The 220,158-nt window shown below is 66.8% G+C and carries 228 protein-coding genes and 3 tRNA genes (2 of these 231 running past the window's edge); 110 read left to right on the top strand and 121 right to left on the bottom strand.

Translation table 11 applies throughout. The features are described 5' to 3' along the window. The 3 genes from NU688_RS16485 to NU688_RS16475 all read right to left on the bottom strand — a co-directional run. A protein-coding gene (locus tag NU688_RS16485) for a response regulator (protein WP_257861785.1) crosses the window boundary here: on the bottom strand, window positions 1-504 show its 5' portion. The gene continues 180 nt to the left of window position 1, outside the view; 504 of the gene's 684 nt are visible here — the first part of the coding sequence; it begins with the start codon at window positions 502-504; the stop codon falls past the left edge of the window. A 16-nt stretch (window positions 505-520) separates the two neighbouring features. After that, window positions 521-2,923: an outer membrane protein assembly factor BamA gene (bamA, locus tag NU688_RS16480; RefSeq protein WP_257861784.1), complete on the bottom strand. Its 2,403-nt coding sequence runs from the start codon at window positions 2,921-2,923 to the stop codon at window positions 521-523. Window positions 2,924-2,989: 66 nt separating this feature from the next. Beyond that, window positions 2,990-3,646, bottom strand: a complete 657-nt coding sequence (locus tag NU688_RS16475; RefSeq protein WP_257861783.1) for a nuclease-related domain-containing protein — start codon at window positions 3,644-3,646, stop codon at window positions 2,990-2,992. A gap of 422 nt (window positions 3,647-4,068) precedes the next feature. Between NU688_RS16475 and NU688_RS16470 the strand changes: the two genes are divergently transcribed. The 4 genes from NU688_RS16470 to NU688_RS16455 all read left to right on the top strand — a co-directional run bounded on the left by NU688_RS16470 (window position 4,069) and on the right by NU688_RS16455 (window position 6,820). Then, a complete protein-coding gene (locus NU688_RS16470; protein WP_257861781.1) occupies window positions 4,069-5,226 on the top strand; it encodes a porin in 1,158 nt (385 codons plus the stop codon). Between the two features lie 79 nt (window positions 5,227-5,305). Further along, window positions 5,306-5,611: a hypothetical protein gene (locus NU688_RS16465; protein ID WP_257861780.1), complete on the top strand. Its 306-nt coding sequence runs from the start codon at window positions 5,306-5,308 to the stop codon at window positions 5,609-5,611. Between the two features lie 15 nt (window positions 5,612-5,626). Then, window positions 5,627-6,220 (top strand): ATP-binding protein, encoded by a 594-nt coding sequence (locus NU688_RS16460; RefSeq protein WP_257861779.1) that lies wholly within the window; start codon window positions 5,627-5,629, stop codon window positions 6,218-6,220. 81 nt (window positions 6,221-6,301) lie between these two features. After that, window positions 6,302-6,820, top strand: a complete 519-nt coding sequence (locus NU688_RS16455) for a hypothetical protein (protein ID WP_257861777.1) — start codon at window positions 6,302-6,304, stop codon at window positions 6,818-6,820. A 32-nt stretch (window positions 6,821-6,852) separates the two neighbouring features. On the opposite strand, the gene NU688_RS16450 is transcribed toward NU688_RS16455, so the two are convergent. The 9 genes from NU688_RS16450 to NU688_RS16410 all read right to left on the bottom strand — a co-directional run bounded on the left by NU688_RS16450 (window position 6,853) and on the right by NU688_RS16410 (window position 15,087). After that, window positions 6,853-8,418 carry an ATP-binding protein gene (locus tag NU688_RS16450; RefSeq protein ID WP_257861775.1) on the bottom strand — a complete coding sequence of 522 codons (1,566 nt, stop codon included), beginning with the start codon at window positions 8,416-8,418 and terminating at the stop codon, window positions 6,853-6,855. Then, on the bottom strand, window positions 8,415-9,896 hold the full coding sequence (locus tag NU688_RS16445) for an ATPase domain-containing protein (protein ID WP_257861774.1): 1,482 nt from the start codon (window positions 9,894-9,896) through the stop codon (window positions 8,415-8,417). The genes NU688_RS16450 and NU688_RS16445 overlap by 4 nt, the downstream gene beginning before the upstream one ends. 174 nt (window positions 9,897-10,070) lie before the next feature. Beyond that, on the bottom strand, window positions 10,071-10,721 hold the full coding sequence (gene ureG, locus NU688_RS16440) for an urease accessory protein UreG (protein ID WP_257861773.1): 651 nt from the start codon (window positions 10,719-10,721) through the stop codon (window positions 10,071-10,073). An 18-nt stretch (window positions 10,722-10,739) separates the two neighbouring features. Continuing rightward, on the bottom strand, window positions 10,740-11,420 hold the full coding sequence (locus NU688_RS16435; RefSeq protein ID WP_257861878.1) for an urease accessory protein UreF: 681 nt from the start codon (window positions 11,418-11,420) through the stop codon (window positions 10,740-10,742). 1 nt (window position 11,421) lies between these two features. Continuing rightward, a complete protein-coding gene (ureE, locus tag NU688_RS16430; protein WP_257861771.1) occupies window positions 11,422-12,039 on the bottom strand; it encodes an urease accessory protein UreE in 618 nt (205 codons plus the stop codon). 90 nt (window positions 12,040-12,129) lie between these two features. Next, window positions 12,130-13,848, bottom strand: a complete 1,719-nt coding sequence (gene ureC / locus NU688_RS16425; protein WP_257861770.1) for an urease subunit alpha — start codon at window positions 13,846-13,848, stop codon at window positions 12,130-12,132. A 3-nt stretch (window positions 13,849-13,851) separates the two neighbouring features. Then, window positions 13,852-14,157 carry an urease subunit beta gene (locus NU688_RS16420; protein WP_257861769.1) on the bottom strand — a complete coding sequence of 102 codons (306 nt, stop codon included), beginning with the start codon at window positions 14,155-14,157 and terminating at the stop codon, window positions 13,852-13,854. Between the two features lie 5 nt (window positions 14,158-14,162). After that, window positions 14,163-14,762, bottom strand: coding sequence for a HupE/UreJ family protein (locus tag NU688_RS16415; RefSeq protein ID WP_257861768.1), 600 nt, complete (start codon window positions 14,760-14,762; stop codon window positions 14,163-14,165). Window positions 14,763-14,784: 22 nt separating this feature from the next. Beyond that, window positions 14,785-15,087: an urease subunit gamma gene (locus tag NU688_RS16410; protein ID WP_057591402.1), complete on the bottom strand. Its 303-nt coding sequence runs from the start codon at window positions 15,085-15,087 to the stop codon at window positions 14,785-14,787. 107 nt (window positions 15,088-15,194) lie between these two features. Between NU688_RS16410 and NU688_RS16405 the strand changes: the two genes are divergently transcribed. The 3 genes from NU688_RS16405 (at window position 15,195) to NU688_RS16395 (ending at window position 20,612) form a co-directional block, all read left to right on the top strand. Further along, entirely contained in the window at window positions 15,195-18,788 is a 3,594-nt protein-coding gene (locus NU688_RS16405) for an ATP-binding protein (protein WP_257861764.1), read from the top strand. Continuing rightward, window positions 18,785-19,807, top strand: coding sequence for a response regulator transcription factor (locus NU688_RS16400; protein ID WP_257861763.1), 1,023 nt, complete (start codon window positions 18,785-18,787; stop codon window positions 19,805-19,807). The genes NU688_RS16405 and NU688_RS16400 overlap by 4 nt, the downstream gene beginning before the upstream one ends. A 136-nt stretch (window positions 19,808-19,943) precedes the next feature. Next, window positions 19,944-20,612 (top strand): hypothetical protein, encoded by a 669-nt coding sequence (locus tag NU688_RS16395; RefSeq protein ID WP_257861761.1) that lies wholly within the window; start codon window positions 19,944-19,946, stop codon window positions 20,610-20,612. Between the two features lie 10 nt (window positions 20,613-20,622). Here NU688_RS16395 and NU688_RS16390 read toward each other — a convergent pair whose 3' ends face one another. After that, the gene (locus NU688_RS16390) at window positions 20,623-21,543 is read right to left on the bottom strand and encodes a LysR substrate-binding domain-containing protein (protein WP_257861760.1); all 921 of its coding nucleotides are present in this window, start codon (window positions 21,541-21,543) and stop codon (window positions 20,623-20,625) included. Between the two features lie 103 nt (window positions 21,544-21,646). On the opposite strand from NU688_RS16390, the gene NU688_RS16385 reads away from it, so the two are divergent. Both NU688_RS16385 and NU688_RS16380 read left to right on the top strand, forming a co-directional pair. Then, window positions 21,647-22,912 (top strand): pyridoxal-phosphate dependent enzyme, encoded by a 1,266-nt coding sequence (locus tag NU688_RS16385; RefSeq protein WP_257861759.1) that lies wholly within the window; start codon window positions 21,647-21,649, stop codon window positions 22,910-22,912. 17 nt (window positions 22,913-22,929) lie between these two features. Then, window positions 22,930-23,910 (top strand): tripartite tricarboxylate transporter substrate-binding protein, encoded by a 981-nt coding sequence (locus tag NU688_RS16380; RefSeq protein ID WP_257861758.1) that lies wholly within the window; start codon window positions 22,930-22,932, stop codon window positions 23,908-23,910. An 18-nt stretch (window positions 23,911-23,928) separates the two neighbouring features. Here NU688_RS16380 and NU688_RS16375 read toward each other — a convergent pair whose 3' ends face one another. Then, window positions 23,929-24,555 (bottom strand): transcriptional regulator, encoded by a 627-nt coding sequence (locus NU688_RS16375; RefSeq protein ID WP_257861757.1) that lies wholly within the window; start codon window positions 24,553-24,555, stop codon window positions 23,929-23,931. Window positions 24,556-24,659: 104 nt separating this feature from the next. Between NU688_RS16375 and NU688_RS16370 the strand changes: the two genes are divergently transcribed. After that, window positions 24,660-25,808 carry a threonine synthase gene (locus NU688_RS16370; RefSeq protein ID WP_257861756.1) on the top strand — a complete coding sequence of 383 codons (1,149 nt, stop codon included), beginning with the start codon at window positions 24,660-24,662 and terminating at the stop codon, window positions 25,806-25,808. A gap of 1 nt (window position 25,809) precedes the next feature. On the opposite strand, the gene NU688_RS16365 is transcribed toward NU688_RS16370, so the two are convergent. Next, window positions 25,810-26,796 (bottom strand): ornithine cyclodeaminase family protein, encoded by a 987-nt coding sequence (locus NU688_RS16365; protein WP_257861755.1) that lies wholly within the window; start codon window positions 26,794-26,796, stop codon window positions 25,810-25,812. Window positions 26,797-26,852: 56 nt separating this feature from the next. Next, on the bottom strand, window positions 26,853-27,161 hold the full coding sequence (locus NU688_RS16360) for a hypothetical protein (RefSeq protein ID WP_257861754.1): 309 nt from the start codon (window positions 27,159-27,161) through the stop codon (window positions 26,853-26,855). 182 nt (window positions 27,162-27,343) lie between these two features. Between NU688_RS16360 and secA the strand changes: the two genes are divergently transcribed. The 5 genes from secA to NU688_RS16335 are packed head-to-tail and all read left to right on the top strand — an operon-like array spanning window position 27,344 to window position 34,721. After that, window positions 27,344-30,130 (top strand): preprotein translocase subunit SecA, encoded by a 2,787-nt coding sequence (secA, locus tag NU688_RS16355; RefSeq protein WP_257861752.1) that lies wholly within the window; start codon window positions 27,344-27,346, stop codon window positions 30,128-30,130. Window positions 30,131-30,159: 29 nt separating this feature from the next. Continuing rightward, the gene (gene argJ / locus NU688_RS16350) at window positions 30,160-31,389 is read left to right on the top strand and encodes a bifunctional glutamate N-acetyltransferase/amino-acid acetyltransferase ArgJ (protein ID WP_257861751.1); all 1,230 of its coding nucleotides are present in this window, start codon (window positions 30,160-30,162) and stop codon (window positions 31,387-31,389) included. Then, window positions 31,386-32,261 carry an ATP-binding protein gene (locus NU688_RS16345; RefSeq protein WP_093438874.1) on the top strand — a complete coding sequence of 292 codons (876 nt, stop codon included), beginning with the start codon at window positions 31,386-31,388 and terminating at the stop codon, window positions 32,259-32,261. Before argJ ends, NU688_RS16345 begins: the two co-directional genes overlap by 4 nt. Further along, window positions 32,258-32,719 (top strand): (deoxy)nucleoside triphosphate pyrophosphohydrolase, encoded by a 462-nt coding sequence (locus NU688_RS16340; protein ID WP_257861750.1) that lies wholly within the window; start codon window positions 32,258-32,260, stop codon window positions 32,717-32,719. Before NU688_RS16345 ends, NU688_RS16340 begins: the two co-directional genes overlap by 4 nt. Before the next feature lie 55 nt (window positions 32,720-32,774). After that, window positions 32,775-34,721 carry an acyltransferase family protein gene (locus NU688_RS16335; RefSeq protein ID WP_257861749.1) on the top strand — a complete coding sequence of 649 codons (1,947 nt, stop codon included), beginning with the start codon at window positions 32,775-32,777 and terminating at the stop codon, window positions 34,719-34,721. 15 nt (window positions 34,722-34,736) lie between these two features. On the opposite strand, the gene NU688_RS16330 is transcribed toward NU688_RS16335, so the two are convergent. The 10 genes from NU688_RS16330 to NU688_RS16285 form a co-directional block, all read right to left on the bottom strand. Continuing rightward, the gene (locus tag NU688_RS16330) at window positions 34,737-34,949 is read right to left on the bottom strand and encodes a DNA gyrase inhibitor YacG (protein ID WP_257861748.1); all 213 of its coding nucleotides are present in this window, start codon (window positions 34,947-34,949) and stop codon (window positions 34,737-34,739) included. Beyond that, window positions 34,946-35,701, bottom strand: a complete 756-nt coding sequence (gene zapD / locus NU688_RS16325; RefSeq protein ID WP_257861746.1) for a cell division protein ZapD — start codon at window positions 35,699-35,701, stop codon at window positions 34,946-34,948. Before zapD ends, NU688_RS16330 begins: the two co-directional genes overlap by 4 nt. Window positions 35,702-35,737: 36 nt before the next feature. Continuing rightward, a complete protein-coding gene (locus NU688_RS16320; RefSeq protein WP_257861745.1) occupies window positions 35,738-36,751 on the bottom strand; it encodes a hypothetical protein in 1,014 nt (337 codons plus the stop codon). A gap of 12 nt (window positions 36,752-36,763) precedes the next feature. After that, window positions 36,764-38,257 carry an MBOAT family protein gene (locus NU688_RS16315; protein WP_257861744.1) on the bottom strand — a complete coding sequence of 498 codons (1,494 nt, stop codon included), beginning with the start codon at window positions 38,255-38,257 and terminating at the stop codon, window positions 36,764-36,766. Between the two features lie 73 nt (window positions 38,258-38,330). Beyond that, window positions 38,331-38,939, bottom strand: a complete 609-nt coding sequence (coaE, locus tag NU688_RS16310) for a dephospho-CoA kinase (protein ID WP_257861742.1) — start codon at window positions 38,937-38,939, stop codon at window positions 38,331-38,333. Between the two features lie 8 nt (window positions 38,940-38,947). Further along, window positions 38,948-39,913 carry an A24 family peptidase gene (locus NU688_RS16305; protein ID WP_257861741.1) on the bottom strand — a complete coding sequence of 322 codons (966 nt, stop codon included), beginning with the start codon at window positions 39,911-39,913 and terminating at the stop codon, window positions 38,948-38,950. Then, window positions 39,913-41,145 (bottom strand): type II secretion system F family protein, encoded by a 1,233-nt coding sequence (locus NU688_RS16300; protein WP_257861740.1) that lies wholly within the window; start codon window positions 41,143-41,145, stop codon window positions 39,913-39,915. Before NU688_RS16300 ends, NU688_RS16305 begins: the two co-directional genes overlap by 1 nt. Before the next feature lie 24 nt (window positions 41,146-41,169). Then, the gene (gene pilB, locus NU688_RS16295) at window positions 41,170-42,903 is read right to left on the bottom strand and encodes a type IV-A pilus assembly ATPase PilB (protein WP_257861739.1); all 1,734 of its coding nucleotides are present in this window, start codon (window positions 42,901-42,903) and stop codon (window positions 41,170-41,172) included. A 112-nt stretch (window positions 42,904-43,015) separates the two neighbouring features. Further along, window positions 43,016-43,092 (bottom strand) — tRNA-Pro (locus tag NU688_RS16290). Between the two features lie 53 nt (window positions 43,093-43,145). Continuing rightward, a complete protein-coding gene (locus tag NU688_RS16285; protein ID WP_257861738.1) occupies window positions 43,146-44,138 on the bottom strand; it encodes a polyprenyl synthetase family protein in 993 nt (330 codons plus the stop codon). Between the two features lie 183 nt (window positions 44,139-44,321). Here NU688_RS16285 and rplU point away from each other — a divergent pair, with 183 nt between their 5' ends. From rplU to proB, 4 genes are all read left to right on the top strand, one after another. Next, entirely contained in the window at window positions 44,322-44,633 is a 312-nt protein-coding gene (gene rplU, locus NU688_RS16280; protein ID WP_042578903.1) for a 50S ribosomal protein L21, read from the top strand. Between the two features lie 12 nt (window positions 44,634-44,645). Beyond that, a complete protein-coding gene (rpmA, locus tag NU688_RS16275; protein ID WP_257861735.1) occupies window positions 44,646-44,906 on the top strand; it encodes a 50S ribosomal protein L27 in 261 nt (86 codons plus the stop codon). 71 nt (window positions 44,907-44,977) lie between these two features. Next, window positions 44,978-46,054 (top strand): Obg family GTPase CgtA, encoded by a 1,077-nt coding sequence (gene cgtA, locus NU688_RS16270; protein ID WP_257861734.1) that lies wholly within the window; start codon window positions 44,978-44,980, stop codon window positions 46,052-46,054. 77 nt (window positions 46,055-46,131) lie between these two features. Beyond that, window positions 46,132-47,271 (top strand): glutamate 5-kinase, encoded by a 1,140-nt coding sequence (gene proB, locus NU688_RS16265; RefSeq protein WP_257861733.1) that lies wholly within the window; start codon window positions 46,132-46,134, stop codon window positions 47,269-47,271. A 60-nt stretch (window positions 47,272-47,331) separates the two neighbouring features. On the opposite strand, the gene NU688_RS16260 is transcribed toward proB, so the two are convergent. Together NU688_RS16260 and NU688_RS16255 are read right to left on the bottom strand one after the other, a co-directional pair. Beyond that, window positions 47,332-47,919: a CNP1-like family protein gene (locus tag NU688_RS16260; protein ID WP_257861732.1), complete on the bottom strand. Its 588-nt coding sequence runs from the start codon at window positions 47,917-47,919 to the stop codon at window positions 47,332-47,334. After that, window positions 47,873-48,535 (bottom strand): RNA pyrophosphohydrolase, encoded by a 663-nt coding sequence (locus tag NU688_RS16255; protein WP_257861877.1) that lies wholly within the window; start codon window positions 48,533-48,535, stop codon window positions 47,873-47,875. The genes NU688_RS16260 and NU688_RS16255 overlap by 47 nt, the downstream gene beginning before the upstream one ends. A gap of 146 nt (window positions 48,536-48,681) precedes the next feature. On the opposite strand from NU688_RS16255, the gene NU688_RS16250 reads away from it, so the two are divergent. Together NU688_RS16250 and NU688_RS16245 are read left to right on the top strand one after the other, a co-directional pair. Continuing rightward, window positions 48,682-50,427, top strand: a complete 1,746-nt coding sequence (locus tag NU688_RS16250) for a proline--tRNA ligase (RefSeq protein ID WP_257861731.1) — start codon at window positions 48,682-48,684, stop codon at window positions 50,425-50,427. A 53-nt stretch (window positions 50,428-50,480) separates the two neighbouring features. Continuing rightward, window positions 50,481-51,149: a lytic transglycosylase domain-containing protein gene (locus NU688_RS16245; protein ID WP_374684658.1), complete on the top strand. Its 669-nt coding sequence runs from the start codon at window positions 50,481-50,483 to the stop codon at window positions 51,147-51,149. 61 nt (window positions 51,150-51,210) lie between these two features. On the opposite strand, the gene NU688_RS16240 is transcribed toward NU688_RS16245, so the two are convergent. The 6 genes from NU688_RS16240 to hemA form a co-directional block, all read right to left on the bottom strand. Further along, window positions 51,211-52,494 (bottom strand): hemolysin family protein, encoded by a 1,284-nt coding sequence (locus tag NU688_RS16240; RefSeq protein WP_257861729.1) that lies wholly within the window; start codon window positions 52,492-52,494, stop codon window positions 51,211-51,213. A 52-nt stretch (window positions 52,495-52,546) separates the two neighbouring features. Then, window positions 52,547-53,071 (bottom strand): cupin domain-containing protein, encoded by a 525-nt coding sequence (locus NU688_RS16235; RefSeq protein ID WP_257861728.1) that lies wholly within the window; start codon window positions 53,069-53,071, stop codon window positions 52,547-52,549. 16 nt (window positions 53,072-53,087) lie between these two features. After that, on the bottom strand, window positions 53,088-53,414 hold the full coding sequence (gene grxD / locus NU688_RS16230; protein WP_013543189.1) for a Grx4 family monothiol glutaredoxin: 327 nt from the start codon (window positions 53,412-53,414) through the stop codon (window positions 53,088-53,090). A gap of 31 nt (window positions 53,415-53,445) precedes the next feature. After that, the gene (gene prmC, locus NU688_RS16225; protein ID WP_257861726.1) at window positions 53,446-54,297 is read right to left on the bottom strand and encodes a peptide chain release factor N(5)-glutamine methyltransferase; all 852 of its coding nucleotides are present in this window, start codon (window positions 54,295-54,297) and stop codon (window positions 53,446-53,448) included. Next, window positions 54,297-55,385: a peptide chain release factor 1 gene (prfA, locus tag NU688_RS16220; RefSeq protein ID WP_257861725.1), complete on the bottom strand. Its 1,089-nt coding sequence runs from the start codon at window positions 55,383-55,385 to the stop codon at window positions 54,297-54,299. Before prfA ends, prmC begins: the two co-directional genes overlap by 1 nt. Before the next feature lie 94 nt (window positions 55,386-55,479). Beyond that, the gene (hemA, locus tag NU688_RS16215) at window positions 55,480-56,751 is read right to left on the bottom strand and encodes a glutamyl-tRNA reductase (protein WP_257861724.1); all 1,272 of its coding nucleotides are present in this window, start codon (window positions 56,749-56,751) and stop codon (window positions 55,480-55,482) included. A gap of 112 nt (window positions 56,752-56,863) precedes the next feature. Between hemA and NU688_RS16210 the strand changes: the two genes are divergently transcribed. Next, window positions 56,864-57,142: a hypothetical protein gene (locus tag NU688_RS16210; RefSeq protein ID WP_257861723.1), complete on the top strand. Its 279-nt coding sequence runs from the start codon at window positions 56,864-56,866 to the stop codon at window positions 57,140-57,142. 7 nt (window positions 57,143-57,149) lie between these two features. Here NU688_RS16210 and NU688_RS16205 read toward each other — a convergent pair whose 3' ends face one another. From NU688_RS16205 to NU688_RS16190, 4 genes are read right to left on the bottom strand one after another with little or no spacing between them, the layout of a single operon-like run. After that, window positions 57,150-57,659: a GNAT family N-acetyltransferase gene (locus NU688_RS16205; RefSeq protein ID WP_308340307.1), complete on the bottom strand. Its 510-nt coding sequence runs from the start codon at window positions 57,657-57,659 to the stop codon at window positions 57,150-57,152. 8 nt (window positions 57,660-57,667) lie between these two features. Next, complete coding sequence (locus NU688_RS16200) at window positions 57,668-58,462, bottom strand: ABC transporter ATP-binding protein (protein WP_257861721.1); 795 nt, start codon at window positions 58,460-58,462, stop codon at window positions 57,668-57,670. Next, entirely contained in the window at window positions 58,462-59,358 is an 897-nt protein-coding gene (locus NU688_RS16195) for an ABC transporter permease (protein ID WP_257861720.1), read from the bottom strand. The genes NU688_RS16200 and NU688_RS16195 overlap by 1 nt, the downstream gene beginning before the upstream one ends. A gap of 15 nt (window positions 59,359-59,373) precedes the next feature. Then, on the bottom strand, window positions 59,374-60,300 hold the full coding sequence (locus NU688_RS16190; RefSeq protein WP_257861875.1) for an ABC transporter substrate-binding protein: 927 nt from the start codon (window positions 60,298-60,300) through the stop codon (window positions 59,374-59,376). 267 nt (window positions 60,301-60,567) lie between these two features. Between NU688_RS16190 and NU688_RS16185 the strand changes: the two genes are divergently transcribed. Beyond that, the gene (locus NU688_RS16185) at window positions 60,568-61,038 is read left to right on the top strand and encodes an Lrp/AsnC family transcriptional regulator (RefSeq protein ID WP_257861874.1); all 471 of its coding nucleotides are present in this window, start codon (window positions 60,568-60,570) and stop codon (window positions 61,036-61,038) included. 3 nt (window positions 61,039-61,041) lie between these two features. On the opposite strand, the gene NU688_RS16180 is transcribed toward NU688_RS16185, so the two are convergent. The 6 genes from NU688_RS16180 to ugpB all read right to left on the bottom strand — a co-directional run bounded on the left by NU688_RS16180 (window position 61,042) and on the right by ugpB (window position 68,529). Beyond that, window positions 61,042-63,459, bottom strand: a complete 2,418-nt coding sequence (locus NU688_RS16180; protein WP_257861718.1) for a DUF3772 domain-containing protein — start codon at window positions 63,457-63,459, stop codon at window positions 61,042-61,044. 63 nt (window positions 63,460-63,522) lie between these two features. After that, window positions 63,523-64,269 carry a glycerophosphodiester phosphodiesterase gene (ugpQ, locus tag NU688_RS16175; RefSeq protein ID WP_257861717.1) on the bottom strand — a complete coding sequence of 249 codons (747 nt, stop codon included), beginning with the start codon at window positions 64,267-64,269 and terminating at the stop codon, window positions 63,523-63,525. Between the two features lie 3 nt (window positions 64,270-64,272). Then, window positions 64,273-65,280, bottom strand: coding sequence for a sn-glycerol-3-phosphate ABC transporter ATP-binding protein UgpC (ugpC, locus tag NU688_RS16170; protein WP_257861716.1), 1,008 nt, complete (start codon window positions 65,278-65,280; stop codon window positions 64,273-64,275). Between the two features lie 15 nt (window positions 65,281-65,295). After that, on the bottom strand, window positions 65,296-66,144 hold the full coding sequence (ugpE, locus tag NU688_RS16165) for a sn-glycerol-3-phosphate ABC transporter permease UgpE (protein WP_257861715.1): 849 nt from the start codon (window positions 66,142-66,144) through the stop codon (window positions 65,296-65,298). A gap of 54 nt (window positions 66,145-66,198) precedes the next feature. Further along, window positions 66,199-67,080, bottom strand: coding sequence for a sn-glycerol-3-phosphate ABC transporter permease UgpA (ugpA, locus tag NU688_RS16160; RefSeq protein WP_257861714.1), 882 nt, complete (start codon window positions 67,078-67,080; stop codon window positions 66,199-66,201). Window positions 67,081-67,215: 135 nt separating this feature from the next. After that, entirely contained in the window at window positions 67,216-68,529 is a 1,314-nt protein-coding gene (gene ugpB, locus NU688_RS16155; RefSeq protein WP_257861712.1) for a sn-glycerol-3-phosphate ABC transporter substrate-binding protein UgpB, read from the bottom strand. 226 nt (window positions 68,530-68,755) lie between these two features. Here ugpB and serA point away from each other — a divergent pair, with 226 nt between their 5' ends. The 3 genes from serA (at window position 68,756) to NU688_RS16140 (ending at window position 74,451) form a co-directional block, all read left to right on the top strand. Next, window positions 68,756-69,988, top strand: coding sequence for a phosphoglycerate dehydrogenase (serA, locus tag NU688_RS16150; RefSeq protein ID WP_257861710.1), 1,233 nt, complete (start codon window positions 68,756-68,758; stop codon window positions 69,986-69,988). A gap of 147 nt (window positions 69,989-70,135) precedes the next feature. Next, a complete protein-coding gene (locus NU688_RS16145; protein WP_257861708.1) occupies window positions 70,136-74,014 on the top strand; it encodes an FAD/FMN-binding oxidoreductase in 3,879 nt (1,292 codons plus the stop codon). Next, complete coding sequence (locus NU688_RS16140; RefSeq protein WP_257861706.1) at window positions 74,011-74,451, top strand: HIT family protein; 441 nt, start codon at window positions 74,011-74,013, stop codon at window positions 74,449-74,451. Before NU688_RS16145 ends, NU688_RS16140 begins: the two co-directional genes overlap by 4 nt. A gap of 22 nt (window positions 74,452-74,473) precedes the next feature. Here the strand turns inward: NU688_RS16140 and NU688_RS16135 are convergent, their stop codons facing one another. Next, window positions 74,474-75,262 carry a hypothetical protein gene (locus NU688_RS16135; protein WP_257861705.1) on the bottom strand — a complete coding sequence of 263 codons (789 nt, stop codon included), beginning with the start codon at window positions 75,260-75,262 and terminating at the stop codon, window positions 74,474-74,476. A 100-nt stretch (window positions 75,263-75,362) separates the two neighbouring features. Here NU688_RS16135 and NU688_RS16130 point away from each other — a divergent pair, with 100 nt between their 5' ends. The 17 genes from NU688_RS16130 (at window position 75,363) to NU688_RS16050 (ending at window position 89,484) form a co-directional block, all read left to right on the top strand. Beyond that, the gene (locus NU688_RS16130; protein ID WP_257861704.1) at window positions 75,363-75,776 is read left to right on the top strand and encodes a DUF971 domain-containing protein; all 414 of its coding nucleotides are present in this window, start codon (window positions 75,363-75,365) and stop codon (window positions 75,774-75,776) included. Between the two features lie 157 nt (window positions 75,777-75,933). Beyond that, window positions 75,934-76,665, top strand: a complete 732-nt coding sequence (gene ubiE, locus NU688_RS16125; RefSeq protein WP_257861703.1) for a bifunctional demethylmenaquinone methyltransferase/2-methoxy-6-polyprenyl-1,4-benzoquinol methylase UbiE — start codon at window positions 75,934-75,936, stop codon at window positions 76,663-76,665. Between the two features lie 32 nt (window positions 76,666-76,697). Further along, window positions 76,698-77,723 (top strand): Tim44 domain-containing protein, encoded by a 1,026-nt coding sequence (locus NU688_RS16120; RefSeq protein ID WP_257861701.1) that lies wholly within the window; start codon window positions 76,698-76,700, stop codon window positions 77,721-77,723. Window positions 77,724-77,774: 51 nt separating this feature from the next. Beyond that, window positions 77,775-78,332 carry an SCP2 domain-containing protein gene (locus NU688_RS16115; protein WP_257861700.1) on the top strand — a complete coding sequence of 186 codons (558 nt, stop codon included), beginning with the start codon at window positions 77,775-77,777 and terminating at the stop codon, window positions 78,330-78,332. Next, window positions 78,329-79,894 carry a ubiquinone biosynthesis regulatory protein kinase UbiB gene (ubiB, locus tag NU688_RS16110; RefSeq protein WP_257861698.1) on the top strand — a complete coding sequence of 522 codons (1,566 nt, stop codon included), beginning with the start codon at window positions 78,329-78,331 and terminating at the stop codon, window positions 79,892-79,894. The genes NU688_RS16115 and ubiB overlap by 4 nt, the downstream gene beginning before the upstream one ends. Before the next feature lie 12 nt (window positions 79,895-79,906). Further along, window positions 79,907-81,355: a sodium:solute symporter family protein gene (locus NU688_RS16105; protein ID WP_257861697.1), complete on the top strand. Its 1,449-nt coding sequence runs from the start codon at window positions 79,907-79,909 to the stop codon at window positions 81,353-81,355. Between the two features lie 84 nt (window positions 81,356-81,439). After that, complete coding sequence (locus NU688_RS16100) at window positions 81,440-81,778, top strand: FmdB family zinc ribbon protein (protein WP_257861696.1); 339 nt, start codon at window positions 81,440-81,442, stop codon at window positions 81,776-81,778. An 11-nt stretch (window positions 81,779-81,789) separates the two neighbouring features. Further along, window positions 81,790-82,422, top strand: a complete 633-nt coding sequence (locus NU688_RS16095) for a DUF502 domain-containing protein (protein ID WP_206175172.1) — start codon at window positions 81,790-81,792, stop codon at window positions 82,420-82,422. A 37-nt stretch (window positions 82,423-82,459) separates the two neighbouring features. Beyond that, complete coding sequence (gene aspS, locus NU688_RS16090) at window positions 82,460-84,265, top strand: aspartate--tRNA ligase (RefSeq protein WP_257861695.1); 1,806 nt, start codon at window positions 82,460-82,462, stop codon at window positions 84,263-84,265. A 7-nt stretch (window positions 84,266-84,272) separates the two neighbouring features. Then, window positions 84,273-84,746 (top strand): dihydroneopterin triphosphate diphosphatase, encoded by a 474-nt coding sequence (nudB, locus tag NU688_RS16085; RefSeq protein ID WP_257861693.1) that lies wholly within the window; start codon window positions 84,273-84,275, stop codon window positions 84,744-84,746. Then, entirely contained in the window at window positions 84,743-85,513 is a 771-nt protein-coding gene (locus NU688_RS16080) for an endonuclease/exonuclease/phosphatase family protein (RefSeq protein ID WP_257861691.1), read from the top strand. Before nudB ends, NU688_RS16080 begins: the two co-directional genes overlap by 4 nt. Window positions 85,514-85,586: 73 nt before the next feature. Further along, complete coding sequence (gene folE, locus NU688_RS16075; protein WP_257861690.1) at window positions 85,587-86,318, top strand: GTP cyclohydrolase I; 732 nt, start codon at window positions 85,587-85,589, stop codon at window positions 86,316-86,318. 2 nt (window positions 86,319-86,320) lie between these two features. Further along, complete coding sequence (locus NU688_RS16070; RefSeq protein WP_257861689.1) at window positions 86,321-86,743, top strand: BLUF domain-containing protein; 423 nt, start codon at window positions 86,321-86,323, stop codon at window positions 86,741-86,743. Between the two features lie 103 nt (window positions 86,744-86,846). Further along, the gene (locus NU688_RS16065; RefSeq protein WP_257861688.1) at window positions 86,847-87,728 is read left to right on the top strand and encodes a DMT family transporter; all 882 of its coding nucleotides are present in this window, start codon (window positions 86,847-86,849) and stop codon (window positions 87,726-87,728) included. A 3-nt stretch (window positions 87,729-87,731) separates the two neighbouring features. Then, window positions 87,732-88,553, top strand: a complete 822-nt coding sequence (locus tag NU688_RS16060; protein ID WP_257861687.1) for a DUF429 domain-containing protein — start codon at window positions 87,732-87,734, stop codon at window positions 88,551-88,553. Between the two features lie 125 nt (window positions 88,554-88,678). Beyond that, window positions 88,679-88,876, top strand: coding sequence for a CsbD family protein (locus NU688_RS16055; RefSeq protein ID WP_093198234.1), 198 nt, complete (start codon window positions 88,679-88,681; stop codon window positions 88,874-88,876). A gap of 89 nt (window positions 88,877-88,965) precedes the next feature. Continuing rightward, window positions 88,966-89,484, top strand: coding sequence for a BON domain-containing protein (locus tag NU688_RS16050; RefSeq protein WP_257861686.1), 519 nt, complete (start codon window positions 88,966-88,968; stop codon window positions 89,482-89,484). Window positions 89,485-89,567: 83 nt separating this feature from the next. Here the strand turns inward: NU688_RS16050 and NU688_RS16045 are convergent, their stop codons facing one another. The 6 genes from NU688_RS16045 to NU688_RS16020 form a co-directional block, all read right to left on the bottom strand. Next, window positions 89,568-90,131 carry a bacterioferritin gene (locus NU688_RS16045; RefSeq protein ID WP_257861685.1) on the bottom strand — a complete coding sequence of 188 codons (564 nt, stop codon included), beginning with the start codon at window positions 90,129-90,131 and terminating at the stop codon, window positions 89,568-89,570. Between the two features lie 11 nt (window positions 90,132-90,142). Continuing rightward, window positions 90,143-90,634: a hypothetical protein gene (locus NU688_RS16040; RefSeq protein ID WP_257861684.1), complete on the bottom strand. Its 492-nt coding sequence runs from the start codon at window positions 90,632-90,634 to the stop codon at window positions 90,143-90,145. Then, window positions 90,624-91,004, bottom strand: a complete 381-nt coding sequence (locus NU688_RS16035; protein WP_257861683.1) for a phage holin family protein — start codon at window positions 91,002-91,004, stop codon at window positions 90,624-90,626. The genes NU688_RS16040 and NU688_RS16035 overlap by 11 nt, the downstream gene beginning before the upstream one ends. A gap of 38 nt (window positions 91,005-91,042) precedes the next feature. Continuing rightward, window positions 91,043-91,420 (bottom strand): hypothetical protein, encoded by a 378-nt coding sequence (locus tag NU688_RS16030; protein WP_257861682.1) that lies wholly within the window; start codon window positions 91,418-91,420, stop codon window positions 91,043-91,045. Window positions 91,421-91,474: 54 nt separating this feature from the next. Then, on the bottom strand, window positions 91,475-91,639 hold the full coding sequence (locus NU688_RS16025; protein ID WP_013543146.1) for a DUF1328 domain-containing protein: 165 nt from the start codon (window positions 91,637-91,639) through the stop codon (window positions 91,475-91,477). Between the two features lie 208 nt (window positions 91,640-91,847). Then, on the bottom strand, window positions 91,848-93,167 hold the full coding sequence (locus tag NU688_RS16020; protein ID WP_257861681.1) for a CHASE3 domain-containing protein: 1,320 nt from the start codon (window positions 93,165-93,167) through the stop codon (window positions 91,848-91,850). A 131-nt stretch (window positions 93,168-93,298) separates the two neighbouring features. On the opposite strand from NU688_RS16020, the gene NU688_RS16015 reads away from it, so the two are divergent. Beyond that, window positions 93,299-93,931 (top strand): response regulator transcription factor, encoded by a 633-nt coding sequence (locus NU688_RS16015; protein ID WP_257861680.1) that lies wholly within the window; start codon window positions 93,299-93,301, stop codon window positions 93,929-93,931. A gap of 10 nt (window positions 93,932-93,941) precedes the next feature. Here the strand turns inward: NU688_RS16015 and NU688_RS16010 are convergent, their stop codons facing one another. Then, window positions 93,942-94,337: a response regulator gene (locus tag NU688_RS16010; RefSeq protein WP_257861679.1), complete on the bottom strand. Its 396-nt coding sequence runs from the start codon at window positions 94,335-94,337 to the stop codon at window positions 93,942-93,944. A gap of 237 nt (window positions 94,338-94,574) precedes the next feature. Here NU688_RS16010 and NU688_RS16005 point away from each other — a divergent pair, with 237 nt between their 5' ends. After that, a complete protein-coding gene (locus tag NU688_RS16005; protein ID WP_257861678.1) occupies window positions 94,575-96,587 on the top strand; it encodes an AsmA family protein in 2,013 nt (670 codons plus the stop codon). 6 nt (window positions 96,588-96,593) lie between these two features. Here NU688_RS16005 and NU688_RS16000 read toward each other — a convergent pair whose 3' ends face one another. The 3 genes from NU688_RS16000 to gpmA all read right to left on the bottom strand — a co-directional run bounded on the left by NU688_RS16000 (window position 96,594) and on the right by gpmA (window position 99,730). Continuing rightward, on the bottom strand, window positions 96,594-97,361 hold the full coding sequence (locus tag NU688_RS16000) for a molybdopterin-synthase adenylyltransferase MoeB (protein WP_257861677.1): 768 nt from the start codon (window positions 97,359-97,361) through the stop codon (window positions 96,594-96,596). Window positions 97,362-97,437: 76 nt separating this feature from the next. Then, a complete protein-coding gene (locus NU688_RS15995) occupies window positions 97,438-98,880 on the bottom strand; it encodes a S41 family peptidase (protein ID WP_206179696.1) in 1,443 nt (480 codons plus the stop codon). Between the two features lie 106 nt (window positions 98,881-98,986). Further along, a complete protein-coding gene (gene gpmA / locus NU688_RS15990; RefSeq protein ID WP_093438150.1) occupies window positions 98,987-99,730 on the bottom strand; it encodes a 2,3-diphosphoglycerate-dependent phosphoglycerate mutase in 744 nt (247 codons plus the stop codon). 106 nt (window positions 99,731-99,836) lie between these two features. Here gpmA and NU688_RS15985 point away from each other — a divergent pair, with 106 nt between their 5' ends. The 6 genes from NU688_RS15985 to nadA all read left to right on the top strand — a co-directional run bounded on the left by NU688_RS15985 (window position 99,837) and on the right by nadA (window position 104,171). Continuing rightward, entirely contained in the window at window positions 99,837-100,220 is a 384-nt protein-coding gene (locus NU688_RS15985; protein ID WP_374684657.1) for a rhodanese-like domain-containing protein, read from the top strand. Between the two features lie 21 nt (window positions 100,221-100,241). After that, a complete protein-coding gene (gene grxC / locus NU688_RS15980; protein WP_257861676.1) occupies window positions 100,242-100,502 on the top strand; it encodes a glutaredoxin 3 in 261 nt (86 codons plus the stop codon). A 118-nt stretch (window positions 100,503-100,620) separates the two neighbouring features. Continuing rightward, window positions 100,621-101,085, top strand: coding sequence for a protein-export chaperone SecB (gene secB / locus NU688_RS15975; protein WP_206175156.1), 465 nt, complete (start codon window positions 100,621-100,623; stop codon window positions 101,083-101,085). Between the two features lie 24 nt (window positions 101,086-101,109). After that, window positions 101,110-102,144: an NAD(P)H-dependent glycerol-3-phosphate dehydrogenase gene (locus NU688_RS15970; protein ID WP_257861675.1), complete on the top strand. Its 1,035-nt coding sequence runs from the start codon at window positions 101,110-101,112 to the stop codon at window positions 102,142-102,144. 22 nt (window positions 102,145-102,166) lie between these two features. After that, window positions 102,167-103,045, top strand: coding sequence for a carboxylating nicotinate-nucleotide diphosphorylase (nadC, locus tag NU688_RS15965; protein WP_257861674.1), 879 nt, complete (start codon window positions 102,167-102,169; stop codon window positions 103,043-103,045). A 7-nt stretch (window positions 103,046-103,052) separates the two neighbouring features. Next, window positions 103,053-104,171 carry a quinolinate synthase NadA gene (gene nadA, locus NU688_RS15960; protein WP_257861673.1) on the top strand — a complete coding sequence of 373 codons (1,119 nt, stop codon included), beginning with the start codon at window positions 103,053-103,055 and terminating at the stop codon, window positions 104,169-104,171. Window positions 104,172-104,288: 117 nt separating this feature from the next. Here nadA and NU688_RS15955 read toward each other — a convergent pair whose 3' ends face one another. From NU688_RS15955 to NU688_RS15925, 7 genes are all read right to left on the bottom strand, one after another. Next, window positions 104,289-104,651, bottom strand: coding sequence for a 6-carboxytetrahydropterin synthase (locus NU688_RS15955; protein WP_257861672.1), 363 nt, complete (start codon window positions 104,649-104,651; stop codon window positions 104,289-104,291). A gap of 19 nt (window positions 104,652-104,670) precedes the next feature. Beyond that, a complete protein-coding gene (queE, locus tag NU688_RS15950) occupies window positions 104,671-105,309 on the bottom strand; it encodes a 7-carboxy-7-deazaguanine synthase (protein WP_257861671.1) in 639 nt (212 codons plus the stop codon). Further along, on the bottom strand, window positions 105,306-106,145 hold the full coding sequence (panC, locus tag NU688_RS15945; protein ID WP_257861670.1) for a pantoate--beta-alanine ligase: 840 nt from the start codon (window positions 106,143-106,145) through the stop codon (window positions 105,306-105,308). The genes queE and panC overlap by 4 nt, the downstream gene beginning before the upstream one ends. Before the next feature lie 20 nt (window positions 106,146-106,165). Further along, complete coding sequence (gene panB, locus NU688_RS15940; protein WP_257861669.1) at window positions 106,166-107,059, bottom strand: 3-methyl-2-oxobutanoate hydroxymethyltransferase; 894 nt, start codon at window positions 107,057-107,059, stop codon at window positions 106,166-106,168. 73 nt (window positions 107,060-107,132) lie between these two features. Next, entirely contained in the window at window positions 107,133-108,704 is a 1,572-nt protein-coding gene (gene nadB / locus NU688_RS15935; RefSeq protein WP_257861668.1) for an L-aspartate oxidase, read from the bottom strand. Window positions 108,705-108,726: 22 nt separating this feature from the next. Continuing rightward, a complete protein-coding gene (locus NU688_RS15930; RefSeq protein WP_257861667.1) occupies window positions 108,727-109,563 on the bottom strand; it encodes a ScpA family protein in 837 nt (278 codons plus the stop codon). A 71-nt stretch (window positions 109,564-109,634) separates the two neighbouring features. Continuing rightward, window positions 109,635-109,841, bottom strand: a complete 207-nt coding sequence (locus NU688_RS15925) for a DUF3460 family protein (RefSeq protein WP_198785177.1) — start codon at window positions 109,839-109,841, stop codon at window positions 109,635-109,637. A 69-nt stretch (window positions 109,842-109,910) separates the two neighbouring features. Between NU688_RS15925 and NU688_RS15920 the strand changes: the two genes are divergently transcribed. Next, the gene (locus NU688_RS15920; RefSeq protein WP_257861870.1) at window positions 109,911-110,387 is read left to right on the top strand and encodes an outer membrane protein assembly factor BamE; all 477 of its coding nucleotides are present in this window, start codon (window positions 109,911-109,913) and stop codon (window positions 110,385-110,387) included. On the opposite strand, the gene NU688_RS15915 is transcribed toward NU688_RS15920, so the two are convergent. Next, a complete protein-coding gene (locus tag NU688_RS15915; protein WP_257861666.1) occupies window positions 110,384-112,027 on the bottom strand; it encodes a SulP family inorganic anion transporter in 1,644 nt (547 codons plus the stop codon). The genes NU688_RS15920 and NU688_RS15915 overlap by 4 nt on opposite strands. Before the next feature lie 149 nt (window positions 112,028-112,176). Between NU688_RS15915 and NU688_RS15910 the strand changes: the two genes are divergently transcribed. After that, complete coding sequence (locus NU688_RS15910) at window positions 112,177-113,898, top strand: enoyl-CoA hydratase-related protein (protein WP_257861664.1); 1,722 nt, start codon at window positions 112,177-112,179, stop codon at window positions 113,896-113,898. 11 nt (window positions 113,899-113,909) lie between these two features. Here NU688_RS15910 and NU688_RS15905 read toward each other — a convergent pair whose 3' ends face one another. The 4 genes from NU688_RS15905 to NU688_RS15890 are packed head-to-tail and all read right to left on the bottom strand — an operon-like array spanning window position 113,910 to window position 117,096. After that, window positions 113,910-114,125 carry a hypothetical protein gene (locus NU688_RS15905; protein ID WP_198785181.1) on the bottom strand — a complete coding sequence of 72 codons (216 nt, stop codon included), beginning with the start codon at window positions 114,123-114,125 and terminating at the stop codon, window positions 113,910-113,912. A gap of 33 nt (window positions 114,126-114,158) precedes the next feature. Next, a complete protein-coding gene (locus tag NU688_RS15900; RefSeq protein WP_257861663.1) occupies window positions 114,159-115,334 on the bottom strand; it encodes a CaiB/BaiF CoA-transferase family protein in 1,176 nt (391 codons plus the stop codon). Next, a complete protein-coding gene (locus tag NU688_RS15895; RefSeq protein WP_257861662.1) occupies window positions 115,331-116,302 on the bottom strand; it encodes a tripartite tricarboxylate transporter substrate binding protein in 972 nt (323 codons plus the stop codon). Before NU688_RS15895 ends, NU688_RS15900 begins: the two co-directional genes overlap by 4 nt. A 38-nt stretch (window positions 116,303-116,340) precedes the next feature. After that, complete coding sequence (locus NU688_RS15890) at window positions 116,341-117,096, bottom strand: enoyl-CoA hydratase/isomerase family protein (protein WP_257861661.1); 756 nt, start codon at window positions 117,094-117,096, stop codon at window positions 116,341-116,343. A 58-nt stretch (window positions 117,097-117,154) separates the two neighbouring features. Here NU688_RS15890 and NU688_RS15885 point away from each other — a divergent pair, with 58 nt between their 5' ends. Next, window positions 117,155-117,826 (top strand): GntR family transcriptional regulator, encoded by a 672-nt coding sequence (locus NU688_RS15885; protein WP_257861660.1) that lies wholly within the window; start codon window positions 117,155-117,157, stop codon window positions 117,824-117,826. A gap of 7 nt (window positions 117,827-117,833) precedes the next feature. Here NU688_RS15885 and metG read toward each other — a convergent pair whose 3' ends face one another. Continuing rightward, window positions 117,834-119,930 (bottom strand): methionine--tRNA ligase, encoded by a 2,097-nt coding sequence (gene metG, locus NU688_RS15880; RefSeq protein ID WP_257861659.1) that lies wholly within the window; start codon window positions 119,928-119,930, stop codon window positions 117,834-117,836. 101 nt (window positions 119,931-120,031) lie between these two features. Between metG and NU688_RS15875 the strand changes: the two genes are divergently transcribed. From NU688_RS15875 to NU688_RS15860, 4 genes are all read left to right on the top strand, one after another. Further along, on the top strand, window positions 120,032-120,670 hold the full coding sequence (locus NU688_RS15875; RefSeq protein WP_257861658.1) for an LpxA family transferase: 639 nt from the start codon (window positions 120,032-120,034) through the stop codon (window positions 120,668-120,670). A gap of 93 nt (window positions 120,671-120,763) precedes the next feature. Beyond that, the gene (locus NU688_RS15870; protein WP_257861657.1) at window positions 120,764-121,795 is read left to right on the top strand and encodes an isocitrate/isopropylmalate dehydrogenase family protein; all 1,032 of its coding nucleotides are present in this window, start codon (window positions 120,764-120,766) and stop codon (window positions 121,793-121,795) included. Between the two features lie 22 nt (window positions 121,796-121,817). After that, window positions 121,818-122,525: a phosphodiester glycosidase family protein gene (locus NU688_RS15865; RefSeq protein WP_257861656.1), complete on the top strand. Its 708-nt coding sequence runs from the start codon at window positions 121,818-121,820 to the stop codon at window positions 122,523-122,525. A gap of 50 nt (window positions 122,526-122,575) precedes the next feature. Beyond that, window positions 122,576-123,262 carry a YceH family protein gene (locus NU688_RS15860; protein WP_257861655.1) on the top strand — a complete coding sequence of 229 codons (687 nt, stop codon included), beginning with the start codon at window positions 122,576-122,578 and terminating at the stop codon, window positions 123,260-123,262. 14 nt (window positions 123,263-123,276) lie between these two features. Here the strand turns inward: NU688_RS15860 and NU688_RS15855 are convergent, their stop codons facing one another. Continuing rightward, the gene (locus NU688_RS15855; protein ID WP_257861654.1) at window positions 123,277-123,753 is read right to left on the bottom strand and encodes an Lrp/AsnC family transcriptional regulator; all 477 of its coding nucleotides are present in this window, start codon (window positions 123,751-123,753) and stop codon (window positions 123,277-123,279) included. Window positions 123,754-123,835: 82 nt separating this feature from the next. Between NU688_RS15855 and NU688_RS15850 the strand changes: the two genes are divergently transcribed. Both NU688_RS15850 and NU688_RS15845 read left to right on the top strand, forming a co-directional pair. Further along, the gene (locus NU688_RS15850) at window positions 123,836-125,005 is read left to right on the top strand and encodes a M20 aminoacylase family protein (protein ID WP_257861653.1); all 1,170 of its coding nucleotides are present in this window, start codon (window positions 123,836-123,838) and stop codon (window positions 125,003-125,005) included. A 31-nt stretch (window positions 125,006-125,036) separates the two neighbouring features. Next, window positions 125,037-126,242, top strand: coding sequence for a diaminopropionate ammonia-lyase (locus tag NU688_RS15845; RefSeq protein WP_257861652.1), 1,206 nt, complete (start codon window positions 125,037-125,039; stop codon window positions 126,240-126,242). Window position 126,243: 1 nt separating this feature from the next. On the opposite strand, the gene NU688_RS15840 is transcribed toward NU688_RS15845, so the two are convergent. Next, window positions 126,244-127,437, bottom strand: coding sequence for a patatin-like phospholipase family protein (locus tag NU688_RS15840; protein ID WP_257861651.1), 1,194 nt, complete (start codon window positions 127,435-127,437; stop codon window positions 126,244-126,246). A gap of 74 nt (window positions 127,438-127,511) precedes the next feature. Between NU688_RS15840 and apbC the strand changes: the two genes are divergently transcribed. From apbC to tsaA, 5 genes are all read left to right on the top strand, one after another. Then, window positions 127,512-128,603 carry an iron-sulfur cluster carrier protein ApbC gene (gene apbC, locus NU688_RS15835; RefSeq protein ID WP_257861650.1) on the top strand — a complete coding sequence of 364 codons (1,092 nt, stop codon included), beginning with the start codon at window positions 127,512-127,514 and terminating at the stop codon, window positions 128,601-128,603. A gap of 209 nt (window positions 128,604-128,812) precedes the next feature. Beyond that, window positions 128,813-129,757 (top strand): LysR family transcriptional regulator, encoded by a 945-nt coding sequence (locus NU688_RS15830; protein ID WP_257861648.1) that lies wholly within the window; start codon window positions 128,813-128,815, stop codon window positions 129,755-129,757. Window positions 129,758-129,943: 186 nt separating this feature from the next. After that, window positions 129,944-131,602 carry an OFA family MFS transporter gene (locus NU688_RS15825; protein ID WP_257861868.1) on the top strand — a complete coding sequence of 553 codons (1,659 nt, stop codon included), beginning with the start codon at window positions 129,944-129,946 and terminating at the stop codon, window positions 131,600-131,602. 119 nt (window positions 131,603-131,721) lie between these two features. Continuing rightward, on the top strand, window positions 131,722-132,069 hold the full coding sequence (locus NU688_RS15820) for a winged helix-turn-helix domain-containing protein (protein ID WP_176659448.1): 348 nt from the start codon (window positions 131,722-131,724) through the stop codon (window positions 132,067-132,069). Beyond that, window positions 132,066-132,560, top strand: coding sequence for a tRNA (N6-threonylcarbamoyladenosine(37)-N6)-methyltransferase TrmO (gene tsaA, locus NU688_RS15815; protein ID WP_257861647.1), 495 nt, complete (start codon window positions 132,066-132,068; stop codon window positions 132,558-132,560). The genes NU688_RS15820 and tsaA overlap by 4 nt, the downstream gene beginning before the upstream one ends. Here the strand turns inward: tsaA and NU688_RS15810 are convergent. After that, window positions 132,521-133,201, bottom strand: a complete 681-nt coding sequence (locus NU688_RS15810) for a nitroreductase (protein ID WP_257861646.1) — start codon at window positions 133,199-133,201, stop codon at window positions 132,521-132,523. The two genes, tsaA and NU688_RS15810, sit on opposite strands and share 40 nt — an antisense overlap. Further along, on the bottom strand, window positions 133,198-133,437 hold the full coding sequence (locus NU688_RS15805) for a hypothetical protein (protein WP_257861645.1): 240 nt from the start codon (window positions 133,435-133,437) through the stop codon (window positions 133,198-133,200). The genes NU688_RS15810 and NU688_RS15805 overlap by 4 nt, the downstream gene beginning before the upstream one ends. A gap of 110 nt (window positions 133,438-133,547) precedes the next feature. On the opposite strand from NU688_RS15805, the gene modB reads away from it, so the two are divergent. From modB to fdhD, 12 genes are all read left to right on the top strand, one after another. Further along, the gene (gene modB, locus NU688_RS15800) at window positions 133,548-134,231 is read left to right on the top strand and encodes a molybdate ABC transporter permease subunit (RefSeq protein ID WP_257861644.1); all 684 of its coding nucleotides are present in this window, start codon (window positions 133,548-133,550) and stop codon (window positions 134,229-134,231) included. 35 nt (window positions 134,232-134,266) lie between these two features. Continuing rightward, window positions 134,267-135,016 (top strand): molybdate ABC transporter substrate-binding protein, encoded by a 750-nt coding sequence (gene modA, locus NU688_RS15795; protein WP_257861643.1) that lies wholly within the window; start codon window positions 134,267-134,269, stop codon window positions 135,014-135,016. Continuing rightward, the gene (locus NU688_RS15790) at window positions 135,013-135,801 is read left to right on the top strand and encodes an ABC transporter ATP-binding protein (protein WP_257861642.1); all 789 of its coding nucleotides are present in this window, start codon (window positions 135,013-135,015) and stop codon (window positions 135,799-135,801) included. Before modA ends, NU688_RS15790 begins: the two co-directional genes overlap by 4 nt. 107 nt (window positions 135,802-135,908) lie before the next feature. Continuing rightward, window positions 135,909-136,568 (top strand): response regulator, encoded by a 660-nt coding sequence (locus NU688_RS15785; RefSeq protein WP_206175118.1) that lies wholly within the window; start codon window positions 135,909-135,911, stop codon window positions 136,566-136,568. Beyond that, window positions 136,565-137,944, top strand: a complete 1,380-nt coding sequence (locus NU688_RS15780; RefSeq protein ID WP_257861641.1) for a HAMP domain-containing sensor histidine kinase — start codon at window positions 136,565-136,567, stop codon at window positions 137,942-137,944. Before NU688_RS15785 ends, NU688_RS15780 begins: the two co-directional genes overlap by 4 nt. A 113-nt stretch (window positions 137,945-138,057) precedes the next feature. After that, entirely contained in the window at window positions 138,058-138,414 is a 357-nt protein-coding gene (locus NU688_RS15775) for a DUF4148 domain-containing protein (protein WP_257861640.1), read from the top strand. 13 nt (window positions 138,415-138,427) lie between these two features. Then, the gene (paoA, locus tag NU688_RS15770; RefSeq protein WP_257861639.1) at window positions 138,428-139,099 is read left to right on the top strand and encodes an aldehyde dehydrogenase iron-sulfur subunit PaoA; all 672 of its coding nucleotides are present in this window, start codon (window positions 138,428-138,430) and stop codon (window positions 139,097-139,099) included. Next, window positions 139,096-140,082 (top strand): xanthine dehydrogenase family protein subunit M, encoded by a 987-nt coding sequence (locus NU688_RS15765; protein WP_257861638.1) that lies wholly within the window; start codon window positions 139,096-139,098, stop codon window positions 140,080-140,082. Before paoA ends, NU688_RS15765 begins: the two co-directional genes overlap by 4 nt. 18 nt (window positions 140,083-140,100) lie before the next feature. Continuing rightward, window positions 140,101-142,332: a xanthine dehydrogenase family protein molybdopterin-binding subunit gene (locus NU688_RS15760; RefSeq protein WP_257861637.1), complete on the top strand. Its 2,232-nt coding sequence runs from the start codon at window positions 140,101-140,103 to the stop codon at window positions 142,330-142,332. A gap of 60 nt (window positions 142,333-142,392) precedes the next feature. Continuing rightward, on the top strand, window positions 142,393-144,747 hold the full coding sequence (locus NU688_RS15755) for an FdhF/YdeP family oxidoreductase (RefSeq protein WP_257861636.1): 2,355 nt from the start codon (window positions 142,393-142,395) through the stop codon (window positions 144,745-144,747). After that, window positions 144,744-145,031: a hypothetical protein gene (locus NU688_RS15750; RefSeq protein ID WP_257861634.1), complete on the top strand. Its 288-nt coding sequence runs from the start codon at window positions 144,744-144,746 to the stop codon at window positions 145,029-145,031. Before NU688_RS15755 ends, NU688_RS15750 begins: the two co-directional genes overlap by 4 nt. A gap of 37 nt (window positions 145,032-145,068) precedes the next feature. Then, window positions 145,069-145,986 (top strand): formate dehydrogenase accessory sulfurtransferase FdhD, encoded by a 918-nt coding sequence (gene fdhD / locus NU688_RS15745; RefSeq protein WP_257861632.1) that lies wholly within the window; start codon window positions 145,069-145,071, stop codon window positions 145,984-145,986. Here fdhD and mnmH read toward each other — a convergent pair. The 5 genes from mnmH to NU688_RS15720 all read right to left on the bottom strand — a co-directional run bounded on the left by mnmH (window position 145,920) and on the right by NU688_RS15720 (window position 150,464). Beyond that, a complete protein-coding gene (mnmH, locus tag NU688_RS15740) occupies window positions 145,920-146,990 on the bottom strand; it encodes a tRNA 2-selenouridine(34) synthase MnmH (RefSeq protein WP_257861631.1) in 1,071 nt (356 codons plus the stop codon). The two genes, fdhD and mnmH, sit on opposite strands and share 67 nt — an antisense overlap. Window positions 146,991-147,027: 37 nt before the next feature. Next, complete coding sequence (gene phnE, locus NU688_RS15735; protein ID WP_257861630.1) at window positions 147,028-147,825, bottom strand: phosphonate ABC transporter, permease protein PhnE; 798 nt, start codon at window positions 147,823-147,825, stop codon at window positions 147,028-147,030. Then, the gene (locus NU688_RS15730; RefSeq protein ID WP_257861867.1) at window positions 147,822-148,613 is read right to left on the bottom strand and encodes an ABC transporter permease; all 792 of its coding nucleotides are present in this window, start codon (window positions 148,611-148,613) and stop codon (window positions 147,822-147,824) included. Before NU688_RS15730 ends, phnE begins: the two co-directional genes overlap by 4 nt. Window positions 148,614-148,654: 41 nt before the next feature. Next, complete coding sequence (locus tag NU688_RS15725) at window positions 148,655-149,467, bottom strand: phosphonate ABC transporter ATP-binding protein (protein WP_257861629.1); 813 nt, start codon at window positions 149,465-149,467, stop codon at window positions 148,655-148,657. A gap of 142 nt (window positions 149,468-149,609) precedes the next feature. Continuing rightward, on the bottom strand, window positions 149,610-150,464 hold the full coding sequence (locus NU688_RS15720) for a putative selenate ABC transporter substrate-binding protein (RefSeq protein WP_257861628.1): 855 nt from the start codon (window positions 150,462-150,464) through the stop codon (window positions 149,610-149,612). Between the two features lie 109 nt (window positions 150,465-150,573). On the opposite strand from NU688_RS15720, the gene selD reads away from it, so the two are divergent. Beyond that, on the top strand, window positions 150,574-151,653 hold the full coding sequence (selD, locus tag NU688_RS15715) for a selenide, water dikinase SelD (protein ID WP_257861627.1): 1,080 nt from the start codon (window positions 150,574-150,576) through the stop codon (window positions 151,651-151,653). A gap of 147 nt (window positions 151,654-151,800) precedes the next feature. On the opposite strand, the gene NU688_RS15710 is transcribed toward selD, so the two are convergent. From NU688_RS15710 to NU688_RS15660, 11 genes are all read right to left on the bottom strand, one after another. After that, window positions 151,801-151,893 (bottom strand) — tRNA-Sec (locus tag NU688_RS15710). Window positions 151,894-151,904: 11 nt separating this feature from the next. Beyond that, entirely contained in the window at window positions 151,905-153,800 is a 1,896-nt protein-coding gene (gene selB / locus NU688_RS15705; RefSeq protein ID WP_257861626.1) for a selenocysteine-specific translation elongation factor, read from the bottom strand. Window positions 153,801-153,816: 16 nt separating this feature from the next. Continuing rightward, the gene (locus NU688_RS15700; protein ID WP_257861625.1) at window positions 153,817-155,031 is read right to left on the bottom strand and encodes a ferritin-like domain-containing protein; all 1,215 of its coding nucleotides are present in this window, start codon (window positions 155,029-155,031) and stop codon (window positions 153,817-153,819) included. Further along, window positions 154,997-155,857: a phosphate/phosphite/phosphonate ABC transporter substrate-binding protein gene (locus NU688_RS15695; RefSeq protein WP_257861624.1), complete on the bottom strand. Its 861-nt coding sequence runs from the start codon at window positions 155,855-155,857 to the stop codon at window positions 154,997-154,999. Before NU688_RS15695 ends, NU688_RS15700 begins: the two co-directional genes overlap by 35 nt. 13 nt (window positions 155,858-155,870) lie before the next feature. Next, the gene (locus tag NU688_RS15690) at window positions 155,871-156,986 is read right to left on the bottom strand and encodes an acyl-CoA dehydrogenase family protein (protein WP_257861623.1); all 1,116 of its coding nucleotides are present in this window, start codon (window positions 156,984-156,986) and stop codon (window positions 155,871-155,873) included. A 35-nt stretch (window positions 156,987-157,021) separates the two neighbouring features. Then, window positions 157,022-158,470: an L-seryl-tRNA(Sec) selenium transferase gene (gene selA / locus NU688_RS15685; RefSeq protein WP_257861622.1), complete on the bottom strand. Its 1,449-nt coding sequence runs from the start codon at window positions 158,468-158,470 to the stop codon at window positions 157,022-157,024. After that, complete coding sequence (gene fdhE / locus NU688_RS15680) at window positions 158,470-159,501, bottom strand: formate dehydrogenase accessory protein FdhE (protein ID WP_257861621.1); 1,032 nt, start codon at window positions 159,499-159,501, stop codon at window positions 158,470-158,472. The genes selA and fdhE overlap by 1 nt, the downstream gene beginning before the upstream one ends. Before the next feature lie 177 nt (window positions 159,502-159,678). Continuing rightward, entirely contained in the window at window positions 159,679-160,302 is a 624-nt protein-coding gene (locus NU688_RS15675; protein ID WP_257861620.1) for a formate dehydrogenase subunit gamma, read from the bottom strand. Beyond that, a complete protein-coding gene (fdxH, locus tag NU688_RS15670) occupies window positions 160,299-161,279 on the bottom strand; it encodes a formate dehydrogenase subunit beta (protein WP_257861619.1) in 981 nt (326 codons plus the stop codon). Before fdxH ends, NU688_RS15675 begins: the two co-directional genes overlap by 4 nt. Window positions 161,280-161,282: 3 nt before the next feature. Continuing rightward, window positions 161,283-164,360 (bottom strand): formate dehydrogenase-N subunit alpha, encoded by a 3,078-nt coding sequence (gene fdnG, locus NU688_RS15665; RefSeq protein WP_257861618.1) that lies wholly within the window; start codon window positions 164,358-164,360, stop codon window positions 161,283-161,285. 86 nt (window positions 164,361-164,446) lie between these two features. Continuing rightward, window positions 164,447-164,719, bottom strand: coding sequence for a hypothetical protein (locus NU688_RS15660; protein ID WP_257861617.1), 273 nt, complete (start codon window positions 164,717-164,719; stop codon window positions 164,447-164,449). 210 nt (window positions 164,720-164,929) lie between these two features. On the opposite strand from NU688_RS15660, the gene NU688_RS15655 reads away from it, so the two are divergent. From NU688_RS15655 to NU688_RS15640, 4 genes are all read left to right on the top strand, one after another. Next, window positions 164,930-167,446, top strand: coding sequence for an ABC transporter permease (locus NU688_RS15655; RefSeq protein ID WP_257861616.1), 2,517 nt, complete (start codon window positions 164,930-164,932; stop codon window positions 167,444-167,446). Window positions 167,447-167,498: 52 nt separating this feature from the next. Then, a complete protein-coding gene (locus NU688_RS15650; protein WP_257861866.1) occupies window positions 167,499-168,872 on the top strand; it encodes a cystathionine beta-synthase in 1,374 nt (457 codons plus the stop codon). Next, the gene (locus NU688_RS15645) at window positions 168,869-170,056 is read left to right on the top strand and encodes a PLP-dependent aspartate aminotransferase family protein (protein ID WP_257861615.1); all 1,188 of its coding nucleotides are present in this window, start codon (window positions 168,869-168,871) and stop codon (window positions 170,054-170,056) included. The genes NU688_RS15650 and NU688_RS15645 overlap by 4 nt, the downstream gene beginning before the upstream one ends. 114 nt (window positions 170,057-170,170) lie before the next feature. Then, the gene (locus NU688_RS15640; RefSeq protein ID WP_257861614.1) at window positions 170,171-171,634 is read left to right on the top strand and encodes an ATP-binding protein; all 1,464 of its coding nucleotides are present in this window, start codon (window positions 170,171-170,173) and stop codon (window positions 171,632-171,634) included. A 38-nt stretch (window positions 171,635-171,672) separates the two neighbouring features. Here the strand turns inward: NU688_RS15640 and NU688_RS15635 are convergent, their stop codons facing one another. The 3 genes from NU688_RS15635 to NU688_RS15625 are packed head-to-tail and all read right to left on the bottom strand — an operon-like array spanning window position 171,673 to window position 173,218. Further along, a complete protein-coding gene (locus NU688_RS15635) occupies window positions 171,673-171,996 on the bottom strand; it encodes a type II toxin-antitoxin system RelE/ParE family toxin (RefSeq protein WP_257861613.1) in 324 nt (107 codons plus the stop codon). After that, window positions 171,993-172,265, bottom strand: a complete 273-nt coding sequence (locus NU688_RS15630) for a type II toxin-antitoxin system Phd/YefM family antitoxin (RefSeq protein ID WP_257861612.1) — start codon at window positions 172,263-172,265, stop codon at window positions 171,993-171,995. Before NU688_RS15630 ends, NU688_RS15635 begins: the two co-directional genes overlap by 4 nt. A 32-nt stretch (window positions 172,266-172,297) precedes the next feature. After that, window positions 172,298-173,218 carry a LysR family transcriptional regulator gene (locus NU688_RS15625; RefSeq protein ID WP_257861610.1) on the bottom strand — a complete coding sequence of 307 codons (921 nt, stop codon included), beginning with the start codon at window positions 173,216-173,218 and terminating at the stop codon, window positions 172,298-172,300. Window positions 173,219-173,328: 110 nt separating this feature from the next. On the opposite strand from NU688_RS15625, the gene NU688_RS15620 reads away from it, so the two are divergent. Continuing rightward, complete coding sequence (locus NU688_RS15620; RefSeq protein WP_257861609.1) at window positions 173,329-174,852, top strand: MFS transporter; 1,524 nt, start codon at window positions 173,329-173,331, stop codon at window positions 174,850-174,852. A gap of 136 nt (window positions 174,853-174,988) precedes the next feature. Here the strand turns inward: NU688_RS15620 and NU688_RS15615 are convergent, their stop codons facing one another. After that, entirely contained in the window at window positions 174,989-175,882 is an 894-nt protein-coding gene (locus NU688_RS15615) for a LysR family transcriptional regulator (protein ID WP_257861608.1), read from the bottom strand. Between the two features lie 124 nt (window positions 175,883-176,006). On the opposite strand from NU688_RS15615, the gene NU688_RS15610 reads away from it, so the two are divergent. The 3 genes from NU688_RS15610 (at window position 176,007) to NU688_RS15600 (ending at window position 177,973) form a co-directional block, all read left to right on the top strand. Continuing rightward, window positions 176,007-176,747, top strand: a complete 741-nt coding sequence (locus tag NU688_RS15610; protein WP_257861607.1) for an SDR family oxidoreductase — start codon at window positions 176,007-176,009, stop codon at window positions 176,745-176,747. Window positions 176,748-176,809: 62 nt separating this feature from the next. Beyond that, window positions 176,810-177,706 carry an SDR family NAD(P)-dependent oxidoreductase gene (locus NU688_RS15605; RefSeq protein WP_257861606.1) on the top strand — a complete coding sequence of 299 codons (897 nt, stop codon included), beginning with the start codon at window positions 176,810-176,812 and terminating at the stop codon, window positions 177,704-177,706. 42 nt (window positions 177,707-177,748) lie between these two features. Continuing rightward, complete coding sequence (locus tag NU688_RS15600) at window positions 177,749-177,973, top strand: SlyX family protein (RefSeq protein ID WP_206175084.1); 225 nt, start codon at window positions 177,749-177,751, stop codon at window positions 177,971-177,973. A 10-nt stretch (window positions 177,974-177,983) separates the two neighbouring features. On the opposite strand, the gene NU688_RS15595 is transcribed toward NU688_RS15600, so the two are convergent. The 8 genes from NU688_RS15595 to cyoA all read right to left on the bottom strand — a co-directional run bounded on the left by NU688_RS15595 (window position 177,984) and on the right by cyoA (window position 185,780). After that, a complete protein-coding gene (locus NU688_RS15595; RefSeq protein WP_257861603.1) occupies window positions 177,984-178,667 on the bottom strand; it encodes a hemolysin III family protein in 684 nt (227 codons plus the stop codon). An 81-nt stretch (window positions 178,668-178,748) separates the two neighbouring features. After that, window positions 178,749-179,312: a response regulator transcription factor gene (locus NU688_RS15590; protein WP_257861602.1), complete on the bottom strand. Its 564-nt coding sequence runs from the start codon at window positions 179,310-179,312 to the stop codon at window positions 178,749-178,751. Further along, window positions 179,309-180,679 carry an ATP-binding protein gene (locus tag NU688_RS15585; protein ID WP_257861601.1) on the bottom strand — a complete coding sequence of 457 codons (1,371 nt, stop codon included), beginning with the start codon at window positions 180,677-180,679 and terminating at the stop codon, window positions 179,309-179,311. Before NU688_RS15585 ends, NU688_RS15590 begins: the two co-directional genes overlap by 4 nt. Further along, window positions 180,663-181,529 (bottom strand): SURF1 family protein, encoded by an 867-nt coding sequence (locus tag NU688_RS15580; protein ID WP_374684655.1) that lies wholly within the window; start codon window positions 181,527-181,529, stop codon window positions 180,663-180,665. The genes NU688_RS15585 and NU688_RS15580 overlap by 17 nt, the downstream gene beginning before the upstream one ends. Beyond that, on the bottom strand, window positions 181,526-181,927 hold the full coding sequence (cyoD, locus tag NU688_RS15575) for a cytochrome o ubiquinol oxidase subunit IV (RefSeq protein WP_257861598.1): 402 nt from the start codon (window positions 181,925-181,927) through the stop codon (window positions 181,526-181,528). Before cyoD ends, NU688_RS15580 begins: the two co-directional genes overlap by 4 nt. Window positions 181,928-182,078: 151 nt before the next feature. Continuing rightward, window positions 182,079-182,744 (bottom strand): cytochrome o ubiquinol oxidase subunit III, encoded by a 666-nt coding sequence (gene cyoC / locus NU688_RS15570; protein WP_257861597.1) that lies wholly within the window; start codon window positions 182,742-182,744, stop codon window positions 182,079-182,081. Then, window positions 182,737-184,758, bottom strand: coding sequence for a cytochrome o ubiquinol oxidase subunit I (gene cyoB / locus NU688_RS15565; protein WP_374684654.1), 2,022 nt, complete (start codon window positions 184,756-184,758; stop codon window positions 182,737-182,739). The genes cyoC and cyoB overlap by 8 nt, the downstream gene beginning before the upstream one ends. Continuing rightward, the gene (gene cyoA, locus NU688_RS15560; protein WP_257861595.1) at window positions 184,755-185,780 is read right to left on the bottom strand and encodes a ubiquinol oxidase subunit II; all 1,026 of its coding nucleotides are present in this window, start codon (window positions 185,778-185,780) and stop codon (window positions 184,755-184,757) included. The genes cyoB and cyoA overlap by 4 nt, the downstream gene beginning before the upstream one ends. A gap of 182 nt (window positions 185,781-185,962) precedes the next feature. Here cyoA and NU688_RS15555 point away from each other — a divergent pair, with 182 nt between their 5' ends. The 4 genes from NU688_RS15555 to NU688_RS15540 all read left to right on the top strand — a co-directional run bounded on the left by NU688_RS15555 (window position 185,963) and on the right by NU688_RS15540 (window position 188,996). Further along, window positions 185,963-187,315, top strand: coding sequence for an MFS transporter (locus tag NU688_RS15555; RefSeq protein ID WP_257861594.1), 1,353 nt, complete (start codon window positions 185,963-185,965; stop codon window positions 187,313-187,315). 85 nt (window positions 187,316-187,400) lie between these two features. Then, window positions 187,401-188,090: an HAD family phosphatase gene (locus tag NU688_RS15550; protein ID WP_257861593.1), complete on the top strand. Its 690-nt coding sequence runs from the start codon at window positions 187,401-187,403 to the stop codon at window positions 188,088-188,090. Next, window positions 188,087-188,644: a hypothetical protein gene (locus tag NU688_RS15545; RefSeq protein ID WP_257861592.1), complete on the top strand. Its 558-nt coding sequence runs from the start codon at window positions 188,087-188,089 to the stop codon at window positions 188,642-188,644. The genes NU688_RS15550 and NU688_RS15545 overlap by 4 nt, the downstream gene beginning before the upstream one ends. Window positions 188,645-188,669: 25 nt before the next feature. Next, window positions 188,670-188,996, top strand: a complete 327-nt coding sequence (locus tag NU688_RS15540; protein ID WP_257861591.1) for a hypothetical protein — start codon at window positions 188,670-188,672, stop codon at window positions 188,994-188,996. Here the strand turns inward: NU688_RS15540 and NU688_RS15535 are convergent. The 5 genes from NU688_RS15535 to NU688_RS15515 all read right to left on the bottom strand — a co-directional run bounded on the left by NU688_RS15535 (window position 188,939) and on the right by NU688_RS15515 (window position 193,201). Further along, window positions 188,939-189,952: an isopenicillin N synthase family oxygenase gene (locus NU688_RS15535; RefSeq protein ID WP_257861590.1), complete on the bottom strand. Its 1,014-nt coding sequence runs from the start codon at window positions 189,950-189,952 to the stop codon at window positions 188,939-188,941. The two genes, NU688_RS15540 and NU688_RS15535, sit on opposite strands and share 58 nt — an antisense overlap. Window positions 189,953-189,968: 16 nt before the next feature. Next, window positions 189,969-190,712 (bottom strand): amino acid ABC transporter ATP-binding protein, encoded by a 744-nt coding sequence (locus NU688_RS15530; RefSeq protein ID WP_257861589.1) that lies wholly within the window; start codon window positions 190,710-190,712, stop codon window positions 189,969-189,971. Beyond that, window positions 190,709-191,419: an amino acid ABC transporter permease gene (locus tag NU688_RS15525; RefSeq protein WP_257861588.1), complete on the bottom strand. Its 711-nt coding sequence runs from the start codon at window positions 191,417-191,419 to the stop codon at window positions 190,709-190,711. The genes NU688_RS15530 and NU688_RS15525 overlap by 4 nt, the downstream gene beginning before the upstream one ends. A gap of 94 nt (window positions 191,420-191,513) precedes the next feature. Beyond that, window positions 191,514-192,209 (bottom strand): amino acid ABC transporter permease, encoded by a 696-nt coding sequence (locus NU688_RS15520; protein WP_257861586.1) that lies wholly within the window; start codon window positions 192,207-192,209, stop codon window positions 191,514-191,516. Window positions 192,210-192,373: 164 nt separating this feature from the next. Further along, entirely contained in the window at window positions 192,374-193,201 is an 828-nt protein-coding gene (locus NU688_RS15515) for an ABC transporter substrate-binding protein (protein WP_042580588.1), read from the bottom strand. 162 nt (window positions 193,202-193,363) lie between these two features. Here NU688_RS15515 and fabV point away from each other — a divergent pair, with 162 nt between their 5' ends. The 3 genes from fabV to NU688_RS15500 are packed head-to-tail and all read left to right on the top strand — an operon-like array spanning window position 193,364 to window position 196,262. Then, window positions 193,364-194,560 carry an enoyl-ACP reductase FabV gene (fabV, locus tag NU688_RS15510; RefSeq protein ID WP_257861585.1) on the top strand — a complete coding sequence of 399 codons (1,197 nt, stop codon included), beginning with the start codon at window positions 193,364-193,366 and terminating at the stop codon, window positions 194,558-194,560. Window positions 194,561-194,586: 26 nt separating this feature from the next. Next, on the top strand, window positions 194,587-195,006 hold the full coding sequence (locus NU688_RS15505) for a group II truncated hemoglobin (RefSeq protein WP_257861584.1): 420 nt from the start codon (window positions 194,587-194,589) through the stop codon (window positions 195,004-195,006). Between the two features lie 32 nt (window positions 195,007-195,038). Further along, window positions 195,039-196,262 (top strand): NAD(P)/FAD-dependent oxidoreductase, encoded by a 1,224-nt coding sequence (locus NU688_RS15500; RefSeq protein ID WP_257861583.1) that lies wholly within the window; start codon window positions 195,039-195,041, stop codon window positions 196,260-196,262. A gap of 34 nt (window positions 196,263-196,296) precedes the next feature. Here NU688_RS15500 and NU688_RS15495 read toward each other — a convergent pair whose 3' ends face one another. Beyond that, window positions 196,297-196,962, bottom strand: coding sequence for a Smr/MutS family protein (locus NU688_RS15495; RefSeq protein ID WP_257861582.1), 666 nt, complete (start codon window positions 196,960-196,962; stop codon window positions 196,297-196,299). After that, the gene (gene radC / locus NU688_RS15490; RefSeq protein WP_257861580.1) at window positions 196,962-197,639 is read right to left on the bottom strand and encodes a DNA repair protein RadC; all 678 of its coding nucleotides are present in this window, start codon (window positions 197,637-197,639) and stop codon (window positions 196,962-196,964) included. Before radC ends, NU688_RS15495 begins: the two co-directional genes overlap by 1 nt. A gap of 129 nt (window positions 197,640-197,768) precedes the next feature. Between radC and NU688_RS15485 the strand changes: the two genes are divergently transcribed. The 6 genes from NU688_RS15485 to NU688_RS15460 all read left to right on the top strand — a co-directional run bounded on the left by NU688_RS15485 (window position 197,769) and on the right by NU688_RS15460 (window position 203,018). After that, window positions 197,769-198,212 carry a peptidylprolyl isomerase gene (locus NU688_RS15485; RefSeq protein WP_257861865.1) on the top strand — a complete coding sequence of 148 codons (444 nt, stop codon included), beginning with the start codon at window positions 197,769-197,771 and terminating at the stop codon, window positions 198,210-198,212. Beyond that, the gene (gene ispH, locus NU688_RS15480) at window positions 198,209-199,177 is read left to right on the top strand and encodes a 4-hydroxy-3-methylbut-2-enyl diphosphate reductase (RefSeq protein ID WP_257861579.1); all 969 of its coding nucleotides are present in this window, start codon (window positions 198,209-198,211) and stop codon (window positions 199,175-199,177) included. The genes NU688_RS15485 and ispH overlap by 4 nt, the downstream gene beginning before the upstream one ends. Then, complete coding sequence (locus NU688_RS15475; protein ID WP_257861578.1) at window positions 199,174-200,136, top strand: threonine/serine dehydratase; 963 nt, start codon at window positions 199,174-199,176, stop codon at window positions 200,134-200,136. Before ispH ends, NU688_RS15475 begins: the two co-directional genes overlap by 4 nt. 53 nt (window positions 200,137-200,189) lie before the next feature. Continuing rightward, entirely contained in the window at window positions 200,190-201,521 is a 1,332-nt protein-coding gene (serS, locus tag NU688_RS15470) for a serine--tRNA ligase (RefSeq protein ID WP_257861577.1), read from the top strand. 58 nt (window positions 201,522-201,579) lie between these two features. Continuing rightward, window positions 201,580-201,669: transfer RNA gene (locus tag NU688_RS15465), tRNA-Ser, on the top strand. A 176-nt stretch (window positions 201,670-201,845) separates the two neighbouring features. Beyond that, a complete protein-coding gene (locus NU688_RS15460) occupies window positions 201,846-203,018 on the top strand; it encodes an integrase arm-type DNA-binding domain-containing protein (protein WP_257861576.1) in 1,173 nt (390 codons plus the stop codon). Here the strand turns inward: NU688_RS15460 and NU688_RS15455 are convergent. The 14 genes from NU688_RS15455 to NU688_RS15390 form a co-directional block, all read right to left on the bottom strand. After that, window positions 202,983-203,201 carry an AlpA family transcriptional regulator gene (locus NU688_RS15455; RefSeq protein ID WP_257861575.1) on the bottom strand — a complete coding sequence of 73 codons (219 nt, stop codon included), beginning with the start codon at window positions 203,199-203,201 and terminating at the stop codon, window positions 202,983-202,985. The genes NU688_RS15460 and NU688_RS15455 overlap by 36 nt on opposite strands. Beyond that, entirely contained in the window at window positions 203,198-203,428 is a 231-nt protein-coding gene (locus tag NU688_RS15450) for a hypothetical protein (protein WP_257861574.1), read from the bottom strand. Before NU688_RS15450 ends, NU688_RS15455 begins: the two co-directional genes overlap by 4 nt. Further along, window positions 203,425-203,676, bottom strand: coding sequence for a hypothetical protein (locus NU688_RS15445; protein WP_257861573.1), 252 nt, complete (start codon window positions 203,674-203,676; stop codon window positions 203,425-203,427). Before NU688_RS15445 ends, NU688_RS15450 begins: the two co-directional genes overlap by 4 nt. Further along, window positions 203,673-204,104: a hypothetical protein gene (locus NU688_RS15440; RefSeq protein ID WP_257861572.1), complete on the bottom strand. Its 432-nt coding sequence runs from the start codon at window positions 204,102-204,104 to the stop codon at window positions 203,673-203,675. Before NU688_RS15440 ends, NU688_RS15445 begins: the two co-directional genes overlap by 4 nt. After that, on the bottom strand, window positions 204,101-205,135 hold the full coding sequence (locus NU688_RS15435; RefSeq protein WP_257861571.1) for a hypothetical protein: 1,035 nt from the start codon (window positions 205,133-205,135) through the stop codon (window positions 204,101-204,103). The genes NU688_RS15440 and NU688_RS15435 overlap by 4 nt, the downstream gene beginning before the upstream one ends. Beyond that, a complete protein-coding gene (locus NU688_RS15430) occupies window positions 205,132-207,447 on the bottom strand; it encodes a ParB/RepB/Spo0J family partition protein (protein WP_257861570.1) in 2,316 nt (771 codons plus the stop codon). The genes NU688_RS15435 and NU688_RS15430 overlap by 4 nt, the downstream gene beginning before the upstream one ends. A 15-nt stretch (window positions 207,448-207,462) precedes the next feature. Then, window positions 207,463-207,690: a hypothetical protein gene (locus NU688_RS15425; RefSeq protein ID WP_257861569.1), complete on the bottom strand. Its 228-nt coding sequence runs from the start codon at window positions 207,688-207,690 to the stop codon at window positions 207,463-207,465. Further along, the gene (locus NU688_RS15420) at window positions 207,687-208,391 is read right to left on the bottom strand and encodes a hypothetical protein (protein WP_257861568.1); all 705 of its coding nucleotides are present in this window, start codon (window positions 208,389-208,391) and stop codon (window positions 207,687-207,689) included. Before NU688_RS15420 ends, NU688_RS15425 begins: the two co-directional genes overlap by 4 nt. Continuing rightward, entirely contained in the window at window positions 208,388-208,684 is a 297-nt protein-coding gene (locus NU688_RS15415) for an ATP-binding protein (protein WP_257861567.1), read from the bottom strand. Before NU688_RS15415 ends, NU688_RS15420 begins: the two co-directional genes overlap by 4 nt. 9 nt (window positions 208,685-208,693) lie before the next feature. Then, entirely contained in the window at window positions 208,694-209,077 is a 384-nt protein-coding gene (locus NU688_RS15410) for a hypothetical protein (RefSeq protein ID WP_257861566.1), read from the bottom strand. Continuing rightward, the gene (locus NU688_RS15405) at window positions 209,074-209,259 is read right to left on the bottom strand and encodes a hypothetical protein (protein WP_257861565.1); all 186 of its coding nucleotides are present in this window, start codon (window positions 209,257-209,259) and stop codon (window positions 209,074-209,076) included. The genes NU688_RS15410 and NU688_RS15405 overlap by 4 nt, the downstream gene beginning before the upstream one ends. After that, window positions 209,256-209,390 carry a hypothetical protein gene (locus tag NU688_RS15400; RefSeq protein WP_257861564.1) on the bottom strand — a complete coding sequence of 45 codons (135 nt, stop codon included), beginning with the start codon at window positions 209,388-209,390 and terminating at the stop codon, window positions 209,256-209,258. Before NU688_RS15400 ends, NU688_RS15405 begins: the two co-directional genes overlap by 4 nt. Beyond that, window positions 209,387-209,761 carry a hypothetical protein gene (locus NU688_RS15395; RefSeq protein ID WP_257861563.1) on the bottom strand — a complete coding sequence of 125 codons (375 nt, stop codon included), beginning with the start codon at window positions 209,759-209,761 and terminating at the stop codon, window positions 209,387-209,389. The genes NU688_RS15400 and NU688_RS15395 overlap by 4 nt, the downstream gene beginning before the upstream one ends. Before the next feature lie 382 nt (window positions 209,762-210,143). Then, on the bottom strand, window positions 210,144-210,812 hold the full coding sequence (locus tag NU688_RS15390) for a S24 family peptidase (protein ID WP_257861562.1): 669 nt from the start codon (window positions 210,810-210,812) through the stop codon (window positions 210,144-210,146). A gap of 76 nt (window positions 210,813-210,888) precedes the next feature. On the opposite strand from NU688_RS15390, the gene NU688_RS15385 reads away from it, so the two are divergent. The 11 genes from NU688_RS15385 to NU688_RS15335 all read left to right on the top strand — a co-directional run. Beyond that, window positions 210,889-211,200: a hypothetical protein gene (locus NU688_RS15385; protein WP_257861561.1), complete on the top strand. Its 312-nt coding sequence runs from the start codon at window positions 210,889-210,891 to the stop codon at window positions 211,198-211,200. A gap of 77 nt (window positions 211,201-211,277) precedes the next feature. Then, window positions 211,278-211,661, top strand: coding sequence for a phage regulatory CII family protein (locus NU688_RS15380; protein ID WP_257861560.1), 384 nt, complete (start codon window positions 211,278-211,280; stop codon window positions 211,659-211,661). Further along, on the top strand, window positions 211,658-211,960 hold the full coding sequence (locus NU688_RS15375; RefSeq protein ID WP_257861559.1) for a hypothetical protein: 303 nt from the start codon (window positions 211,658-211,660) through the stop codon (window positions 211,958-211,960). Before NU688_RS15380 ends, NU688_RS15375 begins: the two co-directional genes overlap by 4 nt. A gap of 74 nt (window positions 211,961-212,034) precedes the next feature. After that, window positions 212,035-214,623 carry a VapE domain-containing protein gene (locus tag NU688_RS15370; protein ID WP_257861558.1) on the top strand — a complete coding sequence of 863 codons (2,589 nt, stop codon included), beginning with the start codon at window positions 212,035-212,037 and terminating at the stop codon, window positions 214,621-214,623. A gap of 350 nt (window positions 214,624-214,973) precedes the next feature. Next, window positions 214,974-215,291, top strand: a complete 318-nt coding sequence (locus tag NU688_RS15365; RefSeq protein WP_257861557.1) for a hypothetical protein — start codon at window positions 214,974-214,976, stop codon at window positions 215,289-215,291. Beyond that, entirely contained in the window at window positions 215,278-215,682 is a 405-nt protein-coding gene (locus NU688_RS15360; protein ID WP_257861556.1) for a hypothetical protein, read from the top strand. Before NU688_RS15365 ends, NU688_RS15360 begins: the two co-directional genes overlap by 14 nt. Window positions 215,683-215,728: 46 nt before the next feature. Further along, window positions 215,729-215,914, top strand: a complete 186-nt coding sequence (locus tag NU688_RS15355) for a hypothetical protein (RefSeq protein ID WP_257861555.1) — start codon at window positions 215,729-215,731, stop codon at window positions 215,912-215,914. Between the two features lie 162 nt (window positions 215,915-216,076). Then, the gene (locus NU688_RS15350; RefSeq protein WP_257861554.1) at window positions 216,077-216,436 is read left to right on the top strand and encodes an HNH endonuclease signature motif containing protein; all 360 of its coding nucleotides are present in this window, start codon (window positions 216,077-216,079) and stop codon (window positions 216,434-216,436) included. A 229-nt stretch (window positions 216,437-216,665) separates the two neighbouring features. Further along, window positions 216,666-217,220 (top strand): P27 family phage terminase small subunit, encoded by a 555-nt coding sequence (locus NU688_RS15345; RefSeq protein ID WP_257861553.1) that lies wholly within the window; start codon window positions 216,666-216,668, stop codon window positions 217,218-217,220. Further along, entirely contained in the window at window positions 217,220-218,917 is a 1,698-nt protein-coding gene (locus NU688_RS15340; RefSeq protein ID WP_257861552.1) for a terminase large subunit, read from the top strand. Before NU688_RS15345 ends, NU688_RS15340 begins: the two co-directional genes overlap by 1 nt. Then, window positions 218,914-220,158: the 5' portion of a phage portal protein gene (locus NU688_RS15335; protein WP_257861550.1), read on the top strand. Its footprint extends 111 nt past the window's final position; 1,245 of the gene's 1,356 nt are visible here — the first part of the coding sequence; its start codon is at window positions 218,914-218,916; the stop codon falls past the right edge of the window. Before NU688_RS15340 ends, NU688_RS15335 begins: the two co-directional genes overlap by 4 nt.

Genomic DNA, 220,158 nt, shown 5'->3' with positions numbered 1-220,158 from the left:
CCGCCCCGGATCGCGCGACAGCGTGCGCAGCAGCAAGAGCTCGCGGCGCGTGAGGTCGAGCGCGTGCCCTTCCAGGTGCGCGCCGCCGTGCGTGTCCCGGAACGACACCGACTTCGACGGCGCCGCAGAAGCGCCGTCGCGCTGCGCATGGCGGCGCAGCACCGTGTGCACGCGCGCCACCACTTCGCGCGGCGAAAAAGGCTTGCAGACATAGTCGTCGGCGCCCAGGTCGAGCCCGCGCAGGCGGTCGACCTCGCGTGTGCGCGCCGTCAGCATGATGATCGGATGGTCGCTGTGCGAGCGCACCTTCTGCAGCACCTGCAGGCCGTCGATCTGCGGCAGCACCACGTCCAGCAACGTGAGCGCGGGCGGCGAACTCAGGATGCGGTCCAGCGCCGCCGCGCCGTCCCCGATGTGCTCGACCTCGTGGCCGGCGTTGTAGAGGTGGTCCAGCAGCGCCGAGGCGCTGTCGCGCCCGTCTTCGACCATCAGGATGCGGCTCATGGTGTCTTTCCCTGCTTCAGAAGGAGGTGCCGATCTGGAACTGGAAGCGCTGCGTTCGGTCTGCCGCGATGCCGTTGGCGGTGTCCACCTTCTGGTAGGCGAGCGGCACCGCGTACGCCAGCCGCAGCGGGCCCAGCGGCGAGATCCAGCTGATGCCCAGGCCCGCCGAGGCGCGGATGCGGTTCTGCGCCTTCCACTGCGCATCGGTCATGCCGGCTGTGCGTTCGGCAAACACGTTGCCCGCATCGAAGAAGGTGTAGAGCCTGAGCGACCGGTCGTTGCCCGCGCCCGGAAAGGGCGTGCTGAACTCCATGTTGAAGATCGCCTTGCGCGTGCCGCCGAGCGAACCGCCCGTGACCGCATCGACCGGCCCGAGCGAGTTCTGCTCGAAGCCGCGGATCGAGCCGAGCCCGCCCGCATAGAAGTTCTTGAAGATCGGAAAGGTGCTGCCGCTCAGTGCCTTCGCATAGCCGAGCTGGCCGTTGATGGCCAGCGTGTACTGCTTGGAGAGCGCGAAGTACTGCTGGTACTGGTAGTCGGTCTTCAGGTAGCGCAGCGCGCTGCCCACGCCCACCTCGAGGTTCGCGCGCTGCAGCCGGCCGGTGGTCGGCACCAGCGCGCTGTCGCGGTCGTCGCGGGACCACCCCACCGTCGCGGGAATGCCCACCACGTTGCTGCCGGTGCACACCACGCTCGGCGCGGTGCCCGTGCACTTGAAGTAGTCGAGGTAGGCCTGCGGCGTGCCGGTGTAGACGTAGGAGCCGTCGACCAGCGTGTACGCGCCGTTGCTGCCGGGCGTGAACGAATAGCGCTCCACGCCGATGCCGAGGAACACCGTGTCCAGCTCGCCCACCGGCAGCCCGAAGCGCACCGAGCCGCCGTCGCTCGCGAGCTTGTAGTTGCCGTCGGCCTCGTAGTAGGGCCGCGTGGTGGTGTGGAAGACGTTGATCGTGCGCGAGATGCCGTCCTTCGTGAAGTACGGATCGGTGGCGGTGAGCGAGATCGAGCGGTTGTACGAACTGGTGTTGACCTGCAGCCCGAGGTAGTTGCCCGTGCCGAACACGTTCTCCTGCGTGATGCCGAAGGTGAGCGAGATCTTGTCGGTCGACGAGTAGCCCGCGCCCAGCTGCAGCGAGCCGGTGGGCTTCTCCGCCACGTTGACCGTGAGGTCGACCTGGTCGTTGCTGCCCGGCACTTCGGCGGTCTCGATGTTCACTTCGGTGAAGTAGCCCAGCCGGTCGACGCGGTCGCGCGAGAGCTTGATCTTGTCGCCGTCGTACCAGGCGCCTTCGAACTGCCGGAACTCGCGTCGGATCACCTCGTCGCGCGTGCGTGCGTTGCCGCCGATGTTGAGGCGCCGCACATACACGCGCCGCGCGGGTTCGGCCTTCAGCACCATCGTGACGCGGTTGTGGGTGCGATCGATGTCGGGCTCGGCCTTCACGCGCGCGAACGCATAGCCGAAGGTGCCGAAGTAGTCGGTGAAGGCCTTGGTGGTGGCGGCCACGTCCTCGCCGTTGTAGGGCGCGCCGGGGCGCACCGTCACGAGGGTCTTGAACTCGTCCTCGCGGCCGAGGTAGTTGCCCTCGAGCCTGACGCCGGCCACCGCGAACTTCTCGCCCTCGGTGATGTTGAGCGTGAGGTCGAGTGATTGCCGGTCCGGCGAGATGGCGACCTGCGTGGAGTCGATGCGGAACTCCAGGTAGCCGCGCGTGAGGTAGTAGGAGCGCAGCGTTTCCTGGTCGGCGGCGAGCTTGCTGCGCGAATACTGGTTCGACTTGGTGTACCAGTCGAGCCAGCCGCCGCTGTCCTGGTCGAACAGGTCGAGCAGCGTGCTCTCGCTGAAGGCCTTGTTGCCGATCACGCGCACGCTCTTGATGCGCGCGGACTCGCCTTCGACGACGGTGAACGTGAGGTTGACGCGGTTGCGCTCCAGCGGCGTGACGGTGGTCACGACCTCGGCGTTGTAGAGGCTGCGGCTCACGTACTGGCGCTTGAGCTCCTGCTCGGCGCGGTCGGCGAGCGCTTTGTCGTAGGGGCGGCCTTCGGCGAGGCCGATTTCGCGCAAGGCCTTCTGGAGCGCGGACTTCTCGAATTCCTTGGTGCCGGCGAAGTCGACATCGGCGACGGTGGGGCGCTCTTCCACGATGACCACGAGCACGTTGCCGTCGACGTCGATGCGCACGTCCTTGAACAAGCCGAGCTCGAACAGCGCGCGGATGGCTGCGCTGCCGCGCTCGTCGCTGTAGTTGTCGCCGGCCTTGATGCCGAGAGTGGAGAAGATGGTGCCGGGCTCGACGCGCTGGAGGCCTTCGAGCCGGATGTCGCGAACGGTGAACGGGGCGGCGGCCCATGCGGGAACAGCGGCCATCGAGAGGAGCAGTGCAGCGATGGCCGCGAGGGACTTGGGGAGATGCATCGCCGCATGGTCTCTGCCAATGTCGGAGAAATATGGGACGCTCCCCAGCGCGTTTGGTACAGGCTGTTACTGCAAACCCATCGCGTTCATGACGGGCCATCGCATGGAGATTTGCTGCTCGCTTCTTTCGCGGCAGTTCTGCAGATGCGTTTCCATGGACAGGTCGCCCTGGATGTCGAGCAGGCGCTGCACGGTGCGTTCGACGGCATGGGCATCGAGCAGCGGGTAGGTGCGCGCAGTGCGCCCGTTGTTGCGCACGAGCCGCGCGATGTAGGGAAGGTCTTGCTGCGTGATGACGGCGGCGGGCATGACGCCTTCGAGCTCGACGCCTTCGCAGGGCAGGAGCACGAAGTACTGCAGGCGCAGGTCATCGGGCAGCAGGCTGCGCAGCTGCGTCGTCTTGCGGCCGCCTTGCCATGCGGGGTCTTTCACTTCGCGTGCGCGTGTGCAGCCGTTGAGTCGCAGGAACCAGCGCGGCGGAGCCTCGTCGGACTTCTTCCGATAGACGAAGGCGTTGCGCCACGCCTTGATCTCGAACAGATAGACACCGGTCTCGCACACGATGACGGCGTCGATGCGCGCCGTGGGAACCGCGCATCCCGAAGGCATCGGGATGATGAGGTTGCGAAGAATGCGCAGGTGCGAAAAGGCCGGGGTGAATGCGTTGGACAGCTGCTGTATGCCCAGCGATGCGGCGACGGTGCTTTGCAAAACAATGGTCATGTGGACTCCTTCGGAATGGCGAAGCATTGCGCGGCTTTTGGGAGACTTTTAGTACGTGCTGTGTGAAGAGGCGCGCGGTCTGCGCTGCGGCGCTGCGAACCCCGCTGTGCCGGCCGCTTCGCGGCTCCCCTGCGGTGCTCGCGTTTCGCGGGGTCTCGCAGAACTCGCTGCGCTCAGACAGCTGCGAGCCCTGATCCGCGAAACGCTGCGCTCCTCGGCGGCACAGAGGGGTTCGCAGCGCCGCAGCGCAGACCGCGCGCCCGTCGTGGCGTCGATGCTGTCGACTGCTTGAAGACAACGCGTGCGCTCAAAAACAACACCGCATGCAAAGCACGCGGCGTCCACCAGATTCCTCCAAATTTGAACGAGACCATCCGTTCAGCCGCTCGATGTAGAGCAGCTGAAAACCCGGAGAAACCTGAATGAAGAAATCCCTCACGGCACTCGCCGCGCTGGCCGTCACCGGCCTGGCCTCTGCCCAATCGACCGTTACCTTGTTCGGCGTCATCGATGCCGGCGTGAGCTACCAGAGCGCCACGTCGCGTGACCCGGTCACGGGTGCGAGCAGCAAGCAGAGCCAATGGAGTCTTGCCAACTCCGGCTACAACTCGAGCCGCATCGGCTTTCGCGGTACCGAAGACCTGGGCGGCGGACTTGCTGCCAGCTTCTGGCTCGAAGCACCGATCAGCAACGACGACGGCGCCACCGGCATCGCCAACTTCAACCGTCGCTCCACCGTCAGCCTCTCCGGTGGCTTCGGTGAAGTGCGGCTGGGCCGCGACTACACGGCCACCTTCTGGAACGACACGGTGTTCGATCCGTTCGGAACGAACGGTTCGGGCTCCAGCGCGATCTACTCGGTGAGCAGCAGCGCGGGTCTTGCCAACTCGAACTACACGCGTGCAAGCAACATGGTCGGCTACTTCCTGCCGCCCAACCTCGGTGGCTTTTACGGGCAGGTCCAGTACAGCCTGAACGAGAACACCAAGACCAGCGCCACGGACACGACCGCCGAGATCAGCAGCAGCGCGGGTCGCTACGTCGGTGGCCGTTTCGGCTACGCGAACGGGCCGCTCGACATCGCATTGGCGGTGGGCCAGAACGTCGCGGTCGACACCACCACGCTCACGCGCAAGGTGCAGACCATCAACCTCGGCGCGTCGTACGACTTCGGCCCGGTCAAGCTGTTCGGCGAGCTCTCGAACGTGCAGAACAAGTTCGACCTGGCCGTCGGCAGCAGCCACGACAGCTACAACGGCTACTTGATCGGCGCGAGCATGCCGGTGGGCGCGGGCCTGATCCGCGCGTCGTACTCCACGGTGCGCTACAACGAAGGCGCCGTCGGCATCACCGGCGAAGACCCGCGCGTCAACAAGTTCGCGATCGGCTATGTGCACAACCTCTCCAAGCGCACCGCGCTGTATGCCACCGTCGCGCGCGTGAACAACCGCAACGACGCGGCCTACACCGGCAGCCTGGCGGCCGCGGCCACCACGGGCTTCGGCAGCAGCGGCGTGGGCTACACGGGCCTGCCGCGTTCGTCGACGGGCTATGACTTCGGCATTCGTCACGCGTTCTGACGACGCGCCCGGCCGGTGCGACGGGGCGCTCGCCCTGTCGCACGCGGTCGGCCAGTCAACGCTCTGAGCTGGTTCAAAAATGACGCGACGAATCCATCACCTCGCGGGCGTGCTGGCTGCTGCCGGCCTGTCGGGTTGCATCGTGCTGCCTCCACCCATGCTGCCCATGCCACCCAGGCCGCCGCCGATGTTTCGCGGCGGGCCGCCGCCCTTTCCGATGTCCTTCGAGCATCGCGGGCCGCCCATGGCGCCGTGGGATCTGTGCGAAGGCCAGCCTGAAGGTGCGCGGCCTGCGTTGCCGGGGCCGCGCGCGGATGCGCTGTCGGGCAGCTGCGAGCGCGGTACCTCGGGTGCGCTGGAATACCGTGCGCCTGGGCCGCGTTGAAGAGAGGTTGCACCCATGTACTCAGGCAACCTCGGGCTCGTCATTGCGACGGGCATTCTGCTCGGCCTGGCCGGTGTGGTCGCGATGATGGGTTCGCTGCTGATCGCGAACATACGGGCGGGCACAAGGGCTCGCGACGTGGCGGAGCAGGCGAGAAGCGACGCGCGGCAGAAGATGCTGGCGAGCAGCGTGCAGGACCTGCGGCCGCTGATCGGTGCAACACCGGATGCTGCGGACATCCGCTTCGATATCCAGCTTCCGTCCGAAGCCGTTCACGTCTTCGCCATCAAGGCAGAGCTGTGCGAACTGCTGGCCAAGGTCGCAGCGCATGCGGCGCGCGTGATGTCTGCCGGTGCGACGCTGCAGGTTTCCGCGCGCGTGGAATGCGGGCACGCCGTCGTCCATTGGCGCGATCTCGATGCAGACGATGTGCGACCGCCGCTCGCAAGATTCTTCGATGCACTCGATGCCGCTTCGCAGGCCAGCGCACGGGTGTGCGAGCGCATTGCCAGCAGTCACGGCGGTCGCATCTATTCGGCACCGCATGCCGACGGCGCGCTGGGCCTGACGCTTCGGCTGCCGCTGCACGGGGCCGTCGCCGGGGCTTGAAAGGCCGGGCTGCCGCGCTGTGGAACTCCGCGTCATACTCGCGGTCCCACGGTGCCGCCGCTTTTCCTTCCGATACCGAACGTGCGAATCACTGCCTCCTCGTCTTTTCTTCGTGTACTCGCTGCGAGCGCGATTTTTCTCGTTACCGGTGCGCTGCACGCGCAGGCCTTGCCGCCGGGCGTGCGGCTCGGCATGTCGGCCGATGAATTGCACGCTGCATTGCCTGCCGCCGAGCGCGTGCAGCGTCCGCAACGGCTGACCGGCGGTTTGCTTGGAAGCTGGCGTGCGGCGCCCGTCGAAATGGCGGGGTTGATGTTCGAGCCGACCTTCTTCTTCGCGGCATCGGAATTGCGGCGCGTCGAATACGTGGCCACTGCGCAGGCCGTGCCCGACAACGGCGCCTCCGCATTCGGCCAGCTCGTGCAATGGGGACGCGGCGTGTTCGGCAACGAACTCGCGTCGCGCGATCCGGGCAGCGCCTATGCGGCGTGGACGAGCAACGATGCCGATGTCTATGTGCAACAGGTCAGCGACCCGCGCCGTGCGACCGTGCGCCTGGTCTACAAGGCGCGGCAGCTGCGGGACGGCAGCGAGCTCTGAAGAAGAGCAAGGCCGCTCACCACCCATTCAGTTCAGGCGATCCCTCGCTGCGCCAGCTTCAGCAACGCAGCCGAGAGTTCTTCCATATCGACCGGCTTCAGCAGATGGTGATCGAAGCCGGCCCGCGCAATGCGCACCCGGTCGTCGGGCTGCCCCCAGCCGGTGAGCGCGATCAGCCCCATGCCGTGGTGCATTGCATGGACGCGAAGCCGGCGCGCGAGTTCGCAGCCGTCCATGCCCGGCATGCCGATGTCCAGGATGCCGAGCGTGGGGCGAAAGCCCTCGGCCTTTTGCAGCGCATCGGGGCCGCTGAACGCCACGGCTGTTTGCGCGCCCAACAGCTCCAGCAGCGTGGCCAGCGATTCCGCCGCATCGCGGTTGTCGTCGACCACGAGGATGCGGTGCCGCGCGGCGATGGCTTCCTGCGAACTGCGCTTGAGCGCACCCGCCTGGACGCCGTGGTCCAGCAGCGGGAGCCGCACCGTGAACTCGCTGCCCTGGTTGGGGCCATCGCTTTTTGCACTGATCTGGCCGCCGTGCAGTTCCACCAGGCTCTTCACCAGCGTGAGGCCGATGCCCAGCCCGCCCTGCGCGGCCCGCGCCGTGCCGCTCACCTGCACGAACATCTCGAAGATCGCACCGAGCATGTCCGCGGGGATGCCCGCGCCGCTGTCCTTGATGCGCACCACCGCATGGTCGTCGTCGTGCGCGACGAAGACGTCGATACGGCCACCCTCGGGCGTGTACTTGGCCGCGTTGTTCAGCAGGTTCGAGAACACCTGCGTGAGGCGCACGCCGTCGCCCTCGACGGCCTTGGATGCTTCTGGCAGGTGCACTTCGAGCGTGTGCCTGCCGGCATCCACCAGCGGCCGGCTCAGTTCCACGGCGCCGCGGATCACTTCGTTGAGCGCGAGCTCGCCCAGCTGCAGTTCGATTTTTCCGCGCGTGATGCGCGAGACCTCCATCAGGTCGTTCACCAGCCGCACCATGTGCTCCACCTGGCGCCCCATGAGCTGGTAGTAGGGCTGTGCCGTCTCCGGCGTCAGCGTCTTGCGCGTGAGGATCGCCAGCGCGGTGCTCAGCGGCGCCATCGGGTTGCGAAGCTCGTGCGCCAGGGTGGCCAGGAATTCGGTCTTGCGCTTGTCGGCTTCGCCGAGGTCTTCGAGGATCTTGCGCAGCTCGTACTGCCGCCGCCGGGCGCGCAATGCGCTGCGCAGCGCACTCACCAGCGAGGCCACGCGGATCGGCCGCTCCAGCACCGTCACGTTGGCCATGCCTTCCATGGCGGTGGTGATGGCGCGCGAGTCGGCGCCCTGGCGCGCGAGGATCAGCACCGGCAGGTCGGACCACGGCGGCTGCGCCGAGACCGCGTCCGCGAGATCGGCCGCGCCGCTGCCCGACAGCATTTCCTCGGACACCAGCAGCGCACCCGCGCCGTTTCCGATCTCGCGCATCAGCTCGGGGAGCGTGGGGCACACCTGCGTTTCGATGCCCGAGCGCGCGAGCACGGCCGTCGCCATGACGGCATCCTTCGATGTTGTCGTTCGCAGCAGAACGCGCAGCTGCGGGTTGTCGGTGGAGGTGGCCGCCGCCGTCACGGTGGCATCGCCGAAACGCCGTCCACGGGCACCGGCACCCCCGTCAGGATGCCCCTGAAGTGGCGCAGGGGCTCGCCGACCTTCAACCCATTGCGGTCCATCGAGAAGGCGCGAATCGTGCGCTCGTGCGCGCCGCCCCGTTTCTTGAGCACCGAGATCGCCTGCCGGACCTCGCCATCGGCCTCGAAGTAGCGCAGCAGCACCACGGCGTCGGCGAGGTAGCTGGCATCGACCGGCGTCTGCATCTGCATCCCGATCAGGCCGTGCTGCGCGCCCACCAGCAGCGTGGCCACGCCCGACTGCCCGAGGTAGGTAAGCAGCTCGTGCAGCTGCACGATCAGGAAGCGCTCGTCGGGCATCGCGTTGAGGTAGCCGTTCAGGCTGTCGATGACGATCACCGTCGCCGCCTGTTCGGTCACTGCAAGCCGTATCTCGTGCACCAGCTCGCCGGGCGAGAGCTCGGCGGGGTCCACCTGCTTGATGCGGATGTGGCCCGACTGCAGGTAGGGATCGAGATTCATGCCCAGGCCCTTGCAGCGCGAGCGCAGCGTGTTGACGCTCTCGTCGAAGATGAAGAGCGCCGCGCGCTCGTTGCGCTCGGCCGCGGCAATGGCGAACTGCACCGCCACCGACGACTTGCCCGTGCCCGGCGCGCCCACGAAAAGCGTGCTCGTGCCCTTCTCGAGTCCGCCGCCCAGCAGTGCGTCGAGCGCCGCGATGCCGCTGGGGAGCTTGATCTGGGCGGTGTCGTTGACGTGCTCGGCGGCCACCAGCCGCGGAAAGACCAGGAGGCCGCCGCGATTGATGCGGTAGTCGTGGTAGCCGCCGCGGAATGCCTGCCCGCGGTACTTGACCACCAGCAGCCGGCGCCGTGCCGAGCCGTAGTCGGAGTGCACCTGTTCCAGGCGCAGCACCGCGTGGGCGATGCTCTGCACCTGCAGGTCGTGTTCGGTGGCGGTCATGTCGTCGAGCAGCAGCACCGTGCATTGCCGGCCCGCGAAGAACTGCTTGAGCGCGAGGATCTGCCGGCGATAGCGCAGCGACGTGCCCGACAGGAGCCGCAACTCCGACAGCGAATCGAAGACGATGCGCGAGGGCTTGAGCGTCTCCACGTCGCCGAGGATGCGCAGCGTGGTTTCGCTGAGTTCGACCTCGGACGGATGGAACATCGTGTATTGCTCTTCGGGCTGCAGGGCGTCCTGCGCGGGGAGCATTTCGCGCACATGGATGCGCGAGAGGTCCCAGCCGTGGGAGGCGGCCACGCCGCGCAGTTCGGTCTCGGTTTCGGAGAGCGTGACGTACAGCACCGACTCGCCCCGGCGCGCGCCTTCGAGCAGGAACTGCAGCGCGATGGTGGTCTTGCCCGCGCCCGGTGTGCCCTCCACGAGGTACAGGCGGTTGGGCTCCAGGCCGCCGCCGAGCACATTGTTCAGCCCGGGGACGCCGATGCCCAGAAGCTCGGGAGTGTTCGGCTCCATCCTCTTCTCCATGAAAAATTCGGGAAACCAAATTCAATCATGGGTGCCGCGCGAGCACATGCGGCAGGAGGCCGGAAAAGAGGCTGACCGCTTGTCAGCCGCCGCCTCATCGTGCGGGGTGGAAGGCGGCGGGGGTGTTGTCCTGCACGCCGATGCGCAACTGGCTGGCGCTCTTCAGTCGGCCGTGAGCATGCCGCGCTGTTCGATGAACGCCACCACCTCGTCGACGCCCGTGTGGGTCTTGAGGTTGGTCATCACGTAGGGCCGCTGGCGGCGCATGCGCTGGGTGTCCTGTTCCATCACTTCCAGGCTGGCGCCCACGTACGGCGCGAGGTCGATCTTGTTGATGACGAACAGGTCGCTCTTGGTGATGCCGGGGCCGCCCTTGCGCGGAATCTTCTCGCCGGCGGCCACGTCGATGACGTAGATCGTCAGGTCCGACAGCTCGGGGCTGAAGGTGGCAGCCAGGTTGTCGCCGCCCGATTCGACGAACACGATGTCGGCATCCGGAAAGTCTTCGAGCATGCGGTCGATGGCTTCGAGGTTGATCGATGCGTCTTCGCGGATCGCGGTGTGCGGGCAGCCGCCCGTTTCCACGCCCATGATGCGTTCAGCGGGCAGCGCGCCGGCCACGGTGAGAAGACGCTGGTCTTCCTTGGTGTAGATGTCGTTGGTGATGGCGACGAGGTCGTACTTGTCGCGCATCGCCTTGCAGAGCATCTCCAGCAGCGTGGTCTTGCCCGAGCCGACGGGGCCGCCGATGCCCACGCGCAGCGGGGGCAGTCTCTTGGTGCGGTGGGGGATGTGGTGCAGGGCGGAGGTCATGGGCGTTGTCCGGTTCGGTCAGCTTCGAAAGAGGCGGGAATATTGTGTTTCATGGCGGGCCGACAGCACGGCCAGCAGGGGCGCGAAGGCCTGGCGCTCGTCGTCGCCCAGGTTCATCGCACGGTCGACGGCCGCGGGGATTTCGTTCGCGAGCCGCGCGAGGATGCGCTGGCCCGCGCTCTGGCCGAGGGGCACGGCCTTGACGGCGGCCGCCACCATGTTCTCGGCCCAGCCGAAGGCGAAGGCGAGGCAGCCGTCGTGCACCGTGGCGCCGGTGCGGCTGAGCGCGAAGGCAAAGGCCACGGGGTAGCTCGCGGGCAGGTCCTTGAAGACCTCGGCCGTGTCCGCGTGGTGCAGCTTGAGCCATTCGACGAAGGAGCGGCCCATCTGCTCGGTCTGCAGGAAGAACTCGGCCGATTCGCGGGTGGTCATGACCCACGCGTTGAGTTGGCGGATGCGCGCTGCGTCTTCCGCACGCCAGGCGGGGATGGCCTGTGCGACCAGTGCGAGGTCGCCGCGCGCGAAGCTCAGGTGCAGCTGGTCGGCGATCCACTCGGTGGCCTTGGCTTCTGAATCGATGCCAGCCCATTCCACCGCCGCCTCGATGCCTTCGGAGTACGAGAAGCCGCCGACGGGCAGGGCCGGGGAGGCGAGCCAGATGAGCTGCAGCAGGCTGTGGGCGCTGGCCGGGTCGGGCATGTCAGTGGGAGTGGCCGTGGTGGCTGTGGTCGTGACCGTGCGGATGGTCGGCATGGTCATCGAGCAGCTCCGGCGCGAGCACGAGCGGCTTCGGGCCTTTGCTGCCGCCGTGCGAATGGCCGTGGTCGTGCGCATGGTCATGGCTGCCGCCATGCGAATGCTCGTGCGAACCGTAGGCGCCGCCCTCGGGTTCGAAGGCTTCTTCCACGGCAACAACGATCAGGTGCATCGAGCGCAGCATGTCGGCCAGCACGTGGTCGGGCTCGATCTTCAGGTGGTCGGGCTTGAGCTCGATCGGCACATGCCGGTTGCCCAGGTGGTAGGCCGCGCGCGTCAGGTCGAAGGGCGTGCCGTGGGCCGTGCAATGCGTGATGCGCAGCACCGGCTGCGGCGCTGCGATGACGCGGATCAACGAGCCGTCTTCGGCCACCAGCACATCGCCGCCACGCACCGCGGTGCCACGCGGCAGGAAGATGCCGAGCTGCCGGCCTTGCGAGTCGGTGGCGTCGAAGCGGCTTTTCTGGCGGATGTCCCAGTCGAGTTCGATGGTGGCGGCGCGCTTGAGCAGCACGGGCGCGAGGCCCCGGCCCTGCGGCATGAGTTTGTTGGCGGTGAGCATGTTGCGAAAAAGGAGCGCCCGGAGGCGCCCGTTGGCTGGATGAATACCTTCGAGGATACGCAGCCTGTCAAGCAGGCGAATGCCCTGGCTTCAGAAGAGGAAATACCGCTGCGCCATCGGCAGCAGCTTCGCCGGCTCGCAGGTCAGCAGGTGCCCGTCGGCGCGCACCGCATAGGTCTGTGCATCGATCTCCATCTTCGGCGCGTAGCCGTTGTGGATCAGGTCGCTCTTGCGCACGTTGCGGATGTTCTTCACCGCGCTGAGGTTCTTGGCCAGACCGTAGCGCTCCTTGATGCCCGAGGCCAGCCCGGCCTGCGAGACGAAGGTGAGCGAGCTCTTCGCGAGCGAGCCGCCGTACGCGCCGAACATCGGCCGGAAGTGCACCGGTTGCGGCGTCGGAATCGATGCGTTCGGATCGCCCATTGCCGCCATCGCGATCGTGCCGCCCTTCAGGATGGTGAAGGGCTTCACGCCGAAGAAGGCAGGCTTCCAGATCACGATGTCGGCCCACTTGCCGACCTCAAGCGAGCCGACCTCGTGCGCGATGCCGTGCGCGATCGCCGGGTTGATCGTGTACTTGGCGACATAGCGCTTCGCTCGGAAGTTGTCGTTGCGCTCGCTGTCTTCGGGCAGCGTTCCGCGTTGCACCTTCATCTTGTGCGCGGTCTGCCAGGTGCGGATGATCACTTCGCCGACGCGGCCCATGGCCTGGCTGTCGGAGCTGAACATGCTGATCGCGCCCAGGTCGTGCAGCACGTCCTCGGCGGCGATGGTTTCCTTGCGGATGCGCGATTCGGCAAAGGCCAGGTCTTCGGCGATGCCGGCATCGAGGTGATGGCACACCATGAGCATGTCGACGTGTTCGTCGAGCGTGTTCACGGTGTAGGGCATCGTGGGGTTGGTGGAAGAGGGCAAGAAGTTCGCCTCGCCCACCACGCGCAGGATGTCCGGTGCATGGCCGCCGCCCGCACCCTCGGTGTGGAAGGCGCAGATCGAGCGCCCGCCCACGGCCGCGATGGTGTTCTCGACGAAGCCCGATTCGTTGAGCGTGTCGCTGTGGATCGCCACCTGCGTGTCGGTGGCGTCGGCCACGTCCAGGCAATTGCTGATCGCCGAGGGCGTGGTGCCCCAGTCTTCGTGCAGCTTGAGGCCCATCACACCGGCTTCGATCTGCTCGTGCAGCGCATCCGGTAGGCTCGCGTTGCCCTTGCCGAGGAAGCCCAGGTTCATCGGGAATGCATCGGCCGCCTGCAGCATGCGCTCGATGTGCCAGGGGCCGGGCGTGGCGGTGGTCGCAAACGTGCCGGTGGCGGGGCCGGTGCCGCCGCCGAGCATGGTGGTCACGCCGGAAGACAGCGACTCCTCGATCTGCTGCGGGCAGATGAAGTGGATGTGGCTGTCGATGCCGCCCGCGGTGACGATGTTGCCCTCGCAGCTGATGATCTCGGTGCCGGGGCCGATGACGATGTCCACGCCCGGCTGCACGTCGGGGTTGCCGGCCTTGCCGATGGCGGCGATGCGGCCGTCCTTCAGGCCGATGTCGGCTTTCACGATGCCCCAGTGATCGACGATGAGCGCGTTGGTGAGCACGGTGTCGACGGCGCCTTGCGCGCGGGTGCGCTGCGATTGCGCCATGCCGTCGCGGATGGTCTTGCCGCCGCCGAACTTCACTTCTTCGCCGTAGCCGCCGGCACGCAGCGTGTAGTCGGCCTCGACTTCGATCAGCAGTTCGGTGTCTGCAAGGCGGACCCGGTCGCCCACGGTGGGGCCGAAGATTTCTGCATAGGCGCGTCGCCCGATGGTGGCCATGTTTTAAAGCTTCCCTTGAACCAGGCCGCGAAAGCCGTAGACGATGCGATCGCCCGAGTAATCGACCAGCTCGACCGTGCGCTGTTGCCCCGGCTCGAAGCGCACCGCGGCGCCCGAGGCAATGTTCAGCCGCATGCCGCGCGCGGCTTCGCGGTCGAAGCCGAGGGCGCCATTGGTCTCGGCGAAGTGATAGTGCGAGCCGACCTGGATTGGCCGGTCGGCGGTGTTCTGCACCACCAGCGTGAGGGTGCGGCGGCCGGGGTTGAGCGTGTGCTCGCCGTCGTCGGTGAGGAGTTCGCCGGGGGTCATGGCGATCAGACGGCCTGTGCCAGCAGCGTTGCGCCCAGCACCACCACGGCGGCGCCGGCCACGCGGGGCAGCCAGGCGTTGGCGTGGCGCAAGGCCCAGCCGAACGCGATGCCCGCGAGGTGCAGCAGCACGGTCGCGCTGACCATGCCGGCCAGAGTGAGCGCAGCGCCTTCTTCGCCCGCGAGTTCGTGGCCGTGGGCCACGCCGTGGAAGATGGCGAACACGCCGACCACGGCCATGGCGACAACCGCTGGCAGGTGAATGCGCGTGACCACCAGCAAGCCCAGCACCAGCAGCGAGGCCGCGATCATCGGTTCGACGGCCGGCAGTTGAACGCCGGCGAGGCCCATCAACGCACCCACGAGCAGCATGCCGGCGAAGGCCAGCGGCGCCCAGAGCAGGTCGGGCCAGGCGCGGCGCGCGGCCAGTGCGCTCCAGAAGCCGACCGCCACCATGGCCGCGAGGTGGTCGGCCCCGGTCAGCGGATGCAGGAAGCTGGTGGTGAAGCCGTGGTGCAGGCCGCCGTCGACGCCTGTGTGGGCGCTGGCCGCGAGCGGCAGGAGGAGGGCGAGCAGGGCGAGGGTCTTGGAAGTGGTTTGGCGCATGACGGTTCTTCTTTGGATCGGGTCAGACGATGGGCTGATGGACGGTGACCAGCTTGGTGCCGTCCGGAAAGGTGGCTTCGACCTGGATGTCCGGAATCATCTCGGCGATGCCGTCCATCACGTCGGCGCGGGTGAGCACCGAGCGGCCCTCGCTCATGAGTTCTGCGACGCTCTTGCCGTCGCGGGCGCCTTCCATCACGGCGGCGGAGATGAGGGCGATGGCTTCGGGGTAGTTGAGCTTCAGGCCGCGGGCCTTGCGGCGTTCGGCCAGCAACGCCGCGGTGAAGATCAGCAGCTTGTCTTTTTCGCGCGGGGTCAGTTCCATGGGAGCGGCATCGGGTGGCTGGGGGAGGAGTCGGCCATTATGGGCAAGCCTTCTTCTTTGCAACAGTCGTGCCCTGTTCGCCAAAAGTCGTACGGATGGCACGAAAGATGCACCGAAACGGTGTGAATTCCGACGCCACGACCACGACTCCCGACGACGCCCCGCAGCGCATCGTCAAGGTCCGGCGCGACTACAACAGCTGGGTCGCGAGCGAAACGCTCGAAGACTACGCGCTGCGCTACACGCCGCAGCGCTTTCGCAAGTGGTCCGAATGGCGGGTGGCCAACACGGCCTTCGGAGCCGCATCGTTCCTGATCCTCGAGGCGGTGGGCGCCACGCTGCTGGTGCAGTACGGCTTTGCCAATGCCTTCTGGGCGATCCTGGTCACCGGGCTCATCATCTTCCTGGCGGGGCTGCCGATCAGCGTGTATGCGGCGCGCTACGGCATCGACATGGACCTGCTTACCCGAGGCGCTGGCTTCGGCTACATCGGCTCGACGCTCACCTCGCTGATCTACGCGAGCTTCACCTTCATCTTCTTCGCGCTCGAGGCGGCCGTGATGGCCTATGCGCTGGAACTGGCGCTGGGCATCCCGCCGGTCTGGGGCTATCTGGTGTGCGCGCTGGTGGTCATTCCGCTGGTCACGCACGGGGTGTCGGCCATTAGCCGGCTGCAGCTTTGGACGCAGCCGCTCTGGCTGCTGATGCTGGTGGTGCCCTTTGTGTTCGTGCTCGTGCGCGATCCTGGTGCGTTCGCGGGCATCGTGCACTACAACGGGGTCAAGACCAGCACCAAGGGTTTCGATCTGCACCTGTTTGGCGCTGCCCTGACGGTCGGCATCGCATTGATCACCCAGATGGGGGAGCAGGCCGACTACCTTCGGTTCATGCCTGCGCGCACCGCCACCACCCGCGGGCGATGGTGGGCGGGCGTGTTGGCCGGCGGCCCCGGCTGGGTGGTGCTGGGCGTGCTCAAGATGCTGGGCGGGGCGTTGCTGGCCTACCTGGCCATCACGCACATGGTGCCGGTGGAGCGCGCGGTCGATCCGAACCAGATGTACCTCGCGGCCTACGAGTACGTGTTTCCGAACTACGGCTGGGCGGTGGCCGCGACGGCGCTGTTCGTGGTGATCTCGCAGCTCAAGATCAACGTGACCAACGCCTATGCGGGCTCGCTGGCGTGGAGCAACTTCTTCTCGCGCGTGGCGCACAGCCATCCGGGGCGGGTGGTGTGGGTGGTGTTCAACGCGCTCATCGCCTTCATGCTGATGGAGATGAATGTGTTCGAGGCGCTGGGCGATGTGCTCGGGCTGTTCGCCAATATCGCCATCGCCTGGATGATGTCGGTGGTGGCCGATCTGGTCATCAACAAGCCGCTGGGGCTCTCGCCGCCGGGCATCGAGTTCAAGCGCGCGCACCTGTGGGACATCAACCCGGTGGGCGTGGGCGCGATGGCGCTGGCCTCGGTGCTGTCGATCACCGCGCACCTGGGCGTGTTCGGGCCGCTGGCGCAGGCGTTCTCGGCGCTGATTGCACTGGGCACCGCACTCATCGCCTCGCCGCTGCTGGCGTGGGCGACCGGCGGCAAGTACTACCTGGCGCGGGCTTCCGATGCGACCGGTGCCGTGCCCTTCACGCCGGCGGCGGGCGGGCGTGCGGTGCGCTGGGCGAAGGTCGAATCGGACGAAAGCGGCAGCTACCAACGCCTGAAGGTGCAGCACTGCGTGATCTGCGAGCGCGAATACGAAGCGCCGGACATGGCGCATTGCCCGGCGTACCAGGGCGCGATCTGCTCGCTGTGCTGCACGCTCGATGCGCGCTGCGGCGACCTGTGCAAGCCGCATGCGAGCCTGTCGTCGCAATGGTCCGGCGCATTGCGCTGGCTGCTGCCGCGGCGCAGCTGGCGCTACCTGGACACCGGGCTCGGGCACTTCCTGCTGCTGATGTTGATCATCGTGCCGCTGCTGGCCGTGGTGTTCGGCGTGCTCTATCAACAGGAACTGCGGGCGCTCGCCGAAAGCGCGGTCGAGCTCGCGTCGCAGGCCGGCGTGTCGGAGGCATGGGCGGGCGTGCAGCAGTCCGCGCTGCGCTCGGGGTTTCTCAAGGCGTACATGGCGCTCTTGGTCATCGCGGGCATCGTCGCGTGGTGGCTGGTGCTTGCGCACCAGAGCCGCAAGGTCGCGCAGGAAGAATCGAACCGCCAGACGCATTTACTGGTGCGCGAGATCGAATCGCACCGCGAGACCGACCGCGCACTGCAGGCCGCCAAGCAGACCGCCGAAGAGGCGAGGGCGGTGGCTGAGCAGGCCCAGCGCGCCGCCGACCAGGCCAACCAGGCCAAGAGCCGCTACATCAGCGCCATCAGCCACGAGCTGCGCACGCCGCTCAACAGCATCCTGGGCTACGCGCAGCTGATGGGCGAAGACCACTCGGTGCCGCCGCATCGCCAGCAGGCCGTGGCGGTCATCAAGCGCGGGGGCGAGCATCTGCTCTCGCTCATCGAAGGCACGCTGGCCATCGCGCACATCGAGGCCGGCAAGCTCACGCTGCATGCGCGGCCGATGCGCTTTGCCGACACCATGCGCGAGCTGGCCGACATGTTCGAGTTGCAGGCGGCCGAGAAGGGGCTGCAGTTCCGCTTCGAGGCGGCAGGCGCCCTGCCCGAGGTGGTGCGCGCCGACGAGAAGCGGGTGGGTCAGATCCTCATCAACCTGCTGGGCAACGCGATCAAGTTCACGGCGGCGGGGCAGGTCACGCTGCGGCTTGCGTATGCGCGCGAGTTCGCGGCCATCGAGATCGAGGACACGGGCCCTGGCATGACGACCGAGGACATCGACCGCATCTTCGAGCCCTTCGCGCGCGGCAATGCGGCCGCCTCGTCGGCACCGGGTGCGGGCCTGGGCCTCACCATCGCCAAGATGCTGACCGACCTGATGGGCGGCGAGATGAAGGTGCAGAGCACACCGGGCGTGGGGTCGCTGTTCTGCGTGCGGCTCTTCCTGCCGCGAGTGCACGACACCGCGGTGGGCGCGAACAGGCCGGCGCCCGTGGCGCGTGCGCGCCGTGGCTACGAAGGCCCGCGCCGGCGCCTCCTGGTGGTCGACAACGAAGAGGCCGACCGCGACCTGCTCGACCATGTGCTCGCGCCGCTGGGCTTCGAGCTCCGCACGGCCGCCAGCGGCCACGATGCGCTGGACCTGATCGCTGCCGGCTACCGGCCCGATGCGATGTTCGTGGACCTCGCGATGCCCGGCATCGACGGCTGGGAAACCATCCGCCGCGCACGCAAGCTCGGCCTGACCGATGAGGCCGTGGCCATCGTCTCGGCCAACGCCTTCGACAAGGGCCTGGACAACGACGTGGGCATCGCGCCCGAGGACTTCTTCGTGAAGCCCGTGCGCCACACCGAGTTGCTCGACTGGCTCGAGCGTCGGCTCGGCCTCAAGTGGACCGACACCGCCGCCGTGTTGCCTGCACCGGCCGCACCGAAGACGATGCAACCGCCGTCGCGCGAGCGCCTGCGCGCACTCGACGAAGCGGTGAGCCTCGGCTACTTCCGCGGCATCATGAACCAGCTCGACGACATCGACACCGAACAGCCCGAGTGCATGGCATGGACCGAGGCGCAGCGCGTGCTGGCGCGCCAGTTCCAGTTCGAGGCCATGAGCCGGGCGCTGGCCGAAGCAGTGAGTGCGCCATGACAACCACCCCGCCTCCAGAAACATCACCCCTCGCACGAAGCTTGCGCGACGAGGGCGTCAACGCCGACCTCGTGCTCATCGTGGACGACGTGCCCGACAACCTCGCGGTGCTGCACGACGCGCTCGACGAATCGGGCTACACCGTGCTCATTGCCACCAGCGGCGAGCAGGCGCTGCAGCGCGCCGCGCAGGCCCGACCCGACATCGTGCTGCTCGACGCGATGATGCCGGGCATCGACGGCTTCGAGGTCGCGCGCCGGCTCAAGGCCGATGCGGCCACCGCGCACATTCCCATCGTGTTCATGACCGGCCTCACCGAAACCGAGCACCTCGTGGCCGCGCTCGAAGCGGGCGGCGTCGATTACGTGACCAAGCCCATCAAGCCGAAGGAGGTGCTGGCGCGCATGAACGTGCACCTGCAGGGCGCGCGCCGCGCGCGGCAGGACGCGCGGCAGGCCGGCCAGGCGCGCAACGCGCTCGATGCCTTCGGCTACGCGAGCATCACCGTGCGCCTGCCCGAGGGCCGGCTGATCTGGCAGACGGCCCTCGCGCGCGACCTGCTGCACCGGTATTGCGAAACGCGCGCCCCCGAGACGCCGCCGGCGGTGCTCGAATGGCTGCTGCGCCACACGCCCGATGCGCGCCAGCGCGGCATCGAGCCGCCGGCGCTCTCCATCGTCCAGGGCGCGAGCAGCCTCACGCTGCGCCTGCACCAGCAGACCGGCCACGATGACGACGGCGACGAGTGGATGATCATCATGCGCGAGGTGTCCGACACCGGCGTGATCGAGGCGATGAGCCTGAGCCTGAAGCTCACCGCGCGCGAGGCCGAGGTGCTGTACTGGGTGGTCAAGGGCAAGACGAACAAGGACATCGGCGAGATCCTCGGCAGCAGCCCGGCCACGGCCAAGAAGCACCTGGAGCGGGTGTATGTGAAGCTGGGCGTCGAGACGCGCACCGCCGCGGCCGGCGTGGCCATCAAGCGCATCCGCGAGCTGCAGCCCCAGTTCGAGATCTGAGCCTGCTGCGGCGCGTCACCGCGCCGACTTTCCGCCTCCCTAGAATGGTCCGAGGGCCTTGGGATGCGCGATGAAGAACAGGCAAAGAACAACAATCCGACGATCGAGCCGCGGCTGGCATCCCAGCTGGCTGTGGATGGCTTCCTGCGCGCTGGCGAGCACGGGCGCGCAGGCCGCGGGCCATTTCGATGTCGACGACGCGGGCACGCTCGATCCCGGCCAGTGCCAGTACGAGACCTGGTGGGGCCGCACCGGTGTCGAGCCGGTCACGGGCTTTCACATCGGGCCGTCGTGCCGCGTCGGGCCTGTCGAGTTGGGGCTGAACATCGACCGCCTCTCGGTTCAGGACGTACAGCGCGTGCATTCGATCACCGCCGGGCCGCAGCTCAAGTGGACCTTCCTCGGACAAGCCGCAGATGCGCCGCTCAGCGCAGCTGTGTCGATGGGCACCGTGTCCGATCTCCGGCGCGGCGGCCGCATGGGCGGGCAGTTCGTGGTGCCGGTGACCTGGCGGCCGACCGGCAGCCTGCAGGTCCATGCGAATCTCGGCGCCGACTGGGCGCTCGGCACCGGCGTGCGTACCCCGCGCGGTGGCCTGGCTGCCGAATGGGCGCTCAACGATGCCGTGTCCGTGATCGCCGAGCGCAGTCGCGCTTCGGGTGCCTGGACCTCGCGCATCGGTGGCCGCTTCAGTCTCACGCCGCTGATCAGCGTGGACATCAGTGCCTCGCGTACCCGGCCGGTGGGCGGGTGGGGCGTGACCGGCTTCGTGGTCGGGCTCAACCACGAGTTCACCTGGAAGTGAGTCGACCTGCCTAACGCAGATAGCGCTGCATGCGCTTCTCGTCCTCGGCCAGCTGCAGGCGCATCAGCGAGAGAAAGTCGCGCGCCGTCGCCGAGAGCACCTTGCCCGCCGGCAGGGCCAGGATGCAGGTGAAGTGCACGTCGATCGACAGCCGGCGCACCACCAGCCCGCGCTCCGCGTAGTCGAGCGCGGTGATCGGGTTGACCAGCCCTACGCCCAGGCCGCGCAACGCCATCTCGCACACGCTGGCCGCATACGGGGTCTGCACCAGCACGCGCAGCGCCACGCCGTACGGCGCGAGCGCGGCTTCGAGGCGCTGGTGCGAAGGGTCTTCGGGGTTGAGCGCGAGAAAGGGCGCCTCCGCCAATTGTTCCGGCTCGATGATCTTGAAGCGCGTGAGCGCATGGCCCTCGGGCATCACCACCACGCCGGGAAAGCGCGCGAAGGTCGAGTGGTCGATGCCTTCGAGCGAGAGTTCGTCGGCCATGAGCCCGAAGTCGGAGATGCCCATCGCCACCCGGTCGCGCACGTCCTTGGAGCTCAGCACCTGCAGCGACACCTGCGGCCAGGGGCTCGCGCCGCGGTGCGCCTTCAGCCGCGCGAGGGCACGCGGCATGAAGCCGAGGCCGTAGGCGGGATAGCAACTGAGTTCCAGCTGGGTCAGGCCGAAGTCGCGGAGGCTCCGCACGCGGTGCTCGATGGCGTCCATGCCGATGAACACGCGTTCCACCTCGATCCACAGCGCGCGCGCTTCGGGCGTGGGCACCAGCCGCCCGCCCGCGCGCTGGAACAGCAGCATGCCCGCCTGCGCTTCGAGCCGCTTGAGAGACTGGCTGATCGCGGGCTGCGTCACATGCAGCAAGGCGGCCGCCTTGCGGGTGGAGCTGCCGCGCATCAGGGCCCGGAACGTCTCGATTTCGGCGAATCGCATCGATGGCCACCGATAAGTTTATTTATCGATTGAGTATCTGAAGGTGCGTAATTTTATTTCCGAATGCATAAGATTTGCGCACAACTTCCAACCCGCCCACCCCGTGACGCCCTCGCCAGTTCTGGACTTCAAGTTCGCCGCCTTGCCCGCGGATCCCTCGGCCCATCATCCGGGGAGCCTTTCGCACCCCGCGTCCAGCGCCTTGGCCCGAACGCTCAAGCCGGTGCGCAATCCGCGTTTGCGGGGCCTGCAGTGCCTGCGCTGCGATGCGCTCTACCCGGTCACGCTGACGCACGACGGCTGCCCCGCCTGCAAGAAGGCGGGCTTTCACGTCGCATTGCGCGCGAGCTACCTGCCCGACCTGGGAGACGCGACAGAGCGAGCCGAAGGCCACGATGCGATCCCCATGCCCTACACGCCGGGCTTCACCCTCGGCGAGGGTCAGACGCCGATGCTGGAGATGCAGGAGCTGGCCCGGCATTTCGACGTCGCGCGGCTCGGCCTCAAGGACGAATCGAGCAACCCCACCGGGTCCCACAAGGACCGCATGACGGCGGTGGGCGTGGCGCAGGCGCTGGACTTCGGCGCCCACACGCTGGTGCTCGCTTCGTCGGGCAATGCGGCGGTGTCGGCGGCGCACTACGCTTGGGCGGCGGGCCTGCGCTGCGAGGTGGCCACCTACGAAGGCATGCCGGCGACCTATTCGCGGCAGCTCGATGCACTGGGCGCGCGGCGCTATGTGTTCGCCGACAACGCCGGCCGCTGGGCCTTCGTGCGCGAGCGCTCGCAATACCCCGGCTATTTCGCGCTGACCAACTACCGCCTGCCTGCACTCGGCAGCGCACCGCTGGCCATCGAGGGCTACAAGACCATCGCCACCGAATGCGTGGCCGACGCCGGCCTGCCGGACCACATCGTGATTCCCACCGCGCGCGGCGATCTCGCCTGGGGCATCTACGCGGGCTTTCGCGACCTGCTGGCCGCAGGGCGCATTCCGCGTCTGCCGCGGCTCTGGCTGGTGGAGCCGTTCCCGCGCCTGGCGCGCGTGTTCGCGGGCGGCGCGATCAACGGCAGCTACCCCGGCCACACCGCACAGTTCTCGACGGCGGGCGCCACCGTGACCTACCTGCAGTGGCAGGCAGCGGCCGCCACCGGCGGTGGGGCGGTGGTGGTGAGCGACGACGAGGCGCGTGCTGCGCGGCGGCTTCTTACGGCTGCCGGCGTGAGCGCCGAACTGTGCGCGGCCGGCGGCCTGGCCGCGCTGGGGCAGTTGCGCGAGACCGGTGCCATCGCCGCCGATGCGCATGTGGTGCTGATGCTCACCGCGAATGCATCGAGCGATCCGAGCTGGCCCGACCCGGCCGTCTAACCCTCAAGGAGCCACCCATGCCGACGATGCATCGCCGGGCCTTTCTGGCCGCCGGCTCTACAGCCCTGCTCGCTGCAGCGCGACCTGCATGGGCCGCTTACCCCGACCGGCCGATCAAGCTCGTCGTGCCCTGGGCCGCAGGCGGCAGCACCAACGCCATCGCGCGTGCCATGGCGCAGCGCATGAGCCAGACCATAGGCAGCCCGGTGATCGTCGACAACCGCCCCGGCGCGGCCGGCATGATCGGCACCGATGCGGCCGCCAAGGCCGCGCCCGACGGCTACACCATCGCCATCGTCGAGCTGCCGCATGCGATCGCGCCAGCGGTGACGGCGAAGCTCCCGTACGACCTGCTGCGCGACTTCACGCCCGTGACCATGATCGGGACCTCGCCGCTGGTGTTCTTCGCGGGCATGGACGACGACAGCAAGGACTTCAAGACCTTCATCAAGTCGGCCGCCGCCAAGCAGGCACCGCCCGCCATCGCGCACAGCGGCGCAGGCACCGTGAGCCATCTCGCGGCCGAAATGCTCGCGAGCCGCACGAACATCCGTTTCAACATGGTGCCGTACAAGGGCTCTGCACCGGCGCTGACCGATGTGGCGGCCGGCACGGTGGCTGGCCACTTCGCGACGCTGGCCAGTGGTTCCAGCCTTGCAGGCGGCAACAGGATCCGTCCGTTGCTCGTCACGAGCACGCAGCGCGTGACCATCGCCGGCCTGCAGAACGTGCCCGCGCTGGCGGAGAGCAACCTCAAGGGCATGGAGATCGATCAGTGGTGGGCCATGGTGGCGCCGGCCACCACGCCGCTCGACGTGATCGAGAAGCTGCGCCGCGAGGCCATCGCGGCGCTCGAGCATCCCTCGGTGAAGGAGCGGATGTCGGTGCTGGGCGTGCAGATGAAGGGCTCGACGCCGGGCGAGCTGCGCGCGTTCCTTCGCTCGGAGGCCGAGCGCTGGCAGAAGGTGGCGCACGAGGTCGGCTTGCAGCCGCAATAGACCCCGACCCGCTGCTAATTACTTCGCGTCGCTGTAGACGGTGGCGCGCGAGACGCCCATGTGCGCCGCTGCGATTTCGGCGCCGCGGCGGATCTCGAGGAAGCCGGCCTTCTTCAACTCCTGCACGAGCTGCTTGCGGTCGGCCGGTTTCAGCGACCGCGAACTGGTAGCGCGTGACGCGGCGAATTCGTCGATGCGCGCGTGGATGCGCTCCGAATGGCCCGCGCCCGTATCGAGGCTCTCGTGCACCTCCCGCTCGTCGATGCGCGTGAACTGCGAGATCGCACCCTGGAAGCTCTGGAACAGCGTGAGGTCGACGTTCAGGCACAGCGCGGCCACGTACTCGCCGCTCTCGTCCTTCACGCCGATGGAGGTGCTCTTGACCTTGCGGCCGTCGGAAAAGGTGTTGGCGTAGTTCGAAATCACCGCCGGGTACTCGGGGTCGCGGATGCGGGCGAGGCCGAGCTCGGTGACCGATTGACCCACCTGCCGCCCGCTCAGGTTGTTCTCGATCGCGTAGATCGCGTTCTTCGGATTGCTGAGGTCGTGCACCACGACTTCGCAGAAGGGCGCAAAGGTTTCGCCGAGGCCTTCGGCCATGTTGCGCAGCATCTCCAGGAGCTGCTTGTTGGACTTCTTCTTCATGGCGGGGAATGTATCCAGTTCTGGACGAAGAATCCAAACTGTACGGAAAGTCCATGTTTGGATATATCATCCAAATCCAGAAAGATCCTCCAGGAGAACCGCGCATGACACGCCAGGAACCCGCACGCTATATCGATCCCCGCACCGGCCGGTACCACGACCTCTCGGAACGCCGTTGGCGCTCCGACGACGGCAATCCGATGATGGTGACGCCGCTGCCCGGCATCACCCGCGACGACATCGATGGGCGCGAGCGCTCGGTGTGGCGCTACCGCGCGGCGCTGCCGGTGGTGATCGACACGCCCGCGAGCATGGGCGAAGGCTGTACGCCGCTGGTGCAGAAGCGCTGGGGCGCATTCGAGCCCTACTTCAAGCTCGAGTGGTTCAACCCAACCTGCAGCTTCAAGGACCGTGGTGCGTCCGTGATGATTTCGTTCCTGCGGCAGCTGGGCATCCATGCGGTGCTGGAAGACAGCTCAGGCAATGGCGGCGCGGCCATTGCTGCCGCGGGCGCGGCGGCGGGCATCAAGGTGAAGGTGCTCGCGCCCAGCTACACGCCGGCGCCGAAGGTCGCGCAGATTCGCGCTTTCGGCGCCGAGGTGCAACTCGTGCCGGGGCCGCGCGAGGAGTCCGAATACGAAGCGATGCGCCAGTCCGAATCGATCTTCTATGCGAGCCACAACTGGCATCCGTTCTTCCTGCAGGGCACGAAGACGCTGGCCTATGAACTCTGGGAAGACCTGGGGTTCGTCGCACCCGACAACGTGGTGATTCCAGCCGGCGCGGGCAGCAATGTGCTCGGGTGCTGGATCGGCTTCAAGGAGTTGCTGGCGGCGGGGCAGATCGCGAAGCTGCCGCGGATCTTCGTGGCGCAGCCGCTGAATTGCTCGCCTGTGGATGCGAGCTTCGTCGCAGGCGTCGACACGCTGGTCGACCGCATCGTGAAGCCGACGATCGCCGAAGGCACGGCCATCAAGCGGCCCGTGCGGCTGCAGGAGATTCTTCAGGCGCTGCGCGAGACGAATGGCAAGACGGTGGCGCTGACCGAAGAGCAGATCGCAGCCGCCGTGCGCCGGCTGGCCTCGACCGGGTTGTATGCCGAGCCGACGTCCGCAACGGCGGCCGCGGCCATCGATGTGCTGGCGCAGCGGGGCGACATCCAGGCCAGCGAAACCACGGTCGTGCTGCTGACCGGCACCGGCCTGAAGTCGACGCAGTTCATGACCGAGCTCTTCGGCGGCGCTGCCGCCTGAGCTACCAGGGCCAGGCGAGGCGCGTGCCTGTGCCCGTTGCAATCGCGCGCTCGTGGAGCAGGCGCGCGACCGTCAGGTCCTGCAGCGCGAGGCCGGTCATGTCGAAGACGGTGATATCGCCCGGCGCGCGCTCGAAGGAGGTCTTGCCGCTCAGCAGGTCGCCCAACTCGGTCCTCGCGGTGTCGGGCGCCCATTGGGTTTCGCCGATCTGCTGCGCCTGCACGCTGTCGTCGACGAAGAGGCGGGCGCGCGCCAGCAGGCCTTCAGGGAGTTCTCGCTTGCCGCGCGTGTCGGCACCGACGCAATTCAGGTGCATGCCGGGTTGCACGGCTTCCAGATCGAACAATGCGCCACCGCCCGGTGTCGCGGTGATCACGATGTCGCTCTCTGCGACCGCGGCGTTGCGGTTGGTGGCGGGTGCGATGTTGCAGCGGGCCGCGAAGTTGTCTTCGAACACGGCGTTGCGACCGTCATCGGCGCTCACGTAGCGCACCTCGCGGAGCGAGGGCAGAAGGCGCAATGCGAAGTCGAGCTGGATGCGCGCCTGCACGCCAGTGCCGAAGATGCAAAGCCGCGTGCTGTCGGGTCGCGCGAGCTGCTGCAGGCCGAGCCCGCCCGCCGCACCCGTGCGCACGGTCGTGATCGCATTGCCGTCGATCACGCACAGCGGCCGGCCCGTGGCGGGGTCGATCAGGAGGATCGTCGCCTGGTGCGGCTCGCCGCCGCGCTGCCGGTTGGCGGGCCAGAAGCCCGCGGCCTTGAAGCCGAGCAGGCCCTGCGCCTGCACGTCGCCCGACTTGATGCCGAATACGCCGCCCGTGGAGAGCGGCTCGCGCACGACCGGGAAGACGCGGCCTTCGCGGTCGCTGTGAAGAACGAAGGCCTCGCGCACGGCCTGGCGCACGTCGTCGGGGGAGAGGAGGGCGTTGACCTGGTGCTTGTCGAGCAGCAGGAGGAGTGCGTCGGCGGGCGACGTCGATGGTGTCATCTGGAAATATTATCTACTTCCAGACGAAAAATCAATTCAAAGCGCCGGCCGGTCGATCAGCGGCCCGTGTGTACCTTGATGCGGATCGTCGCGACGTCCCAGCCCCGGTTCCTGAGCCGTGTCACGAGCATCGGCGCGAGTTGGCGCAGCTTGGCGGCCGCGGCGCTGCCTTTCACCAGCAGGCACCAAACGTCGCCCTCGGCAGGCCCGGCCTGCACGGCGCCGCGCATGGCCGGCGGAATGAGCCCCTCCACGGCTTTCAGGCGTTCGGCGCTGTCGCGCGCGCGTGCCATCAGGCCGCCCAGCGTGGGCGAGCCTTCTGCAGCCTGGTGCAGGCTGATGGCGGGGGCGAGGCGGCGATACATGAGTAATCCTGAGGACAGAAACAAGACAGCTAAAATGCCCGGTTTGCCGGCGTTCGCGCCGGAAAAAAGGCTGCTCGAGGCCGAACTTGATTTCGAAACGAGCGCGCCCAACTGCTTTCACCATATCTTAGGGAATCCGGTCGCAGTGCCTGTCGTGTCAGGCGCCCGCCCATCTCCACCCAATGGCAACCAACTTCCTGACCCAGATCTTCGGCAGTCGCAACGACCGGCTCCTCAAGCAGTATCGCAAGACGGTGGAACGCATCAATGCGCTCGAACCCGAGTTCGAGAAGCTCAGTGACGACGCGCTGCGCGCGAAGACGCAGGAGTTCAAGGACCGCGCGGCCAAGGGCGAAACGCTCGACGCCCTGCTGCCGGAGGCCTTCGCCACGGTGCGCGAAGGCTCCAAGCGCATCATGAAGATGCGCCACTTCGACGTCCAATTGCTCGGCGGCATGGCGCTGCACAACGGCAAGATCTCCGAAATGCGCACCGGCGAAGGCAAGACGCTGACCGCCACGCTGCCGGTGTACCTGAATGCGCTGTCCGGCAAGGGCGTGCACGTGGTCACGGTGAACGACTACCTAGCCAGCCGCGACGCCAAGTGGATGGGCCGGCTCTACAACTTCCTGGGTCTCACGGTGGGCATCAACCTGCCGCAGATGCCGCGGGAAGAAAAGCAGGAAGCCTACGGCAGCGACATCACGTACGGCACCAACAACGAATACGGCTTCGACTACCTGCGCGACAACATGGTGTACGAGCCGGGCGACCGGGTCCAGCGCGTGCTGAACTTCGCGATCGTCGACGAGGTGGACTCGATCCTGATCGACGAAGCCCGCACCCCGCTGATCATCAGCGGCCAGGCCGAAGACCACACCGACCTCTATCTCGCCATCAACAAGGTGGTGCCGCTGCTCACGAAGCAGGAAGGCGAAGCCGACCCCCGCACGGGCGAAGGCGTCACGGTGCCCGGCGACTTCACGGTCGACGAGAAGACGCACCAGGTGTTCCTGACCGAAGACGGCCACGAGAATGCCGAGCGCATCCTGGGCGAGCTCAAGCTGATTCCCGAGGGCGCGTCGCTCTACGACCCGGCCAACATCACGCTGATGCACCACCTGACAGCGGCGCTGCGCGCACGCCACCTGTACCACCGCGACCAGCACTACGTGGTGCAGCAGGGCGAAGTGACCATCGTGGACGAGTTCACCGGCCGCCTCATGACGGGCCGCCGCTGGAGCGACGGCCTGCACCAGGCCGTGGAAGCCAAGGAAGGCGTCGAGATCCAGGCCGAGAACCAGACGATGGCCTCGATCACCTTCCAGAACTACTTCCGCCTGTACGGCAAGCTGGCCGGCATGACCGGCACGGCCGACACCGAGGCCTACGAGTTCCAGGAAATCTACGGCCTCGAGACGGTCATCATTCCGCCCAACCGCATCAGCAAGCGCGAAGACCAGCTCGACCGCGTCTACAAGACCACGCGCGAGAAGTACGAGGCCGCCATCCAGGACATCCGCGAGTGCTACGAGCGCGGCCAGCCGGTGCTGGTGGGCACCTCGTCCATCGAGAACTCCGAAATCATCGACGCGCTGCTCACCAAGGCCGACCTGCCGCACCAGGTGCTCAACGCCAAGCAGCATGCGCGCGAAGCCGACATCGTGGCGCAGGCCGGCCGCACGAAGATGATCACCATCGCGACCAACATGGCGGGCCGCGGCACCGACATCGTGCTGGGCGGCAACATCGAGAAGATGATCGAGGCGATCGAGACCGACGAGGGCCGGGACGAGGCCACCAAGGAAATCGACATCGCGCACGTGCGCACCGAGTGGACCAAGGACCATGATTTCGTCAAGTCGCTGGGCGGCCTGCGCATCATCGCCACCGAGCGCCACGAATCGCGCCGCATCGACAACCAGCTGCGCGGCCGCTCGGGCCGCCAGGGCGACCCGGGTTCGTCGCGCTTCTACCTGAGCTTGGACGATCCGCTGATGCGCATTTTCGCGGGCGACCGCGTGAAGGCGATCATGGACCGCCTGAAGATGCCCGATGGCGAAGCCATCGAAGCGGGCATCGTCACGCGCAGCATCGAAAGCGCGCAGCGCAAGGTCGAGGCGCGCAACTTCGATATCCGGAAGCAGTTGCTCGAATACGACGACGTGTCGAACGACCAGCGCAAGGTGATCTACCAGCAGCGCAACGACATCCTGGACGCGGGCGACCTCACGGCGCAGATCGCCGCGCTGCGCGAAGGCTGCTTCATGGACCTGGTGCGCCAGTACGTGCCGGCCGAATCGGTCGAGGAGCAATGGGACCTCGAAGGCCTCGAGAAGACGCTCTTCACCGAGTGGGGCCTGGACATGCCGCTCAAGAAGGAGGTCGAGGCCTCCGACGCGATCTCCGATGAAGACGTGCTCGAGAAGGTGGTCAAGGCCGCCAACGAAACCTTCGACGCCAAGCTGGCGCTGATCGGCCAGGAGAACTTCACCCAGTTCGAGCGCATGGTGCTGCTGCAGAGCATCGACACCCACTGGCGCGAACACCTGGCTTCGCTCGACTACCTGCGCCAGGGCATCCACCTGCGCGGCTATGCGCAAAAGCAGCCCAAGCAGGAATACAAGCGCGAAGCCTTCGAGCTCTTCGGCCAGTTGCTCGACTCGGTGAAGAACGAAGTCACGCGCCAGCTCATGACGGTGCGCGTGCAGTCTGGCGAGCAGCTCGAGGAAGCGGCCGAAGCCATGGAAAGCCGCGGCGAGAACGTGGCCAACATCACCTACTCCGCGCCGACCGAAACCGGCGAGGTCGAGGTGCGTGTCGACGAAGAAAACCAGCGCCGCCTCGCGGCCATCGGTGCGGGCGCCCTGAGCGCCGAGGCCGCCGCCTTCGCCCGCGTCGGCCGCAACGACCCGTGCCCCTGCGGCAGTGGCAAGAAGTACAAGCAGTGCCACGGCAAGCTGAGCTGACGTCCCGAACCTTTCATTGAGAGAACCCCATGCCCGTGAACTTGTCCGCCCCTGATCCCGCCGCCTTGTTCGCGGTGCCCGGCGTCCGCATCGGCGTGGCCGAAGCGGGTGTGCGAAAGGCCAACCGCAAGGACCTGACCGTCGTGCTGATCGACGAAGGCTCGGCGGTCGGCGGCGTGTTCACCCAGAACCGCTTCTGCGCGGCGCCGGTGCAGGTCTGCCGTGACCACCTGGCGGCCAACTACGGCATTCGCGCGATGGTGATCAACACCGGCAACGCCAATGCCGGCACCGGCGAAGACGGCCTGATGCGCACGCGCTCCACCTGCATCGCGCTCGCGCGCAAGCTGGAGATCGCGCCCGAGCAGATCCTGCCGTTCTCGACCGGCGTGATCATGGAGCCGCTGCCCGTGGACCGCATCGAAGCGGGCCTGCCCGCCGCGCTGGCCGATGCTTCGGAGAACCATTGGGCACGCGCCGCTGAAGGCATCATGACCACCGACACGATCCCCAAGGCGTTCAGCCAGAAGGTCCAGATCGGCGGCGCCACCGTCACCATCACCGGCATCAGCAAGGGCGCCGGCATGATCCGCCCGAACATGGCGACCATGCTCGGCTTCATGGCGACCGACGCGAAGATCGATCCGTCGCTGATCCAGCCGCTCGCGAAGCTCCTGGCCGATGGCTCGTTCAACCGCGTGACCATCGACGGCGACACCTCGACCAACGACTCGTTCGTCGTCATCGCCACGCAGAAGGCGTCCCACGCGACCGTCACCTCGCTCGAATCTGCCGAAGGCCAGGCGCTCGTGGCGGCCATGCAGAACGTGGCGCGCCTGCTGGCACAGGCCATCGTGCGCGACGGCGAAGGCGCGACCAAGTTCATCACCATCCAGGTCGAAGGCGGCCGCGATGCTGCCGAGTGCAAGCAGGTGGCCTACGCGATCGCGCATTCGCCGCTGGTGAAGACCGCGTTCTATGCCAGCGACCCGAACCTGGGCCGTATCCTGGCGGCCGTCGGCTATGCGGGCATCGCCGACCTCGATCAGACCGGCATCGACCTGTTCCTGGACGACGTGCACGTGGCGGTCAAGGGCGGACGCAACCCGTCGTACCGCGAGGAAGACGGCCAGCGCGTGATGAAGCAGAGCGAGATCACGGTGCGGGTCGGCCTCGGCCGCGGCAACGCCAGCGAGACCGTGTGGACCTGCGACTTCAGCCACGAATACGTGACCATCAACGCCGACTACCGGTCATGAACGAGCAGTTCCAGAAGCTGATCGAGCGCGCCGAGCAGCTCATTACCCGCATCGAATCGATCCTGCCGCAGCCGCTGTCGGCGCCAGCGGACTGGAACGCTTCCATCGCCTGGCGCTACCGCCGCCGCAACTCCGGCCATGGCGTGCTGGAGCCGGTGAAGCATGTGGCGACGATGGCGCTCGATTCGCTCAAGGAAATCGACGTCCAGAAGGAAAAGATCGAGCGCAACACGCGCCAGTTCGTCGAAGGCAAGCCGGCCAACAACGTGCTGCTGACGGGCGCACGCGGCACGGGCAAGTCGTCGCTGATCCGCGCCTGCCTGCAGGCCTATGCGCCGCAGGGGCTGCGCCTCATCGAGGTGGACAAGGCCGAGCTGGTCGACCTGCCCGACATCGTCGAAGTGGTCTCGCAGCGCCCCGAGAAGTTCATCGTGTTCAGCGACGACCTGAGCTTCGACGAGGGCGAGCCGGGCTACAAGGCGCTCAAGTCGATCCTCGACGGGTCGATTGCGGCATCGACGCCCAATGTGCTGATCTACGCGACCAGCAACCGGCGCCACCTGCTGCCCGAGTACATGAAGGAAAACCTCACCTACACCCACACCGACGATGGCGAGGTGCATCCGGGCGAGGTGATCGAGGAGAAGATTTCGCTGTCCGAGCGCTTCGGCCTCTGGGTGAGCTTCTACCCCTTCAGCCAGAACGAATACCTCACGATCGTGGGGCAGTGGCTGTCGTCTTTCGGTGTCGATGCAGCCGCCATCGCGGCGGCGCGGCCCGAGGCGCTGGTCTGGGCGCTCGAGCGCGGTTCCCGCAGCGGCCGCGTGGCCTACCAGTTCGCCCGCGACTACGCGGGGCGGAGCAACGCGTGAGCGCAGAGGAACAGAACGGCGCGCGCAAGCACACCGAGGTCGCGGTCGGCGTGCTGATCCGCCTGAGTGACGACGCCCTGCTGCTCTCGACCCGGCCCGAAGGCAAGGCCTACGCGGGCTACTGGGAGTTTCCGGGCGGCAAGATCGAAGCTGGCGAGACGGTCGAAGAGGCCCTGCGGCGCGAACTGCAGGAAGAGCTCGGCATCACCATCGAAGGCGCCTCGGTTTGGAAGGTCACCGAGCACGACTATCCGCATGCGCTGGTGCGCCTGCACTGGTGCAAGGTGACCGCCTGGACCGGTGAATTCGAGATGCGCGAAGGCCAGGCGATGGCGTGGCAGCAACTGCCGCTCGATGTGGCGCCGGTGCTGCCGGGCGCGCTGCCGGTGCTCGAATGGCTGGTGCAGGAGCGCGGCCTGCCCGCTTCGGCGGCGCTGGCCGTCTCGACGCTGGCCTGATGGGGTCGACCGGCCGGCACGACGGCCGCACGCTGCCCGAGGCCTGATCCCGAAGATGCATCCCAAGTACCGCCCCGACATCGATGGCCTGCGCGCCGTCGCCGTCGCGTCGGTGCTGGCCTTCCATGCGTTTCCCGATGCGCTGCCGGGCGGCTTCATCGGGGTCGACATCTTCTTCGTGATCTCGGGTTTCCTGATCACGACGATCATCATGCAGAGCCACGCGGCGAGCGATTTCAGCTACCGCGACTTCTATGCGCGACGCATCCGGCGGATCTTTCCGGCGTTGATGCTGGTGCTGGCGGCGACGCTGGCTTTCGGCTGGTATGCCCTGCTGCCGCGGGAGTTCGCCGAGCTCGGCAAGCAGGCCGCCGGCGGCACGGCCTTCGTGGCCAACTTCATCTTCTGGGGCGAGTCGGGGTACTTCGACACCGCCGCCGAGACCAAGCCGCTGCTGCACCTGTGGTCGCTCGGGATCGAGGAGCAGTTCTATATTTTCTGGCCGCTGTTGCTGGGCGTGGCGTGGCGGCGGCGCTGGCCGATCGTGCGACTGCTTTGGGTGATCGCAGTGGCGTCGTTCCTTGTCAACGTGACGACGGTGCATCCGTTCCGCGAGGCGGCGTTCTATTCGCCGGCCTCGCGTTTCTGGGAGCTGATGGTCGGCGGCATCCTGGCGTGCATGCGGCTCAAGCCCGTCGCGCCGAGCGTGTGGCGCAGCCATCTCCAGTCGGTGCTCGGCGTGGGGCTGATCGTGCTGGGGCTCGTGATGACGCGCAGCGACAAGGCCTTCCCGGGCTGGTGGGCGCTGCTGCCGACGCTGGGGGCCGTGAGCTGCATCGCGGCAGGGCCGGGCGGCGTGCTCAACAAGTACGTGCTCTCGAACCGGGTGATGGTGTGGATCGGCCTCATCAGCTATCCGCTCTACCTGTGGCACTGGCCGCTGCTGGTGTACGCGCGGATCGTGGAAGAGGGCAACCCGTCGGCCTGGGTGCGCGCGGGGGCGGTGGTCGCGAGCGTCTTGCTGGCGTGGGCCACCTACCGCTTTCTCGAGCGTTTCACCCGGGCGCGCACGAGCGTCGGCATGCTGCGCGCGCTGGCCGGTTCCGGCGTGGCGGTGGCGCTCGTCGGCGTGCTGGCGCTGGGCGGCATGCCTCCGCGCAACGGCAGCGACCTGCTGCGCAAGGTGACCGACGCCACGGTGGACGACAACTACTACGACGGCTTCAAACAGGAAAAGCTGGGAGCGCACAAGGTCGAGCGCACCGGCAACGGCGCGCGCAAGGTGCTGCTGATCGGCGACAGCCATGTGCAGCAGTACGCGCCGCGCGCACTGGAGCTCGCGCGCAGCGCGCCTGGGCAGATGGCCACCACGTATTTCGCGACCTATGGCGCCTGCCCGCCCGTGCCGGGTGTGCTGTCCGATGGCAACGAAGGTTGCGACAAGGCGCGCACCGGCATGCTCGAACTGGCGCTGAACCCGCAGATCGACACGGTCGTCGTCGGCGCCTGCTGGAACTGCTACTTCACCGGGAATTTCCCGCTGGCCTTCTACTTCCAGGACGGCGCGTCGGCCTATCCGATCAACAACGGCGGCCCGGGGCTCGAGCGCTCGCTCGACGCGCTCGAAAAGCTGCTGACCACGCTGATCCAGAGCAAGAAGAAGGTGTACCTGCTGCTGGACAACGCGCGCAGCGTGGAGTTCGAGCCGCGCCGCCTGATCGAGGGCAGCCGCATGGGGAAGATGACGGCGCTGACCAGCACCACCACCGGCCCGCTGCCGCCCGAGCAGGCGCAACTCAACGAGCGGTTGAAGCGCATTGCCGCATCGAGCGGTGCGGAAGCCATCGACGTGCTGGCGCAACTCTGCAAGTCGGGCGAGTGCGTGCGGTCCATGCCGGACGGCACACCGGTCTACAAGGACCGCGAGCACCTGCGGCCCTTCTACGTGCGGGCGCACGCGGGCTATCTGGACAAGGTGTTTCTCGGGGACGGCGGCCGCTAGACGGGCGCCGCCGGTCTACTGGAGCTTGGGGTCGCCGAACGGATCGTCGTCGGGCGGTGCTTCGGCCGGCATCCGGAATTCTTCGCTGGCCCAGGCGCCCAGATCGACGCCCTTGCAGCGTGCGCTGCAGAAAGGCCGATAGGGGTTGGAAGGCGCGTAGATGCTGTCGCCGCCACAACTGGGGCAACGGACGATCCGCTCGCCTTTGTCGTTCACCCGAGTCGTCATGCGCAAAGTGTCAGTTCGAAGGGCGCGTCTTCCGTGCTCTGGTGCAAACGGTCGTCGGCCTCGTGCCGCATGAGCCGGACCGAAACCATGAGGCGGTTGCCGCTGATTTCGGGGACCAGCCCGAGTCGGGGATCGATGCGCAGCCGCAGCAGCTGGAAGCTGCGCCCCTGCGGCAGGTTCTGCTGGAACTGCCCGTTCGTGGCGATGACCTTGTAGGGCACATCGGCGTCGCGCAGCAGCTTGAGCAGCAGGTAGATGGAGGAGGCCAGCGGCGAGAGCGTGTTCGACCAGCGCTCCAGGTCCGCGCGGCGGCTCGCTGGCGCGCGGTGCTGCCAGGCGAAATAGGCGGGCAGGTCGAATTCGCAGGTGCCGCCCGGAATGCCGGCGCGGCTGCGAATGCTCATGAGCCACTCGTTTTCGGTCAGCGCCTGGCCGGCCTTGCCGGCAACGCCGTTGAGGGCGGCGAAGTTGCCTTCGAGCTGGCCGACCACCTGGTCGAGCACCGTTTCGGCGATGGCCGGATTGCCCCGATAGCTGTTGAAGACGTTCTTGTGCTTGTCGAGGTCTCGCAGCACATCGGCCTTGAGGTCGGCGCGCGCCGCCACGTCCATGATCTCGAAGATCGTGATCAGGGCGTAGTGGTGGGACAGCGGCGATTCCGAGGGCACCAGTTCTCCGAGGCGACGGAACAGGTGTTCCAGCCTCAGGTAGGTGCGGATGCGCTCGTTGAAGGGGTACTCGTAAAGGATCACGCGTGTTTGTCGGTTTCCTGTCGCGGGATCATAACTTCAGGGTGATTTGGAAGGGGGCGTCGGAAGCACCTCGCGCACGGCGGCCAGCATGCGGTCGCCGAGCAGGAGCTGTCCGTGCATCGACATGTGAGTGTCGTTCGAGAAATAGAAGTCGCGAACCTGGGTGTGTTTCTCGCGTGTAAAAGCGTAGAGGTCGGGGCCTGTCAGCTTCGATTCGCGGAAGCCCGTTTCGAAATCCTTCGAGTAGTCGGGCTTCAGGTACACCGTGGTCTTGTTGGGGATCACCATCCACATGATCGGGATGGCGGTGTGCGCCGCTGTGAAGTTTTTCATCCACTCCAGGTGCGCGGGGGTCAGCGGGCCGTTGTCCTCGTCTTCGGCGAAGAAGGGCATCTTGTCGCACGCGTGGTGCGAGAAGTACTTGCAGCCGTCCGGCACCGGGCGCACCCAGGTGTTCCAGTCGAAGTAGGTGTCGGTTGCAGATTTTTTCGCTTTCCACGTGTTGTAGTACGTGGTGACGCCGGTCATGAACTGGACGTTCCAGTTGGGCGCGGGATCGGGCACGGTCTCGTCGGGCTTGACGAGGGGATGCGGCATGGCGTCGTAGGGCATGCGCATCTTCTGGCACTTCGCGCTGTCCTTGGTGCGGTCGCCCAGCAGGCGTTCGACGCTCTCGATGATGATCAGCTTGCCTTTGAAGCCCGAGCGCTGGACCCACTGGTCGAAGTCGCCGCACAGCGCGTTCTCGTACTGGCCCCAGTAGGAAGTCGAGACGCGGTAGCCGGCCGCAACGAGCTTGGACTGCCAACGGAAGGTCATGGAGAAGCTGTCGCCGATGACCATGATGTCGGCCTGATCGACCGGTGTGCCCTTGAGCAATGCGGGGTCGACCTTGGGCGGGGGCGCGGTCCAGCCGAATTCACGCTCGGACAGGCGCCCGATCCGCGTGAGGTCGCCGTAGGGAATGGGGCTGGTCAGCGAAACGATCCACAGCCCCATCAGCACGATGTAGCCGATGAAGAAGAACCGCAGCCAGACTTTCGCGGGCATCGTCATGTCGAATCAGAATTGGAAGTAGAGGAACGGGCTGTAGTTGCCCAGCTTCGAGACGCACCACGCGAACAGCGCGAAGGTGCCGATGGCCAGCACCGTGGTGGAGAGCCACGCCATGACCGGGCGGCCTGCAACGGCCTTCGGATGTGGAATCCAACGCTCGAGCGTGATCGTGGGCGGCAGCGCCAGGCAGATGACGATGCCGACCAGCAGGGTCTGGAAGAACTCGGGCTTGCGGAATGGAACCGGACCCAGCTCGCTGAACGCCGATGGCGGTGCGCCGTGCAGGCCGAGCATGCCCTTGTAGATGGCCATGGCCGTGTGCATGCCGTCGGCGCGGAAGACGATCCAGGCCACAACGACGCAGAGGAAGGTCAGGAACCAGCCCAGCACCCGGGCGATGCGGCCGGGCGTGGCGTTGCGCCGCACCTTGGCGTTCCAGAGGTGGTTGATCATCAGGAAGAGGCCGTGCAGGGCGCCCCAGATCACGAAGGTCCAGGCCGCGCCGTGCCAGAGGCCGCCCAGCAGCATCGTGAGGAACAGGTTCAGGTAGCGCCGGGCCGGGCCCTTGCGGTTGCCGCCCAGCGGCACGTAGAGGTAGTCGCGGAGGAACGTCGACAGCGAAATGTGCCAGCGGCGCCAGAACTCGATGATGTTGGTCGACTTGTAGGGCGAGCGGAAGTTGAGCGGCAGCTGCACGCCCAGGCACAGCGAGAGGCCGACCGCCATGTCCGAGTAGCCCGAGAAGTCGAAATAGATCTGCAGCGTGTAAGCGAGCGCGCCGAACCATGCGGTGTAGAGCGTGGGCTCGATGCCCTTGTGCACGCCGTTGAACATCATGTCGGCGTACTGCCCCAGCGGGTCGGCGATCAGGAGCTTCTTGGCCAGGCCGAAGACGAAGATCGCAATGCCGATCGCTACCTTGTTCGGGTCGAGCCGGTAGGTGGCGCTGTTCGCGAACTGCGGCATCATCTGCGCGTGATGCAGCACAGGGCCCGCGATCAGGTGCGGGAAGTAGGTCACGAACAGCAGGTAGTGGACGAAGCTGCGCTCGTGCACCTTGCCCTGCCAGCAGTCGACCAGGAAGGCGATCTGCGTGAAGGTATAGAACGAGATGCCGATCGGCAGCACGATGTGCACCAGATCGATTGGCGTGAGACCCGCCGCGACCAGTCCGGCGTCGACGTTTTCCAGGAAGAAGTTGGCGTACTTGAAGACGGCCAGCACGCCCAGGTTGACCACCAGTGCGCTGATCAGCAGCGTCTTGCGCTTGCGGTCGTCGCGGCCCGGTGCGGGGGACAGTTGCAGGCCGAACCAGTAGTTGACGCAGATCGAGCCCAGCAGCAGCGGCAGGGCCTGGACGCTCCACCAGCCGTAGAAGAAAAGCGAAGCCAGTGCGAGGAAGCCGGCGGCGGCGCGGGCGTTGCGCTTGCCGATCAGAAAGAACCCGATCAGGACCAGCGGGAAAAAGACAAAAATGAAGGGATACGAGTTGAAAAGCATCTCGGGGAGGGCACTGCGGCGAGCGCCTTTTTGTCGTAATCGTTATGCAGCCGCGGCAGCGGCAGGTCTCGGATTATCGCGTGGTGGCCGCAGCCCACTGCTTCCAGAGACCCTGCACTTCGGTTTCGAGTTCCACGAGCGTCAATGACTCATTGAAAATGACCGCGTCCGCGGCGGCCCGGCGTGCCGGGCGCGAGGCCTGCTGGGCGATCACCGCGTTGACGGCTTCGGGCGTCCAGCCCGAGCGCGCGACGACGCGCTTCAACTGGGTGGCCTCGGTGGCGTCGACCACCAGCACCCGGTCCACGATGGCGCGCCAGCGCCCGGATTCGACGAGAAGCGGCACGTCGAACACCACGACGGCGTCCTCGCCTGCGGCCGCAGCCTGGCGCTGGGTTTCCGTGCCGATCAGCGGGTGCAAGATGGATTCGAGCCGTAGCTTGGCACCCGCATCGGCGAACACGATCTGCCGCATGGCGGCCCTGTCGAGGCCGCCGTCCGCGGCGATGACGGTGCGGCCGAATGCAGCCTCGAGGGCAGGCATTGCGATGCCGCCGGCTTGCGCGATGCTGCGTGCGATCGCATCGGTATCGACCAGCACGGCGCCTTGGGCAACCAGCAGCCCGGCCACGGTGCTCTTGCCGCTGCCGATGCCGCCCGTGAGGCCGATGCGCCGCACCATGTGTGGTGTCAATGGACCAGCGCGCCGAGCGGGAACGCGAAGGGGATCCATTGCCTCACGAGTTCAGGGCCGATCGCCAGGCAGATGAGACCTGCGCCGGCCAGGAAGGGGCCGAAGGCGATCGGAATGTCCTTGTGCGCCAGCTTGCCGACGAAGCGCAGAGTAAGACCGATCACGGCGCCCACCAGCGAAGAGACGAGGATGATGGCGATGAGGTAGTCGGCACCGAGCCAGACGCCCAGCGCCGCGAGCAGTTTGAAGTCTCCATAGCCCATGCCCTCCTTGCCCGTGACCAGGCGGTAGGCATGGTACACAAGCCAGAGGCTGAGGTAGCCGAACACCGCGCCCCACACGGCCGAGCTCAGAGGCACGCCGGTCCAGCCCATGGCCGCACCGACAAGGCCGAGCCAGAGGAGGGTGTAGTTCAGCGAATCGGGCAGGAACTGGGTGTCGAAATCGATCAGGAACTGGCAGATCAGCAGCGCGGCGAACGCCGCCCACAACGCGCCCGTGGGGGTAAGGCCGAAACGCCAGCCGCACAGGGCGAACAGGGCGCCTGTGACCAACTCGACCAATGGATAGCGCGGACTGATCGAGGTCTTGCATGACGCACAGCGGCCGCGCAGGAGCAGGTAGCTCAGGACCGGGATGTTCTGGTACCAGCGGATCTTGTGGCCGCAGGCGCCGCAGCGAGATGCGGGGCGAGTGAGGTCGAAGGGAGGAAGCTTCTCGATAGCCATGGCGGCCTTGTCCGCTGCGGCTTCGAGTCCTGCGGGCGGTGTGGCCTTGGGGCCGAAAACCAGCGACCACAGCGAGGGCACGTCCTTCGACGTCATCAGGTTGGCGACGGCATCGGAGAGCCAGTCCCGGTACATCATGACTGGAGTCCGGTAGATCACGACATTCAGGAAGCTGCCGATCAATAGCCCCAGCACGCCGGCCAGCGCGGCGTCGAACCCTTGCGAAACCGGCATCAGACGACTTGGCCGAGCTTGAAGATGGGCAGGTACATCGACACCACGATCCCACCGATGATCACGCCGAGGAACACGATGATGATGGGCTCCATCAGGCTGGAGAGGCCGGCGACCATGTCGTCCACTTCGGATTCGTAGAAGTCGGCCGCCTTGCCCAGCATGTGGTCGATGGAGCCGGACTCTTCGCCGATGGCAGTCATCTGGATCACCATTGAGGGGAAGAGATTGACGTTGGTCATGGCTGCGGTCAGGCTGGTGCCGGTCGAGACCTCCTGCTGAATCTTGGCCGTGGCGTCGCCATAGACGGAATTGCCGGAGGCGCCTCCCACCGAATCCAGGGCCTCGACCAACGGCACGCCGGCAGCAAACATCGTGGCGAGCGTTCTCGTCCAGCGTGCGATGCAGGATTTTTCAATCAGCGTGCCAAAAATCGGTATGCGCAGAACCAAGCGGTCCATGAACTTCTGCATGCGCTCGTTGCGCTTCCATGCCTGCATGAAAAAGTAAAACCCGCCACCGATGCCTCCGAAGATCAACCACCAGTAGGACACGAAGAACTCGCTCATTGCCATCACGAACAGCGTTGGTGCTGGCAAGTCAGCTCCGAACGAGGTGAACACCTGTTTGAAGGCCGGGATCACGAAGATCATGATGATCGCGACCACGATGAACGCGACGACCACCACTGAGGTCGGATACATCAATGCCGACTTGATCTTGGACTTGATCGCTTCGGTCTTTTCCATGTAGGTGGCAAGGCGGTCCAGCAGATCCTCCAAGATACCGGCCGCTTCGCCCGCTTCCACGAGATTGCAGTACAGGTTGTCGAAATACTTCGGGAACTTGCGGAAGGCGGCCGAAAGCGATGTACCGGTTTCCACATCGCTGCGGATGTCGTTGAGCAACTTCGCCACGCTCGCATTTGCATTGCCGCGTCCAACGATGTCAAAGGACTGAAGCAATGGCACGCCGGCCTTCATCATCGTCGCCAATTGGCGCGTGAAGATCGCGATGTCCTTGGGCTTGATGGCCTTGCCCGAGCGCATGCGGCGCTTCTTGATCTTGGAGGCGAGCACGCCCTGGCGGCGCAGCGCCGCCTGCACTTGGTTCTCGCCGGCGGCCCGAAGTTCGCCGCGCACCAGCTTGCCGTTGCGGTCCTTGCCTTCCCATTCGAAGACAAATTCCTTGTGCGTGACCTGGGAGGAGCGGGGGGATGCCACTGTTGCCATTCGATCTCCGGTATTCGGTGTTCGTTATTGGTTGGTGCAGGCCACCACTTCTTCGAGCGAAGTGAGACCCTGCTTGACTTTTCCGAGGCCCGACTGGCGCAGCGAGCGCACGCCCTCGGCTTCGGATTGCTGTGCGATGTCGAGCGCGCTGCCATCGCGCAGGATGATTTCCTGGATGGCCTCGGTGATCGGCATCACCTGGTAGATGCCGACCCGGCCCTTGTAGCCGCCGCTGCATGCAGAGCAGCCGACTGGGCGGTAAGGCTTCCAGGAGCCATCCAGGTCTGCTTCCTGGAAGCCAGCTTCGAGCAACGCTTCACGCGGGATGTCGATCGGCACGCGGCACACGGTGCATAGGCGGCGTGCCAGCCGCTGCGCAGTGATCAGGATCACGCTCGATGCAATGTTGAACGGCGCGATGCCCATGTTGCGCATGCGCGTGAGCGTGGTTGGTGCGTCGTTGGTGTGCAGCGTCGAGAGCACCAGATGGCCGGTCTGCGCGGCCTTGATTGAGATATCGGCGGTTTCCAAGTCGCGGATTTCGCCGACCATGATGATGTCGGGATCCTGGCGCAGAAAGGCTCGCAGCGCTGCGGCGAAGGTCAGTCCGGCCCGTTCGTTGACGTTGACCTGGTTGACGCCGGGCAGGTTGATTTCGGACGGGTCTTCCGCCGTCGCGATGTTGACGCCCGGCTGGTTCAGCAGGTTCAGGCAGGTGTAGAGCGACACCGTCTTGCCCGAGCCCGTGGGACCGGTCACGAGCACCATTCCATAAGGGCGGCCGATCGCATAGAGCAGCCGTTCCTTTTCGACGGCGTCGTAGCCGAGGGCATCGATGCCCATCCGCGCGCTGCTCGGGTCAAGAATACGAACCACGATCTTCTCGCCGAACAGCGTGGGCAACGTGCTCACGCGAAAATCGATCACGCGGTCCGGCCCGATCTTGAGCTTCATGCGGCCGTCCTGCGGCACGCGCTTCTCGGAAATGTCGAGCCGGGAAATGACCTTGATGCGGGACGCCAGCTTGTCCTTGATGACGGTGGGCGGACTCGCGATTTCGCGCAGTTCGCCGTCGACTCGGAAACGCACGCGGTAGTGATGCTCGTAGGGTTCGAAGTGAATGTCCGAGGCGCGCATGCTGACGGCGTCGAGCAGCATCTTGTGCAGAAAGCGCACGACCGGCGCATCTTCGACCTCGGCAACAGCTTGTTCGCTGACATCGCCCGAGGTGTCGGCGGTCACATCGTCGAATTCGAACTCGGTACCGACGATGCTGTTGATGGTTTCCGCCGCACTCGCTGCGGCTGCTTCGATCATTCGCGAGAGCTTGTCGTACTCCGCGATGACCCAGTCGACGCCCATCTGGGAGGCGAACTTGATCTTCTCCGCCGCCTGCTGGTCCGACGGATCGGCAGTCGCAACGATGAGACGGTTGTTGCGCTTGCTGAGGACGACGATGCGGTACGCCAGACACAGCTTCGGATCGAGCAGGTCCTTGGGCAGGCGCTGGTGATCGATCGCATCCAGATCGAGCAGCGGGGCGCCGAAGGCGGTGGAAAGGGTGTGGGCGAGATCCGCTGCCGAGACGGCGCCAGTGCCGGTCAGCTCGGCGATGAAGCTGGTGCGGCCGCTCAGGGACTTCTGGTAGATGTCCTCTGCGATTCTTGCAGGCAGTTTGCCGGCCGAAACGAGAGCGCGCGCCAAGCCCGGGAGGGCGATTTGCGAGAGTTCTTTGACTGGAAGTTCGGCAGCGGCCATTCAGCGAATGCAAAAGATGTGAGAAAGTGCTTCACGATCATCGCTCATCGCCCCTGTGCTGTAAATCGCTACACAGCAACAGGCATGGCCATTATTTGTGCCAGCCAAAGGCTGGTCGGGGTGAGAGGATTCGAACCTCCGGCCTCTACGTCCCGAACGTAGCGCTCTACCAGGCTAAGCTACACCCCGATTGGTTGCAAGAAAAAAGAAGTCGTCCTAGATGCCAACTCTGGTGAGGTGTTTCAGGCACGTCGCTCAAGCAACTGAGCCGCCAATTGTAGCAAACCGGAAGCATGCGAATTGGAGGGGAAGTCGCGCAGTGCATCGATCGCGCGTTTGGCTTCGGCTGCGGCGGCTGCGCGGGACGCATCCAGCGCACCGGTTTCGCGAACGATCTCCACCACCTTGCCCAACTGAGCGGTGTCGCCGGCCTCGATGGCGGCGCGCACCAATCCGCTTTGTGCCGGAGTACCGCGCTGCATCGCAAAAATGAGAGGAAGCGTGGTCTTGCCTTCGCGGAGGTCGTCGCCGACGTTCTTTCCGGTTTCCTGGGCGTCGCCTGCGTAATCAAGAACATCGTCGATCACTTGGAAGGCGGTGCCCAGCGCTTGTCCATAAGTGGCGCAGGCTTCCTCGACTTCCGGCGCGACGCCGGCCAGCACGGCGGCGAGCCGGGTGCTTGCTTCGAAAAGCTTGGCGGTCTTCGAGCGGATCACACGCAGGTACGCCGTTTCGTCCAGCGACGCGTCGTGCATGTTCATCAACTGAAGCACCTCGCCCTCGGCGATCACGTTGGTAGCTTCCGCCAGGATTTCCATGACGCGGATGTTGTTTGCATCCAACATCATCTGGAATGCGCGCGAGTACAGAAAGTCGCCAACCAGCACGCTGGCCGGGTTGCCGAAGGATTCGTTGGCGGTTGCTCGCCCGCGTCGCAGGGTCGATTCGTCAACCACGTCGTCGTGCAGCAGTGTGGCGGTGTGGATGAACTCCACCACGGCGGCCAGGTTGAAGCGTTGTTCGCCCGTGTAGCCCAGTGCGCCGGACATCAGCAGCAGCAGCGCAGGCCGCAGGCGCTTGCCGCCAGCAGAGATGATGTATTTGGAGACTTGGCTGACCAGCGGCACGCCCGTGTCGAGGCGGCGTGCGATCACGCGGTCGACTTCGACCATGTCGCCGGCAATCAGGTCCAGCACGGTGGCGGTGGGGGAGGTGTCGGCGGCGGGGACTGGCAAAGCGGGGGCGCGAGGCGCTGCTGAAGGTGAAGGCGGCCCAGGGACCGGAAGGCGTAAATTATAGGGAGGGTGGCCTGCTTGCCGGGGCTTGGCGGAGGCAATGGGTGTTAGCGAGCACAAACCGCGCTATAATCTTGGGCTCTGCGGAATTCGCTGCAGAGACTCATTTCTAAGAGGTCTTACATGTACGCGGTCATAAAAACCGGCGGCAAGCAGTATCGCGTTGCTTCCGGCGAAAAAATTAAAGTAGAACAGATTGCTGCGGACGTAGGCCAGGAAATCGTGATCGACCAGGTTCTGGCCGTCGGAAACGGCGCTGAAATCAAGGTTGGCACGCCCCTGGTGTCCGGCGCAACGGTGACAGTCACGGTACTGTCGCACGGCAAGCACGACAAGGTCGGCATCTTCAAGATGCGCCGTCGCAAGCATTATCAGAAACGTCAAGGCCATCGCCAGCAGTTCACCGAACTGCAAATCGGCGCGATCGCCGGCTAAGGAGCACATTCCATGGCACAGAAAAAAGGCGGCGGCTCAACGCGAAACGGGCGCGATTCCAAGCCCAAGATGCTCGGCGTGAAGGCCTTCGGCGGCGAACTGATCAGCGCAGGCTCGATCATCGTGCGCCAGCGCGGTACCGTGTTCCATCCCGGCGTGAATGTCGGCGTGGGCAAGGACCACACGCTGTTTGCCCTGGTCGACGGCCACGTGTCGTTCGGTCACAAGGGTGCGCTCAACAAGCACATGGTCAACGTGACCCCCGCGGCGTAAGCCTCGCGTCACTTCGATCAGCCCGAGGCCCCGCTTTGCCGGGGCTTCTTCATTTGTAAACTGGACATCCCATGAAGTTCGTCGACGAAGCCTTCATCGACATCGCCGCCGGCGATGGCGGCAACGGCTGCGTGTCGTTCCGTCATGAGAAGTACAAGGAATTCGGCGGCCCCAACGGCGGCGACGGCGGTCGCGGCGGCCACGTTTTCGCGGTGGCCGACTCGAACCTCAATACCCTGGTCGATTTCCGCTATTCGCGCCGGCACGAAGCCAGGCGCGGCGAGCACGGCATGGGCTCCGACATGTTCGGCGCCGCGGGCGACGACATCACGCTCAAGGTGCCGGTCGGCACGATCATTACCGATGCCGAAACGGGCGAAGTGCTGTACGAACTCCTGACCGAAGGCGAGGTCATCACCATCGCCAAGGGCGGCGACGGTGGTTTCGGCAACATGCGTTTCAAGAGCGCCATCAACCGCGCGCCGCGCCAGAAGACGCCCGGCTGGCCTGGTGAAAAGAAGAGCCTGAAGCTCGAACTGAAGGTGCTGGCCGACGTCGGCCTGCTCGGCATGCCGAATGCGGGCAAGTCGACGCTGATCAGCGCCATCTCGAACGCGCGGCCGCGTATCGCCGACTATCCCTTCACCACCCTGCATCCGAATCTCGGCGTCGTGCGCGTCGGCCCGGAGCAGAGCTTTGTGGTGGCCGACCTGCCTGGCTTGATCGAAGGCGCATCCGAAGGCGCCGGTCTCGGCCACCTCTTCCTGCGCCATCTGCAACGCACGCGGCTGCTGCTGCATGTGATCGACATGGCGCCGTTCGACGACGCCATCGATCCGGTTGCCCAGGCCAAGGCCATCGTGGGCGAGCTGAAGAAATACGATGCCGCGCTGTACGACAAGCCGCGCTGGCTGGTGTTGAACAAGCTCGACATGGTGCCCGGCGACGAGCGCGCGGCGTTGGTCAAGGACTTCGTCAAGCGCCTGCGCTTCAAGGGCCCGGTGTTCGAGATATCGGCACTCACGCGCGAGGGCTGCGAGCATCTGGTGCAGGCTGTCTACCAGCAGGTCAAGGCCCAGCAGGTGGCGGAACAGGAGCCAGTCGAGGTCGATCCGCGCTTTGTCCAGCTGCCGCCCGATCCGGCCTGAGTGCGGCAGGGCATCGACATCGATGCGACTCCATAGATAGCAAAATCAGCAGCATTCACGACCGCCACACCCCCTCAATGACCTCGAATTCCGGATCCACTGCCTTGCGGGATGCCCGCCGTATCGTCGTCAAGGTGGGCTCCAGCCTCGTGACCAACGAGGGGCGCGGTCTCGACGAGGCGGCCATCGGCGAGTGGTGCCGGCAGCTCGCGGCGCTGGTGCGCGAAGGGCGCGAGGTCGTGATGGTGTCGAGCGGCGCGATCGCCGAAGGCATGAAGCGCCTCGGCTGGCGCACACGCCCCCACGAGATTCACGAGCTCCAGGCCGCCGCGGCCGTCGGGCAGATGGGCTTGGCCCAGATGTACGAGACCAAGCTGCGCGAAAACGAGATCGGCAGCGCCCAGGTCTTGCTGACCCACGCCGACCTGGCCGACCGCGAGCGCTACCTCAATGCGCGCTCGACGCTCGTCACGCTGCTGCGCCTGGGCGTGGTGCCGGTCATCAACGAGAACGACACCGTCGTCAACGACGAGATCAAGTTTGGCGACAACGACACGCTCGGCGCGCTCGTGGCCAACCTGGTCGAGGCCGATGCACTGATCATCCTCACGGATCAGAAGGGTCTCTACACGGCCGATCCGCGCAAGGACCCTGACGCGAAGTTCGTGCACGAAGCAGCGGCCGGCGATCCGGCGCTCGAGGCCATGGCGGGCGGCGCGGGCTCCAGCATCGGCCGCGGCGGGATGATCACCAAGATCCTGGCCGCCAAGCGCGCAGCCGGTTCGGGCGCGTCGACCGTCATCGCCTGGGGCCGCGAGGCCGATGCCTTGCTGCGCCTGACGCGCGGCGAATCGATAGGCACGCTGCTGGTGGCGCAGACGGCCAAACACCAGGCGCGCAAGCGCTGGATGGCCGACCACCTGCAGCTGCGCGGGGCGGTCGTCGTCGATGCGGGGGCCGCGGCCAAGGTGCGCGCCGAAGGCAAGAGCCTGCTGCCGATCGGCATGACGGGCGTGTCGGGCGAGTTCTCGCGCGGCGACGTGATCGCGGTGCGCGATGCGGAAGGCGTCGAACTGGCCCGTGGCCTGGCCAACTATTCGAGCGTGGAGGCGCGCCTCTTGTGCCGCAAGCCGTCCGCCGAGTTCGAGCGTTTGCTGGGCTATGTCGCGGAACCGGAGATGGTCCACCGCGACAACATGGTGCTGATGCCCAGCTGATCGGCAAAAGAAAAACGGGGCCCGAGGCCCCGTTCGTTCATCTCGGAGTTGCTTTGCTGCTCATTGCACTTCGCGAACCGGATTGCGGATGTTCTGCACCATCTCTCCGACCGAACTGCGCGGCGCGTTGCCGCGGCAGATGCCTTGGGTCGACAGCGCCACCGTGTAGCGCGAGTTCAGGTCGTTGATGCGCTTCCATTCCTGCTTGGTTACTTCCTGCCATGCGCCGCTGTTGTAACGCGCATAGCTCTTCATCTCGGCGGTCGAGCAACGCACGCCTTCGTAGAAGGCGTTGATGGCGCCACCGCTGCGATTGCTGGCCACCACCACGTAGCGCACGATGCCATCGGGTGTGATCGTGATCGTTCCCGGATCGATGCCGAACTTCAGGCTCATGTACGGGGGCATCTCGATCGGCAGCAGGCGGCTTTCGCTGAAGGCCGGCGGCGGCGGGGCCGCGGATTCTTCCCATTCCTTGTCCGTCTCGGACCGCTTGGGTGCAGGCGCCGAACCCGCCTGCGCCCAGTCGGGGTTGTCGGTGTCGTACTTGCCCGAGGCGCAGCCGGCGAGGATGCCGAAGCAGGCGAGAAGAAGGACGCGCTCAGCGCTGCGTCGGAAAGAAGGGCGCGTTGGGAAGAGGAGGTTCATCGCTCGCAGAAGGAATGTCGGGATGCGGATCGAAACTGCCGCCGGGCGGCAAATCGAGACCCGCGGGCGCTCCGGCGTCCAGCGAATGGCGCTCGAATTCTCGGGCGCGCACGTTGCTGCGCAGGAAGCGGTTGCGGAAATCCTGCCGTGGCAGGTAGCGAGCAAGCTCGGTGAGTGCCATCTCGTAGACGCCGCGCTTGAACTCGACGACAACGTCGAGCGGCACCCAGTAGTCATGCCAGCGCCAGGCGTCGAATTCGGGATGGTCGGTTGCACGCAGGTTGAGATCCCAGTCGTGGCCGGTGAGTTGCAGCAAATACCAGATTTGTTTCTGGCCCTTGTAGTGGCCCCGTGCGTCACGGCGGATGAACCGATCCGGCACCTCGTAGCGCAACCAGTCGCGGGTACGGGCCACGATGCGCACATGCTCCGGATGGAGCCCCACTTCCTCGTGCAGTTCCCGGAACATGGCTTGCTCGGGACTTTCGCCGCGGTCTATGCCGCCTTGCGGAAACTGCCAGGAATGCGTACGTATGCGTTTGCCCCAGAAAACCTGGTTTCTCTGGTTGAGCAGGATGATGCCGACGTTGGGCCTGAAGCCGTCCCGGTCGAGCATAATCAAAACCCCAATTTTTGAACTGAGTCGATTATGCATGCCGGGTTGCCCTCGGCAAGCTGCGATGCAGGCTCTCAGGGTCTCTCCGGGGGAGCAGTCCCCCACTTCCGAACGTCGAATCCAGCGAATTCAGCACACCGATCCCGATGAAAGCTTCCCGATTTTTTGTCTCCACTCTCAAGGAAGCGCCCGCCGATGCCGAGGTGGCGAGCCACCGGCTGATGATGCGGGCCGGCATGATCAAGAAGCTCGGCACGGGCATCTACACCTACATGCCGATGGGACTGCGCGTGATCCGCAAGGTCGAGGCGATCGTGCGGGAAGAAATGAACCGCGCCGGCGCCGTCGAGCTCGCGATGCCGGTGGTCCAGCCGGCCGAGTTCTGGCAGGAGACCGGGCGCTTCGAGAAGATGGGCCCCGAGCTGCTGCGCATCAAGGACCGGCATGACCGCGACTTCGTGATCCAGCCCACCAGCGAAGAGGTGGTGACCGACATCGCCCGCCAGGAAATCCGCAGCTACAAGCAGCTGCCGAAGAATTTCTACCAGATCCAGACCAAGTTTCGCGACGAGCGCCGCCCGCGCTTCGGCCTGATGCGCGGGCGCGAATTCATCATGAAGGACGCCTACAGCTTCGACCGCGACCTCGACGCGGCCAAGGCCAGCTACCAGGTGATGGCGCAGGCCTACCGGAACATCTTCGATCGCTTCGGCCTGCGCTACCGCGCCGTGGCGGCCGACAGCGGCGCCATCGGCGGCGACCTGAGCGAAGAGTTCCAGGTGATCGCCGCCACGGGCGAAGACGCCATCGTCTACTGCCCCGACAGCAATTACGCCGCCAACATGGAAAAGGCCGAGGCGCTGGCCCCGGCCGGCCCGCGCCCCGCGGCCGCCAAGGCGCTCGAGAAGACGCCGACCCCCGGCAAGAGCACCTGCGCCGACGTGGCCGAGCTGCTCGGCGTGCCGCTCGCGAGCACCGTCAAGTCGCTGGTGCTGGCCACCGACATCCTCGACGAGGCCGGCAACCCGAAAGGCTCGCAGGTCTGGCTGCTGCTCTTGCGCGGTGACCACGACATGAACGAGATCAAGGTCAGCAAGGTGCCGGGCCTGGACCAGGGCTTCCGCTTCGCGACGCTCGCCGAGATCGACGAGCACTTCGGCTGCAAGCCCGGCTACCTCGGCCCGCTCAACCTGAAGAAGCCCGTCAAGCTCGTCGCCGACCGCGAGGCGGCCGTGCTGGCCGACTGGATTACCGGTGCCAACGAGGTCGACTTCCACATGACCGGCGTCAACTGGGGCCGCGACCTGCCCGAACCGGAAGTTGTGGCCGACCTGCGCAACGTGGTGGCGGGCGACGCCTCGCCCGACGGCAAGGGCGTGCTGGCCATCGAGCGCGGCATCGAAGTCGGCCACGTCTTCGTGCTCGGCACCAAGTACAGCAAGGACATGAACGCCACTTACCTCGACGAAGGCGGCAAGCCGCAATTCCTCGAGATGGGCTGCTACGGCATCGGCATCACCCGCCTGCCTGCCGCCGCCATCGAGCAGAACCATGACGAGCGCGGGATCATCTGGCCCGACGCGCTGGCGCCGTTCACCGTGGTGGTTTGCCCGATCGGCATGGACCGCAGCCCCGAGGTCAAGGTGGCTGCCGAGGCGCTCTACGAAGCGCTGCTTGCCAAGGGCGTCGACGTGCTGCTCGACGACCGCGGCGAGCGCCCCGGCGCGATGTTCGCCGACTGGGAGCTGATCGGCGTGCCGCACCGCGTGGTCATCTCCGACCGTGGCCTGAAGGAAGGCCAGCTCGAATACCAGCACCGCCGCGACACGGCGGCGACGAAGGTACCGTCGGCCGGCATCGCCGACTTCATCGCCGGCAAGCTCGCCGCATGAGCTTCACCGGCCGTTGCAACGACGACCCAGGGGCAAGCGCCGCGGCGGATGGCATGGCCATCTCCCGGCGCAGGTGCATCGGGCTCGCCGCGGCTTCGGGCGCCCTGTCTCTGGCGGTGTTGCCGCAGGCTGCCTTCGCCGGCGCCCAGATCGAAGAGCCCCTGATCGACTCGGTGCGCACCGCACTGAGTTCGGCCATCCACAACAAGGCACCGCCGGTGCCGGAATTCACGACCACCGAGGCGCGCCTGGCCTACCTGCGCTGGCTCGGCGAAATGAGCGAACGGCTCAAGAAGAAGATCGCCGACTGGCCCTCGCGCAAGGAATTCCTGCAGACCGCCTGGTACGAAGCCAAGCGCTCGGGGCTAGACGTGAGCCTGGTGCTCGGGCTGGTGCAGGTCGAGAGCAACTTCCGCAAGTTTGCGGTGTCGAGCGCCGGCGCCCGGGGCTACATGCAGGTCATGCCGTTCTGGACCCGCGTGATCGGCGACAGCGATTCGGCCAAGCTCTTCCACATGCAGACCAACCTGCGCTTCGGCTGCGTGATCCTGCGCCACTACCTCGATCGCGAGAACGGCGACCTGTACATGACCCTCGGCCGCTACAACGGCAGCCGCGGCAAGTCGCCGTACCCGAACGCCGTGTTCGCGAACCAGCGGCTCTGGGCCTACGACGACAAGGCGCGCGAACGCGAGCGCGAAAAGGACCGTTCGGCAGCTTGAATCTCACTTTCGCGAATATGCGAAAGCGGCCCTGCCCAGCGGGGCGAGCCAGGACTTCAAGCTAGGCTTTTGTGACCATGACCTGGTCGATGCGGTAGCTGTCGACGTCCATCACCTCGAAGGTGTAGCCGCCCCAGGTCACGCTGTCGGTGCGCTTCGGCACGCGGCGCAGCATCACCATCAAAAACCCTGCGAGCGTCTCGTACTCGTCGGCATGCGGCAGTTCGTCGATCTGCAGCGCCCGCTGCACGTCCTGGATCGGCGTGATGCCGTCGATCAGCCACGAGTTTTCGTCGCGCTTCACGATCTGCTCCTCGTCGGGCATCGTCACCAGGTCGCCCATCACCGTGCTCATCACGTCGTTGAGCGTGATCACGCCGACCACCAGGCTGTACTCGTTGACGATGATCGCGAAGTCTTCATGCGCCTGCTGGAACTGCTCCAGCACCTCGGTCAGCGAGAGCCGGTCGGGGATCACCAGCGCCTTGTGCAGCGTGAGGCCCTGGTCGAAGGCGAGCGGCTGGCCGCTGAGCACGCGCTGGAACATCTCCTTGGCATCGACATAGCCGAGCACATGGTCGATGTCGCCGTCGCACACCGGGTAAGCCGAGAAGGGCTCGGCCACGATGCGCGCGCGCAGCACCGACTCAGGGTCGTCGTGCAGGAACCACGCGATGCTCTCGCGCGCCGTCATCACGCTGCTCACCAGGCGCGTCTCCAACTCGAACACGTTGGCGATCACCTGCTGCTCGCGCACTGCGAGCACGCCGGCCCGCGCGCCGGCTTCGGTCATGGCCAGGATATCGGCCGAGGTGATCTTGTCGTCGCGCGCCATCGGCATGCCGAGCAGCTTGAACAGCAGGTCGGTGCAGCGCGTGAAGAACCACACCAGCGGCTTGAAAGTGGTGATCAGCAACTGCATCGGGCCGACCAGGCGCACCGCGATGCGCTCGGGGTCGCTCATGCCGAGCCGCTTGGGGAACAGGTCGGCGAACACCAGGAACACCGCGATCACGATCACGAACGAGCACAGGAAGGCCACGCTCGCGGACGCTTCCACGCTCAGCCAGCTCTCGAAGAATCGCGCGAAATACGGGCTGAGCGAGCCCTCACCGACGACACCGCCGAGGATCGCCACCGCGTTGAGCCCGATCTGCACCACGGTGAAGTAGTGGCCGGGTTGCTCCTGCACGCGCAGCACGCGCTCGGCCCGCGCATCGCCCTCGTCGGCCATCTGGCGCAGGCGAAGGCGCCGCGAGGCGGCCAGGGTGATTTCGGCAAGGGAGAAGAATGCGCTCATCGCGATCAGCAAGACGATGATGAGCAGGCTTTGGGTGAGGTTCATGGTGGCACGGCGAAGAGTGCCATGGTGCCATGACTCGGCCCACGAAAAACCTTCAGACGCCGCCGTGCGGATGGGTCGGGTCGACCCAGAGGACCGATTCGGGTTTCTCTACAGGCTCGATGTCGAGGTTCACGGCCACTGCCTCGCCGTCGCTGCGGCACAGCACGCATTCGAGCGTCTCGGTCGCGCTGGCATTGATTTCCTGGTGCGGCACATAGGGTGGCACGTAGATGAAGTCGCCCGGTCCGGCTTCGGCGGTGAACTCGAGCTTCTCGCCCCATCGCATGCGGGCCCGGCCGCGCACGACGTAGATCACCGATTCGAGGTGCCCGTGGTGATGAGCGCCGGTCTTGGCATCGGCATGGATGGTCACCGTGCCGGCCCAGAGCTTCTGGGCGCCCACGCGGGCGAAGTTGATGGCGGCGGCCCGGTTCATGCCGGGCGTCTGCGCCGTGTTGACGTCGAGCTGGTTGGCGCCGATCACGCGCACGCCGTCGTGCTTCCAGGCCGGGGAGGCGTTGCTGCCATCGCCCGGATGGTCATGCGAGTGGCCGTGGTCCGCGTGATCGTGGCTCATGGCAAGCCTCGGGGAATCAGGCGGGGTTGCCGTTCAGCACCTGTTGCAGCTCGCCCGACTCGTACATCTCCATCATGATGTCCGAGCCGCCGACGAATTCGCCCTTCACGTAGAGCTGGGGAATCGTGGGCCAGTTGCTGTATTCCTTGATGCCCTGGCGAATGCCGTCGTCTTCGAGCACGTTGACGGTCTTGAGCGTCTTGGTGTCGACGCCGACGGCCTTGAGGATCTGGATCGCGCGGCCCGAGAAACCGCACATCGGGAAGCTGGCATTGCCCTTCATGAAGAGCACGAGTTCGTTGGTTTTGACGAGGTCGTCGATGCGTTGCTGGGCGTCGGACATGGGGACTCCTGAAAAGTGGGGGCTGAAGGGATTATTTCACCGCGCGCCAGATTCCGCCCGAGCAGCGCTGGATGCCTGCCAGGTCGTCCCGGCTTTGGACTTCGGCGAAGCCGCGGGTTTCGAGCAGTTGGCGCACGGCGGCGGCCTGGTCGTGGCCGTGTTCGAGCAGCAGCCAGCCGCCCTCGGCGAGGTGATCGGGGGCGTTCTGGACGATCTGGCGGATGTCGTCGAGTCCGTCGGCGCCCGCGACCAGCGCGGAGGAGGGCTCGTGCTGCAGTGCGGGCAGATGCGGGTCGTTGGCGGCGATGTACGGCGGGTTGCTGGCGATGACCGCGTAGCCGTCGGCGGCGCCGTCGAGCCAGTGGGCCAGGGCAAAGCGCACCGGCAGGCCGAGGCGCCGAGCGTTGGCCTCTGCGACGGCGAGTGCGTCGGCGCTGGCATCGACCGCGTCGACCTGCGCATCCGGGCGCGCATGCTGCAGCGCCAGCGCGATCGCGCCGCTGCCTGTGCCCAGGTCGAGCACGCGCGGGGCGCTCTGGCCTTCGAGGCATTGCAGGGCCCAGTCGACCAGCGTCTCGGTGTCCGGGCGCGGCACCAGCACCCGCGCGTCCACTCGCAGGTCGAGGCCGTGGAACTCCTTCGTGCCGAGCAGATAGGCCACCGGTTCGCCCGCGAGGCGGCGCGACAGCTGCGCCGCAAGCGAAGCCCAGGCCGAATCGGACATGGCATCGGTGTCGTGCGCGAGCAGCCAGGCGCGGTCGTGCGGCGCGCGGCCGAGCGCGTGCAGCAGCAGCAACTGGGCATCGAGCCGGTCGACGCCCAAGGCCACGGCCGCGGCCAGCGCCTCGGCCACGGTGGAGGGTGAAGTGACTTCGTCGGTCATCACGCGGGCAGGCTCGATTCCAGCTCGGCCAGTTGCTCGGCCTCGCGCGCGGCGCGCAGCGCCTCCAGCACGTCGCCGAGGTCGCCTTCCATGATCGCCAGCAGCTTGTAGAGCGTGAGGTTGATCCGGTGGTCGGTGAGCCGCCCCTGCGGGAAGTTGTAGGTGCGGATGCGGTCCGAGCGGTCGCCGCTGCCGATCAGGCCCTTGCGCATCGCGGCATCCTTGGCGGCGCGCTCGCTGCGGTCCTTTTCCTGGATGCGCGCCGACAGCACCTGCAGCGCCTGGGCCTTGTTGCGGTGCTGGCTGCGGTCGTCCTGGCACTCGGCCACGATGCCGGTCGGGATGTGCGTGATGCGCACGGCCGAGTCGGTCTTGTTGATGTGCTGGCCACCGGCGCCGCTCGCGCGGTAGGTGTCGATGCGCAGGTCGGCGGGGTTGATCTGCACCGCCACGGTTTCGTCGGGCTCGGCCAGCACGGCGACCGTGCAGGCGCTGGTATGGATGCGGCCCTGCGTCTCGGTGGCCGGCACACGCTGCACGCGGTGGCCGCCCGATTCGAAGCGCAGCTTGCCGAAGACTTCGTCGCCGACGATGCGGATCACCACTTCCTTGTAGCCGCCCAGTTCGCTCGCGCTCTCGCTCACGATCTCGCAGCGCAGGCCGGCGCGTTCGCAGTAGCGCGTGTACATGCGCAGCAGGTCGCCCGCGAACAGGGCCGATTCGTCGCCGCCCGTGCCGGCGCGGATTTCCATGAAGGCGTTGCGTGCGTCGTCGGGGTCCTTGGGCAGCAAGAGGCGCTGCAGCTCTTCCTCGAGCTGCACCAGTTCGGCTTCGGCGCCCGCGATTTCCTCATTGGCCATCTCGGCCATGTCGGGGTCGTCGAGCATTTCCTTTGCACCGGCGATGTCGGCTTCGCGCTGCTTGTAGCGCTCGTAGCGGCCGGCGATCTGCGTGACTTCGGCGTGCTCCCGCGAGATGGTGCGGTATTGCGCCATGTCGCTCATGATGTCTTCGCGCGAAAGCAGGAAGTCGAGCTCGCCCAGCCGCTGGACGTAGCGTTCGAGTTGATGGCGCAGAAAGGATTTCACGGAAGAGGGGACTCGAAAAGAAGAACGGATACCGCGTGCAGCGGCATGGCGCAGGGAGCCACGGCACGCAAGGCCAGGCCGCTGACGAGCGTCGCTAACGCTCTTTGCGCAGGAACAGGCGCGAGAGGGTCTGCGCCGTCTGCTCGCGCGATGCGGCGTCGCCCGCATGCAGCTCGGCCATGGCGCCGTGCATCATCTTCTGCGTGAGCCCGCGCGACATCGCCTCGAGCACCGCATCGACCGACTCGCCCTTGGCCAGGAGCTTGCGGGCGCGCGCCATCTCGGCGGCGCGCCATTCGTCGGCCTGCGCGTTGAGTTGCTGGATCAGCGGCACCGTGCTGCGCTGGCCCAGCCAGTGCATGAAGCTCTGCACGCCGGCATCGATGATCACTTCGGCCTGCGCCACCGCGGCCTGGCGGTTGGCCTGGCCCTGTTGCACCACGTGCGCGAGGTCGTCGACGGTGTAGAGGTAGACGTCTTCGAGCGCCTTCACTTCGGGCTCGATGTCGCGCGGCACGGCCAGGTCGACCATGAACATCGGGCGGTGCTTGCGTGCCTTGAGCGCGCGTTCGACGGCGCCCAGGCCGATGATCGGCAGCGTGCTCGCGGTGCAGCTCACCACGATGTCGAATTCGGCAAGCCGCGCCGGCAGGTCAGCGAGCCGCATCGCCTCGCCGCCGAAGCGCGTGGCGAGTTTCTCGCCGCGTTCGAGTGTTCGGTTGGCAATGGCGATCGACTTCGGCTCCTTGGCCGCGAAGTGCGTCACCGCGAGGTCGATCATTTCGCCCGCGCCGACGAACAGCACGCGCGTCTTGCGCAGGTCTTCGAAGAGTTGTCCGGCCAGCCGCACGGCGGCTGCCGCCATGCTGATCGAATGCGCGCCGATCTCGGTGGCAGTACGCACTTCTTTCGCGACCGCGAACGAGCGCTGGAACAGCTGGTTGAGCGTGGTGCCCAGAGCGCCGACGTTCTCGGCCGCGCGCACCGCGTCTTTCATCTGGCCGAGGATCTGGGCTTCGCCGAGCACCATCGAATCGAGCCCGCTGGCCACGCGGAAGACATGGCGCGCAGCCTCGTCGTCGTGCAGGGTGTAGGCGTGGGAGCGCAGCAGGGTGGGCGCCACGCCGCCGCTCTCGGCCAGCCAGCCGACCGTGTGGTCGAGGGCGATGTGTTCGGAGGCGCAGTAGATCTCGGTGCGGTTGCAGGTCGAGATGATTGCGGCTTCCACCTGGGGGTGGCGGCCGCTGGGGAAAGAGCTGCGCAGGCTCTGCAGCGTCGGGGCGATCTGATCGAGCGCAAACGCAAAACGACCGCGCAGATCGAGCGGCGCGGTCGTGTGGTTCAAGCCGAGAGCCCAGACAGACATGGGCGTGATTATAAAATCAGCAGCGGCCCGGGGCTTGCCGAGGGACAAATGGCTTTCCCTATAACAGCCATAACCTTCGCCACATGGTGGCGCCCCTCTCCACCCCCTCCCGATGGACCTGCTGGCCCTCCTCGATCACCTGCTTAATTTTGTGGCACCCGCGGCGTTCGTCGCGCTGGTGCTGGTCTTGGTGGGGCGCTTCCTTGGCGGGCGCCGGACGGGCGTTCCGCGCTGGTGGACGCAGTGGGCAGTCACCTTCGGGGCCGGCGTCGGGGTTCTCGTCGTCGGCCTAGTGGTCTTCGGGCGCGACGGGGTGATGACGACCTATGCCGCACTCGTGGCGGTCTGCGGCACCGTGCAGTGGTTCGCGATGCGCGGCTGGCGCCGCTGATACAGGGTCAGGCCAGCCGACGGACCATGTAGACCGACCTGCCGGGATAGGTCGCGAGCCGGGCCTGCTGTGCCGGATCTGCCGGCTGCATCGCGGCATAGCCCTGCCGCTCCCAGAAACCGACCGACGCCTGCACCGACACCAGTGTCGACTGCCGCCAGCCGGCCTTCGCCGCGTGCGCCCACGCATGTCGAACGAGCTGCGGCCCGAGGCCCATCCCCGAAGCGCCCGGGTGCACCGCCAGGTCATGCAGGTACAGCGCATCGGCGTCCGGCGCGACCTCGAACTCGCCGTGCAGCGCCGTGAGCTTGCCGGCAACCGAGGGATAGGTGGCCAGGTACGCCCTGACAGCGCCCTCATGCTCTGCCACCCACCCCGTCTCCGGCGCTGCGGCCAATCGTCGCGCGATCAGCGCACCGTCTTCCACGAAGCCCGCGCCGTAGCAGGCGAGCTGGATCGCGAGGATCGCGTCCAGATCGTCCGCACGCATCGCACGCACGAAGACGGCGTCTGCCATAACCGTCATCAAGCCAGCAGCAGCTTGTCGTCGTCGAGCTTTTCGCCGCGCGTCTGCTCGAACATCCGCAGCAGGTCGGGCACGTCGAGGCCCGAGCGTTCCGGCCCGGCCACGTCGAGGATCACCTGCCCCTCGTGCAGCATGACGGTGCGCGAACCGTAGTCCAGCGCCTGCCGCATGCTGTGCGTCACCATCATCGCGGTCAGCTGGCTGCCTTCGACGATCTTCGCGGTCAGCTCCAGCACGAAGGCCGCGGTCTTCGGGTCCAGCGCGGCCGTGTGCTCGTCCAGCAGCAGGATGCGCGAGGGCTTGAGCGACGCCATCAGCAGGCTCACCGCCTGCCGCTGCCCGCCCGAGAGCAGTCCGATGCGGTCGGCCAGCCGGTTTTCCAGCCCCAGCTTCAGGATCGACAGCTTCTCGCGGAACAGCTCGCGCAGGCCCCGGTTGAGCGAAAAGCCGAAGCCCCGCCGCTCACCGCGCTTCCACGCGAGCGCCATGTTCTCCTCGATGGTCAGCGCCTCGCAGGTGCCGGCCATCGGGTCCTGGAACACACGCGCCACCATGCCCGAGCGCTGCCAGGCGTTCATGCGGGTCACGTCCTTGCCGTCGATCTCGATGCTGCCCTTGTCGACGATCAGGTCACCGCTCACCGCATTCAAGAAGGTCGACTTGCCAGCGCCGTTTGAGCCGATCACGGTGACGAACTGGCCGGTCGGAATTTCCAGGCTGAGCCCGCGCAGCACGCGGTTCTCGATGGGCGTGCCCGGGTTGAAAGTCATCTCCAGTTGTTGGGCGCGCAACATCAGTTCTTCCCCTTGAAGAGTCCGCGCAGCTTGCGCTTGTAGGCGGGGATCAGCAGTGCGACCGCCACCAGCACGGCGGTCACCAGGTTCAGGTCCTGCGCCTGCAGGCCCATGAAATCGGTATTGAGCGCCATCGCGATGAAGAAGCGGTAGAGCAGCGCGCCCAGCACACAGGCCAGCGTGGTGATCACCATGCTGCGCGCCGGCAGCAGCGTCTCGCCGATGATCACCGCGGCCAGGCCGATCACGATCGTGCCCACGCCCATCGAGATGTCGGCCGTGCCCTGGCTCTGCGCGAACAGCGCACCGGCCAGCGCCACCAGCGCGTTGGAGAGCGCCAGGCCCGCCATCGTGTGGAAGTCCGTCGAAATGCCCTGGGCCCGCGCCATGCGCGCATTGCCGCCGGTGGCGCGCATCGCCAGACCCGCTTCGGAGGCGAAGAACATGTCGACCACGATCTTCGCGACGATCACGATGAGCAGCAGCAACAGCGGCTTGGCCCATTGCTCGGGCATGCCGCCGAAGTCGACCATGGTGAACACGGTCGGCTCGGTGATGAGCGCCACGTTGGGCTTGCCCATCACCCGCAGGTTGACGGAGTACAGCGCGATCATCACCAGGATGCTCGCGAGCAACTGCATGATCTTCAACTTGACGTTGAGCCAGGCCGTGACCCAGCCCGCAGCGGCGCCGGCGACGCAGGCGAGCGCGGTGGCGGCAACCGGATTCCAGCCCAGGACGATCAGCGTCGCGGCCACGGCGGCGCCCAGCGGAAAGCTGCCGTCCACTGTGAGGTCGGGGAAATTGATGATGCGAAACGACATGAAGACGCCCAACGCGACCAGTCCGAATATCAGACCGATCTCGATGGCGCCCAGCGAAGCGATGAGCGACATAAAGAAGCTGGCTTCTTACTTCGTGGCCACGACCTTGGCGCTCTTCAAGAGCGATTCGGACAGCGTCACGCCCTGCGCCTTGGCGGCGGTGGGGTTCACCACCAGCTCGAAGTTCGTGCTGGTCTGCGAGGCGATGGTGCCGGGCTTCTCGCCCTTCAGGATGCGCACGACGATCTTGCCGGTCTGGCGGCCGATGTCGTTGTAGTTCAGGCCCAGGGCCGCCACGGCGCCGCGCTCGACGGTGGCCGTGTCGGCGGCCACCACCGGCAGCTTGGCTTGCTGGGCGACCTTCACGATGCCCTCGAAGGCCGAGACCACGTTGTTGTCGGTCGGCGTGTAGATCACGTCGGCCTTGCCGACGAGGCTTTGCGCGGCGGTCGGCACGTCCACGGTGCGGGCGGCGGCGGCTTCGACCACGGTCATGCCGGCATCGGCCGCAGCCTTCTTCAGCGAGGCCACGATGGCCACCGAGTTGGCTTCGCCGGGGCTGTAGATCACGCCGATGCGCTTGGCGTTGGGCACCACCTGCTTGATGAGGCCGATGTGCTTCTCGAGCGGCGAGAGGTCCGACACGCCGGTCACGTTGGTGCCCGAGGGCTCCCAGTTCTTCACCAGCTTGGCGGCCACCGGATCGGTGATGGCCGAGTACACGACCGGAATGGTCTTGGTGGAGGCCACCACGGCCTGCGCCGAAGGCGTGGCGATGGCGACGATCACGTCGGGCGCATCGCCCACGTACTTGCGGGCGATCTGGGCGGCGGTGCCCACGTTGCCCTGCGCGCTCTGGTAGCTGAACTTGAGGTTCTTGCCTTCTTCGTAGCCGGCCGCCTTGAGCTCGGCCTTCACGCCGTCGCGCACCGCATCCAGCGCCGGGTGCTCGACGATGGCCGTGACGGCCACCGACTTGGTGTCGGCCGCGAACGAGGGCGCGGCGGACAGCATGCCGAGGGCCAGGGCGACGGCGCTGAAAGGGGTGCGAAGCAGGGCGTTTTTCACGTGAGGGTCTCCGGATGGGGGATGGGTGCGTCTGAGGTGAGGCCGCCGGCGTGCGCCGGGGCGGGGAATTCAGCGGCGTCGGGAATTGCGCGTGCAATCCCGGCAGCCTCGAAGTCTAGATCGTACTTTGCACAATTAAGGTGCATGGACTCATCGGGCTTACCCCGCTTTGAGAAACATAATTGCATCCAATGGAGGATGTAAGAGATGAAATTGCACGAGATCGAACTCGACCGGATCGACCGGCGGATTCTTGAGCACTTGCAGGTGCATGGCCGCGCAACCAACCTCGAGCTGTCGGAGGTGGCCAACCTGTCGCCCGCGCAGTGCATGCGGCGTCATCGGCGCCTGGAAGAGCTGGGCCTCATCAACGGCTACGCCGCCCATCTGAACGCGCGCCACGTCGGCCTGGGCGTGATCGCCTTCATCCACGTGACCATGGCGCGCGGCCATGTCGACGAACTGCCCAAGTTCCAGGACCTGATCGCCGATCTGAAGCAGATCCTGGAGTGCTACTCGGTGACCGGCGACTTCGACTATGTGCTGAAGGTGGTTGCGCGCGACCTGGAGTCGCTCTCGCAGTTTTTGATGCACACGCTGATGCACATGCCCGGCGTGTCGGCCGTGCGGTCGAGCGTGTGCCTCAACGAGATCAAGTGCACCACGGCCCTGCCGCTGGAGTGAGCCTCAGGTCGGCATGCCGGGGATCGGCGAGTTCTGCGTCGCGGGCGCTGGTGCCGCGGCAGCCGGTTCGGTGGGCGCCATCATGAATGTGGTCGGCGTCGCCATCGGCAGCGCGGCCTTCCGGAGCTCGTCGAGGATCACGAACAGCAGGTCGCTGCGCACGCCGCCTGCCAGCCGTGGGCTTGCCACATAGGCGATGGCCTGGAAGATCAGGAGCCCGTTCTCGATGCCTTCCAGCGTGAGCGACGGCGCAGGCGTTTCCAGCACTCCTTCGTGCGCGCGGCAGGCTTCGAGGATCAGATCGCGCACGCGCTGCGCGTCGGTCGTCAGCGGCATCGGCAGGCGGATCAGCACGCGGCCCTCGGCATTCGCCAGCGTCATGTTGCGGACCGTCTTGGTGATGAATTCCGAGTTCGGCACGATCAGCGTGGAGCGGTCGCCCAGCTGGATCTCGGTGGCGCGCACGTTGATGCGCCGCACGTCGCCCTCGGCCGTGCCCAGCACCACCCAGTCGCCCACCTTCACGGGCTGCTCGGCCAGCAGAATCAGCCCCGAGATGAAGTTCTGCACGATCGCCTGCAGCCCGAAGCCGATGCCCACAGACAGCGCGCTCGCCACCCACGCGATGCGCTCGATGCCGATGCCCAGGGCCGAGAGCGCGAAGGCGATCACCAGAATCCCGCCCACGTAACCAAGCAGCGTGGTGATCGAGCTCTGCATGCCGGGCTCGAGCTGCGTGTTGGGCAGGTAGCTGCGTTCGAGCCAGCGCTTGAACACGCGCATCACGACGAAGCCGACCACCGCCACCGCGATGGCGCTCAGGATCGCGCCCGGCACCAGCTGGAACTCGCCCACCTTCACGCCGGTGCCGAACTTGCCGCTGCGCTGGAACACCTCGCCGGGCCCGGTGCCCAGCGGCGCGGCGAGCGCGATCAGCATGTAGAAGAACAGTCCGACCCGGCTGAGCCCCGAGAGCACGGTGGCCGCCTGGTCCAGCGTCTGCGGCGCGAGGTTGAAGCTCTTCTGCAGCCGCTGGCCGAAGGTGCTGCGCGACGACACCAGCGCCATGAACACGTCGTCGGCGAACTTGAACAGCACGTAGAAGGCCGCGGCCACGATGCCGCTCCAGGTGAGCTGTGAGGCCAGGAAGCTCGCGAGCGCCACGTAGCCCACGGCCACCAGCACCCAGATCGCGATCATCAGCACGCCGATCAGCGCCACCAGCAGGCCGACCCACATCGGCCGCTCGGGCAGGCCGGCATCGGACGCGTCCGCGCGCAGCGGCTTCACCAGGTAGAGCACCGCGCCCACCAGCGTGGTGAGCACCAGCGCCGTGAGCACGTGCGTGACCACGACGGCCGCGAAGCTGGCGTCGATCAGCGCGTTGATCTCGGCGGGCGTCCAGGCCAGCGCCGCGACCAGCGCGACCAGCCAGGGCAGTGCGGCCAGGCGGGTCGCCATCGCATCGGGAATCGGCGGCAGCCGCCACGAGGGGCGGCGGGTGGCGAGCAGGCCGCGGCCGAGCCCGATCACGAAGGCCATGAACACCAGCGCCTGCGCCGACGACTGCAGCGCCTTGCGCGCCTGCGGCTCCCAGGTGGCGTATGCCTTGAGCACTTCCACGAAGCCGTGCGCCGCGATCGCGACCAGCAGCACATGGCTGCCCACGATGCCGATCACCAGCACCGAACGCCGCAGGCGCCCGGCCGGCAGCCACCGTGCGGCGAGGCGGGTGAGCAGGTGTTCGGCCGCCCAGTTGCCGACCACCGCGAGCAGCAGCGCGGCAATCAGGGCGGCGATCACCCGGGTGCGGGTCTCGGGCTGGAGCGCGGTCTGCAGGCCGTCGTTCAGGGCGGCTGTCATGGTCTTGAGCCGCTCCAGGTCGTCGGGCCAGGCCTCGCGCAGGTCGTTCCAGAATTCGCCGCTCAGCGGTGAGGCCGCGCGCTCGGTGAGCTGCGCCTCGAACAGGGCGCGGCGCTGGGTGACGAGGTCGGTGCCGCGCTGGCGCACGTCGACCGACAGCAGGCGCGCGAGGCGGATGTCGGCATCCAGCGCATTGCGCTCCTTCGTCAGGCGTGCGCGCTGGCGGGTGATGTCGGGGTCTTCGGTGGCGCCCGCGGCCGGCGGGTTGCCGAGTTCGCCGAGCCGGGCGTTCAGGTCGGCCAGCTCACCGGTGCGGGCGGTGACGAACTTGTCGGCCTGCGTGCCGATCGCGTTGATCTGCGTGAGCAGCTTGCGCGCGTCGTCGTCGGTGTCCGCCGTGGCGGTGATCTTGGTGAACTGATCGCGCAGCTCGGATACCGTGGGGGTTGGCGCGGGCAGCGAGGTGGCGCTGCCGCCGAGGTCTGGCTGCGCCATGGCGCCACCGCACATCAGCAGGGCGGCAAGGCAAAAGGTCGCTAGGCGGGGGATCCAACTCATGGCTGCATCATAGAAGCGGCCACTAGCGGCCATTTTCGTAAGAGCAGGTAAGCGCCGCGAGGCTCAGCCAGCGGGGCTGAACAGGTCGACCCGGTCCGTGATGATGCCGTCGGTGCCCAGGTCGATGAGCCGCTGCGCGGCCCAGTCGTCGTTGACGGTGTAGCTCAGCGAGCGCATGCCCGCGCCGTGCACCTGCGCGACGGTGGCGGTGTCCCATAGCGCGTGGTTGCAGACGATGGCCCGGCAGCCGAGATCGCGTGCGGTATCGAGCCAGCCGCTGCGGAGCGTGTCGAGCAGGAGGCCGCGCGGCAACTCGGGCTGCGCGGCAGCCGCACCCTCGAGCGATTCGACCTGGAACGAGGTGAGCAACGGCGCAATTGCCGCGCCCTGCCAGAGGCGCGCCGCTTCGCGCGCTACGACCTCACCAGTCTCGCGCTCGGTGCCAGGCGTCGGCTTGATCTCGATGTTGAGCAGGTAGCCGTTGACCAGGCAGAAACGGGCCAGGTTCTCCAGCGTGGGCAGCGGCTCGCCCGCGAAGGCGCGCGAATGCCAGCCGCCCGCGTCGAGCTGCGCCAGCGCGCTCCAGGGTTGCTGGCCGCCGATGCCGTGGCCGTTGGTGGTGCGATCGAGCGTGGCGTCGTGCATCAGGAAGGGCACGCCGTCGGCGCTCAGCTTCGCGTCGCACTCGAACATGCGGTAGCCATGCGCCGCGCCGAAGCGGAAGGCGGCGAGCGTGTTTTCAGGAGCGAGCTTGCCGGCGCCGCGATGCGCGACCCAGCGGGGGTAGGGCCAGGGGCTGCGTTCGGCCATCGCTCAATCTGCCCGCTTGCCCGATCCGGCGTCGAACCAGTGCAGCTTGTCTTCGCGGGCGGCGATCTTCACCGTGTCGCCGGCCACCGGCGGGTGATCGCCTTCGTCGGTGCGCATGATGATCTGCTCGTCGCCGATGCGGCCGTACACCAGGCGCTCGGCGCCCAGCAGTTCGACCTGCTCGACCTGCACCGTCCAGCCGCTTTCGTCGAGCTTCATGTGCTCGGGGCGGATGCCCAGGATCTGGCCCGCGCGCACGCCCGGTGCGTGCTTGAGCAGGTTCATCGGCGGCGAGCCGATGAAACTCGCCACGAAAGTGGTGGCGGGGCGGTTGTACACCTCCTCGGGCGTCGCAAACTGGTCCATCACGCCGCCGTTCATCACGATGATGCGCTGCGCCAGCGTCATCGCCTCGATCTGGTCGTGCGTGACGAAGAGCGAGGTAATGCCCAGCTCGCGGTGCAGCTTCTGGATTTCGAGGCGGGTCTGCGCGCGCAGCTTGGCGTCGAGGTTCGACAGCGGTTCGTCGAACAGGAACACCTGAGGCTGCCGCACGATCGCGCGGCCCATGGCCACGCGCTGGCGCTGGCCGCCGGAGAGCTCGCGGGGCTTGCGCTCGAGCAGGTGACCCAGTTCGAGGATCTTGGCGGCCTTGTCGACGCGCACCTTGATCTCGGGCACCGGCACCTTGAGGATCTTCAGCCCGTAGGCCATGTTGTTGAACACCGTCATGTGCGGGTAGAGCGCGTAGTTCTGGAACACCATGGCGATGTCGCGCTCGGACGGCTCGAGGTTGTTCACCACCTTGTTGCCGATGGCGATTTCGCCGGCCGAGACTTCCTCGAGCCCGGCCACCATGCGCAGCAGCGTCGACTTGCCGCAGCCCGAGGGACCGACGATGACGATGAATTCGCGGTCGGCGATCTCGGCGCTCACGCCGTGGATGACCTGGTTGACCTTCGGCCCGTGGCCGTAGCGCTTGATGACGTTGCGTAGAGAGAGAGCAGCCATTTTTCGTTCAGCGTTTTATTTGTCGGTATCGACCAGGCCCTTGACGAACCATTTCTGCATCAGGACCACCACCACCGCGGGCGGCAGCATGGCCAGCACGGCGGTCGCCATCACCACGTTCCAGTCCACCGGGGATTCGCCGTTGCCGATCATCGCCTTGATGCCGACGACGATCGGGTACATGTCCTCGCTGGTGGCGCCGATCAGCGGCCAGAGGTACTGGTTCCAGCCGTAGATGAACTGGATCACGAACAGGGCCGCGATGCTGGTCTTCGACAGGGGCAGCAGGATGTCCTTGAAGAAGCGCATCGGGCCCGCGCCGTCGACGCGTGCGGCTTCCACCAGCTCGTCGGGCACCGTGAGGAAAAACTGCCGGAACAGGAAGGTGGCCGTGGCCGAGGCGATCAGCGGCACCGAGAGCCCGGCGTAGGTGTTGATCATGCCCAGGCTCGCCACCACCTGGTAGGTCGGCCCGATGCGCACTTCGACCGGCAGCATCAGCGTGATGAAGATCAGCCAGAAGCAGAGGCTGCGCAGCGGAAAACGGAAATACACCACCGCGAAGGCCGACAGCAGCGAGATGCTGATCTTGCCGAAGGTGATGATGAAGGTGATGACCGAGCTGACCCAGATCATGCGGGCCACCGACACGTTGGCGCTGGTGCGCCCGCCGCCGGTCAGGGCCGCCTTGTAGGTTTCCCAGAAGTTGCTGCCGGGCAGGATCGGCATGGGCGCCTGCATGATTTCCTGCGGCGTGTGCGTCGAGGCGACGAAGGCCAGGTAGATCGGGAAGATCACCAGCAGCGCGCCGACGATCATGATCGCGTGCGCGAGGATGCCGAGGGACGGGCGGCGCTCAACCATGGCGGGCCTCCATGGCGCGGGAGAGGGCAAGGGGGAGTTGCATCGGGGCGGCCATCAGTACTGGACCTTTTTCTCGACGTAGCGGAACTGCAGCACCGTCAGCCCGATGACGATGACCATCAGCACCACCGACTGCGCGGCGGCGCCGCCGAAGTCCATGCCGCGGAAACCGTCGAAGTACACGCGGTAGACCAGCGTGGCGGTTTCCTTGCCGGGGCCGCCCTGTGTGGTGGCGTCGATGATCGCGAAGGTGTCGAAGAAGGCGTACACCATGTTGATCACCAGCAGGAAGAAGGTGGTGGGCGTGAGCAGCGGGAACTGGATGGTCCAGAAGCGGCGCATCGGGCGCGCGCCGTCGATGGCGGCCGCCTCGATCAGCGATTTCGGGATCGACTGCAGGCCCGCGAGGAAGAACAGGAAGTTGTAGGAGATCTGCTTCCAGACGGCGGCCATCACGACCAGCGCCATGGCGTCGTTGCCGTTGAGCAGGTGGTTCCAGCTGAAGCCCATCTTCTTGAGCCAGTAGGCCACGATGCCGATCGACGAGGAGAACATGAACGACCACAAGAGGCCGGTGACGACCGGCGCCACCGCGTACGGCAGGATCAGCACGCTGCGGTAGAAGCGCGAGCCGCGCACCACGCGGTCGGCGAACACCGCCAGCACCAGTGCGATGCCCAGGCCCAGCACCGTCACCAGCGCCGAGAAGACGATGGTGGTCTGGAACGAGGCCATGTAGGTGCTGTCGTTCCACAGCGTCCTGAAGTTGTCCAGGCCCACCCAGGTGATCGAGTTGCCGAAGGCATCCTGCTGCTGCAGCGACTGCACCAGCGCCTGGCCGGCCGGCCAGAAGAAGAAGACAGCAACGACGAGCAACTGCGGCGCCAGCAGCGCCCAGGGGAGCCAGTTCGAACGGAAGAGGACGCGTTTTTCCATGAGGGAGCGCTCAGGTCACAGACACACTAATAAGCAAACAGCCAGCGCTGCACGGGACAGGCTGGCTTGCTTGCGTTTCTTCGGGGCTGGGCCGCGGCGAACAGGGGTCCGCTGCGGCCATCCGGGGTGCAGAGCTTACTTGTTCGCGGCCTGGAACTTCACGAGCAGTTCGTTGCCGCGCTTGACCGCGCTGTCCAGCGCTTCCTTGGGCGTCTTCTTGCCGGTCCAGATCAGTTCGGTTTCCTCGTCCTCGATGGCGCGGATCTGCGGCAGATTGCCCAGGCGCACGCCACGCGACTTGTCGGTGGTCTTCTTGATCATCTGGTTCACGGCGACGTCGGTGCCCGGGTTCTCCTTATAGAAACCGGTCTTCTCGGTCAGCTCGTAGGCGGCCGTGGTGATCGGCAGGTAGCCGGTGCGCATGTGGCTTTCCGACTGCACCTTCGGGCTCGACAGGAAGGTGAAGAACGCGGCCACGCCCTTGTAGCGGTCGGCCGACTTGCCCGACATCACCCACAGGCTGGCGCCGCCGACGATGGTGTTCTGCGGCGCGCCCTGCACGTCCGGGTAGTACGGCAGCGCCGATTCGGCGAACTTGAATTTGGCGTCGCGCTTGACGCTGGCGTAGCTGCCCGACGAGCCGATGAACATCGCGCATTCACCCGAGGTGAACGAGGTGATCGGCTTGCTGGCGCGGCCCTTGTAGACGAACAGGCCCTGCTTGGACATGTTGGACAGGTTCTCGAAGTGGCGAACGTGCAGCGGCGAGTTGAATTCCAGGCGGGCGTCGAGGCCGCCGAAGCCGTTGTTCTTGGTGGCGTACGAGGTGTTGTGCCAGGCCGAGAAGCTCTCGAGCTGGGCCCAGCTCATCCACGAAGTCGTGAACGGACACTGGCTGCCGCTCGCCTTGAGCTTGGCGGCGGCCGAGATCACTTCGGGCCAGGTGACGGGGGCCTTTTCAGGATCGAGGCCGGCGTTCTTGAAGGCGTCCTTGTTGTAATAGAACACCGTGGTCGAGCTGTTGAACGGGAACGACAGCATCTGGCCGTTCGGGGCCGTGTAGTAGCCGGCCACTGCGGGAATGTAGGCCTTCGGGTCGAACTTCTGGCCGCCTTCCTTCATGACGTCGGCCACGGGCTTGATGGCGCCCTTGGAGTACATCATGGTGGCGGTGCCCACTTCGAACACCTGCAGGATGTCGGGCGCATTGCCCGAGCGGTAAGCCGCGATGCCGGCGGCCATCGACTGGTCGTACTCGCCCTTGTAGGTCGGCACGACCTTGTAGTCCTTCTGGCTTTCGTTGAATTGCTTGGCCAGGTCGTTGACCCAGTCGTTGAGGGCGCCGTCCATCGAGTGCCACCACTGGATTTCCGTCTGGGCTTGGGCGAGGGCTGGCACAGCCAGCAGGGTGGCCAACGCCGAGGCGAGGGCAAGCGTCTTGAAGCGCATAGGACTCCTGTAGGGAAAAAGTAAACCAGCGATATTAGGTTACATGCATGACGGTTCTGCGGCGGTGTTTGTCGCACGGAGTACACAGAACAAGAAACCCGGGTAAACCCCCTTGGGCGCCGTGGCGCGCCCTGGAGCGCCTGCTTGCTGCGCTGCACCATGCTAGCATCGCCCTCCCTTTTTTGGCCTAGCTTGTCGCCGTGGCCGGGGCCTCAGCGAGACCGCCATGAGCAGCAAAACCTCCCTCGACAAAAGCAGGATCAAGTTCCTCTTGCTCGAGGGCATCCACCCTTCGGCCGTGGAGGTGCTGCGCGCCGCCGGCTACACCAACATCGAGTCGCTGCCGGGCGCCTTGCCCGACGCCGAGCTCAAGGCCAAGATCGCCGACGTTCACTTCCTGGGCATCCGTTCGCGCACGCAACTGACCGCCGAGGTGTTCGCCGCGGCCCACAAGCTGGTGGCCGCCGGGTGCTTCTGCATCGGCACCAACCAGGTCGACCTGGAGGCCGCCCGCGAACATGGCGTGGCGGTGTTCAACGCCCCCTATTCGAATACGCGCTCGGTGGCCGAGCTGGTGCTGGCCGAAGCGATCCTGCTGCTGCGCGGCGTGCCCGAGAAGAGCGCGGTGGCGCACCGCGGCGGCTGGCTCAAGTCGGCCGACAACGCGTTCGAGATCCGCGGCAAGACGCTGGGCATCGTGGGCTACGGCTCGATCGGCGCGCAGCTGTCGGTGCTGGCCGAGGCGCTGGGCATGCATGTGGCGTTCTTCGACGTGGTCACCAAGCTGCCGCTGGGCAATGCGCGCCAGGTGCGCGACCTGCACCAGCTGCTGGGCCAGAGCGACATCGTGACGCTGCACGTGCCCGAGACGCAGGCGACGCAATGGATGATCGGCGCGGCCGAGATCGCTGCGATGAAGCCGGGCTCGATCCTCATCAACGCCTCGCGCGGCACCGTGGTCGAGATCGACGCGCTGGCCGGCGCGCTGAAGGAAAAGAAGCTCCTGGGCGCCGCGATCGATGTGTTCCCGGTGGAGCCGCGCAGCAACAAGGACGAGTTCCTGTCGCCCCTGCGTGGCCTCGACAACGTGATCCTGACGCCGCACATCGGCGGCTCGACGATGGAGGCGCAGGCCAACATCGGGCTCGAAGTGGCCGAGAAGCTGGTGAAGTACAGCGACAACGGCACCTCGACTTCCTCGGTCAACTTCCCCGAGGTGGCGCTGCCCGCGCATCCGGGCAAGCACCGGCTGCTGCATGTGCACCGCAACGTGCCGGGCGTGCTGTCGGAGATCAACAAGATCTTCTCGGACAACCACATCAACATCTCCTCGCAGTTCCTGCAGACGAACGAGAAGGTTGGGTATGTGGTGACGGACATCGACGCCGCCTCTTCGGACCTGGCGCTGGAGAAGCTGGCGAAGGTGAACGGGACGATTCGCAGCCGCGTGCTGTTCTGAATAGGTTGAGCGGGGGGGCGGGTAACGGTCGGGGCCGGCGCTTAGCACAAGGACAACGGGTGCACCACGAGGCAAGACCCCAAGCCCTGTCCTAAAATCCCCAGCCCGGCTATGGGTGCGCAGCACCCGGCCGAGGCGCCCCACCCGATGAATGCTCCGACCGCGTTGAATACGCTGTTGGCACAGGCCGCAGAGCCTGTCCGACTGCGCGAGATCCCGTACAACTACACCAGCTTCTCCGATCGCGAGATCGTGATTCGCCTGCTGGGCGAACGTGGCTGGGAACTGCTCCAGACCCTGCGCGCCGAGCGCCGCACCGGCCGATCGGCGCGCATGCTCTACGAGGTGCTGGGCGACATCTGGGTGGTGCAGCGCAACCCCTACCTCGTCGACGACCTGTTGGACAATCCGCGCCGCCGCGGCCAACTGGTCGAGGCGCTCAAGCACCGGTTGACCGAAGTCCAGAAGCGCCGCACCCCCGACAGCGACATGCCGCGCGACCAACTGGTCGGCGAGCTCACCGCGCTGGTCGGCGACGCGGTCGCGGCCTTCGACACCAAGTTCCGCGACGTCGCGGCCCTGCGCCGCAAGGCCACGCGCGTGCTGGGCCGGCTCACCGCCAAGGACAACATCAAGTTCGACGGGCTCTCCCGCGTGTCGCACGTGACCGATGCGACCGACTGGCGCGTGGAGTACCCCTTCGTCGTGCTGTGCCCCGACACCGAGGCCGAGATGGCGCTGCTGGTGAAGGGCTGCATCGAGTTGGGTCTGACGATCATCCCGCGCGGGGGCGGCACCGGCTACACCGGCGGTGCGATCCCGCTCACCTGGAACAGCGTCGTCATCAACACCGAGAAGCTCGAGGCGATGACGGAGGTCGAGCACATGCCGCTGCCCGGTCTCGACCACCCCGTGCCGACTATCTGGACCGAAGCCGGCGTTGTCACGCAGCGCGTGGCCGATGCGGCCGAGCGCGCGGGCTTCGTGTTCGCGGTTGATCCGACCTCCGCCGAGGCGTCGTGCGTCGGCGGCAACGTCGCGATGAACGCTGGCGGCAAGAAGGCCGTGCTCTGGGGCACGGCGCTGGACAACCTCGCCTCGTGGCGCATGGTCACGCCGCAGGCCGAATGGCTCGAAGTCACGCGCATCGGCCACAACCTGGGCAAGATCCACGACGCCGAGACGGCCCTGTTCGAGCTGCAGTACTACGCCGCCGACGGCAAGACCAAGCTGCGCACCGAACGCCTCGACATCCCTGGCAAGACCTTCCGCAAGGAAGGCCTCGGCAAGGACGTGACCGACAAGTTCCTCTCGGGCCTGCCGGGCATCCAGAAAGAGGGCTGTGATGGCCTCATCACCAGCTGCCGCTGGGTGGTGCACAAGATGCCCTCGCACACGCGCACCGTGTGCCTCGAGTTCTTCGGCAACGCGAAGGACGCGGTGCCCAGCATCGTCGAGATCAAGGACTTCATGTTCGCCGAGCAGAAGCGCTCGGGCGTGCTGCTGGCCGGCCTGGAGCACCTCGACGACCGTTACCTGAAGGCTGTGGGTTACGCCACCAAGTCGAAGAAGCACGGCGGCCTGCCGAAGATGGTGCTGTTCGGCGACATCGCGGGCGACGACGCCGATGCGGTGGCGCGCGTCACTTCTGAGGTGGTGCGCATCGCCAACTCGCGCAGCGGCGAAGGCTTCATCGCCATCAGTCCCGAAGCGCGCAAGAAATTCTGGCTCGACCGCAAGCGCACGGCCGCCATCAGCAAGCACACCAACGCCTTCAAGATCAACGAAGACGTAGTGATCCCGCTGCCGCGCATGGCCGAGTACAGCGACGGCATCGAGCGCATCAACATCGAGTTGTCGCTGCAGAACAAGCTCGCGTTGACCGACGAGCTCGAAACCTTCCTCGCGCGCGGCAACCTGCCGCTGGGCAAGACCGACGACGCGCACGAGATCCCGGCCGCCGAGTTGCTGGAAGACCGCGTGGCGCAGGCCGTGACGCTGGTGCATGAAGTGCGCGCGCTCTGGGCCGGCTGGCTGCAGAACGTCGATGCGCTGTTCCCGCAATTGCAGGACCACAGCCTCCGCGCGAGCTGGAAGACGCAGCTGCGCCAGCCGCTGCAGGAGATTTTCTCGGGTGCCGAGTTCGCGCCGATCCTGGCCGAATGCACTGCGATCCACAAGCGTGTGCTCAAGGGCCGCGTGTGGGTCGCGCTGCACATGCACGCGGGCGACGGCAACGTGCACACCAACATCCCCGTGAACAGCGACAACTACGACATGCTGCAGACCGCGCATGCCGCGGTGGTGCGCATCATGGCGCTGGCGCGCAGCCTCGACGGCGTGATCTCGGGCGAGCACGGCATCGGTATCACCAAGCTCGAATTCCTCAGCGACGAAGAGCTGCGCCCCTTCACCGAATACAAGGCCCGGGTCGACCCCGAAGGCCGCTTCAACAAGGGCAAGCTGTTGCGCGCTCCGGCGGGCGAAGCGGTCACGCTGCACGCGGACTTGACCAACGCCTACACGCCGAGCTTCGGCCTCATGGGGCACGAGTCGCTGATCATGCAGCAGAGCGACATTGGCGCCATCGCCGACAGCGTGAAGGACTGTCTGCGCTGCGGCAAGTGCAAGCCGGTGTGCGCCACCCATGTGCCGCGCGCCAACCTGCTCTACAGCCCGCGCAACAAGATCCTTGCGACCTCGCTGCTGGTGGAGGCCTTCCTCTATGAAGAGCAGACCCGGCGCGGCATCAGCATCAAGCACTGGGAAGAGTTCGAGGACGTGGCCGACCACTGCACCGTGTGCCACAAGTGCCTGACGCCCTGCCCCGTGAAGATCGACTTCGGCGATGTGTCGATGAACATGCGCAACCTGCTGCGCAAGATGGGCCAGAAGAGCTTCCGCCCCGGCAATGTGGCCGCGATGTTCTTCCTCAACGCGACCAATCCGCAGACCATCAAGGCGGTGCGCGCGGGCATGGTGGGCATTGGCTTCAAGGCGCAGCGCCTGGCCAACGACCTGCTGCGCGGCCTGGCGAAGAAGCAGACTGCCGCGCCGCCGGCCACGCTGGGCGTGGCGCCGCTCAAGGAGCAGGTGATCCACTTCATCAACAAGAAGATGCCTGGCAACCTGCCGAAGAAGACGGCACGCGCGCTGCTCGACATCGAGGACGCAGACTACGTGCCGATCATTCGCGACCCGAAGACGACCACCTCCGAAACCGAGGCGGTCTTCTACTTTCCGGGATGCGGTTCGGAGCGCCTGTTCTCGCAGGTCGGCCTCGCCACGCAGGCAATGCTCTGGCATGCGGGCGTGCAGACGGTGCTGCCGCCGGGGTACCTGTGCTGCGGCTATCCGCAACGCGGCAGCGGCCAGTTCGACAAGGCCGAGAAGATGATCACGGACAACCGCGTGCTCTTCCACCGCGTGGCCAACACGCTCAACTACCTGGACATCAAGACGGTGGTGGTGAGCTGCGGCACCTGCTACGACCAACTGCAGGGCTACCAGTTCGACAAGATCTTCCCGGGCTGCCGGATCATCGACATCCACGAGTACCTGCTCGAGAAAGGCATCACGCTCGGTGATGCGGGCGGTGGCGGCTACCTCTATCACGACCCCTGCCATTCACCGATGAAGCTGCAGGACCCGATGAAGACCGTGAAGGCGCTGGTTGGCGACAACGTGCTCAAGAACGACCGCTGCTGCGGCGAGTCGGGCACGCTGGGCGTGTCGCGGCCCGACATCTCGACGCAGATCCGCTTTCGCAAGGAAGAAGAGTTGAAGAAGGGCGAGGCCGAATTGCGCGAGAGCGGCGCTGTCGGCGCCAAGGAAAACGTGAAGATCCTCACCAGCTGCCCGAGCTGCCTGCAGGGCCTCTCGCGCTACGGCAATGACCTGAACAACGGGCTGCTCGAAGCCGACTACATCGTGGTCGAGATGGCCAACAAGATCCTGGGCGACGACTGGATGCCGAACTACGTGGCGGCCGCCAATCAGGGCGGCATCGAACGGGTGCTGGTATGACGGTGCAACAGGGCTGCCCCTTCTGCGATGGCCCCGGCGGCCGTGTCGTCTTCGAGGACGCGAAGCTGCGCGTGATCCACGCGGAGGAGGCGGGCTTTCCGGGCTTCTACCGCGTGATCTGGCGCGACCATGCACCGGAGTTTTCCGATCTCGATGCCGCGGACCGCGTGCTGTGCATGGAAGCGGTGACGGCGGTCGAGCAATGCCTGCGCGAGCAGCTGAAGCCTACGAAGATCAACCTCGCCGCGCTCGGCAACATGGTGCCGCACCTGCACTGGCACGTGATCGCGCGCTTCGACTGGGACAGTCACTTTCCCGCGCCGTTCTGGGCTGCGGCGCAGCGCGCGGCGCCGGTCGATCGCGTGGCGGATCTGCAGGCCTTGCTGCCGGAGCTTGAGGCCGAGATGGTCCGCCGGCTGGCGCTGCTGCAGGGCTGAGCTGACGCGAGGCGGCCCGCGCTCAGCGCGCGGAGGCCGTGCGCGTTGTCGCCAACTTGCGGTTCGCGCAGGTCTCCTTGAATTCCGGCGTGGCGCGCATCTCCTTCGAGAAGCGCTTCGATGCGACGCTGCCATCGCGGCACACACGATCCAGTTCGGCCTGTGCCTCGCGGTTGCCCGCGTGCGATGCGTGGGCCAGCACACGCAGTGCGTGGATGGGCAAGGCAGACGGCACGCTCGTCGATGAAGTCGATGCCTCGGTCTTGGGTGCGGACGTGGCCGGCTTGGCCGTCTCGGTCACCGGCAGCGAGCGGCCCGTGCCTGCCGAGGTGGGCAGTCGCTCGACCGCGGTGAAGTCGCCGCTTTTGCCTGCGCGTTCGACCATCTGGCGATAGCTGTCCATCATTTGCGAGGTGTCCCTGGGTGTCAGGTCCTTCACCGGCTTTGCGAGATAGGCCGCGACCTCCGGTGGCAGCGCGGCGTTCACGGTGCTGAATTCATGGCCGACGCCTGCGCCCCGCGGTCCCAGTTGCGCGGCATGCGCCGCATCGTCGCCCAGTGCTGCGGCACCTTTGCCGGCAACGCCTGCCACGCCGGTTGCGCTCTCCGCTGCGACGGCGCCTGCACCTACCGCCGCACCCTTGCCAGCCGTACCCGCTGCCTTGCCCGCGGTTGCGGCCTTGCCTGCCGCCTTGCCGAGCAGGCCCCAGAAGGCATGCGCCGGCATGACGGAGCCCGCTGCCAGTGCGGCGCAGAGGGCAAGTGCTGCCCAGTTCGGGCGAGATGGTCGATGGCGTTGACGTGTCTGCATGCCGCGATGCTAAGCGCTGGTATTCGGAGCATGTGACGCGCGAGAGCGCAACCGCGCGGCATACTTCGCGCCTCCGAGAATTTTTCCGAACGGAACACCCATGGCAGGCTTGAAACCGGGCGCACCGACGCCGCAATCGATCACCGTGCACGGCCAGTCGCGTGTGCTCGAAGTGGGTTTCTCGGATGGCGCGAACTTCCGCATTCCGTTCGAGTTGATGCGCATCTACTCGCCCTCGGCCGAAGTGCAGGGCCACGGCCCGGGCCAGGAAGTGCTGCAGACGGGCAAGCGCGATGTGGAGCTGGCCGACCTCGAACCCGTCGGCAACTACGCCGTGCAGCCGACCTTCAGCGATGGCCACAACACCGGCATCTACTCGTGGGACCTGCTCTACGAACTCGGCGCGAACCAGGCCGATCTGTGGGCGCAGTACGAGCGCCGGCTGGCCGAAGCGGGTATCGACCGCGATGCGCCGATGATCGACAAGAGCGGCCCTTCGTGCAGCAGCCACTGATGCTTTCAAATCTCCCGGTGCTATTGAAACGATAGCCCTGCAGGCAGCAGGCACGCGCGCTGCAGCGTCTCTTCATTTGAAGAAAAAGCAACAAATGCCCGCCGTGGGTGCGGGGTCGTCGGCTTGATGTGTAGGCTTCCGGCCTAACATCGGTTGCATGAGTACAACCCACTTCGGCTTCGAGAAAGTCGACGAAAGCGAGAAGGCGCAACGAGTCCGTGGCGTCTTCGACTCGGTGGCCTCGCGCTACGACGTCATGAACGACCTGATGTCGGTGGGCCTGCACCGCGCGTGGAAGGCCTACACCGTGATGGTGGCGAACGTGGGCGAAGGCTCGCGCGTGCTCGATATCGCGGGCGGCACCGGCGACCTCGCGCTCGCCTTCTCGAAGAAGGTCGGCGCCACCGGCCAGGTGGTCCACACCGACATCAACGAAGCCATGCTGAGCACCGGCCGCGACCGCCTGCTCGATGCCGGCGTCGCGCTGCCCACGCTGGTCTGCGATGCCGAGAAGCTGCCGTTTCCCGATGACCATTTCGATGTCGTGACCGTGGCCTTCGGCCTTCGCAACATGACGCACAAGGACATCGCGCTCAAGGAAATGAACCGCGTGCTCAAGCCGCGCGGCAAGCTCCTGGTGCTCGAGTTCTCCAAGATCGCCAAGCCACTCACCAAGGCCTACGACTGGTACTCCTTCAACGTGCTGCCGCGCCTTGGCAAGCTCGTGGCCGGCGACGACGCGAGCTATCGCTACCTGGCCGAATCCATCCGCATGCATCCCTCGCAAGAGGAGCTCAAGACCCTCATGAAAGAGGGCGGTTTCGAACATGTGGACTATCACAACATGACGGGTGGCATCGCTGCCCTCCATGTTGGAATCAAGTGTTGATGAGGCGAATTTTTCGCTCTAGAGGAGACGACATGAAAAGTTTGAGTTCTTTGTTTCTGGCAGCTGCGTTGGTGCTCGTGAGCGTGCAGGCAGACGCCGCCCGTGTGGGTGGCGGCAAGTCCTTCGGCCGCCAGTCGTCCAACGTGACGCAGCGCCAGTCCACGCCGCCAGCGGCACCTGCGCAGCAGAACGCGACCAACTCGGCCGCCAAGCCGGCGACCCCCGCGCCCGCAGCCGCCGCGCCGAAGCGTCCGTGGGGCGCGATGCTCGGTGGCCTCGCCGCCGGCCTGGGCCTCGCATGGCTCGCGAGTTCGCTGGGCCTCGGCGCCGGCTTCGGCAACATCCTGCTGATCGGCCTGTTGATCTTTGCAGCGTTCGCCGTGTGGCGCATCTTCAAGGCGCGCTCGGCTGCTTCGAATGGTGCCAGCGGTCAAGGCGGCTTCGCCTTCCAGGGCGCCGGTGGCAACCCCGCCAACGCCAGCGCACCGGTGCAGTACAGCCCGGCCAATGTGGGCAACGATGCTTCGGCGCGCCCATGGGAGCGTTCGGCAACCGCCTTCGATGCGACGCCGGCCGACGGTGATCGCCATGGCAGCAGCCTCTCGGCAGCAGGCGCTGCAGCGGGCGGCAGCATGATCGGTTCTGCCCTCGGCGGTTCGCAATCCTGGGGCATCCCCACAGGCTTCGACGTCGACGGTTTCCTCGGCGCCGCCAAGCGCAACTTCGTGACGCTGCAGGATGCATGGGACCGCGCCGACGTGTCGATGCTGCGCTCGATGATGACCGACGAGATGGTCGAGGAAATCCGCACGCAGCTGGCCGACCGTGCGAGCCACACCGGTGGTTCGTCGAACAAGACCGAAGTCGTGATGCTCGACGCCAAGCTGCTCGGCATCGAAGAGCTGCCCGACGCCTACATGGCGAGCGTGGAGTTCTCCGGCATGATCCGCGAGGACGCCTCGGCAGGCCCGGGTCCGTTCCGCGAAGTTTGGAACATGACCAAGCCGACCAGCGGCGGTGGCGGCTGGTTGGTCGCCGGCGTGCAAGCACTGCAGTAAACGACCGACGTTCGCGGCCGCCGGGCCGCGTACAGAAACGATAATGGGGACATGGCCACACCATCGTCCCCTTTTTCTTTTCTCGGCGACCTCTTCAATCGCATCGGCGAGCGCCTCCAGCCGCCGGACTGGGCGGTTCACGAGATCCAGCACCGCGCGGTCCTGTTCCTCAATCACGTGCTGCAGCAGGAGCCCGAGGCCCAGCAGCGGCTGCTGCGGCAGCAGGGCAGGGTGGTGCGCTTCCAGTGGCGCTTCGTGACCATGGAGCTGGTGGCCACGCCGGCCGGCCTGCTCGACCTGGCACCCGCAGGTTCCACACCTGAACTCACCCTTACCGTCACCGACGAATCCCCCTTCGAGATCGCCCGCGCCACGCTGCGCGGCGACAAGCCCTCGGTGCAGATCGTCGGCGACGTGCAACTCGCCGCCGAGGTCAACTGGCTGGTCGACCATGTGCGCTGGGACGTCGAGGACGACCTCGCCCGCGTGATCGGCGACGTGCCCGCCCACACCCTCGGCAATGGCGTGCGGCGCGTCGCCGCCGCGCTGCGCCAGTTCGTCGGCGACCGCACGGCCAAGGCCGGCGGTTCGGCGGGCCAGGCCGAATGAGGCGCTTCTACCGCGGCCTGTTCATCGTCTGGGTCGCGCTGCGCTACGGCCTGGACGAGCTCGTGCTCACGAGCTTCCAGAAGCCCTGGCTGCGCGTGGTGGCCCGTGTCGTCTCCATCGGACGCAACCTCGATGCGCCGCGCGGCCAGCGGCTGCGCGAGGCGCTCGAGCGCCTGGGCCCCATCTTCGTGAAGTTCGGCCAGGTGCTGTCGACCCGGCGCGATCTGCTGCCGCCCGACATCGCCGACGAGCTCGCCTTCCTGCAGGACCGCGTGCCGCCGTTCCCCTCGGCGGTGGCCATCGCGACCATCGAGCGCGCGTTCCGCCGGCCGGTGGGCGATGTGTTCGTGCAGTTCGACGAGACGCCGATCGCCAGCGCGTCGATCGCGCAGGTGCACTTCGCGACCATCCGCACCAATCAGGGCGAGATGCGCGATGTCGCCGTCAAGGTGTTGCGCCCCAACATGCGCGGCGTGATCGAGAAGGACCTGGCGCTCATGGCCATGATGGCCGGCTGGGTCGAGAACCTCTCGGCCGACGGCAAGCGCCTGAAGCCGCGCGAGGTGGTCGGCGAGTTCGACAAGTACCTGCACGACGAGCTCGATCTGGTGCGCGAAGCCGCCAACGCGGCCCAGTTGCGCCGCAACATGGCCGAGCTCGACCTGGTGCTGATTCCGGAGATGTTCTGGGACTTCTGCCATCCCGAGGTGATCGTGATGGAGCGCATGAACGGCGTGCCCATTGCGCAGATGGACCGCCTGCGCGCGGCCGGCGTCGACATTCCCAAGCTCGCGCGCGACGGCGTCACGATCTTCTTCACGCAGGTGTTTCGCGACGGCTTCTTCCACGCCGACATGCACCCCGGCAACATCCAGGTGAGCCTGGAGCCCGAGACCTTCGGGCGCTACATCTCGCTCGATTTCGGGATCATCGGCACGCTGACCGAGTCGGACAAGGAATACCTCGCGCAGAACTTCGTGGCCTTCTTCCGGCGCGACTACAAGCGCGTGGCCGAGCTGCACCTTGAAAGCGGCTGGGTGCCCGAAGGCACCCGCATCGACGAGCTGGAAGGTGCGATCCGTACCGTCTGCGAGCCGTACTTCGACCGGCCGCTGAAAGAACTGTCGCTCGGCATGGTGTTGATGCGCCTGTTCCAGACCTCGCGCCGTTTCCACGTCGAGATCCAGCCGCAGCTGGTGCTGCTGCAGAAGACCCTGCTCAACATCGAGGGCCTGGGCCGCAACATCGACCCCGACCTCGACCTCTGGAACACCGCCAAGCCCTTCCTCGAAAAGTGGATGGTCGACCAGATCGGCCCGAAGAAGCTGTTCGAGCAGCTGAAGGCCGAAGCACCGCGCTATGCGAAATTGCTGCCGCAACTGCCCCGCCTGCTGCACGATTTCCTTGAAAATCGGCCCGCCGACAACCGGCGCGAGCTGCTGGAGCTGCTGGCCGAGCAGAAGCGCACCAATCGGTTGCTCCAGACCATCGTCTACGGTGGCATAGGATTTGTATTGGGGTTGCTCGCCATGCAATTGCTGGTGCGTGTGAAGTTGTTCTAGAGGAGATTCCCCGTGCTGCTGACGCTGGTTGTCATCTATCTGCTGGTCACCATCGCCATCGGGCTCTATGCCGCCAAGCGGGTGAAGAACACCACCGACTTCGCCATCGCGGGGCGGCACCTGCCGCTCTTCATGATCGTGACGACCACCTTCGCGACCTGGTTCGGGTCCGAAACGGTGCTCGGCATCCCGGCCAAGTTCATCGAGGGCGGTCTGCACGGCGTGGTCGAAGACCCGTTCGGCGCCGGCACCTGCCTGATCCTGGTGGGCCTGTTCTTCGCGGGCAAGCTCTACCGCATGACGCTGCTGACCATCAGCGACTACTACCGCGAACGCTACGGCCGCACGGTGGAAGTGGCCTGCACGCTGATCATCATGCTGAGCTACCTGGGCTGGGTCTCGGCGCAGGTCACGGCGCTCGGGCTGGTGTTCAACGTGCTGTCGGCCGGCGCCATCAGCATTCCGCTGGGCATGGTGATCGGGGTGGTCTCGATCCTGGCCTACACGCTGTTCGGGGGCATGTGGTCGGTGGCGGTGACCGATTTCATCCAGATGATCATCCTGGTCGCCGGCCTCGCGGTGATCGCGGTGTTCGCCGGCAACATGGCCGGCGGCGCCGACAAGGTGGTGGCCTTCGCGGTCAGCAAGGACCTCTTCAAGTTCTGGCCCGAGCCCAACTGGCACGACATGGTGTTCTTCTTCGCCGCGGCCATCACGATGATGCTGGGTTCCATTCCGCAGCAGGACGTGTTCCAGCGCGTGATGTCGGCCAACAGCGTCAAGGCGGCCCAGCGCGGCCCGGTGATCGGCGGAGTGGCGTACATCCTGTTCGCCTTCGTGCCGATGTTCCTGGTGGCCAGCGCGCTGCTGATCATGCCGGAGGAGGTGGCCGTGCTGCTGAAGGAAGATCCGCAGAAGGTGCTGCCCACGCTGGTGCTGCAGAAGATGCCGTTCGTGATGCAGGTGCTGTTCTTTGGTGCGCTGCTGTCGGCCATCAAGTCGACCGCCTCGGCCACGCTCCTGGCGCCCAGCGTCACCTTCACCGAGAACATCTGGCGCCAGTTCCGCCCGGCGGGCACCGACCGCGAAAACCTCAGGACCATGCGCATCACGGTGCTGCTGTTCAGTGCCGCCGTGCTGGCCTACGCCATCCACATGCAGGGCACGCCGATCTACGAACTTGTTTCGGGCGCCTACCAGGTGCCGCTGGTGGGGGCGTTCGTGCCGCTGGTGTGCGGCCTGTACTGGCGCCGCGCCACCACGCAGGGGGCGGTTGCGTCGATCCTGCTGGGTATCGGCACCTGGTTGCTGTTCCTGGCGATGCCCTGGGGCGCCGTTTTCCCGGCTCAGCTGGCGGGTGTGCTGGCCTCGTTCACCGGCATGGTGGCCGGCTCGCTGCTGCCGCAGTGGGTAGCGAACACTCACACGCCGCACCGGCCGCTGGCGACCGGGCCCGCTTGACGTTACCGCGGCGACGGGGTAGGCCCTTATAATCGAGGGCTTTGCGAGCGGCAGCTGCGCCGCTCTTTTGGACCCTATTTCCCCATGCCCATCTATGCCTACAAATGCAGCGCCTGCGGCTTTGCCAAAGATGCTTTGCAGAAGATGTCCGACGCACCGCTCACGGTGTGTCCGGCGTGCGGCGCGAGTGCGTTCGAAAAACAGGTCACGGCCGCCGGTTTCCAGCTCAAGGGCTCGGGCTGGTATGTGACCGATTTCCGTGAAGGCAGCGGCAAGAAGGCCGAGCCGGCGACGGTACCCGTTGCGAGTGAAGGCGCCAAGCCCGCCGAATCTTCTTCCTCCACCGCCGCTGCGGCCAGCCCTGCGCCTGCACCCGCGGCTCCCGCACCCGCGCCGGCCCCTGCCGCCAAGAGCGGCGATTGAAACTCCTATCCATGCTCGCCCTGCGCAAATGGCTGTTCTCCGGCTTGCTGGTGATCGTTCCGCTGTTCATCACCCTGGCGGTGCTGAAGTGGATCATCGACACGCTGGACCAGACGCTGTGGGTGCTCCCGGCCGTCTGGCAGAAATGGCTGTTCGAGAACAACATCCGCGGCCTGGGCGTGCTGCTCACGCTGGCCATCCTGCTGGTGGTCGGCGCCATTGCGAGCAACTTCGTCGGCAAGCGCCTGCTCGGCTGGGGCGATGCCGTGGTGCGGCGCATTCCGGTCGTGCGCTCGATCTATTCGAGCGTCAAGCAGGTCTCGGACACGCTGTTCTCCGAGAACGGCAATGCATTCCGCACGGCGGTGCTGGTCCAGTGGCCGCGCGAAAACGTGTGGACCATCGCCTTCGTGACCGGCGCGCCGGGCAACGAGGTGGCCGAGCACCTGGGCACCGAGGAATTTCTCAGTGTCTACGTGCCGACCACGCCCAACCCCACGGGCGGCTATTTCGTGATGCTCAAGCGCAGCGACTGCATCGAACTGAAGATGAGCGTGGACGAAGCGCTCAAGTACATCGTCTCGATGGGCGTGGTCGTTCCAGGCGGCCCCTCCACGGTGGCGATCAAGCCATCCAACTCATAAAAACGAACGCGCCACGACGGCGCCGGAAGTCATCCCTATGGCCATGCGTACTCACTATTGCGGTCTTGTGACCGAAGCCCTGTTGGGCCAGACCGTCACCCTGTGCGGCTGGGTCAACCGTCGCCGCGACCACGGCGGCGTGATCTTCATCGACGTGCGTGACCGCGAAGGCTACGTGCAGGTGGTGTGCGACCCCGATCGCGCCTCCACCTTCGCCGTCGCCGAGAACCTGCGCAACGAGTTCTGCATCCAGATCACCGGCCTGGTGCGCGCACGTCCCGAAGGCACGACCAACGACCAGCTCAAGAGCGGCAAGATCGAAGTGCTGTGCCACGAGCTCAAGGTGCTCAACCCGTCGGTCACGCCGCCGTTCCTGCTGGACGACGACAACCTCTCGGAAACCACCCGCCTCACGCACCGCGTGCTCGACCTGCGCCGCCCGGCCATGCAACGCAACATGATGCTGCGCTACAAGGTGACGATGGAAACGCGCAAGTTCCTCGATGCCAATGGCTTCATCGACATCGAGACGCCGATGCTCGGCAAGTCCACGCCCGAAGGAGCGCGCGACTACCTCGTGCCCAGCCGCGTGCACGACGGCAGCTTCTTCGCGCTGCCGCAGTCGCCGCAGCTCTTCAAGCAGCTGCTGATGGTGGCCGGCTACGACCGCTACTACCAGATCGTGAAGTGCTTCCGCGACGAAGACCTGCGCGCCGACCGCCAGCCCGAATTCACGCAGATCGACATCGAGACCTCGTTCCTCGCCGAAGAAGAAATCCGCGAGATGTTCGAAGGCATGGTCCGCACCATGTTCCGCAACGCCGCGGGCATCGACCTGCCGGTGTTCCCGACCATGACGTACGGCGACGCGATGTTCAAGTACGGCTCCGACAAGCCCGACCTGCGCGTGAAGCTCGAGTTCACCGAACTCACCGAGCTGATGAAGCGGGTCGAGTTCAAGGTGTTCTCGAACGCCGCGACGCAAAAGGACGGCCGCGTGGTCGCATTGCGCGTGCCTGGCGGTGGCGCCGAGGGTGGCCTGTCGCGCGGTGAAATCGATGCGTATCAAGAGTTCGTCAAGATCTACGGCGCCAAGGGCCTCGCCTACATCAAGGTCAACGATGCGCAAGCCGGCCGCGAAGGCCTGCAGAGCCCGATCGTGAAGAACCTCGACGACGCCACGCTGGCCGAGATCATCGCCCGCACGGGTGCGCGCAACGGCGACATCCTGTTCTTCGGCGCCGACAAGGAAAAGGTCGTCAATGACGCCATCGGCGCGCTGCGCGTGAAGATCGGCCACAGCGCTTTCGGCAAGAAGAGCGGCCTGTTCGACGACCGCTGGGCGCCGCTCTGGGTGGTCGACTTCCCGATGTTCGAGTTCGACGAGGAAGGCCAGCGCTGGAGCGCCGTGCACCACCCGTTCACCGCACCGAAGGACGGCCATGAAGACCTCATGGACACGGCCCCCGAGAAGTGCATCGCCAAGGCCTACGACATGGTGCTCAACGGCATCGAGATGGGCGGCGGTTCGGTGCGTATCCACCGCGAGGAAGTGCAGAGCAAGGTGTTCCGCGCGCTGAAGATCAGCGCCGAGGACGCGCAGCTCAAGTTCGGCTTCCTGCTCGACGCGCTGCAGTACGGCGCACCGCCGCACGGCGGCATCGCCATCGGCCTGGACCGTCTGGTCATGCTGATGACCGGCGCCGAGTCGATCCGCGACGTGATCGCCTTCCCCAAGACCCAACGCGCACAAGACCTGCTGACGCAGGCGCCGAGCCCGGTCGACGAGAAGCAACTGCGCGAACTGCACATCAAGCTGCGCAACACCCCCCAAGCCGCCTGATACGGCCATGACGACCAGCCCCCGGCCCTGGAAGATCCCGGAGTCGGTGCTGGTCGTGATTCACACGCTGGCGCTCGACGTGCTGCTGATCCGGCGTGCCGATGCCAACGAGTTCTGGCAATCGGTCACCGGCAGCAAAGATGCGGTCGATGAGCCGCTCGCGCTCACCGCCGCGCGCGAGGTGGCCGAGGAAACCGGTATCGAATGCTGCGAGGGCACCGCGCTGGCCTCGCAGCTGGTCGACTGGCAGCTGAGCAACATCTACGAGATCTATCCCGGATGGCGCGCGCGCTACGAGCCCGGTGTCACGCACAACACCGAGCACCTGTTCGGCCTCTGCGTGCCCGAGCGCCTGACGCCCACACTCGATCCGCGCGAGCACACCGACTGGCAATGGCTGCCGTACCACGAAGCGGCCGATGCGTGCTTTTCCCCATCGAACGCCGAAGCCATTCTGTTGCTGCCAGAATTTGCGCGATGAACCAGCCGGTAGCCGCAACAGCAGCCAACAACCTCCGGGTCGCGACCTACAACATCCACAAGGGTGTGCAGGGCATCGGGCCCGCCCGGCGGCTCGAGATCCACAACCTCGGCCACGCCATCGAGCAGCTCGATGCCGACATCATTTGCCTGCAGGAAGTGCGCAAGATGAACCGGCAGGCCGCGGCCCGCTTCGCGCGTTGGCCCGAGCTGCCGCAGGCCGACTTCCTCGCACCCGAGGGCTACACCGCGGTCTACGAGACCAACGCCGTCACGCGCCATGGCGAGCACGGCAATGCGCTGCTCACGCGCTGGCCGGTGATCCGCACCGGCCACCAGGACATCTCCGACCACCGCTTCGAACAGCGCGGGCTGCTGCACGTCGTGATCGAAGTCGAAGGGCAGCCGGTGCACGCCATCGTGGTGCACCTGGGCCTCATCAAGGGCAGCCGCGTGCGGCAGATCGCGCGCCTGCGCGAATTCATCGACCGCGAGGTGCCGGCTCACGAGGCTGTGGTCGTGGCCGGCGATTTCAACGACTGGGGCGCGCGCATGCGCTACGCCATGAACGCGATGGGTCTGCGCGACGCCAGCGACCTGCGCGGCCCGCGCACGCTCACCTACCCCTCGCGGCTGCCGGTGGCGCAGCTCGATTTCGTCTACGGCCGCAAGCTCGAGCCGCTCTCGTGCACCGTGCCGCGCGGTCCGATCTGGGCCCGCATGTCCGATCACCTCCCGTTGGTAGCCGACTTCACGCTACCTAATTGATAGCATTGCTCCGAGAAGGGACGGGCGTTGCAGCCCGAATGTCCTGGAGCCATTCACTGGTACGATCCCCGCCATGCTGAGGAAAACCGACGTCGAACCGCTCCCCGATCGAAAAGACGATGACGAGGGTACGCCCGTCTCCGTCAAGATCCGCGAGCGCCTGAATGCAGCGCGAAAGCGCTTCAACGCCAACGACAACATCGCCGAGTTCATCGAACCCGGCGAACTGGAGGCGCTGCTCGACGAGGTCGAGGTCAAGATGAAGGGCGTTCTCGAGAGCCTCGTCATCGACGTCAAGAACGACCACAACACCGACAACACCGCGCGCCGGGTTGCCAAGATGTACCTCAACGAGGTGTTCCGCGGCCGCTACGTGCCGCCGCCCCCGCTCACCGAATTCCCCAACGCCGAGCACCTGAACGAGCTGATGATCGTTGGCCCGATCACCGTGCGCAGCGCTTGCTCGCACCACTTTTGCCCGATCATCGGCAAGCTCTGGATCGGCGTGATGCCCAACGAGCACACCAACGTGATCGGCCTGTCGAAGTACGCGCGCCTTGCCGAATGGGTGATGGGGCGTCCGCAGATCCAGGAAGAAGCCGTGGTGCAACTCGCCGACTTGATCCAGGAAAAGACGCAGCCCGACGGCCTTGCGCTCGTCATGGAAGCCGAGCACTTCTGCATGGCCTGGCGCGGCGTGAAGGAAATGGACAGCAAGATGATCAATTCCGTGATGCGCGGCGTGTTCCTCAAGGACCCGAGCCTGCGCCGCGAATTCCTTTCCCTCCTGCCGAGAAAGAGCTGAACATGCTGGTCCGTCTTCTCTACGCGAGCCGCGCCGTCGACACCAGCCCCGCGGCCGTCGAGGCGATCCTCACGAAGTCGCGCACGCACAACCCGGCGTGCGGCATCACCGGCATCCTCTGCTACGGTGCCGGCACCTTCCTGCAGGCCATCGAGGGCGGGCGCGACGCCATCAGCGATCTCTACGGCCACATCCAGCGCGATGCGCGCCACAAGGACGTGGTGCTGCTGCACTACGAAGAAATCGCCGAGCGCCGTTTCGGCGGCTGGACGATGGGGCAGGTCAACCTCTCGAAGCTCAATGCCTCGACGCTGCTCAAGTATTCGGAAAAGCCCGAACTCGACCCCTACAAGGTCTCGGGCAAGGTGTCTCTGGCGCTGCTGGAAGAACTGATGGCCACCGCCGCCATCGTCGGCCGCCACTAAGCACGTGGCCCCCACGCTCGGCACTTCGTGTCCTCGCTGCCCCCCGAGGGGGCCGCTCGCGCCTTGGGGCGGCCCGGCGGCGCTCGGCCTCGCGTAGCTCGGCGTGCCGCTCTCCGCGTTTGCGCTGATCCTGCTCGCCGGGATCATTCATGCCAGCTGGAACATTGCCGCCAAGAAGGCGAACGGCGACGCGCGCTTCGCGTTCCAGAGCGGCGTGTTCATGGCCTTTGTGTGGGCGCCCGTGGGCATCGTGCTGGGCTGGAGCGTTGTGCCGACCTGGGGCGTGAAAGAGTGGGGCTTCATCGCGCTGAGTGGCGTGCTGCACGTCTTTTATTACGTCATCCTGCTGCGCGGCTACCGCAAGTCCGACCTCACCGTGGTCTATCCGCTGGCGCGCGGCTCTGGACCTCTGCTGTCGTCGCTGGTCGCGATCCTGTTTCTCGGCGAGAAGATCAGCCTCGTCGGCGTGGCCGGCATCTTCGGCGTGGTGCTCGGCGTGTTCCTCGTGGCCGGCGGTCCGCGCCTCTTTCACAGGAAGCATGACCCGGCGCAGCGCGAGCGCGTCCAGAAGGGCATCCGCTACGGCATGCTGACAGGCGCCTTCATCGCGGCCTACACGGTCGCCGACAGCTATGCGGTCAAGTTCCTCGCGATGTCGCCGATCCTGCTCGACTACATGAGCAACTTCGTGCGCCTCGTGTTGCTGCTTCCCGCCGCGCTGCAGGACCGTGCGACGACCGCACGCATGTGGCGCGAGCAGTGGAAGTACGCGCTGCTCGTGGCGGTGATCAGCCCGGTGTCCTATGTGCTCGTGCTCTATGCGGTGCAGCAGGCGCCGATCTCGCACGTCGCGCCGGCGCGCGAGGTGTCGATGCTGTTCGCCGCGCTGATCGGCGGGCATCTGTTGCGCGAAGGCGATCGGCTGTTGCGGCTGCTGGGCGCGCTCTTCATCGCCGCCGGCGTCGTGGCGCTCGCGCTGGGCTGACCCATGCTCTTCGGCTGCGATTTCTCGAGCGCGCCGACGACACGCAAGCCGATCGTGGTGGCCATCGGTGAGATGGCCGGCACTGGCAGCGTCAGGCTGACCAGCCTTCAATGCTTCGCGACGCTCGAAGCCTGGGGCCAATGGCTGCGCGATACGCCCGCATGGGTCGGCGGTTTCGACTTTCCATTCAGCCTGCCGCGCGAACTGGTCGAGCACCTGAAATGGCCGCTCGAATGGGCGCCGCTGATGGCGCACTACGCGAGCCTGAGTCGCGCCGAGATCCGCGACACCTTCGCCGCCTTCTGCGCCGCACGGCCCGTCGGCGGCAAGTTCGCGCACCGAGCCACCGATGCGCCCGCGGGATCGAGCTCATCGATGAAGTGGGTCAATCCGCCGGTCGCCTTCATGCTGCACGCCGGCGTGCCGCCGTTGCTGGCGGCTGGCGCCAGTCTGCCGGGCCTGCACGTGGGCAGTCGCAAGGACCGCATCGCATTGGAGGCCTACCCGGGCCTGCTGGCGCGCGAATTGATCGGGCGCCGCAGCTACAAGAGCGACGATCTCGCGAAGCAGACGCCCGAGCGCCTAGCGGCCCGCACCGACCTGCTTGCCGCGCTGGAGGCGGGCGCAACGCGGCTCGGCCTGCGGCTGCAGCTCACCGCAAAACAGCGCACCGAATTGCTGGCCGATGCCCGCGGCGATCACATCGATGCGGTGCTGTGTCTTGTGCAGGCTGCATGGGGCCTGCAGCGTGCCGCGAGCCCCGGGCCGGGCTACGGGTTGCCCGTGCAGTTCGATCCGCTTGAAGGATGGATCGTCACGGCTTGAGCCTTGTTGTCCTACACCGCTTCGGGGTGCCGGCGACATCCCCGGACGCCAGGTGGCGACTAGATTGAAATGAGTGGGCCATCCCGGTTCCACCGTCTCATCAATCTACTCAGCAAGGAAACGACATGAACAAGGACCAAGTGGCAGGCCGCGTCGAAGAAGCCAAGGGCAAGCTCAAGGAAGTGGCCGGCAAGGTTGTCGGCAACGAAAAGCTCGAAGGCGAAGGCATCGCCGACCAGGCCGCCGGCAAGGTGCAGAAGACCTACGGCGACGTGAAGGAAAAGGCCAAGGACGCCATCAAGTCGGGCGCCGACAAGCTGTGACCGACCCAGGTTGCGCCGCGAGCGTTGCAAGACAGGCGCAACCCTTTTCTCGTTCCATTCCCGTGCGAACGATTGACTGGAGGATTCCCATGAACAAACCCCATCAACCCATCGCCATGCCGTCTTCGCGCGCATGGCTCGCCGTGCTCGTGGCCGGCGCTGCGCTGACGCTGGCGGCCTGCGACAAGTCGGACAACCGCACGGCGGGCGAAAAGCTCGACAGCGCAGTGGCCAAGACCGAGCAGGCGGCCGAAACCGCCGCCGCCAAGACCGGCGAGGCCGTGAAGGACGCCAAGGCGAAGGTCGATGCGTCAGGCACCACCTCCGAGGTGAAGGAAGGCATGGCCAATGTGAAGGAAGCCGCCAAGGACGCCGGCGCCGCCGTGAGCGCAACGGTGGACGACGCCGCCATCACCGCGTCGGTGTCCGCGGGCCTCGCGAAGGATCCGGACCTGAGCGCGATCAAGATCAACGTCGACACCAAGGGTGGCGCCGTGAGCCTGAAGGGCCCGGCCCCCACGGCGGCTGCCAAGGCTCGCGCCGAGGAAATCGCCAAGGGCGTGCAGGGCGTGACCTCGGTGAGGAACGAGCTCGAAGTGAAGAGCTGATCGTTCTTCTTCCAGCCCCAATGAAAAAGCCCGGTTCGTCCGGGCTTTTTCTTGGGCAGGCCGTTCAGGCCCGGGGCTGTCGATCAGTGGCCGAGCCAGTCCTTCAGCTCGTCGGCATGCTCTTCCTCATCGGAAAGAATGTCTTCGAGCATGCGACGCGTGGTTGGATCCTTGTCGCCGATCAGCACGATCATCTGGCGGTACGACTCCACCGCGATGCGCTCGGCCACGAGGTTGGCGCGCACCATGGCCTGCAGGTCGGTCGATTCGTCGTAGCCCGCGTGGCTGCGCTCGAGCAGGTGGCCGGGCGCGAAGTCGGGCTCGCCGCCCAGTTGCACGATGCGCTCGGCAATGCGGTCGGCATGCGCCGATTCTTCGTTGGCGTGCACCAGGAACTCTTCGGCGATCTTGGGCGAGGCGACGCCGTTGGCGGTGAAGTAGTGGCGCTTGTAGCGCAGCACGCACACCAGTTCGGTGGCGAGCGCGTCGTTCAGCAGCTTGACGACGTCGTCGCGCCATGGCCCGTAGCTGGGCGTCACGGCACCATCGTCGAGGCTCTTGCCGGCGGCGTCGATCGCGCCCTGGTCCAGCACCAGGTGCTTGTGCGAATCCGCTGCCTTGCGGGAGGAGGAAGCATCGGCTTTCATGGAGGGTCCTTTCATGGAGGGTCCTTTCGTGGGGGGCTTGAGGTCTTCTGCATCAACGTGTTGACGACGTCAGCCACGTCGGATGTCTTGAGCACCGCTGCCAGCACGGCTGTGACCGACAGCAGCCGCCACGGCTTCACGAGCACCAGCAAGGCGCCGGTGGCCGCGGCCGCGGCCATGAGCTTGGCCGGCTCTTTGCGCGCGTAATGCTCGAGCAGGGGGCGGGCGAGCTGGCCCACCGCATGGGCCGGGTGGCGGCGCCACCAGCGTTGCACGACGCTGCGGGCCACGCCGCCCCAGATGTTGCCTCTGCCGTGCGGGCGAGGTTGTTCGTGGGCCGGTCCGGTCGAGGTGTCGTGGTGCGCGTATTCGAGATCGTCGTCGGATTCGGATGGCTGGCCGCGCGCGTCCTCGCCGCCGTGGAGTTGCCGCACCAGCGCACGCCGCGAAATGGCCAGGCGCTGCTGCGGGGTCAACGGAGGGCGTTCGGTACTACTGGCCATGGTCGGCTCCGGCAGCGCGCAGGGCCTGGAGGTCGGCCTCCAGTTGGGAGCGAAGGTCGTCGAAACCGTAGCTCGGGCTGGGGCGCGCCGCGTACCAGCCGCAGATGACCGCGATCACCACGGCCACCGCCGGCACGGCCACCAGCACCCAGTGAAAGCTGCCATGCAGCACGCCGAGCAGCACGGCCACGCCGATCAGCCCGAGGGCCAGCATGACGCTGGCCGCTGCCAGCACCCCCGCGACGATGCGGGCGACGAGGCCGCGTCCCGCCTCTGCGGATTCCTGGCGGACGAGGGCGGCGTAGTTGGCGAGGTGTTCAGCGACGAGTTCCGGATGCCCGAGCACCGTGGAGAAAATCGGATGAAGCATGGTGCCGGGGATCGAGGGAACGGAAGAAGCTCAACGGATCAGTAGTCGTCCCGGCTGCGGCGGCTGGCCAGCACGATGAGGGCCGTGATGGCGGCGCCGGCTGCGGCAGCCAGCAGCACCGAGCGAACGGGTTGGTCGGAGATGTAGCGGCCCGTGACGTCGGCGGCGGCCTCGATGCGGCGCTGGGCGCGTGCGCTCGTGGTCGATGCGGCGTCCAGGCCGCGCTGAACGGCTTGCTGCACACGGGCTGCGAGCTGCTCGACGGCAGGCTCGGCATCGCGGCGCAGTTCGCGGACCTTTTCGCCCGCCGCATTCACCGCGTTCTGAGCGTAGGCGCGGGTCGATTCGACCGCATCGTTGGCGGTCTGGCGCGCGTCGTCGGCGAGTTGCGAAGGGGTCTTGGTCGTGGTGTTCATGTGAAAGTCCTTTCCGGGAAGATGAAATGCGGGAGCCTGTTGATCGTAACTACGCTACTTGCGTCGTAGCAAGCCGGCCAGGAAGCTCGCAATGGCAAGCACGGCGAAGATCACGAAAAGAATCTTGGCAATCCCGACTGCGCTGGCAGCGATCCCACCGAAGCCGAACAGGGCGGCAATGAGTGCGATGACCAGAAACACCACGGCGTAATGCAACATGTGGAACTCCTTCGAGGCTTCCCTCGTTGTTTTTGAGAATGGCGCATCCGGTCTTCACGGGAAGCATCGGATGGCACAGGAGCAACCTTAAGTGGAGGCCCCCCGGCACCCTGTCAGCGACCGGGGGCGGGGAGCGTAGGAGACGACCGAGTCCACCCGAGCCGGGGTGTGACGCAATGCCGCGAATGCCGTTCCTTGCGAACGGCGCTCAGGCGGGTTTGACGACCGGCAGCATCGCGCTCAGGCGCGTGCCCCGGCCGGGCGTCGACGAAATCGTGAGCTTGCCGCGTGCCGCCTCGACCCGATGGCGCATGCCTGCAAGGCCGTGCGTGGACGGGCGCATGCGCTGCGTGTCGAAGCCCTTGCCGTTGTCCGAGACCTCCACGATCACGTGGTTCTCGTAGTTCTTCATGACGATCGTCGCTTCGCCGGCTTCGGCGTACTTGCCGATGTTGGTCAGGCTCTCCTGCACCATGCGGTAGATCGTGAGCTGGCGCGATTCGTCCAGCGTCACCGGCTCCAGCGCCATCTCGACCTGGAGCCCCGAGCGCTCGGCGAACTCGCGCCCCAGGATCTCCAGCGACGCGACCAGCCCGAGGTTCGAGAGCGACGAGGGCCGCAGGTCTTCGATGATGCGGCGCTTGAGTGCGATGCCGCTGTTGAGCAGGTCGGTCAGATGCTGCAGCCGCTGGATGGCATCGGGCGACTCGGCCAGCCGCGACTTCAGGCGCGCCACATCGAGCTTGGCGGCAGTGAGCAGCGAGCCGAGCTCGTCGTGCAGCTCGCGCGCCAGGTAGCCGCGCTCGGTTTCCCGCACGTCCTGCAGGTGGGTGGCCAGCTCGGCCAGCGAGGCGGTGCGCTCGCGCACCTCGTCTTCGAGTGCGTTGCGTTCGCGCTGCAGGGCTTCCTGCTGGCGCTCGCCGATGGAGTGCAAGGCGTGCGTCTGCCGCAGGTAGAGGAAGAAGGCGATCAGCGCCGCGAGCGCCACGACGGCCGTGCCGATGCGCGCGAGCTGCAGCGACCGCAGCACCTGCACCTGGCCATCGTGCAGGGTCTTGTTGCTCACGTTGATCAGCTGGAGGGCGGTGGCGCGGATGGCGTCCATCTCTTCCCGCCCGACGTCGGTCGTGATGACGAACTTCCAGGCGTCTTCCTTGCCGTCCTGACGCAGCCGCACGCTCATGTCCATCTCGGCCACCTTGCGCAGCACGTGCTTCGAAAGCTCGGCGATCTGGGCCAGTTCGGCCGGCCGGTCGACGTACAGCTGCCGCAGGGTCGCGAGATTGCCGTCGACCTGCTTGATCGCCGTGTCGTAGGGTTGCCGGTAGCTGGCCTCGCCCGTCAGCAGATAGCCCCGCTGGCCGGTTTCGGCGTCGAGCATGTTCTGCAGGATCTGGTTGACCACGCCGCGCCCCCTTTGCGCCTCGTCAATGTCCGCCAGGGATCGCGTGGACTGGCGAAAGCCGGCCTCGTTGATGCCGATCAGGGCCAGTGCAGCCAGCGCCGCGAGCAGCAGGCTCAAGGCCATTCTTGGAGGGGCTAGCCAGTGCATGAAACTTTCAAAGCTGCGTTCAACGCAAGTTCGTGAATAATTGACAACAATTCAGGGACCGGCATGTTGCGGCCTAGATGCGCGCAACACAACGACGAAAGTAACAGATGATCAAAATTGGAATTGTGGACGACCACGCCATCGTGCGATCGGGGCTCCGGCAGTTCTTCTCCGAGCACGTGGACCTGCGCGTGGCGGGCGAGGCGGCCAGCGGGCGCGAAGCCATCGAACTGGTGCGCACCACCGAGCTGGACGTGCTGGTCATGGACCTTTCGATGCCGGGACAGAGCGGAATCGACGCGCTGGCCATGATCCGCGCCAAGGCGCCGGACGTCGGCATCCTGATCCTGAGCGGCTACCCCGAAGAGCACTACGCGATGAACCTGATCCGCCAGGGCGCGAGCGGGTATTTGAACAAGGAATGCGATCCGATCGATATCGTGAACGCCATCCGCACCATCTCGCTGGGCCGCCGCTACATCACGCCCGCCGTCGCCGAACTGCTCGCACGCCAGTTGGACCGCAAGGACGACGCCGCGCCGCACGAGCAACTGTCGGAGCGCGAGTTCCAGGTGTTCCTGAAGCTGGCCAAGGGCGAGACCGCGGGCGACATCGCCAAGACGCTGTCGCTGTCGGTGAAGACGGTGAGCACCTACCGCACGCGCCTGATGGAGAAGATGAATCTCTCCTCCAACAGCGACCTGACGTACTACGCGTTGAAGAACAAGCTCATCGATTGAGCGTCCAGGTTCAGGGCGAAGCGCGCAATGCCTTCGCCTGCTGGATGCAGAAGTCGACCAGTGCGTCGATCTCGTTCGACTTGTCGAACACCGCGTCCACACCGAATTCGGCGCAGCGCCGACGGATGTCGGGCGTCGCATAGTTGCTGAGCACCACCACCTTCTGGGTCGGACTGCGTGACCGGCAGGCCTGCAGAACACCGAGGCCGCTTCCCTGCTTGAGAAAAAGATCGACGATGGCAAGGTCCCACTTGTTGTCGGCGTGGAGCAGCCATGCGCGTGCGTGGTCTTCGGTCTCGGCGAACCCGACGACCGTGGTGCAAGTGAGTTCTTCCAGAGTGCCAATGAGGTTTTCACGGATCGTGAGGTTGTCTTCGACGACGTATGTCTGCAATCTGGAGTCCATGCCGAGCCGCGCTTCCTCTCACGTTGGCGGGTGTATCCCAAGCGTCCCGCTGTAGGGAATGCCTGCACGTGGACCTTGAGGCTTCGCCGAAGCGCATCATGCAGGGTTCATGGGCCGGGTGTTGTAGGCGCGTTCCGACGACTCGGCTTGCCGCGCATCGTCCGTAGGCAATACCGCACGGTCGGTGCGGCCCATTGCCGACCCGTGAGTGGTTTGAAAAAGGTTATCCAAGCAGACATGGCTACGAACATCCTTGGCCCCCGCCCGCTGTGGCAAAAATTGCTGGCGTCGCTCGTGCTGCTGTTCGTCGCCTTGCTGGTCGTTCTCATGTTCTTTCCGTGGGACGTGCTGCGCGAGCCGGTCAACCGCTACGTGAGCGAGAAGACCGGGCGCAAGTTCGAGATCACGCGGCGGCTCGACGTGGACCTGGGCTGGCGCGCCGCCACCATCAAGTTCGACGGCATCGAGTTCGCCAACCCCTCGTGGGCACGCGACCCTTATCTCGTCAAGGCGGACCGCGCCGAGTTCGACATCCGGATCTGGCCACTGGTCACCAGCAAGATCGTCATTCCGCGGCTCGCGCTTTTCTCTCCCACGCTCGGACTGCAGATGGAGCAGGACGGGCGTCGCACCTGGGCGCTCGGCAAGGACACCTCTGACGGAGGCACGGTGCCGAGCATCGGCCTCATGCAGATCGACAGCGGGGCCATCGACTTCCTTGCCAAGCACTTGGGCGTCGACCTGCACGCCGACGTGAAATACGACACGAGCCTGGGCGCGATGCCCCTGAGCTACCGCATCAAGGGCCGCTACAAGGGCCAGCCGCTGACGGCCGACGGGCGCACGGGCAACGTGCTGCAGATCAACGCGACGGGCGCGCCGCCGTTCCCGCTCGAGATCAATGCGGCCGCCGGCCAGACCAAGCTGAAGGCGTCCGGCACGGTGGCTGAACTGGCGGGGCTCGATGGCATCGACGCGAAGTTCCAGCTCAAGGGCCAGACGCTGGGCGCGCTGTTCCCGCTGCTGGGCATCGCGCTGCCGCAAACCTCGCCCTATGCGCTGACCGGCGACCTCAGCAAGCGCGGCACGCTCTGGCAGGTGGCCGGGCTCAAGGGCAAGCTGGGCCTGTCCGACATTGCCGGGGACATGCGCTTCGACCAGGCCACCCAGGTGCCGCACCTGGCCGGCGACCTGCGCTCGAAGGTGATGGACATGGACGACCTCGGTCCGCTCATCGGCCTGCCGCCCACGGCGCGATCGGCCAGCGCGGTCGAAGGCGTGGCGCCGCCGCCGAGCATCACGCAGGTCAAGCGCCCGGCCGGCGCCAAGGTGCTGCCGACGGCGCCGCTGGACTTCGAGCGCCTGCGCGCCATGAATGCCGACGTCAAGTACGCGGCCGACCGCATCCAGAACGTGCGCGAGATCCCGCTCGACCGCGGCAGCGTGCAGGTGAAGCTGAAAGACGGCGTGCTGACGCTCGATCCGCTCGACCTGGGCGTGGGCGGCGGCAAGCTGGCTGGCGCGATCCGCATCGACGCGGCGAAGAATCCGGCGGACATCCGCGCCTCGCTCGAACTGCGCGGCATGCAGCTCGCGCGCCTGTTCCCCAAGCTGGAAACCACGGGCAACAGCGTCGGCCGGCTCGACGGGCGGCTCAACCTCTCGGGTTCGGGCAACTCGGTGGCCACGTGGCTCGGCGGCTCGTCGGGCGATGTGGCGGTGATGGCCGGGCGAGGCCAGTTCGGCAACCTGCTGCCGGTGTTCGCGACGCTGGTGGGCGGGGACATCATCAAGTTCCTGCTGCGCGGCGACCGCAACGTCGAGCTGCGCTGTGCGGCCTTGGCGTTCGACGTCGACAAGGGCCTGATGACCGGGCGCACGCTCGTGGTGGACACGACCAACGCGGTGTTCATCGCCACCGGGCAGGCCAGCCTGGCCAATGAAACGCTCGACTTCGTCGTCCGTCCGGAGCCCAAGTCGAAGAACATCCTCTCGCTGCGCACGCCGCTGGTGGTGCGCGGCACTTTTGGTGCGCCTTCGGGTGGGGTCGAGATCGGGCCGCTGGCCGGACGAGGGCTGGCCGCGCTCGCTCTGGGCGCCGTCAACCCGCTGCTGGCGCTGGCCGCGACCATCGAGACCGGGCCGGGGCAGGATGCCGATTGCAAGGACGTGGTGGCGGAGGCCAACAAGCCCACCGCCGGTGCCGCGGCCCAGGGCGCAGCCAGGGCCAAGGGCGCGAAGCAGCCCTGAGGCAGGCTAGGACAGGGGTGTCGCCGGGCGTTGCGCGCAGACGCTGCAGTGCGGGTCGCGCGCCACGCGCAGCGTGTCGAAGCTGGTGCTGCGTCCGTCGAACATCAGCAGCTTGCCTGCAAGCGAAGGACCGATGCCCGCGAGCAGCTTCAAGGCCTCGCTGGCCTGCAGCGTGCCGATGGTCCCAACCACAGGGCCGAACACACCCAGCACCGCGCAGCGCGTTTCCTCGAAGGCCGCATCGGGCGGGAACAGGCAGGCGTAGCAGGGGGAGGCCGCGTCGCGCGTGTCGTACACGCTCAACTGGCCGTCGAAACGAATGGCGGCGCCTGCCACCAATGGCTTGCCGTGCGTCACGCAGGCGCGGTTGACCGCATGGCGCGTGGCGAAGTTGTCGCAGCAATCGACCACCACGTCGGCTGCCGCGACGAGGAGCGACAGCAAGGCTTCGTCGGCGCGCAGGGCATGCGTCTCGATGGCGATGTCGGGGTTGATGTCGCGCATCGCCTGTGCGGCGGACTCGACCTTGGGGCTGCCCACGCGGGCATTGGTGTGCGCGACCTGGCGCTGGAGGTTGGTGAGATCGACTTCGTCGTCGTCCACCAGCGTGATGTGGCCGACGCCGGCTGCTGCCAGGTAGAGCGCGACGGGAGAACCCAATCCGCCCGCGCCGATGACCAATGCGCGGCCGGCACTGACGCGCGCCTGGCCGTCGATGCCGAACTCTTCAAGGAGGATGTGCCGCGAGTAGCGCAGCAGGTCACGATCGTCCATGCGCGCCCCGTTCCTCGCGAATGAAGAAGCCGTTGCCGGTGCGAACCGCACATTGCGTGCGGCCCGGTCACCGGCTTCAGTTTTCCTTCTTCTCGTCCTTGTTCTCGACAATGATCTGCGTCTTGCTCACGAGCACAGGCTGGCCCTTGAGGCGGTTGAGCGCCTGCACCAGCGGGAAGTCCTTGTCGGTGCCGAACTCGGGCGTCTTGCGATCCTGCGGCGGCTTCTTGGCTTCTTCCTCGAGGCGCTTGCGGGCTTCGTCGCGGGCCTTTTCGCGTTCCGGGTCCTTGGTCTCGGGGCCCTGGCCGCTGGCCAGGTGCTTCTCGAGGTCGGCCTCGCGCATGCGCAGGGCGGCGAACGGGCTGCCCTCGGCGCTCTCGTCGACCAGCACGTTGGGCACGATGCCCTTGGCCTGGATCGAGGTGCCGCTCGGCGTGTAGTAGCGCGCCGTGGTGATCTTGAGGCCAGTGTCCGGGCCGAGCGGGCGCACGGTCTGCACCGAGCCCTTGCCGAAGGTCTGGCTGCCCATGACGATCGCGCGCTTGTGGTCCTGCAGCGCACCGGCCACGATTTCGCTGGCGGAGGCCGAGCCTTCGTTCACCAGCACCACCAGCGGCACGTTCTTCAGTGCGGCCGGCAGGTTGCGCAGCGGGTCGCTGCCGGAGCGGCGCTGGTAGAACTCGGGCGCCGCCTTGTAGACCGACTTGCTCTCGGCCAATTGGCCGTCGGTGGTCACCACCGTCACGTTCTCGGGCAGGAAGGCCGAGGAGACCGCCACGGCCGCGTCGAGCAGGCCGCCCGGGTCGTTGCGCAGGTCGAGCACCAGGCCCTTGAGGTTCGGGTCTTCCTTGTAGAGGTCCTCGACCTTCTTCACGAAGTCGTCGACCGTGCGCTCCTGGAACTGCGACAGGCGGATCCAGCCGTAGCCCGGCTCCATGATCTTGCCGCGCACCGACTGGGTACGGATCTCTTCGCGCGTGATCGTGACCGGGAAGGTGCGGCTCTCGTCCTTACGGAAGATGGTGAGCAGCACCTTGGTGTTGGCCTCGCCGCGCATGCGCTTGACGGCTTCGTTGAGCGAGAGGCCCCGCACGGCCGTGTCGTCGATCTTGGTGATCAGGTCGTTGGGCTTCAAGCCCGCACGGAAGGCCGGCGAGCCTTCGATGGGCGAGACCACCTTGATGAGCCCGTCTTCCTGGGAAATCTCGATGCCGACGCCGACGAAGCGGCCGGTCGTGCCTTCCCTGAATTCCTTGAAGGACTTCTTGTCGAAGTACTGGGAATGCGGGTCGAGCCCGGCGACCATGCCGGAAATGGCGTCGGAAATGAGCTTCTTCTCGTCGACCGGCTCGACATAGTCACTCTTGACCATGCCGAACACGGCAGCGAGCTGCTGCAATTCCTCGAGCGGGAGCGGCGCAAGCGATCCGCGTGCGACCGTCTGCAAGGAGACGGTGGTCAGGACGCCAGCTACGGCGCCGGCGGCGACCCAGCCGGTGATCTTCAGTTTCTGGCCCATCATGAGTGGTTGTCCTTGTCGGCGGCTGTCGAACCAATATACACAGCTTGGAAGCAATTTGTTTGCCGGGGTTCCACGGGGGGACCGGCACGCGGGGGTTTTCTTTTCAGCCCTTGCCTTGCGAAGCCACCGCGGCGGCGGCCTTTTCGGCAGCGGCGGCGTCGCCGAGGTAGTAGTGGCGCAGGGGCTTCAGGTCGTCGTCCAGTTCGTAGACCAGCGGAATGCCATTCGGGATGTTCAGCCCGACGATGGCGTCGTCCGAGATGCCGTCCAGGTACTTCACCAGCGCCCGGATCGAATTGCCGTGGGCGGCCACGACCAGGCGGCGCCCGGTGCGGATGGCCGGCGCCATCGATTCGTTCCAGAACGGCAGCACGCGCGCGACCGTGTCCTTGAGGCATTCGGTCAGGGGGATCTGCTCGGGCGAGAGCTTGGCGTAGCGCACGTCGCTGCGTTCGCTGCGCGGGTCGTCCGCTTCCAACGGCGGCGGCGGGGTGTTGTAGCTGCGGCGCCAGACCAGCACCTGCTCGTCGCCGTACTTCTTGGCGGTTTCGGCCTTGTTCAGACCCTGCAGGCCGCCGTAGTGGCGCTCGTTCAGGCGCCAGGAATGCACCACCGGCAGCCAGGTGCGGTCGAGTTCGTCCAACGTGTGCCAGAGCGTGCGCGTGGCGCGCTTCAAGACGCTGGTGTAGGCCACGTCGAAGTCGTAACCCTCGGCCTTGAGCAGCCGGCCGGCCTGCTTGGCCTGTTCCACGCCGGTCTCGGTCAGGTCGACGTCGGTCCAACCGGTGAAGCGGTTTTCGAGATTCCAGGTCGATTCGCCGTGGCGGATCAGTACCAGTTTGTGCATGTCGGAGGCCTTTGGATGCGCTTGGGAAAACCAGCATTCTAAAATCCCGGGTTTGCCATCCAAGGAACCCCCCGTGAAATTGATCGAATTCGTCACCGCGAACTGGATGCTGATCCTGATCGCACTCAGCTCGGGCGGCATGCTGGCCTGGCCGCTGATCCGGGGTTCTGGCGGCGGAACGCTCACGGCCCAGGGCGCCGTGCAGCTCATCAACCGCGAACGCGCCGTGCTGGTCGATGTGCGCGAACCCGAAGAATTTGCCACCGGCCACATGATCGGCGCCAAGAACGTGCCCCTGAACCAGCTCGACGAGAAGCTGGCCAGCACGGTCAAGAACAAGAACGTGCCGCTCCTGCTGGTGTGCGCCACCGGCGCCCGCGCCCAGCGCGCCGTGGCCATGGCCAAGAAGCTCGGCTACGAGCAGGCCCAAGCGGTCGCCGGCGGGCTCAAGGCCTGGAAAGACGCTAATCTGCCCGTTGAAAAGGCCTGAAACCCCCCCGAGATACAGCGTATGCAAGCAGTCAAGATGTACACCACCGCCGTTTGCCCCTACTGCACGCGTGCGAAGCAAATCCTCAAGTCCAAGGGCGTCGAGCAGATCGAAGAGATCCGCATCGACAGCGACCCCGAGGCCCGCAACACCATGATGGAGATCACCCAGCGCCGCACGGTGCCGCAGATCTTCATTGGCGACACCCACGTGGGCGGTTGCGACGATCTGATGGCCCTGGACAGCCGCGGCGGCCTCGTTCCGCTGCTCCAGGCCGCCTGAAACACAGCGTAGCCGGAACCGTCTTGTGACCGGGCGATAATCGCCTGCTCATCCATCTGCAGCCCGCTGCGGGAACCTCTCCCCGGCGGGCATTGTTTTGATCCTCGAAAGTTCAGCCATGGCCGACCAGCAAGCCCAAGATCCCATCTTCCAGATCCAGCGCGTCTACCTCAAGGACCTGTCGCTCGAACAACCCAATTCGCCCGCGATCCTGCTGGAGCAGGAGCAACCCACCGTCGACATCCAGCTCGGCGTGGATGCCCAGCCCGTGACCGACGGCATCTTCGAGATCACCGTGTCGGCCACCGTGCAGACCAAGATCGGCGACAAGACCGTGTTCCTGGTCGAAGCCAAGCAAGCCGGCATCTTCGAGATCCGCAACCTGCCCGAAGACCAGATGGGCGCGATCCTGGGCATCGCCTGCCCGCAGATCGTCTATCCGTACCTGCGCGGCAACGTGGCCGACGTGATCCAGCGCGGCGGCTTCCCGCCCGTGCACCTGGCCGAAATCAACTTCCAGGCGATGTACGAGCAGCAGCAGGCACAGGCCGCCGGCCAGCCTGCGTCGACGCTCGCGCAGTAAGCCTGCACAACGCCGCCAACGCCGATGAAGATCTGCGTTCATGGCGCCGGTGCCTGGGGCACGGCCGTTGCTGTCAACGCGGCCGCTCGCCACGAGGTCACGCTCTGGGCGCGCGACGCCGCCCAGGCCGATGCCATTTCGAAGGCGCGCGAGAACACCCGCTACCTGCCGGGGCTGGCGCTGCCGGCCTCGCTCGCCGTGCGGGCGGGCGATATCGGCCAGGCGCATGCCGGCGCCGACCTCGTCATCGTGGCCACGCCGATGGCCGCCTTGCGCGGGCAGCTCGTCGCGCTGCGCGGCTGCACCGCACCGGTCGCATGGCTGTGCAAGGGCGTCGAGCCCGCGCTCGATGCCACATCTTTCGGCCTGCTCGCCCACGAGATATGGGCGCAGGTCGCTCCCGATTTGATAGCTGGTGTGCTCAGCGGCCCCAGCTTCGCGCAGGAAGTCGCCGAAGGCCGCCCGACCGCTTTGGTCGCCGCCAGCCCGCATGCGGCGGTGCGCGACGCGCTCGTCGACGCCTTCCACGGACCGGCGCTGCGTGTCTACGCCAACGAGGACATCGTCGGCGTCGAGGTCGGCGGTGCTGTCAAGAACGTGCTCGCCATTGCGACGGGCCTGTGCGACGGCCTCGCGCTCGGCCTCAACGCCCGCGCGGCGCTCATCACGCGCGGCCTGGCCGAAATGACCCGCTTCGGCCTCGCGCTCGGCGCCCGTGCCGAAACCTTCATGGGCCTGTCGGGCCTCGGCGACCTCGTGCTGACTTCCACCGGCGACCTGTCGCGCAACCGCAAGGTCGGCCTGCTGCTGGCCCAGGGCCGCACGCTGGCGCAGGCGGTCGATTCGCTGGGCCACGTGGCCGAAGGCGTGTACTGCGCGCGCACCGTGGTGCAGCGCGCCCGGGGCTTGGGGCTGGAGATGCCCATCGCCGAGGGCGTGGTCGCGCTGCTCGATGGCCGCGTGAGTCCCCAGGACGCGGTCGCCGCGCTCACGGGACGCGACCCGGTGCCGGAATCGGTCCCGTCCGGCGCTGCGGCTTCCCCTCGTCAATCCTCTTAAAAAAACGCAGAGACAAAGAGCCATGAGCCTTCGCTTCGATTTTTCAGCGTCGGCCGTGGCCGCGCTGGCCCTGTCCGACGCCACGCGCGCCCTGCAGGAAGACGTTGCCGACGGCGACCTCACCGCCTCGCTGGTCGATCCCGCCCGCAAGGCCCGCGCCCGTGTGCTGGCGCGCGAAGCCGCCGTGGTGTGCGGCGCGCCCTGGGTCGAGGCCACGTTGCGGCAGCTCGACCCGCAGGTGCGCATCACCTGGCTCTGCGCCGAAGGCGAACGCTGCGCGGCCGACCAGACCGTGCTGGAAATCGAAGGCGCCGCGCGCGCGCTGCTGACCGCCGAACGCACCTCGCTCAACTTCCTGCAGTTGCTGAGCGCGGTCGCCACCAAGACGGCGCTGTACGCCGATGCCGTCAAAGGCACGCGCGCGCGCATCGTCGACACCCGCAAGACGTTACCCGGCCTGCGCCTCGCGCAGAAGTACGCGGTGCGCACCGGCGGGGGGCTCAACCACCGCATCGGCCTCTACGACGCGGTGCTCATCAAGGAAAACCACATCGCCGCCGCCGGCGGTGTCGCCGCGGCGCTGCGCGCGGTGGCGCCGGTGGCTTCGCAGGCGGCGTTCGTCGAGGTCGAGGTCGAGACGCTGGACCAGCTGCGCGAGGCGCTCGGCGCCGGCGCGCGCATGGTGCTGCTCGACAACATGGACCTGCCCACGCTGCGCGAAGCCGTCCGCATCAACGACGAGGCGGGCGAAGACCGCAAGGCCGTGCTGGAGATATCGGGTGGCGTCACACTCGACGGTCTGCGAGCCTTGGCAGAAACCGGCGTCGACCGCATCTCGGTTGGTGCGTTGACCAAGGATGTCAAGGCCATCGATTTCTCGATGCGTTTCCAGGAAAGCTGATCCGCCCATGTCGTCCCCGGTCATCGACGTCGACTACGAGCAACCCGCCGCGAAGGCCGGTGCCGTCTGCGACACGCGCCACGCCTGGGCGCGCGTGCCCGCCGAGCCCTCGGCGGACCAGCGCGTCGCGCTGAAGGCGCGCATCCGCCGCCTGCTGCGCGAGCGCAATGCGGTGATGGTGTCGCACTTCTACGTGCATCCCGACCTGCAGGACCTGGCCGAGGAAACCGGTGGCATCGTGAGCGATTCGCTCGAGATGGCGCGCTTCGGCCGCGACCACGCCGCCACCACGCTGGTGGTGTCTGGCGTGCGCTTCATGGGCGAGACCTCCAAGATCCTCTCACCCGAAAAACGCGTGCTGATGCCCGATCTCGATGCGAACTGCTCGCTCGACCTGGGCTGCCCGGTCGACGAATTCAGCGCCTTCTGCGACCAGCACCCCGACCGCACCGTGGTCGTCTACGCCAACACCAGCGCGGCCGTGAAGGCGCGCGCCGACTGGCTGGTCACTTCGAGCTGCGCGCTCGACGTGGTGGGCGCGCTGCATGCAGAGGGGCGCAAGATTCTCTGGGGCCCCGACCGCCACCTGGGCGACTATATCCAGCGGCAGACGGGTGCGGACATGGTGAGCTGGAACGGCGCCTGCATCGTGCACGACGAGTTCAAGGCGCTGGAGCTCGAACTGCTCATCAAGGAACACCCCTCGGCAAAAGTGCTGGTGCATCCGGAGTCGCCGGCCGACGTGATTGCGCTGGCCGATGCGGTCGGTTCGACCTCGGCGATCCTGAACGCCGCGCAGCGCATGGATGCGAAGGAATTCATCGTCGCCACCGACACCGGCATGCTGCACAAGCTGCGCACGCTGAATCCCGGCAAGACTTTCATCGAGGCGCCCACGGCCGGCAACGGCGGCACGTGCAAGAGTTGCGCGCATTGCCCTTGGATGGCGATGAACGGGCTCGTCGAGCTGGCGAATGCGCTGGAAACGGGTGCTGGAGAAATCCACGTCGATCCGACGCTGGGCCTGCGTGCCCGCCTGCCGATCGACCGCATGCTGGCGTTCACCGCCGGCCTGAAGAATGGCCAGGCGCCCGGCAGCTTGATCGCAGGCATCGGCGCAGCCTGAACCCGTATTGCTCCTTCCCCCGCTGGGGGAAGGTTGGGATGGGGGCAGGCAGAGCGCTCGATGGATACGCCGCTTGCCCCCACCCCAGCCCTCCCCCGAAAGGGGAGGGAGGAAATCCTAAAACTCCAGCGTGCAGGAATCGCCCAGCGCCTCGCGCCACACGCGAACGCGCGCGAGCGAGGCCCGGAATTCCGGCAGCGCATCCGCAATGAACAGGCAGAGGTTTTCCAGCGTCGGCGGGTGCAGCCCCGCCACATCGTCCAGCAGGTGATGGTCGAGCAGTTCGCGCACGTCGTCGAGCCGCCGCCTCAGCAACCCCAGGTCGATGACCATGCCCGTGACGGCATCGCGCTCGCCCGTGAGCCAGACTTCGGCGTGGTACGTATGGCCGTGGATACGGCGGCTGCCTTCCACCTCGATATCGCGTTTGAGCGTGTGGGCGGCGTCGAAGAAAAAGCGTTGACTGATGGTGAAGCGCATAAAAGAAAAGGGCGAGCGGCTATCGAATGCCGGTGATCTTGTGGGTCTGCACGCTCAGGCGCCACGCTGGTTGGCGCATGCATTCGGCGATGCAGAGTTCGGTGTTGGCCAGGCGGTCGGGGCCATCCATGGGTTGCAGAAAGCGGTGCGTAAATTCCCCGGTGCGCGCCATCGTGTCGAGGTCGAACGCGGTCTGCGGCCACACCAGCTTCAGTTCCTGACCGCGCTGCTGCACCCACGGCGCGCCGGCCTTGGGGCTGATGCAGAGCCAGTCGATGCCTTCGGGCGCGGCGACCGTGCCGTTGCTCTCGACCGCGATGCGGAAGCGCCGCGCATGCAGCGCATCGACCAGCGCGGCATCCACCTGCAAGAGTGGCTCGCCACCGGTGAGCACCACCAGCCGGTGCTCGGCATCGTTGGCAGGCCACTGCGCGGCGATGGTGTCGGCGAGCTGGTCGGCGGTCTTGAACTTGCCGCCCAGCGTGCCGTCGGTGCCGACGAAATCGGTGTCGCAGAAACGGCAGACGGCACTGGCGCGGTCTTCCTCGCGGCCCGTCCAGAGGTTGCACCCGGCAAAGCGGCAGAACACGGCCGGCATGCCCGCCTGGCCGCCTTCGCCTTGCAGCGTGTAGAAGATTTCCTTGACGCTGTAGGTCATGGCGCGGGCACGTCGATTTCGAGGTTGTCGATCAGGCGGGTGCTGCCGAGGCGCGCCGCGGCGAGCGCCACGAGCGGTTCGCCAGCAGACGGCGCCTGCAGGTCGGCGCGGCGGCGCAGCACGAGATAGTCCGGCTGCCAGCCGCGCTCTGTCAGCGTCTGCATGGCCCGCGCTTCGATCGCGGCCAGATCGCGCTCGCCCGATTGCACCGCCGCCGCCATCGCCTTCAGCGCCTTCGACAGCTGCACCGCCTCCGCACGCTCGGTCTCGCTCAGGTAGCCATTGCGCGACGAGAGCGCGAGCCCGTCGTCGGCGCGGAAGGTCTCGCTGCCCACGATCTCGATGGGCAGCGCAAACTGCCGCACCATGTGGCGGATCATCATCAGCTGCTGGTAGTCCTTCTTGCCGAACACCGCCACGCGCGGCTGCACGCAGGTGAAGAGCTTCATCACCACGGTGCACACGCCGATGAAGAAACCGGGGCGGAAGTGCCCTTCGAGGATGTCCGCGAGCGCCGGATCGGGGTGCACCTTGGAGGTCTGCGGCTCGGGGTAGAGCGCCTTCTCATCGGGCGCGAACAGCACGTCGCAGCCGGCGTCGCGCAGCTTGGCGCAATCGCTCTCCCAGGTGCGCGGGTAGGTGTCGAAGTCCTCGTGCGGCAGGAACTGCAGGCGGTTGACGAAGATGCTCGCCACCGTCACGTCGCCCAGCGGCTTGACCTGCGTGACCAGCGCGATGTGGCCATCGTGCAGGTTGCCCATGGTGGGGACGAAGGCGGGGCGCTTGAAAGCCGAGAGATGGTCGCGCAGCTCGGCGATGGTGTGTGCGATGTACATGGAGTCGGTCCCTTTTTTCTTTACCAGGCGTGGAGTTGATCGTCGGGAAAGCTGCCGTCCTTGACGGCCTGCACGTAGGCCTTGAGCGCGGGCAGCACGCCCGGCGCGTCGGCCATGAAGTTGCGCACGAACTTCGGCATCTTCCCGAGGTTGATGCCCAGCATGTCGTGCAACACCAGCACCTGGCCGGCGGTGGCCTTGCCCGCACCGATGCCGATGGTGGCGCAGTGTTTCAGCTCGGTGGTGAGCTCGGCGGCCAGCGCGGCCGGCACCATCTCGAGCACCAGCATCGTGGCACCCGCGTCCTGCAGCGCATGCGCGTGCTGTTTCAGCAGCGCGCCCGCATCGCCCTTGCCCTGCACGCGGTAGCCGCCGAGCGCATGCACGGTCTGCGGCGTGAGGCCCAGGTGCGCGCACACCGGGATGCCGCGCTCGACTAGGAAGCGCACCGTCTCGGTCGTCCAGCCGCCGCCTTCGAGCTTGACCATGTGCGCGCCCGCCTGCATCAGCACCGTCGCGCTGCGCAGCGCCTGCTCGCGCGATTCCTGGTAGCTGCCGAAGGGCAGGTCGGCAATCAGCCAGGCCGTGCCCTGCACGCGGCGCAGGCCCCGCGAGACGCTGTCGGTGTGATAGCGCATGGTCTCCAGGCTCACGCCGACGGTGCTGTTCAGGCCCTGGCAGACCATGCCGAGCGAATCGCCAACCAGAAGGCAATCGACGCCCGCTGCATCGGCCATGGCCGCGAAGGTGGCGTCGTAGGCGGTGAGCATCGAGATCTTTTCGCCGCGCGCGTGCATGTCGGCCAAGCGCGGCAGGCTCACGGGCTTGCGCGAGGCGGGCGTCGAGGCGGGGGGCAGCGTCCCGTAGGGGGAAGCTGGCGTGGTTTCTGGCGATGGGGTGGTGGTGTTCGACATGGTTGGGTTTCTCCCTGCGGGCGTCGGTGGCCGGGCATCCTTGAGTGAAGACAAACGCGAAACGGGTGGGTCGTCAGTCCGTCGACGGCACCAGCACGGTGGGGGCCGTCGGCTCTGCGAGCGAAGGATAGTCGCGGCTGAAATGCAGCCCGCGGCTCTCGTGGCGGGCCTGGGCCGATCGCACGATCAGCTCGGCCACCTGGACCAGGTTGCGCAGCTCCAGCAGGTCGCGCGTGACGTGGAAGTTCGCATAGAACTCCTGGATCTCGGCCTGCAGCAGCGCGATGCGATGGCTCGCGCGCTCCAGCCGCTTGTTGGTGCGCACGATGCCCACGTAGTCCCACATGAAGCGGCGCAGCTCGTCCCAGTTGTGCGAGATGACGACGGCCTCGTCGGCGTCGGTGACGCGGCTTTCGTCCCACGCGGGGAGCTCGGCGCTGTCGTGCGCGGGCGCACCGGCGATGGCGCTCGCCGCGGCGCGCGCGAACACCATGCACTCGACCAGCGAATTGCTGGCAAGCCGGTTGGCGCCGTGCAGGCCCGTGCAGGCGGTCTCGCCGATGGCATAGAGGCCCGGCACGTCGGTGCGGCCGGCAAGGTCGCTGAGCACCCCGCCGCAGGTGTAGTGCGCGGCCGGCACCACAGGAATCGGCTCGCGCGTGATGTCGATGCCCAGCTCGGCGCAGCGCGCGAGGATGTTGGGAAAGTGTTCTTTCAGGAACGCGGCGGGCTGGTGCGAGATGTCGAGGTACACGCAATCGAGCCCGTGCTTCTTCATCTCGAAGTCGATGGCGCGGGCCACCACGTCGCGCGGCGCGAGTTCGGCGCGCTCGTCGTGTTTGGGCATGAAGCGCGTGCCATCGGGCAACTTCAGCAAGCCACCTTCGCCGCGCACCGCCTCGCTGATCAGGAACGACTTGGCATGCGGGTGGTAGAGGCAGGTCGGGTGGAACTGGATGAACTCCATGTTCGACACCCGGCAACCCGCGCGCCACGCGGCGGCAATGCCGTCGCCCGTGGCCGTGTCGGGATTGGTCGTGTACAGGTAGACCTTGCCCGCGCCGCCCGTCGCCAGGATGGTGTGCGGCGCGCGAAAGGCGAGCACCTCGTCGGTGGCGTCGTCCAGCGCGTAGAGGCCCACGCAGGCCGGGTCTTTCAGCCCGAGCTTGGTGCCGGTCACCAGGTCGACCAGCGTGTGGTGTTCGAAGAGCGTGATGTTCGGCGTGCGGCGCACCCGCTCGATCAGCACCTGCTGCACGGCCGCGCCGGTGGCGTCGGTCACGTGCACGATGCGGCGCTGGCTGTGGCCGCCTTCGCGTGTCAGGTGCAAGTCGCCGCCTTCTTCCGAGAACGGCACGCCCAGTTCGCGCAGCCAGCCGATGGCCTCGGGTGCATGCTCCACGACGAAGCGCGTGGCCTCGGGGTCGCAGAGGCCGGCGCCGGCGACGAGCGTGTCTTCCACATGCGCATCGAAGCTGTCGCCCGCGGCCAGCACCGCCGCGATGCCGCCCTGCGCCCAGGCGCTGGAGCCATCGTTCAGCGCGCGCTTGGTGAGCACGGCCACGCGGTGCGTGGGCGCCAGGTGCAGCGCGGCGGAGAGGCCGGCGAGGCCGCTGCCGACGATGAGGACGTCGAAATCGAGCACGGCGGAATTCTCGGTGGTGGGGTCAGGCCGGCGAGTACGCCAGGCGCACGTAGATCGGCGCGAAGGCTTCCGCCTGCGTGATGTCGATCAGCGTTTCCTTCGCGAGCTCCAGCATCGCGATGAAGGTGACGATCAGCACGGGCGTACCGCGCGACACGTCGAAGAGTTTCTCGAATTCCACGAAGCGCTGGCCCTGCAGGTGGCGCAGGATGATGCTCATGTGCTCGCGCACGTTGAGTTCTTCGCGCGAGATCTTGTGGTGCTGCACGAGCTTGGCGCGCTTCATGATGTCGGCCCACGCATCGCGGAGGTCAATCACGTTCACGTCGGGAAAGCGCGGCTTGAGCGACTGCTCGATGTAGACCTGCCCCTTCCAGAAGTCGCGCCCGTAAGTCGGCATCGCGCTGATGGCTGCCGCCTGCAGTTTGGTCTGCTCGTACTCGAGCAGGCGGCGCACGAGCTCGGCGCGCGGGTCTTCGGCCTCTTCGCCCTCCGCCACCTTCTTGGGCGGCAGCAGCATGCGCGACTTGATCTCGATCAGCATCGCGGCCATCAGCAAATACTCGGCCGCGAGTTCGAGATTCGTCTGGCGGATCTCGTCGACGTAGCTCAGGTACTGCCGCGTCAGGCCCGCCATCGGGATGTCGAGGATGTTGAAGTTCTGCTTCCTGATCAGGTAAAGCAGCAGGTCCAGCGGACCTTCGAAGGCTTCGAGAAAGACCTGCAGCGCCTCGGGCGGGATGTACAGGTCTTTCGGCATCGCGAACAGCGGCTCGCCATAGAGCCTGGCGAGCGCGACCTGGTCGACCACCTCGGGCATGGCCATCACCGGCGTGTCGTTGTCCTCGTCTCTTCTCATCGGGCGAATGCTATCAATTCAATAGCTATCGGCGCAATGCGGACGAGGGCTGGATGCCGAACTGGCACCATTTACTTGGATTGGGTCTGGTAGACGTACGGCTGCATCGGCACGCGGGCTTCGCTGTACTCCTCGAGCAGGCCGCGGTCGAGGTTCTTGTCCCAGAGGAGGGCGCGGCCGGCGCGCTGTTCGGCTTCCAGCGTCGGCTTCTTTTCTTTCATCTCCTCGATGAAATTGGTGATCTCGGAAGAGTAGTGGGGGCGGCGGAAGATGGACATAGACTGGACCTTTGTAGCCTGAATTTTACCGGGGACGGCATGGGACATCGGCAACAGTGGCAGATCGGCATGGCAACGGTGTTGCTGGCGGCGGTGATCGGGTTGGTGGGCTGCGACAACCAGCGCATCGCCGAACTGGAAGAAGGCGTCGCGACGGAAGCCGATGTGCGCACCAAATTCGGCCAGCCCGAGAACATCTGGGACGCCCCGGACGGCGGCCGTGTCTTCGAATACAACCGCCAGCCCCAGGGCCAGAAGAACTACATGATCACCATCGGCCGCGACGGCAAGATGAGCGCGCTGCGCCAGGTGCTCACGCCCCAGAACTTCGCCAGGGTGCAGCCCGGGATGATGATGGAAGACCTTCGCAAGCTGCTCGGCAAGCCCGCCAAGGTCACGCCCTATGCGCTCAAGCGCGAGACCGAATGGGAATGGCGCTGGGTGCAGCCGCCGAATTCGCCGATGGTGTTCACCGCGACGCTGAACGATGACCAGCGCGTGGTGCGCAGCGGCTCGTCGCCCGACCGGGCGACCGAAGCCAACTAGCCTTCGGTTGCATGCGGCCGACCGGCCGCCAACTCTTCCGCAAAACCCGAACGCTCGATCACTTCGCGCGGTTGCGGCTGTAAAGACTCGAGCCGCAGCACCCCGTCGCGCGCCAGCACCGCCTTGTGCAACTGGCGCAGCGCATCGACGCCGGTGGCGTCGAGGTAGATGAGGTGCGTGGCGTCGAGCACCACCGTCATGCCGCGCGGCGCGCGCTCGGCCGCATTCACCGCCTCGTCGAGCTTGGCCGCTGCACCGAAGAACAGCGCGCCGTAGATGCGGTAGGTGAGCACTGGCGGCTGCAGCGTCTCGAGCTCGACGCTGAAGAGCCCGCTCATGCGACGGATGAAAAGCGCGCACGCCAGCACGATGCCCACCTGCACCGCCACCGTGAGGTCGAACACCACGGTGAGGAAAAAAGTGCCGAGCATCAGCAGCCGGTAGTGACGGCTGAAGTGCCGCAGCTGGCCCGGCGTGAACTCGCGCCATTCGCCCATGTTCAAGCCGACGAACACCAGGATGCCCGCCAGCACCGCGAGCGGCACATGGCGCGCGAGCGGCGCGGCCAGCAACACCACGGCCATCAGCGTCACCGCATGCACGATGCCCGCGACCGGCGAGCTGCCGCCCGAGCGGATGTTCGTCACGGTGCGCGCGATGGTGCCGGTGGCCGGCATGCCGCCGAAGAAGGGCGTGACGATGTTCGCGATGCCCTGCGCCATCAGCTCCTGGTTCGGGTCGTGGCGCGGCTGGCCGCTGACTTGGTCGGCTACGCGCGCGCACAGCAGCGACTCGATGGCGCCAAGCAGCGCGATGGTCAGCGTCGGTGTGACCAGTTGCTTGACCGTCTCCCAGGAGAAGTCGGGCAGCGCAAAGCTGGGCACGCCTTCGGGAATGCCGCCGAAGCGCGTGCCGATGGTCTCCACCGGCAGCGCGAAGCCCCATGACACCAGCGTGAGCGTGACGAGCGCGACGATCGGCCCCGGCACGCGCGTGCCCATCTGCACCGCGCGCTGCAGCGTCAGGGGGGCCGTCATGCGAGGCAGCCGCCGCCACAGCACCAACCCAGCCACGCAGGCCACGCCGAGCGCGAAGGCATACGGGTTGAAGGTGCCGATCCGCAGCGCCATCGCATGCAGCTGCGAGAACACGTCGGCCGGCATCTTCTCGACCGAGAGCCCGAGCAGGTCTTTCAGTTGCGACAGCAGGATCAGCACCGCGATGCCGTTGGTGAACCCCACCACGATCGACAGCGGCACGAAGCGCACCAGCCGCCCGAGTCCGAAGAGTCCCGCCGCGAACAGGAGCACGCCGGCGCAGGCCGTCGCGATCAGCAGGTTCGCCACCCCGTAGCGCTCGACGATGCCGTAGACGATCACGATGAAGGCGCCGGCCGGCCCGCCGATCTGCACCGCCGAGCCGCCCAGGAGCGAGATCAGGAAGCCCGCGATGATCGCCGTCCAGATGCCGGCCTCGGGCTTGAGCCCCGAGGCGATGGCGAAGGCCATGGCCAGTGGCAGCGCCACGATGCCGACCGTCGCGCCCGCGCCCAGGTCCTTGAAGAAACGCTCCCGGCTGTAGTCCACCATCGCGTCCAGCAGGCGTGGGCGAAAGCGGGTGAGGTTCAGCGGGGAGGGCATGGGTGGCCGATTGTGGCCTGCGTGCCTCGCCGGCAGGGCCGTCGGCCTGCATGCGTACTTTCGATCAACTTATCCAAAACGAAGGATGAAGATACAGTTTTCACATTAATTGACATTTTGAAACTGACATTACAGAGGGAGCCGGGCCCATGCACATCCTGCTTGTCGCAAGCGCGTTCAACAGCCTGACGCAGAGGGTTCTTGCAGAGCTCCAGGACCGCGGCCACACCGTCGGCGTGGAACTGGCCCTGGGCAACGACGACGCCTTGCGCGACGCGGTCCGCACGCATGCGCCCCAGCTCATCGTGGCGCCGATGCTGACCAGCGCGATCCCCGAGGACATCTGGCGCGCCCACACCTGCCTGATCGTCCACCCCGGCCCGCCGGGCGACCGCGGCCCGTCCTCGCTCGACTGGACGCTGCGGGACGGTGCCGAAAGCTGGGGCGTCACCGTGCTCGCGGCCGTCGCCGAGATGGACGCGGGCGATGTCTGGGCCTGGTCGCCGCTGAAGGTGCCGCCATTGGCCGGCAAGAGCGATCTCTACCGCGGCGAGGTGGCCGATGCGGCCATCGACGCGGTGCTGCTCGCGGTCGAGCGCTTCGCCTCGGGCACGTACAAGCCGAAGCGGCAGAAGGCGGCCGATCTCGCGGCGGGTTGGCGTCCGTTTTTGAAGCAGGCCGAGCGCCGCATCGACTGGACCACGGAGACGACCGAGTCGGTGCTGCGCCAGTTGCGCGCCGCCGATTCGCAGCCCGGCGTGCTCGACGAACTGCTCGGCGCGCAGTGGTACTTGCACGGCGCCTACCCCGAAGACGAACTGCGTGGCACGCCCGGCGAGCTGATCGCCACCCGCGCCGGCGCCGTCTGCCGCGCCACCACGGACGGCGCGGTCTGGATCGCGCAACTGCGCCCTTGGCGCGCACCCGGCTCGGGGCTCGCCAGCTTCAAGCTGCCGGCCGCCGATGCGCTCGGCGACCTGCTCCCCGCCGGCCTGCCTGAAGTGCCCGCGCCGCTGCAGCTGCCAGTCAGCCGCCGCACCTGGACCGACATGCGCTACAGCGAGCACGGCGCGCATGGCGCGGTGGGCGTGCTGAACTTCTCGTTCCCCGGCGGCGCGATGAGCAGCGTGCAATGCCGCCGTTTGCTGGAGGCCTATCGCTTCGCCTGCAGCCGGCCGACGTCGGTGCTCGTGCTCGGCGGATTGCGCGACTTTTTCTCCAATGGCATCCACCTCAACGTGATCGAGGCCGCGCCCGATCCGGCCGAGGAGTCGTGGGCCAACATCCACGCGATGAACGACATGGTCGAGGCGGTGATCACCACCACCGACCGGCTCACCGTCGCGGCGCTCGGCGGCAATGCCGCGGCCGGCGGCGTGATGCTCGCGCTCGCGGCCGACGAGGTGTGGTGCAGGGACGGCGCCATCCTCAACCCGCACTACAAGCTCATGGGCCTCTACGGTTCCGAGTACTGGACCTACACGCTGCCGCGCCGCGTGGGCGACAGCGAGGCCGAGCGGCTCACGCAGTCGGCGCTGCCGGTGAGCGCCAAGCGCGCGGTCGAGCTCGGCATGGCCGAGCGCGTGCTGCAGGCCGCGCCGGAAGAGCTGGGTGATGAAGTGATGCGGCTGGCGACGCAGCTCGCGGCCTCGCCCGATCTGGCTGCCCGCATCGCGAAGAAACAGGCCAAGCGCGCGGAAGACGAATCGGTGAAGCCGCTGCAGCAGTACCGCGATGAAGAACTGACGCACATGCGCCGCAATTTCTTCGACCGGAGCGAGCCGCACGCGGCCTTGCGCTCGGCGTTCGTCCGCAAGGAAAAGGCGCAGCACACGCCCGCGCACGTCGCGCGGCTGGGCCTGCCGCGCTGAGTTCCAGTTCCTTACTTACTGTCCGGAATGACCGCGTCGGCCGCCGCGCCCACGGCCTTGCCGGTGATGCGCGCGGTGCCGATGGCCGCGTCCGCGGCTAGGCCGACTGCACTGGCGCCCACGCTCACGGCGGTGCCTGCGACGGTGACCACGGCGCAGCCGCTCGACAGCATGGCGCCGAGCAGCGCAAGAACCAGAAGTCGGAAGCGGGGGCGGAGGCTTTGCATGCGCGGATTTTGCACCCGGCCCGGTGCCCGAACCTAGTCCTGCGCCAGCCCCGCCAGGATCGCATCCCGGTCCTGGTCCAGCCGCGGCGGCTGCCGCAGCACCTGCGTGCGGTGCGCGCCCACATGCACCGGATTCCCCGCGACGGTGAGCGACCGGCCGCCCTGCGTCTTCACCTGCACCAGCATCTCGCGCGCCTGCACCTGCGGGTCTTTCACCACCGCGGCGATGTCGTTGTACTCGCCGGTCGGGATGTTGTGCGCCATCAGGAGTGCCTGCCAATGGGCGCAAGGCGCTGAGGCCAGGCGCTGCTCCAGCAACTGCTTCAGCGCTTCGTGATGCTGGCAGCGCGCGGGGTTGGTGGCAAAGCGCGCATCGTCCAGCAGCGCCGGCAGTTCGAGCGCGGCGCACAGGCGCTGGAACAGCGCGTCGTTGCCTGCCGCGATCACGAACCAGCCGTCCGCCGCGCGGAACACGTCGAACGGCGTGATCGACGGGTGCCGCGAGCCGATCGGACCGGGCGTGCGCCCGTCGGCTTCCATGCGCGAGATCGCGTTCTCGAGCAGCGCGACCTGGCAGTCGAGCATCGCCACGTCCACGCGATCGCCGAGGCCGGTGCGCCCGCGCTGCAGCAGCGCGGCCTGCGTGCCGATGGCCGCGTAGAGGCCGGCACCCAGGTCGCCGATCGACACGCCCACCCGCGTCGGCGGCGCGCCCGGGTGGCCGGTCAGGCTCATGATGCCGCCCATCGCCTGCACCACCATGTCGTAGGCGGGGCGCCTGCTGTACGGGCCCGTCTGGCCGAAGCCCGAGACCGAGGTGAACACGAGTTTCGGAAAGCGCGCGTGCAGCGTGGGCCAGTCATAGCCCAGCTTCTCCATCGTGCCGGGCCGGAAGTTCTCGACCAGCACGTCGGCCGTGGCCAGCAGCCGTTCGAAGATAGCTCGGTCGGCCGGTGCCTTCAGATCCAGCGCGATCGACTCCTTGTTGCGGTTGACCGACATGAAATAGGCCGAGTCGCCCTCCACGAACGGGCCGATCTGCCGCGCGTCGTCGCCGAGGCCGGGCTGCTCCACCTTGATGACGCGCGCGCCCAGGTCGGCGAGCAGCAGCGTGCAGTAGGGGCCCGCGAGCACGCGCGTCAGGTCGACGACGGTGAAGCCCTGCAACGGGCCGCCCCGCGGTGTGCCTTGAGATGTGCCCGGCGTCATTCGACGGTCGCGCCGGAGCGCTCGGTGAGTTCCTTCGCCTTCGCGCCTTCGGCCAGTGCCCAGGTGCGGAATTCGGCGAGCGACTTCGAGGGCGCCGACTCGTTGCCCGACTTCTCCAGCCGCGCCTTCACGTCGGGATCGTTGAGCGCCGCCACGCTCGCATCGAAGAGCTTCTGCGCCATCTCAGGCGGCAGGCCCGCGGGTGCGAAGAGGCCGAACCAGAAGGTGTAGTCGTAACCCTTCACACCGGCCTCGGCGACGCTCGGCACATCGGGAAAGAGCGGCGAGCGCTGGCCCGAGGTGACGGCCAGCACGCGCAGCTTCTGGCCCTGCGCCATCGGCAGCACCGAGGGCGGCGTGCCGAAGGTCAGTTGCACGTCGCCGGCGGCAACCGCCTGGATCGAGGGGGCGCCGCCCTTGTACGGCACGTGGAGCATGGTTACGCCGGCCGCTTTTTCGAACGACAGGCCCGCCAGGTGCGTCACCACGCCGGTGCCCGACGACGAATACGCGAGCTTGCCGGGGTTCTGCCGCGCTTCGGCGATCAGCGCCTGCACGGTCTTCGCGCTCACGTCCTTGTTGACCGCGAGCAGCATCGGCGCGGAGCTCCAGCGCGAGATCGGCACGAAGCTCTTCGCCCCGTCGTACTTCACGGCCTTGTAGAGCAGCTTGTCGCTGCCGTAGAGATTGCCGCTGCCCAGCAGCAGCGTGTAGCCGTCGGGCGCCGCGCGCGCGACCTGGTCCGATGCGATGGTGGTGCCCGCGCCGGGCTTGTTGTCGATGACGATGGGCTGCCCGAGGATCTTGGCGAGCTTGTCGCTCACGATGCGTGCCACCGTGTCGGCGCCGCCACCAGCGGGGAAACCGACCACCAGCGTGATCGGGCGCGAGGGGTAGGTGTCTGCAAAGGCGCCGGCCGAGGCGAGCAGGGCGGTCACTGCAAAAGAAATGGTTCGAAGCTTGTTCACTTGTTGTCTCCTGTGTCGGGTCGAAGGGGAGGCCGCGCTCAGCGGCCCTTGAAGACCGGCGGGCGCTTCTCGCGCCAGGCGCGGCCGCCTTCGGCCAGGTCTTCGGAAGCGACGGTGCGCTGCACCTCGCGCAGGATCGAAGCGGCATCGGCGGTGCCGCGCGCGATCTGGTTCAGGTGCTTCTTCATGCCGAGCAGCGCGAGCGGCGCCATGCCGGCGAGCGTGGTGCGAAGGCGCAGCACTTCGGCGTCGAGCGCCGGCGCGTCATCGACCAGTTGCGTGAGGAATCCGCAGTCGCGCATCGCGGGGCCGTTGAGCTTCTCGGCGGTCAGGAAGAGCCGCTTGGCCGTGTCGATCCCGAGCCGCGACACGTAGCGCTCCATGCCGCTCTGGTAGTAGTGCAGGCCGAGCCGGGCGGCGGGCATGAACATCTCGGCGCCGCGCACGCCCACGCGGAAGTCGCAGGCCAGCACCAGGTCGGTGGCGCCGCCGAAGACGCCGCCATGCACCGCGGCGATGGTCACGGCGCGGCAGTTTTCCAGCGCATCGACCATGTCGCCGAAGCTGCTGCCCTCCGCCTGGCTGCTGGTGGCCACCTCTGATATATCGTAGCCGCTGCAAAAGTACTTGCCTTCGGAACGCAGGACCAGCACGAGCACCTCGGTCGAGCGATTCACTGTCTCTACGTGGCGAACGAGCTCGGGCAGATCCTCCGGCGTCAACTTGTTGGCGACGCTGGGGCGGCGCAGCGTCACGTAGGCGACGCGGCCGTCGATCTCTAGGGATGGAAGCATTGATGTACCAAATAGATGAATTGATATATCTGTAAGGTTAGCTAATATCCAGATTCCCATGCAACCCGCGAAAACCCTCGACACCAGCAGCCTGCAGGACCAGATCCGCAGCCGCCTCGAACACGACATCCTGGAAGGCACGCTGTCCCCCGGCATGCCCATCGACGAAAAGGCGCTGGCCCTGAGCTTCAACACCTCGCGCACGCCGGTGCGCGAGGCGCTGCTGCTGCTCAGCGCACGGGGCTTGGTCGAGATCGTTCCGCGCACCGGCATCTACGTGCGCCAACTGCGGGCGAACGAACTGGTCGCGATGATGGAAGCGCTCGGCGAACTCGAAGGGGTGCTGGCGCGGCTGGCCGCCTTGCGCATCGGGCCGGCGCTGCGGGGTGAACTGCAACTCGCGCTCGACGGCACGGCCGCCATGGCGGAGGCCGACGACGCCGAGGGCTACCAGCGCGCCAACGCCGCGCTGCACGATGTGATCTACCGCGCGAGCGGCAATCCGTTCATCGTCGAGCAGGCGCAGACGGTGCGCCTGCGCATCGCGGCCTACCGGGGGCGGATGTTCGAGAAGCCCGGCCGGCTCGCCGCCTCACAGCGGGAGCACGAGCGGGTGGTGGAGTGGATCCTCAAGGGCCACGCCGACAACGCCGCGGAGGCGATGCGCGACCACATATCGGTCGGCGGCAAGGTGTTTGCCGACCTCGTGCTGAACAACAGGTTCGGCTAGTTTTTCGTCAGCGAACCCGCATGCCCGGCGTTGCGCCCGGCCACGGTTCGAGCACATGGATGCCCGGGTTGGCTTTTTCGTCGCCGTGGCTTGCGGCCAGCACCATGCCTTCGCTGATGCCGAACTTCATCTTGCGCGGCGCGAGGTTCGCGACCAGCACCGTGAGCTTGCCCACGAGCTGCTCGGGCTGGTAGGCCGAGGCGATGCCGCTGAAGACGTTGCGGGTCTTGCCTTCGCCCGCGTCGAGCGTCAGGCGCAGCAGCTTGGTCGAGCCCTCGACCTTCTCGCAGGCCACGATCTTGGCGATGCGCAGGTCGATCTTCACGAAGTCGTCGATGGTGATCGTGGGTGCGATGGCTTCGCCGCCGGGCAGCGCATCCGTCGCGGCTTCCACGGCAGCGGCGGCCACCGGTTCGGGCGCGTCGAACAGTTTGTCGACCACCTTGGCATCGGCTCGCTGCATCAGGTGCTTGTAATCGCCGATCGCGTGGCCCACGGGCAGCGGCTGCGCGGCATCCGGCCAGACCAGTGGCTTGATCCTTAGGAAAGCCTCGACATTCACGGCGAGCGCCGGCAGCACCGGCTTCAGGTACAGCGTGAGCAGGCGGAAGGCCTCGATGCACACCGTGCACACGTCGTGCAGGCGCGCCTCGGCGCCTTCCTTCTTGGCCAGTTCCCAGGGCTTGTTCTGGTCGACGTACTCGTTCACCTTGTCGGCCAGCGCCATCACTTCGCGCAGCGCACGGGCGTAGTCGCGGCCGTCGTAGAGCGAATGGATCTGGCCGGCCGCCTCGCGCAGCGCGAACAGCAGCGCGTCGCCATCGGCCGACACCTCGCCCAGCTTGCCGCCGAAGCGCTTGCCGATGAAGCCCGCCGCGCGGCTCGCGATGTTGATGTACTTGCCCACGAGGTCGCTGTTGACACGCGCGACGAAGTCCTCGGGGTTGAAGTCGATGTCTTCGTTCCGGCCATTGAGCTTGGCGGCGATGTAGTAGCGCAGCCATTCGGGGTCCAGGCCGATCGAGAGGTACTTCAGCGGATCGATGCCGGTGCCGCGGCTCTTGCTCATCTTCTCGCCGCTGACCGTGAGGTGGCCGTGCACGTACACCGCGTCGGGCGCCTTGCGGCCGCTGAAGTGCAGCATCGCGGGCCAGAAGAGGGTGTGGAAGGTGATGATGTCCTTGCCGATGAAGTGCACCTGCTCCAGGTCCGGGTCGGCCATGTACTCGGTGTACGAGATGCCGTCGCCGCCCAGTTCGATGCAGCGCTTGTCCAGCAGGTTCTTGAGCGACGCGAGGTAGCCCACAGGCGCGTCGAGCCACACGTAGAAGTACTTGCCTGGCGCATCGGGGATCTCGATGCCGAAGTAGGGCGCATCGCGGCTGATGTCCCAGTCGCCCAGGCCACCCTTGCCTTCGTCGTCCTTGTAGAGCCATTCGCGGATCTTGTTCTGCACCTCGGACTGCACGTGACCGGGGGCGGCGGTCCATTCCTTCAGGTAGGCCTCGCAGCGCGGGTCCGAGAGCTTGAAGAAGAAGTGCTCCGAGCTGCGCAGCTCGGGCTTGGCGCCCGAGAGGGCCGAGTAGGGGTTGATCAGCTCGGTGGGCGCGTACACGGCGCCGCACACCTCGCAGTTGTCGCCGTACTGGTCCTTCGAATGGCAGTTCGGGCACTCGCCCTTGATGAAGCGGTCGGCCAGGAACATGCCCTTTTCGGGGTCGTAGAACTGCTCGACGCTCTTGGTCTCGATGAGGCCGTTGGCGCGCAGGTCGCGGTAGATGTCCTGCGCGAGCTGGTGGTTCTCGGGCGCGTCGGTCGAGTGCCAGTTGTCGAACGAGATGTAGTAGCCGTCGAGGTAGGGCTTGCGGCCCGCCGCGATCTCGGCCACGAAGGCCTGCGGCGTCACGCCGGCCTTGTCGGCCGCGATGGTGATGGCCGCGCCGTGCGCGTCGTCGGCACAGACGAAGTTGACCTCGGCGCCGTTCATTCGCTGGTTCCGCACCCAGATGTCGGCCTGGATGTACTCCATCATGTGGCCGATGTGGAACTTGCCGTTGGCATACGGCAGGGCGGTGGTGACGAAGAGCTTGCGCGGGGCGGACATCGGGGAGGGCGCTTTCGGGGAGTGGCGGACGGGGAACCGGGCATTTTAGGTGGCCGCGTCCGTCCCGCGCCCGTCCCGGTGTTTGATGGCAGCATCGCCCCATGCCGCACGCCATCGACCTCCCCTCGTACATCGCCGGATTCGCCGCGTCTCCCCTCGCACGATGGAGCGCCTCGATGCCCTGGGAGTTGACGAAGCAGGCTCCGGAAATCGTGCGCCGGCTGCTGGCGGAACTGCCGGTCGGGGCGTACACCATCGAGGGTGACATCGCCATCCACCGCGGCGCCAGGGTCGAGGCCGGCGCGGTGCTCAAGGGTCCCCTGATCCTCGGCGCCGACAGCTTCGTGGCCGCGGGCGCCTACCTGCGCGGCGGCAACTGGGTCGATGCGCGCTGCACCATCGGCCCGGGCACCGAGCTCAAGTCTTCGTTCGTCTTTGCAGGCACGGCGCTGGCGCACTTCAATTTCGTCGGTGATTCGGTGATTGGCGCGGGCGTCAACATGGAAGCCGGCAGCATCGTCTGCAACCACCGCAATGAGCGCGCCGCCAAGGAAATCTTCGTGCGCAGCGGCGAGGGCGGGGCGCTGCAGCCCACGGGCTGCGAGAAGTTCGGCGCGCTCGTCGGCGATGGCGCGCGCATCGGGGCCAACGCGGTGATTGCGCCCGGCGCATTGCTGCGGCCCGGCCATGTCGTCGGCCGCGCCTCGCTGCTCGACCAGGAGCTGCCCGGCCACGCGTGACCCGCCCCAGTGACCCATGAATCCGCGGGGTGTCTCGCGCGCGACGTATGCTTCGACCCCCGATACAGAACGCCAGAAAGCGAGCCGCAGCCGATGACCACTCCCATTCCCGCAACCCTCATCCCCGGCGATGGCATCGGCCCCGAAATCGTCGACGCCACGCTGGCCGCACTCGATGCGCTGAAGGCGCCCTTCACCTGGGACACCCAGATCGCCGGCCTCGGCGGCGTCAAGGCCTCGGGCGATCCGCTGCCCAAGGCCACGCTCGACAGCATCCGCACCACCCGCCTCGCGCTCAAGGGCCCGCTCGAAACACCTTCGGGCGGCGGCTACCGCTCCTCGAACGTGCGGCTGCGAGAAGAATTCCAGCTCTACGCCAACCTGCGCCCCGCGCGCACCATCATCCCGGGCGGCCGCTTCGACAAGATCGATTTGATGATCGTGCGCGAGAACCTCGAAGGCCTCTACATCGGCCACGAGCACTACGTGCGCATCGACGACGACCCGCATGCCGTGGGCATGGCCACCGGCATCAATACGCGGCAGGGCTGCCGCCGGGTGCTCGAGTACGCGTTCGAGACCGCCATCGCCACCGGCCGCAAGAAGGTCACGCTGGTGCACAAGGCCAACATCATGAAGGTGCTGACCGGCCTGTTCCTGGAAACCGGCGAGCAGCTCTACGCGGAAAAGTACAAGGGCAAGTTCGAGCTCGATTCGATCATCGTGGACGCCTGCGCCATGAAGCTGGTGCTCAACCCCTGGCAGTTCGACATGCTGGTGACGACCAACCTGTTCGGCGACATCCTCTCGGACCTCGTGGCCGGCCTCGTCGGCGGCCTGGGCATGGCGCCCGGCGCCAACATCGGCACCGATGCGGCGATCTTCGAAGCGGTGCACGGCTCGGCGCCCGACATCGCCGGCAAGGGCATCGCCAACCCCACCGCGCTGCTGCTGGCCGCCGCGATGATGCTCGACCACACCAAGATGCCCGAGCTGGCCACGCGCCTGCGCACGGCCATCGACCAAACGCTGAACATCGACAACGTGCGCACCGGCGACCTGGGCGGCACGGCGAACACCGCCGCCTTCACGAAGGCGCTGGTCAGCCGCATCAACGGCGGTTGATCCGACGGCGCAAGGCGTGGCCATGAGAAAGCTTCTGCTTCTGTTGGCCGTCTTCCTCGCGAACTGCGCATCCGTTGCAGCGGACCCGCGCTACACGGTGGTGAAGGTCGACCTTCGCACCGAGAAGCTCGCGCTGTTCCTGAACGACGACACGGGCGTCGCGTTCAAGCGTTTCGACCGGCTCGATGCCTGGCTGAAGGCGCACGGCAGGCAACTCGTCTTCGCGGTCAACGCCGGCATGTACCACGCGGATTTCTCGCCGGTCGGGCTTTTCGTGCGCGACGGCCGCGAAGAGGCGCCGCTCAACCTGGCGAGCGGCGCCGGCAACTTCTTCCTGAAGCCGAACGGCGTGTTCCTCGTCACCGATGACGGACCCCGGGTGATCGAGTCTTCGGAGTACCCGGCGTTCGCCAGGCGCGGCGTTGTGCAGCTGGCCACGCAGTCCGGCCCGCTGCTGCTGCGCCATGGCGTCTTGCATCCGGCGCTCATTCCGAATTCCGACTCGCGCAAGATCCGCAATGGCGTCTGCGCGACGGGCCACACGGCGATCTTCGTGATGAGCGAGACGCCGGTGAATTTTTACGATTTCGCGCTGTACTTCCGCGACGTGCTGCGTTGCCGCGACGCCCTGTACCTCGACGGCACCGTCTCGGCGCTGTACTCGAAGGCATTGGGGCGTAATGACTTCGTGCGCGAACTGGGGCCGATACTCGGCGTGGTGTCGCCATGAACCCATCGGCGGCCCCTTGTGTTTCCACTTTCGAATCCTGCCTCTGAGCCATGTCCACACCGCTGCCCATCCTGTCCCTTCTCGAAACCCGCGTGCTCGGCGTGCTCGCCGAAAAGCAGCGCACCGTGCCTGACAGCTATCCGCTCACGCTCAATTCGCTGGTCTCGGGCTGCAACCAGAAGACCAGCCGCAACCCGGTGCTCGAACTCACCGAGTCGCAGATCCAGTCCGCCATCGACAGCCTCAAGGGCTACAGCCTCGTTGCCGAAAGCAGCGGCGGCCGCGCGTTCCGCTACGAGCACAACATCGACCGCGTGCTGCGCATTCCCTCGCAGTCGGTGATCCTGCTCACCGTGCTGATGCTGCGCGGGCCGCAGACGGCCGGCGAACTGCGCATCGCCTGCGACCGCATGCACAACTTCGCGGACATCTCGTCGGTCGAAGGCTTTCTCGACGAGCTTTCGGAGCGACCGGCCGGCGCGCTGGTGGTGAAGCTGGCGCGGCTGCCCGGCGCGCGCGAAAGCCGCTGGGCGCACCTGCTGAGCGGCCAGCCTGCGGAGGAAGTCGCGGGGCCGGCCGGCGCCTCGGGCGACGGGGCGTATGCATCGCACGACGCATCGCTGGGCGAAGTCGCGGCTTTGAAGGCCAATGTGGCGCGGCTTGAAGCCGAGCTGGCATCGCTGAAGGCGCTGGTGGGACGGGTGTGCTCGGAGCTCGGGATTTCCGACGCGCAGTGACGACGCCGTAGCCCCTATGCCGGCCGCACCGGCACATCCAGGCTGACCTTCACCGGGTCCATCGTGACCAGCGTGCGAAAGCGCTTCACGTTGTTGTTCTGGAAGAAAAGCTGCCGGCTCAGCGCGGTGTACTGCGCCATGTCCTGCACCACGAGGACGAGGATGAAGTCCCATTCGCCCGTCACGTAATAGCACTGCTGCACCTGCGGGCACGCCCTGAAACTCTGTTTCATCGCATCGAGCAGGTCGATGCGCTCGCTCTCGACTTCCACTTCGGCCACGATGGACAGCGGATGGCCCAGCGCGGCGGGGGCGAGCACCGCGCCGTAGCGCCGGATCACGCCGTCGTCGCGCATGCGCTTGAGCCGCCGGTTCACGGCGGCCGTCGACAGATGAACGCGCTCGCCCAGTTCGCTTTGCGACATGCGGCTGTTGGCCTGGATCAGCTCCAGCAGGCGAAGGTCGAGGGCATCGAGGGGGGAGGAGGTCATGCAGGCCGTGTACGCAAAAACGTTGCGTCGAAGGGCCCGATTTTGCGTGCCCGTATCGCTGCATTGTCAATAGCATCGCGTCATGAAATTCCCCGACGAACCCTTGCGCGACCAGCTCTCGGGCTGGCGCCGCCAGCTGCATGCGATGCCCGAGACGGGCTTCGAGGAGGCGAAGACCTCGGCCTTCGTTGCCAGCGTGCTGAAGGCGCTGGGCCTGGAGGTGCATGCCGGCATCGGCGGCACCGGGCTCGTGGCGAACCTGAAGGTCGGCAGTGGCAAGGGCGTGATCGGCCTGCGCGCGGAAATGGACGCGCTCAACATCACCGAGGTGCCGACCGACCGCGCCTACGCTTCGGCCACGCCTGGAAAGATGCACGCCTGCGGCCACGACGGCCACATGTCGATCGTCCTCGGCGCGGCACGCCTGCTGCGGGAACGGCAGGATTTCGACGGCACTGTGCGCTTCATCTTCCAGCCTGCCGAGGAGCACGGCCGCGGCGCCAAAGCCATGATGGACGACGGCCTTTTCGCGCGTTTTCCGGTCGACGAGATCTACGGCCTGCACAACATGCCGGGCATGCGCGCTGGCACGATTTCGACACGCGCGGGCGGCCTCATGGCGAGCGAGGACAACTTCGTCATCCACGTGAAGGGCCGCGGCACGCATGCCGCGCGGCCGCACATGGGGATCGATCCGATCGTCATCGGCGCGCAGATCGTGCTCGCGCTGCAGGCCATCGTCTCGCGCACGCTCGACCCGGGCGCGCAGGCGGTGGTCTCGTGCACCGAGTTCATCACCGACGGCATCCGCAATGCGATTCCGTCGAACGTGATCATCAAGGGCGACACGCGCAGCTATGACCCTGAGGTGCAGAAGATGCTGGCCGCGCGCATGCGCGAGATCAGCGAAGGCATCTGCCGCATGCATGGCGCTGGGTGCGACTTCAGCTACACGCACGAGTTCGCACCCACCGTGAACTGGGCCGAATGCGTGCCTGTCGCAGTGGCGGCGGCCACGGTCGTCGTGGGAGCGGAGAACGTCGATGCCAATGTGGCGCCGATGATGATTTCCGAGGACTTCGGCGCCTTCCTGAAGGTGGTGCCCGGCGCCTTCGTGTTCCTGGGCAACGGCGCCGAGGGCGCGCCCGGCAGTACGCCGCTGCACAACGGCAGCTACGACTTCAACGACGAGGTGCTCGCGACGGGCGCCCGTTACTTCGCGGAAATCGTCCGCCTGCGCCTTCCGCGCTGATCGACAAGACAACCCTTTTTCTTTCTGCCCCATGCTGGTCATCAACAAGAACGCCATCCGCGGCGCCTACCCCGGCGAGCTTCGCGACATCCTCAGCATCGCCGAGGCGAAGCGCACGCGCGGTTGGCTCTCGCGCTGGTCGCAACTCGCGCCCGAGCCCACGCCGCTCTGGCAACTGCCCGACATGGCGGAAGAACTGGGCGTGGCCGGCATCTTCGTGAAGGACGAGTCGAAGCGCTCGTCGCTCGGCAGCTTCAAGGCACTCGGCGCGCCGGCCGCGCTGGTGCGGCTCGTCCTGCGGGCCCATCCCGCCTGGGAACCGGTGGCCGTGTTGCGCGGCGCGCACGCGGCGCAACTGCAGTCGCTGGTCGTCATCAGCGCCACCGACGGCAACCACGGGCGCGCGCTCGCGGCCGCGGCGCAAAGCATCGGCGTGCGCTGCGTGATCGTGCTGCACAAGCATGTGAGCGTGGAACGCGAAACCGCCATCGCGGCCTTCGGCGCGGAAATCGTGCGCATCGAGGGCAACTACGACGCCTCGGTCGCACATGCAGCCGCGCTGGCGCAGGCGCACGGCTGGCAGGTGGTTTCCGACACCTCCTATGCCGGCTACGAAGACATTCCGCGCGACGTGATGCAGGGCTACGGCATCCTGGCCGACGAGGTGATGGAGCAGCAGGAGGGCACGGCGATGTTCTCGCATGTGATCCTGCAGGGCGGCGTCGGCGGGCTGGCCGCGGGCGTGGCGAGCTACCTGTGGGAGCAGTACGGCGAGAGGCGGCCGACCCTCATCGTCGTCGAGCCGCGCCAGGCCGATTGCCTGCTGCAGAGCGCGATCAACGGCCATGCATCGAATGCCACCGGCAGCGTCGACTCGGTGATGGCCGGCCTCGCCTGCGGGGAAACCTCGCCGCTGGCCTGGCGCTTTCTGGCGCCCTCGGTCGATGCCTTCCTCACCATCGAGGACGGCGATGCGGTCGAGGCGATGCGCCTCCTGGCGCGCGGCTCGGCGCACGACAGCCCCATCGTGAGCGGCGAATCGGGTGCGGCGGGCATTGCGGCCTTGCGTGTGCTCACGCTGTCAGACGACCTGTGGCGAAAGGTGCGCCTCGATGTGCGCTCGAAGGTGCTGCTGATCAGCACCGAAGGTGCGACCGCGCCCTCGGTGTACCGCGATCTTGTCGGGCTCGATGCGGACGATGTCCTGCGCAGGCAGAGTGGGCCGGTGCGGGTCTAGTTCAGGCCGCGTCCCACCCGAAGAACCGCAGCACCTCGTCGCGCTGCTTCATCGCATCGGCCCGCCCGAGCGCCATCAGCTCGCGCGTGTAGCCCGACTCGAACAGCAGGTAACTCGCAAGTGCGCCGCCCTTCACGTCGGCCGCGGCCTTCGAGCCGCCCAGCAGGTGCCGCACCGCGCCGGGCAGCGAATCCACATGGCGCGCCGCGATCACGTCCAGCCGCTCCGAAGGCGAGATCACCAGCAGGTCGAGCGGGCGCAGCGCGCTCGATGCGCGCACCTCCTCGGGAATCAGCCCCAGCGTGTGGTTGATGCGGCGCAGCCGCTCGATGTCCACCGCCAGCGCATCGAGAAAGATGCTCGAGAGCGCATGGCCCGCGATCTGCGCCATCGTCGGATAGCCGCTGTGCGTGTTGGGCGCATCGGTTTCGCGCGGCTCGTGCATGCGGCCCGCGCCGATCACCAGGATGCGCTCGGCGCCCAGGTGGATCGCCGCCGCGATGGGCGCCGACTGGCGCATCGAGCCGTCGCCGAAGTACTCGGTGTGCCCCTGCATCGGCAGCGCGGTCGCAGGGAACACGAAGGGAATCGCCGACGACGCGAGCAGGTGGTGGTGCGTGATGCGATCGCGCACCGAGAGCCGTTGCGAGCGCACCCAAGGTTCCATCGGCACGGCCGCCTCGAAGAAGGTGACGTGTTCGCCTGAGCTGTAGCTCGACGCGGTCACCGCCAGCGCCTTCACGTGACCCTCTTGCATGAGCTGCGGCAGACGGTCCAGCGGCACCATGCGCTGCAGCAGGTCGGCCAGCGGCGCGTTGTCCAGCAGCGACTTCGGCTTGACGCGCATCCAGTTGGCCGCAAAGCGCCCGAACCCCAGCAGCATGCGCCAGCGCGTGCCGCTGCCGATCACCGAGAGCGAATCGGCGCGGTACACCTGCTCGGCGCGAAAGCCGCTCCACACCTCGGCGATGTGCGCCACCACATGGTCGAAGTTGTCCGCTCCGCAGGCCAGCGCCGCGGCGTTGATGGCGCCGGCCGAGGTGCCGGTGATGACGGGAAAGGGGTTGCCGGTGCCGGCGGCCGGCCCGGCTTCGCGGCGCATCTGGGCAATGGCTTCGAGCACGCCGACCTGGTAGGCCGCCCGCGCGCCGCCTCCGGTGAGCAGAAGGCCGGTGGCGGGGCTTGTCTCTGTCATTTTGGTTATTGGCAGGCTGGTCGGTGAGGGCTTGGGGAGCACCTTAGACTACCCGCCATTCAGGAGTTTGATCAATGGCACTCACCCCCGAAGGTCTCATGGACGCGCTCAAGGCCGTTGCAGACCCGAACACCCACAAAGAATTCGCGGCCACCCGCTCGCTCAAGAACCTCCAGGTTTCGGACGGCGACGTGTCCTTCGACCTCGAACTCGGCTACCCCGCCAAGAGCCAGCACGCGGCGATCCGCAAGGCGCTGGTGGCGGCCGCCAAGACGGTGCCGGGCGTGGAGAACGTGTCGGTCAACATCGTCACCAAGGTCATCAGCCACGCGGTGCAGCGCGGCGTGCAGCTGATGCCCAACGTCAAGAACATCATCGCGGTGGCCTCGGGCAAGGGCGGCGTGGGCAAGAGCACCACGGCCGCCAACCTGGCGCTCGCATTGGCCGCGGAAGGCGCGAGCGTCGGCCTGCTCGACGCCGACATCTACGGCCCCAGCCAGCCCATGATGATGGGCATCGAGGGCCGCCCCGACAGCGCCGACGGCAAGACCATGGAACCCATGCAGCGCCACGGCGTGCAGGTGATGTCCATCGGCTTCCTGGTCGACCAGGACCAGGCCATGATCTGGCGCGGCCCCATGGCCACGCAGGCCCTGGAGCAGCTCCTGCGCCAGACCAACTGGAAAGACCTCGACTACCTGATCGTCGACATGCCCCCCGGCACCGGCGACATCCAGCTCACGCTGAGCCAGCGCGTGCCGATGACCGGCGCCGTGATCGTCACCACGCCGCAGGACATCGCGCTGCTCGACGCCAAGAAGGGCATCAAGATGTTCGAGAAGGTCGGCGTGCCGATCCTGGGCATCGTGGAGAACATGGCGGTGCACATCTGCTCGAACTGCGGCCATGCCGAGCACATCTTCGGCACGGACGGCGGCAAGAAGATGGCGGCCGAGTACCAGATGGAATACCTCGGCGCGCTGCCGCTGGACATCCAGATCCGCCTGCAGGCCGACAGCGGCGCCCCCACCGTGGTGGCCGACCCCGAGGGCGACGTGGCCGGCATCTACAAGGCGGTGGCGCGCCAGGTGGCCGTGGGCATCTCGGAGAAGGCGAAGGATTTCTCGTCGAAATTCCCGACCATCTCGATCAGCAAGAACACCTAGGACGAGCGCTTGCCTTCGATTCGTCGCGCAGTGCCGATCGCCCGCACACCAGCCGCGTGCCCAGGTGCGCAGGGCATCGGGTGCTCCCCGCAGCGAAATAAAGGAGGAGGCGAAGCCGGGGGACATTCGCGGAGGGGAGTACCCGGTGGCCTGCGCACACGCCCTGAACGCCAGCGCGACTCGATTCAACGCGCAGCGGAGTCCCCGGAATGAACCTGCTCGCCTCGATGCGCTACCTGGTGGCGCTCAACGAACACAAGCATTTCGGCCGCGCCGCACAGGCCTGCCACATCACGCAGCCGGCGTTGTCCAACGCCCTCAGGGCGCTCGAAACCGAGTTCGGCGTCGTCATCGTCAAGCGCGCCCGCGTCTACGTCGGCCTCACGCACGAGGGCGAGCGCGTGCTGGCCACGGCGCAGCGCATGCTGCGCGACAACGAGGTGCTGCTCCAGGAATTGCGCAGCGATGTCGACAACCCGCACGGCCGGTTGCGCATGGCCGCCGTGCCCACCGCCATTCCGATGCTCTCGCGCTTCGCGGCCTTGCTGCACCAGCGCCACCCCGGCATCGTGCCGGTCGTGCTGTCGATGAGTTCGCAGGACCTGGAGACCGGGCTCGAAAGCCTCTCCATCGACCTTGCGCTCGGCTACACCGAGCGCATGCACCTGCCGGGCATCAAGCTCACGGCCTGGCCGCAGAGCGTGGAGCACTACTTCCTGCTGCGGCGCGCGGAGACGCCCTCGGCGGACGAGCTGCACATCGGCCAGCCGATCACCTGGGCCGAGGCCGCCAGGCAGCCCCTGTGCCTGCTCACGACTGACATGCACAACCGCGCGATCATGAACCAGGCCCTGCGCGAGGCCGGCGTGCCGGTGGCGCCCGCCATCGAGACCAACTCGGTGCTCACCCTCACGCTTGCCGTGAGCGCCGGCACCGTCAGCAGCGTGCTGCCGGGCGCGATGGTTGCGGCCGTGCGCAGCCACCGCGAGCTCGAAGCGCTGCCGCTGGTGGCGCCCGAGGTGCGCACGCCCATCGGCTTCATGACGCACGACGGCGTGCGGGCTTCGCGCGCGCTCGACGCGGCACTGGCCTTCCTGCAGACGCCGGAATGGGCCGAGCAGGTTCGCCTGCACAGCGGCACGCTCAGCAACTGAGCGCCCCCGCATGCCCGCGAAGGCAGGGCATTTAGTTATTGAATCGTCCCATGCGTCGATCGAATTTGACGATTTGTAAAACGTTCAGACACACTCCGCGGCCCGGATCCAACACAAAAGTTACTCGTCCGGCGAACAAGGAGAAATATGGCAGGCTCAACTGCGGGCGTTCTCGATGGAGAGCGCATGGCTGGAGACGGGGTGCAAGCGCAGCCCGGCTTCCTGGATAAAGAACGCATCATCGCGGGCCCCGGTTTCAACCGTTGGCTGGTTCCCCCGGCCGCATTGGCCATCCACCTGTGCATCGGCATGGCCTATGGCTTCTCGGTGTTCTGGCTGCCTCTGTCGAAGGCGCTCGGAACGGCCGGCCACGGCGCACAGGCCTGCGCCAAGGAGATGAGCTTCTTCGCCGAGCTCTTCGCCACCAACTGCGACTGGCGCGTGGCCACGCTCGGCTGGATGTACACGCTGTTCTTCGTCTTCCTCGGCTGCTCGGCGGCCCTGTGGGGCGGCTGGCTCGAACGCGCCGGTCCGCGCAAGGCCGGCGTGGTGTCGGCCCTGTGCTGGTGCGGCGGCATGCTGCTCTCGGCCGTGGGCATCCACCTGCACCAGTTCTGGCTGATGATCCTCGGCTCCGGCGTGATCGGCGGCATCGGCCTCGGCTTGGGCTACATCTCGCCGGTGAGCACGCTCATCAAGTGGTTCCCCGACCGCCGCGGCATGGCCACCGGCATGGCCATCATGGGCTTCGGCGGCGGCGCGATGATCGGCTCGCCGCTCGCGGTCGACCTGATGAAGCGCTTCTCCACCACCTCAGACGTGGGCGTGATGCAGACCTTCGTCGTGATGGCGCTGGGCTACTTCGTCTTCATGATGGCCGGCGCGCTCGGCTACCGCGTGCCGCCCTCGGGCTGGAAGCCCGAAGGCTGGACGCCGCCCCCGGCGCAGACCAGCAACGCCATGATCACGCAGCGCCATGTGCACGTGAAAAAGGTCTGGGGCATCCCGCAGTTCTGGCTCGTGTGGCTGGTGCTGTGCATGAACGTGAGCGCCGGCATCGGCGTGATCGGCATGGCCTCGCCGATGCTGCAGGAAGTGTTCGGCGGCGCGCTGATCGACCTGCCGGCCAAGTTCGGCGAGCTCGACAAGACCCAGCTCGCGGCCATCGCGGCGGTGGCCGGCGGCTTCACGGCGCTGCTGTCGCTCTTCAACATCGGCGGGCGCTTCGTGTGGGCCAGTCTCTCGGACAAGCTCGGCCGCAAGCTCACCTACACGGTGTTCTTCGTGCTCGGCGCGCTCCTGTACGCAAGCATTCCCTCGTCGGCCAGCGCGGGCAGCAAGCTCCTGTTCGTGGGCGCCTGCTGCATCATCGTGTCGATGTACGGCGGCGGCTTCGCCACGGTGCCGGCCTACCTGGCCGACCTGTTCGGCACGCAGTTCGTGGGCGCCATCCATGGCCGCCTGCTCACCGCGTGGGCCACGGCCGGCATCCTCGGCCCGGTGGTGGTGAACTACATGCGCGAGTACCAGCTGGGCCTGGGCCTGCCGCGCGAGCAGGTCTACAACCAGACCATGTACATCCTCGTGGGCATGCTGGCGATCGGCTTCATCGCCAACCTGCTGGTGCGCCCGGTGGCCGACAAGCACTTCATGACCGAGGCCGAGCTGGCCGTCGAGAAGAAGCTGGCGCACGAAAAAGCCTCGGCCGCCGAAGTGGGCAGCGGCTCGGGCCGCGCCGACACGGTGAGCCCGGCGGTCGTGGCGATGGCCTGGGCCGCAGTGGGCATTCCGCTGGCCTGGGGCGTCTACAAGACGCTGGGCAGCGTGGCGAAGTTCTTCAACTGAGCTGACACACAACTCCCTGATGACGATGCGGCCGGCCGGGTTCACGCCCGCCGGCCGCATCGCCGTTTCCGGGCCGACATAGCGCTGGTGACCACGGATGGTTTACCCTTCGCGCCAAGATGAAATCCAAAGTCCAGTTCCGCCTTCGCGTCTATCGGGACGACACCATCGCCATCGGCCCCGGCAAGATCGCCGTGCTCGAAGCGGTGGCCGAGACCGGATCGATTTCCGCGGCGGCCCGCCTGCTGGGCATGTCGTACCGCCGGGCCTGGATGCTGGTCGACGAGATGAACAAGGCCCTGACCTCGCCCGCGGTGAACACTGCGGCCGGTGGCTCGCGCGGCGGCGGCACGGCGCTCACGCCGGTGGGCGAGGAAATCGTCAAGCACTACCGGGCCATCGAGAACGCCGCGAAGCTTGCAACCTCCGCCGACATTCGCGCGCTGACGCGGCTGCTGGCCCCGTGACTTCACCTGCGGACCCCGTCGTCTGCCGCCCCGTCGGCGTGGTGCGCAGCCGCTTCACCGAGGCCACCGGCATGCCGATCCAGACCGCCGGCGCACCCGACGAACCGGGCCGCCTCGAGGTGTTCGCCGAGTTCGCGCCGGGCCTTCGGGACATCGAGGGCTTTGACTACCTGATCCTCGTCACCCACCTGCACCAGTGCGCGCACGAGCGGCTGGAGGTGGTGCCCTTTCTGGACAACGAATCGCACGGCGTCTTCGCCACGCGCGCGCCGGCACGGCCGAACCGGCTGGGCCTGTCGATCGTGCGGCTGGTTTCGGTGGAAGGCACGACGCTGCATTTCAGCGGCAACGACATGATGGACGGCACGCCCGTGCTCGACATCAAACCCTATGTGCCGCGCTTCGACGTGCGCGAGACCGAACGCGTCGGCTGGTTCGGCGCAAAGCTCGATCAGCTCCCGGGCATCCGGTCCGACGGCAGGATGGGCTGATCGGGCGGGGCCGGGAGCTTGTCCGGGCCCGTCGTCAGATCGTTGCCCTGCCAGCACGACCACACGTCCTGCGAGAGCGTCTCGCGCGCCTGCGGTGGCGCTTCCTTGATGGTGCCCACGCTGATGAAGCCCGCCAGGTACTCGCCGGGCTGCACGCCTACCTGCCGCGCCAGCGTCTCGTCGAAGCAGCGCTCGCCGCTCAGCACGATGGCGCCGTAGCCCAGCTGGTGCGCCGCGCTCAGGATGTTGCCCAGCGCCGCGCCCGCGCACAGCCACTGCTCGCGGCCGGGGATCTTGCTGCGCTCGCGCGGCGACACCACGAAGCCGAGCAGCAGCGGCGGCCGCGTGGCGTGTTCGCGCGCACGCTTCAAGTCCGACGGGCTCGCGAGCGGATCGCGGCGCAGCTTCTCCTGCTCGAAGCACCAGGCCAGCGCCTCGCGGTTCTGCGGACGGAACTCGATCACCCGCCACGGATGCAGCCCGCCATGGTCGGGCGCGCGCAGGCCCGCCTGCAGGATGGCGTCGAGCTCGTCGGGATTGGGGCCGGGCTGCTGCAGCCGGCGCGGCGACACCGAGCGCCGCGTCAGCAAAACTTCGAGGATGCGTTCCGCACCCGTCATGTGCCGCCACATTTGCGTCATTGCTCCTGGCGGTCGACCCACACGGCCTTGCGGCGCAGGATCTCGCCAATGTCGTGCGCATCGGCCTGCGCCACGAGGAAGGACTGGCTCTCGCCCCCGGGGGTGATGATGGAGATCACGAAGCTGTCGGAGTCCATCGCGCGTTCGATGCGCCATTCCTGCACCTGCGTCACATGCCGAAGCTCCGGCCTGCCGGAGATCGAACGGACGACGGTGTCGTGGGGTGAGGGGCGCATGGGCTTGCAGGTGTTGCAACGCTATGTTCACCAGTATATGAAGACTGCGTGATTCGCGCACCCCCGTGAGAACCTTAGGGCTCATCGTGTAACAATCGCGCCGTATTTTCATGAACACGACGAGCTCCCTCATCGCCACGACCGACTGGTCGCCCCTGGTCCTGTCGCTCAAGGTCGCCGCGGTCGCGACCGTGCTGGCGCTGATCGCGGGCGTGGCGCTGGGCTGGGTGTTCGCGCGCAAGCGCTTCTTCGGCCGCACCGTGCTGGAGGCCGTGTTCATGCTGCCGCTGGTGCTGCCGCCCACGGTGATCGGCTACGCCATCCTGGTGGCCGCCGGCCGCCGCAGCCCGCTGGGTGCATGGCTGCGCGAGCACCTCGACTACACCATCATCTTCAGCTGGCACGGCGCCGTGGTGGCCTCTGCCGTGGTCGCGCTGCCGCTGGTGCTCAAGTCCGCGAGCGCCGCCTTCGAGAACGTCGACCGCTCGCTCGAAGCCGCCGCCAGCACGCTGCGGCAGTCGCCGTTCTCGGTGTTCCTGCGCGTGACGCTGCCGCTCGCCTGGCCCGGCATCCTGGCCGGCACGCTGCTCGCGTTCGCACGGGCCATGGGCGAGTTCGGCGCCTCGTTGATGGTGGCGGGCTCGATCCCCAAGCAGACCCAGACGCTCTCGATGGCCATCTACGACGCGGTGCAGGCCGGGCATGACGACCTGGCGCTGCTGCTGGTCATCGTGACCTCGGTGCTGTCGATCACGGTGCTCGTGCTGTCGAACCGCTTCTTCTCCCTTCGCTGATTCGTTCCTCTCTTCAATAATCCCAGGAGATACCCATGCGCTCATTCCGCCTCTTGTCCGTCGTTCTCGCACTGGCCCTGCCGCTGGCCGCCGCCGCGCAGCAGATCACCGTGTCCGCGGCCGCCAGCCTGACCGATGCGTTCAAGGAGATCGGTCCCAAGTTCGAGGCGGCCAAGCCCGGCGCCACGGTGCGCTTCAACTTCGCCGCCTCGGGCGTGCTGCTGCAGCAGATCGGGCAGGGCGCGCCGGTGGACGTGTTCGCGAGCGCCGACCAGGAAACCATGAACCGCGGCGCCGAGCAGAAGCTCATCGACACCGCCACCCGCAAGGACTTCGTGACCAACAGCCTCGTGCTGATCGAGCCCGCCAAAGACGGCGTGGGCGTCAAGTCGCTGCAGGACCTGACTGGCGCCAGCGTGAAGAAGATCGCCGTCGGCAAGACCGCCACCGTGCCGGTCGGCCGCTACACCAAGCAGGTGCTGGACAGCGCCAATCTCTGGACCGTGCTCGAACCCAAGTTCGTGCAGGCCGACAGCGTGCGCCAGGTGCTCGACTACGTGAGCCGCGGCGAGGTCGAGGCCGGTTTTGTCTACCGCACCGATGCGGCGGTGGCGGGCGACAAGGTCAAGATCGTGCTCTCGCCCTCGGGCAGCAGCCCCGTGACCTACCCGATCGCGGTGGTGGCCGAGAGCAAGCAGAAGGCCGTGGCCGGCGACTTCCTCAACTTCCTCGCGACCGCTCCCGCGCAGGAAGTGCTGACCCGCTACGGATTCGGCAAGCCATGATCGACGTCGATCTGAAGCTCACGGTGCGGGACGGGGCACGCCGCTTCGACCTGGCCGCGCGTTTTCAGACCGACGTTCCCTTCGCCGCGCTCTACGGCCCGTCGGGCGCGGGCAAGTCGCTCACGCTGCAGGCCATCGCAGGGCTGCTGCATCCTTCCGCGGGGCATGTGCGGCTCGACGGCCGCACGCTCTATGACTCGGCGCAGCGCATCGACGTGCCGGCGCCCGAGCGGCGCATCGGCTACCTGTTCCAGAACTACGCGCTGTTCCCGCACCTCACGGTGCGCGAGAACGTGTCCTTCGGCCTCACCTCGTGGCGCCGACGCCGGCTGCCACCGAAGGAGGCGGAGACGGTGCAGGCCCTGCTCGAAGGCTTCGGCCTCGCCGAGCTGGCCGATGGCCGGCCGCAGAACCTCTCCGGCGGCCAGCAGCAGCGCGTGGCGCTCGCGCGCGCGCTGGCCTGCCAGCCGCAGGTGCTGCTGCTCGACGAGCCCTTCGCCGCCCTCAACCCGATGCTGCGCAGCGAACTGCGCAACGAGCTTGCACAGGTGCGCCGCCAATGGGGCATTCCGGTGCTGATGATCACGCACGACATCGAAGACGTGCTCGCGCTCGCCGACGTCGCCTTCGTCTACAAGGACGGCCAGGTGGTGCGCGAGATCGACCTGCACACCGCCGAGAGCCGCGACATCGCGCTGCGCGAAGTGGCCGGCGTGCCGGCCGTCGAGGAGACGCCCTTGCGCAGCAAGCTGCGCGGCCTCCTGATGCAGGACGTGCAGTCCTGACCTGGACCCCGGGATGCCGAGGGCTCGCCCCCTGATCGATTCGGCGTTAACGTTGACCTAACGGTTCTGAGCTACCTTCCGCCTCGCACCAACGAAAGGGGGCCGGTGTGCGCACGCTGCTTGTCGAAGACGACGAAATGATTGGAAAGAGCCTTGTCCGTGGCCTGGAGCGGTCGGGCTGGGCCGTGGACTGGGTGCGCGACGGCCTGCTCGCGCAGAGCGCCATGGCCGATGGCGACTACAGCTGCGTGCTGCTCGACCTGGGCCTGCCCAAGGCGGACGGCCTGGAGGTGCTGCGCCGCGCGCGCAGCCTGAAGGACGACACGCCCATCCTCATCCTCACCGCGCGCGACGGCCTCGGCCAGCGGGTCGAGGGGCTGGATCTCGGCGCCGACGACTACCTGCTCAAGCCCTTCGAGCTGCCCGAGCTTTTGGCCCGCATGCGCGCGGTGGTGCGGCGGCGCCATGGCGCATCGAACTCCGTCATCGGCAGCGGCAACGTGCAGCTTGACCTCACCACGCGCGAGATCCTGCACAACGGCACGCGCGAGGTGCTCACGGCCCGCGAGTTCGCGCTGATGCACGCCATGCTGGAGCGCCCCGGCGCGATCTTCTCGCGCGAGCAGCTCGAAAGTCGCATCTACGGCTGGGGCGAAGAGGTGATGAGCAATGCGGTCGACGTGATCATCCACAACATGCGCCGCAAGCTCGGCGCCGACACCATCCGCAACGTGCGCGGGCTGGGGTGGCGCGTGGTGGATTCATGAGCACGGGCACCGGTACGCGCCGCTGGTATTCGCCGGGGTCTCTTCGCAACAAGCTGCTGCTCTGGCTGGTGCTGGTGCATGTGCTCGCCGCCATCGGCGTGGCATGGTTCACCTACACGAGCTACGACCGCCTCATCGTCACCTTCAAGGACGACCAGATGCAGACGCTGGCCGATTCCTACGCCAGCAACGAGAACGTGCCGGTGCTCAAGCCGGGCGACAGGCAGGGCATCTACCACCGGGGCGCCTTCATCGTGCAGATCTGGAGCGCGCAGGGCGAGCTGCTGGCCACTTCCTGGCCGTCGCTGGCTGTGGGGCGCCAGCCGGGGGAGGGGCTGCATGTGGTGCGGCTCGGCCCCGAGGACCACGAGACATGGCGCGTCTATTCCACCGGCCCGGTGGCCGACGGCGGGCGCTTCAGCGTGCAGGTGATCCAGAACGGCGGCTTCGTGCGCGCGCTGGTGGAGCGGCGCGCGCTGCAGTCGGCCGCGCCCATCGCACTGCTGCTGCCGCTGTCGCTGGCCGTGCTGTGGCTGGTGGTCTGGACCTCGTCGCGCAAGCTGCGCAGCGTGGCGCTCGATGTGGCGGCGAAGGACGAGCGCAGCCTGTCGGAGCTGTCGGTGTCCCATGTGCCCGACGAGATCGCGCCGCTGGTGGAAGCCTTCAACAGCCTGCTCGGGCGTCTGCGCCAGGCCTTTGCCGCGCAGCGGCGCTTCGTGCAGGACGCGGCGCACGAGCTGCGCACGCCCATCGCCGCCCTCGGCCTGCAGCTGGACAACATGCGCGCCGAGGTGCCCGGCGAGCGCGCCGCGGAGCACTACACGCAGCTCAAGGGCGGCGTGACGCGCGCCCAGCACCTCATCGAGCAGCTGCTGCGCATGTCGCACCAGGAGAGCCATGCGCCGCGCGAGCCTGCGGTGCCGCTGGACGTGGCCTCGGTGCTGCGCGACAGCATCGCCCAGCTGATGGTGATTGCCGACCGGCGCCGCATCGACATCGGCTTCGACGGTGAGATGAACGCGACGGTGAACGCGCCGCCCGCGGAGCTGCGCAGCATCTTCGGCAACCTGATCGACAACGCGCTGCGGCATTCGCCCGAAGGCAGCGTCGTCGACGTGCGGCTGCATGCGGTGGACGGGCAGCCGGTGGTCGATGTGGTGGACAACGGGCCCGGCATTCCGCCCGAGGCGCTGGAGCGCGCCTTCGACCGCTTCTACCGCGTGCCCGGCACCGCGGCCGAAGGCAGCGGCCTGGGCCTGGCCATCGCGCAGATGGCGGCGCAGCGCAACGGCATGCGCATCGTGCTGGACAACCGGACGGACGCCAGCGGGGCGGTCCTCGGGCTGGTGGCGCGGGTCCACCTGCGCGCGGCTTAACGCTCAGTTAACTCTCGCATAAAGGACGCATAAAGCAGGGTTTCTACAGTGAGCCCAGGCCGACACAGCGGCTGCCTTTCGAGGGTCTTCCTCGGTTCTCAACAGGAGCTCACATGCGAAACATCACTCACCTGCTTGCCGTCCTTGCCACCAGCCTCGCCGCCGTCGCGGCCCATGCAGAAACCTACGAAGGCGTGCACCAGGGCGCGAACCTGCGCGAGCGCGACGCGGTGGCGGCCGAAGCCGTCTCCACGGCCCACGCCCCCAACCAGAATGTGACGCGCGGCTCGCGCGGCGCCGATCCCTTCACCTCGACCGCGTCGCGCCAGTCGGTCTATGAAGACGCGGTGCTCACCGCCCATGCACCCGACCAGAACGTGACCGGCGGCTCGCGCGTGAACAGCGTCGTCGTCTCCACGATGCCGCCCGCCAAGGCGCAGGCTTCCATCGCGCCCGCCACGCGCTTCTGAGCGAAGGCACGCGATGACCGCGATGGACGTGATGCATCCGGAGATCCAGGACGGCTGCACGCGCCGCACCGTCCTCATCACCAGCGCGGCCGGCGTGGTGGCGGCGACGCTGCCGCTCGCCGGCGGCGCTGCGCCGGCCGCCGATACCGCGCAGGTCGCGCCGCTCGCGGAGCTGACGCTGCGCATCAACGGCCAGCCGCACTCGCTGACCGTCGATCCGCGCGTCACGCTGCTCGACCTGCTGCGCGAGCACCTGCACCTCACGGGCGCCAAGAAGGGCTGCGACCACGGCCAGTGCGGTGCCTGCACGGTGATGGTGAACGGCCGCCGCATCAACAGCTGCCTCACGCTGGCCGTGATGCACGACGGCGATGCGGTGACGACCATCGAGGGCCTGGGCGATCCGAAGAAGCTGCATCCGATGCAGGCCGCTTTCGTCAAGCACGACGGCTACCAGTGCGGCTACTGCACGCCGGGCCAGATCTGCTCGGCGGTCGGCATGCTCGACGAAATGCGCCGCGGCATGCCCAGCCATGTGACGCGCGACATCGCCGTGCGCCCGCTGTTCAGCGACGAAGAGTTGCGCGAGCGCATGAGCGGCAACATCTGCCGGTGCGCGGGGTATCCGAACATCATCGCGGCCATCCGCGAGGTGGTCGAAAAAACGGCAGGAGCAGCTGCATGAGAGCCTTCACCTACGAGCGCGCGCAGAGCCCGGCCGAAGCCGCCGCGGCCGTGCAGCGCCAGCCCGGCGCGAAGTTCATCGCGGGCGGCACCAACCTGCTCGACCTGATGAAGCTGGACATCGAGCATCCGGCGCACCTGGTGGACGTGAACCGGCTGGGACTCGACCGCATCGAGGCCACGCCCGAGGGCGGCTTGAAGATCGGCGCGCTGGTACGCAACAGCGACCTGGCGGCCGACATCCGCGTGCGGCAGGGCTATCCGCTGCTGTCGCGCGCCTTGCTCTCCGGCGCCAGCGCCCAGCTGCGCAACAAGGCGACCACCGCGGGCAACCTGCTGCAGCGCACGCGCTGCTTCTACTTCTACGACACCACCAAGCCCTGCAACAAGCGCACGCCCGGCAGCGGCTGCGCGGCGATGGGGGGCTTCAACCGCATCCACGCGATCCTCGGTGCGAGCGACCAGTGCATCGCGGTGCACTCGTCCGACATGGCTGTGGCGATGCGCGCCTTCGATGCGCGCGTGGAGACCGTCTCGGCCGGCGGCGGCGCGCGGCAGATTCCCATCGCCGACTTCCATCGCCTGCCGGGCGCGACGCCGCATGTCGAGACCGCGCTCGCGCCGGACGAACTCGTCACCGCCGTGGTGCTGCCCGCGCCGCTCGGCGGGCGGCAGCTCTATCGCAAGGTGCGCGACCGCGCGTCGTACGCCTTCGCGCTCGTCTCGGTGGCGGCGGTGGTCGTGCGCGAAGGCCGCACCGTCACGCAGGCGCGCCTGGCCTTCGGCGGCCTCGCGGCCAGGCCCTGGCGCAACGAGGAGGCGGAGCAGCGCCTCGTGGGCACCGATGGCGGCCCCGCCGCCCGCCGTGCCGTCGCCGACCTCCTGCTCGCCGAGGCACGCGGCCATGGCCACAACGATTTCAAGATCCCCCTGCTGCGCCGCACGCTCGACGTCACGCTGGCGCAGGCGATGACCAGTTCCTGAGCGAACAAAGGCAGCACCATGCAATTCACCACAGCCGCCGGGCCCAGCCCGCTGGACCGCGAGCGCATCCTGGGCAAGCCTGTCGACCGCATCGACGGCCCGCTCAAGGTCTGCGGGCGCGCCCGCTACAGCTACGAGTACCACGAGGAGGTGCCGAACGCGGCCTACGGCTGGATCGTGCTGGCCGGCATCGCCAAGGGCCGCATCACCCGCATCGACACGGCCGAGGCGCGGCGCGCGCCGGGTGTGCTGCTGGTCTACACCTACGCCAACGTGCCGCGCATGGCGCCGCGCGGGCGCGCGAACCTGGTGTCGCAGCTCTCGGGGCCGGAGGTGCAGCACCACGGGCAGGCCGTGGCCTTCGTCGTCGCCGAGACGCTGGAGCAGGCGCGCGCCGCCGCGCACCAGATCCGCATCGATTACGAAAGCACCCCGGGCCGCTTCGACCTGGCCGCCGCGCAGGCCGCCGCGGTGAAGCCCGGCGACGACCCGAGCGCCGGCAGCGAGAGCGCCGCCGACACGGCGGTCGGCGACTTCCAGGGCGCCTACGACGCGGCCCCCGTGCAGCTCGACCAGAACTACGCCACCCCCGACCAGCACCCCGCGATGATGGAGCCGCAGGCCACCATCGCGCGCTGGGACGGCGACCGGCTCACGCTCTACACCTCGCACCAGATGGCCAACTGGGCCGCGAGCGACGTGGCGGCGATGGTCGATGTGCCGGTCGAGCAGGTGCGCGTGATCTCCGCCTTCGTCGGCGGCGGCTTCGGTTCCAAGCTGCGCACGCATGCGGATGCGGTGCTCTCGGCCTTCGCGGCGCGTGAACTGCAGCGGCCGGTGAAAACCGCGCTGGCCCGCGAGCAGCTGCTCAACCACACGACACGGCGCGCCGCGACCCTGCAGCGCGTGCGCCTGGGCGCCACGCCCGACGGCCGGCTGACCGCCATCGGCCACGAGACCTGGACCAGCAACCTGCCCGGCCGCAGCTACTACGAGGGTGCCTCGCGCCAGACGCGGCTGCTCTATGCCGCGCCGAACCGCATGACCGCGCACCGCCTTGCGCCGCTGGACCTGCCCGAGGCCGCCGCGATGCGCGCGCCGGCCACCGCAAGCGGCCAGTTGGCCTTCGAGGTCGCGCTCGACGAGCTCGCCGAGAAACTGCGCATGGACCCGGTGCAACTGCGCATCCTCAACGACAGCCCCTGCGACCCCGAGCGCGGGCCCTCGCGGCCGTACTCCGGCCGCAAGCTCATCGAGTGCCTGCGCGAAGGCGCGAGCCGCTTCGGCTGGGCGCGGCGCAGTGCCACGCCGGGCCGGGTGCGCGACGGCCGCTGGCTGGTCGGCATGGGCGTGGCGAGCGCCATCCACCACCACTCGGTGCGCCCGTCGAGCGCGCGGCTGCGGCTCGATGCGCAGGGGCGCCTGACCATCGAGACCTCGATGACCGACATCGGCACCGGCACCTACACCGTGCTCGCGCAGATCGCCGCGGAGATGACCGGCATCCCGATGGACCGCATCGGCGTGCGGCTCGGCGACACCGCCTTTCCGGCCGGCGCGGGCTCGATCGCCTCCATCGGCGCATCGAGCGCGGGCGCCTCGGTCTTCCACGGCTGCGAGGAGCTGTGCGCCACGCTGGTGCGGCGCGCGGGTTTCGACGCGAAGACCGCGCGCTTCGAGGCGGGGCGCCTCGTCTCGGGCCGGCAATCGCGCGCCCTGGGCGAGCTGGCCGGCGCCGAGGGCCTGGAGGTGCTCGGCACGGTAGAGCCCGGCGACCTGCACCGCCGCTACGCGCAGGCCGCGTTCGGCGCGCACTTCTGCGAGGTGGGCGTGGACATCGACACCGGCGAGACCCGCGTGCGCCGCATGCTGGGCGTGTTCGCGGCCGGCCGCATCCTCAACATGAAGATGGCGCGCAGCCAGGCCATCGGCGGCATGGTGTTCGGCGTGGGCGCGGCGCTGACCGAGGAAGCCGTGGTCGACGTGCGCCACGGCTACTTCGTCAACCACGACATGGCCGAATACCTGGTGCCGGTGCATGCCGACATCCCGGCCATCGACGCGGTCTACCTGCAGGATTCGGACGACCTCGCGAGCCCGATCAAGTCCAAGGGCATCGGCGAGCTGGGCACCTGCGGCTCGGGCGCGGCGGTGGCCAACGCCATCTACAACGCGACCGGGGTGCGGGTGCGCAGCTACCCGATCACCCTCGACAAGCTGCTGCCGGGGCTGCCTTCATTTCCTTTTTGAATCGGCGCATGTCCCGATTCAATTTGACGCTCCTCATGCCCGCGGCGAACACTCGCCGGCATGAGCAGTGAGCAGAAGATCGAGTTTTACAAGGGCCCCGCGGGCGGCTGGGGCGCACTTCGCAGCGTGACGAACGCGCTGCTGCGGCAGGACATTCCCCTCAAGGGCGCCAAGACGCTGCTCTCGGCCAACCAGCCCGACGGCTTCGACTGCCCCGGCTGCGCCTGGCCCGACCGCAACCACGCATCCACTTTCGAGTTTTGCGAGAACGGCGTGAAGGCCGTGGCTGCCGAGGCCACCGCGCGCCGTGCCGGCCCGGAGCTCTTCGCGAAGCACACCGTGGCGCAACTGGCCGAGCAAAGCGATTTCTGGCTCGAAGACAAAGGGCGCCTCACGCACCCGATGGCCTACGACGCAGCGAGCGACAAGTACGTGCCCATCGAATGGGACGACGCCTTCGCCCTGATCGCGCGCCACCTCAACGCGCTGCCCGACCCGAACCAGGCCATCTTCTACACCTCGGGCCGCGCGAGCAACGAGGCTGCGTTCCTGTACCAGCTCTTCGTGCGCGAGTACGGCACCAACAATTTCCCCGACTGCTCGAACATGTGCCATGAGCCCAGCGGCAGCGGCATGCGTCCGCAGATCGGCGTGGGCAAGGGCACGGTCACGCTCGACGATTTCGAGAAGGCCGACGCCATCTTCATCTTCGGCCAGAACCCCGGCACCAACCATCCGCGCATGCTCGGCGAGCTGCGCGCGGCTTCCAAGCGCGGCGCGCGCATCGTGAGCTTCAACCCGCTGCGCGAGCGCGGGCTGGAGCGCTTTGCCGATCCGCAGGACAAGCTGGAGATGGCGACCCTGGGTTCCACGCCCATCAGCACGCACTACTTCCAGCTGCGCGTGGGCGGCGACTTCGCTGCCGTGAAGGGGATGATGAAGCACGTCATCGAGCGCGAAGATGCGCTCGTCGCGCGCGGCGAAGCCTCGGTGCTCGACCACGCCTTCATCGCCATGCACACCACCGGCTTCGAATCGCTCGCGGACGACCTGCGCGCCGAATCGTGGGAGGTGCTGGTGCAGGAGTCGGGCCTCACGCAAGAGCAACTGCGCGCCGCGGCCGAGGTGTACCTTGGCGCGAAGAAGGTCATCGCCTGCTGGGGCATGGGCATCACGCAGCATCAGCATTCGGTGGCGACCATCCAGATGATCCTCAACTGGCTCATGCTGTGCGGCCACATGGGCCGCGAGGGCGCGGGCGCCTGCCCGGTGCGCGGCCATAGCAACGTGCAGGGCGACCGCACCATGGGCATCTGGGAAAAGCCGCCGGTCGCGCTGCTCGACCGGCTGCAGAAGGTGTTCGGCTTCGAGCCGCCGCGCCAGAACGGCCTGGACACGGTCGAGGCGATCCAGGCGATGCTCGACGGCAAGGGCCGCGTGTTCTTCGCGCTCGGCGGCAACTTCGCGGCCGCCACGCCCGACACCTACCAGACCTGGAAGGGCCTGCGGCAGTGCGACCTCACGGTGCACGTGACGACCAAGCTCAACCGCAGCCACATCGTGCACGGGCGCGAGGCGCTGATCCTGCCGTGCCTGGGCCGCACCGAGATCGACATGCAGGCCAACGGCCCGCAGGGCGTGACGGTGGAAGATTCGATGAGCATGGTGCATATCTCGGTGGGCATCAACCCGCCCGCGTCGGAGCAGCTGCTGTCGGAGCCGGCCATCGTGGCGCGGCTCGCGGCGGCCACCATCGGCGCGCGCAGCAAGACGCCGTGGCTCTGGCTCGTCGAAGACTACGCACGCATCCGCGACAAGATCGAAGCGGTGTTCGACGACTTCAAGGACTTCAACACCCGTGTCGCCAAGCCCGGCGGCTTTCGCCTGCGCAACACCGCGAGCGAACGCGTGTGGGCCACCGCCTCGAAGAAGGCCGTGTTCTTCACGCACGCCGTGCCGCGCGACACGCCCTCGCACCGGGCGCGCCTGCACATCCGCGACACGCTGGTCTTCACGCTCTTCACCACGCGCTCGCACGACCAGTACAACACCACCATCTACGGCATGGACGACCGCTACCGCGGCGTGTTCGGCCAGCGCCGCGTGGTCTTCATCCATGCCGAGGACATCCGTGCGCTGGGCATGAAGGACGGCGACTGGGTCGACCTGCAGACCGTGTGGAATGACGGGCAAGAACGTCGCGCCGACCGCTTCAAGCTCGTGGCCTACGACATTCCGCGCGGCAACATTGCGGCCTATTACCCCGAGACCAATCCGCTGGTGCCGCTGTCGGCGGTGGCCGAGAACGCGGGGACGCCGACGTCCAAGTCCATTCCCGTGGTGCTGGTGCCGCATGAACTGCCGATCCAGAAGTTGTCGGAGGACGCGGCGGACGGGATGGTGGCGACTGCATGAGCGCATTGCTCGAAGACAGCCTCTCGGTCGCCATCCTGCGCATGCTCGCGCAGGAACCGGCGGGCGGCGGCGTCTCGCTGCCGCGTCTCGGCAAGCGGCTGGGCCAGGGCGCGAGCGTGCTGATGCGCCGGCTCACGCTGATGGGCGATGCGGCCATCGGCGGCGTGCGCGGCCCAGGCTGGGTGCGCGTGGAGCAGCACGACGACCGCTGGGTCGCGCACCTCGAAGCCGCCGGGCGCGCGCAGGTTCAAACACTGCCCCCGGCTGACGAAAACGGCGACTGAGCGGACAATGGCTGGCCTATCCGGAGCCACCCTGTCCATGCCACAGCTAGACCTCGCCGATTCCGAAGACACCCTGCCATCGCTCTCCCGGCACGCCGTGCGCGTGTTCGGCGAACGCGGCGTGGCCCCCGAAGGCGCGGTGCGCGACGACACGCTGGCGGCCGAGGTGCCGGTCGCGCTGGTCTTCAACGGCGTCTCGCACGCGGTGATGATGGCCACACCGCTCGACCTGGAAGACTTCGCGCTCGGCTTCGCACTCAGCGAAGGCATCCTCGACACCGCTGCCGACTGCCGCGGCATCGAGGTGCAGACCATCGATGCCATTTCGGCGGGCCTCCCCGAAGGCATGCCTGGCATCGAAGTGCAGCTCGATATTTCCACCCGCAGCTTCGAGCGCCTGAAGGGCCGCCGCCGCAGCCTCGCGGGCCGCACGGGCTGCGGCGTGTGCGGCGTCGAAAGTTTTGCCGGGCTCGACATCACGCCGCAGCCCGTGCCGCCGCGCGATTGGATCGAACGCATCGACCTCGAAACCGTGCTGCGCGCCTTCGCCGCATTGCCCGCGCGCCAAGTGCTGAATGCCGAAGCCGGCGCCATCCACGCCGCGGGCTGGGCCACGGTGGAAGGCGAACTCACCGACGTGATGGAAGACGTGGGCCGCCACAACGCGCTCGATAAGCTGCTGGGCAAGCTGGCGCGCGCGGGGCGTCTCGAAGAACCGGGTTTCGTGCTGATGTCCAGCCGCGGCAGCCACGAACTGGTGCGCAAGTGCGGTCGCCTGGGCATCGCGGCGATGGCGACGATCTCGGCCCCCACCGCGATGGGGGTGCGCATGGCCGAGCTCAGCGGCCTGCGCTTCTGGGGGCTGTGCCGCGCGCCGCGCGGCGTGCTCTATGCCGACGGGCTGCCGCGTCCCTCCATCGCCCGCACCGCGTCGGCCACTGCCTCGATGCCCTGATCGCTCAGGTCGGTCGTTGCGACGCTGCGGCGGCGTTCCCAGGCCTTGAAGTGGAGTTCCTGCGACTTCTGGTAGTGCGGGTCGTAGTGCAGCGCCATCAGCTCGGCGAAGAGCTTCGGCAGGTTCGCCTCGTGCGCCCATTGCTGCCAGCGCGCCACCGTTTCCTTGCCCTGCAGTTCCTTGAGCACGCCGAGCTTGTCGGCCAGCGCGTCGCGGTCGTCGCCGAGGTAGGCGTAGTCGCGCAGCAGGTAATCGAGCCGTGCCTCGGGCGTGGCCGCGACTTCGATGCAGGGCGCGGCACGCATCTGTGCCACGAGCGACAGCGGCAGCGAGAGCCGGCCGATGCGGATGCTCTCGCCTTCGACGTACAGCGGGCGCTTCAGGTCGATGGCTTCGAGCACGGTCGCGATGCGCGTCTCGAAATGCTTTTGCGAAGGCTGTGGCACGCCCGGCAGCGAACCGAGCAGCGAACCCTTATGGCTCGCGAAGTCTTCGAGGTCGAGCGTCTGCTCGCCGCGCTCGGCCAGCGCATGCAGCACGCGCGTCTTGGCGCTGCCGGTGGCCCCGCAGATCACACGCAGGTCGAGCTGCGGCGTCAGCGAATCGATCTGCGTGATGACGTGGCGGCGAAAGCTCTTGTAGCCGCCAGCGAGCTGCTGCGCGTCCCAGCCGACGAGCCGCAGCCACGTCACCATCGAGCCGCTGCGCATGCCGCCGCGCCAGCAATAAACCAGCGGCTTCCATTTTTCGGGCCGGTCGGCCAGCGTGTCGCGCAGATGCTTTGCGATGTTGGCCGCGACCATCGCGCCGCCGATGCGCCGGGCCTCGAAGGCACCGGTCTGCACGTAGACGGTGCCGACGATGCGGCGCTCCTCGTCGTCGAGCACCGGACAGTTGATGGCGCCGGGGATATGGTCGAGCGCGAACTCGGCCGGCGAGCGGGCGTCGATGATCGTGTCGAAGGCGTGGCGGTCGCCGACCCGCACGGGCTGGCGATGACTCATGGCAGGAACCTCATGCCCCCGATTGTCGCCGGAGGCCTCAGGCGTAGGCCGGCCCTAAGCCTCTGCGCAAGCGAGCGCTCGCAAAGTCCACCAGCGTCACCAGCACGAACATCGCGATCAGCACCGTCATCGCCTGCTGCTGCTGGAAGATCGACAGGTGGAAGTACAGCAGCTGCCCCAGCCCGCCGCCGCCCACGAAACCGAGCACCGCGGCCATGCGGATGTTCATCTCCCAGCGGTAGAGCGTGTAGGCCACCCACTGCGGCAGCACGATCGGCAGGCTCGCGTAGCTGAAGGCGGCGACCGGGCCGGCGCCCGAGAGCGTGAGCGCGTGTTCGGGTTCGCGCGGGGCGTTCTCCAACGCTTCGGCGAACAGGCGACCGAGCACGCCGGTGGTGTGCAGCGCGAGGGCCAGCGCGCCCGCGAAAGGGCCGATGCCGGCGGCCAGCACCATCAGCGCGGCCCAGACCAACTCGGGCACGCTGCGCAGGAAGTTGAGGATGAAGCGCGCGACATGGCGCGGCAGCCATCCCGCACGGCCCGAGGCGGGCAACGCGAGCACGGCGCCCGCGAGGGCGGCCAGCACCGTCCCGAGCGCCGACACCGCCAGCGTCTGCAGCGCCCCATTGCCGACCTTCGCGAGGAAATCCGGTGACACATCGGGCGGGAAGAACTCGGCGATGAACTTGCCCATGAGCCGCAGCGATTCGGCCGAGCCCAGCGCGCGGTAGTCGATGCCGAGGTAGACGAAGCTCGCGACCACCGCCACCGCGATCAGCCCCACGGCGAACCGGCAGCGCAGGCACGGCGGCGGACGCGGCGGGAGGTTGTTCATGCGAGCAGCTTCCGCAGCGCATTGCTCATCACATCGGCCAGCAGCACCAGCGCGAGGAACACGAGCAGGATGCTGCTCGCCTCGCCGCCGTTGAGCATCTTCATCGACTGGTCCATCAACTGGCCGAGGCCGCCCGCGCCGACGAAGCCCATCACCACCGAGGCGCGCACCGCGCATTCCCAGCGGTAGACGGTGTACGAGGCCAGCTCCTGCGCGGTATGGGGCAACAGGCCGTAGCAGAGGGCCGCGAGCCGACCACTGCCGCTTTCGAGCAGCGCACGCGCCGGGCGCGTGTCAGTCGATTCGAGGATCTCCGCGTAGACCTTGCCGAGCATGCCGCCGTAGGTGATGGCCAGCGCCAGCACGCCGGCGGCGGGGCCGAGTCCGAGCGCGCGCACGAAGAGCAGCGCCCAGACGATTTCGGGAATGGCGCGCAGCACCATCAGCAGCCAGCGCGCCGCCTGCCGCACGATGCCGGCCTGCACGCGGCCCGGCCCCGGGCCGATGCGCGAGATGGAAAGGGCGCGCGTCGTGACGAACGCGAGCGGTGCGCCGATCAGCAGCGCGAGCGCAGTGCCGGCCGTGGCCATCGCCAACGTCTCGAGCGTGGCCTTGGCGAGCAAAGCGAGGAAATCGGGCGAGCCCGCGGGCGGAAAGAAGCCCGCGAGAAAATCGCCGATCACCGCAAGGTTGCCGCTGCCAAACAGCGCCCAGGGCTTGAACTCCGAGAGCGCCAGCATCGGCCAGGCGATGACGAGCGCGGCGAGCCAGCCGGCCAGCCGCCGCATCGCTTGTGGATCGCGGTGAGTAACGGCGGTGACGGCGGTGGTCACGGGCAGTCCGGGCGCTGGAACGCGGCTTCGGCAGCAACGGGTTGCGCCGACTTCTGAATCGCCACGCCGCCTTCGCTCGCATAGAGCGCATCGAGCATCGCGGGCGTGACTTCGGTGGTCGGCAGATCGAACATCACCTGCCCGTTGCGCATGCCGACCACGCGCGGAAACCAGCGCAGCGCGAGGTCCACCGCATGCAACGAGGCGACCAGCGTCGCGCCCGTGGCTTCGCTCTGCGCGACGAGCTGGCCGATGGCGGCGTCGGCCAGCGTCGGGTCGAGCGCGGAGACGGGCTCGTCGGCCAGCAGCAGGGCCGGCCGCTGGTAGAGCACGCGCGCGATGCCCACGCGCTGCAGCTGCCCGCCCGAGAGGCGGTCGCAGCGGTCGAACAGGCGGTCTTCGAGCGAGAGGCGCGAGAGCACCTCGTGCACGCCTGCAATGTCAGATGGATGGAAGAGCGACCCCAGCGCGCGCAGCACCGACCATTCGCCGAGCCGGCCCGCGAGCACCGCGGTGACCACGCGCAGGCGCGGCGCGATCGGCGGCGCCTGGTGCACGGTGCCGATGCGCGCGCGCAGCTTCTTCAGCGCGCCGGCCGGCAGTTGCCAGGGTCGGGTATCGAGCGTCCGCACCTCGCCTTCACCGGGCCGCAATGCGGCGCCGAGCACGCGCAGCAGCGTCGTCTTGCCCGCGCCCGAAGGTCCGATGACGGCGATACGTTCGCCATCGCGCGCGGCCAGCGTCACCCCGGCCAGCGCGCGCTGGCCGTTGGGATGGACTACGCCGATGGCATCGAGGGAGAAGCTCACGCGGACGGTCTTTCGGAGGCCGCACCCTCACCCCAACCCTCTCCCGCAAGCGGGAGAGGGGGCCAACAGCCGGTCCCCGAATTGCTCCCTCTCCCGCTTGCAGGAGAGGGCTGGGGTGAGGGTGACCCCAGCGCGCTCAGTCTCACTTGATCAGACCGGCCGACTTGCCCGCCGTCTCGATGCCGTCGTAGTTCGACGACTTCGTCGCAATGAACTTGCTCGCGCGCTGCAGCGCCATGATTTCCTTGTGCGCCGGGTTGGCCGGGTCGAGCTTGAGGAACGCATCCGTCAGCTTTTTCGTGAGCGCCGGGTCCATGCCCGGGCGCACCGTCCAGTTGTAGTCGTAGTAGGTCGGCGTGGTCGCGAGCACGCGCACCTTGGCCGCGTTGGGGTTCTTCGACTCGACCAGCTTCTCCCACACCGACGCATTGAGCACGCCCGCTTCGGCGCGCGAGGCCGCGACGAACGCCACGGTCGCGTCATGCGCGCCCGAGAACGCGACCGTCTTGAAGTCCTTCTCGGGGTTGATGCCGGCCTGCAGCAAAAAGTAGCGCGGCATCAGGCTGCCCGAGGTGGAGGAGGGCGCGCCGAATGCGAAGGTCTTGCCCTTCAGGTCGGCCAGCGTCTTGGCGGTGCTGTCGATGGGCACGATGAACTTGCTGGTGAACACCTCGTCTTCCGCGCGCTGCACGATCGGCACCGCACCGCCGTTGGTGCGGATGCGCGCCTGCACGAAGGTGAATCCTCCCAGCCAGGCCATGTCGATCTTGTTCGTCGCCAGGCCTTCGACCACGGCGGCGTAGTCGGTCACGGGCGTGAACTGCACGTCCATGCCGGTTTCCTTCTTGAGGTAGTCGCCCAGCGGGGTGAACTTGCGCTGCAGTTCGGTGGGCGCCTCGTCGGGAATGGCCGAGACGCGCAGCACGCCTTGGGCAAGGGCGCCAAAGCTGGCAAGGGAGACGGTCAGCGCGAGCGCGATCCGGGAGAGCTTGTTCATGGGAGTGGCCTTTGGTGAGAGCAAAAAAAGGGGTGTATGGGCGGTGATGGGCGCAGCGCGGGCAGGGCTTCGATAATCGCGGCTTGTCTTATCCGACCAGATCGCCGCCATGACCGATGCCGCATCCTCCAAGCTCCTGAATCCGCTGGCGCCGCTGCGGCTCACCAGCTTCTCGCATGGCGGCGGCTGCGGCTGCAAGATCGCGCCCGGTGTGCTGTCGCAGATTCTCAAGAACCACGCGGGGGGAATGATCCCGCCCGAGCTCATGGTGGGCATCGAGACCGCCGACGACGCGGCAGTCTACAGGCTCAACGACCAGCAGGCGCTCATCGCGACCACCGACTTCTTCATGCCCATCGTGGACGATCCCTACGAGTTCGGGCGCATCGCGGCCACCAACGCGATCAGCGACGTGTACGCGATGGGCGGCCGGCCGATCATGGCACTGGCGCTCGTGGCCATGCCGATCAACCAGCTGCCGGTGGAAGTGATCGCCGAGATCGTGCGCGGCGGGCAGGACGTGTGCCGTGCGGCGGGTATTCCGATCGCGGGCGGCCACACCATCGATTCGGTCGAACCGATCTACGGCCTCGTCGCGATGGGCCTGGTGCATCCGGACCGCGTGCGCCGCAACGCCGATGCGAAGGCTGGCGACATGCTGGTGCTGGGCAAGCCGCTCGGCGTGGGCGTGTTGTCGGCGGCGCTCAAGAAGGAGCAGCTGTCGGAGGCCGGCTACCGCCAGCTGATCGAGAACACCACCAAGCTCAACACGCCCGGCATCGCGCTGGCCGCGCTCGACGGCGTGCATGCGCTGACCGACGTGACGGGCTTCGGCCTCGCAGGTCACACGCTTGAGCTGGCGCGCGGCGCGAAGCTCACCGCCGTCGTCGAATGGTCGAAGGTGCCGTTGCTCGACAACGTGGCCGCGATGGCCGCCGAGGGCTTCGTCACCGGCGCATCGGGCCGCAACTGGGCGGGTTACGGCGCCGACGTGGAACTGGCAGAAGGCCTGCCGCCCACCGCGCAGAACCTGCTGAGCGATCCGCAGACATCGGGTGGCCTGCTTGTGAGCTGCGCGCCTGAAGTGGTCGATGCGGTGCTGGAGATCTTCCGCAAGGAAGGTTTTGCGCAGGCCGCCGTCATCGGTCGCGTCGAAGCCGGAAAGCCCGCGCTGCGCGTCGTGCCCTGACCCCGGGTATTTCTCCCTCCCCCTCTGGGGGAGGGCTGGGGTGGGGGCACGCGGCCGTCGATCAAGCGCTGCCCCATTGCAAGCGCCGCATGCCCCCATCCCAACCTTCCCCCAAAGGGGGAAGGAGCTAGACAAAGACAAAAACGGCGGAAAGGGGAAGGAGTCGAACCTTCCCGGCAGCGACTGGCGCCACCCACTGGGTTTGAAGCCCAGCCGCCCCACCAGGGACGATCCCCTCCCATAAGCGCTGTTCACGGGCTCGCCCCGAACAGCGACGTATCGGGCCGCAGCAGGTGCGTGTCTTTCACGCGCCGCGTATAGCCCACACGATCAAAGAATTCCAGCAACTGGATCGCGCGCTTGCGCCCCAGCCCCGTCGCGTCGCGAAAGCTCGCCGCCTGCAAGCCCTCGGGTTGCGCAAGGCAATCGCGCGCCAGCCCGGCCAGCCGCTCGACGGTCGCCAGCGGATAGTACAAGTCCTTCACCACCTGGAAGGTCTCGCCGCGCCGCGCGAGGCTCGCGAGCGTCTGCCGCACCATCGCCTCGCTCGCGCCGCTGTCCTTGGCGAGGTCGCGCACCCAGGGCGGATCGAAACCGCCATCGGCCAGCTTGGGCAGTAGCTTCTGCGCGAGCTTCTGCTCCACCTCGTTGAGCCGGGCCGCGTGGTCGGGCAGGTGCAGCCAAGTGCCGCTGCGCACCAGTGCGCCGCGCGCGACCAGCGCATCGAGCGCATGGCGCCACAGCGCATCGTCGGTGCGCGGGCCGGCCAGGCGCTTGAGGCGGCGCGCATCGGGGCCGACCTCATCGGGGGCCGTGCGATGGAATTCCCCGAGGCGTTCGGTGATCTGCTCTTCGAGCGCAGCCAGGTGTTCTTGCGCGATGGCCGTGTGCACGATGCGCACCGCATCGCCGGGCAGCGGCAACGCAGCCTCGTCCGCCAGCGAGAGCGCACGCGCCAGCTGCGCGGCATCGACACCGAGCGGTGCGTTGTGCAGCAGCGCCGCTACGCGCGATGCACGTTCGTCGATGGCCCATGCCGCGAGCGTGCGCAGCCGCTCGGGCGTGCGCCGGTAGCGCACCGGTGCAAAGGGATCGAGCACGCGCACGCCCGCCACGGTGCGCGTGGCCGAGGCATCGCGCAGCACGCCGCGGTCGCCGTGCCAGGCGCCGACCTTCTCGCGCAGCACCAGCTGGGCCAGCGCTGTTTCTCCCGGCGCGAGCGCATCGCGATCGAGCAGCGCGACCGAGGCCATCACGTCGCTCGCGCCGAGGTGCGCATGCACCGTCGCGCCAGAGCGCAGCGGCTTGGCCTCGTCGGGCCACAGCGTGAGCAGCACGTCGATGCGGTCGGTCGCGAGCGCGATGGCTGGCGTGCAGACCCAGTTGCCGCGGTGTGCCTCGTCCTTCGTCACACCGGCCAGCGCAAGCGCGCAGCGTTGCCCTGCGTGTGCCGATTCGGATTGCTGGTTCTGCGCATGGATGCCGCGCACGCGCACTGAACGCTCGCCGGGCACAAGCTGTAACTCGTCGCCGATTCGCACCGTGCCTCTGAAGACCGTGCCGGTCACGACAGTGCCAACGCCCGCGAGCGTGAAGGCGCGATCCACGGCCAGGCGAAAGGCGAGGCCGTCTTCGCGTGCATGTTCCTCGCGCGCGACTTCGAGCAGCCGCGCGCGCAGCGCGTCGATGCCCCCGCCGGTGGTGGCTGACACAGCAAGCATTGGTGCGTTCGCCAGCGGCGTGGGTGCGAGCAGCGCTGCGACCTCCGCCCGCACTTCTGCGATCCTCGCCGCGTCCACGCGGTCGATCTTGGTGATCGCCACCGTGGCATCGCGCACGCCGAGCAGCGCGACCACGGCAAGGTGCTCGCGCGTCTGCGGCATCACGCCGTCGTCGGCCGCCACCACGAGCAGCGCATGGTCGATGCCGGTCGCGCCGGCCAGCATGGTGTGCAGCAGGCGCTCGTGGCCCGGCACGTCGACAAAGCCGAGCGACACGCCATCGGGTGCATGCAGGTACGCATAGCCCAGCTCGATGGAAATGCCGCGCCGCTTTTCCTCGGGTAGCCGGTCGGTGTCGACGCCGGTGAGCGCGCGCACCAGCGTGGTCTTGCCGTGGTCGATGTGGCCTGCGGTGCCGATGATCATCGTGGTGCCGGCCTCATCACATGAAGTTGCGCGTGTGCAGCGCGGAGAGCCGCTCCGCCTCGTCGCGGTCGAAGCCCAGTCGCGCGAGGCGTGCACGCCGGCCCGCGGCCATGTCGCGCTGCAGCTGCTGCACGGCCGCGTGGCCGCGCGCGATGGCGCCTGGCGACAGCTCGCCCGCCGCCAGCAACACCAGCGCATCGAACACTTCCTCGTTGAGCCCCGCGGTGCTGGCCAGCGCGTCGTAGCGCACCTCGATCGCGTTGCGCAACTTCGATTGGTAGTCGGGCTGCACCGAAAGCCGGTATTCCAGATGCGCCATGCCGAAGGCCACGTGCCGCGCCTCGTCGCGCGCGGTGAGCCGCGCGATCTGCCGTGTCACAGGGTCGGGCGCGTTCGCCTGCAGGAAGTTCAGCAGGTTCACGAAGCTGCCCTCACCCAGCACGGCGAGCAAGAAGGTGGCGACCGAGAAATCCGGTGCGTCGAACAGCGTGCGCAGCGATGCCTGTCCGCCCGCCGTCGACAGCGCGGGCTCGTGGCCGCGCAGCGTGGCGCGCCGTGTGAAAACCTCGACATGCCGCGCCTCGTCGGCGCACTGCAGCGCCAACAGTTGCAGCACTTCGCGAAAGTGCGGGTGGATCTGCCCGAGGTGACGCGCGGGTACCAGCAGCGCAGCGTTCTCGTTCTCGATGAGGTACGTCATCACCTGCACCACGGCGGCTTCGATGGCAGGCGGCAGGTCGAACTCGGCATCCCAATCGATGGCGGTGGCCGGGTCCCACTGGGCGGCCGCGGCCTGCCGGTAGAGCTCGCCCGCCGTCGCGGCCCAGAGTTCGTGGCGGCGGTGCAATGCGAAGAAGAAGTTCGGACTGCCCGCCTCGACGGTGGCGCCGCGCGCGGCCAGCCCCCACCCGGCTTCGGCGTCCTCCGCGGGCGCGCCGTTGATGTCGCCAAGCGCGGTGCCCGTCGACTGCGCATCGCGCCAACGGCCTTCGGCATGCGGGCCCCGCGTGATGCGGGCTTGCGGCCGTCCCTCCACGGTGTCGAAGCGCAGCGGATGCCCCTGGCTGCGGCACCAGGCTTCGAGATGCATCTCCCAGTCCGGCGAGCGCCCACGCACCTGCAGCTCGCCCCCCACCGGCCGTTCGGCCAGTGCGCGGCGAATGAGCAGCAGGGCGCCCTGGTCCAGGCCCAGCGACTCAATATCGATAGTCGGGGTTGAGGATGGCGCCATCGCGGCTGTAGAAGTTCTCGTCGTCCACCGCGCGTTCGAGCAGCGCATAGCCGCTGGTGCGGCCGGTGCGCCATTCGCGCAAGCCCTCGAGTTCGAGCAGCGGCCGCACCTGCGGGTCGTCCCAGCGCATCGCCATCAGCAGCGAGACGAAGCGCTCGATCAGCTCGGCGGGTGCGTCGGGGCTGGTGGTGAAGTTGCAGTGGTCGTAGGCACCGGTGCGCGCGATGACGCGCGTGCTGCCCGAGGGCAGCGTGCCGTCGAGCCCGAAGGCCAGGTGGTTGCCGTCGATGAGGCAGCAGGCATCGACCTCGCCCGCCATCAGCGCCACCGCCGCATCGCGCTCGCCGCCGATGTGGTCGCCATGCTTGCCGCCGAGCACATCGAAGTAGCGCAGCAAGAAGTCGCGCGGCTTCACGAGGCCTTCGCTACGCAGGTGATCCAGCGGGATCAGCGTGGCCTGCGGCGAATCGAGTGCGCCCATGCCCACGGTCTTGCCGCGCAGGTCGGTCAGCGTCTGCACGGGGCTGTCGGCGCGCACGACGATGGCCGAGCGCAGGTCGCAGTCGGTGTCGCGCATCGCCACGGCCTGCACCTGCTGGCCGCGGCTGCGCGCGATGCGGTCGGCGCGCACCCAGGCGAGCGGCGAGTTCCACGCGAGATGCAGCGTGCCGTCGAACTGCGCCTCGACCTGGCGCTCGTAGTTCGAATACAGCACGTAGTCGAAGGGCAGGCCGTTCTTCACGAAGAAGGCCTTGAAGCCCTCCCAGATGGTGACGACCTTGGGCGCGTAGGCGACCGCGCCCATGATCAACGTCGGTTCGGACATTGCGATCGGCCTTTCAGAACAACGGCAGGCCGGTGATGGCCTTGCCGATGAAGTCGTAGAGCACGTCGGAGGTCGGTGCCATCACGCTCGATGCGCGCGCATCGCGGAACAGCCGCTCGATGCCGGCCTCCTTGCGGAAGGCCGCACCGCCGCACACGCGCATGGCGATGTCGGTCACTTCGAGCGCGGTTTCTGCTGCGGCCGCCTTCACTTCGAGCACGCGCAGCATGGTGTCGGCACGACCCGCGCCGATGGCGGCCACGGTGTCGTCGAGCAGCGTCTGCACCATGTCGGTCTTGATGCGGGCGCGTGCGAGATAGGCGCGGATGGTGGGCAGGTCGGCCAGCGACGAATCGAGGTGCACATGCTTCGTCTGACTCACATGGCCGATGGCGCGGCTCAATGCGCCTTCCATGAGGCCGACGGAGCACGCCGCGCTGAGCACGGAGAACCAGGGCAGCACCACGCCCATCATCGTGTCGAAGCCCTTGCCGTCTTCACCCAGGCGTGCGTCGGCGCCGATGCGCACGCCCTTCGCGGTGATCGGCGTGGAGGCATTGCCGCGCAGGCCCAGCCCGTCGAAGCGGCCGGGCTGGGTAAGGCCGTCGGACTTCGCATCGACGAGCCACAGCGTGCTCGCGCCGTCGGCCGCGAGCGGCTTGCTCGACCAGACGTAGCTGTCGGCCTCGAAGGCGGAGGTGACCCAGCTCTTGCGCGCATCGAGCACCACGTTCGTGCCGTTCGCGCGGGCAGTGCCCGTGGGTGCCCAGAAGTGACTGCGCGAATCGGCTTCGGAAAAAGCGAGGGTGCTCAAGTGCTTGCCTTGGGCGATGGCCTTGCGCACGGCCTCGGGACCTTGCTGCTCCAGCACGGCCGTGGCGCAGTAGTGCATGCACACCACCATCGCGGTGGAAGGACAGGTCTGCGCGATGCGCGAGACCACCTGCGCGGCCTCCTTCAGGCCAAGACCCTGGCCGCCGACCGACGTGGCCGAGACCAGCCCGAGCAGGCCCGCCTTGCCCAAGGCCTCGATCGTCTCTCGCGGAAAGCGAGCCTCGCTGTCGGTGCGCAGGGCCAAGGGCTGCAGCGTTTCCGTTTCGATACCGGCGAGCACGTCGAGGGGGTTCATCGCTTTCTCCTGAGGGTTGAGGTTGAGGAAGGGAACTACACCAGCCGCTCGCGCAATTCGTCGAGCTGGGCTGTGAAGGGGGCGCTGTCTTCGAGGCAGCGCAGGTCGAGAAGAAGGCGGTCTTCCGCGATGCGGCCGATCACCGGGAGCGGCAAGCTGCGCAGAGCCGTGGCGAGCTTGTCGAGCGCCGTGCCCAGGCCCTTCTTCGCGGTGCCGGCCGGTGCGAGCGCGAGGCCGGCCGAAGGCAGGCGCTCCACCGGCAGCGAGCCCGAGCCGATCTGGCCCAGCAGCGGCACCACTTCGACGGTGAAGCGCGGCGACACGGCGGCCTGAACGGCAGGCAGCAGCGCTTCGGCCATCTCGCGGATCGCATCGGCGGGGCGCGTCAGCAGGCGCAGCGTCGGCAGGTCTTTCGCAAGGCGCTCGGGCCGCAGGTACAGCGAGAGCGTGGCTTCGAGCGCGGCCAGCGGCAGCTTGCTCATGCGCAACGCGCGCTTCATCGGGAACTTGCGGATGCGGCCCACGGCCTCCTTGCTGCCCACGATGAGCCCGGCCTGCGGGCCGCCCAGCAGCTTGTCGCCAGAGAAAGTGACCACGTCGCAGCCGGCCGCGAGCATCTCCTGCGGCAGCGGCTCGCGCGGCAGACCGTAGTGCGCGAGGTCGACGAGCGAGCCGCTGCCGAGGTCCGTGGCCAGCGGCACGCCGCGCGCATGCGCGATGCCGGCGAGCGTGGCCTCGTCGACCGCGGCGGTGAAGCCCTGCACCGCGTAGTTGCTGGTGTGCACCTTCATCACGAGCGCGGTCTGCGCGTTGATGGCGCGTTCGTAGTCCTGTGGGTGCGTGCGGTTGGTGGTGCCCACTTCGACCATGCGCGCACCGGCGCTGGCCATCACGTCGGGCATGCGGAAGGCGCCGCCGATCTCGACGAGTTCGCCACGCGAGACGATCACTTCGCGGTCACGCGCGAGCGCCGCGATAGTGAGCAGCACAGCGGCCGCGTTGTTGTTGACCACCGTCGCGGCCTCGGCGCCGGTGATGGTGCAGAGCAGTTCCTCGACCAGCGAATCGCGGTCGCCGCGGCTGCCTGTGGCGAGGTCGTATTCGAGGTTGTTGGGCGAAGTCATCACTGCGAGCAGCCGCTGCAGCGCGGCATCGGCCAGCAGCGCGCGGCCGAGGTTGGTGTGGATGACGGTGCCGGTGAGGTTCAGTACGGCGCGCATGCGCGGTGCGAGGCGCCCTTGCACGCGGGCGGCGAGTGCGGCGCCGAGTGAGTCGGGCTGAACTTCCAATGCAGCGAGTTTGCCGGCCAGGGCGCGTGCGCGAAGCCCTTCGAGCAACGCGCGCGCTTCACTGACAACGAGGGTGTGGCCATGCTCGGCCAGCAAGGCGCGCGGCGCATCGGCGCGCAGCAGTTGATCGACAGAAGGCAGATCCTGGGGCCTTGCCGTCGAGCCGTGGACCACGGACTCTTCGGGCGCTGCCATCAGCCGCCTCCGCCGTCGTCGAGGATTTCTTCGGGGTCGCCGAAGAGAAGCATCAGGTTGTGGCCGCTGCGCTGGTGGCCGGCCTCGGAGACGAGCAGGTCGAGCGTGACGCTGGCGAGGTCGTCCGCGACGGGCTCGACCTCGGGGTCTCGCTCCATCGCGATCTGCTTGAGGTAGTGGCCGCAGCTGTCGCAGCACTCGGCCTTCACCGCGCCCTCGCGCGCACCGGTGGCGGGCAGCTCGATGCCGGGCTCCGGCGTGAGCGATTCGAAGTGGATGCCCTTGGTGCTTTCGCAGTGCGTGCACTTGATGCGCACGTAGTGCCACTCGGTGCTGCACAGCGAGCAGTGCAGGTAGCGAAAGCCCGCCTCGTCGGCGCCGATGCGCGTGATGCTCGCGGTGGGGGCGCTGCCGCAACAGGGGCACTCGTTGCCGGGGTCGGTGCGGCCATAGATGTTCTCCCCGTTGCGCTCGGCCACCTGCAGCACGAGCTGCGTCCAGTAGGCCTGGAGACCAGAGGCGATCAGCGGCGCCGCGGCCAGGTCGAGCCCGAACATGATGCGGCGCGAGAGCAGGTCGGCCTGCTGGTCGAGCCAGGCGTCGTCGGCGGCCACCACGCGGTCGAGCGTGTCACGCGCGGCGCCTTCGGGCAGGCGTGCGCGGAAGAGGCCCAGCAGTCGTCGAAGCTGCACGCGCCACACCGCATCGCGCGTCCAGCCGAAGGCGGGCATCGGCGGCTTCAGCACTTTCGCGGCGGCCTCGAGCGCTTCGGATTCGGGGAGCGATACAGGCGGATAGTTCTGCAGCACCTGGTGCTGCGCCTGCGCGAGGTCGGCGATGAAGATCAGGTACTCGCGCATCGGGTGCGAGGCCGCGAGCTGGCGCAGCCGCAACTGCCGGTCGGAGAACACCGCGGCGCGCACCGGCAGGCGCAGGAACGGCATCTGCCGCCCGGCCTGCATCGCGATCTGTTCGGGATCGAGAACGCGTGTGGTCCGGATCGGCGGTGGGGTGCCGGTGGAACTGCTCATTCAGGCGACTCTACAGCGATTCATTCGAATGTCGATGCATGAAAAACCCATGGCCGTCAGAAGGGAGTGCTTGTTCGTGGAACACCGCGGAACCGGCTTTGCCGGGCCGCTGGTGTTGCCCCCGGAAGGGGGTTGGAGAAGCGACACGAAGTGCGCGAAGCCTGGGGGAGAGCCTATTTATTCACCGCGCGTCATTTTGCGATGCCACAACGGGTGGTTCAGCTTGGCCCATCCTTCGGTGACGGTGCCGCGCGTCATCGCCCGGATGCTGCCCTTGACCCACAGCGCGGCATAGATGTGCGTGATGACCGAGAGGATCAGCACCACGGCCGAGACCGCATGCACGACCACCGCGATGCGCCGGAGCAGGATCGGGAAGAAGCCGACGAACCACGGGCTCCAGAACATGAAGCCCGTCACCAGCAGCAGCAACAGGCTGATGCCGAAGGCCCAGAACACCAGCTTCTGCCCGGCGTTGTACTTGCCGACCGGCGGCATGCTCGACTTGTCGCCCTTGAGCATCTTCGGCGCGTTCTTGACCCACTCGCGATCGCCGCTGTCCAGGATGTTCTCGCGCCACATGGTGAAGAACAGGAACGCGAAGCCCAGCACCATCAGCAGGCCCATGAAGGGGTGCAGGATGCGCGTCCACTGCCCGCCGCCGAACAGCGTGCTCAGGAAGAACAGGCTCGGGTGAAAGAAGGCCAGCCCCGAGAGCGCGGCCGCGAAGAACATGATCGCGACGAACCAGTGGTTCATGCGGGTGGCGTCGCGGTAGCGGCGAAGGTAGTAGCGGGTCATCGCGTGTCTCCTCGGGCTTCAGTCGCGCGGGGTGCTGCCGTCGTCGTGGCCGGCGGCGCCTCGATCACCACCACGTCGTCGGGCTTGCCATCCGCGTCGGCATCCGGGTGCTCGTCCTTGGGCTCGATGGGGCCGGTCTTCATGTAGTGGAAGAAGCTGCCGACCACCGCGCCGATCATCGCGACCATCGCGAGCGGCTTGGCCACGCCCTTCCAGAGCGACACCAGCGGGCTGATGTGCGGGTCCTTCGGCAGGTTGGCGTACAGGCCCGGGCGGTCGGCGTGCTGCAGCACGTACATGACGTGCGTGCCGCCGACGCCGGCCGGGTCGTACACGCCGGCGTTGGCGAAGCCGCGGTCCTTCAGGTCGACGATGCGTTCCGAGGCGTACTCGTGCATGTCTTCCTTGGTGCCGAAGTGCAGCGCGCCGGTGGGGCAGGCCTTCACGCAGGCCGGCTCCAGGCCCACACCCACGCGGTCGGAGCACAGCGAGCACTTGTAGGCCTTGTTGTCGGCCTTGCTGATGCGCGGCACGTCGAACGGGCAGCCGGTCACGCAGTTGCCGCAGCCCACGCAGTGTTCGCTGATGAAGTCGACGATGCCGTTGCTGTACTTGACGATCGCGCCCGGCGCCGGACAGGCCTTCAGGCAGCCGGGGTCGTCACAGTGCATGCAGCCGTCCTTGCGGATCAGCCATTCGAGCTTGCCGGCCTCGGGCTCGACCTCCGAGAAACGCATCACGGTCCACGAGGCGGGCGTGAGGTCGTTCGGGTTGTCGTAGGTGCCGTGCACCGTGCCGACATCGTCGCGCAGGTCGTTCCACTGCATGCACGCGACCTGGCAGGCCTTGCAGCCGATGCAGGTCGACACGTCGATCAGCTTGGCCACCTCCTGCACCTGCGGGCGGCTGCGGATGTCGGGCGACGGCGTGGTGGTGGCCGAGCGGGCGGCGATGTCGAGGGTTTGAAGGGAAGACATCGCTCAGGCCTTTTCGATGTTCACAGTGAACGACTTGTACTCAGGCGTCTGCGTGTTCGCATCGCCCACGAAAGGCGTCAGCGTGTTCACCAGGTACCCGGGCTTCGCGATGCCCACGAACCCCCAGTGGTTCGGCAGCCCCACCGTGTGCACCGTGCGCCCATCGACCTGCAGCCCGACGATGCGTTTGGTCACCAGCGCCACCGCCTTGATGTGACCGCGCTTGCTCCACACCTTCACCATGTCGCCGTTGGCGATGCCCTTGTCCTTTGCAAGCTCCTCGCCGATCTCGACGAACTGCTGCGGCTGGATGATGGCCGAGGTGCGCACGTTCTTCGTCCAGTAGTGGAAGTGCTCGGTGAGCCGGTAGCTGGTCGCCACGTACGGGAAGTCCTTCGGCACGCCCAGGCGTTCGAGGTCGCCCTTGAAGATGCGTGCCGCGGGATTGGCGCGCGCCTTCGGGTTGTTCGGGTGCATCAGGTTGTTGACCAGCGGCGATTCGAAGGGCTCGTAGTGCTCGGGCAGCGGACCCTCGGCCATGCCGGTGGGCGCGAAGAGCCGCGCCACGCCTTCGGCCGTCATGATGAAGGGGCGCACTGCCTCGGCCTCCATCGGGTTCGCGTCGGGCCGGATGTCGGGCACGTCGGCGCCTGACCACGCCTTGCCGTTCCACGCGATGAGGCTGCGCCTGGCGATCCACGCCTTGCCGGTGGCCGGGTCGGTCGAGGCGCCGTTGTAGAGAATGCGCCGGTTCGCCGGCCACGCCCACGCCCAGTTCTGCACCATGCCGATACCGTAGGGGTCGGCGTTGTCGCGCCGCGCCATCTGGTTGCCGGCCTGGGTCCAGGCGCCGGTGTAGATCCAGCAGCCTGCGGCGGTTGAACCGTCGTCGCGCAGGAGGCCGAAGCCCGGGAGCTGTTCGCCGGCCTTGGCCAGCGGCGGCTTGGTCGGGTCCTTCGGGTCGAGCAGGTCGGTGAGCGCGCGGCCGTTGTATTCCATCGCCAGCTCTTGCGCCGAGGGCGAATGCGGAATCTTGTAGGGCCACGTCAGCTTGACGATCGGATCGGGGAACGCACCGCCATCCTTGATGTAGGCCTGGCGGATGCGGTTGTAGATGCCCGCCACGATCTCGATGTCGCCCTTGGCCTCGCCCGGCGGCTCCGCGCCCTTCCAGTGCCACTGCAGCCAGCGGCTGGAGTTGGTGAGCGAGCCGTCTTCCTCCGCGAAGCAGGTCGATGGCAGGCGGAACACCGTGGTCTGGATGTCGGTGGTCTTGACGTCGTTGAACTCGCCGAAGTTGCGCCAGAACTCGCTGGTCTCGGTCTGCAGGGGGTCGATGGTGACAAGGAACTTGAGCTTGGAGAGCCCGTCGATGATCTTCTTCTTGTCCGGGAACGAGCCCACCGGGTTGAAGCCCTGACAGATGTAGCCGTTGAGCTTGCCCTGGTTCATGAGCTCGAAGGCCTGCAGGATGTCGTAGAGCTTGTCGATCTTGGGCAGGTAGTGGAAGGCCCACTCGTTATCGGCCGTGGCCGCGTCGCCCCACCACGACTTCTGCATGCTGACGAAGAACTTGGGGTAGTTCTGCCAGTAGCTCATCTGGTTGGGGCGCAGCGCCTTCAGCGCACGGGTCTTGTAGTAGTCGGGCAGGTTCTGTTCGCTGTCCCGCGCGAGCGACATGTAGCCGGGCAGCGAGTTCGACAAGAGCCCCAGGTCCGTGAGGCCCTGGATGTTGCTGTGGCCGCGCAGCGCGTTCATGCCGCCGCCGGGCACGCCGATGTTGCCCAGCAGCAGCTGCACGATGGCGCCGGTGCGGATCATCTGCGAGCCCTGGCTGTGCTGCGTCCAGCCGAGCGCGTACATGATGGTCATGGTGCGCGTAGGCGTGCTGGTGCTCGCGATGTACTCGCAGACCTTGAGGAACTTGTCCTGCGGCGTGCCCGTGATGCGGCTCACCAGTTCGGGCGTGTAGCGCGAATAGTGCCGCTTCATCACCTGCAGCACGCACTGCGGGTCCTGCATGGTCATGTCGACCTTGGCAAAACCGGCTTCGTCGAGCGCGTAGCCCCACGACTTGTTGTCGTAGTTGCGCTTCTCGGCGTTGTAGCCGCTGAAGAGGCCGTCTTCGAACTTGTAGTCAGGCCCGACGATGAACGGCGCGTTGGTGTAGTTGCGCACGTACTCCGTCTGGATCTTGTCGTTGCTCAAGAGGAAGTTGACGACCCCCGCGAGGAACGCGATGTCCGAGCCCGCGCGCACCGGTGCGTAGTAGTCGGCCACGGCGGCCGAGCGCGTGAAGCGCGGGTCCACCACGACAAGGCGCGCCTTGTTCTGCTTCTTGGCCTCGATGACCCACTTGAAGCCGCACGGATGCGCCTCCGCGGCATTGCCGCCCATGATCAGCACGACATCCGCGTTCTGGATGTCCTGCCAATGGTTGGTCATCGCACCGCGTCCGAACGTCGGGGCCAGACTGGCCACCGTAGGTCCGTGTCAAACGCGTGCCTGGTTGTCGAACACCAGCATCCCGGTCGAGCGGAATGCCTTGTGCGTGATGTATCCGGTTTCGTTGGACGAGGCCGAGGCGCAGAGCATGCCCGAGCTGGTCCAGCGGTTGACGGTCTTGCCGTCGGCGTTGGTGGTCTGGAAGTTGGCGTCGCGGTCGGCCTTGAGCAGCTTGGCGATGCGGTCCAGGGCCTCGTTCCAGCCGATGCGCTTCCACTCGGTGCTGCCGGCCTCGCGCACTTCGGGGTACTTCAGCCGCATCGGGCTGTGCACGAAGTCCAGCAGGCCCGCGCCCTTGGGGCACAGCGTGCCGCGGTTCACAGGGTGGTCGGCATCGCCCTCGATGTGGAGGATGTCGGACACCACGTTCTTCGCCTTGTCGCCCAGGCTGTACATGATGAGCCCGCAGCCCACCGAGCAGTACGGGCAGGTATTGCGGGTCTCGGTGGTGCGCGCGAGCTTGAAGTTGCGCGCCTCGGCCAGCGCCGCAGTCGGCGAGAAGCCGAGCGCGACGATGCTCGAGCCGATCAGGCCCGCGCTGCTGACGCGGAAGAATTGCCGGCGGCTTATGTCCATGACATCACCTCCTGCACAGCTGAAGTGGGTTGTTTCATCGTGGTCTTCTTCTGTTTTGCGTGGAAAAGAGAAATGGGCCGGCTGCTCTATTTGGGTGCCGTGCCATCGCCACCGCTCGGCGCAGGCGTGCCGCCAGTCGGGGCGCCGCCCTGGCCGCTCATGCCGCCGACGGCTGCGCCGCCTTCGGACGGGCCTTTGTGGGCGGAGGTGGGATCGACCTTGTCACCGGAGTCGGCGGGCTTGACGGCACTGGGGCTGGCACCAGACGAAGAGGCTGCGCCCGCTGCCGACGTCGTCGGCTTGGGATCGCAGGCAGTCAACAGCAAACCAAGGGCCAGGCAAAGGCCGACGGTTTGCAAGCGCTGACATCGTGACATCGACACTCCTTGTGGGGGAAGGCGGTCCGGCTGTTTTGGTGGCTTCCGTTGTCACCGGCGGGGCAGCCCCGATGCGGTAACTGGATGCTTTTTTCGCATCATGCGACAGCATGCCGCCGCGATCAAGGGCTGCGAGGGCGCAATAACCCTTGAATCCGCCTGTGGCCTTAGGCGTCGGCTATCGTTCGCGCCATGACCGACTCCCTCCGCCTTGGCTGGCGCACCCTCTGGCGCGACCTGCGCGCCGGCGAGCTGCGCCTCTTGATCGTTGCCGTGCTGCTGGCCGTGGCCGCACTCACGGCGGTCGGCTTCTTCGCCGACCGGCTGCAGGGCGGATTGAAGCGCGATGCGCGGCAACTGTTGGGCGGCGATGCGGTGATCGTGAGCGACAACCCGACGCCCGATGCCTTCGTGGCACAGGCGAAATCGCTGGGCCTCGAAGGCACCAGCACCTACGGTTTTCCCACCATGGCACGGGCCGACGATGTGCAGGGCGGCGCGAGCAAGCTCGTGGCGTTGAAGGCCGTGACCGCGGGGTATCCGCTGCGCGGCAGCCTGCAGACCTCGACCACCTTCACGGGGCCGGGCACGGTCACGCGCGACATCCCGCCGGCCGGCGAGGTGTGGGTCGATGCCTCGCTGCTCGATTCGCTGGGTCTCAAGATCGGCGACCCGCTGCTGCTGGGCGACACCAGCCTGCGCGTGGGCCGCGTCATCACGCTGGAGCCCGACCGCGGCGCCGGCTTCATGAGCTTTTCGCCGCGCGTGATGCTCAACCAGGCCGACGTGGCGCGCACCGGGCTCGTGCAGCCAGCCAGCCGCGTGGGCTATCGCTATGCGGTGGCGGGCAGCGATGCGGCGGTCAAGCGCTTCACCGACTGGGCCGAGGCCAGCATCAAGAAGGGCGAGCTGCGCGGCGTGCGGCTCGACTCCTTCGAAGGCGGCCGGCCCGAAATGCGCCAGACGCTCGAACGTGCCGAGAAATTCCTGAGTCTGGTCGCGCTGCTCGCGGCGCTGCTGTCGGCCGTGGCCGTGGCGCTGGCCGCGCGCGGCTTCGCGGCCAGCCACCTGGACGACTGCGCAATGCTGCGCGTGCTCGGCCAGAGCCAGCGCACCATCGCGATGGCCTATGCCTTCGAGTTCGCGGTGATCGGCGTCGTGGCGAGCAGCATCGGCGTGGCCATCGGCTTCGCGGTGCACTACGTGTTCGTGCTGCTGCTGGCCGGGTTGGTCGAGACCGCGCTGCCCGCCGCCACGCTGTGGCCGGTGGCCTTCGGCCTCGGCATGGGGCTCACGCTGCTGTTCGCCTTCGGCCTGCCGCCGGTGCTGCAGCTCGCGCGCGTGCCGCCGCTGCGCGTGATCCGGCGCGACGTGGGCGGGCTCAAGCCCGCATCGCTGGCGGTGCTCGGTATCGGCGTGGCGGGCTTTGCTGCGCTGCTGATGGCGGCGAGCAGCGACATCACGCTCGGCCTCATCGCGGTCGGCGGCTTCGCGGGTGCGGTGGCTGTGTTCGCGCTCTTGAGCTGGCTCGCGGTGAAGGTGCTGCGCCGCAGCGTCAACGAAACCACCGCACCGCGCTGGCTGGTGCTGGCCACGCGACAGATCTCGGCGCGGCCCGCCTATGCCGTGGTGCAGGTCAGCGCGCTCGCAGTCGGCCTGCTGGCGCTGGTGCTGCTCGTGCTGCTGCGCACCGACCTCGTCGCCAGCTGGCGCAAGGCCACGCCACCCGATGCGCCGAACCGCTTCGTCATCAACGTGATGCCGGACCAGAGCGATGCCTTCCAGAAGTCGCTGCGCGATGCGGGCGTGGGCAAGTTCGACTGGTACCCGATGATTCGCGGCCGCCTTATCGCGGTCAACGACAAGCCGGTGACCCCCGACGACTACATCGAAGACCGCGCCAAGCGCCTGGTGGACCGCGAGTTCAACCTCAGCAACGCCATGGAGGCGCCTGCGCACAACAGCATCACTGCGGGCGCATGGAAGCCCGGCACCGCGGGTGAGGTGAGCGTCGAAGAAGGCCTGGCCGACACGCTGGGCCTCAAGCTCGGCGACACGCTGCGCTTCGACATCGGTGGCATGCAGAACGACGCGCGCATCACGTCGCTGCGCAAGGTCGACTGGGGCTCGATGCACGCCAACTTCTTCGTGATGTACACGGTGGCCTCGCTGCCCGACGTGCCGGTCACCTACATGGGCGCCTTCCGCGCGCCCGAGACGCGCGGCTTCGACAACGCGCTGGTGCGCACCTACCCCAACGTGACCAACGTGGACATGAGCGCGACCATCAACCAGGTGCAGCGCGTGCTCGACCAGGTGATCCGCGCGGTCGAATTTCTGTTCGGCTTCACGCTCGCGGCGGGGCTGGTGGTGCTGTTCGCCGCGGTGACGGCCACGCGCGAAGAGCGCGCGCGCGAGTTCGCGGTGATGCGTGCGGTCGGCGCGCGCGCGAGCCTGTTGCGGCAGGTGCAGCGCGCCGAGCTGATCGGCGTCGGTCTGCTCGCGGGCTTTCTCGCGAGCATCGTGGCCTCGGTGATCGGCTGGGGGCTCGCGCGCTATGTGTTCGAGTTCACCTGGACCGCATCGCCGCTCGTGCCCGTCGCGGGCGCGCTGGCCGGCGCGGTGCTCGCGCTGGCGGCGGGATGGTGGGGCTTGCGTGATGTGCTGCGCCGGCCGGTGGTCGAAACGCTGAGGCGCGCGGCGGAGTAAAGCTGAATCGCGATCGTGCGGAAGGCTGGCACCAACAGGAGCTGACATGGCGATGACGACCGAGACGCGACCCGCGGTGCTGGACCTGATCGGCAATACGCCGCTGGTCCAGGTCACGCGGCTGGATACGGGCCTGTGCACCCTGTTCCTCAAGCTCGAATCGCAGAACCCCGGCGGCTCCATCAAGGACCGCGTCGGCCTCGCGATGATCGAGTCGGCCGAGCGCGACGGGCGCCTTGGCCCCGGCGGCACGGTGGTCGAGGCCACGGCCGGCAACACCGGGCTGGGCCTGGCGCTGGTGGCGCGCGCCAAGGGCTACCGCGTGGTGCTGGTGGTGCCCGACAAGATGTCGACCGAGAAGGTGCTGCACCTGAAGGCACTCGGCGCCGAAGTCCACATCACGCGCTCCGACGTGGGCAAGGGCCACCCCGCCTACTACCAGGACTACGCGGCAAGGCTCGCGAAGGAGATTCCTGGCGCCTTCTTCGCCGACCAGTTCAACAACCCCGACAACCCGCTCGCGCATGCGTCGAGCACCGGCCCCGAGATCTGGCAGCAGTGCGGCCACGATCTCGATGCCATCGTGGCGGGCGTCGGCTCCGGCGGCACCATCACCGGCCTCACGCGCTACTTCCGCACGGTGCAGCCGGCGCTTTTCTTCGTGCTGGCCGATCCCGCGGGCTCGGTGGTCGCGGAGTACACGCGCAGCGGCACCATCGGCGAGGCGGGCGCATGGGCCGTCGAAGGCATCGGGGAGGATTTCATTCCGTCCATTGCCGACCTCTCGGGCGTGAAGAAGGCCTATTCAATCAGCGACGAGGAGAGCTTCGGTGCCGCGCGCGAACTGCTGCGCGCCGAGGCCATCCTGGGCGGATCTTCCACCGGCACGCTGCTGGCCGCGGCGCTGCGCTTCTGCCGCGAGCAGACGAAGCCGCTGCGTGTCCTGAGCTTCGTCTGCGATACCGGGACGCGCTATCTCTCGAAGGTCTACAACGACCAGTGGATGCTCGACCAGGGGCTGCTCGCGCGCCAGCGCTTCGGCGATCTGCGCGATGTGGTCTCGCGCCGCTTCGAGGACGGCAGCGTGATCAGCGTCGGCCCCGGGGACACGCTGCTCACGGCCTTCCAGCGCATGCGGCTGGCCGACGTGTCGCAATTGCCGGTGCTTGAAGACGGACGGCTGGTCGGCGTGATCGACGAGTCCGACCTGCTTCTGGGCGTGCATGCGGATGCCGACCGCTTTCACACGGAGGTGCGCAGCGCCATGACCGACGTGCCCGAGACGCTGCCGCCGGACGCCAGCCTGGGCGAACTCGAAGCCGTGCTCGACCGCGGCCTGGTGGCGATGATTGCCGACGAGGCCGGCTTTCATGGCCTCATCACCCGTGTCGACCTTTTGAATCACCTGCGCAGGAGCCTGAAATGAGCCAAGACACTTCCGACACTCGCCGGGCCGGTTTCGCCACCCGCGTGATCCACGCCGGCCAGTCGCCCGACCCGACGACGGGCGCGATCATGCCGCCCATCTACGCGACCTCGACCTACGTGCAGCAGAGCCCCGGCGTGCACAAGGGCCTGGACTACGGCCGCTCGCACAACCCGACGCGCTGGGCGCTGGAGCGCTGCGTGGCCGATCTCGAAAACGGCTCCGCGGCCTTCGCCTTCGCTTCCGGACTGGCCGCCATCTCGACCACGCTCGAATTGCTGGACGCCAACTCGCACATCGTCTCCGGCGACGACGTCTACGGCGGCACCTTCCGTCTGTTCGAGCGGGTGCGCACACGCAGTGCCGGCCACCGCTTCAGCTTCGTCGACCTGACCGATCCGGCCAGGCTGCTGGCCGCACTGCAGCCCGACACGCGCATGGTGTGGGTCGAGACGCCGACCAATCCGCTCTTGCGCCTGGCCGACCTGCGCGCCATCGCCGACATCTGCCGCGAGCGCGGCATTCTCTGCGTGGCCGACAACACCTTTGCGAGCCCCTGGGTCCAGCGCCCGCTGGACCTCGGTTTCGATGTGGTCGTGCACTCGACCACCAAATACCTCAACGGTCATTCGGACGTGATCGGCGGCGTGGCCATCGTCGGCCGCGAAGCGCGGCACGCGCCGCTGCGGGAGCAGCTGGGTTTTCTGCAGAACTCGGTGGGCGCCATCGCGAGCCCCTTCGACAGCTTCCTCACGCTGCGCGGGGTGAAGACCCTGGCGTTGCGCATGGAGCGGCATTGCAGCAGCGCGCTTGCGCTCGCGCAATGGCTGGAAAGCCAGCCGCAGGTCGCGCGCGTGCACTACCCGGGCCTGGCCTCGCATCCGCAGCATGAGCGGGCCAGGCGCCAGATGAACGGCTTCGGCGGCATGATCTCGATCGACCTGCGCACCGACCTCGCCGGCGCGCGGCGTTTTCTCGAGGCGGTGCAGATATTTGCGCTGGCCGAGAGCCTTGGCGGCGTCGAGAGCCTGATCGAGCACCCGGCCATCATGACCCACGCCACCATTCCGGTCGAAACCCGTACCCGGCTCGGCATCGGCGACGGGCTCGTCAGGTTGTCGGTGGGCGTCGAAGACCTGGAAGACCTGCGCGCTGACTTGCAGCAGGCGCTGCAAAAAATCTGAGGGGCTGGGCCGGCGGCGCGGCCGGGTAATTTTTCTTTTCGCGGGAAGAGGAGGGCCGGGAATGCAATACATTCCCCGACCCTGCAATCATTCATTCGAAGAGAACTCCCTTTCATGCGCTTGGCGTCATTCCAGATCACCAACTTTCGCTCGATCAACGACAGCGGCCCCATCGACTCCACACAGATCACGGCGATCCTCGGTCGAAATGACAGCGGCAAATCGAACCTGCTGCGCGCGCTCCACAGCCTGAACCCGGCCGAAGGCCTGGCCGAACTCAGCCCGATCAAGGACTTTCCGCGGCACCGCCGCCTCGAAGAATGCCAAGGCGACACGCCCGTCGTCGCGACGCGCTGGGCGCTCGACGACAACGAGCGCGCCGAACTCAAGGCGATCCTTCCGCGCGCATCGGACGTGCGCCACGTCACCGCCGGCCGGGGCTACGCCGCGACGCGCTGGACCGGCTTCGAAGGCCTCGGCGAACTCTCGCTCGATGTGTCGGACATCAAAGGCAAGGTCCGCAAGATCGTGCCCGCCGTCAAGGCCGCGGCCGAGAAGGTCGCCGAAGCCGCCCGCGCCACGCTGGAGCAGGAGGCCGATGCATTCGACGCCGCGATGATCCCGAGCCCCGACTACATCCGGTGGTCGGAAGGCGCGGTGAGGGCGCTGCAGGCCTTGCGCAAGGCGATGGCCGTCGCGGATGCCGAGCTCAGCGACAAGCAGGAGCAGATGCTGGTCGAACTCGAGGACATGGCCCACGCGATCGCCAACGACACGCCCGCGCTCGCGAAGGCGAAGCAATGGGTGCTCGAAAAACTGCCGCGCTTCGTCTACGTGGACGAATACCCCGCGCTGCCCGGCCGCCAGAACATTGCCGACTACCTCGTTCGCAAGGGCTGGGGCCAGGCGACGCCCGAGCAGCGCAGCTTCGAGAAGCTCTGCAAGGTCGCGGGCCTCGATCCGCAGCAGCTGCAGGAGCTGCTGGAGAAGAACGACCAGGCCACGCGCAACCAACTCGTGAACCGCGCCGGCTCGGTCGTCACGTCCGAGATCCGCCGCGTGTGGAAAGACCGCGAGCTCAAGGTCCGCTTCAACCTCGACGGGCCGTACATGGACACGCTGGTGTCCGACCCGAACGGCGCCTACGAGGTCGAAGTGAACCTCGACGAGCGCAGCCGCGGCTTCCAGTGGTTCTTCTCGTTCTACATCACGTTCTTTGCGGACACGCGGGGCGCGGGCGATGCGATCCTGCTGCTGGACGAGCCCGGCCTGCACCTGCATGCGCATTCGCAGGCCGACCTGCTCGCGCACTTCGAGCAGGACTTCGGCAACCAGATCGTCTACACGACGCACTCGCCGTTCATGGTGCCCACGCACCGGCTGGACGCGGTGCGCACGGCGAGCATGAGCGAGGCCTCGGGGACGACGGTGAGCAACAAGGCGGAGGGGGATGCGCGGACGCTCTATCCGTTGCAGGCGGCGATTGCGCTGAGCCGGATGGGGAGTGCTGTCCCCGTCGAGGCATCATCCGGAACCGTCAGCGAGCAGGCGGAGAGTCAGCTGGCGTACGTGGCGTAAGCCACGTCGTACCCCTCAGGCAGCGGAGACGCTCGATCTCAAACGGCGCCAACCATGCGCCGCATGAGCAGACCCTTCAGATCTCTTCGCGTGTCGCAGACGATGTGGATGTAAGCGACATCCACTCGCACCTCGTAAATGATGCGGTTCATGCCTGAGATGACTTGCCGGTACTGGGCCGCGTTCAGGTTTTCCAGTTCCTCCGGAATCCGGCCTGCCTGGGGATGCGCTTCGATCATTGCGACGGATTGCTTGATCTTTTCGTAGCTCGCCGCCCAGATGTCCGTGCCGAAGTTCTTGATGAGGTAGCGCCTCAGGTCCTTCAGGTCGGCCTCGGCGGAACGCAGGAACACAACCTTCATGGGGCGTCTTCTTTGTCCAACTCGGCGAACACGTCGTCCGCAGACCTGAATTGGCCCTGCTCGATTTCGCGATTGCCGAGCGCCAGGACTTTCAGGAGCGCGAGGGTCGCTTCGTGTTCTTCGTAGGAGCGGACATCCATCACCACGAGCTTGGCCTCGCCGTTCTGGGTAATGACCATGGGCTCGCGGGTGTCCGAGAGGGTCTTCACGATGTCCGCGGCATGGCTCTTGAGATAGCTGATGGGCTTGACCTGCGTGGAGAAATTCATTGCGCTCACCCTGTGGTTATCGATCGAACTGATTATGGTCTGAATTCAGTCTTGGTTGGCCGCATGGCTGCGCCGTCTTCCTTGAACATGTGCTCCCCCGCAAAGTCCACGAACGCCCTGACCTTCGGCGACAACTGCCGGCTCGACGACCACAGCGCCGAGAACTGCCCCTGGCGCACGAGGTGCGTCTCGAGCACGCGCTGCAGTTCGCCGCGGCAGAGCGAATCGCGCGCGAGGAAGTCGGGCATGTAGGCCACGCCGAGGCCGGCCACGGCCGCGCCGAGCATGGCTTCCATGTTGTTGCACAACAGGCCGGGCGGCAGCTGCGCGGGCAGGCCCGGCAGGTCCCAGTCCTCGATCTTTCCGCCGGTCACGAACTTGTAGCGCAGGCAACTGTGCCGGGCGAGGTCGGCCGGCACCTGCGGCACGCCGTGTTCTGCCAGGTAGGCGGGCGAGGCGACGAGCACGAAGTTGAACGGACCGAGCCGGCGCGCCACGAGTTGCGAGTCGCCGAGTTCGCCGCTGCGGATCGCCACGTCCACGCCCTCGGCGATCACGTCGACCAGGCGGTCGTTGAAATCGAGGTCGAGTTCGATCTCGGGAAAGCGCGCCTTGAAGGCCGGCAGGATCGGCAAGAGGAAGCGATAGCCGATGGTCGGCAGACTCACGCGGAGGCGCCCTCTGGGGGCTGCGACCGCGTCCTGCATCATCGCCCGCGCATCGTCGAGCTCGTCGAGGATGCGCCGGCAGCGCTCGTGGAACATCGCGCCTTCCTCGGTCAGCCGCACGTGCCGCGTGGTGCGGTTGAAGAGCCTGAGGCCCAACTGCTGTTCGAGCCGCGCGACGTTCTTGCCCACGGCCGAGGCCGAGATGCCCAGCAACCGCCCTGCCTTGGCAAAGCTCAACAGGTCGGCCGCCCGCACGAAGGATTCGAGTCCGCTGAAGCTGTCCATGGATTAACAACCTTGGGTTGGGAGTGTGTGGATCAATGGCGCCATTTTCATTCCATTGATTCCTTTCTATCTTCTGTGGCTCCTTCCTCCCTTCTGCGTGAAAGCCCTCGATGTCATCGCCTTCCGACAACAAGAACTGGCTGCTGGCCGCCGTCTGCTTGGCGGCTTTGGGCATGCCATTGAGCTTCACCGGCCCGGCGGTGGTGTTGCCCGCGATCCGCGATGCGCTGGGCGGCAGCCCGGTGCAACTCAACTGGGTGACCAACGCCTTCATGCTGAGCTTCGGTGCGACGCTGATGGCGGCGGGCGCGCTGGCCGATGCCTACGGCCGCAAGCGCGTCTTCCTCATGGGGCTCGCGGTGGTCGCGCTCAGCAGTTCGTTGCTGACGCTCGCGCCCGGCATCGTCGCCTTCGATCTCGCGCGCGCCCTGCAGGGGCTGGGCTCGGCGGCCGCGTTCGCATCCGGCACGGCGGCGTTGGCGCAGGTGTTCGACGGCGCGGCGCGCACGCGGGCGTTCAGCTTCATCGGCACCTCGTTCGGCGTGGGGCTGTCGTGCGGCTCGATCCTCTCGGGCTGGCTTGCCGAGAGCTTCGGCTGGCAATCTGTGATGCTGAGTCCGGGCGCGATCAGCCTCGTGGCGCTGTGCATCGCCTCGCCGAGCATGCGCGAGTCGAGCAACCCGCACGCCATGGGGCTCGATGTACCCGGCACGGTCACCTTCACCGCCGCGCTGACGCTGCTCACGCTCGGCGTGCTGCAGGCGCCCGACAGCGGCTGGGGCAGCCCGTGGGTGATCGGCGCGCTGGCCGGCGCGGCGCTGACGGGCGCGGCCTTCATCGCCATCGAGCGGCGCGTGGCGCATCCGATGCTCGACCTGTCGCTGTTCCGCTTTCCGCGCTTCGTCGGCGTGCAGTTGCTGGCCGCAGCGCCGGCCTATGGTTTTGTCGTGCTGCTGGTGTTGCTGCCGATCCGCTTCATCGGGCTGGAAGGGCGCAGTGCGATGGAGGCGGGCGTGTTCATGTTCGCGCTCTCGGGGCCGATCCTCGTGGTGCCGACGCTGGCGGCTTCGCTCGCACATCGGTTCTCGGCGGGCGTGATCTCGGCCGTGGGGCTGCTGGTGTGCGCGGCGGGGTTGCTCTGGCTCAGCTACTGCGCGCCGGGCACGCCGCTGCACGCGATCGTGTGGCCGCTGCTCTTGATCGGCGCGGGCATCGGCCTGCCGTGGGGCCTGATGGACGGGCTCGCGGTAAGCGTGGTGCCGCGCGAGCGCGCGGGCATGGCGTCGGGCATCTTCAACACGGTGCGGGTGGCGGGAGAGGGCATCGCGCTCGCGCTGGTGGGAGCGGGGTTGACGGCGCTGGTCGCGCTGCAACTGGCGCGATTGCCGGCGCATCCCGGTGCGACATCGCAAGCGGCGCAGCGGGTGACGACGGGTGACCTGTCGCAGGCGCTCGCGCAGCTGCCGGGCGTGGACCGCGCGGCGCTGCTGCATGCGTATGGCGCGGCGTTCGGCACGCTGCTGTGCGTGCTGGCTGGGGTGACTGTGTTGACGGCGCTGGTGGTGTTCGTGTTCCTGCGCGGCGAGACGCACGCCGAGGCGGGTGCGGTGGCGTTGGAATCATCAGCCTGCTGAATGCGCGTCTTGCTCCTTCCCCTTCCGGGGGAAGGCTGGGATGGGGGCACGCGGCCTTCGCAAGGCTGCTGGTGCTTGATGCGCCGCTGGCCCCCACCCCAACCCTCCCCCGGAAGGGGAGGGAGCAAGGCAGGGGTCAGGCCTCGGCCGCCTCGAAGATGTCCCGTAGCCACTGCGTGAACACACGCACGCGCGACGACAGCTGGCGGTTCTGCGAGTACAGCACCGACACGGGCATCGGCGGCGGCGCGAAATCGGGCATCAGCACCTTCAGCCGGCCGTCCGCCAACTCGGCCGCCACGCGGTAGCGCGGCACCTGCACGAGCCCGAGCCCCGCAACCGATGAGCCCGTGTAGAGATCGGTGCCGGTCACCGAGACGGTCGCCGGCAGGTCCACGGTCGTCAGCCGTCCATCGACCGTGAATTCGAGCGGCACTACCTTGCCCGTGCCGCTGGAGATGTAGTTGACCGCGCGGTGCGAAGCCAGCGCTTCCATGCTCTCCGGCTCGCCGTACTTCGTGAGGTAGTCGGGGCTCGCGACCGTCACCTGCGGCAGCAGCGCGACGCGGCGCCCGACCATCGACGAGTCCTGCAGCGTGCCCGCGCGCAGCACGCAGTCGACACCTTCGCGCACGAGGTCGACCAGCCGGTCGTCCTCGCCGATGTGCAGTTGCAGCTCGGGGCAGCGCGCCAGAAAGCCGGGCAGCGCCGGCACCACGAAGTGCCGCGCGAGCGTGCCCTGCAGGTTCACGCGCAGCAGGCCCTTGGGCGCCTCGTTGCGAAACGATCCCTCGGCCTCTTCCATGTCGGCCAGGAGGCGCACGCAGCGGCGGTAGTAGGCCTCGCCGTCCTGCGTGAGGCGCACGGTGCGGGTGGTGCGCTCCAAGAGGCGCGTGCCGATGCGCTCTTCCATGCGCTTGATGAGCGTGGTGACGGTGGCGCGCGGGATCTGCAGGTCTTCGGAGGCCTGCGTGAAGCTCTGGCGCTCGGCGATGCGCACGAAGGCCTGCATTTCCTGGAAGCGGTCCATGGGGCGTCTTGCAGTCTATTGTTTAAGTAAATGGAATTGTATTGACGATTGGCAGGTGATTATCTTTTGGTTGGAACGATCGATCATTCGTCTCACCAACCAACCACTGCAAAGGAATCGCACCATGACCACCCGCAACCTCCAAGTCGCCATCGTCACCGGCGCATCGCGCGGCATCGGCGCCGCCGTTGCGCAGCGTCTCTCGAAGGACGGCTTCGCCGTCGCCGTCAACTACGCCTCGGGCTCGGCGCAGGCCGACGCGCTGGTCGCCGAACTCACGGCGGCCGGCGGCAAGGCCATCGCGGTCAAGGCCGACGTGGCCAGCGCCGACGAAGTGCGCGCCATGTTCGACACCGTCGAAGCGCAACTCGGCAAGGTCGACGTGCTGGTGAACAACGCCGGCGTGCTCAAGACCGTGCCGCTGGCCGACCACACCGACGCGCTCTACGACCAGACCTTCGACATCAACGTGCGCGGCACCTTCAACACGCTGCGCGAAGCCGCCACGCGCTTGAACGCGGGCGGCCGCATCGTCAACTTCTCTAGCACCACGCTCGCGTTGAACATGCCCGGCTACGCGATCTACAACGCCACCAAGGCGGCGGTCGAGGCCTTCACGCACGTGTTCGCCAAGGAACTGCGCGGCCGCAACGTCACGGTGAACGCCGTGGCACCGGGCCCGATCGCGACCTCGCTCTTCCTCGACGGCAAGACCGAGGAACAGATCCAGGCCTTCGCCAAGATGCCACCGTTGCAGCGCCTGGGCCAGCCGGAGGACATTGCCTCGGTGGTGGCCTTCCTCGCCGGTCCCGATGCGGGCTGGGTCAACGGCCAGATCCTGCGCGCCAACGGTGGCGTCGCCTGAATCCCATCCTTCCTTCATTCACCTGTTCAACCCAACCCAACTCAACCTTTCGGAGAAACATCATGCAAAAGCAAATCATCCTGGTCACCGGCGCAGGCACCGGTATCGGCAAGCTCACTGCCCAATCCCTGGCCGAGGCAGGCCATGTCGTCTACGCGTCGATGCGCGACGTCGCGGGCCGCAACAGTGGCCGTGCTGCCGAGATGCGCAGCTACGCCGCGGCCAAGGGCCTGCAGCTGCACCCGCTCGAACTCGACGTGCTCTCGCAGGCGTCGGCCGATGCGGCCGCAGCCACCATCGTTCGCGAGCAGGGCCACATCGACGTGGTGATGCAGAACGCCGGCCACCTCGTGGTCGGCCCGACCGAGGCCTTCACGCCCGAGGAAATCGTCAAGGTGTTCGACACCAACGTGCTCGGCGCCCAGCGCGTGAACCGCGCGGTGCTGCCGTACCTTCGGAAGCAAGAGTCCGGGCTCATGCTGTGGATCAGCAGCACGACCACCAAGGGCGGCTTCCCGCCGTTCATGGGCCCCTACGGCGCGGCCAAGGCGGCGATGGATTCGCTGGCCGTCACGCTGGCCTACGAGATCGCGCGCTTCGGCATCGAGACCTCGATCATGGTGCCCGGCGCCTTCACCAAGGGCACCGACCATTTCCCGAGCGCCGGCAAGCCGGCCGACGCCGCCACCACGGCTGCCTACGGCCGCTACGACGGCGTGATGGACCGGATCGGCCAGAGCCTCTCGGCGCTGATGCCCGACGATGCCGATCCGCAGGCCGTGGCCGACGAGATCGTGCGCATCGTGAACTTGCCGGCCGGCCAGCGTCCGATGCGCTCGGTGATCGACTTCGTGGGCGATGGCGCCAAGGAAGTGTTCGAGGTGTCGGAGCGCGTGCGCATCGAGTTCGCGCATCGCATCGGCATGGGGGACCTGCTCGAAGCGAAGATCAAGCGCTGAAGCGTCACGAAGAACCGGTAGGTCTTCCTGTCCAATAGCGGCATGGAACACCTACCGAACGACGTGACCGAGCGTCTGACCGAACTCGAAATCAAGTCGAGCTACGCCGACGACCTGCTGGAGCAGCTGAACATGACGATCTACCGCCAACAGCAGCAGATCGACAGCCTGATCCAGCAGGTGGCGCACCTGCGGCAACAGAGCCAGAACGCGGGGCAGGACGGCGCGGCGCGCAATCTCCGCGACGAGCTACCGCCGCACTATTGAAAGAGAAAGCTCAGCCGTGCGAGTGCCAGAGCACGGCGAAGAAGTGGCAGGTGCTGCCGGCCAGCACGAACAGATGCCACACCGAATGGGCAAAGCGGATCTTGTTGTCGAACAGGAAGACGACAGCACCAGCGGTATAGAAGAGCCCGCCGGCCACGAGCCAACCCAGCCCCGCCGGTGACATGCGCTCATACAGCGGCACTGCCGCCATCAGCGCCATCCACCCCATCGCCACATAGAGCCCCGTCGACCACAGCGGATGCTGCAGCCGGTTGAACAGCTTGGCGCCCACGCCCAGCGCGGCCGCGGCGCAGATCGCGCCGAAAAGCGTCCAGCCCCACGGCCCGCGCAGCACGCCGAACAGGAAGGGCATGTAGCTGCCCGCGATGAAGAGATAGATGGCCGCGTGGTCCAGCCGGTTGAACCAGGCCTTGGCGCGGCCGATCGGCAGCGCGTGGTACAGCGTGGAGATCAGGTACAGCACGATGGCCGTGCCCGCGAAGAGCGAGACGCCGACCACGCTCGCGGCCTGGCCCTTCTGGGCGGCGCTGTAGATCAGGATCGGCAGCGAGGCGATCGCCAGCACCAGGCCGAGGCCGTGGCTCAGGGCGTTGAAGAGCTCCTCCATCCCGGTCTGGTCGCGGACCGCGGGCGCCGGCTTCTTCGGCTCGGCGGGGAGGGGCTGCAGCTGCATGGGTGGGCTATTCGTCATCAGGAACAGAACCTCGAGAATCGGTTTTGGTTCCGCATGAATTCGCGAAACCGGCAGATCATGTTACTTGACCTGCTGTTTGCCGAGTTTGCGTGCCAATGTGCGCCGATGCATGCCAAGACGTCGCGCGGTCTCGGAGATGTTGAAGCCAGTCTCGGCCAGCATCTCGTGGATGCGCTCCCACTCCAGGGTCTTGATCGAGGTCGAGCGGTTGGTCAGTTCCACCTCGGTGGTGCCGTTCGCGCGGCCGAAGGCGGCCTCGATGTCGTCGGTGTTCGAGGGCTTGGCCAGGTAGTGGCAGGCGCCCAGCTTGATGGCCTCCACCGCGGTGGCGATGCTGGCGAAGCCGGTGAGCACCACGATCAGCGTCTTCGGGTTGTGCCGGTGCAGCATCTGCACGCAGGCCAGGCCCGAGGCTTCGCCGTTGAGCTTCAGGTCGACCACCGCGTAGCCGGGCGATTGCTCCGGTGAGCGGGTCTCCAGCAGCGCTTCGACCTCCTCGGCATTGCTCGCATGCATCACCGCATAGCCGCGGCGCTCGAAGGAGCGGCTGAGCGTGCGCGCGAAGGCGCCGTCGTCTTCGACGATCAGCAACTGGCGTTGGGCTTCGGCGGTTGCTTGCGTCATGGCTTTGCGTTGGCGATGGGATCGGCCGGCGCGACCGCTTCGTCGTCTTCCAGCACGACGGCCGCGAGCGGCAGCGTGACGGTCACGATCGCGCCGCCCTCGGGCCGGTTGCGCGCCGCGACGCGGCCGCCCAGGGTGCGCGCCACGTTGGCGACCAGGAACAGCCCGAGCCCGCCCCCCGGGCGGCCCTTGCTTGTCTGGTAGGGCTTGCCGAACTCCTTGAGGATTGCCGGGAGGAACCCCGGGCCCGCGTCGGTGACGGTGATCGTGAGGTTGTCGGCATCGTGCGCCGCTTCCAGGCGCAGCCAGTGCGGCGATGCCTCCAGCGCGTTGTCGAGCACGTTGCAGATCATCTGCTTGAGGGCCGAGTCGGAGACCATGGGCAGGTCCTGCCCGAAGCGGTTGTCGTAGTCGAACTCTTCCACCGGGCGCGTGGTGCGCCATTCCTCCACGAGGTCATCGAGGAAGGTGCTCACCGTGGTTTCTTCGGACGACTCGCCGCGCGCCTCGCCGGCCGACAAAAGGATGCCGCTCACGATGCTCTTGCAGCGCTGGATCTGCAGTTCCATCTCGGCCACTTCGGTCAGGAGTTCGGGGTCGGAGCTGAAGTGCGGCAGCCGGCGCCAGTCGCCCAGGATCACCGCCAGCGTGGCGAGCGGCGTGCCCAGTTCGTGCGCGGCGCCCGAGGCGAGCAGGCCCATGCGCACGATGTGTTCTTCTTCCGAGGCGCGCTGGCGCAGGTCGGCCAGCCGCGCATCGCGTGCGCGCAGGTTGCCGTTGATGCGGGTGATGAAGATCACCAGCAGCGCCGCATTGAGCGCGAAGCACACCAGCATGCCCTGGATGTAGGGGCTCCAGAGGCCCCGGTTGTGGTCCAGTGGCAGCGCGAGCGGGCGCGAGAACAGCGCCAGGCCCGCGAAGCACAGGCTGGTGATGACCACGATGGTCCAGGTCGACCAGGCCTTCAGCAGCACCGCGCCCAGGATCACCTGCAGCAGGTAGAGAAAGACGAACGGGTTGGTCGCGCCGCCGCTCAGGTAGAGCTGGGCCGTGAGCGTGGCCACGTCGACCAGCAGCGCGAGGAACAGCTCGCCGTTGGTCACCCGGCGATGGGTGCGCGAGCGCAGCAGGCTCACCATGTTGAAGAGCGCCAGGCAGGTGAGCACCTGCAGCATGTTGTCCAGCGGCAGCCGGATGCCGAAGCCGTAGTGGACCATCAGGATGGTGGCCACCTGCCCGACCACCGCGAACCAGCGCAGCTGGATCAGCTGCTGCATGTTCTTGTGGCCGGTGGCGTTGTCCAGGCTCGCGACGCCTGCGCGGGGAGCGGGCAGTTCGCCCGCGACCGCTTCAGTCGCGGTGCGCATCGGGGCGAGGGCTGGGGTCGGCATGGGGCGCATTTTCGCTGCTGCCGCCGGGAGCCCGCCCGGCGCGCTTGCGCCCGTCGCGCCAGACGAACCAGGCGGCGCCCAGCACCATCAGCGCCAGCCCGTACCAGGTGAGGGCGTAGACGAGGTGGCTGTTGGGAAAGGCGATGACCGTGAGGCCGCGCACGGGGTAGTCGGCCATGTCGGCCGCTTGGGGCGAGAGCGACGGATCGGCCTCGGCATCGACGAAATAGGGCGCCACCTCATTCAGCCCGCGTGCCGCGCCGATGGCCTGCACGTCGCGCGAGAACCAGCGGTCTGCGGCCGGGTCGTTCTTGCGGAGGAACCCGCCCTTGGGTTCGGTGATGCGCAAGAGGCCGGCGATCGTGACCTCGCCCTTCGCCTCGGTGGTCGCGCGGCTCGCGCGTTCGCGGGCTTCGGGCGGCACGAAGCCTCGATTGACCAGAATCACCGTGCCGTCGGCTGCCTGCAATGGCGTGAGCACCCAGAAGCCGGCGCCGAGCCGGGTGCTGGCCTGGGTCAGCGTTTCCTTGTCGTGCAGGAAGGTGCCGGTGACGTGCAGGTGGCGGTATTCGTCATTGGCCGCGTTCACTCGCGGCCAGTCGGCGCGCGCGGGGGGCTCGGCGGCCGGGGCATGCACGCGCTGGTCGACGCGGGCGATGAGATCGAGCTTCCAGGCTCGGCGCTCGACTTGCCAGGTACCGAGCGCGAAGAAGCCGGCAAAGGCCAGCACCGCGCAGACCGCCAGTGCCATCCGGGCAGCCGCGGAGCGCGGTCGGCTGGCCGGTTTGTTGTTGTGGCTGAGGTGGTCTGGCGCGGGAGGCGTCAAGGCATGTTCTTCATGTCGTGCACCGACATCGGCATCATGTTCGTGTTCATGTGATACATGACCCAGAGCGATCCGGCCAGCGTGATGACGACGAGCACGATCGTGAAGATCAGTGCCAGCATGTTCCAGCCGCTCTCGGACTTGGCGTCCATGTGCAGGAAATAGATCATGTGGACCACGATCTGCACCGCGGCGAAGCCCAGGATGATGAGCGACGTGGTGTTCGTGCTGGCGAAGGCCTTGCCCATGACGAGCCAGAACGGAATCGCGGTGAGGATCACGGCCAGCACGAAGCCGGTCATGTAGCCCTTGAAGGTGCTGTGGCTCACGGGGCCATCGTCGTGATGGTCGTCGTGCGTGTCATGACCGTGCGCGGCGGTGTCGATGTGGGCGCTCATTGAACAACCTCGTTGTGTGATACGTCGGCAATGGTCTTGTCGAGGAACACCGTGGAACCGGCTTTGCCGGGCCACTGGTGTTGCCCCCGGTAGGGGGTAGGAGAAGCGACACGAAGTGCGCGCAGCCTGGGGGCGAGCCTTATTGCTGCGCTCATGCCATCGATCCCATCAGGTAGACGAAAGTGAAGACGCCGATCCAGACCACGTCCAGAAAGTGCCAGAACATCGACAGGCACATCAGGCGGCGGCGGTTCGCGGCGGTGAAGCCGTGCTTGGGCAACTGGATCATCAGCACGATGAGCCAGATGATGCCGAAGCTCACGTGCAGGCCGTGGGTGCCGACCAGTGCGAAGAACGACGACAGGAACGCGCTGCGCTGCGGGCCCGCGCCTTCGTGCAGCAGGTGCGCGAATTCGTAGAGTTCCAGGCCGATGAAGCCCGCGCCAAGGAGGCCCGTGATGGCCAGCCACACGAGCACGCCGCCCATGCGCTTCTTCTGCATCTCGAGCATCGCGAAGCCGTAGGTGATCGACGACAGCAAGAGCAGCGAGGTGTTGATCGCCACCAGCGGCAGGTCGAACAGGTCAGCGCCCGAGGGGCCGGCCGCGTAGTTGCGGCCCAGCACGCCGTACACCGCGAACAGGCACGCGAAGATGAGGCAGTCGCTCATCAGGTAGAGCCAGAAGCCCAGCAGCGTGCCGTTTTCGGGGTGGTGGTCGTTGCCGACGTGGAACAGCTCGAACACGGGCGGCTTGCCCGTCTGGTCGCTATGGGGGTGCGAAGACCCCGGGGGGTGGAGAGCGGTGGTATCAGACATGGGCGGCTCCCGAGACTCCCAAGAGGCGCGTGCGCTCGCCCTCGGTGCGAACGACGTCTTCCGCGGGGATGTAGTAGTCGCGCTTGTAGTTGAAGGTGTGCGTGATCACGGCGACCAGCATGGCGACGAAGCCGACGCCCGCCACGAGCCACATCTGCCAGATCAGTGCGAAGCCGCAGAGCGCTGCCAGGGCTGCGATGATGAAGCCGGCGCTGGTGTTCTTGGGCATATGGATCGGAGTGAAGCCCTCGAGCGGACGCTCGTAGCCGCGGCGCTTCATGTCGGTCCAGGCATCGTTGTCATGGATGCGCGGCGTGAACGCGAAGTTGTAGGCCGGCGGCGGCGAGGAGGTCGACCATTCGAGCGTGCGGCCATTCCACGGATCGCCCGTGGTGTCGCGCAGCGATTCGCGGCGGATGTAGCTCACCACCAGCTGGATGATGAACGAAGCGATGCCCAGCGCGATCAGCACAGCACCGAAGGCGGCGATCTGGAACCAGATCTGCAGCGACATGTCCTGGAAGTGGCTCATGCGGCGGGTGACGCCCATCAGGCCCAGGATGTACAGCGGCATGAAGGCGAACCAGAAGCCCACGATCCAGAACCAGAACGAGCACTTGCCCCAGAACGGATCGAGCTTGTAGCCGAAGGCCTTCGGGTACCAGTAGGTGATGCCCGCCAGCATGCCGAACAGCACGCCGCCGATGATCACGTTGTGGAAGTGGGCGATCAGGAACAGGCTGTTGTGCAGCACGAAGTCGGCCGGCGGCACCGCCAGCAGCACGCCGGTCATGCCGCCGATCACGAAGGTGATCATGAAGCCGATGGTCCACATCATCGGCAGCTCGTAGCGGATGCGGCCGCGGTACATGGTGAAGAGCCAGTTGAAGATCTTCGCGCCCGTCGGGATCGAGATGATCATCGTCGTGATGCCGAAGAATGAATTCACGCTGGCGCCCGAGCCCATGGTGAAGAAGTGGTGCAGCCACACGAGGTACGAGAGGATCGTGATCACGACCGTGGCGTACACCATCGAGGCGTAGCCGAAGAGGCGCTTGCCCGAGAAGGTGGAGACCACTTCCGAGAAGATGCCGAAGGCCGGCAGGATCAGGATGTACACCTCGGGGTGGCCCCAGATCCAGATCAGGTTCACGTACATCATGGCGTTGCCGCCCAGGTCGTTCGTGAAGAAGTTGGTGCCGACGTAGCGGTCGAGCGACAGCAGGGCCAGCACGGCGGTCAGCACCGGGAAGGCAGCGACGATCAGCACGTTGGTGCAGAGGGCGGTCCAGGTGAAGACGGGCATCTTCATCATGGTCATGCCGGGCGCGCGCATCTTCACGATGGTCGCCAGCAGGTTCACGCCGGATAGCAATGTGCCTACCCCCGCTATCTGCAACGACCATATGTAGTAGTCCACCCCCACGTCCGGACTGAACAGGATGCCCGACAGCGGCGGGTAGGCCAGCCAGCCGGTCTTGGCGAACTCGCCGACGAACAGCGACGCCATCACCAGGCCCGCGCCGAAGGTGGTCATCCAGAAGCTGAAGTTGTTCAGGAACGGAAAGGCCACGTCGCGCGCGCCGATCTGCAGCGGCACCACGAAGTTCATGAGGCCCGTGACCAGCGGCATCGCCACGAAGAAGATCATGATCACGCCGTGGGCGGTGAAGACCTGGTCGTAGTGGTGCGGCGGCAAAAAGCCCGCGTTGTCGCCGAAGGCGAAGGCCTGCTGGGCCCGCATCATGATGGCGTCGGAGAAGCCGCGCAGCAGCATCACCAGGCCCAGGATGATGTACATGATGCCGATCTTCTTGTGGTCGATGCTGGTGATCCAGTCGCGCCACAGCACGCCCCACACCTTGAAGTAGGTGATGGCGCCCAGGAGGGCGATGCCGCCGAGCACGACGGCGATGAAGGTCACGAGCAGGATGGGCTCGTGAAAGGGAATCGCCTCCCAGGTGAGGCGGCCGAAGACGAGCTTCGTCAGGTCAAGGTTCGCGAGCATCGTCATTCTTCGGTGGTGCACATCGCCGTGACGTACTTACGCTTGGGCGAGTTGAGGGTGTCGGGTTGCCAGCTCTGCATGGTGGCGACGTTGAAGGCGCCGGGCTTGCCCAGGCCGCCGTCGGCGTCGATGGCCATCATCTGGCTCATGCACATCTTGTTGCGGTCGACGCAGCGGTTGAGGATGGCGTTGTACAGGTCGGCGTCGACGGTCGCGTAGTGGCGCACGGGCTCGCGCTCGCTGGGCACTTCGAGCTTCGTGTAGCCCTCGCGGGTGAGCTCGCCTTCCTTGCCGGCCTTGACCTTGGCAACCCACTGGTCGAAGTCGCCGCTGCTCAGGCCGTGGAACTTGAAGCGCATGCCCGAGAAGCCCGCGCCGCTGTAGTTGGCCGAGAAGCCTTCGAACTCGCCCGGCTTGTTGATCACCGCGTGCAGCTTGGTTTCCATGCCCGGCATGGCGTAGATCTGGCCGGCCAGCGCGGGAATGAAGAAGGAGTTCATCACCGAGGAGGCCGTGATCTTGAAGCTGATCGGCACGTCCACCGGCGCGGCCAACTCATTCACCGTGGCGATGCCCTGCTCGGGGTAGATGAAGAGCCACTTCCAGTCGAGTGCCACCACTTCGACCACCAGCGGCTTGGTCTCGGGCGAGATCTGGCGCTTGGCATCCAGGCGGCTCAGGGGCCGGTAGGGGTCGAGCGTGTGGGTGCTGATCCAGGTGATCGCGCCGAGCGCGATGATGATCAGCAGCGGCGCGGCCCAGATCGCGAGTTCGAGCTGGGTGGAGTGGTCCCAGTCGGGGCTGTAGGTGGCCTCCTTGTTCGACTGGCGGTAGCGCCAGGCGAAGAAGATGGTCAGTCCGATCACCGGGATGATGATGATCAGCATCAGCACGGTGGACACGACGATCAGTCGGCCCTGCTGGTTGGCGATGTCGCCGGAGGGGTTCATGAGCACCGTGTTGCAGCCCGCCAGGAAGGCGAGGGGAAGCAACACGAGCCATCGGCGAAGGGATAGGAGGGTGGGCATGCCGAAGAGAAAGAAAGAGGTGCGTGGGCTGCGCAAAGACTCCACAATCTACGACCAAAGGTTCCCGCCGCCTATTGGACGTTTTGTCCTATGGCGGGAATCCCCGTTCGGTGAGACGCTTGGAGCCTCTGTTCAATGGTCTACCTTTGTCACTGCCGGTGACACCCGAATTACAAAACGCAATGACGACGACGTCCAGCATCAGTCCGCAAGGCGCACAGCCTGTGCCGAACACGTCCGGAAACGGCGCCAGCCTGAGCCAGAGTGGCGACGCCGATCACTCGCATATCGCCCCGGGCGAGATCGCGGTCGGCGTGATCATCGGCCGCGCCTCCGAATATTTCGACTTCTTCGTCTACGGCATCGCCTCGGTGCTGGTGTTTCCGTACATCTTCTTTCCGTTCGAGCAGCGCCTGGAGGGAATCCTTTACGCGTTCGTGGTCTTCTCGTTCGCCTTCATCGCACGGCCGTTCGGAACTGTCATCTCGATGTCGATCCAGCGACGATTCGGGCGCGAAACCAAGCTGACCATCGCACTGTTCCTGCTGGGCACGTCCACGGCCGGCATCGCTTTCCTGCCGGGCTATGACAGCATCGGGTTCACGGCGATCGTGCTGCTGTCGGTGTTCCGTTTCTGCCAGGGCCTGGCGCTCGGCGGCTCGTGGGACGGCCTGCCGTCGCTGCTGGCGCTGAACGCACCGCCCAATAAGCGCGGCTGGTACGCCATGCTGGGCCAGCTGGGCGCGCCCATCGGCTTCTTCATTGCCAGCGCGCTGTTTGCGTTTCTCTACGCCAGCCTGTCGATCAAGGACTTCCTCGACTGGGGCTGGCGCTACACCTTCTACGTGGCCTTCGCGATCAACGTGGTGGCACTGTTCGCGCGCCTGCGGCTGGTGGCGACCGAAGAGTATTCGCGCCTGCTCGAAGAGCGCGAGCTGCAGCCCACCAGCGTGGTCGAGCTGACCCGCTCGCAGGGCACCAACTTGCTGATCGGTGCGTTCGCCGCGCTGGCCAGCTATGCGCTGTTCCATCTGATCACCGTGTTCCCGTTGTCGTGGATCACGCTGTACTCGGACCAGTCGATCACCGAATTCCTGGTGGTGCAGATGATTGGCGCGGTGTTCTGCGCCGGCGGCATCGTGGCCTCGGGCCTGATCGCCGACCGCGTGGGACGCCGTTTCACTTTGGGCGGCCTGGCCGCACTGATCGCGGTGTTCAGCGGCTTTGCGCCCACGCTGCTCGACGGCGGCCGCCTCGGGCAGGACGTGTTCATCCTGCTGGGCTTCGTGCTGCTGGGCCTGTCTTACGGTCAGGCGGCAGGTGCCGTGACCTCGAACTTCGAACCCAAGTACCGCTACACCGGCGCGGCACTCACGGCCGACTTGGCCTGGCTGATCGGCGCCGCGTTCGCACCGCTGGTGGCGCTGGGGCTGTCGGCGAACTTCGGGTTGGCTTACGTGAGCGTCTACCTGCTCTCGGGCGCGGCCGGCACGCTGGCGGCGCTGGGCTTGAACCGGGCCTTGGTGCGCGACTGAGCGCATCGAAAGCTGTTGCTGAAAAGGGGCCTTCCGGCCCCTTTTTCTTTTCCGATTCTGCGGTGTGCTGCCTTAGGATTCGCCCATGTTCTCCGCCGCCATCTTCGACATGGACGGGCTTCTCATCGACTCGGAGCGGCCCATCATGGCCGCCTGGATCGAAGCGGCCCGCACGCTCGACATCGAGCTTTCGCACAGCGAGTACCTGCAGGTCGTGGGCCTCGCCACCTCGGAGTCCGAGGTGATCCTCGGCGCGCTGCTCGGCGGGCCCGATGCCTACCGCCACGCGATCGAGCACGTTCGCAAACTGCTGCAGCTGGAGCGCTCGGATGGCACGCCGCTCTTTCCCATCAAACCCGGCGCGGCCGAGTTCTTGACCGCATTGCGCCAACGCGGCACGCGTTGCGCCGTGGCGTCGTCGTCCACCAGCGGGCAGATCCAGGCCTGCCTCGGCAGCCTCGACGTGCTCCATCACTTCGATGCCTTTGCAGGCGGTGACGAGGTGGCGCGCGCCAAGCCCGATCCGGCGCTCTACCTGCTCGCGGCCTCGCGCCTGGGCGTGGACCCGGCGGAGTGCATCGCCTTCGAGGACAGCGAGAACGGCGCCAAGGCCGCGCTGGCGGCGGGGCTGCGTGTCGTGATCGTGCCGGACCTCAAGCATCCGCCTGCATCGATCGTCGAGCGGGCCTTTCACGTGCTCAACTCGCTGCACGACGCAACGGCGCACCTGCCGCGCTGGTTTCCCGAGCGCCCGACCGGCAGCCTGGCGGCATGACGGTGCTGCGACGGCATCTGCTTCTGGGCACCGCCCTCGTGCCGCTGGGCAGGGGCGCCCAGGCACAGCGCTTGCCGATGCAAAAGGCGAAGCGGATGAACGGCAGCCTGCAGGCGTTCGACCTCTCGCTCACCGAGAAGTCCACGGCGCCCGATGGAACGATGTCCGTGGTGGCCGAGGCCGATGCGGGCGTCGAAGTCGTCGGCCTGGCCATCGACATCGGGCCCGACTGGAAAGTGGTGAACCCGCAGATGCATGTGCTGAGCTACACCGGCGAGCTGCGGTTGCGCAGCCTCGGGCCGCGCAGCGATGCGTTTGTCAGGTTCATTGCGAAAGCGCACGGTCTCGCCATTGCGACCGATGCCATGGCGACCGAACGGCGGGTGCAGGTGATCAGCAACTTCCCACCGGGTGCGGACCTCGTGCTGAATGCAGGCGGCCGGGTCGACCGCGACACATCGGTCTGGATGCGCATCGACTGGCCGCACAGGCTTTTTTCCATCGGCTCCAGCGATGCGCAGCACCTGCTTGACGTGCTGACGCGCGCGGCTTGAAACTCTCCGCAATCCGGAGGTCCGCATGGCCATCAAGATCGGCACCCTGTGCCACGTCGTCGACAGCTGCCTCGCCTCGCCGATGACCGAGCGCGCGGTCGGCCGCATCGTGGAGGTGGTCTCGGCGCCCTATGAAGCGCCCAGCGAGCGCTACCTGCCCGGCACCTACTACGACGTGCAGTTCGAGGGCTGGACCTTTTATTGTCGCAGCGACAAGCTCGTGCCCATCTCCGATCCCGATGCGGATATCGGCAGTTGGGAAGACGAGTTCATCGACATCCCCGCAAGCCAGGCTCAGAGCACTTCGTCGCGCAACTGCGGGAACACCTTCGACACCTTCGCGAGCAGGTAGTCGCCATAGCGGCCGCTGAAGGCGTGCACGTTGGCGCGGTCCCAGCGCTCGGCGCTGTCGTCGAGTGCCTTGGCGCCCGCAAGCCCTTCGATGCGCTGCACGCGCGCTTCGAAATTCGGATCGAAGAACAGCGGAAACGACAGCCGGTTGCGCCCCGAGGTGTTGCGCTTCACGCGATGCGGCGTCGACTTGTAGAGCCCGCCGGTCATGCGGTCGAGCATGTCGCCGATGTTGCAGACGAAGGAGCCCGCAATCGGCGGTGCGTCGATCCAGCCGCCCGGCGTGTGCACCGCGAGGCCGCCCACGCTGTCCTGGTGCAGGACGGTGAGGAGGCCATAGTCGGTGTGCTCGCCCACGCCCCATTGCACGTCGAGCCCTTCGGGCACCGGCTGCGAGGGGTAGTTGAAAAGGCGGAACAGGATCAGCGGATCGGCGGTGTAGCGCTCGGCGAAATACGACGCCGGCAGACCGAGGCTCAGTGCAATGCCTTCCATCAGGCGATGGCCGAGCTGCGTCACCGCAGCCATGTACTCAAGGATGGTCTCGCGAAAGCCTGGCACATCGGGAAACAGATTCGGCCCATGCACCGGCGTCTTCGCCTGCACCAGCGTATGCGTGGCGGGCAGTTCGGTGCCGAGGTAGAGGCCTTCCTTCCAGTCGGGCCGACCCGAGGTCAGCTCGCCGCCGAGCGGGAAGAAGCCGCGCCACGCGCGCCCGCCCAGGGCCATGCGCCACTGCATCTTGGTTTCTTCGGGCAGCTCGAAGAATCGGTGGCTCAGGTCTTCGAGCCGTTGCACCAGCGCGGCATCGACGCCGTGACCCGTGACATAGAAGAAGCCGTGCGCGCGGCAGGCGGCACCGATCTGCGCGGCCACGTCGCTGCGTTCGGGCGCGCCGGCCACGAGCGGCGCGACGTCGATCACGGGCAGCGAAAGAAGAGGGGCGGTGGTGGTCATGGTCGAAGAGAGCATGTCACGCGTCGCGGGCAAACGGCGAACGGATGTCCGAAAGAAACTGCTGCGCACGCGGATGCTGCGGCCGGTTGAAAAAATCGTCGGGCGTCGCGCGTTCGAGCACCTTGCCTTCGTCCATGAAGATCACGCGGTCGGCCACCTCGCGCGCGAAGCCCATCTCGTGCGTCACGCAGACCATGGTCATGCCGTCGCGCGTGAGGTCGCGCATCACCAGCAGCACCTCGCCGACCATCTCGGGGTCGAGCGCGCTGGTGGGTTCGTCGAACAGCATCAGCGGTGGCTGCATCGCGAGCGCGCGCGCAATCGCCACGCGCTGCTGTTGCCCGCCCGAGAGCTCGCTCGGCCACGCATTGGCCTTGTTCGCGAGGCCCACGCGGTGCAGCAGCGCCATCGCGCGTTCCTCGGCCTCCTTGCGTGTAAGGCCGCGCAATTGCATCGGCGCCATCGTGCAGTTCTGCAGCACCGTGAGGTGCGGGAACAGGTTGAACTGCTGGAACACGAAGCCGATGCGCGAGCGGAACGCGTTCACGTCTGTGCCGGGCGCGTGAATGTCCTGGCCCTCGAAGAGGATGCGGCCCGACTGGATCGGCTCCAGCCGGTTGAAGGTGCGGATCAGCGTCGACTTGCCCGAGCCCGAAGGCCCGCACACCACGACGACCTCGCCCTTGTGGATGGTCTCGTTGATGTCGACCAGGGCCTGGTAGCTGCCGTACCACTTGTTGACGTTCTGCAGTTCGATCATGCGGACACCTTGGAGGCCGTGGTGGACATGCCGCGGCGCGCGAGCCGACGCTCCAGCCAATAGGCAAAGCGCGACAGGCCGAAGCAAAGAATGAAATACGTGCCGCCCAGGATCAGGTAGATCTGCGCGGGCTTGGTGAACACCTGCGTGTTGATCTGCGTCGCGATGAACGACACCTCGGCCAGGCCGATGATGTAGCCGAGCGAGGTCTCCTTGATGGTCGAGACGAACTGATTCACCAGCGAGGGCAGCATGCTGCGCAGCGCCTGCGGCAACACCACGAGGCGCATCGCGCGGAAGTAGCTCAGGCCGAGCGCACGCGCCGTTTCCATCTGCCCGCGCGGCAGGCCCTGGATGCCGGCGCGCACGATCTCGGCGAGGTAGGCGGCATCGAAGATCACGAGCGCGATCAGCATGGTGGTGAACTGGTCGGTCTTCACGCCCGTCACGCTGGGCAGGAAGAAGTAGGCCCAGAAGATCACCATCAGCAGCGGCAGGCCGCGCACCACGAACACGAAGCCCGTCACCGGCCAGCGGAGCCACCGCCACGGGCTCACGCGCGCGAGGCCGAGCACGATGCCCAGCGGCAGCGCAAGCACGAGCCCGCACGAGGCCAGCAGCAGCGTGAGCACCAGTCCGCCGAGCGGGCCGTTCGGGTACTGCCCGATGAGGAAGTAGACCCAGTAGTCGTTGATGATCTGAAGCATCAGCAATGGCCCCCACGCTCGGCACTGCGTGTCCTCGCTGCCCCCCGAGGGGGCCGCTCGCGCCTTGGGGCGGCCCGGCGCCGCTCGAACGCGTTCATATCGTCCGCACCGGGAACCGGTGGTGATACCAAGTGGCGAGGCCGGTGATGGCCAGCGACACCGTCAGGTACGCCACGCTCGCGAACGCGAACGACTCGAAGCTGCGGAAGGTCGCGCTCTCGACCTGCCCGGCCTGGTACATCAGCTCGGCCACGCCGATCACGGTGGCGATCGAGGTGTTCTTCCAGAGGCTCAGCGTCTGCGAGATCAGCGGCGGCACGGTGATGCGCAGTGCCTGCGGCAGCACGACGCGGCGCATGGTGTCCAGGAAGCCGAAGCCCAGCGCGCGCCCGGCCTCGAACTGCACGGTCGGTATCGCGCGGATGCCGCTGCGGATGTCTTCCGCCATGAAGGCCGCCGTGTACAGCGCGAGCGCGACGATGGCGCTGTAGGCCTCGATGTGGCCCGCATAGAGCCATTGCTTGATGCCGTCGGGCAGCAGCTCGGGCGCGCCGAAATACCAGAAGAGCATGTGCGCGAGCAGCGGAATGTTGCGGATCGACTCCACGTACGCAAAACCGAGCCAGCGCAGCGGCGCGACCGGCGAGAGGCGCAGCAGCGCCACCACCAGCGCGATGGGCAGCGCCAGCACGAGCGCGGCGGCGAGCAGCTGCAGCGAGAGCAGGAGGCCCGCGACGAGCATGTCGTGGTACTTGCCGGTCAGCAGCAAGGAATAGTCGAACAGGGGCATGGGGGGCGACAGTATCACCGTCGCGAGGGGATTGACTCCCTCCCGTTCCGGGGGAGGGTTGGGTGGGGGCACGACGGCGATCGATGCGCCGCGGCTTGCTCAAAGGTCGCTTGCCCCCATCCCGGCCTTCCCCCAGAGGGGGAAGGAGAAAGTCAGAAGACCGGTCAGTCGATCTTGTCGCTGTCCAGCTTGAAGTCGCGCGTCTGGAAGCCCGATGCGGTGTCCGGCCCGTACCACTTCACGAAGATCTTCTGCGCCTCGCCCGATTTCTCGAGCTCGCGCAGCGTGTCGTCCACCACCGCCTTCAGGCCGCTCTCGCCCTTCTTGATGCCGATGGCCAGCGCCTCGGTGCTCAGGTTCTGCTTGAGCACCACGTACTGCGCCTTCGCCGGACCGAGCTTGGCGTAGCTGCGCAGCAGCGCGGCCTCGTCGTCCACGTAGCCGACGCCCTTGCCTTGCTGCAGCGCCTGGAAGGCCTGCTGGCTCGTGTCGAAGGTCACGACCTCTGCGGTGGGCACGGCCTTGCGGATGTTGGGCTCCTGCGTGCCGCCGCGGATGGTCAGCACCTTCTTGCCGCCCAGCTGCGGGATGTCGGCGATGCCGCTGTCCTTCTTCACGATGGCCTTCTGGCCGGTCACGAAGGTGGTGAGCGAGAAGTCGATCTGCGCCTCGCGCTCCTTGTTGTGCGTGAGGCCGGCGGCCACCAGGTCCACGTGGCCCTGCTGCAGCTCGGGAATGCGCGCGGCCACGGCGATTTGCTTGAGCACCGGCTTCACGCCGATCTTCTTGGCGATGGCGTTCACCAGGTCGACTTCGTAGCCGACGATCTGGCGCGTCTTCGGGTCGACGAAGGTGGCAGGCTCGTCGGTGCCGAGCACGCCGACCACGAGCTCGCCCTTTTTCTTGATGTCGGCGAGCTGGTCCGCGTGGGCGACGGTGCCCAAGAGGAAGGTGGAGGCGGCGAGGGCCGCGGCGAGCAGGGTGTGGCGCATGGTTGTTCTCTCTCCAATTGGAAATCAGGGCCGAACCATATCAATAAAACCTCTGATTATTAAATCGTCAATCGACATATGCATATGGCGCGTATGGGATGCCTCCGCGACCGGCTGGGTTAAATTCGCGGCCTTCCCGGCATCACATCCAGCGAGGTCTTCATGATCATCAAACCGCGCGTGCGCGGCTTCATCTGCGTCACGACCCATCCCACGGGCTGCGAAGCCAACGTCAGGCAGCAGATCGACTACGTGCTGGCGCAGGGCCGGATCGCTGGAGGGCCGAAGAAGGTGCTCGTCATCGGCGCATCGACCGGCTACGGCCTCGCCGCGCGCATCACCGCGGCCTTCGGCAGCGGCGCCGATACGTTGGGCGTTTTCTTCGAGCGGCCCGGCAGCGAGAGCAAGCCCGGCTCGCCCGGCTGGTACAACACCGCCGCCTTCCATCGCGCGGCGGCCGAAGAAGGCCTCTACGCGAAGAGCATCAACGGCGACGGCTTCTCCGACGACGTGAAGCAGAAGACCATCGATGCGATCCGCGCGGACCTCGGCCAGGTCGACCTCGTCGTCTACAGCCTGGCCGCGCCGCGGCGCACCCACCCGAAGACCGGCCAGGTCTTCAACTCGACGCTCAAGCCCATCGGCAAAGCCGTGACCCTGCGGGGCCTGGACACCGACAACGAGGTCGTCAAGGAAACCGTGCTGGAGCCCGCCACAGAGGAAGAAATAGCCAACACCGTCGCCGTGATGGGCGGCGAGGACTGGCAGATGTGGATCGACGCGCTGCAGGCCGCCGGCGTGCTGGCCGAAGGCGCGAAGACCACCGCCTTCACCTACCTGGGCGAGCAGATCACGCACGACATCTACTGGAACGGCTCCATCGGCGCCGCCAAGAAGGACCTCGATCAGAAGGTGCTCGGCCTGCGCGCCGGGCTGGCCGCGAAGGGCGGCGATGCGCGCGTCTCGGTGTTGAAGGCGGTCGTGACGCAGGCGAGTTCGGCTATTCCGATGATGCCGCTGTACCTGTCGCTGCTCTTCAAGGTGATGAAGGAAAAGGGCACGCACGAAGGCTGCATTGAGCAGGTCCACGGCCTGTTTGCCGAGAGCCTCTACGGCAACACCCCGCACCTCGACGACGAAGGACGCCTGCGCGCGGACTACAAGGAACTGGCTCCCGACGTGCAGGCGCGCGTGGTCGAACTCTGGCCCCAGGTCACGAGCGAGAACATCCATGAACTCACCGACTTCGCGGGTTACAAGACCGAGTTCCTGCGCCTCTTCGGCTTCGCGGTCGAAGGCGTGGACTACGAGGCGGACGTGAACCCCGATGTGGGCATTCCGAACCTCGTGCAGGCCTAGACACACGCAGAGGGATACTCCCGCCCATGCAGATTCAAGAAAAGCCGCCCGCCGGCACCCCCTTCGAGCGGATTGGCGGCGAGCCGAAAGTGGAGGCGCTGGTCGAGCGCTTCTACGACCTGATGGACCTCGAGCCCGCCTACGCGCAACTTCGCGCCGTGCACGGCACCAGCCTCGACAACGCGCGCCAGCGCCTCTTCTGGTTCCTGTGCGGCTGGCTCGGCGGCCCGCAGCACTACACCGATCGCTTCGGCCATCCGATGTTGCGCGCGCGTCATCTGCCGCAGAGCATCGGTGGCCACAGCATCGGCATCAAGGAGCGCGACCAGTGGCTCGCCTGCATGGACCAGGCGATGGGCGAGACCGGCGTGCCCGATGACTTGCGCGAAAGGCTGCGGACCTCGTTCTTCCAGACCGCCGACTGGATGCGCAATCGCGGCGAATAAAAACAGACACCGATTCCGAAAGACTTTCCCTCATGAATTCCATCGTCATCATCGGCGGCGGCCACGCCGCGGCCCAGCTTTGCGCCGGACTTGCCGAAGCCGGGCAGGGCGCGCGCGTGCACCTGGTCTGCGAAGAGGCCTGCGAGCCGTACCACCGGCCACCGCTCTCGAAGGCATTTCTCAAGAGCGCCGAAGAAACCACGCAGCCCCACAAGGCCGCCGACTGGTACCGCGAAGCGGGCATCACGCTGCACCTGGGCGATGCGGCCGTGGCCATCGACCGCGAGGCGCACACCGTCACGCTGCGCTCTGGCGCGGTACTGCCCTGGGAACGCCTGGTGCTCGCCACCGGCACGCGCGCACGTCAGATGCCCGACCTGAGGCCGGGGCTCGAGAACGTCGCGAGCCTGCGCGCCGCCGACGAGGCGCATCGCCTGCGGGAGCGGCTCGCCGGTGCGCAGCACGTCACCGTGCTCGGCGGCGGCTTCATCGGCCTCGAAGTGGCGGCTACCGCCAAGGCGCTAGGCAAGAGCGTGCAGGTGATCGAGAGCGCACCGCGCCTGCTGGGCCGCGCCGTGTCGCCCGAGCTGTCGGCGCATGTGCTCGCAACGCATCGCGCGGCGGGCATCGACATCGTGCTCGGCGCGCAGACCGGTGCGTTCGAGGTCGAGGGCGAGCGGCTGGTGTCGATCCAGGTCAACGGCGCAAGGCAGCCAGTCGACCTGCTGCTGCTCGGCATCGGCGCCGTGCCCGAGACCGCACTCGCGCAAGCCGGGGGCATCGAGTGCGCCGACGGCATCGTGGTCGATGGCCACATGCAGACCAGCGCGGCCGGCGTGCTCGCCGTGGGCGACTGCACGCGCTTCCCCGATCGCCGCGCGGGCCGCGCGCTGCGGCTCGAATCGGTGCAGAACGCGAACGATCAGGCACGCACCGCAGTTGCCACGCTGACTGGCGCGCCGCGACCGCACGATGCGGTCGCGTGGTTCTGGTCCGATCAGGGCAGCATGCGTTTGCAGATGGTGGGGCTGATGCCGGCTGAAGGCACGCCGGGTTTGACCAGCGTGCGCCGCCCCGGTCCCAAGCCCGAGGCGTTCTCGCTGTTCCACTATGTCGACGGACAGCTCGCATGCGTCGAATCGGTCAACGCGCCGGTCGATCACATGATGAGCCGCAAGCTGCTCGAAGCGGGGCGCAGTCCGGATCCGGTGGCGATTGCGGATGCGACGATTCCGCTCAAGAACCACCTGGCGTAACCGCGCCGCTCCGTGATGCGCGCGCAGGGCGGCTTCAGCGCCGCACCGGCGCCAGCAACACCACCAGAGCGCCCGCACCACCTTCGGCCGGCTTCGCCTGCACGAACGCGATCACTTCGTTCTTCTGGATCAGCCAGCGCTGCGTCTTGGTCTTGAGCACCGGCTGCTTGCCGGGCGACCCCAGCCCCTTGCCGTGCACCACGCGCACGCAGCGCAGGCCCTGCTTGTGCGCATTGCGGATGAACCCGCCGAGCGCCTCGCGCGCCTCGTCGCTGCGCAGGCCGTGCAGGTCGACCTGCGCCTGGATCGACCAGTCGCCCTTGCGCAGCCGCGCCGTCACGTCGGTGCCGATGCCGGGGCGGCGGAAGCTCATGGCGTCATCGACGTCCAGCAGCGTGGTCACGTCGAACTCGTCGGAGAGCGATTCGCGCAGCACGCGTTGCTCGTCGAGCTGGTGCTGCACCGGAATCGGCGCGGGCGGCTCGGGCGCGAGCGGCACCGCGGCCTTGCGGCGTAGCGGTTCGGTGGCGCCGATGGCGCGCGCGAACAGGTCTTTCTCGGCCGCGCGCTTGCGTTCGGCGGCGGCCTTGGCAGCCGCCTCGGCTGCTTCGCGTTCGCGCGTTTCGGCCAGCACGCGCTGTACCTGCTTGAGGTCGGCGAGATTCTTCAGCGTTTTGGGTGGAGAGGGGCGCGAGGCCATCAGAGCAATCCTTTTTCGGCCATCGAGAAGCTCTGCCCCGGGCTCACGATGACGTGGTCGATCACGCGCACGTCCACCAGCGAGAGCGCGGCGCTGAGCGTTTGCGTGAGCGATTCGTCGGCGCGCGAAGGTTCGATGCAGCCGCTCGGGTGGTTGTGTGCCAACACCACGGCCGCGGCCTGATGGTGCAGGGCGCGCATGACGATTTCGCGCGGATAGACGCTCGCCTGCGTGAGCGTTCCGCGAAACAGCTCCTCGAGCACGATCAGCCGGTGCTGCACGTCGAGGAACAGCACCGCAAACACCTCGTGCGGCCGCGAGCCGATGTGCAGCTGCACGTATTGCTTGACCGCATCGGGCGAGTCGAACACCGTGCGCTCCTTGAGCTGCTCGGCCATGGCGCGGCGGGCCAGTTCGAGCACCGCGATGAGTTCGGCACGCTTGGCGTCGCCGCCCATGCCCTTGACGACCTTCAGGTCCTCGGGGCCGGTGTGCAGCAACCCCGAGAGGCCGCCGAAGCGATCGAGCAGTTCCTGCGCCATCTGCAGCACGTTCTTGCCGGGCACGCCGGTGCGCAGCAGCAGCGCGAGCAGCTCGGCGTCGGCCAACGCCGCGGCGCCCCGGGCGATGAGTTTTTCGCGCGGGCGGGTGTTGGCGGGGAGATCCTTGAAAGCCATCGGAACCTGGGGGGAAATCTTGGGAAACCTTGGATGGGACGGGTGGAAGGCCCCCGTCCTTAAAATGCAGTCCAGTTTATCGGGACACCCACCTTGTCTTTGCCCACCTCTGCTGCCCCCATGTCCCCAATGTCCCATGTCGTGACTTCCGGCTCGTTCCTCACCCTGCACTACCGGCTGGCCGGGCCGGCGGGGGACATCATCAACACCTTCGCCGACAAGCCCGCGACCCTGTCGCTGGGCACCGGCGAACTTTCGCCTGCCATGGAGCAGCGCCTGCTGGGCCTCGAAGAAGGCACGCACGCCACCTTCGAACTGCCTGCCGGCGAGGCTTTCGGCGATCGCAATCCCGAGATGCAGCAATGGGTGGCGAAGAAGCTGCTCGCGCAGATGGGCGACCCCGACGAGAAATACGCGGTCGGTGACGTGGTGCAGTTCCCCACGCCGGATGGCACCGGCAGCTATGCGGGCGCGGTGATCGAATCGAGCGAGACCGCGGTGCGCTTCGACTTCAACCATCCGTTGGCTGGCCAGCCTGTGACCTTCGAGGTCCGTCTGATTGGGGTGCTATGAACCGGGGCATCGAGGAAGTCATCCTCGCCGAGCCGCGCGGTTTCTGCGCGGGTGTGGACCGCGCCATCGAGATCGTCGAGCGCGCCATCGCCAAGTTCGGCGCACCGATCTACGTGCGCCACGAGATCGTGCACAACACCTACGTGGTCAACGAACTGAAGTCCAAGGGCGCGATCTTCATCGAGGACCTGGCCGACGTGCCGCCCGGCGCCACGCTGGTGTTCAGCGCGCACGGCGTGAGCAAGGCGGTGGAGCAGGAGGCGCGCGACCGCGGCTTCGAGGTCTTCGATGCCACCTGCCCGCTGGTGACCAAGGTGCACGTCGAGGTGGCCAAGCTCGCCAAGGAAGGCTACGAATTCATCATGATCGGCCACAAGGGGCACCCCGAGGTCGAGGGCACGATGGGCCAGCTCTCCAGCGGCATCCACCTCGTGGAGGACGTGGCCGACGTGGCGAAGGTCTCGCCCGGGCAGACCGACAAGCTCGCGGTCGTCACGCAGACCACGCTCAGCGTGGACGACGCCGCCGAAATCGCCGCCGCGGTGCGCGCGCGCTTTCCCAACGTGCGCGAGCCCAAGCAGCAGGACATCTGCTACGCGACGCAGAACCGCCAGGACGCGGTGAAGATCATGAGCCCGCAGGTCGACCTCGTGATCGTGGTCGGCAGCCCCACCAGCTCCAACAGCAACCGGCTGCGCGAACTCGCGCAGCGCCTGGGCACCGAGAGCTACATGGTCGATTCGGCCGACGAACTCAAGCCCGAGTGGTTCGAGGGCAAGGGCCGCGTCGGCCTCACGGCCGGTGCCTCGGCGCCCGAGGTGCTGGTGCGCGAGGTGATCGATCGCGTGCGGGCTTTCGGCGCGGTGTCGGTCCGCAAGATGGACGGCATCGAGGAGACCATCAAGTTTCCGCTCCCCAAGGGCCTCAAGCTCGACGACATTCCGCCTCCGGGACACATCTCTTGAACAAGCAAACGACAAACTGGCGCTCTGAAATAGAAAGCGCCTCCCGCAGGCTGCGTGAACGCTCCGGCAATTTCCTGCGCCAGACACCGCTCTGGAAGCTGCCCGCATCCGCCTTCGGCATCGAGGTGCCCGGCGTGGAGGTCTGGCTCAAGCTCGAACACCTGCAGGTCAGCGGCAGCTTCAAGGCCCGCGGCATGATGAACCGGCTGCTCGCCAATGAAATCCCCGAGAGCGGCGTGGTCGTGGCCTCCGGCGGCAATGCCGGCATTGCCACAGCCGCGGCCGCCAAGGCGCTGGGCGTGCGCTGCCAGGTGTTTTTGCCCGGTGTGTCGCCCGAAGCCAAGCGCGCGCGCCTGCGTGCGCTGGGCGCCGAAGTGGTCGTGGTCGGCGAGCTGTACCCCGATGCGCTGGCTGCCTGCCTCACGCGGCAGAAGGAAACCGGCGCCTTGCTGACTCATGCCTACGACCAGCCTGAAGTGGTGGCCGGCGCGGGCACGCTGGGCCACGAGATCGAAGCGCAGGGCGGCTTGCCCGATTCGGTGCTCGTGAGCGTGGGCGGCGGTGGCCTCATCGGCGGTCTCGCCGGCTGGTTCGAGAAGCGCGCTCGCGTCGTGGCGCTGGAGCCCGAGAAGGCGCCGACGCTGTTCCGCGCGCGCGAAGCCGGCGAGCCGGTCGATGTCGAGGTCGGCGGCATCGCGGCCGATTCGCTCGGCGCACGCCGCATCGGCGCGATCTCGTGGGAGATCACGCAGCAGCAGGTGCAGGACGCGCTGCTGCTGTCCGACGAAGCCATCCGCGCCGCGCAGCAGTGGCTGTGGAAGGAACTGAAGCTCGCCGTGGAGCCGGCCGCCGCGCTGCCGCTGGCGGCGCTGCAGACCGGCGCCTATGTGCCGCGCGAGGGCGAGAAGGTGTGCCTGATCGTCTGCGGGGCGAACGTGGATCCGGCCACCGTCGCCTGAGATTGCGGGCAAGGCGGGGCGGCGTGACATCGCGCCCCACCTAAAATCGGCAGATGCTCGACATCACCCTGCTCCGAAAAGACTTGGCCTCCGCTGTGGCCGGCCTCGAAAAACGCAAGAAGAACCAGCCCTACCTCGATGTGTCGGCGTTCAGTGCGCTCGAAGCCGAACGCAAGACCGTCCAGACCCGCACCGAGGAAATCCAGGCGCGCCGCAACACGCTGAACAAGCAGATCGGCCCGCTCAAGGCCAAGGGCGAATCGACCGATGCGCTGATGGCCGAGGTCAACGCGCTCAAGGCCGAGCAGGAATCGCAATCCAAACGCCTCGAAGAGATCCAGCCCGAGCTGCAGGCCCTGCTGCTCGCCGTGCCCAACCTGCCGCACGCCAGCGTGCCGGTCGGCGAGGACGAGACCGGCAACGTCGAAGTGCGCCGCTGGAGCCCGCAAGGCGGCGCCGGCGCCAACGCCAAGCCGCTGGGCTTTGCCGCGAAGGACCATGTGGACCTCGGCGCACCGCTGGGCCTCGACTTCGAGATGGGCGCCAAGCTCGCCGGCTCGCGCTTCAGCGTGATGAAGGGCCCGATCGCCCGGCTGCACCGCGCGCTCGCGCAGTTCATGCTCGACACCCAGACCGAGAAGCACGGCTATGCCGAGTGCTACGTGCCCTACATCGTCAACGCCGCCACATTGAGCGGCACCGGCCAGCTGCCCAAGTTCGAAGGCGACCTCTTCGCCGTGAAAAAGGGCGGCCAGGACGGCGAGCCCGCGCCGGACCATTCGGCGCTGTACCTCATCCCGACCAGTGAAGTGCCGCTGACCAATTTCGTGCGCGACGAGGTGGTGGCCGAGTCGCAATTGCCGATCAAGCTCACGGCGCACACGCCATGCTTCCGGTCGGAAGCCGGCAGCGCGGGGCGCGACACGCGCGGCATGATCCGCCAGCACCAGTTCGACAAGGTCGAGATGGTGCAGATCGTCCACCCCGAGACGAGCTACGACGCGCTCGAACAGATGACCGGCCATGCCGAGGTCGTGCTGCAGGCGCTGGAACTGCCGTACCGCGTGGTGCTGCTGTGCACCGGCGACATGGGTTTCACCGCCGCCAAGACCTACGACCTGGAGGTCTGGCTACCGGCGCAGGACACCTACCGCGAGATCAGCTCGGTCTCGAACTGCGAGGCCTTCCAGGCGCGCCGGCTGCAGGCGCGTTTCAAGAATGCGCAGGGCAAGAACGAACTCGTGCACACCCTGAACGGCTCCGGCCTGGCGGTGGGGCGCGCGCTGGTGGCGGTGCTCGAAAACCACCAGAACGAGGACGGCTCGATCAACGTGCCGGCCGCGCTGCGGCCTTACATCGGCGGACTGGAAGTGTTGCGCGGTTGAGCGTGCGGGCTTCAAAAGACCCGTTTTTATCCGCTATAATCGTAGGCTCGACAGCACCGGAGAGGTGGCAGAGTGGTCGAATGTACCTGACTCGAAATCAGGCGTACTAGCGATAGTACCGAGGGTTCGAATCCCTCCCTCTCCTCCAAGAATGGCCCCGCAAGGGGCTATTTTTTCGCCTATTCCCCACCGAAACCGCTGCAGAATCAACGCCTTAGCCGTTTCTCTGCCCCTGCGTTCCGGTCAATTCCCCACCTTCAAACGCCGTCCCACACCGGCAACCGGTAGGCATCCGTGTAGGCATTGAGCGGCATCCGATTCACGATGCCTACAAACACGCTCACCGATCACCTCTGCAAGACGGCCAAGCCGACGGCCAAGGACCGCAAGATCTTCGACGGCCACGGCCTCTATCTCTTCGTCAGCGCCAAGGGCGCGAAGGTCTGGCGGATGGCCTATCGGGTCGACGGCAAGCCGAAAACGAAGTCTCTGGGCGACTATCCGCTGCTCAGCCTGGCTGAAGCGAGGGTCCGATGCGCTGAGCTGCGCAAAGGCCTCCAGGCGGGGGTAGTACCGACAACCAAGAAAAAACGCGCTGCATCGACGTTCTGGCAAGACTGTGAGGCTTTCTGGAATGGAAGGCAGGACGTCTCCCCTGACTATCGGGCGAATGCGCTGCGCGGCATCGAGCTCCATCTCAAGCCCAACCTCGGTGACCTGGCCACCGCAGAGATCGATCGGGGGATGCTGCTGGCCGAGCTCAACCGCATGGACGCCGGCGGCAAGTTCGTCTACGTGCGCAAGGTCCGTATGTGGGTGTCGCAGGTCTTCGACTGGGCGGTGGAGCAGGAGCTGGCCAGCATCAACCCGGCCGAGCTGATCAACCCGAAAAAGGCCTTCGGTCGACGCAAGGTGAAGAACCACGCCTCGCTCGAGCTGGCTGAGGTTCACGAGTTCGTCCGCCGGCTCGGGTTCGAAAAGGATCTCAACTCGGTGCTGGCCTGCAAGTTCCTCGCTTACACGTGGGTGCGTACCAACGAAATGCGGATGATGAAGTTCGACGAGGTCGACGGCGACACCTGGTTGATCGGCGGCGAGCGGATGAAGCGCGACAAGGATCACATCGTGCCGTTGTCGCGCCAGGCGCTGGAGATCCTCGAAAAGATGCGGGCCCGCCGGCGGCCGGGCTGCGACTACGTGTTCCCAGCCGATCACCGGATCGATCGGCCGATCAGCGAGAACGGCGTGCTAGCGCTGATCGCTCGGCTTGGCTACAAGGGGGAAATGACGGGACACGGGTGGCGCTCGATAGCGTCGACGTGGGCCAATGAGGAGGGCTACGGCGCGGATGCCATCGAGAGGCAGCTCGCGCACTCACCTGAAGACAAGGTGAGGGCGGCCTACAACCGCGCCGAATACATGAGAGAGCGCAGGCCCATGCTGCAGGCCTGGGCAGACTGGTTAGAGAAGCCCTATGCCGGCAGCGCGGAGGGTTGAGAGGCGCCAGCCCATCGTCTTTTGGCTGATGTGGACGTCGGGCGGCGGGATCTTCTTTGCCTTGAGCCAACGGCGCACGGCTTCAGAGCCAACGCCGGTCATCTGGCACAGCTCGCTGCGATAGATCACTCGATCTTCGGCAGGGGCGGCGGCCGCCGCTGATTGGTCGACGGTATCGGTCATAGCAAACTTCCTTGTTGCCCTTCGGCACGTGCGACCTGGTCGATCGCAACTTTCATCACGCGCAGGTAATCGGCCGACGGCCGCTTGTCGACCTCCTGGCCAGGACGGTAGTGGCGCCAGATCTCGCGCTGCTGCGTCAGAGGCACCATGGCCCAGTGCTTACCGCACATCAGGTACTTCGGGGGCACGGCCTTGTCGCAGCCGTCGGCATGGCACGTGTGCGTCATGCGCGAGCTCCGAAGAGAGTGGGAAAGGCGCGGCGCTGCGGATCTGCGGACTTGTCGAGCCGGCGCGGATTGAGCTGTTCGCGGTAGCAGGCCTTGCAGCAGTAGAAGAGGCGGTGGACGCCTTCGGGATCGCCGAAGAAGAACTCGCGATCGGCCGGCCACCATTCATCGCACTTCGTGCACAGCTTCTCGACGCCATCGACCGTCTCGCGCAGGCGTGGGTGAGTCACAGGGGAAGCGGTGCTCATGCCAGAACTCCCTGCAACTGGTCGACGTGGCCGGCGGGTAGGCACATCGCTTGAATGATCGGCGGCTTGGGCACGTAGCGTTGGGCCTCGGCCGCGCTGAGCTGTAGCAGCTGCCACTCGTGCAGATCCACCGCAGTCATGATGTGGTCGATCTCCTGCAGGTAGAGTTCGGCGGCACGCCAGGCGCCCGTGGCCATGGCACGCTGTGCGATCGCCTGCAGCGCGATCTGGGCGCTGTGAAGGTGTTCGGACACGCCGAGGGGCATGACCCGTTTCTCGAGGACCTGGGCGGCCTGGACTGAACTGCGGACCTGGTCCCATTGAACCTCAGTCGCGACGCCTACACGCAGCGCCTTAGCGGCCACCCGCAGCGGCCGCATCGAAGTCTCAAGCTCCGAGGGCGTCAGGAGGACAGACGTGCGCGTCACGTCGGCCCGCCTTCCGCTGCGGTCCCTGTACCGGCGGGACGCACCCAGCATTGCACCGGGCCGTCCTCTGTGTCGTAGGCGCCGAGCAGAAACCAGCCATTGCCGGTGGGCGGCTGCAGCTCCCAGAAACTGAAGTCACCATCCCATTGCGCCTCGAGACGATCCTGGACAGCTTGCGGAGCCTCGTCGCGCGTCACGACGATGTGATCTAGTCCGGCCGCGTCGAGCAGCGGGACATACGAAGTATCTGCAGGCAAGTCATCGAGAACCGAGTGCCACCACTGGCCGAGCTTGTCGCGGTGCACTTCTTCAGCCGAGATCTCCGGCGCACAGCTGCTGCATAGGCCTTTGCGCTTGTTGCGATCGACCCAGAGCCAGCTGCAACTGCCGACGCATGCATGGCTGTCAGTGCAGCCGCAGGTGACGCAGCTTGCCTCACCTGGCGAGCCACTCTCGAGTTCGCGATCGAGGCGCTCGATCTCGGCGAGGATCAGTGCGCCAGCTTTCACGAGCTCCTGCCGGCGATCACCTTCTTTGGGAGCCCAGCCTTCCGGGACGATTGCCGTGCCGAAGGTGTCGCCGTATCCCGTCTCCGTCGCTGGCCAGTCGCGTGCACCTGGTGGCATTGCGTAGAAGCATGCGAGGGCGGCGATCTCATCATTGACGTGCCCGTCGTCGTGCTCCGTCGTCCAGCCCTCTTGGCTTTTCTGACGCTCTCGCTCTGCGAGCACGTCGAGCACCGCTTGGGTTTGTGGGGGCGCGCTGGCATGCGGGGCGCACTGGACTTGTTGCGCCTCGACCAGCAGCAGCGCCGGCGGCATCGTCCGACCCACGATCGACAGAACCACCTTACTGCCGGCCGCGATCGCCGCGAGCTCGACAGCATCGGGTTCCCAGAACGACCAGACGCATGGCACACCATCCATTACCTGGTCGGTGATGCCGAGATCATCGACCGGAATACCGGTGTGATCCCAGCCTACAGGCGCGCCGAGGGTGCGGGTGTTCGAAGGGTGATGGGTGGGCTTCATGCCAGCACCTCGAGCTCGTTGGTGGCGAACGTGTCGACGAGCTCCGCATCCTTCGTCGTGGCCGAGAGAGTCACCTGCCAGCCCTCGTCGGTGCAGGCGCCTACCTCGCCCTCCCGCCACATCAGCTTGTTTCGCGACTCCAAGAAGCTCTTCGGGTGGATTCGAACCTTGCTGCCGATCACCGGATCCGCGGTGTAGTGCTCCAGCTGGTTGGGCAGGACGATCACCAGTTCATGCGAGCGCGGCCCGTGGCGCAGGTGCACGCGATCGTCGTCGCCGAGGCCGATCACGCGGCCGACCTTGCCGATGGTCTTGAGCGCTTTCCCGCCGGCGCTCTTACTGCCGGCCTTGACCCTGACCAGTTGACCAAGGCTGAAAGTGGGCGCGAGCGCGGCAGGTGCCGCGCCTTCCTCTTCGTCTGCGCCGTCAGGCGCCTGGTCCTGTCCCTGAGCGGCTTCAGCCGCTCCACCTTGCCCTGCGCCGTCAGGCGCCTGGTCAAGTGCCTGCAGCTGCTCAGCGATCTGCATCTGCACCTCTTCGGCCGAAGGCTTCCTCGCGCGTACCTTCTGCGCCGCAGGCGAGGCGGTCGATTTTTTTGCCTTGGCCGTTTTTACCGGCTTGGTTTCCGGAGCCGACGCCTCTTGGGCTTCGGCATCGGCGGCTCGTTCTTCGCTCTCGATTGCGCGCTTCGTCTCGGCGCAGATCTCGCTGACGTCGACGTTTGCGATGTACAGGATCTCGAACAACGCAGTGCGCGGGCCTTGGCGGGCTGCGTTGTCATCTGCCCATGCGCCGTAGCGCTCGGCGGAACGATGCAGCATGTAGCGAAGCAGCAGGCGAGGCACTTCCTGATCAGGCGTCGCCGCGATCGCCGAGTCCAGCTTGTGGATATTGCCGCCAAGGATGGTATGCAGCGCCTCTCTTGCCTCGTAGTTGTCATCCTCCTCATCGATCAGCCATGCGCGAATCAGGTCAGGCGTGCCGACAGCGGAATCGCGCTGCAGGGCTTCATCGGCACGCGCCAGCGCAGCAGCTCGCCAGCGCTCGATGTACTCCTGGCGCTCCTCGATCGGCTTCACCGCTTGTACGAGCTTGGTTTTCTCAGAGTCCGCAGCATTGCGCTTCTCGCGTTTGGCCGATCGCGACAGACCCTGCTCGCGAACGATGCGTTTGACCTTGTCGATGGGCAGTGCCTCGAAGACTTCGCCCGACTCCGGATGCTTCACGAGCACGGGCTCCGGGCAGTGCTTGCCGAGGGCCTTGCGCAGCGAGGAGCCGTCAAGCTCAAGGTTGTAGTCGGGGTACAGATCCAGCATGTAGTAGCCCTTGAGCCACTCCCTCGAATCTGTCTTGCTCAGCTTTGCGGCCTGGACCTGGTCGATGACCTTCTTGCCCTCGCGCTGGGCTTCTTCGAATCGTCGGTCCGCGGCCGTTCGTTGCTTGTCGTGGTAGCAGGTTGGGTCCGTGCAGAGATCTGCACTCTCGACATCGGCAAACAGATCCGGGTTCGCGCCCGTTCGCTTTGGGCACTCGGGGCACGCGCCGGCGCCGTCGCGCAGCGTCACGTCCTTGATGTCGAAGCTTGTGCGCTTGAGCGACAGCATTACATTGGTCTGCAGCCATTCCTGCAGGTCCTTGACGCTGAGCGCGCGGCCGTAGTTGTCACTACCGGTGGCTTGGCCGAGAGCCTTGATCTGAAGCTTCTCGTCGGGAATGCGGGCGATCAGCAGCGCCTTGCTCGGATCGATCTCGCCTCTTCGCAGCGCCTCGCGGCCGGCGGTGTTCAGGTCCAGCAGCTTGAGTCGCGCGTAGACGTACGCGCGGCTTTTGCCGATCTTGCTGCCGATCTCTTCCTTCGGAATGCTGACCTGGTCGACCAGGCGCTGGTAGCCCTCCGCCTCCTCGAGCTCGGTGAGATCGGCGCGCTGCAGGTTCTCGACGATCTGCGCCTCGAGCACTTGTGCGTCGGTCATGCGCCGCACCAGCGCCGGGACCGTGGCCTTGCCGGCCAGCTTGCATGCGCGCCAGCGGCGCTCGCCGGAAATGAGCTCGTGCGTCTCGCGCTGGGTCCGGCCGAGCTTGCGGCTCGTTTCGTCGAGACGCGCGGCGGGCAGGGGGCGCACGAGGATCGGCTGGTGGACGCCGCTGGCCTTGATGCTCTCGGCGAGCTCTGCCAACTTCGCGTCGTCGAAGATCGTGCGCGGGTTGGTGAGGCTGGAGACGATGACGTCGACGTCGAGCAGCATGAACTCGCCGGCGTCGAGTTGAGCATCAGAAACTTCGACTTCGTCGATGGGTGAATCGAGGGACATGAGGATCTCCGCGGCTCACGCCGCATTGGTGAGCGCGGGCGGCTCGGTGTTGTCGGCGGCGCAGGGGCCGGCGGGGAATCTCTGGCGGCCGTTCTGGAGGCTGGGCAGCGCCATCGCGTCGTAGGCGCCTGGCCGGGTGCAGGTGCGGCCGAGCTCGGGGCACGTGTAGCTGCCGGCCATGACGGGCGGCGCACCGTTCGCGCGGGCGTACGGCATGCGTGTGGTGGCGTAGCGGTCGTTCATTCGGGCACCGATACGGTCGTACCTGCGATGCCGGCCTCGAGCGAGAGAAACTCGCCGAGGACCAGCTGCTGCAGGTGGCGCATGTCGTGACTGTTCGAAAGCACGGCATCGGGTGCGAAGCAACTGCCGTCCGTGGCGCTGGCATGCGTCCCTTCCGCGGTCGTGGTGCCGTCGATGCCGGGGCGCTTGACTTGCCAGATCTGTCCACCCAAGGCGCGCACTATCTCGGCCTCGTTCTGGAACCGCAGGTCTGTGAGCGCAAAGCGGCTTTCGCCGTCACGCATGCAGTCGATCACGCGCTGGAACAATTGCCGCGACCAATATTTGTCGTGCTCGCGACGGCGGTACTCCGTGCCCCACCACTGCATGATCTGGCGAGGTGACCGGGGTTGATCCAGCCACTCCGCTGTCACGCGTCCTGTGCGATCGCGAGCGACGACATCGTGTGCAAGCGAAACGGCAGCAAGGAACCCGATCGGCGCGCGCCGCATTGCCAGCGCCGGCATCGGATTGTTCTTCGTGCTCGGATGAACGAGATAGGAGATCTCGACACCGAAGGCGTTGGAGACCTCGCCGCGCAGCGCGTCAGCGAAGGCGAGCTTGCGGAATCCCAAGTGCTCCACCAGCAGATCCGCGATGGTGTCCTTGCCGACGGCTGCGTAGCCAGCCAAGGCGATGATGTGCTTCTTGTTCGCCATCATTTGGCCTTCCGAACGTAGGCCAAGGCTTCCTTGAAAGAGAAGACGCGGCGGCCACCGACGAAGCGGGCGGGCACGGTGTTGGTCAGGTACAGCACACCGATGTTGTCGCGATGCTGGCCGTCCCAGTCGTCCACGATCTTGTCCAGCTTGAAGCCGGCGCGGAGTTCCTCCGCGTGCCGTGTCTTCCCGCACGCCGGCGGGCCGTACACGATCACGGACTTCATGACGTGGCGGTCGGGGAACGACCGAGGCGGTTGAGCGCCATAGGGGGTGCGGATGAAGGCGATCGCCATGCGGACCTTTCAATGGGAGGGGAGGAGGGCCACGCTGGCGACGTGCGGGAAGATGGTCCGCATGTCGTCGATCGGCGTGGTGACGGTGACGCGCGCGCCCTTTTTCAAGGTCGCGGCAATGCCCTCGGCCTGCTTGCGCGCGGCCTCGGTGTAGATCCACTTGGCGTGGACGGTTCGATGGACACCGCTGAGCGGCCGGACTTCGACCCAAAGGACGGGCCGAGGGTGAGAGTCCGTCCCGACCAGCTGGGTGCGGACTTCGGCATCCGAGATCAGCTCGCCTTGAAAGACGAGCATGACCGCGTGCATGTCGGGCCCGTTTGCTAGGTCAACGCCTCCGAACATGTCGGGCTCGTCCGCTTGTGCAGACGTGTGCACGGCGTCTTCCATCACGGTGCGGCTCCCGGCAGGCCGGAGAGCGCGAGCGCAATGCCGACCAGCGAGAAGGTGGAGACAACGAACGCGGTGAGCAGGACCTTCGCCACGGCGACAAGGCGTTCCATCGGTGTGAAGCGCGGCTCTTCACGAGGTGCCACGAGCTCCTCGAGCTGGAGCGGATCGAGGAGGCGTCTCATGGCTTGCACCCGGGCGAGCGCTGGACCACGCGCGTGTCCCAGTCGGCTCTGTTGGCTTCGTCGATGGCGTCGACCACGCCATACAGAAACACGAGGCCCACGATGCCGACCGCGATCGCGAAGGCCTTCACTGGGGCACCTCTACTAGGTTGCCGAAGTCATCAACCGTGCTGAAGCCTGAGGTGTGCCAGGAGCGGCCACTTTCATCAAAGCGCTTGGCCGACCACTCGTACAGGCCCGGGCGGGACCAATTGCTGTGACGCTCCCATGTGAAGGCCGATATGCGGGTGCCAGCGTGTGGCGTCCATGCGAAGTCGCCGTATGCAGACACCCAAGGCGCACCGGTGTCAGGGACCAGAAGGTGCAAGAGGCCGGGGCAGTTGGCCCGGCGCAGCTGCTGGATAAGCGGTGCGACGCACTGCTCGGGATCGTCCTCAAAGCCTTCGAGGAAGTCGATGCACCTGTCGAGCAGCGTGTTCAGCGGCTGTGTCGCCGCACTCACGATGCGTGCTCCAACCGTTCTACTGCAGCGACTGCGCAGCCGGTCTTCTTGTGAGCCTTGCGCACAGCGGCCTCGCCGTCCACCGCCTTCAGATCAATGAAGGGAAGAACACCGTTTTCAGTGTTGCTCGGTGAGCCGTACCGGTCGACCGGAGAGTAAAAGCACCGATAGGCCCTCGGGACGGGCGCGTTCGCCTTGCGGCGGACGCTGACAAGATTCGTAGCTCCGAATGGCATTGTTCACTCCAAGAGGCGCTGCGACATGCGGCGCTGGAGTGAACTGTAGCGAAAGCTACATCTTCATGCAATAGCAAAAGCTATTGTTCTGTTCGGTGGGGCAGAGAGCGACTAGGTTTGCTACGGCCCGATGTGGTGGGATGGCCCTAGATCCGTTCACTCTGCCTATGGACGATCCGGCCAACGATCAGGCAGGAGTCGCCTCGGCATTCCTTCTTTGGGTAGCGACGTTGATCCTGATTGTCTGAAGACAGCCACCAGGTTCCGCTCTCCCGAATCAAGCGCTTGACGACCGGCTCGCCCTCGAAGTTCACGGCATAAACCTCGCCGTCCTTCGGTTCCGTGTCCGCTGTGTTGGCCACCACAACGTCATCGTGGAACAGGGTCGTTTCCATGCTCTGTCCGCTGACCCTGACGGCCACCAAGTTGTATGACTTGAGACCGCGTCGACGGAGCCAGTCAGAGCGGAAAAAGATCGGTGCAGCTTCAGTTTCATCGGGCTCGACCGCGAACCCGTTGACGCCAGCTTGCAACCGAAGCCGCACCACGCGCACGGGTTCGAGATCTGGATGTGTGTCGAGCTCCATCACCTCGCCACCGCTCACAGACTTACTGAACCAATCCCGCGCTTCATGCATTTCGTGCACTGCCGCGATGGTCTTTTCAGTTATCGGCCGCACGCCTTTGATCATCTGGCCTACGAACGCGCCGTCCTTATAGCCGAGCCGGCGCCCCAGCGCGGCATTGCCGCCCAGCTTCTGTGCGAGCGCTTGAAGGCGCTCGCGGCGCCAGAGCGTGAGGTCGTCCATGTCCATGCTATGCACAGTAGCACCTGCTATAGAAGCATTTGCTATTTGACGATGAATAGCAAACGCTATAGATTCGCTTCCTATGAACCTCAACGATTACCTGCAACTCCCGGACTCTCGCTCGGTATCCGAGTTGCGCGTCCTGATCAAGGCGAAGAGCGAGGCCCAGATCCGTCAATGGCAGCACGGCTATGCCGGCAGACGGCCCAACTGGGCCAATCGGGTCGCACTGGAGCACGCCACGGGCGGCAAGGTGAACGTCGAGGAGTGGGGCGCGGATTGCAAATGCACGCGGCTCGCTGATCCGGCCTGGCCGCATCCAGGCGGCCGCCCTTTGTTGGACATCGAAGTTGCCAAGTCGAAGGCGGAGGCCTGGCCAACAGCGGTGGTTTGAACTCGTCAGATTGCTTTGCATGAAAGCAGTCTCTTTTTTTCGCCTGTTTTTGACATGGCAACACATGGCAATCCGAAATGTCATCCATTGCACACCCCAATCTGACTGTCTCGTTTGACCCCGCGCTTCCCGAGCATTGGGGGAGTCTCCGCGAGTACATCGCCTTCCGTGTCCAGGACCAGAGACTGAACGCGGCGAACCTTGCGAGCAAGATGGATCTCAGCCCTTCGACCCTCTCGCGTAAGCTCAAGCAGCCCGAAGGCGACACGCAGCGGCTGAACTGCGACGATCTTGAGGCCTACATCAAGGCGACCAAGGATGTTGGCTCGGTGATCGCCTACCTCGTGGCGAAGTACATGGAGTCTCCTGAAGCCAGGAGTGCACGCGCGCTCATCCGCTTCGAAGAACTCGCGGGTGAACTCAACGAGGTGATAGCCGTTATTAAGGCGGGGCGGGTATGAGGCCCGCCGGAGAAGTACGCCAGGCACTGTTCGACGCAGCCCTGGCGCTGACAACCCCTGAGCGCTCGCCGACCCTGCTCGAGCTGGCGCACTATGCGCAGGTGGGGTACGTCGCCGCACGGCGAACCGTAGACAACATGCGGCGTGCTGGGATCCTGGTGCCCGTGCGCGATCGCAAGGTCGACTATCGAAACAGGCCTGTGGCTGAGTACTGCCCGCGCAAGCGGCTGCAGCAGGCGAGCGGCACGAAATGCCCGCTTCGTGAGGCTTTCGCGACCTGGTCGGTTTCGATCGTCTGATGCCTCGCGCACCACTTCCCCCCATCAACTTCCGGGCTCTGGCCGATGCGCTTCTAGCGCAGGCACGAGACCTGGTGCCGGACTGGATCCGCGGCGGCTATGTCCGCGGCAGCGAGTACATCTGCGGCTCCCTCTCAGGTGGAGAGGGGGACAGCTGCGCCGTCAATCTCTCGACAGGCAAATGGGCCGACTTCGCCAGCTCCGACCAGGAGAAGGGCAACGACCTGGTCAGTCTCTACGCGGCGATTCATTCGCTCACGATGGCCGAGGCGGCGATCCAGCTGGCCGACGACCACGATCTGCATGAACTGGCCGGCATCGTGAAGCGGCCAGGCGACGGCGCTCCGCGGCCGCCGCGCCCGCCACCTCCACCGCCGGCACCTGCGCAGCGAGAGAAGGAGCAGTGGGCCACGAGGCTGCCGGCGCCGCCGGACGCACCAGCGCCGACCTTTTGGCACTACCACCGGAAGCCTGAGGACATCGTTCACAAGGCGGAGTACCGCATTGACGGAGCCCTGCTCGGGTATGTGGTGCGCTTTCGCACATCGGACGGTGGCAAGGACACGCTGCCCTATACCTGGTCGGTCAGCCTGCGTGACAACTCGATGATGTGGAAGTGGCGCAGCTGGGATCCGCAGCGTCCACTCTTCTATCCAGGCGGAGCGCATCCAAACGACCGAACGGTCATCGTCGTCGAAGGCGAAGTCAAGGCCGAGGTGCTGCAGAGGTTGCTCGACGCCGGCGCACCGGGTGTCTATTGCGTCGTGAGCTGGCCCGGCGGGTGCAATGGCTGGAAGAAAGCCCGTTGGGAATGGCTGGCGGGTAGCACCGTGCTGCTCTGGCCCGATTGCGACGCAAAGCGCGAGAAGCTGACCAAACTGGAAACGGCGCAATGCCTCCAAGCGGCGACCGTCGCGCCCGAGATCGCCCTGCAGATTGCCCAGGCGGCCAAGCCGCGGCTCAAGCCGGAGAAGCAGCCGGGCATGGAAGCGATGCTTTCCATCGGTGCTCTGCTGCGTGACACCCATGCGTGCACCGTCTCGATGCTGCCGATCCCTGCGCCGGGCGACGTGCCTGACGGGTGGGACTGCCGCGACGCCATCGAGGTCGACGGGTGGACCTTTGACCAGGTCGTCGGTTTCTTCGCTCGTGCTCAGCCGCTGCAGGCACCCGTAGCGGCTCCCGTCGCGGCCGCTCCCTCTTCTGACGCGGGCGCCGGCGCCGGCGGGCGCGGTGGTGGATCAGACGGATCCGCGCGCGAAAGTCCCGCTGACGCTGGGGACGAAGATGACGGGAAACTGCCGTGGTGGCTCAAGCCGTACTGGGACGGGGAGAAGGGCAGGTGGCTGGTTTCGCGCAAGCTGGTGATCGCGGCCCTCTTGAACGACGAGGCGCTCGTGGGGGTCCTTGGTCTCAACCAGCTGAGCAACAACATCGATGCACGGCGCCCGTGGCCGTGGCCGCACGCGAAGGCGGGGCCGATCACCGGCGCCGTCGACCTTCTGCTCGGCCGCTATCTCAGCAAGACCTACGGCCTGCCAAGCATCAACCGCGCGGCATTGATGGAAGCCATCGAGACGGTCGCGCACGAGAACCCTTTTCATCCGGTGCAGGAGTACCTGACGGGTCTGCCGGAGCCCGACCCGGATGCCAAACCACTGATCGACAAGTGGCTCGTTTACGTGATCGGCGAGACGCCGAAGACGATCAAGCCCGAAGTCTTCGAATACCTCTGCTTGGTTGGGCGCTTCTGGCTGCTCGGCATGGTCAATCGCATCATGGAGCCGGGCTGCAAGTTCGACTATTGCCCGGTGCTCGAGGGCCCGGGCGGCATGCGCAAGTCGACCATGGTCGAGACGCTGGCCAGCTCGGCCTACTTCAGCGACACGCACTTCGACGTGAGCCGCGGCAAGGAAGGCCAGGAACAGGTGCAGGGGCTCTGGCTGTATGAGATCGCCGAGCTGGCGAACTTCGGCAAGTCCGAGATCAACATCATCAAGGCCTTCATCTCGGCGAAGGTCGACCGATACCGGCCAAGCTACGGCCGCGTGGTCGAAGCGTATGCCCGCCAGTGCGTGCTGGCCGGCACGACGAATGAACGTACCTACCTGCGGGACCGCACGGGGAATCGGCGGTTCTGGCCTGTGCCCGTCCGGCACGTGATCGATATCGAATGGCTGCTGCGGAACCGCGACAAGCTCTTTTCCGAAGCCTTCGCGCTGTACCTGAAGGCTGAGCCTTTCACTCCCACGATCGACGTCGAGGAGCGCCTGTTCTTCCCGATGCAGGAAAGCCGTCTTGTCGAGACCGCAGTGCTCAGTGAACTGCTGCACGTCTTGACCAGGCCGCCGATGGCGACGGGCATCGGCGCGATCGTCAACGAGCTCACACCGTTCGTCACGATCTCACAGCTCACCTCGGCCCTCGGCGTCGATGCGGCGAAGAGCAACGCATCGCTCGAGGGGCAGATCCGCAGCTGGATGGAGCACGAAGGTTGGGAGCGCTGCAAGAAGCAGCAGAACGGTGTTCGTGCGTGGGGATATGAGCGGCCCAAGGATTGGCCGCCCTACGAAACCGAAGAGGGAGCCACTGTGCCCACATCCGCGCCGGCGCCCAAGCTGCCGGCCAACGACTATGGAGACGCCGACGATGCGCCGTTCTGACCAACAGGTCACGGCGCAACAAACGCGCCGTATCGCAGACACCGCCAGACGCAAGATTGGCAGCGGTGTGCCCGAAGGGCTGGGAGGCAAGCGCCCCCACTGCGGTGCGGTAGCGGGGAAGTCGACGCACGCGCCTATGACCTGAGTGTCCACGTGTCCACGGTGGCCAGGAGTTCCCATGGAGCTCTAGCGGCTTGCTTCTTCCTCCGGTTTGGGGGTTGCAGCCGCTGCATTGTCCACCGCGCCATTTCCAAAGCGGGCGCCCGTACACAGAGGCGTGCAGACGTGTGCACTCGCGCGCGCACAGCCCCTCGATCTCACGTATTTCTTCTATAGGAAGGTTTGGACACATGGACATCATGACTTCAGATCAGGCGATGACCGTCGCCGAAGTGAACGCCCGGCTCGGATTCATCAAGGACCGCATGCCTAGGACCTACCGGGCCATCCAGGAGAAGGCCGCTGTGGTCGGCAAGGAAGCGTATGCACTGGTTCGGCGCGGCATTCGCGGCGAGCCGAACTGCTTCTTCGCTTGCGAACGAGACCACAAGGCCGGGACACCGTGGGACGCGGCGGTGCCGACTGACGTCGCCCGCCTAGTCGAGCGCTACGGCATGACCTTCGTGTGCATGTGGCCCGAGCCGAAGGGGACTGATGGCACGCATTGAATGGGTGAAAGCGCGGCTGGACAACTGGGCGCGATGGCGATGCCAGATGGCAGGCAATGGCCTCGGCTTCTCGTCGCAGTCGTCGTTCCTCAACGATGCACCCGGCACAGAGCGCGAAGCGAAGATCCCGCTCGATGAGATCGAAGCCTCGGTGACGCACGAGGGCATCGAGGCGCTCAAGCTGTCGAGGCCGCATGTGTACGAAGTGCTCTATTGCATGTACCCGTTCGGGCTGGGCGTCAGCGGCACATGCCGGCGCCTTGAGTGCGACCGATCCAACGTGTATGCGCTGCTCGATGTCGCGGACCGGCTGCTCGCAACCTGGTTCTCGGAGCGGGCCGAGAGGCAAGAGGCGACACGCGCGGCGATAAAAAGGAGTTTTACGACATAGACACTTTTGTTAGATTTCAGTCAGTCGGTGAAAAATGGATTAACAGATGGCCTATCAGGGTTTCTCTCCAAAGCTTGAACTGGCGAAAGCATTCGCGAGGGCCAAGGTGTCGAGCGCACCGATAAGCGAAGCCGAGAAGGTACGGCGCAAACAACTGGCGCAGGCTCGTGCCGACAGGCGCCTCGAAGAGAACTTGGCTCAGCGTGCGCTGGTCGAGAGCCGAAGAACCTAAACCATCGCGACACACACATGCACCCGCCCTCGGCAACGACGGCGGGTTTTTCTTTGTCGATCATCGGGAGGGTCCGACGCCACAGCATTGCTGACGGCACCGGCTAAGCGGGCGAGGCCGACCTGCCTGGTGATCATTGCCTGCGCCTCAACGAAAGCACCGATGCCGACAGCTGCCCCGCGACCATGCTCACATCCCGGCTGTCATGTGCTGGTGCGTGATGGCACAGGCAGATGCGAGAAGCATCCGCGTCCGGTCTGGACCAAGCCGAAGAAGGCAGCGACCAAGCGCATCACAGGTCGACGGCTGCAGCGCATGCGAGAGGAACTGTTCCGACAGAACCCTTTGTGTGTGCGCTGCCAGGAGCTCGGCCTGGTTGCGCTGGCGACGCAGCGTGACCACATCGTCTCGCTCGAAGAAGGCGGCGAGGACAACCCGGCCAACACGCAAGGCCTGTGCGATGAGCACCACGAAGAGAAGTCACTGGCCGAGCGCCTGAGAGGTCGCACACGAGGCCGTTGAGCGAGCGTGCCCATTGCCTGGCCCGTAGCGGCGAGCGCGCTGTGGGCCTTGCGGTGACCGCGCAGGGGCATCCCTGGCCCATGCCGAGCATGGGGGGGGTGGTCAAAACCCTGGGGTCGCAAGGCGGAAACCGATCGGTTCCCCAAATTTTTACGCACGCAGGTTAAAGGGGGTGGGGGGTCTCCACCTCTTGGCCTGCAGGCGGTCATTCTTCCGAGGTCTATGAATCATGAAGCGAGGTCCAGCACCGAAGCCGGCGGAGCTGAAGGTCCTCGAGGGCAATCGCGGCCACCGCCCGATCGACCTCGGCGCAACCTTCCGCCCCGAGGTGGGCATGCCCTCGATGCCCAAGGACCTGAGTGCAGGTGCGCGCAAGGTGTTCAAGCGCCTTGGCCCGGAGTTGCTGCGCTACAACCTCATGTCGGTCGTGTACAGCGACATCTTCGAGGACCTTTGCGAGACGATCTCCGACGTGAAGGAGCTGCGGCACTCCCTGCGTGCGCGTCAGAAGCTGCTGCGCGAACAGGGCAAGGATCCTGCAGAGGCTTTCGAAGCGACCACCCCTGGCGGCATGCCTGTGCAACACCCGCGCTACCAGATCCTGAAGAGCGAACGGCAGATGATGTATTCGCTGCTCGCAAAGTTCGGACTGACGCCAGCTGAGCAGGCAAATGTCACGACCGCGATCCGCGCCCAGCTGCAGCTCTTCGAAGGCGGCGGCGCCGAGCCCACCAAGGCCAAGGACCCGAACGCAGTCCCGACCGGCTTCGCTGACTTCGACTGATGGCCACCTACGCGGAACGCGCGCTGGCGTATGCACAGCGGGTGGTCGACGGAAGGGAGACCGCGGGCAAGTTCGAGCGGCTCGCGTGCAAGCGCTATCTGCGAGATCTCGAACGCCAGGGCACGCCCGAATTTCCGTTCATCGTCAATGACCGCGCCGGCTCTCGCGAGTGCCAGTTCATCGAGCTGCTCAGCCACATCAAGGGCGAGTGGGCCAAGCCGATCTACGTTGACGGCCGGATCACGTACGCGAAGATCAGGCTGGAGGACTGGCAGGTCTTCATCGAGTACAACCTGTTCGCCTGGGTCCACATGGACACAGGCCTTCGACGTTTCCGGCGCAGCTACGAAGAGATCGCCCGGAAGAATGCGAAGAGCACGCGCGTCGCGGGCCGGCAGCTGTACCTGTGCTTCGCGGACCACGAGCCAGGCGCCCAGTCGTACAGCGCGGCGACCACGGGCGAGCAGGCGCGGGAGGTGTTCGACACCGCCCGCGAGATGGTGCTGCGCGACTCGGAGTTCCGGCAGCGCTTCGGTGTCACGGTAGGCCGCCACGACATCACGGCTGCGCACAACGCGAGCACGTTCAAGGTGCTCAACGCCGAAGCGTCGACGCAGGACGGACTGAACGTCCACTCGGCCGCCGTCGACGAGGTGCACGCGCACAAGAAGCGCGACCTGTGGGACGTGATCGAGTCGGCCGACGGCTCCCGATCGCAGCCGATGATCAGTGCGATCACGACGGCCGGGAAGGACATGTCGGGCATCTGCTACGAGCTGCGCGGCTACACGATCAAGGTCCTGGAGGGCACTCACACCGACGAGACATGGTTCGGCATCATCTTCACGATCGACGAAGGCGACGACTGGAAGGACCCGAAGGTCTGGCGCAAGGCCAATCCGAACCTCGGCATCAGCGTGAAGGTCGACAAGCTGATGGCGGCCTGCAGCAAGGCGCAGGCGACGCCGAGCGCGCGCGGCAACTTCCTCACGAAGCACTTGAACGTGTGGACCAATGCCGGCGTGGCCTGGATGGACATGGAGTACTGGGCCCAGTGCAAGGACACCAGCATCCGCGAGGAGGACTTCAAGGGCGAGGTGGGATACGGCGGCCTGGACCTGGCGGAGAAGAAGGACTTCGCGGCGAAGGCGAAGGTGTTCGAGCGGGCTGGCTTGTACTACCTCTTCGTGACCCTGTACCACAACGAATATGCGGTGCAGGAGAGCTCGAATGCGCAGCTGCTCGGTTGGGTCGAGGAAGGCTACGTCAAGGTCAATGAGGGCAACCTCACCGACTTCGACGTCATCGCGGACGACCTGCGCGCTGACGCCAAGCTGCACCAGCTCGAGGAGGTCGCGTTCGACCCCGCGCTGTCGATGTACTTCGCCCGCAAGCTGCTCGACGAAGGCTTGCCGCTGGTCGAGATCCAGCAGAAGGCGATGTACTTCACGCAGGTCCTGCTGCAGCTGGAGAACCTCGTGCTGGCCGGGAAGATCCGGCACGACGGCAACCCGGTGCTCACCTGGATGATCAGCAACCTGGTCGTGAAGAAGAGCAAGTTCAACGAGCTGCTCAGCCCGACCAAGGACCGCGAAGACGACAAGATCGACGGCGCCCTGGCTGCGCTGATGGCATTCGGTCGCGCGCTGGGCATGGAAGTCAGCGACGAAGTTCAACAAGGATTTGTATCGCTATGACAACCACGCTTGACCTCCAGGCCAAGGCGCACGGCTCGCGCGTGCTCGCCGAGTGGGCCGCAGCGCGACCTGGCGCGCCGGCGCGCATGGGACTGGTGAGCAACCATACCTCCGACAGCACGCTGATCATGAGCTCGGATCCGAAGATCACGGAGTTCTTCGGCGCCGGTAGATCGGCGGCAGGCATGAGCGTCACGCCCGAAAGCGCGATGCGCGTGTCTGCCGTCTACCGCGCAGTGACGCTGATTTCAGGCGCGATCGCCTCGCTGCCGCTCCACATCTACCGTCGTACGAACGGGATCACCGAGCGGGTCGAAGATTCGGATCTGTGGTTTCTGCTGAACGAGCAGCCGACGGACCGCTACATGGCGGCTTCCCACTGGGAGGCCGTCGGCGCGAATACCCAGCTGCGCGGCGATTCGTTCACCTTCATCGGGCGCAGCCGAAGCGGCCAGATCCGCGAGCTGGTGCCGCTGCCGTGGTCCAGCGTGGTGGTCGAGCGAGACCAGGCCGCCGAGCGCAATGGCGTCGATCGGCTGAAGTACTACCTGCAGGACGGCCTGCGCACCTGGGGCGCGGACCAGGACGACATGCTGCATTTCCCGGGCTTTGGCTTCGACGGCTTGCGCAGCAAGAGCGTGATCCAGCACGCGGCGCGTAACGCGGCTGGGGCGGCGATGGCTATGGATGAGTACAGCGGCAAGTTCTTCGCCGGCGGCGCTCATCCTTCGATCGTGCTCGAGTCGGCGAACAAGATGAGCCCGGACCTGATCAAGGACTTGGCGGCATCGTTCGCCGAGAAGTACAGCGGCGTGCACAACGCCCACGAGAAGCCGCTGATCTTGACCGAAGGCATCAAGGCCAACACGCTGAGCATCGATGCGCAGGACTCTCAACTGCTGGAAGCCCGGAAGTTTCAGGTCGTGGACATCGCGCGAGCATTCGGCGTGCCGCCCCACCTGATCGGCGAAACCTCGGCTGCGACCAGTTGGGGCAGCGGCATGGAGGAGCAGGGCAAGGCCTTCGTCATCTTCACGCTGAACCCGCACCTGAACCGGATCGAGCAGGAGCTCAACCGCAAGTTCTTCCGACGAGCCGGCCTGTACGTCGAGTTCAACCGAGACGCGCTGCTGGAGAGCAACAGCGAAGGGCAGTCGAAGCTCTTCAGGGCGGCGCTCGGAGGCCCGGGCCAAGGACCTGGCTACATGTCCGTCGACGAGATCCGCAGGAAGAAGAACCTG

The organism is Variovorax sp. ZS18.2.2 (assembly GCF_024701975.1).
GTDB lineage: Bacteria > Pseudomonadota > Gammaproteobacteria > Burkholderiales > Burkholderiaceae_C > Variovorax.
The sequence above is the reverse complement of the archived record's forward strand: the minus strand, read 5'-3'. Positions and strand labels throughout refer to the sequence as shown.

Excerpts from the sequence above, each read along its gene's own strand:
- bamA (WP_257861784.1), bottom strand. The coding sequence starts at position 2,923 with ATGCATCTCCCCAAGTCCCTCGCGGCCATCGCTGCACTGCTCCTCTCG.
- NU688_RS16475 (WP_257861783.1), bottom strand. The coding sequence starts at position 3,646 with ATGACCATTGTTTTGCAAAGCACCGTCGCCGCATCGCTGGGCATACAG.
- NU688_RS16470 (WP_257861781.1), top strand. The coding sequence starts at position 4,069 with ATGAAGAAATCCCTCACGGCACTCGCCGCGCTGGCCGTCACCGGCCTG.
- NU688_RS16465 (WP_257861780.1), top strand. The coding sequence starts at position 5,306 with ATGACGCGACGAATCCATCACCTCGCGGGCGTGCTGGCTGCTGCCGGC.
- NU688_RS16460 (WP_257861779.1), top strand. The coding sequence starts at position 5,627 with ATGTACTCAGGCAACCTCGGGCTCGTCATTGCGACGGGCATTCTGCTC.
- NU688_RS16445 (WP_257861774.1), bottom strand. The coding sequence starts at position 9,896 with ATGGAGCCGAACACTCCCGAGCTTCTGGGCATCGGCGTCCCCGGGCTG.
- ureG (WP_257861773.1), bottom strand. The coding sequence starts at position 10,721 with ATGACCTCCGCCCTGCACCACATCCCCCACCGCACCAAGAGACTGCCC.
- NU688_RS16435 (WP_257861878.1), bottom strand. The coding sequence starts at position 11,420 with ATGCCCGACCCGGCCAGCGCCCACAGCCTGCTGCAGCTCATCTGGCTC.
- ureE (WP_257861771.1), bottom strand. The coding sequence starts at position 12,039 with ATGCTCACCGCCAACAAACTCATGCCGCAGGGCCGGGGCCTCGCGCCC.
- ureC (WP_257861770.1), bottom strand. The coding sequence starts at position 13,848 with ATGGCCACCATCGGGCGACGCGCCTATGCAGAAATCTTCGGCCCCACC.
- NU688_RS16420 (WP_257861769.1), bottom strand. The coding sequence starts at position 14,157 with ATGACCCCCGGCGAACTCCTCACCGACGACGGCGAGCACACGCTCAAC.
- NU688_RS16415 (WP_257861768.1), bottom strand. The coding sequence starts at position 14,762 with ATGCGCCAAACCACTTCCAAGACCCTCGCCCTGCTCGCCCTCCTCCTG.
- NU688_RS16410 (WP_057591402.1), bottom strand. The coding sequence starts at position 15,087 with ATGGAACTGACCCCGCGCGAAAAAGACAAGCTGCTGATCTTCACCGCG.
- NU688_RS16405 (WP_257861764.1), top strand. The coding sequence starts at position 15,195 with ATGCACCGAAACGGTGTGAATTCCGACGCCACGACCACGACTCCCGAC.
- NU688_RS16400 (WP_257861763.1), top strand. The coding sequence starts at position 18,785 with ATGACAACCACCCCGCCTCCAGAAACATCACCCCTCGCACGAAGCTTG.
- NU688_RS16395 (WP_257861761.1), top strand. The coding sequence starts at position 19,944 with ATGGCTTCCTGCGCGCTGGCGAGCACGGGCGCGCAGGCCGCGGGCCAT.
- NU688_RS16390 (WP_257861760.1), bottom strand. The coding sequence starts at position 21,543 with ATGCGATTCGCCGAAATCGAGACGTTCCGGGCCCTGATGCGCGGCAGC.
- NU688_RS16380 (WP_257861758.1), top strand. The coding sequence starts at position 22,930 with ATGCCGACGATGCATCGCCGGGCCTTTCTGGCCGCCGGCTCTACAGCC.
- NU688_RS16375 (WP_257861757.1), bottom strand. The coding sequence starts at position 24,555 with ATGAAGAAGAAGTCCAACAAGCAGCTCCTGGAGATGCTGCGCAACATG.
- NU688_RS16370 (WP_257861756.1), top strand. The coding sequence starts at position 24,660 with ATGACACGCCAGGAACCCGCACGCTATATCGATCCCCGCACCGGCCGG.
- NU688_RS16365 (WP_257861755.1), bottom strand. The coding sequence starts at position 26,796 with ATGACACCATCGACGTCGCCCGCCGACGCACTCCTCCTGCTGCTCGAC.
- NU688_RS16360 (WP_257861754.1), bottom strand. The coding sequence starts at position 27,161 with ATGTATCGCCGCCTCGCCCCCGCCATCAGCCTGCACCAGGCTGCAGAA.
- secA (WP_257861752.1), top strand. The coding sequence starts at position 27,344 with ATGGCAACCAACTTCCTGACCCAGATCTTCGGCAGTCGCAACGACCGG.
- argJ (WP_257861751.1), top strand. The coding sequence starts at position 30,160 with ATGCCCGTGAACTTGTCCGCCCCTGATCCCGCCGCCTTGTTCGCGGTG.
- NU688_RS16345 (WP_093438874.1), top strand. The coding sequence starts at position 31,386 with ATGAACGAGCAGTTCCAGAAGCTGATCGAGCGCGCCGAGCAGCTCATT.
- NU688_RS16335 (WP_257861749.1), top strand. The coding sequence starts at position 32,775 with ATGCATCCCAAGTACCGCCCCGACATCGATGGCCTGCGCGCCGTCGCC.
- NU688_RS16330 (WP_257861748.1), bottom strand. The coding sequence starts at position 34,949 with ATGACGACTCGGGTGAACGACAAAGGCGAGCGGATCGTCCGTTGCCCC.
- NU688_RS16320 (WP_257861745.1), bottom strand. The coding sequence starts at position 36,751 with ATGCCCGCGAAAGTCTGGCTGCGGTTCTTCTTCATCGGCTACATCGTG.
- NU688_RS16315 (WP_257861744.1), bottom strand. The coding sequence starts at position 38,257 with ATGCTTTTCAACTCGTATCCCTTCATTTTTGTCTTTTTCCCGCTGGTC.
- coaE (WP_257861742.1), bottom strand. The coding sequence starts at position 38,939 with ATGGTGCGGCGCATCGGCCTCACGGGCGGCATCGGCAGCGGCAAGAGC.
- NU688_RS16305 (WP_257861741.1), bottom strand. The coding sequence starts at position 39,913 with ATGCCGGTTTCGCAAGGGTTCGACGCCGCGCTGGCCGGCGTGCTGGGG.
- NU688_RS16300 (WP_257861740.1), bottom strand. The coding sequence starts at position 41,145 with ATGGCAACAGTGGCATCCCCCCGCTCCTCCCAGGTCACGCACAAGGAA.
- pilB (WP_257861739.1), bottom strand. The coding sequence starts at position 42,903 with ATGGCCGCTGCCGAACTTCCAGTCAAAGAACTCTCGCAAATCGCCCTC.
- rplU (WP_042578903.1), top strand. The coding sequence starts at position 44,322 with ATGTACGCGGTCATAAAAACCGGCGGCAAGCAGTATCGCGTTGCTTCC.
- rpmA (WP_257861735.1), top strand. The coding sequence starts at position 44,646 with ATGGCACAGAAAAAAGGCGGCGGCTCAACGCGAAACGGGCGCGATTCC.
- cgtA (WP_257861734.1), top strand. The coding sequence starts at position 44,978 with ATGAAGTTCGTCGACGAAGCCTTCATCGACATCGCCGCCGGCGATGGC.
- proB (WP_257861733.1), top strand. The coding sequence starts at position 46,132 with ATGACCTCGAATTCCGGATCCACTGCCTTGCGGGATGCCCGCCGTATC.
- NU688_RS16260 (WP_257861732.1), bottom strand. The coding sequence starts at position 47,919 with ATGAACCTCCTCTTCCCAACGCGCCCTTCTTTCCGACGCAGCGCTGAG.
- NU688_RS16255 (WP_257861877.1), bottom strand. The coding sequence starts at position 48,535 with ATGCTCGACCGGGACGGCTTCAGGCCCAACGTCGGCATCATCCTGCTC.
- NU688_RS16250 (WP_257861731.1), top strand. The coding sequence starts at position 48,682 with ATGAAAGCTTCCCGATTTTTTGTCTCCACTCTCAAGGAAGCGCCCGCC.
- NU688_RS16245 (WP_374684658.1), top strand. The coding sequence starts at position 50,481 with ATGGCCATCTCCCGGCGCAGGTGCATCGGGCTCGCCGCGGCTTCGGGC.
- NU688_RS16240 (WP_257861729.1), bottom strand. The coding sequence starts at position 52,494 with ATGAACCTCACCCAAAGCCTGCTCATCATCGTCTTGCTGATCGCGATG.
- NU688_RS16235 (WP_257861728.1), bottom strand. The coding sequence starts at position 53,071 with ATGAGCCACGATCACGCGGACCACGGCCACTCGCATGACCATCCGGGC.
- grxD (WP_013543189.1), bottom strand. The coding sequence starts at position 53,414 with ATGTCCGACGCCCAGCAACGCATCGACGACCTCGTCAAAACCAACGAA.
- prmC (WP_257861726.1), bottom strand. The coding sequence starts at position 54,297 with ATGACCGACGAAGTCACTTCACCCTCCACCGTGGCCGAGGCGCTGGCC.
- hemA (WP_257861724.1), bottom strand. The coding sequence starts at position 56,751 with ATGTCTGTCTGGGCTCTCGGCTTGAACCACACGACCGCGCCGCTCGAT.
- NU688_RS16210 (WP_257861723.1), top strand. The coding sequence starts at position 56,864 with ATGGACCTGCTGGCCCTCCTCGATCACCTGCTTAATTTTGTGGCACCC.
- NU688_RS16205 (WP_308340307.1), bottom strand. The coding sequence starts at position 57,659 with ATGGCAGACGCCGTCTTCGTGCGTGCGATGCGTGCGGACGATCTGGAC.
- NU688_RS16200 (WP_257861721.1), bottom strand. The coding sequence starts at position 58,462 with ATGTTGCGCGCCCAACAACTGGAGATGACTTTCAACCCGGGCACGCCC.
- NU688_RS16195 (WP_257861720.1), bottom strand. The coding sequence starts at position 59,358 with ATGTCGCTCATCGCTTCGCTGGGCGCCATCGAGATCGGTCTGATATTC.
- NU688_RS16190 (WP_257861875.1), bottom strand. The coding sequence starts at position 60,300 with ATGCTGTCCGCCGCGCCCTCGTTCGCGGCCGACACCAAGTCGGTGGCC.
- NU688_RS16180 (WP_257861718.1), bottom strand. The coding sequence starts at position 63,459 with ATGAGTTGGATCCCCCGCCTAGCGACCTTTTGCCTTGCCGCCCTGCTG.
- ugpQ (WP_257861717.1), bottom strand. The coding sequence starts at position 64,269 with ATGGCCGAACGCAGCCCCTGGCCCTACCCCCGCTGGGTCGCGCATCGC.
- ugpC (WP_257861716.1), bottom strand. The coding sequence starts at position 65,280 with ATGGCTGCTCTCTCTCTACGCAACGTCATCAAGCGCTACGGCCACGGG.
- ugpE (WP_257861715.1), bottom strand. The coding sequence starts at position 66,144 with ATGGTTGAGCGCCGCCCGTCCCTCGGCATCCTCGCGCACGCGATCATG.
- ugpA (WP_257861714.1), bottom strand. The coding sequence starts at position 67,080 with ATGGAAAAACGCGTCCTCTTCCGTTCGAACTGGCTCCCCTGGGCGCTG.
- ugpB (WP_257861712.1), bottom strand. The coding sequence starts at position 68,529 with ATGCGCTTCAAGACGCTTGCCCTCGCCTCGGCGTTGGCCACCCTGCTG.
- serA (WP_257861710.1), top strand. The coding sequence starts at position 68,756 with ATGAGCAGCAAAACCTCCCTCGACAAAAGCAGGATCAAGTTCCTCTTG.
- NU688_RS16145 (WP_257861708.1), top strand. The coding sequence starts at position 70,136 with ATGAATGCTCCGACCGCGTTGAATACGCTGTTGGCACAGGCCGCAGAG.
- NU688_RS16140 (WP_257861706.1), top strand. The coding sequence starts at position 74,011 with ATGACGGTGCAACAGGGCTGCCCCTTCTGCGATGGCCCCGGCGGCCGT.
- NU688_RS16135 (WP_257861705.1), bottom strand. The coding sequence starts at position 75,262 with ATGCAGACACGTCAACGCCATCGACCATCTCGCCCGAACTGGGCAGCA.
- NU688_RS16130 (WP_257861704.1), top strand. The coding sequence starts at position 75,363 with ATGGCAGGCTTGAAACCGGGCGCACCGACGCCGCAATCGATCACCGTG.
- ubiE (WP_257861703.1), top strand. The coding sequence starts at position 75,934 with ATGAGTACAACCCACTTCGGCTTCGAGAAAGTCGACGAAAGCGAGAAG.
- NU688_RS16120 (WP_257861701.1), top strand. The coding sequence starts at position 76,698 with ATGAAAAGTTTGAGTTCTTTGTTTCTGGCAGCTGCGTTGGTGCTCGTG.
- NU688_RS16115 (WP_257861700.1), top strand. The coding sequence starts at position 77,775 with ATGGCCACACCATCGTCCCCTTTTTCTTTTCTCGGCGACCTCTTCAAT.
- ubiB (WP_257861698.1), top strand. The coding sequence starts at position 78,329 with ATGAGGCGCTTCTACCGCGGCCTGTTCATCGTCTGGGTCGCGCTGCGC.
- NU688_RS16100 (WP_257861696.1), top strand. The coding sequence starts at position 81,440 with ATGCCCATCTATGCCTACAAATGCAGCGCCTGCGGCTTTGCCAAAGAT.
- NU688_RS16095 (WP_206175172.1), top strand. The coding sequence starts at position 81,790 with ATGCTCGCCCTGCGCAAATGGCTGTTCTCCGGCTTGCTGGTGATCGTT.
- aspS (WP_257861695.1), top strand. The coding sequence starts at position 82,460 with ATGGCCATGCGTACTCACTATTGCGGTCTTGTGACCGAAGCCCTGTTG.
- nudB (WP_257861693.1), top strand. The coding sequence starts at position 84,273 with ATGACGACCAGCCCCCGGCCCTGGAAGATCCCGGAGTCGGTGCTGGTC.
- NU688_RS16080 (WP_257861691.1), top strand. The coding sequence starts at position 84,743 with ATGAACCAGCCGGTAGCCGCAACAGCAGCCAACAACCTCCGGGTCGCG.
- folE (WP_257861690.1), top strand. The coding sequence starts at position 85,587 with ATGCTGAGGAAAACCGACGTCGAACCGCTCCCCGATCGAAAAGACGAT.
- NU688_RS16070 (WP_257861689.1), top strand. The coding sequence starts at position 86,321 with ATGCTGGTCCGTCTTCTCTACGCGAGCCGCGCCGTCGACACCAGCCCC.
- NU688_RS16060 (WP_257861687.1), top strand. The coding sequence starts at position 87,732 with ATGCTCTTCGGCTGCGATTTCTCGAGCGCGCCGACGACACGCAAGCCG.
- NU688_RS16055 (WP_093198234.1), top strand. The coding sequence starts at position 88,679 with ATGAACAAGGACCAAGTGGCAGGCCGCGTCGAAGAAGCCAAGGGCAAG.
- NU688_RS16050 (WP_257861686.1), top strand. The coding sequence starts at position 88,966 with ATGAACAAACCCCATCAACCCATCGCCATGCCGTCTTCGCGCGCATGG.
- NU688_RS16045 (WP_257861685.1), bottom strand. The coding sequence starts at position 90,131 with ATGAAAGCCGATGCTTCCTCCTCCCGCAAGGCAGCGGATTCGCACAAG.
- NU688_RS16040 (WP_257861684.1), bottom strand. The coding sequence starts at position 90,634 with ATGGCCAGTAGTACCGAACGCCCTCCGTTGACCCCGCAGCAGCGCCTG.
- NU688_RS16035 (WP_257861683.1), bottom strand. The coding sequence starts at position 91,004 with ATGCTTCATCCGATTTTCTCCACGGTGCTCGGGCATCCGGAACTCGTC.
- NU688_RS16030 (WP_257861682.1), bottom strand. The coding sequence starts at position 91,420 with ATGAACACCACGACCAAGACCCCTTCGCAACTCGCCGACGACGCGCGC.
- NU688_RS16025 (WP_013543146.1), bottom strand. The coding sequence starts at position 91,639 with ATGTTGCATTACGCCGTGGTGTTTCTGGTCATCGCACTCATTGCCGCC.
- NU688_RS16020 (WP_257861681.1), bottom strand. The coding sequence starts at position 93,167 with ATGGCCTTGAGCCTGCTGCTCGCGGCGCTGGCTGCACTGGCCCTGATC.
- NU688_RS16015 (WP_257861680.1), top strand. The coding sequence starts at position 93,299 with ATGATCAAAATTGGAATTGTGGACGACCACGCCATCGTGCGATCGGGG.
- NU688_RS16010 (WP_257861679.1), bottom strand. The coding sequence starts at position 94,337 with ATGGACTCCAGATTGCAGACATACGTCGTCGAAGACAACCTCACGATC.
- NU688_RS16005 (WP_257861678.1), top strand. The coding sequence starts at position 94,575 with ATGGCTACGAACATCCTTGGCCCCCGCCCGCTGTGGCAAAAATTGCTG.
- NU688_RS16000 (WP_257861677.1), bottom strand. The coding sequence starts at position 97,361 with ATGGACGATCGTGACCTGCTGCGCTACTCGCGGCACATCCTCCTTGAA.
- NU688_RS15995 (WP_206179696.1), bottom strand. The coding sequence starts at position 98,880 with ATGGGCCAGAAACTGAAGATCACCGGCTGGGTCGCCGCCGGCGCCGTA.
- gpmA (WP_093438150.1), bottom strand. The coding sequence starts at position 99,730 with ATGCACAAACTGGTACTGATCCGCCACGGCGAATCGACCTGGAATCTC.
- NU688_RS15985 (WP_374684657.1), top strand. The coding sequence starts at position 99,837 with ATGCTGATCCTGATCGCACTCAGCTCGGGCGGCATGCTGGCCTGGCCG.
- grxC (WP_257861676.1), top strand. The coding sequence starts at position 100,242 with ATGCAAGCAGTCAAGATGTACACCACCGCCGTTTGCCCCTACTGCACG.
- secB (WP_206175156.1), top strand. The coding sequence starts at position 100,621 with ATGGCCGACCAGCAAGCCCAAGATCCCATCTTCCAGATCCAGCGCGTC.
- NU688_RS15970 (WP_257861675.1), top strand. The coding sequence starts at position 101,110 with ATGAAGATCTGCGTTCATGGCGCCGGTGCCTGGGGCACGGCCGTTGCT.
- nadC (WP_257861674.1), top strand. The coding sequence starts at position 102,167 with ATGAGCCTTCGCTTCGATTTTTCAGCGTCGGCCGTGGCCGCGCTGGCC.
- nadA (WP_257861673.1), top strand. The coding sequence starts at position 103,053 with ATGTCGTCCCCGGTCATCGACGTCGACTACGAGCAACCCGCCGCGAAG.
- NU688_RS15955 (WP_257861672.1), bottom strand. The coding sequence starts at position 104,651 with ATGCGCTTCACCATCAGTCAACGCTTTTTCTTCGACGCCGCCCACACG.
- queE (WP_257861671.1), bottom strand. The coding sequence starts at position 105,309 with ATGACCTACAGCGTCAAGGAAATCTTCTACACGCTGCAAGGCGAAGGC.
- panC (WP_257861670.1), bottom strand. The coding sequence starts at position 106,145 with ATGTACATCGCACACACCATCGCCGAGCTGCGCGACCATCTCTCGGCT.
- panB (WP_257861669.1), bottom strand. The coding sequence starts at position 107,059 with ATGTCGAACACCACCACCCCATCGCCAGAAACCACGCCAGCTTCCCCC.
- NU688_RS15930 (WP_257861667.1), bottom strand. The coding sequence starts at position 109,563 with ATGAGAAGAGACGAGGACAACGACACGCCGGTGATGGCCATGCCCGAG.
- NU688_RS15925 (WP_198785177.1), bottom strand. The coding sequence starts at position 109,841 with ATGTCCATCTTCCGCCGCCCCCACTACTCTTCCGAGATCACCAATTTC.
- NU688_RS15920 (WP_257861870.1), top strand. The coding sequence starts at position 109,911 with ATGGCAACGGTGTTGCTGGCGGCGGTGATCGGGTTGGTGGGCTGCGAC.
- NU688_RS15915 (WP_257861666.1), bottom strand. The coding sequence starts at position 112,027 with ATGCCCTCCCCGCTGAACCTCACCCGCTTTCGCCCACGCCTGCTGGAC.
- NU688_RS15910 (WP_257861664.1), top strand. The coding sequence starts at position 112,177 with ATGCACATCCTGCTTGTCGCAAGCGCGTTCAACAGCCTGACGCAGAGG.
- NU688_RS15905 (WP_198785181.1), bottom strand. The coding sequence starts at position 114,125 with ATGCAAAGCCTCCGCCCCCGCTTCCGACTTCTGGTTCTTGCGCTGCTC.
- NU688_RS15900 (WP_257861663.1), bottom strand. The coding sequence starts at position 115,334 with ATGACGCCGGGCACATCTCAAGGCACACCGCGGGGCGGCCCGTTGCAG.
- NU688_RS15890 (WP_257861661.1), bottom strand. The coding sequence starts at position 117,096 with ATGCTTCCATCCCTAGAGATCGACGGCCGCGTCGCCTACGTGACGCTG.
- NU688_RS15885 (WP_257861660.1), top strand. The coding sequence starts at position 117,155 with ATGCAACCCGCGAAAACCCTCGACACCAGCAGCCTGCAGGACCAGATC.
- metG (WP_257861659.1), bottom strand. The coding sequence starts at position 119,930 with ATGTCCGCCCCGCGCAAGCTCTTCGTCACCACCGCCCTGCCGTATGCC.
- NU688_RS15875 (WP_257861658.1), top strand. The coding sequence starts at position 120,032 with ATGCCGCACGCCATCGACCTCCCCTCGTACATCGCCGGATTCGCCGCG.
- NU688_RS15870 (WP_257861657.1), top strand. The coding sequence starts at position 120,764 with ATGACCACTCCCATTCCCGCAACCCTCATCCCCGGCGATGGCATCGGC.
- NU688_RS15865 (WP_257861656.1), top strand. The coding sequence starts at position 121,818 with ATGAGAAAGCTTCTGCTTCTGTTGGCCGTCTTCCTCGCGAACTGCGCA.
- NU688_RS15860 (WP_257861655.1), top strand. The coding sequence starts at position 122,576 with ATGTCCACACCGCTGCCCATCCTGTCCCTTCTCGAAACCCGCGTGCTC.
- NU688_RS15855 (WP_257861654.1), bottom strand. The coding sequence starts at position 123,753 with ATGACCTCCTCCCCCCTCGATGCCCTCGACCTTCGCCTGCTGGAGCTG.
- NU688_RS15850 (WP_257861653.1), top strand. The coding sequence starts at position 123,836 with ATGAAATTCCCCGACGAACCCTTGCGCGACCAGCTCTCGGGCTGGCGC.
- NU688_RS15845 (WP_257861652.1), top strand. The coding sequence starts at position 125,037 with ATGCTGGTCATCAACAAGAACGCCATCCGCGGCGCCTACCCCGGCGAG.
- NU688_RS15840 (WP_257861651.1), bottom strand. The coding sequence starts at position 127,437 with ATGACAGAGACAAGCCCCGCCACCGGCCTTCTGCTCACCGGAGGCGGC.
- apbC (WP_257861650.1), top strand. The coding sequence starts at position 127,512 with ATGGCACTCACCCCCGAAGGTCTCATGGACGCGCTCAAGGCCGTTGCA.
- NU688_RS15830 (WP_257861648.1), top strand. The coding sequence starts at position 128,813 with ATGAACCTGCTCGCCTCGATGCGCTACCTGGTGGCGCTCAACGAACAC.
- NU688_RS15825 (WP_257861868.1), top strand. The coding sequence starts at position 129,944 with ATGGCTGGAGACGGGGTGCAAGCGCAGCCCGGCTTCCTGGATAAAGAA.
- NU688_RS15820 (WP_176659448.1), top strand. The coding sequence starts at position 131,722 with ATGAAATCCAAAGTCCAGTTCCGCCTTCGCGTCTATCGGGACGACACC.
- NU688_RS15810 (WP_257861646.1), bottom strand. The coding sequence starts at position 133,201 with ATGACGCAAATGTGGCGGCACATGACGGGTGCGGAACGCATCCTCGAA.
- NU688_RS15805 (WP_257861645.1), bottom strand. The coding sequence starts at position 133,437 with ATGCGCCCCTCACCCCACGACACCGTCGTCCGTTCGATCTCCGGCAGG.
- modB (WP_257861644.1), top strand. The coding sequence starts at position 133,548 with ATGAACACGACGAGCTCCCTCATCGCCACGACCGACTGGTCGCCCCTG.
- modA (WP_257861643.1), top strand. The coding sequence starts at position 134,267 with ATGCGCTCATTCCGCCTCTTGTCCGTCGTTCTCGCACTGGCCCTGCCG.
- NU688_RS15790 (WP_257861642.1), top strand. The coding sequence starts at position 135,013 with ATGATCGACGTCGATCTGAAGCTCACGGTGCGGGACGGGGCACGCCGC.
- NU688_RS15780 (WP_257861641.1), top strand. The coding sequence starts at position 136,565 with ATGAGCACGGGCACCGGTACGCGCCGCTGGTATTCGCCGGGGTCTCTT.
- NU688_RS15775 (WP_257861640.1), top strand. The coding sequence starts at position 138,058 with ATGCGAAACATCACTCACCTGCTTGCCGTCCTTGCCACCAGCCTCGCC.
- paoA (WP_257861639.1), top strand. The coding sequence starts at position 138,428 with ATGACCGCGATGGACGTGATGCATCCGGAGATCCAGGACGGCTGCACG.
- NU688_RS15765 (WP_257861638.1), top strand. The coding sequence starts at position 139,096 with ATGAGAGCCTTCACCTACGAGCGCGCGCAGAGCCCGGCCGAAGCCGCC.
- NU688_RS15760 (WP_257861637.1), top strand. The coding sequence starts at position 140,101 with ATGCAATTCACCACAGCCGCCGGGCCCAGCCCGCTGGACCGCGAGCGC.
- NU688_RS15755 (WP_257861636.1), top strand. The coding sequence starts at position 142,393 with ATGAGCAGTGAGCAGAAGATCGAGTTTTACAAGGGCCCCGCGGGCGGC.
- NU688_RS15750 (WP_257861634.1), top strand. The coding sequence starts at position 144,744 with ATGAGCGCATTGCTCGAAGACAGCCTCTCGGTCGCCATCCTGCGCATG.
- fdhD (WP_257861632.1), top strand. The coding sequence starts at position 145,069 with ATGCCACAGCTAGACCTCGCCGATTCCGAAGACACCCTGCCATCGCTC.
- mnmH (WP_257861631.1), bottom strand. The coding sequence starts at position 146,990 with ATGAGTCATCGCCAGCCCGTGCGGGTCGGCGACCGCCACGCCTTCGAC.
- phnE (WP_257861630.1), bottom strand. The coding sequence starts at position 147,825 with ATGAACAACCTCCCGCCGCGTCCGCCGCCGTGCCTGCGCTGCCGGTTC.
- NU688_RS15730 (WP_257861867.1), bottom strand. The coding sequence starts at position 148,613 with ATGCGGCGGCTGGCCGGCTGGCTCGCCGCGCTCGTCATCGCCTGGCCG.
- NU688_RS15720 (WP_257861628.1), bottom strand. The coding sequence starts at position 150,464 with ATGAACAAGCTCTCCCGGATCGCGCTCGCGCTGACCGTCTCCCTTGCC.
- selD (WP_257861627.1), top strand. The coding sequence starts at position 150,574 with ATGACCGATGCCGCATCCTCCAAGCTCCTGAATCCGCTGGCGCCGCTG.
- selB (WP_257861626.1), bottom strand. The coding sequence starts at position 153,800 with ATGATCATCGGCACCGCAGGCCACATCGACCACGGCAAGACCACGCTG.
- NU688_RS15700 (WP_257861625.1), bottom strand. The coding sequence starts at position 155,031 with ATGGCGCCATCCTCAACCCCGACTATCGATATTGAGTCGCTGGGCCTG.
- NU688_RS15695 (WP_257861624.1), bottom strand. The coding sequence starts at position 155,857 with ATGTCCGAACCGACGTTGATCATGGGCGCGGTCGCCTACGCGCCCAAG.
- NU688_RS15690 (WP_257861623.1), bottom strand. The coding sequence starts at position 156,986 with ATGAACCCCCTCGACGTGCTCGCCGGTATCGAAACGGAAACGCTGCAG.
- selA (WP_257861622.1), bottom strand. The coding sequence starts at position 158,470 with ATGGCAGCGCCCGAAGAGTCCGTGGTCCACGGCTCGACGGCAAGGCCC.
- fdhE (WP_257861621.1), bottom strand. The coding sequence starts at position 159,501 with ATGAGCAGTTCCACCGGCACCCCACCGCCGATCCGGACCACACGCGTT.
- NU688_RS15675 (WP_257861620.1), bottom strand. The coding sequence starts at position 160,302 with ATGACCCGCTACTACCTTCGCCGCTACCGCGACGCCACCCGCATGAAC.
- fdxH (WP_257861619.1), bottom strand. The coding sequence starts at position 161,279 with ATGTCTTCCCTTCAAACCCTCGACATCGCCGCCCGCTCGGCCACCACC.
- NU688_RS15655 (WP_257861616.1), top strand. The coding sequence starts at position 164,930 with ATGACCGACTCCCTCCGCCTTGGCTGGCGCACCCTCTGGCGCGACCTG.
- NU688_RS15650 (WP_257861866.1), top strand. The coding sequence starts at position 167,499 with ATGACGACCGAGACGCGACCCGCGGTGCTGGACCTGATCGGCAATACG.
- NU688_RS15645 (WP_257861615.1), top strand. The coding sequence starts at position 168,869 with ATGAGCCAAGACACTTCCGACACTCGCCGGGCCGGTTTCGCCACCCGC.
- NU688_RS15640 (WP_257861614.1), top strand. The coding sequence starts at position 170,171 with ATGCGCTTGGCGTCATTCCAGATCACCAACTTTCGCTCGATCAACGAC.
- NU688_RS15635 (WP_257861613.1), bottom strand. The coding sequence starts at position 171,996 with ATGAAGGTTGTGTTCCTGCGTTCCGCCGAGGCCGACCTGAAGGACCTG.
- NU688_RS15630 (WP_257861612.1), bottom strand. The coding sequence starts at position 172,265 with ATGAATTTCTCCACGCAGGTCAAGCCCATCAGCTATCTCAAGAGCCAT.
- NU688_RS15625 (WP_257861610.1), bottom strand. The coding sequence starts at position 173,218 with ATGGACAGCTTCAGCGGACTCGAATCCTTCGTGCGGGCGGCCGACCTG.
- NU688_RS15620 (WP_257861609.1), top strand. The coding sequence starts at position 173,329 with ATGTCATCGCCTTCCGACAACAAGAACTGGCTGCTGGCCGCCGTCTGC.
- NU688_RS15615 (WP_257861608.1), bottom strand. The coding sequence starts at position 175,882 with ATGGACCGCTTCCAGGAAATGCAGGCCTTCGTGCGCATCGCCGAGCGC.
- NU688_RS15610 (WP_257861607.1), top strand. The coding sequence starts at position 176,007 with ATGACCACCCGCAACCTCCAAGTCGCCATCGTCACCGGCGCATCGCGC.
- NU688_RS15605 (WP_257861606.1), top strand. The coding sequence starts at position 176,810 with ATGCAAAAGCAAATCATCCTGGTCACCGGCGCAGGCACCGGTATCGGC.
- NU688_RS15600 (WP_206175084.1), top strand. The coding sequence starts at position 177,749 with ATGGAACACCTACCGAACGACGTGACCGAGCGTCTGACCGAACTCGAA.
- NU688_RS15595 (WP_257861603.1), bottom strand. The coding sequence starts at position 178,667 with ATGCAGCTGCAGCCCCTCCCCGCCGAGCCGAAGAAGCCGGCGCCCGCG.
- NU688_RS15590 (WP_257861602.1), bottom strand. The coding sequence starts at position 179,312 with ATGACGCAAGCAACCGCCGAAGCCCAACGCCAGTTGCTGATCGTCGAA.
- NU688_RS15585 (WP_257861601.1), bottom strand. The coding sequence starts at position 180,679 with ATGCGCACCGCGACTGAAGCGGTCGCGGGCGAACTGCCCGCTCCCCGC.
- cyoD (WP_257861598.1), bottom strand. The coding sequence starts at position 181,927 with ATGAGCGCCCACATCGACACCGCCGCGCACGGTCATGACACGCACGAC.
- cyoC (WP_257861597.1), bottom strand. The coding sequence starts at position 182,744 with ATGTCTGATACCACCGCTCTCCACCCCCCGGGGTCTTCGCACCCCCAT.
- cyoB (WP_374684654.1), bottom strand. The coding sequence starts at position 184,758 with ATGACGATGCTCGCGAACCTTGACCTGACGAAGCTCGTCTTCGGCCGC.
- cyoA (WP_257861595.1), bottom strand. The coding sequence starts at position 185,780 with ATGCCCACCCTCCTATCCCTTCGCCGATGGCTCGTGTTGCTTCCCCTC.
- NU688_RS15555 (WP_257861594.1), top strand. The coding sequence starts at position 185,963 with ATGACGACGACGTCCAGCATCAGTCCGCAAGGCGCACAGCCTGTGCCG.
- NU688_RS15550 (WP_257861593.1), top strand. The coding sequence starts at position 187,401 with ATGTTCTCCGCCGCCATCTTCGACATGGACGGGCTTCTCATCGACTCG.
- NU688_RS15545 (WP_257861592.1), top strand. The coding sequence starts at position 188,087 with ATGACGGTGCTGCGACGGCATCTGCTTCTGGGCACCGCCCTCGTGCCG.
- NU688_RS15540 (WP_257861591.1), top strand. The coding sequence starts at position 188,670 with ATGGCCATCAAGATCGGCACCCTGTGCCACGTCGTCGACAGCTGCCTC.
- NU688_RS15535 (WP_257861590.1), bottom strand. The coding sequence starts at position 189,952 with ATGACCACCACCGCCCCTCTTCTTTCGCTGCCCGTGATCGACGTCGCG.
- NU688_RS15530 (WP_257861589.1), bottom strand. The coding sequence starts at position 190,712 with ATGATCGAACTGCAGAACGTCAACAAGTGGTACGGCAGCTACCAGGCC.
- NU688_RS15525 (WP_257861588.1), bottom strand. The coding sequence starts at position 191,419 with ATGCTTCAGATCATCAACGACTACTGGGTCTACTTCCTCATCGGGCAG.
- NU688_RS15520 (WP_257861586.1), bottom strand. The coding sequence starts at position 192,209 with ATGCCCCTGTTCGACTATTCCTTGCTGCTGACCGGCAAGTACCACGAC.
- NU688_RS15515 (WP_042580588.1), bottom strand. The coding sequence starts at position 193,201 with ATGCGCCACACCCTGCTCGCCGCGGCCCTCGCCGCCTCCACCTTCCTC.
- fabV (WP_257861585.1), top strand. The coding sequence starts at position 193,364 with ATGATCATCAAACCGCGCGTGCGCGGCTTCATCTGCGTCACGACCCAT.
- NU688_RS15505 (WP_257861584.1), top strand. The coding sequence starts at position 194,587 with ATGCAGATTCAAGAAAAGCCGCCCGCCGGCACCCCCTTCGAGCGGATT.
- NU688_RS15500 (WP_257861583.1), top strand. The coding sequence starts at position 195,039 with ATGAATTCCATCGTCATCATCGGCGGCGGCCACGCCGCGGCCCAGCTT.
- NU688_RS15495 (WP_257861582.1), bottom strand. The coding sequence starts at position 196,962 with ATGGCCTCGCGCCCCTCTCCACCCAAAACGCTGAAGAATCTCGCCGAC.
- radC (WP_257861580.1), bottom strand. The coding sequence starts at position 197,639 with ATGGCTTTCAAGGATCTCCCCGCCAACACCCGCCCGCGCGAAAAACTC.
- NU688_RS15485 (WP_257861865.1), top strand. The coding sequence starts at position 197,769 with ATGTCCCATGTCGTGACTTCCGGCTCGTTCCTCACCCTGCACTACCGG.
- ispH (WP_257861579.1), top strand. The coding sequence starts at position 198,209 with ATGAACCGGGGCATCGAGGAAGTCATCCTCGCCGAGCCGCGCGGTTTC.
- serS (WP_257861577.1), top strand. The coding sequence starts at position 200,190 with ATGCTCGACATCACCCTGCTCCGAAAAGACTTGGCCTCCGCTGTGGCC.
- NU688_RS15460 (WP_257861576.1), top strand. The coding sequence starts at position 201,846 with ATGCCTACAAACACGCTCACCGATCACCTCTGCAAGACGGCCAAGCCG.
- NU688_RS15455 (WP_257861575.1), bottom strand. The coding sequence starts at position 203,201 with ATGACCGATACCGTCGACCAATCAGCGGCGGCCGCCGCCCCTGCCGAA.
- NU688_RS15450 (WP_257861574.1), bottom strand. The coding sequence starts at position 203,428 with ATGACGCACACGTGCCATGCCGACGGCTGCGACAAGGCCGTGCCCCCG.
- NU688_RS15445 (WP_257861573.1), bottom strand. The coding sequence starts at position 203,676 with ATGAGCACCGCTTCCCCTGTGACTCACCCACGCCTGCGCGAGACGGTC.
- NU688_RS15435 (WP_257861571.1), bottom strand. The coding sequence starts at position 205,135 with ATGAAGCCCACCCATCACCCTTCGAACACCCGCACCCTCGGCGCGCCT.
- NU688_RS15430 (WP_257861570.1), bottom strand. The coding sequence starts at position 207,447 with ATGTCCCTCGATTCACCCATCGACGAAGTCGAAGTTTCTGATGCTCAA.
- NU688_RS15425 (WP_257861569.1), bottom strand. The coding sequence starts at position 207,690 with ATGAACGACCGCTACGCCACCACACGCATGCCGTACGCCCGCGCGAAC.
- NU688_RS15420 (WP_257861568.1), bottom strand. The coding sequence starts at position 208,391 with ATGATGGCGAACAAGAAGCACATCATCGCCTTGGCTGGCTACGCAGCC.
- NU688_RS15415 (WP_257861567.1), bottom strand. The coding sequence starts at position 208,684 with ATGGCGATCGCCTTCATCCGCACCCCCTATGGCGCTCAACCGCCTCGG.
- NU688_RS15405 (WP_257861565.1), bottom strand. The coding sequence starts at position 209,259 with ATGAGACGCCTCCTCGATCCGCTCCAGCTCGAGGAGCTCGTGGCACCT.
- NU688_RS15390 (WP_257861562.1), bottom strand. The coding sequence starts at position 210,812 with ATGGACATGGACGACCTCACGCTCTGGCGCCGCGAGCGCCTTCAAGCG.
- NU688_RS15385 (WP_257861561.1), top strand. The coding sequence starts at position 210,889 with ATGAACCTCAACGATTACCTGCAACTCCCGGACTCTCGCTCGGTATCC.
- NU688_RS15380 (WP_257861560.1), top strand. The coding sequence starts at position 211,278 with ATGTCATCCATTGCACACCCCAATCTGACTGTCTCGTTTGACCCCGCG.
- NU688_RS15375 (WP_257861559.1), top strand. The coding sequence starts at position 211,658 with ATGAGGCCCGCCGGAGAAGTACGCCAGGCACTGTTCGACGCAGCCCTG.
- NU688_RS15365 (WP_257861557.1), top strand. The coding sequence starts at position 214,974 with ATGGACATCATGACTTCAGATCAGGCGATGACCGTCGCCGAAGTGAAC.
- NU688_RS15360 (WP_257861556.1), top strand. The coding sequence starts at position 215,278 with ATGGCACGCATTGAATGGGTGAAAGCGCGGCTGGACAACTGGGCGCGA.
- NU688_RS15355 (WP_257861555.1), top strand. The coding sequence starts at position 215,729 with ATGGCCTATCAGGGTTTCTCTCCAAAGCTTGAACTGGCGAAAGCATTC.
- NU688_RS15350 (WP_257861554.1), top strand. The coding sequence starts at position 216,077 with ATGCCGACAGCTGCCCCGCGACCATGCTCACATCCCGGCTGTCATGTG.
- NU688_RS15345 (WP_257861553.1), top strand. The coding sequence starts at position 216,666 with ATGAAGCGAGGTCCAGCACCGAAGCCGGCGGAGCTGAAGGTCCTCGAG.
- NU688_RS15340 (WP_257861552.1), top strand. The coding sequence starts at position 217,220 with ATGGCCACCTACGCGGAACGCGCGCTGGCGTATGCACAGCGGGTGGTC.